This window comes from Phenylobacterium montanum, from assembly GCF_018135625.1.
GTDB lineage: Bacteria > Pseudomonadota > Alphaproteobacteria > Caulobacterales > Caulobacteraceae > Poindextera > Poindextera montana.
Genome location: NZ_CP073078.1, coordinates 57,672 through 277,979 on the forward strand (window position 1 = coordinate 57,672; position 220,308 = coordinate 277,979).

General features: G+C 68.0%; 223 protein-coding genes and 4 tRNA genes (1 of these 227 cut by a window edge). 160 read left to right on the forward strand and 67 right to left on the reverse strand.

The window, feature by feature from the left end:
* The first annotated feature begins 154 nt into the window (after positions 1-154).
* From KCG34_RS00240 to mtnC, 3 genes are read left to right on the forward strand one after another with little or no spacing between them, the layout of a single operon-like run.
* Complete coding sequence (locus KCG34_RS00240; protein ID WP_211938411.1) at positions 155-778, forward strand: methylthioribulose 1-phosphate dehydratase; 624 nt, start codon at positions 155-157, stop codon at positions 776-778.
* A complete protein-coding gene (locus KCG34_RS00245; RefSeq protein ID WP_211938412.1) occupies positions 775-1,344 on the forward strand; it encodes a 1,2-dihydroxy-3-keto-5-methylthiopentene dioxygenase in 570 nt (189 codons plus the stop codon). Before KCG34_RS00240 ends, KCG34_RS00245 begins: the two co-directional genes overlap by 4 nt.
* A complete protein-coding gene (mtnC, locus tag KCG34_RS00250) occupies positions 1,341-1,988 on the forward strand; it encodes an acireductone synthase (protein ID WP_211938413.1) in 648 nt (215 codons plus the stop codon). The genes KCG34_RS00245 and mtnC overlap by 4 nt, the downstream gene beginning before the upstream one ends.
* A gap of 683 nt (positions 1,989-2,671) precedes the next feature.
* Here the strand turns inward: mtnC and KCG34_RS00255 are convergent.
* On the reverse strand, positions 2,672-2,896 hold the full coding sequence (locus KCG34_RS00255; RefSeq protein WP_211938414.1) for a hypothetical protein: 225 nt from the start codon (positions 2,894-2,896) through the stop codon (positions 2,672-2,674).
* Positions 2,897-3,161: 265 nt separating this feature from the next.
* Between KCG34_RS00255 and KCG34_RS00260 the strand changes: the two genes are divergently transcribed.
* From KCG34_RS00260 to KCG34_RS00290, 7 genes are all read left to right on the forward strand, one after another.
* Positions 3,162-3,548, forward strand: coding sequence for a hypothetical protein (locus tag KCG34_RS00260; protein WP_211938415.1), 387 nt, complete (start codon positions 3,162-3,164; stop codon positions 3,546-3,548).
* Positions 3,545-3,952, forward strand: a complete 408-nt coding sequence (locus KCG34_RS00265; protein WP_211938416.1) for a DUF5367 family protein — start codon at positions 3,545-3,547, stop codon at positions 3,950-3,952. The genes KCG34_RS00260 and KCG34_RS00265 overlap by 4 nt, the downstream gene beginning before the upstream one ends.
* Positions 3,953-4,011: 59 nt before the next feature.
* On the forward strand, positions 4,012-4,674 hold the full coding sequence (locus tag KCG34_RS00270) for a hypothetical protein (RefSeq protein ID WP_211938417.1): 663 nt from the start codon (positions 4,012-4,014) through the stop codon (positions 4,672-4,674).
* Between the two features lie 228 nt (positions 4,675-4,902).
* Positions 4,903-5,586, forward strand: a complete 684-nt coding sequence (gene rpiA / locus KCG34_RS00275) for a ribose-5-phosphate isomerase RpiA (protein ID WP_211938418.1) — start codon at positions 4,903-4,905, stop codon at positions 5,584-5,586.
* A gap of 217 nt (positions 5,587-5,803) precedes the next feature.
* Positions 5,804-7,201 carry a glutathione-disulfide reductase gene (gor, locus tag KCG34_RS00280; RefSeq protein ID WP_211938419.1) on the forward strand — a complete coding sequence of 466 codons (1,398 nt, stop codon included), beginning with the start codon at positions 5,804-5,806 and terminating at the stop codon, positions 7,199-7,201.
* 56 nt (positions 7,202-7,257) lie between these two features.
* A complete protein-coding gene (locus KCG34_RS00285) occupies positions 7,258-7,743 on the forward strand; it encodes an SUKH-3 domain-containing protein (protein ID WP_211938420.1) in 486 nt (161 codons plus the stop codon).
* Between the two features lie 192 nt (positions 7,744-7,935).
* Positions 7,936-9,315, forward strand: coding sequence for a class II 3-deoxy-7-phosphoheptulonate synthase (locus tag KCG34_RS00290; RefSeq protein ID WP_211938421.1), 1,380 nt, complete (start codon positions 7,936-7,938; stop codon positions 9,313-9,315).
* A gap of 3 nt (positions 9,316-9,318) precedes the next feature.
* Here the strand turns inward: KCG34_RS00290 and ftsH are convergent, their stop codons facing one another.
* The 5 genes from ftsH to KCG34_RS00315 all read right to left on the reverse strand — a co-directional run bounded on the left by ftsH (position 9,319) and on the right by KCG34_RS00315 (position 14,845).
* The gene (gene ftsH / locus KCG34_RS00295; protein WP_211938422.1) at positions 9,319-11,175 is read right to left on the reverse strand and encodes an ATP-dependent zinc metalloprotease FtsH; all 1,857 of its coding nucleotides are present in this window, start codon (positions 11,173-11,175) and stop codon (positions 9,319-9,321) included.
* A gap of 79 nt (positions 11,176-11,254) precedes the next feature.
* A complete protein-coding gene (locus tag KCG34_RS00300; RefSeq protein ID WP_211938423.1) occupies positions 11,255-11,752 on the reverse strand; it encodes a DUF4188 domain-containing protein in 498 nt (165 codons plus the stop codon).
* Positions 11,753-11,799: 47 nt separating this feature from the next.
* On the reverse strand, positions 11,800-13,884 hold the full coding sequence (locus KCG34_RS00305; protein WP_211938424.1) for an HAD-IIIC family phosphatase: 2,085 nt from the start codon (positions 13,882-13,884) through the stop codon (positions 11,800-11,802).
* A gap of 6 nt (positions 13,885-13,890) precedes the next feature.
* The gene (locus KCG34_RS00310) at positions 13,891-14,313 is read right to left on the reverse strand and encodes an EVE domain-containing protein (protein ID WP_211938425.1); all 423 of its coding nucleotides are present in this window, start codon (positions 14,311-14,313) and stop codon (positions 13,891-13,893) included.
* A 70-nt stretch (positions 14,314-14,383) separates the two neighbouring features.
* On the reverse strand, positions 14,384-14,845 hold the full coding sequence (locus tag KCG34_RS00315) for an Lrp/AsnC family transcriptional regulator (RefSeq protein ID WP_211938426.1): 462 nt from the start codon (positions 14,843-14,845) through the stop codon (positions 14,384-14,386).
* Positions 14,846-14,979: 134 nt separating this feature from the next.
* Here KCG34_RS00315 and KCG34_RS00320 point away from each other — a divergent pair, with 134 nt between their 5' ends.
* The gene (locus KCG34_RS00320; RefSeq protein WP_211938427.1) at positions 14,980-15,738 is read left to right on the forward strand and encodes a tryptophan 2,3-dioxygenase family protein; all 759 of its coding nucleotides are present in this window, start codon (positions 14,980-14,982) and stop codon (positions 15,736-15,738) included.
* Positions 15,739-16,244: 506 nt separating this feature from the next.
* Complete coding sequence (locus KCG34_RS00325) at positions 16,245-16,721, forward strand: Ros/MucR family transcriptional regulator (protein WP_211938428.1); 477 nt, start codon at positions 16,245-16,247, stop codon at positions 16,719-16,721.
* 78 nt (positions 16,722-16,799) lie between these two features.
* On the opposite strand, the gene KCG34_RS00330 is transcribed toward KCG34_RS00325, so the two are convergent.
* The gene (locus tag KCG34_RS00330) at positions 16,800-17,696 is read right to left on the reverse strand and encodes a cobalamin biosynthesis protein CbiG (protein ID WP_211938429.1); all 897 of its coding nucleotides are present in this window, start codon (positions 17,694-17,696) and stop codon (positions 16,800-16,802) included.
* Positions 17,697-17,888: 192 nt separating this feature from the next.
* On the opposite strand from KCG34_RS00330, the gene KCG34_RS00335 reads away from it, so the two are divergent.
* Positions 17,889-19,814, forward strand: a complete 1,926-nt coding sequence (locus KCG34_RS00335) for a putative glycosyl hydrolase (protein ID WP_211938430.1) — start codon at positions 17,889-17,891, stop codon at positions 19,812-19,814.
* Position 19,815: 1 nt separating this feature from the next.
* Here KCG34_RS00335 and KCG34_RS00340 read toward each other — a convergent pair whose 3' ends face one another.
* The gene (locus KCG34_RS00340; RefSeq protein WP_211938431.1) at positions 19,816-20,820 is read right to left on the reverse strand and encodes an NADP-dependent oxidoreductase; all 1,005 of its coding nucleotides are present in this window, start codon (positions 20,818-20,820) and stop codon (positions 19,816-19,818) included.
* A 137-nt stretch (positions 20,821-20,957) separates the two neighbouring features.
* Here KCG34_RS00340 and KCG34_RS00345 point away from each other — a divergent pair, with 137 nt between their 5' ends.
* Entirely contained in the window at positions 20,958-21,875 is a 918-nt protein-coding gene (locus KCG34_RS00345; protein ID WP_211938432.1) for a Gfo/Idh/MocA family protein, read from the forward strand.
* A 107-nt stretch (positions 21,876-21,982) separates the two neighbouring features.
* On the forward strand, positions 21,983-23,044 hold the full coding sequence (locus tag KCG34_RS00350; RefSeq protein WP_211938433.1) for a class I SAM-dependent methyltransferase: 1,062 nt from the start codon (positions 21,983-21,985) through the stop codon (positions 23,042-23,044).
* Here the strand turns inward: KCG34_RS00350 and KCG34_RS00355 are convergent.
* From KCG34_RS00355 to xth, 4 genes are all read right to left on the reverse strand, one after another.
* Positions 23,041-23,904 (reverse strand): PP2C family serine/threonine-protein phosphatase, encoded by an 864-nt coding sequence (locus KCG34_RS00355; RefSeq protein ID WP_211938434.1) that lies wholly within the window; start codon positions 23,902-23,904, stop codon positions 23,041-23,043. The genes KCG34_RS00350 and KCG34_RS00355 overlap by 4 nt on opposite strands.
* Positions 23,905-23,969: 65 nt before the next feature.
* On the reverse strand, positions 23,970-24,659 hold the full coding sequence (locus KCG34_RS00360) for an NnrU family protein (protein WP_211938435.1): 690 nt from the start codon (positions 24,657-24,659) through the stop codon (positions 23,970-23,972).
* Positions 24,660-24,728: 69 nt separating this feature from the next.
* Entirely contained in the window at positions 24,729-25,466 is a 738-nt protein-coding gene (locus KCG34_RS00365) for a hypothetical protein (protein ID WP_211938436.1), read from the reverse strand.
* Positions 25,467-25,520: 54 nt separating this feature from the next.
* Complete coding sequence (gene xth / locus KCG34_RS00370; RefSeq protein ID WP_211938437.1) at positions 25,521-26,300, reverse strand: exodeoxyribonuclease III; 780 nt, start codon at positions 26,298-26,300, stop codon at positions 25,521-25,523.
* 180 nt (positions 26,301-26,480) lie between these two features.
* On the opposite strand from xth, the gene KCG34_RS00375 reads away from it, so the two are divergent.
* The gene (locus KCG34_RS00375; RefSeq protein WP_211938438.1) at positions 26,481-27,884 is read left to right on the forward strand and encodes an APC family permease; all 1,404 of its coding nucleotides are present in this window, start codon (positions 26,481-26,483) and stop codon (positions 27,882-27,884) included.
* Positions 27,885-27,887: 3 nt separating this feature from the next.
* Here the strand turns inward: KCG34_RS00375 and erpA are convergent, their stop codons facing one another.
* Positions 27,888-28,217: an iron-sulfur cluster insertion protein ErpA gene (gene erpA / locus KCG34_RS00380; RefSeq protein ID WP_211938439.1), complete on the reverse strand. Its 330-nt coding sequence runs from the start codon at positions 28,215-28,217 to the stop codon at positions 27,888-27,890.
* Positions 28,218-28,297: 80 nt separating this feature from the next.
* Between erpA and KCG34_RS00385 the strand changes: the two genes are divergently transcribed.
* From KCG34_RS00385 to KCG34_RS00415, 7 genes are all read left to right on the forward strand, one after another.
* Positions 28,298-29,506: a deoxyguanosinetriphosphate triphosphohydrolase gene (locus KCG34_RS00385; RefSeq protein WP_211938440.1), complete on the forward strand. Its 1,209-nt coding sequence runs from the start codon at positions 28,298-28,300 to the stop codon at positions 29,504-29,506.
* 129 nt (positions 29,507-29,635) lie between these two features.
* Positions 29,636-30,463: an SPOR domain-containing protein gene (locus KCG34_RS00390; RefSeq protein WP_211938441.1), complete on the forward strand. Its 828-nt coding sequence runs from the start codon at positions 29,636-29,638 to the stop codon at positions 30,461-30,463.
* Positions 30,464-30,467: 4 nt separating this feature from the next.
* Positions 30,468-31,496, forward strand: a complete 1,029-nt coding sequence (nagZ, locus tag KCG34_RS00395) for a beta-N-acetylhexosaminidase (RefSeq protein ID WP_211938442.1) — start codon at positions 30,468-30,470, stop codon at positions 31,494-31,496.
* Positions 31,493-32,323: a segregation and condensation protein A gene (locus KCG34_RS00400; protein WP_211938443.1), complete on the forward strand. Its 831-nt coding sequence runs from the start codon at positions 31,493-31,495 to the stop codon at positions 32,321-32,323. Before nagZ ends, KCG34_RS00400 begins: the two co-directional genes overlap by 4 nt.
* Entirely contained in the window at positions 32,320-32,961 is a 642-nt protein-coding gene (scpB, locus tag KCG34_RS00405) for an SMC-Scp complex subunit ScpB (protein ID WP_211938444.1), read from the forward strand. The genes KCG34_RS00400 and scpB overlap by 4 nt, the downstream gene beginning before the upstream one ends.
* Before the next feature lie 3 nt (positions 32,962-32,964).
* A complete protein-coding gene (locus KCG34_RS00410) occupies positions 32,965-33,369 on the forward strand; it encodes a GFA family protein (RefSeq protein ID WP_211938445.1) in 405 nt (134 codons plus the stop codon).
* A gap of 9 nt (positions 33,370-33,378) precedes the next feature.
* Positions 33,379-34,371 carry a Vgb family protein gene (locus tag KCG34_RS00415; protein WP_211938446.1) on the forward strand — a complete coding sequence of 331 codons (993 nt, stop codon included), beginning with the start codon at positions 33,379-33,381 and terminating at the stop codon, positions 34,369-34,371.
* On the opposite strand, the gene KCG34_RS00420 is transcribed toward KCG34_RS00415, so the two are convergent.
* Positions 34,337-35,767, reverse strand: a complete 1,431-nt coding sequence (locus KCG34_RS00420; protein WP_211938447.1) for a M20/M25/M40 family metallo-hydrolase — start codon at positions 35,765-35,767, stop codon at positions 34,337-34,339. The genes KCG34_RS00415 and KCG34_RS00420 overlap by 35 nt on opposite strands.
* 258 nt (positions 35,768-36,025) lie before the next feature.
* Between KCG34_RS00420 and KCG34_RS00425 the strand changes: the two genes are divergently transcribed.
* The 3 genes from KCG34_RS00425 (at position 36,026) to tatC (ending at position 37,728) form a co-directional block, all read left to right on the forward strand.
* On the forward strand, positions 36,026-36,238 hold the full coding sequence (locus KCG34_RS00425) for a twin-arginine translocase TatA/TatE family subunit (RefSeq protein ID WP_211938448.1): 213 nt from the start codon (positions 36,026-36,028) through the stop codon (positions 36,236-36,238).
* 96 nt (positions 36,239-36,334) lie between these two features.
* Positions 36,335-36,847 carry a Sec-independent protein translocase protein TatB gene (gene tatB / locus KCG34_RS00430; protein ID WP_249138160.1) on the forward strand — a complete coding sequence of 171 codons (513 nt, stop codon included), beginning with the start codon at positions 36,335-36,337 and terminating at the stop codon, positions 36,845-36,847.
* Entirely contained in the window at positions 36,844-37,728 is an 885-nt protein-coding gene (gene tatC / locus KCG34_RS00435; RefSeq protein ID WP_376788208.1) for a twin-arginine translocase subunit TatC, read from the forward strand. Before tatB ends, tatC begins: the two co-directional genes overlap by 4 nt.
* A 160-nt stretch (positions 37,729-37,888) precedes the next feature.
* On the opposite strand, the gene KCG34_RS00440 is transcribed toward tatC, so the two are convergent.
* Positions 37,889-38,290, reverse strand: a complete 402-nt coding sequence (locus tag KCG34_RS00440) for an HNH endonuclease signature motif containing protein (protein WP_211938449.1) — start codon at positions 38,288-38,290, stop codon at positions 37,889-37,891.
* A gap of 125 nt (positions 38,291-38,415) precedes the next feature.
* Here KCG34_RS00440 and serS point away from each other — a divergent pair, with 125 nt between their 5' ends.
* The 42 genes from serS (at position 38,416) to KCG34_RS00650 (ending at position 66,912) form a co-directional block, all read left to right on the forward strand.
* Positions 38,416-39,693: a serine--tRNA ligase gene (serS, locus tag KCG34_RS00445; protein WP_211938450.1), complete on the forward strand. Its 1,278-nt coding sequence runs from the start codon at positions 38,416-38,418 to the stop codon at positions 39,691-39,693.
* A 2-nt stretch (positions 39,694-39,695) separates the two neighbouring features.
* Positions 39,696-40,499 (forward strand): 5'/3'-nucleotidase SurE, encoded by an 804-nt coding sequence (gene surE / locus KCG34_RS00450; protein ID WP_211938451.1) that lies wholly within the window; start codon positions 39,696-39,698, stop codon positions 40,497-40,499.
* Positions 40,499-41,158 carry a protein-L-isoaspartate(D-aspartate) O-methyltransferase gene (locus tag KCG34_RS00455; protein WP_211938452.1) on the forward strand — a complete coding sequence of 220 codons (660 nt, stop codon included), beginning with the start codon at positions 40,499-40,501 and terminating at the stop codon, positions 41,156-41,158. The genes surE and KCG34_RS00455 overlap by 1 nt, the downstream gene beginning before the upstream one ends.
* Positions 41,159-41,269: 111 nt before the next feature.
* A complete protein-coding gene (locus tag KCG34_RS00460) occupies positions 41,270-42,607 on the forward strand; it encodes a peptidoglycan DD-metalloendopeptidase family protein (protein ID WP_211938453.1) in 1,338 nt (445 codons plus the stop codon).
* 154 nt (positions 42,608-42,761) lie between these two features.
* Complete coding sequence (locus tag KCG34_RS00465) at positions 42,762-43,631, forward strand: GIN domain-containing protein (protein ID WP_211938454.1); 870 nt, start codon at positions 42,762-42,764, stop codon at positions 43,629-43,631.
* 308 nt (positions 43,632-43,939) lie between these two features.
* Complete coding sequence (rpsJ, locus tag KCG34_RS00470) at positions 43,940-44,248, forward strand: 30S ribosomal protein S10 (RefSeq protein ID WP_199616223.1); 309 nt, start codon at positions 43,940-43,942, stop codon at positions 44,246-44,248.
* A gap of 12 nt (positions 44,249-44,260) precedes the next feature.
* Positions 44,261-45,010, forward strand: a complete 750-nt coding sequence (gene rplC, locus KCG34_RS00475; protein WP_211938455.1) for a 50S ribosomal protein L3 — start codon at positions 44,261-44,263, stop codon at positions 45,008-45,010.
* Entirely contained in the window at positions 45,011-45,652 is a 642-nt protein-coding gene (gene rplD, locus KCG34_RS00480) for a 50S ribosomal protein L4 (protein ID WP_211938456.1), read from the forward strand.
* Entirely contained in the window at positions 45,652-45,945 is a 294-nt protein-coding gene (locus KCG34_RS00485; RefSeq protein ID WP_211938457.1) for a 50S ribosomal protein L23, read from the forward strand. The genes rplD and KCG34_RS00485 overlap by 1 nt, the downstream gene beginning before the upstream one ends.
* A 3-nt stretch (positions 45,946-45,948) precedes the next feature.
* Entirely contained in the window at positions 45,949-46,785 is an 837-nt protein-coding gene (gene rplB / locus KCG34_RS00490) for a 50S ribosomal protein L2 (RefSeq protein WP_211938458.1), read from the forward strand.
* 2 nt (positions 46,786-46,787) lie between these two features.
* Entirely contained in the window at positions 46,788-47,066 is a 279-nt protein-coding gene (rpsS, locus tag KCG34_RS00495; RefSeq protein ID WP_211938459.1) for a 30S ribosomal protein S19, read from the forward strand.
* 2 nt (positions 47,067-47,068) lie between these two features.
* Positions 47,069-47,449, forward strand: coding sequence for a 50S ribosomal protein L22 (rplV, locus tag KCG34_RS00500; protein ID WP_211938460.1), 381 nt, complete (start codon positions 47,069-47,071; stop codon positions 47,447-47,449).
* Positions 47,449-48,216: a 30S ribosomal protein S3 gene (rpsC, locus tag KCG34_RS00505; RefSeq protein WP_211938461.1), complete on the forward strand. Its 768-nt coding sequence runs from the start codon at positions 47,449-47,451 to the stop codon at positions 48,214-48,216. The genes rplV and rpsC overlap by 1 nt, the downstream gene beginning before the upstream one ends.
* 10 nt (positions 48,217-48,226) lie before the next feature.
* Entirely contained in the window at positions 48,227-48,655 is a 429-nt protein-coding gene (gene rplP, locus KCG34_RS00510) for a 50S ribosomal protein L16 (RefSeq protein WP_211938462.1), read from the forward strand.
* Positions 48,655-48,849: a 50S ribosomal protein L29 gene (gene rpmC / locus KCG34_RS00515; RefSeq protein WP_211938463.1), complete on the forward strand. Its 195-nt coding sequence runs from the start codon at positions 48,655-48,657 to the stop codon at positions 48,847-48,849. Before rplP ends, rpmC begins: the two co-directional genes overlap by 1 nt.
* Positions 48,850-48,861: 12 nt before the next feature.
* The gene (rpsQ, locus tag KCG34_RS00520; RefSeq protein WP_211938464.1) at positions 48,862-49,113 is read left to right on the forward strand and encodes a 30S ribosomal protein S17; all 252 of its coding nucleotides are present in this window, start codon (positions 48,862-48,864) and stop codon (positions 49,111-49,113) included.
* A gap of 19 nt (positions 49,114-49,132) precedes the next feature.
* Positions 49,133-49,501, forward strand: a complete 369-nt coding sequence (gene rplN, locus KCG34_RS00525; protein ID WP_211938465.1) for a 50S ribosomal protein L14 — start codon at positions 49,133-49,135, stop codon at positions 49,499-49,501.
* Entirely contained in the window at positions 49,501-49,818 is a 318-nt protein-coding gene (gene rplX / locus KCG34_RS00530; RefSeq protein ID WP_211938466.1) for a 50S ribosomal protein L24, read from the forward strand. The genes rplN and rplX overlap by 1 nt, the downstream gene beginning before the upstream one ends.
* A complete protein-coding gene (rplE, locus tag KCG34_RS00535) occupies positions 49,811-50,371 on the forward strand; it encodes a 50S ribosomal protein L5 (RefSeq protein WP_211938467.1) in 561 nt (186 codons plus the stop codon). Before rplX ends, rplE begins: the two co-directional genes overlap by 8 nt.
* A 19-nt stretch (positions 50,372-50,390) precedes the next feature.
* Positions 50,391-50,696 (forward strand): 30S ribosomal protein S14, encoded by a 306-nt coding sequence (gene rpsN / locus KCG34_RS00540; protein ID WP_211938468.1) that lies wholly within the window; start codon positions 50,391-50,393, stop codon positions 50,694-50,696.
* Positions 50,697-50,706: 10 nt separating this feature from the next.
* The gene (gene rpsH / locus KCG34_RS00545) at positions 50,707-51,105 is read left to right on the forward strand and encodes a 30S ribosomal protein S8 (RefSeq protein WP_211938469.1); all 399 of its coding nucleotides are present in this window, start codon (positions 50,707-50,709) and stop codon (positions 51,103-51,105) included.
* Between the two features lie 18 nt (positions 51,106-51,123).
* A complete protein-coding gene (rplF, locus tag KCG34_RS00550) occupies positions 51,124-51,657 on the forward strand; it encodes a 50S ribosomal protein L6 (protein ID WP_211938470.1) in 534 nt (177 codons plus the stop codon).
* A gap of 3 nt (positions 51,658-51,660) precedes the next feature.
* The gene (gene rplR / locus KCG34_RS00555) at positions 51,661-52,017 is read left to right on the forward strand and encodes a 50S ribosomal protein L18 (RefSeq protein WP_211938471.1); all 357 of its coding nucleotides are present in this window, start codon (positions 51,661-51,663) and stop codon (positions 52,015-52,017) included.
* A 10-nt stretch (positions 52,018-52,027) separates the two neighbouring features.
* Positions 52,028-52,627 (forward strand): 30S ribosomal protein S5, encoded by a 600-nt coding sequence (gene rpsE, locus KCG34_RS00560; protein WP_211938472.1) that lies wholly within the window; start codon positions 52,028-52,030, stop codon positions 52,625-52,627.
* 12 nt (positions 52,628-52,639) lie between these two features.
* Positions 52,640-52,834 (forward strand): 50S ribosomal protein L30, encoded by a 195-nt coding sequence (gene rpmD, locus KCG34_RS00565; RefSeq protein ID WP_211938473.1) that lies wholly within the window; start codon positions 52,640-52,642, stop codon positions 52,832-52,834.
* Between the two features lie 117 nt (positions 52,835-52,951).
* Positions 52,952-53,443, forward strand: coding sequence for a 50S ribosomal protein L15 (gene rplO / locus KCG34_RS00570; RefSeq protein WP_211938474.1), 492 nt, complete (start codon positions 52,952-52,954; stop codon positions 53,441-53,443).
* Between the two features lie 158 nt (positions 53,444-53,601).
* On the forward strand, positions 53,602-54,954 hold the full coding sequence (gene secY / locus KCG34_RS00575; RefSeq protein ID WP_211938475.1) for a preprotein translocase subunit SecY: 1,353 nt from the start codon (positions 53,602-53,604) through the stop codon (positions 54,952-54,954).
* The gene (locus KCG34_RS00580) at positions 54,951-55,517 is read left to right on the forward strand and encodes an adenylate kinase (RefSeq protein WP_211938476.1); all 567 of its coding nucleotides are present in this window, start codon (positions 54,951-54,953) and stop codon (positions 55,515-55,517) included. Before secY ends, KCG34_RS00580 begins: the two co-directional genes overlap by 4 nt.
* 246 nt (positions 55,518-55,763) lie before the next feature.
* Positions 55,764-56,132, forward strand: coding sequence for a 30S ribosomal protein S13 (gene rpsM, locus KCG34_RS00585; RefSeq protein ID WP_211938477.1), 369 nt, complete (start codon positions 55,764-55,766; stop codon positions 56,130-56,132).
* Positions 56,133-56,144: 12 nt separating this feature from the next.
* Positions 56,145-56,534 (forward strand): 30S ribosomal protein S11, encoded by a 390-nt coding sequence (rpsK, locus tag KCG34_RS00590; RefSeq protein ID WP_211938478.1) that lies wholly within the window; start codon positions 56,145-56,147, stop codon positions 56,532-56,534.
* Positions 56,535-56,606: 72 nt separating this feature from the next.
* Entirely contained in the window at positions 56,607-57,623 is a 1,017-nt protein-coding gene (locus KCG34_RS00595) for a DNA-directed RNA polymerase subunit alpha (RefSeq protein ID WP_211938479.1), read from the forward strand.
* A gap of 257 nt (positions 57,624-57,880) precedes the next feature.
* Positions 57,881-58,291 carry a 50S ribosomal protein L17 gene (rplQ, locus tag KCG34_RS00600; protein WP_211938480.1) on the forward strand — a complete coding sequence of 137 codons (411 nt, stop codon included), beginning with the start codon at positions 57,881-57,883 and terminating at the stop codon, positions 58,289-58,291.
* A gap of 121 nt (positions 58,292-58,412) precedes the next feature.
* On the forward strand, positions 58,413-58,871 hold the full coding sequence (locus tag KCG34_RS00605; RefSeq protein WP_211938481.1) for a VOC family protein: 459 nt from the start codon (positions 58,413-58,415) through the stop codon (positions 58,869-58,871).
* Positions 58,868-59,209, forward strand: a complete 342-nt coding sequence (locus KCG34_RS00610; RefSeq protein ID WP_249138161.1) for an ArsR/SmtB family transcription factor — start codon at positions 58,868-58,870, stop codon at positions 59,207-59,209. The genes KCG34_RS00605 and KCG34_RS00610 overlap by 4 nt, the downstream gene beginning before the upstream one ends.
* The gene (locus KCG34_RS00615; RefSeq protein ID WP_211938483.1) at positions 59,206-59,670 is read left to right on the forward strand and encodes an SRPBCC family protein; all 465 of its coding nucleotides are present in this window, start codon (positions 59,206-59,208) and stop codon (positions 59,668-59,670) included. Before KCG34_RS00610 ends, KCG34_RS00615 begins: the two co-directional genes overlap by 4 nt.
* Positions 59,671-59,734: 64 nt before the next feature.
* Entirely contained in the window at positions 59,735-61,009 is a 1,275-nt protein-coding gene (locus KCG34_RS00620) for a TCR/Tet family MFS transporter (protein WP_249138162.1), read from the forward strand.
* Positions 61,010-61,078: 69 nt separating this feature from the next.
* Entirely contained in the window at positions 61,079-62,518 is a 1,440-nt protein-coding gene (locus tag KCG34_RS00625; protein ID WP_211938484.1) for a Do family serine endopeptidase, read from the forward strand.
* A gap of 46 nt (positions 62,519-62,564) precedes the next feature.
* The gene (locus KCG34_RS00630; RefSeq protein WP_211938485.1) at positions 62,565-63,869 is read left to right on the forward strand and encodes a replication-associated recombination protein A; all 1,305 of its coding nucleotides are present in this window, start codon (positions 62,565-62,567) and stop codon (positions 63,867-63,869) included.
* On the forward strand, positions 63,866-64,645 hold the full coding sequence (locus tag KCG34_RS00635; RefSeq protein ID WP_211938486.1) for an RluA family pseudouridine synthase: 780 nt from the start codon (positions 63,866-63,868) through the stop codon (positions 64,643-64,645). Before KCG34_RS00630 ends, KCG34_RS00635 begins: the two co-directional genes overlap by 4 nt.
* Entirely contained in the window at positions 64,642-65,127 is a 486-nt protein-coding gene (locus tag KCG34_RS00640) for a CC0125/CC1285 family lipoprotein (RefSeq protein ID WP_211938487.1), read from the forward strand. The genes KCG34_RS00635 and KCG34_RS00640 overlap by 4 nt, the downstream gene beginning before the upstream one ends.
* Before the next feature lie 39 nt (positions 65,128-65,166).
* Complete coding sequence (locus KCG34_RS00645; RefSeq protein ID WP_211938488.1) at positions 65,167-66,156, forward strand: RluA family pseudouridine synthase; 990 nt, start codon at positions 65,167-65,169, stop codon at positions 66,154-66,156.
* A gap of 33 nt (positions 66,157-66,189) precedes the next feature.
* The gene (locus KCG34_RS00650; protein WP_211938489.1) at positions 66,190-66,912 is read left to right on the forward strand and encodes an ATP12 family chaperone protein; all 723 of its coding nucleotides are present in this window, start codon (positions 66,190-66,192) and stop codon (positions 66,910-66,912) included.
* On the opposite strand, the gene KCG34_RS00655 is transcribed toward KCG34_RS00650, so the two are convergent.
* Genes KCG34_RS00655 through purM form a run of 3 tightly spaced genes read right to left on the reverse strand, consistent with a single transcriptional unit; the run spans position 66,897 to position 70,864 of the window.
* Positions 66,897-69,194 (reverse strand): tetratricopeptide repeat protein, encoded by a 2,298-nt coding sequence (locus KCG34_RS00655; RefSeq protein WP_211938490.1) that lies wholly within the window; start codon positions 69,192-69,194, stop codon positions 66,897-66,899. The two genes, KCG34_RS00650 and KCG34_RS00655, sit on opposite strands and share 16 nt — an antisense overlap.
* Before the next feature lie 6 nt (positions 69,195-69,200).
* The gene (purN, locus tag KCG34_RS00660; protein WP_211938491.1) at positions 69,201-69,824 is read right to left on the reverse strand and encodes a phosphoribosylglycinamide formyltransferase; all 624 of its coding nucleotides are present in this window, start codon (positions 69,822-69,824) and stop codon (positions 69,201-69,203) included.
* A gap of 8 nt (positions 69,825-69,832) precedes the next feature.
* Positions 69,833-70,864: a phosphoribosylformylglycinamidine cyclo-ligase gene (gene purM, locus KCG34_RS00665; protein ID WP_211938492.1), complete on the reverse strand. Its 1,032-nt coding sequence runs from the start codon at positions 70,862-70,864 to the stop codon at positions 69,833-69,835.
* Between the two features lie 158 nt (positions 70,865-71,022).
* Between purM and rnd the strand changes: the two genes are divergently transcribed.
* The 3 genes from rnd to KCG34_RS00680 all read left to right on the forward strand — a co-directional run bounded on the left by rnd (position 71,023) and on the right by KCG34_RS00680 (position 75,135).
* Positions 71,023-72,198: a ribonuclease D gene (rnd, locus tag KCG34_RS00670; RefSeq protein ID WP_211938493.1), complete on the forward strand. Its 1,176-nt coding sequence runs from the start codon at positions 71,023-71,025 to the stop codon at positions 72,196-72,198.
* 57 nt (positions 72,199-72,255) lie between these two features.
* Positions 72,256-73,239, forward strand: coding sequence for a hypothetical protein (locus tag KCG34_RS00675; RefSeq protein WP_211938494.1), 984 nt, complete (start codon positions 72,256-72,258; stop codon positions 73,237-73,239).
* Between the two features lie 213 nt (positions 73,240-73,452).
* The gene (locus tag KCG34_RS00680; protein ID WP_211938495.1) at positions 73,453-75,135 is read left to right on the forward strand and encodes an ATP-binding protein; all 1,683 of its coding nucleotides are present in this window, start codon (positions 73,453-73,455) and stop codon (positions 75,133-75,135) included.
* Here the strand turns inward: KCG34_RS00680 and KCG34_RS00685 are convergent.
* From KCG34_RS00685 to KCG34_RS00695, 3 genes are all read right to left on the reverse strand, one after another.
* Positions 75,132-76,625, reverse strand: a complete 1,494-nt coding sequence (locus KCG34_RS00685; RefSeq protein WP_211938496.1) for a Ppx/GppA phosphatase family protein — start codon at positions 76,623-76,625, stop codon at positions 75,132-75,134. The two genes, KCG34_RS00680 and KCG34_RS00685, sit on opposite strands and share 4 nt — an antisense overlap.
* Complete coding sequence (locus KCG34_RS00690) at positions 76,606-78,819, reverse strand: RNA degradosome polyphosphate kinase (protein WP_211938497.1); 2,214 nt, start codon at positions 78,817-78,819, stop codon at positions 76,606-76,608. The genes KCG34_RS00685 and KCG34_RS00690 overlap by 20 nt, the downstream gene beginning before the upstream one ends.
* A 69-nt stretch (positions 78,820-78,888) precedes the next feature.
* Complete coding sequence (locus KCG34_RS00695) at positions 78,889-79,572, reverse strand: P-loop NTPase family protein (protein ID WP_211938498.1); 684 nt, start codon at positions 79,570-79,572, stop codon at positions 78,889-78,891.
* 155 nt (positions 79,573-79,727) lie between these two features.
* Here KCG34_RS00695 and KCG34_RS00700 point away from each other — a divergent pair, with 155 nt between their 5' ends.
* Together KCG34_RS00700 and KCG34_RS00705 are read left to right on the forward strand one after the other, a co-directional pair.
* Positions 79,728-81,482, forward strand: coding sequence for an ATP-binding protein (locus KCG34_RS00700; RefSeq protein ID WP_211938499.1), 1,755 nt, complete (start codon positions 79,728-79,730; stop codon positions 81,480-81,482).
* A 3-nt stretch (positions 81,483-81,485) separates the two neighbouring features.
* Entirely contained in the window at positions 81,486-82,259 is a 774-nt protein-coding gene (locus KCG34_RS00705) for a methyltransferase domain-containing protein (protein ID WP_211938500.1), read from the forward strand.
* Positions 82,260-82,262: 3 nt separating this feature from the next.
* On the opposite strand, the gene KCG34_RS00710 is transcribed toward KCG34_RS00705, so the two are convergent.
* Both KCG34_RS00710 and KCG34_RS00715 read right to left on the reverse strand, forming a co-directional pair.
* Positions 82,263-84,035, reverse strand: a complete 1,773-nt coding sequence (locus tag KCG34_RS00710) for a patatin-like phospholipase family protein (RefSeq protein ID WP_211938501.1) — start codon at positions 84,033-84,035, stop codon at positions 82,263-82,265.
* Positions 84,036-84,071: 36 nt separating this feature from the next.
* Positions 84,072-84,575, reverse strand: coding sequence for a YbjN domain-containing protein (locus tag KCG34_RS00715; RefSeq protein ID WP_211938502.1), 504 nt, complete (start codon positions 84,573-84,575; stop codon positions 84,072-84,074).
* A gap of 139 nt (positions 84,576-84,714) precedes the next feature.
* Between KCG34_RS00715 and KCG34_RS00720 the strand changes: the two genes are divergently transcribed.
* The 4 genes from KCG34_RS00720 to KCG34_RS00735 all read left to right on the forward strand — a co-directional run bounded on the left by KCG34_RS00720 (position 84,715) and on the right by KCG34_RS00735 (position 87,375).
* Complete coding sequence (locus KCG34_RS00720) at positions 84,715-85,563, forward strand: enoyl-CoA hydratase-related protein (protein ID WP_211938503.1); 849 nt, start codon at positions 84,715-84,717, stop codon at positions 85,561-85,563.
* Positions 85,563-85,973, forward strand: coding sequence for a DUF1489 family protein (locus tag KCG34_RS00725; RefSeq protein ID WP_211938504.1), 411 nt, complete (start codon positions 85,563-85,565; stop codon positions 85,971-85,973). The genes KCG34_RS00720 and KCG34_RS00725 overlap by 1 nt, the downstream gene beginning before the upstream one ends.
* A 117-nt stretch (positions 85,974-86,090) precedes the next feature.
* Positions 86,091-86,924, forward strand: coding sequence for a division plane positioning ATPase MipZ (locus KCG34_RS00730; RefSeq protein ID WP_211938505.1), 834 nt, complete (start codon positions 86,091-86,093; stop codon positions 86,922-86,924).
* 28 nt (positions 86,925-86,952) lie between these two features.
* The gene (locus KCG34_RS00735) at positions 86,953-87,375 is read left to right on the forward strand and encodes a J domain-containing protein (protein ID WP_211938506.1); all 423 of its coding nucleotides are present in this window, start codon (positions 86,953-86,955) and stop codon (positions 87,373-87,375) included.
* A 10-nt stretch (positions 87,376-87,385) separates the two neighbouring features.
* Here the strand turns inward: KCG34_RS00735 and KCG34_RS00740 are convergent, their stop codons facing one another.
* Complete coding sequence (locus KCG34_RS00740) at positions 87,386-88,717, reverse strand: D-alanyl-D-alanine carboxypeptidase (RefSeq protein ID WP_211938507.1); 1,332 nt, start codon at positions 88,715-88,717, stop codon at positions 87,386-87,388.
* Positions 88,718-88,972: 255 nt separating this feature from the next.
* Here KCG34_RS00740 and KCG34_RS00745 point away from each other — a divergent pair, with 255 nt between their 5' ends.
* The 4 genes from KCG34_RS00745 (at position 88,973) to clpA (ending at position 93,435) form a co-directional block, all read left to right on the forward strand.
* Complete coding sequence (locus KCG34_RS00745) at positions 88,973-89,410, forward strand: phasin family protein (RefSeq protein ID WP_211938508.1); 438 nt, start codon at positions 88,973-88,975, stop codon at positions 89,408-89,410.
* 152 nt (positions 89,411-89,562) lie between these two features.
* Positions 89,563-90,654: a DUF2332 domain-containing protein gene (locus tag KCG34_RS00750; protein ID WP_211938509.1), complete on the forward strand. Its 1,092-nt coding sequence runs from the start codon at positions 89,563-89,565 to the stop codon at positions 90,652-90,654.
* Between the two features lie 125 nt (positions 90,655-90,779).
* Positions 90,780-91,112 (forward strand): ATP-dependent Clp protease adapter ClpS, encoded by a 333-nt coding sequence (clpS, locus tag KCG34_RS00755; protein ID WP_211938510.1) that lies wholly within the window; start codon positions 90,780-90,782, stop codon positions 91,110-91,112.
* A 10-nt stretch (positions 91,113-91,122) separates the two neighbouring features.
* The gene (gene clpA, locus KCG34_RS00760; RefSeq protein ID WP_211938511.1) at positions 91,123-93,435 is read left to right on the forward strand and encodes an ATP-dependent Clp protease ATP-binding subunit ClpA; all 2,313 of its coding nucleotides are present in this window, start codon (positions 91,123-91,125) and stop codon (positions 93,433-93,435) included.
* A gap of 62 nt (positions 93,436-93,497) precedes the next feature.
* On the opposite strand, the gene KCG34_RS00765 is transcribed toward clpA, so the two are convergent.
* The gene (locus tag KCG34_RS00765) at positions 93,498-93,935 is read right to left on the reverse strand and encodes an HIT family protein (protein WP_211938512.1); all 438 of its coding nucleotides are present in this window, start codon (positions 93,933-93,935) and stop codon (positions 93,498-93,500) included.
* Positions 93,936-94,004: 69 nt separating this feature from the next.
* On the opposite strand from KCG34_RS00765, the gene KCG34_RS00770 reads away from it, so the two are divergent.
* Positions 94,005-94,577, forward strand: coding sequence for a DUF5655 domain-containing protein (locus tag KCG34_RS00770; protein WP_211938513.1), 573 nt, complete (start codon positions 94,005-94,007; stop codon positions 94,575-94,577).
* A gap of 4 nt (positions 94,578-94,581) precedes the next feature.
* On the opposite strand, the gene KCG34_RS00775 is transcribed toward KCG34_RS00770, so the two are convergent.
* The 6 genes from KCG34_RS00775 to KCG34_RS00800 form a co-directional block, all read right to left on the reverse strand.
* On the reverse strand, positions 94,582-95,178 hold the full coding sequence (locus KCG34_RS00775) for a GNAT family N-acetyltransferase (RefSeq protein WP_211938514.1): 597 nt from the start codon (positions 95,176-95,178) through the stop codon (positions 94,582-94,584).
* Between the two features lie 37 nt (positions 95,179-95,215).
* Complete coding sequence (locus KCG34_RS00780) at positions 95,216-95,758, reverse strand: methylated-DNA--[protein]-cysteine S-methyltransferase (protein ID WP_249138163.1); 543 nt, start codon at positions 95,756-95,758, stop codon at positions 95,216-95,218.
* 60 nt (positions 95,759-95,818) lie between these two features.
* Entirely contained in the window at positions 95,819-96,283 is a 465-nt protein-coding gene (locus KCG34_RS00785) for a PAS domain-containing protein (RefSeq protein ID WP_211938515.1), read from the reverse strand.
* An 85-nt stretch (positions 96,284-96,368) separates the two neighbouring features.
* Positions 96,369-97,550 (reverse strand): GNAT family N-acetyltransferase, encoded by a 1,182-nt coding sequence (locus tag KCG34_RS00790; RefSeq protein WP_376788229.1) that lies wholly within the window; start codon positions 97,548-97,550, stop codon positions 96,369-96,371.
* The gene (locus KCG34_RS00795) at positions 97,550-98,326 is read right to left on the reverse strand and encodes a glycerophosphodiester phosphodiesterase (RefSeq protein ID WP_211938517.1); all 777 of its coding nucleotides are present in this window, start codon (positions 98,324-98,326) and stop codon (positions 97,550-97,552) included. The genes KCG34_RS00790 and KCG34_RS00795 overlap by 1 nt, the downstream gene beginning before the upstream one ends.
* A 10-nt stretch (positions 98,327-98,336) precedes the next feature.
* A complete protein-coding gene (locus KCG34_RS00800) occupies positions 98,337-98,798 on the reverse strand; it encodes a RidA family protein (RefSeq protein ID WP_211938518.1) in 462 nt (153 codons plus the stop codon).
* Between the two features lie 164 nt (positions 98,799-98,962).
* Here KCG34_RS00800 and KCG34_RS00805 point away from each other — a divergent pair, with 164 nt between their 5' ends.
* On the forward strand, positions 98,963-100,423 hold the full coding sequence (locus KCG34_RS00805; RefSeq protein WP_211938519.1) for an NAD(P)H-hydrate dehydratase: 1,461 nt from the start codon (positions 98,963-98,965) through the stop codon (positions 100,421-100,423).
* A gap of 9 nt (positions 100,424-100,432) precedes the next feature.
* Here the strand turns inward: KCG34_RS00805 and KCG34_RS00810 are convergent, their stop codons facing one another.
* Together KCG34_RS00810 and putA are read right to left on the reverse strand one after the other, a co-directional pair.
* Positions 100,433-101,005 carry a hypothetical protein gene (locus KCG34_RS00810; RefSeq protein WP_211938520.1) on the reverse strand — a complete coding sequence of 191 codons (573 nt, stop codon included), beginning with the start codon at positions 101,003-101,005 and terminating at the stop codon, positions 100,433-100,435.
* Between the two features lie 155 nt (positions 101,006-101,160).
* Positions 101,161-104,247, reverse strand: coding sequence for a bifunctional proline dehydrogenase/L-glutamate gamma-semialdehyde dehydrogenase PutA (gene putA / locus KCG34_RS00815; RefSeq protein WP_211938521.1), 3,087 nt, complete (start codon positions 104,245-104,247; stop codon positions 101,161-101,163).
* Positions 104,248-104,339: 92 nt separating this feature from the next.
* Between putA and KCG34_RS00820 the strand changes: the two genes are divergently transcribed.
* Entirely contained in the window at positions 104,340-104,819 is a 480-nt protein-coding gene (locus KCG34_RS00820) for an Lrp/AsnC ligand binding domain-containing protein (RefSeq protein ID WP_211938522.1), read from the forward strand.
* 10 nt (positions 104,820-104,829) lie between these two features.
* Here KCG34_RS00820 and KCG34_RS00825 read toward each other — a convergent pair whose 3' ends face one another.
* A complete protein-coding gene (locus tag KCG34_RS00825) occupies positions 104,830-105,228 on the reverse strand; it encodes a hypothetical protein (RefSeq protein WP_211938523.1) in 399 nt (132 codons plus the stop codon).
* 238 nt (positions 105,229-105,466) lie between these two features.
* Between KCG34_RS00825 and minC the strand changes: the two genes are divergently transcribed.
* The 4 genes from minC to KCG34_RS00845 all read left to right on the forward strand — a co-directional run bounded on the left by minC (position 105,467) and on the right by KCG34_RS00845 (position 108,165).
* Positions 105,467-106,162, forward strand: coding sequence for a septum site-determining protein MinC (minC, locus tag KCG34_RS00830; RefSeq protein ID WP_249138164.1), 696 nt, complete (start codon positions 105,467-105,469; stop codon positions 106,160-106,162).
* Between the two features lie 38 nt (positions 106,163-106,200).
* Positions 106,201-107,022 carry a septum site-determining protein MinD gene (minD, locus tag KCG34_RS00835; RefSeq protein WP_211938524.1) on the forward strand — a complete coding sequence of 274 codons (822 nt, stop codon included), beginning with the start codon at positions 106,201-106,203 and terminating at the stop codon, positions 107,020-107,022.
* Positions 107,019-107,282 (forward strand): cell division topological specificity factor MinE, encoded by a 264-nt coding sequence (gene minE, locus KCG34_RS00840; protein WP_211938525.1) that lies wholly within the window; start codon positions 107,019-107,021, stop codon positions 107,280-107,282. Before minD ends, minE begins: the two co-directional genes overlap by 4 nt.
* A 205-nt stretch (positions 107,283-107,487) precedes the next feature.
* Complete coding sequence (locus KCG34_RS00845) at positions 107,488-108,165, forward strand: nucleotide-binding protein (protein ID WP_211938526.1); 678 nt, start codon at positions 107,488-107,490, stop codon at positions 108,163-108,165.
* Here KCG34_RS00845 and KCG34_RS00850 read toward each other — a convergent pair.
* Positions 108,162-110,195, reverse strand: coding sequence for a TonB-dependent receptor (locus KCG34_RS00850; RefSeq protein WP_249138165.1), 2,034 nt, complete (start codon positions 110,193-110,195; stop codon positions 108,162-108,164). The two genes, KCG34_RS00845 and KCG34_RS00850, sit on opposite strands and share 4 nt — an antisense overlap.
* Before the next feature lie 218 nt (positions 110,196-110,413).
* On the opposite strand from KCG34_RS00850, the gene KCG34_RS00855 reads away from it, so the two are divergent.
* On the forward strand, positions 110,414-112,522 hold the full coding sequence (locus KCG34_RS00855) for a PQQ-dependent dehydrogenase, methanol/ethanol family (protein WP_211938527.1): 2,109 nt from the start codon (positions 110,414-110,416) through the stop codon (positions 112,520-112,522).
* Between the two features lie 69 nt (positions 112,523-112,591).
* On the opposite strand, the gene KCG34_RS00860 is transcribed toward KCG34_RS00855, so the two are convergent.
* Entirely contained in the window at positions 112,592-114,466 is a 1,875-nt protein-coding gene (locus tag KCG34_RS00860; protein WP_211938528.1) for a GtrA family protein, read from the reverse strand.
* On the reverse strand, positions 114,463-116,211 hold the full coding sequence (locus KCG34_RS00865) for a glycosyltransferase (protein ID WP_211938529.1): 1,749 nt from the start codon (positions 116,209-116,211) through the stop codon (positions 114,463-114,465). The genes KCG34_RS00860 and KCG34_RS00865 overlap by 4 nt, the downstream gene beginning before the upstream one ends.
* A gap of 443 nt (positions 116,212-116,654) precedes the next feature.
* Here KCG34_RS00865 and KCG34_RS00870 point away from each other — a divergent pair.
* The 4 genes from KCG34_RS00870 (at position 116,655) to KCG34_RS00885 (ending at position 120,736) form a co-directional block, all read left to right on the forward strand.
* Positions 116,655-116,739: transfer RNA gene (locus tag KCG34_RS00870), tRNA-Leu, on the forward strand.
* A 150-nt stretch (positions 116,740-116,889) separates the two neighbouring features.
* On the forward strand, positions 116,890-118,251 hold the full coding sequence (gene tig, locus KCG34_RS00875) for a trigger factor (RefSeq protein ID WP_211938530.1): 1,362 nt from the start codon (positions 116,890-116,892) through the stop codon (positions 118,249-118,251).
* Positions 118,252-118,367: 116 nt separating this feature from the next.
* On the forward strand, positions 118,368-118,997 hold the full coding sequence (locus tag KCG34_RS00880) for an ATP-dependent Clp protease proteolytic subunit (protein ID WP_211938531.1): 630 nt from the start codon (positions 118,368-118,370) through the stop codon (positions 118,995-118,997).
* Positions 118,998-119,299: 302 nt separating this feature from the next.
* Positions 119,300-120,736, forward strand: a complete 1,437-nt coding sequence (locus tag KCG34_RS00885) for an ATP-binding protein (RefSeq protein WP_211938532.1) — start codon at positions 119,300-119,302, stop codon at positions 120,734-120,736.
* On the opposite strand, the gene KCG34_RS00890 is transcribed toward KCG34_RS00885, so the two are convergent.
* Positions 120,710-120,976, reverse strand: coding sequence for a hypothetical protein (locus KCG34_RS00890; RefSeq protein ID WP_211938533.1), 267 nt, complete (start codon positions 120,974-120,976; stop codon positions 120,710-120,712). The genes KCG34_RS00885 and KCG34_RS00890 overlap by 27 nt on opposite strands.
* The gene (locus KCG34_RS00895) at positions 120,948-121,625 is read right to left on the reverse strand and encodes an HAD-IB family hydrolase (protein WP_211940675.1); all 678 of its coding nucleotides are present in this window, start codon (positions 121,623-121,625) and stop codon (positions 120,948-120,950) included. The genes KCG34_RS00890 and KCG34_RS00895 overlap by 29 nt, the downstream gene beginning before the upstream one ends.
* A gap of 217 nt (positions 121,626-121,842) precedes the next feature.
* Between KCG34_RS00895 and clpX the strand changes: the two genes are divergently transcribed.
* The 4 genes from clpX to KCG34_RS00915 all read left to right on the forward strand — a co-directional run bounded on the left by clpX (position 121,843) and on the right by KCG34_RS00915 (position 127,166).
* On the forward strand, positions 121,843-123,105 hold the full coding sequence (gene clpX / locus KCG34_RS00900; RefSeq protein ID WP_211938534.1) for an ATP-dependent Clp protease ATP-binding subunit ClpX: 1,263 nt from the start codon (positions 121,843-121,845) through the stop codon (positions 123,103-123,105).
* Positions 123,106-124,023: 918 nt separating this feature from the next.
* Positions 124,024-126,423, forward strand: coding sequence for an endopeptidase La (lon, locus tag KCG34_RS00905; protein WP_211938535.1), 2,400 nt, complete (start codon positions 124,024-124,026; stop codon positions 126,421-126,423).
* A 336-nt stretch (positions 126,424-126,759) separates the two neighbouring features.
* The gene (locus KCG34_RS00910) at positions 126,760-127,032 is read left to right on the forward strand and encodes an HU family DNA-binding protein (RefSeq protein ID WP_211938536.1); all 273 of its coding nucleotides are present in this window, start codon (positions 126,760-126,762) and stop codon (positions 127,030-127,032) included.
* 57 nt (positions 127,033-127,089) lie between these two features.
* Positions 127,090-127,166: transfer RNA gene (locus tag KCG34_RS00915), tRNA-Val, on the forward strand.
* A gap of 19 nt (positions 127,167-127,185) precedes the next feature.
* Here KCG34_RS00915 and KCG34_RS00920 read toward each other — a convergent pair.
* Positions 127,186-128,037, reverse strand: coding sequence for a hypothetical protein (locus KCG34_RS00920; protein WP_211938537.1), 852 nt, complete (start codon positions 128,035-128,037; stop codon positions 127,186-127,188).
* Positions 128,038-128,199: 162 nt separating this feature from the next.
* Between KCG34_RS00920 and KCG34_RS00925 the strand changes: the two genes are divergently transcribed.
* From KCG34_RS00925 to KCG34_RS00940, 4 genes are all read left to right on the forward strand, one after another.
* Entirely contained in the window at positions 128,200-129,420 is a 1,221-nt protein-coding gene (locus tag KCG34_RS00925) for a glycosyltransferase family 87 protein (RefSeq protein WP_211938538.1), read from the forward strand.
* A 33-nt stretch (positions 129,421-129,453) separates the two neighbouring features.
* Positions 129,454-130,470, forward strand: a complete 1,017-nt coding sequence (locus KCG34_RS00930; protein WP_211938539.1) for a glycosyltransferase — start codon at positions 129,454-129,456, stop codon at positions 130,468-130,470.
* The gene (locus KCG34_RS00935) at positions 130,467-131,153 is read left to right on the forward strand and encodes a class I SAM-dependent methyltransferase (RefSeq protein WP_211938540.1); all 687 of its coding nucleotides are present in this window, start codon (positions 130,467-130,469) and stop codon (positions 131,151-131,153) included. The genes KCG34_RS00930 and KCG34_RS00935 overlap by 4 nt, the downstream gene beginning before the upstream one ends.
* Before the next feature lie 108 nt (positions 131,154-131,261).
* Entirely contained in the window at positions 131,262-132,488 is a 1,227-nt protein-coding gene (locus KCG34_RS00940) for a glycosyltransferase (protein ID WP_512699756.1), read from the forward strand.
* Positions 132,489-132,533: 45 nt separating this feature from the next.
* On the opposite strand, the gene KCG34_RS00945 is transcribed toward KCG34_RS00940, so the two are convergent.
* Positions 132,534-132,610 (reverse strand) — tRNA-Asp (locus tag KCG34_RS00945).
* Between the two features lie 181 nt (positions 132,611-132,791).
* Between KCG34_RS00945 and KCG34_RS00950 the strand changes: the two genes are divergently transcribed.
* The 40 genes from KCG34_RS00950 to KCG34_RS01145 all read left to right on the forward strand — a co-directional run bounded on the left by KCG34_RS00950 (position 132,792) and on the right by KCG34_RS01145 (position 170,830).
* Positions 132,792-133,169, forward strand: a complete 378-nt coding sequence (locus KCG34_RS00950; RefSeq protein ID WP_211938542.1) for an NADH-quinone oxidoreductase subunit A — start codon at positions 132,792-132,794, stop codon at positions 133,167-133,169.
* Positions 133,139-133,720, forward strand: a complete 582-nt coding sequence (locus KCG34_RS00955; protein WP_211938543.1) for a NuoB/complex I 20 kDa subunit family protein — start codon at positions 133,139-133,141, stop codon at positions 133,718-133,720. Before KCG34_RS00950 ends, KCG34_RS00955 begins: the two co-directional genes overlap by 31 nt.
* A complete protein-coding gene (locus KCG34_RS00960) occupies positions 133,717-134,337 on the forward strand; it encodes an NADH-quinone oxidoreductase subunit C (protein ID WP_211938544.1) in 621 nt (206 codons plus the stop codon). The genes KCG34_RS00955 and KCG34_RS00960 overlap by 4 nt, the downstream gene beginning before the upstream one ends.
* Positions 134,338-134,378: 41 nt before the next feature.
* Positions 134,379-135,584, forward strand: coding sequence for an NADH-quinone oxidoreductase subunit D (locus tag KCG34_RS00965; protein WP_249138167.1), 1,206 nt, complete (start codon positions 134,379-134,381; stop codon positions 135,582-135,584).
* Between the two features lie 151 nt (positions 135,585-135,735).
* Positions 135,736-136,416 carry an NADH-quinone oxidoreductase subunit NuoE gene (gene nuoE, locus KCG34_RS00970; RefSeq protein ID WP_211938546.1) on the forward strand — a complete coding sequence of 227 codons (681 nt, stop codon included), beginning with the start codon at positions 135,736-135,738 and terminating at the stop codon, positions 136,414-136,416.
* Positions 136,413-136,706, forward strand: coding sequence for a hypothetical protein (locus tag KCG34_RS00975; protein ID WP_211938547.1), 294 nt, complete (start codon positions 136,413-136,415; stop codon positions 136,704-136,706). The genes nuoE and KCG34_RS00975 overlap by 4 nt, the downstream gene beginning before the upstream one ends.
* The gene (locus tag KCG34_RS00980; protein ID WP_211938548.1) at positions 136,703-136,918 is read left to right on the forward strand and encodes a hypothetical protein; all 216 of its coding nucleotides are present in this window, start codon (positions 136,703-136,705) and stop codon (positions 136,916-136,918) included. The genes KCG34_RS00975 and KCG34_RS00980 overlap by 4 nt, the downstream gene beginning before the upstream one ends.
* Positions 136,919-137,013: 95 nt before the next feature.
* Entirely contained in the window at positions 137,014-138,678 is a 1,665-nt protein-coding gene (locus KCG34_RS00985) for an FAD-dependent monooxygenase (protein ID WP_211938549.1), read from the forward strand.
* A 196-nt stretch (positions 138,679-138,874) separates the two neighbouring features.
* On the forward strand, positions 138,875-140,191 hold the full coding sequence (nuoF, locus tag KCG34_RS00990; RefSeq protein WP_211938550.1) for an NADH-quinone oxidoreductase subunit NuoF: 1,317 nt from the start codon (positions 138,875-138,877) through the stop codon (positions 140,189-140,191).
* 9 nt (positions 140,192-140,200) lie between these two features.
* The gene (nuoG, locus tag KCG34_RS00995) at positions 140,201-142,267 is read left to right on the forward strand and encodes an NADH-quinone oxidoreductase subunit NuoG (RefSeq protein ID WP_211938551.1); all 2,067 of its coding nucleotides are present in this window, start codon (positions 140,201-140,203) and stop codon (positions 142,265-142,267) included.
* A 2-nt stretch (positions 142,268-142,269) separates the two neighbouring features.
* Positions 142,270-143,343, forward strand: coding sequence for an NADH-quinone oxidoreductase subunit NuoH (nuoH, locus tag KCG34_RS01000; protein ID WP_211938552.1), 1,074 nt, complete (start codon positions 142,270-142,272; stop codon positions 143,341-143,343).
* A gap of 1 nt (position 143,344) precedes the next feature.
* The gene (gene nuoI / locus KCG34_RS01005; RefSeq protein ID WP_211938553.1) at positions 143,345-143,842 is read left to right on the forward strand and encodes an NADH-quinone oxidoreductase subunit NuoI; all 498 of its coding nucleotides are present in this window, start codon (positions 143,345-143,347) and stop codon (positions 143,840-143,842) included.
* A 61-nt stretch (positions 143,843-143,903) separates the two neighbouring features.
* Positions 143,904-144,518 carry an NADH-quinone oxidoreductase subunit J gene (locus KCG34_RS01010; RefSeq protein WP_211938554.1) on the forward strand — a complete coding sequence of 205 codons (615 nt, stop codon included), beginning with the start codon at positions 143,904-143,906 and terminating at the stop codon, positions 144,516-144,518.
* Positions 144,515-144,823, forward strand: a complete 309-nt coding sequence (gene nuoK / locus KCG34_RS01015) for an NADH-quinone oxidoreductase subunit NuoK (protein ID WP_211938555.1) — start codon at positions 144,515-144,517, stop codon at positions 144,821-144,823. The genes KCG34_RS01010 and nuoK overlap by 4 nt, the downstream gene beginning before the upstream one ends.
* Before the next feature lie 9 nt (positions 144,824-144,832).
* Positions 144,833-146,947, forward strand: coding sequence for an NADH-quinone oxidoreductase subunit L (gene nuoL / locus KCG34_RS01020; RefSeq protein WP_211938556.1), 2,115 nt, complete (start codon positions 144,833-144,835; stop codon positions 146,945-146,947).
* 18 nt (positions 146,948-146,965) lie between these two features.
* Positions 146,966-148,453, forward strand: a complete 1,488-nt coding sequence (locus KCG34_RS01025; RefSeq protein ID WP_211938557.1) for an NADH-quinone oxidoreductase subunit M — start codon at positions 146,966-146,968, stop codon at positions 148,451-148,453.
* Positions 148,454-148,463: 10 nt separating this feature from the next.
* On the forward strand, positions 148,464-149,897 hold the full coding sequence (gene nuoN / locus KCG34_RS01030) for an NADH-quinone oxidoreductase subunit NuoN (RefSeq protein ID WP_211938558.1): 1,434 nt from the start codon (positions 148,464-148,466) through the stop codon (positions 149,895-149,897).
* Positions 149,897-150,661 (forward strand): biotin--[acetyl-CoA-carboxylase] ligase, encoded by a 765-nt coding sequence (locus KCG34_RS01035; RefSeq protein ID WP_211938559.1) that lies wholly within the window; start codon positions 149,897-149,899, stop codon positions 150,659-150,661. Before nuoN ends, KCG34_RS01035 begins: the two co-directional genes overlap by 1 nt.
* A 2-nt stretch (positions 150,662-150,663) precedes the next feature.
* Entirely contained in the window at positions 150,664-151,443 is a 780-nt protein-coding gene (locus KCG34_RS01040; protein WP_211938560.1) for a type III pantothenate kinase, read from the forward strand.
* Positions 151,440-153,119 carry a ribonuclease J gene (locus KCG34_RS01045; RefSeq protein ID WP_211938561.1) on the forward strand — a complete coding sequence of 560 codons (1,680 nt, stop codon included), beginning with the start codon at positions 151,440-151,442 and terminating at the stop codon, positions 153,117-153,119. Before KCG34_RS01040 ends, KCG34_RS01045 begins: the two co-directional genes overlap by 4 nt.
* Positions 153,120-153,311: 192 nt before the next feature.
* On the forward strand, positions 153,312-153,521 hold the full coding sequence (locus KCG34_RS01050) for a cold-shock protein (protein WP_211938562.1): 210 nt from the start codon (positions 153,312-153,314) through the stop codon (positions 153,519-153,521).
* A 292-nt stretch (positions 153,522-153,813) separates the two neighbouring features.
* Positions 153,814-154,485, forward strand: coding sequence for a UMP kinase (gene pyrH / locus KCG34_RS01055; protein ID WP_376788230.1), 672 nt, complete (start codon positions 153,814-153,816; stop codon positions 154,483-154,485).
* Positions 154,486-154,494: 9 nt separating this feature from the next.
* Positions 154,495-155,061, forward strand: coding sequence for a ribosome recycling factor (gene frr / locus KCG34_RS01060; protein WP_211938564.1), 567 nt, complete (start codon positions 154,495-154,497; stop codon positions 155,059-155,061).
* A 36-nt stretch (positions 155,062-155,097) separates the two neighbouring features.
* The gene (gene uppS / locus KCG34_RS01065) at positions 155,098-155,898 is read left to right on the forward strand and encodes a polyprenyl diphosphate synthase (protein WP_376788231.1); all 801 of its coding nucleotides are present in this window, start codon (positions 155,098-155,100) and stop codon (positions 155,896-155,898) included.
* Positions 155,876-156,706 (forward strand): phosphatidate cytidylyltransferase, encoded by an 831-nt coding sequence (locus KCG34_RS01070; RefSeq protein WP_211938566.1) that lies wholly within the window; start codon positions 155,876-155,878, stop codon positions 156,704-156,706. The genes uppS and KCG34_RS01070 overlap by 23 nt, the downstream gene beginning before the upstream one ends.
* Positions 156,694-157,911: a 1-deoxy-D-xylulose-5-phosphate reductoisomerase gene (gene dxr / locus KCG34_RS01075; protein ID WP_211938567.1), complete on the forward strand. Its 1,218-nt coding sequence runs from the start codon at positions 156,694-156,696 to the stop codon at positions 157,909-157,911. Before KCG34_RS01070 ends, dxr begins: the two co-directional genes overlap by 13 nt.
* 67 nt (positions 157,912-157,978) lie before the next feature.
* Positions 157,979-159,160, forward strand: a complete 1,182-nt coding sequence (locus KCG34_RS01080) for a M50 family metallopeptidase (RefSeq protein WP_367576016.1) — start codon at positions 157,979-157,981, stop codon at positions 159,158-159,160.
* Positions 159,161-159,189: 29 nt separating this feature from the next.
* Entirely contained in the window at positions 159,190-161,676 is a 2,487-nt protein-coding gene (gene bamA / locus KCG34_RS01085) for an outer membrane protein assembly factor BamA (protein ID WP_211938569.1), read from the forward strand.
* Positions 161,677-161,717: 41 nt separating this feature from the next.
* The gene (locus tag KCG34_RS01090) at positions 161,718-162,329 is read left to right on the forward strand and encodes an OmpH/Skp family outer membrane protein (RefSeq protein WP_211938570.1); all 612 of its coding nucleotides are present in this window, start codon (positions 161,718-161,720) and stop codon (positions 162,327-162,329) included.
* Between the two features lie 133 nt (positions 162,330-162,462).
* Positions 162,463-163,494 carry a UDP-3-O-(3-hydroxymyristoyl)glucosamine N-acyltransferase gene (lpxD, locus tag KCG34_RS01095; RefSeq protein WP_211938571.1) on the forward strand — a complete coding sequence of 344 codons (1,032 nt, stop codon included), beginning with the start codon at positions 162,463-162,465 and terminating at the stop codon, positions 163,492-163,494.
* Positions 163,487-163,957, forward strand: a complete 471-nt coding sequence (gene fabZ, locus KCG34_RS01100) for a 3-hydroxyacyl-ACP dehydratase FabZ (protein WP_211938572.1) — start codon at positions 163,487-163,489, stop codon at positions 163,955-163,957. Before lpxD ends, fabZ begins: the two co-directional genes overlap by 8 nt.
* Entirely contained in the window at positions 163,957-164,751 is a 795-nt protein-coding gene (gene lpxA / locus KCG34_RS01105) for an acyl-ACP--UDP-N-acetylglucosamine O-acyltransferase (protein ID WP_211938573.1), read from the forward strand. The genes fabZ and lpxA overlap by 1 nt, the downstream gene beginning before the upstream one ends.
* 3 nt (positions 164,752-164,754) lie before the next feature.
* The gene (lpxI, locus tag KCG34_RS01110) at positions 164,755-165,597 is read left to right on the forward strand and encodes a UDP-2,3-diacylglucosamine diphosphatase (RefSeq protein ID WP_211938574.1); all 843 of its coding nucleotides are present in this window, start codon (positions 164,755-164,757) and stop codon (positions 165,595-165,597) included.
* Positions 165,598-165,617: 20 nt separating this feature from the next.
* Positions 165,618-166,760, forward strand: coding sequence for a lipid-A-disaccharide synthase (gene lpxB, locus KCG34_RS01115; protein ID WP_211940676.1), 1,143 nt, complete (start codon positions 165,618-165,620; stop codon positions 166,758-166,760).
* Between the two features lie 99 nt (positions 166,761-166,859).
* The gene (locus KCG34_RS01120; RefSeq protein WP_211938575.1) at positions 166,860-167,894 is read left to right on the forward strand and encodes an MBL fold metallo-hydrolase; all 1,035 of its coding nucleotides are present in this window, start codon (positions 166,860-166,862) and stop codon (positions 167,892-167,894) included.
* A complete protein-coding gene (locus tag KCG34_RS01125) occupies positions 167,895-168,662 on the forward strand; it encodes a class I SAM-dependent methyltransferase (protein WP_211938576.1) in 768 nt (255 codons plus the stop codon).
* 4 nt (positions 168,663-168,666) lie between these two features.
* Positions 168,667-169,137 (forward strand): hypothetical protein, encoded by a 471-nt coding sequence (locus KCG34_RS01130; RefSeq protein ID WP_211938577.1) that lies wholly within the window; start codon positions 168,667-168,669, stop codon positions 169,135-169,137.
* A 95-nt stretch (positions 169,138-169,232) separates the two neighbouring features.
* Positions 169,233-169,976: a hypothetical protein gene (locus KCG34_RS01135; protein ID WP_211938578.1), complete on the forward strand. Its 744-nt coding sequence runs from the start codon at positions 169,233-169,235 to the stop codon at positions 169,974-169,976.
* 133 nt (positions 169,977-170,109) lie between these two features.
* Entirely contained in the window at positions 170,110-170,493 is a 384-nt protein-coding gene (locus KCG34_RS01140) for a hypothetical protein (RefSeq protein ID WP_211938579.1), read from the forward strand.
* A gap of 97 nt (positions 170,494-170,590) precedes the next feature.
* Positions 170,591-170,830 carry a hypothetical protein gene (locus KCG34_RS01145; RefSeq protein WP_211938580.1) on the forward strand — a complete coding sequence of 80 codons (240 nt, stop codon included), beginning with the start codon at positions 170,591-170,593 and terminating at the stop codon, positions 170,828-170,830.
* 445 nt (positions 170,831-171,275) lie between these two features.
* Here the strand turns inward: KCG34_RS01145 and KCG34_RS01150 are convergent, their stop codons facing one another.
* The 3 genes from KCG34_RS01150 to gltX form a co-directional block, all read right to left on the reverse strand.
* On the reverse strand, positions 171,276-171,689 hold the full coding sequence (locus KCG34_RS01150) for a PPC domain-containing DNA-binding protein (RefSeq protein WP_211938581.1): 414 nt from the start codon (positions 171,687-171,689) through the stop codon (positions 171,276-171,278).
* A 205-nt stretch (positions 171,690-171,894) separates the two neighbouring features.
* Positions 171,895-173,196, reverse strand: a complete 1,302-nt coding sequence (gltA, locus tag KCG34_RS01155; RefSeq protein ID WP_211938582.1) for a citrate synthase — start codon at positions 173,194-173,196, stop codon at positions 171,895-171,897.
* 59 nt (positions 173,197-173,255) lie between these two features.
* A complete protein-coding gene (gltX, locus tag KCG34_RS01160) occupies positions 173,256-174,680 on the reverse strand; it encodes a glutamate--tRNA ligase (RefSeq protein ID WP_211938583.1) in 1,425 nt (474 codons plus the stop codon).
* Positions 174,681-174,759: 79 nt separating this feature from the next.
* On the opposite strand from gltX, the gene KCG34_RS01165 reads away from it, so the two are divergent.
* Entirely contained in the window at positions 174,760-176,931 is a 2,172-nt protein-coding gene (locus KCG34_RS01165; protein ID WP_211938584.1) for a ComEC/Rec2 family competence protein, read from the forward strand.
* Here the strand turns inward: KCG34_RS01165 and lexA are convergent.
* The 5 genes from lexA to KCG34_RS01190 all read right to left on the reverse strand — a co-directional run bounded on the left by lexA (position 176,912) and on the right by KCG34_RS01190 (position 181,202).
* On the reverse strand, positions 176,912-177,601 hold the full coding sequence (lexA, locus tag KCG34_RS01170; RefSeq protein WP_211938585.1) for a transcriptional repressor LexA: 690 nt from the start codon (positions 177,599-177,601) through the stop codon (positions 176,912-176,914). The genes KCG34_RS01165 and lexA overlap by 20 nt on opposite strands.
* A gap of 199 nt (positions 177,602-177,800) precedes the next feature.
* Entirely contained in the window at positions 177,801-178,607 is an 807-nt protein-coding gene (locus KCG34_RS01175; protein ID WP_211938586.1) for a hypothetical protein, read from the reverse strand.
* Between the two features lie 183 nt (positions 178,608-178,790).
* Positions 178,791-179,588 (reverse strand): indole-3-glycerol phosphate synthase TrpC, encoded by a 798-nt coding sequence (gene trpC, locus KCG34_RS01180; RefSeq protein WP_211938587.1) that lies wholly within the window; start codon positions 179,586-179,588, stop codon positions 178,791-178,793.
* Entirely contained in the window at positions 179,585-180,601 is a 1,017-nt protein-coding gene (gene trpD, locus KCG34_RS01185) for an anthranilate phosphoribosyltransferase (protein WP_211938588.1), read from the reverse strand. The genes trpC and trpD overlap by 4 nt, the downstream gene beginning before the upstream one ends.
* A 10-nt stretch (positions 180,602-180,611) precedes the next feature.
* Positions 180,612-181,202 carry an anthranilate synthase component II gene (locus KCG34_RS01190; RefSeq protein WP_211938589.1) on the reverse strand — a complete coding sequence of 197 codons (591 nt, stop codon included), beginning with the start codon at positions 181,200-181,202 and terminating at the stop codon, positions 180,612-180,614.
* A gap of 74 nt (positions 181,203-181,276) precedes the next feature.
* On the opposite strand from KCG34_RS01190, the gene KCG34_RS01195 reads away from it, so the two are divergent.
* Complete coding sequence (locus KCG34_RS01195) at positions 181,277-181,495, forward strand: hypothetical protein (protein WP_211938590.1); 219 nt, start codon at positions 181,277-181,279, stop codon at positions 181,493-181,495.
* 3 nt (positions 181,496-181,498) lie between these two features.
* Here KCG34_RS01195 and trpE read toward each other — a convergent pair whose 3' ends face one another.
* Positions 181,499-183,028 carry an anthranilate synthase component I gene (gene trpE / locus KCG34_RS01200; RefSeq protein WP_211940677.1) on the reverse strand — a complete coding sequence of 510 codons (1,530 nt, stop codon included), beginning with the start codon at positions 183,026-183,028 and terminating at the stop codon, positions 181,499-181,501.
* Positions 183,028-184,962, reverse strand: coding sequence for a peptidyl-prolyl cis-trans isomerase (locus KCG34_RS01205; protein WP_211938591.1), 1,935 nt, complete (start codon positions 184,960-184,962; stop codon positions 183,028-183,030). The genes trpE and KCG34_RS01205 overlap by 1 nt, the downstream gene beginning before the upstream one ends.
* 170 nt (positions 184,963-185,132) lie before the next feature.
* On the opposite strand from KCG34_RS01205, the gene tpiA reads away from it, so the two are divergent.
* Entirely contained in the window at positions 185,133-185,876 is a 744-nt protein-coding gene (tpiA, locus tag KCG34_RS01210; protein ID WP_211938592.1) for a triose-phosphate isomerase, read from the forward strand.
* Here tpiA and KCG34_RS01215 read toward each other — a convergent pair.
* Positions 185,873-186,391: a GNAT family N-acetyltransferase gene (locus tag KCG34_RS01215; protein ID WP_211938593.1), complete on the reverse strand. Its 519-nt coding sequence runs from the start codon at positions 186,389-186,391 to the stop codon at positions 185,873-185,875. The genes tpiA and KCG34_RS01215 overlap by 4 nt on opposite strands.
* A gap of 103 nt (positions 186,392-186,494) precedes the next feature.
* Here KCG34_RS01215 and secG point away from each other — a divergent pair, with 103 nt between their 5' ends.
* The 5 genes from secG (at position 186,495) to rpmF (ending at position 189,707) form a co-directional block, all read left to right on the forward strand.
* Positions 186,495-186,971 carry a preprotein translocase subunit SecG gene (gene secG, locus KCG34_RS01220; RefSeq protein ID WP_211938594.1) on the forward strand — a complete coding sequence of 159 codons (477 nt, stop codon included), beginning with the start codon at positions 186,495-186,497 and terminating at the stop codon, positions 186,969-186,971.
* A gap of 87 nt (positions 186,972-187,058) precedes the next feature.
* Positions 187,059-188,708: a CTP synthase gene (gene pyrG / locus KCG34_RS01225; RefSeq protein WP_211938595.1), complete on the forward strand. Its 1,650-nt coding sequence runs from the start codon at positions 187,059-187,061 to the stop codon at positions 188,706-188,708.
* 46 nt (positions 188,709-188,754) lie between these two features.
* On the forward strand, positions 188,755-189,090 hold the full coding sequence (locus tag KCG34_RS01230) for an MmcQ/YjbR family DNA-binding protein (RefSeq protein ID WP_211938596.1): 336 nt from the start codon (positions 188,755-188,757) through the stop codon (positions 189,088-189,090).
* The gene (locus KCG34_RS01235) at positions 189,087-189,425 is read left to right on the forward strand and encodes an MmcQ/YjbR family DNA-binding protein (protein WP_211938597.1); all 339 of its coding nucleotides are present in this window, start codon (positions 189,087-189,089) and stop codon (positions 189,423-189,425) included. The genes KCG34_RS01230 and KCG34_RS01235 overlap by 4 nt, the downstream gene beginning before the upstream one ends.
* A 99-nt stretch (positions 189,426-189,524) precedes the next feature.
* On the forward strand, positions 189,525-189,707 hold the full coding sequence (gene rpmF / locus KCG34_RS01240) for a 50S ribosomal protein L32 (protein WP_211938598.1): 183 nt from the start codon (positions 189,525-189,527) through the stop codon (positions 189,705-189,707).
* A gap of 52 nt (positions 189,708-189,759) precedes the next feature.
* On the opposite strand, the gene KCG34_RS01245 is transcribed toward rpmF, so the two are convergent.
* A complete protein-coding gene (locus KCG34_RS01245) occupies positions 189,760-190,563 on the reverse strand; it encodes an enoyl-CoA hydratase (RefSeq protein WP_249138168.1) in 804 nt (267 codons plus the stop codon).
* Positions 190,564-190,663: 100 nt separating this feature from the next.
* On the opposite strand from KCG34_RS01245, the gene eno reads away from it, so the two are divergent.
* Positions 190,664-191,944 carry a phosphopyruvate hydratase gene (eno, locus tag KCG34_RS01250; RefSeq protein WP_211938599.1) on the forward strand — a complete coding sequence of 427 codons (1,281 nt, stop codon included), beginning with the start codon at positions 190,664-190,666 and terminating at the stop codon, positions 191,942-191,944.
* Between the two features lie 18 nt (positions 191,945-191,962).
* Here eno and KCG34_RS01255 read toward each other — a convergent pair whose 3' ends face one another.
* Together KCG34_RS01255 and KCG34_RS01260 are read right to left on the reverse strand one after the other, a co-directional pair.
* Positions 191,963-192,670, reverse strand: a complete 708-nt coding sequence (locus KCG34_RS01255; RefSeq protein WP_211938600.1) for an aspartate/glutamate racemase family protein — start codon at positions 192,668-192,670, stop codon at positions 191,963-191,965.
* Between the two features lie 4 nt (positions 192,671-192,674).
* Positions 192,675-193,250, reverse strand: coding sequence for an RcnB family protein (locus KCG34_RS01260; protein ID WP_249138169.1), 576 nt, complete (start codon positions 193,248-193,250; stop codon positions 192,675-192,677).
* Between the two features lie 362 nt (positions 193,251-193,612).
* Between KCG34_RS01260 and KCG34_RS01265 the strand changes: the two genes are divergently transcribed.
* The gene (locus KCG34_RS01265; protein WP_211938601.1) at positions 193,613-193,888 is read left to right on the forward strand and encodes a sel1 repeat family protein; all 276 of its coding nucleotides are present in this window, start codon (positions 193,613-193,615) and stop codon (positions 193,886-193,888) included.
* Between the two features lie 61 nt (positions 193,889-193,949).
* Here KCG34_RS01265 and KCG34_RS01270 read toward each other — a convergent pair whose 3' ends face one another.
* Together KCG34_RS01270 and KCG34_RS01275 are read right to left on the reverse strand one after the other, a co-directional pair.
* Entirely contained in the window at positions 193,950-194,729 is a 780-nt protein-coding gene (locus tag KCG34_RS01270) for a polysaccharide biosynthesis/export family protein (protein ID WP_211938602.1), read from the reverse strand.
* Between the two features lie 94 nt (positions 194,730-194,823).
* Entirely contained in the window at positions 194,824-196,074 is a 1,251-nt protein-coding gene (locus tag KCG34_RS01275) for an MFS transporter (protein ID WP_249138170.1), read from the reverse strand.
* 218 nt (positions 196,075-196,292) lie between these two features.
* Here KCG34_RS01275 and KCG34_RS01280 point away from each other — a divergent pair, with 218 nt between their 5' ends.
* The 7 genes from KCG34_RS01280 (at position 196,293) to KCG34_RS01310 (ending at position 203,024) form a co-directional block, all read left to right on the forward strand.
* A complete protein-coding gene (locus KCG34_RS01280; protein ID WP_211938603.1) occupies positions 196,293-197,792 on the forward strand; it encodes a GumC family protein in 1,500 nt (499 codons plus the stop codon).
* Positions 197,793-197,858: 66 nt separating this feature from the next.
* Positions 197,859-198,560: a P-loop NTPase family protein gene (locus KCG34_RS01285; protein ID WP_211938604.1), complete on the forward strand. Its 702-nt coding sequence runs from the start codon at positions 197,859-197,861 to the stop codon at positions 198,558-198,560.
* Positions 198,557-199,849, forward strand: a complete 1,293-nt coding sequence (locus tag KCG34_RS01290; protein WP_211938605.1) for an O-antigen ligase family protein — start codon at positions 198,557-198,559, stop codon at positions 199,847-199,849. The genes KCG34_RS01285 and KCG34_RS01290 overlap by 4 nt, the downstream gene beginning before the upstream one ends.
* A gap of 359 nt (positions 199,850-200,208) precedes the next feature.
* Positions 200,209-200,676 (forward strand): peptidylprolyl isomerase, encoded by a 468-nt coding sequence (locus KCG34_RS01295; RefSeq protein WP_211938606.1) that lies wholly within the window; start codon positions 200,209-200,211, stop codon positions 200,674-200,676.
* 8 nt (positions 200,677-200,684) lie between these two features.
* Positions 200,685-201,761, forward strand: a complete 1,077-nt coding sequence (queA, locus tag KCG34_RS01300; RefSeq protein ID WP_211938607.1) for a tRNA preQ1(34) S-adenosylmethionine ribosyltransferase-isomerase QueA — start codon at positions 200,685-200,687, stop codon at positions 201,759-201,761.
* A complete protein-coding gene (gene tgt, locus KCG34_RS01305) occupies positions 201,761-202,876 on the forward strand; it encodes a tRNA guanosine(34) transglycosylase Tgt (protein WP_211938608.1) in 1,116 nt (371 codons plus the stop codon). The genes queA and tgt overlap by 1 nt, the downstream gene beginning before the upstream one ends.
* A gap of 73 nt (positions 202,877-202,949) precedes the next feature.
* Positions 202,950-203,024 (forward strand) — tRNA-Lys (locus KCG34_RS01310).
* Between the two features lie 31 nt (positions 203,025-203,055).
* Here KCG34_RS01310 and KCG34_RS01315 read toward each other — a convergent pair.
* From KCG34_RS01315 to KCG34_RS01330, 4 genes are all read right to left on the reverse strand, one after another.
* Entirely contained in the window at positions 203,056-204,090 is a 1,035-nt protein-coding gene (locus KCG34_RS01315; protein WP_211938609.1) for a tetratricopeptide repeat protein, read from the reverse strand.
* A 149-nt stretch (positions 204,091-204,239) separates the two neighbouring features.
* Positions 204,240-204,683 carry a VOC family protein gene (locus tag KCG34_RS01320; RefSeq protein ID WP_211938610.1) on the reverse strand — a complete coding sequence of 148 codons (444 nt, stop codon included), beginning with the start codon at positions 204,681-204,683 and terminating at the stop codon, positions 204,240-204,242.
* Between the two features lie 75 nt (positions 204,684-204,758).
* Entirely contained in the window at positions 204,759-205,817 is a 1,059-nt protein-coding gene (locus KCG34_RS01325) for an SIS domain-containing protein (protein WP_249138171.1), read from the reverse strand.
* A gap of 15 nt (positions 205,818-205,832) precedes the next feature.
* Positions 205,833-206,579: a GntR family transcriptional regulator gene (locus KCG34_RS01330; protein ID WP_211938611.1), complete on the reverse strand. Its 747-nt coding sequence runs from the start codon at positions 206,577-206,579 to the stop codon at positions 205,833-205,835.
* A gap of 302 nt (positions 206,580-206,881) precedes the next feature.
* Here KCG34_RS01330 and KCG34_RS01335 point away from each other — a divergent pair, with 302 nt between their 5' ends.
* On the forward strand, positions 206,882-207,997 hold the full coding sequence (locus KCG34_RS01335; protein ID WP_211938612.1) for an acyltransferase family protein: 1,116 nt from the start codon (positions 206,882-206,884) through the stop codon (positions 207,995-207,997).
* On the opposite strand, the gene KCG34_RS01340 is transcribed toward KCG34_RS01335, so the two are convergent.
* From KCG34_RS01340 to KCG34_RS01365, 6 genes are all read right to left on the reverse strand, one after another.
* Entirely contained in the window at positions 207,994-209,583 is a 1,590-nt protein-coding gene (locus KCG34_RS01340; protein WP_211938613.1) for an MFS transporter, read from the reverse strand. The genes KCG34_RS01335 and KCG34_RS01340 overlap by 4 nt on opposite strands.
* A 62-nt stretch (positions 209,584-209,645) precedes the next feature.
* Positions 209,646-211,400 carry an N-acetylglucosamine-specific PTS transporter subunit IIBC gene (gene nagE, locus KCG34_RS01345; protein ID WP_211938614.1) on the reverse strand — a complete coding sequence of 585 codons (1,755 nt, stop codon included), beginning with the start codon at positions 211,398-211,400 and terminating at the stop codon, positions 209,646-209,648.
* Positions 211,401-211,402: 2 nt separating this feature from the next.
* Entirely contained in the window at positions 211,403-213,916 is a 2,514-nt protein-coding gene (gene ptsP / locus KCG34_RS01350) for a phosphoenolpyruvate--protein phosphotransferase (RefSeq protein ID WP_211938615.1), read from the reverse strand.
* Positions 213,917-213,920: 4 nt separating this feature from the next.
* Positions 213,921-216,263, reverse strand: coding sequence for a family 20 glycosylhydrolase (locus KCG34_RS01355; RefSeq protein WP_211938616.1), 2,343 nt, complete (start codon positions 216,261-216,263; stop codon positions 213,921-213,923).
* Positions 216,256-217,410, reverse strand: a complete 1,155-nt coding sequence (nagA, locus tag KCG34_RS01360; RefSeq protein WP_211938617.1) for an N-acetylglucosamine-6-phosphate deacetylase — start codon at positions 217,408-217,410, stop codon at positions 216,256-216,258. The genes KCG34_RS01355 and nagA overlap by 8 nt, the downstream gene beginning before the upstream one ends.
* A gap of 94 nt (positions 217,411-217,504) precedes the next feature.
* Positions 217,505-218,251: a GntR family transcriptional regulator gene (locus KCG34_RS01365; protein WP_211938618.1), complete on the reverse strand. Its 747-nt coding sequence runs from the start codon at positions 218,249-218,251 to the stop codon at positions 217,505-217,507.
* Between the two features lie 262 nt (positions 218,252-218,513).
* Here KCG34_RS01365 and KCG34_RS01370 point away from each other — a divergent pair, with 262 nt between their 5' ends.
* Positions 218,514-220,308 carry the 5' portion of a TonB-dependent receptor gene (locus KCG34_RS01370; protein WP_211938619.1) on the forward strand. The gene runs 944 nt beyond the window's last position, so 1,795 of the gene's 2,739 nt are visible here — the first part of the coding sequence; its start codon is at positions 218,514-218,516; its stop codon lies beyond the right edge, outside the window.

Below are 220,308 nucleotides of genomic sequence, written 5' to 3' on the forward strand. Positions count from 1 at the left end.
GCGTAGTGTCCATGATCTGTGGATCGTCCGGCTACGATTTAAACTACAAGCGGCGTCAGTCGAGATGAGGTATCGCCGCACCCTCGGCGGGCTTGGCCGGATGCGGCCGGCCGGCGTAACCTGGACGCCTGATTTGCACCCTGAGCGAGGTTTCATGCATCTGGACGAGGCGAGGGGCGAACTGGTCGCGGTCGGTGCGACCTTCGACGCCAAGGGCTGGGTGCCGGCCACCAGCGGCAACTTTTCCGCGCGGCTGGGCGACGGGACCATGGCCATCACCTCGTCGGGCAAGCACAAGGGCCGCCTGACGCCCGCCGACATCATGCATGCCGACGCCGAAGGGCGCTCGCTGGATGGCGGCAAGCCCTCGGCCGAGACCGGGCTGCATGTGCAGCTCTATCGCCTGTTTCCCGAGATCGGGGCTGTGCTGCACACCCACTCGCCGGGCGGCGTGGCGCTGAGCCGAGCGTTTCCGCAGGCTTCCGCCTGGGTCATCGAGGGGCATGAGCTGGTCAAGGCCCTGCCGGGGCAGACGTCCCATGAGGCGCGGGTCACCCTCCCGATCGTGGACAACGACCAGGACATGGCCCGCCTGGCCGAGGCGATCGCGCCGGCCCTGCTGGCCAAGCCCGCCCCGCCGGCCTATCTGATCCGGGGCCACGGCCTCTATGCCTGGGGCAAGGACGTGGCCGAGGCCGAGAAGGTGGTCGAGGCCCTGGAATGGCTGTTCGCCGCCGACCTGACCGAACGCCTTTATCGCGCAGGAGCACAATCATGAGCCGCCTGACCGTCTATCCCGACACCAGCGCCGACGCGCCGATCCTCGACACCTGCGACGCCGCCGAGATCGCCAAGACCCTGGCCAAGATCGACGTGCAGTTCGAACGCTGGCCGGCCGAGGCCGTGCTGGCCGCCGACGCCGACGACGCGGCGGTGATGGCCGCGTATGCCGGGGCCATCGACCGGCTGAAGGCCGAGGGTGGCTATCAGGCCGTCGACGTGGTGCGCATGGCCCCGGACAATCCGCAGAAGGAGATGCTGCGGCGCAAGTTCCTGTCCGAGCATCGCCACGCCGAGGACGAGGTGCGCTTTTTCGTCGAGGGCGAGGGCCTGTTTTGCCTGCGCGAGGCGGGCAAGGTGCACATGGTGCTGTGCGAGGCAGGCGATTTGATCAGCGTGCCGGCGGGCATTCGTCACTGGTTCGACATGGGGCCGGCGCCGCGCTTCACCGCCATCCGCCTGTTCACCAACCCCGAGGGCTGGGTGGCGCAATATACCGACGATCCGATCGCCGACGCCTATCCGCGGCTGGAACCGCAAAAACTCGACCACATGACGGCATGACCACCCCGATCCGGGCGATCCTGACCGACATCGAGGGCACGACCAGCAGCATCGCCTTCGTCGCCGAGACCCTGTTTCCCTATGCGCGGGCGCACCTGCCGGCTTTCGTGGCGGCGCACCCGGAGCGCGTCGCGGGGCTGCTGGCGGAGGTTGCGGCCATGGAGCCGGGCGATCCGGTGGCGACCCTGCTGCGCTGGATCGACGAGGACCGGAAGGCCACGCCGCTGAAGACCCTGCAGGGCTGGATCTGGGCCGAGGGCTATGCGACCGGCGCCTATCAGGGCCACGTCTATCCCGACGCGGCCGAGGCCTTGCGGGCGTGGAAGGCGGCGGGGCTGAGGCTGTTCGTCTATTCCTCGGGCTCGGTGGAGGCCCAGGAGCTGCTGTTCGGCCATAGCGACCAGGGCGACCTGACGCCGCTGTTCGAGGGCTATTTCGACACCACGAGCGGCGGCAAGCGCGAGGCGGGGTCCTACGTGCGGATCGCGGCGGCGATTGGCGAGGAGGCTGGGGCGGTGCTGTTCCTGTCGGACGTTCAGGCCGAGCTGGACGCGGCGGCGGCGGCGGGGATGCGGACGGTGCTGGTGGATCGCAGCGGCGGCGCCGCTGGGGTGGGGTCGTTTGAGGAGATCGGGGTGCGGTAGGGGCGGCTGAGACGTCCGCTTAGGGCTCAGGCGCTGAGGCGAAAGAACGACCCCTAGCGGGCATTTGAGGTCCGTGAAATGCTGGTCAGATGACGCGATTTTCACGTCCATCGCTCTACGCACCAACGGCGGCGTTATTTCTATTCGTTTGCTTGGGCATCGGAAGCTGCGCTCACCGCAGCCTCCCAAAATTGACGCGAGAGCAAGCGAAGCTTTGTGCGGCGCAAGGAGGATATGAAAGTCGCGGAGGTTTTGGCGAGCCATTCTGCCAGTTTCGCTATGCCGACGCAGGGAGGGTTTGCTCAAGCAAAACTGATTGCGAAGGTCAGTGCATAATTCAGCTTGGCCAGCCGTCAGACCCAAAGTTGGCGCCGGGCGATCCAGCAGAAGGCCGCTGTCAGGCAGAGAGAAGTACGTTCGGCTGTTACATTGTCATCGACGGCGGAAGAGTGACCAATGCCGGTGGCTGCTCTGACTGAAGGTATATCCGCAAACCACCCATCCGACTCGTTCGGAGAGTCCGCTTTCTGGCCGTCGGGCTCGCACCGGCGCGAACGGCAGCTTGTGGCACCCGAGCGAAGGGAACAGAACGACCCAACTCGGACATCGCGCTTACGTTTGCTGTGACCTTGAAGCCGACTTTGCACTTTCGCGCGACAGATGCAGAGCCGCCGAACCCATTTTCAGGAATATTGTAACGCGTGCATCACGCCGAACGTAAGTGCCCCGCCAGCGACTAAAGTTAGAAAACCGACGCGCCACCAATATGAAAATGGCTGATCTTCACGCTTGATAAATCGCGTTGAGCTGAGACCACTATTGAAATTCAGAATTTTGCCCGTAACAAGTGCGAAAGTAACCGCCGCAGCAGGCACTGCGGCGACGATCAGATAGTAGACGAACGTCATGTCTGCGCGATCTCCATATCGCCAATAGCCATTGAGCTTATGCTTGGGAATGGCAGATTGCCACCCAACTCTGCCGCTCATAGGTGCTGCTTTCCGGGGTGCTGGCCGAGCGACGGAATTCCGTCAAGTTCCCTGGCGCGGCCGTGGCGCCGTCCGGTCGGGCCGGGGATGAGCAGACCGCCAAGCGGATTTTGCGCGCAGGTTGGTCCGGCCGGCGGCCTTGGGCGTATGCATAGGGGGCTGTTGCTGGCGAAGGCGTAGACGGATGAAATCGGCTCTGTATGGCCTGGCCCTCGCGGCGTTGGGCGCTGTGGGACCGTCCTGGGCGGTGGAGCCGGCGCAATCGTGGCGGGTGGCGGGCAAGGTGGCGAGCTTTGCATTCACGCTGAACTGCGACTTCAGGCCGGCCGGAACGCGGCTCGGCGGGGTGTGTGTGGACGCTTCGACCAGCGATCCGACGATCAAGGGCGGTCGCGCGCACAAGATCACGCGCGGGCGGATCGACGGCGACACGGTCAGCTGGACCTATGTCTCAAGCTTCCTGCTGTCCAAGTTCGACGTGACCTTCGATGGGACGCGGCGGGGCCAGGATATGAGCGGCGTTATCCACGTCCAGGGCCATGACGGCGCGTTCACCGCGACGCGCCAATGACCAGGCGCGAGGCGCTGATCTACGCCGGTGTGGGCTTTTCGGTCTGGCTGAACGGCGCCGTGACCTTTCGGCTGGGCGGGCGGATGCTGTTCACCCATGGGCCGGCGGTGACGGCGGCGGTGGCGCTGGTCATCGCCGCGCTGGTCTGCCTGGCCCTGCGCGCGACCATGGCCTGGCGGAAGGCGGACGTGTCGCAATCGGTGGAGATCGCGGTGATCATGGCCTTGCCAGGCCTGTTCGGCGAGACGGCGCGGCTGGCTGTCTTTCCCTGGGCCACGGGCCTTCCTGAAAGCGCGGGGCCATCGTTCGCCGCCGTCATCTTCTTCGGCAACGCGGTGCTGCTGGCCTATGCTTATCTGCGCGCGCAGCAGCGGCATCGGCCTCCCGGCACGATCACGGACTAGCCAATGGGAGATGGGCTGGCTTGACAAGCTTGCTGAAAAATGTTCCTATTTGTCACATCATGCATCAGCCCGAGCCCTCCGACTTCGACGACGCCCCCGCGGCGGACCCCGTGTCCGCGGCGGCGTTGGCGCGTGGGGTGGCGGAGCGGCAGGTGGCGTTTCTGGATCGGCTGGCGGAAGCCGGGACAAGGATGGCCGAGGCCCTGGCGCAGAGGACCGTCGAGGAGGCGGCTGGCGGCGCGGATGTCGAGGGGCTGGACCGGGCGTTCCAGAAGGTCACCCGGGCGGTGCGGCTGACGCTCGCCTTGCAGACCAAGGCAGTCAAGGACCTGGCGGCGCTGGAGGCTGGGTGCGTTCGCGTCACGGAGGCGGCGCCGCAGGAAGACCCGCTTGACCAGCGTCGGCGTCGGATCGCGCGGATCGTGAACCGGGTGGTGGCGGACGACGAGGCCACAGCCTGGAAGGCCGAGCGCCTCTGCGGCCGGGTCTGGGAGCGGCTGAGTGATGAGGACATCTATGGCGATGTGCTCTCCAAGCCGATCGGCGTGGTGATCGAGATGATCTGCCGGGACCTGGATATCCCGGTGAACTGGGTGCATCTGGCCCGGGAGGCCTGGGCGGTTCAGGAGATGGCCGGCGGCGACGAGACCTCGCCGTTCTTGGCGCCGGATGGGGCCTATTTGCGGTGGTTTCGGCCGCCGCCGCTGGCTGGGGCGCCTTGATTTTCCACTCCCTACCCAAAACTTCGTCATCCCGGCCGGAGCGTAGCGCAGAGCCGGGACCCAGCCGCACTGGCCTCGACGCTGCATAGTAGCGCGTCTGGGGCGGGGGTGCTGGGTCCCGGCTCTCCAGCCCGCTGCGCGGGCCTCCGGCCGGGATGACGGGGTTGGGGGATGTGGGTGTGCTTGGGACCTATTCCCACAAACCCAGCCTTCGCCTATGTCACCCCTATGACGGCAGACGAACAGAAGCGGGCCACGGGCGAGGCTGCGGCGGCCCTGGTGGAAGACGGCATGGTCGTGGGGCTGGGCACCGGCTCGACCGCGGCCTGGTTCGTCAAGGCGCTGGCGGCGCGCAAGCTGGATATCCGCGGGGTGCCGACCTCGGTCGCCACGGCCGAGCTGGCGGCGAGCCTGGGGATGCGCCTGACCAGCCTGGACGAGGTGTCGTCTATCGACCTCACCGTGGACGGCGCCGACGAGATCGGGCCGGGCCTGTCGCTGATCAAGGGCGGCGGGGCGGCGTTGCTGCGCGAAAAGCTGGTCTGGGAGGCGTCCAGGCGCTGCGTCTGCATCGCCGATGCGGGCAAGGTGGTCCGGACCCTGGGCGCCTTCGCCCTGCCGATCGAGGTGGTGGCCTTTGCGCACAAGACCACGGCGCTGCGGATCAGCGACGCCCTGGCGGACTGCGACATCGGCGTTCGCCCGCGCCTGCGCCTGAAAGACGGCGCGCCGGTGGCGACGGACGGCGGCAACCTTATCTATGACGCGGCCTGCGGCGCGATCCCCGATCCCGCCCGCCTCGCCGAAGCGCTGAAGGGCGTCACCGGCGTGGTCGACCACGGGCTGTTCCTGGATCTCGCCGACGAGGCGCTGATCGGCCGGGAGACGGGCGTGGAGCGCCTGGTTCCGTAAAGCGGGTTGGGATTTGTGGATTGGTGCGGATGGATTTTTATATCCGCTCATCCCGGCGAATGCCGGGACCCAGATCGTAAGGCTCAGCCAGAGGGTATTGGCGCCTGAAAATTCCTGGGTCCGGCGCCATATGATTTGGGTCCCGGCATTCGCCGGGATGAGCGGGTTCGAGTGCGGCCCGCCGATCTCGGTTCGGTTCAGCTATTGAGGAGCCGCCATGGCGGGCTACGACTACGATCTCTTCGTCATCGGCGCCGGTTCGGGCGGGGTGCGGGCGGCCAGGCTGGCGGCCATGAGCGGGGCCAGGGTGGCGGTGGCCGAGGAATACCGGGTCGGCGGCACCTGCGTGATCCGCGGCTGCGTGCCGAAGAAGTTCATGGTCTACGCCAGCGAGTTCACCCACGCCTTTGAGGAGGCGCGCGGCTTCGGCTGGGAGATCGAGGGCGCCAAATTCGACTGGCGCCGGTTCCTGATGGCCAAGGACGCCGAGATCAGCCGGCTGTCGGGCATCTATACCTCGAACCTGGAGAAGGCCGGCGTCGACCTCTTGCTCGGGACCGCACGGTTCGTGGATGACCATACCCTGGAGCTGAAGGAAAAGTCGGGCGGCAAGCGGACCATCACCGCAGCCAAGGTGCTGATCGCCACCGGCGGCCGGCCGACCCTGCCGACCGACGTGCCCGGCATCGAGCACGTGATCACCTCGGAAGAAGCCTTCCACCTGCCCGAATTGCCCAAGCGGATGGTGATCGTCGGCGGCGGCTATATTGCGGTCGAGTTCGCCTGCATCTTCCATGGCCTGGGCGTCGACGTGACCCTGATCTATCGCGGGCCCAACATCCTGCGCGGCTTCGACGAGGACGTGCGCGCGCACCTGGCCGACGAGCTGAAGAGCCGCGGACTGAAGGTGATGGTCTCGTGCCAGCATGAGAGCATCGAAAAGCGTGAGGACGGCGTGCTGGTCAGCCATGTGGGCGAAGGCCACACCCTGGAGTCCGAGGTGGTGATGTTCGCCACCGGCCGCGCGCCGCATGTGAAGGGCCTGGGCCTGGAGGCCGCGGGCGTGAAGCTGAACGACAAGGGCGCGGTGGCGGTGGACGCGTTCTCGCGCACCAATGTTGAGCACATCTGGGCGGTGGGCGACGTCACCGACCGCATGGCCCTGACCCCGGTGGCGATCCGCGAGGCCCAGGCCTTCGCCGAGACCGAGTTCTATGGCCGTCCCATGAGCTTCGACCACGCCGACGTGCCGACGGCGGTGTTCTCCCAGCCGCCGGTAGGGACGGTGGGCCTGACCGAGGCGCAGGCGCGGCACAAGCTGGGGCCGGTGGACGTCTACCTGACCCGCTTTAGACCGATGAAAACGACCTTCTATGGCGGGCGCGACCGGTTCCTGATGAAGCTGATCGTCTGCCGCGAGAACGGCAAGGTGGTGGGCTGCCACATCGTCGGGCCGGACAGCGCCGAGATGATCCAGCTGGCCGCCATTGCGGTGAAGGCCGGCCTGACCAAGGCCCAGTGGGACGCGACCTGCGCGTTGCATCCGTCTGCGGCGGAGGAGCTGGTGACATTGCGCGAGAAGTACGTGCCGATGGAGCTGGCGGCGGCGCAGTAGGGGACATGCGAAGGTTTTCCGCACCCGGACCCGACATCGAACCACAGGCGAAGGTCGTGGCCATCTTTCAGCGGGCAGGTTGGCGTCGCAATCGTCGTGTTCAAGTCGATCCATCAGTTCCTTTGGAACATCCCGCTTGGGCTGTTCTCGAGGGGTTCGGGGGATTGCGGGTCGGCGCCGGGGAGCGAGGCGAGGAGTGTGGGGCCTCGGATGTCGAGTTCCTGCACCTGCTTCCCGAAATTCCAGAGGTTGCGATTCTCGAAAGTTTGGCGGGCTCGCCACTTGTCGGGATCGCGTGGATTGGGAGCCGGCATGGTGAGCTCTACATGGACTGCGTTGGGCGCCTCTTCGGCGTCAGCCTAATGCACGATGCCTGCTGGCTGGCGGGGGAGAATTTCGCCGAGGCGATGACGGGATTGCTCTTGGGTCATTTGCCCCGCCCCATTCTCTTGCCGGGTCAAAGCGAGGTCGACCTCTATGGCATCAAATTTCTGGCAGATGATCCCAGGGTTTATCCGGTAGGACCGGCAGGGGCGCACTAGGGAAGGTTTTTCCTGCAGCGCTCATTCCCGCGAAGGCGGGAATCCAGATTCATCCACAGGGCTGGCTGATTTCACCTGGATCCCCGCCTTCGCGGGGATGAGCGGTGTTTGGGTACGCCCAGCCTGCGCCCTATCGCGCTTTGCCTTGGCCCCCCATCTGCGGTAAACGCCCGCCCTCTTTCCGAGGAAGCCATGACCCACCGTTGGACCCCGAACACCTGGAGATCGAAGCCCGCCCAGCATATTCCGGCCGACTATCCGGACGCCGGCGCGGTGGCGCGTGTCGAGGGCGAGCTGCGGGCTCTGCCGCCGCTGGTGTTCGCCGGTGAGGCCCGTCGCCTGAAGGGCTTGCTTGGCGATGTCTCGGCTGGCCGCGCCTTCTTGTTGCAGGGCGGCGACTGCGCCGAGAGCTTCAAGGAGTTTACCGCGGACAACATCCGCGACACCTTCCGCCTGATCCTGCAGATGGCGGTGGTGCTGACCTTCGCCGGCGGCAAGCCAGTGGTGAAGGTCGGGCGCATGGCTGGCCAGTTCGCCAAGCCGCGTTCCTCGCCGGTCGAGACGCAGGGGGACGTGACCCTGCCGTCCTATCGCGGCGACAACATCAACGGCATGGGCTTCACAGCCGAGGAGCGTGCGCCCGATCCGGAACGCCTGCTGAAGGCCTATCACCAGTCATCGGCCACGCTGAACCTGCTGCGCGCGTTTGCGGGCGGCGGCTATGCTGACCTGCACAACATACACCGTTGGACCCTGGGCTTCGTCGAGGGCAGTCCGAACGGAGGCCGATACCGTGAGTTGGCCGACAAGATCTCGGAATCGCTGGATTTCATGTCGGCGATCGGGGTCACTGCCGACACCCATTCCGAACTGCACCGGGTGGAGTTCTTCACCAGCCACGAGGCCCTCTTGCTGGGCTTCGAGGAAGCCATGACCCGGGTCGATTCCACCTCGGGCGACTGGTACGACACCTCGGCGCACCTGCTGTGGATCGGCGAGCGCACCCGCCAGCTGGACGGGGCGCACATCGAATACATGCGCGGGATCAAGAACCCGATCGGCCTGAAGGTCGGCCCGACCCTGGAGCCGGACGATCTCCTTCGCCTGATCGACGCCCTCAATCCGGGCGACGAGGCGGGCCGGCTGACCCTCTATGGCCGGTTCGGCTCGGACAAGATCGCAGCGCGCCTGCCCAAGCTGATGGAGGCCACCCGCCGGGCCGGCCGCCAGGTGGTCTGGGCCATCGACCCGATGCACGGCAACACGCTCACCGCCGCCAACGGCTACAAGACCCGGCCGTTCGACCGCATCCTCGGCGAGGTGAAGAGCTTTATCGAGATCGCCCAGGCCGAGGGCGTGCATCCGGGCGGCGTGCACCTGGAGATGACCGGGCAGAACGTCACCGAATGCCTGGGCGGCGCCCGGGCCCTGTCGGAAGGTGACCTGGCCGACCGCTACCACACCCATTGCGACCCGCGTCTGAACGCCGAACAGGCGCTGGAGCTGGCCTTCCTGGTGTCGGAGAAGCTGAAGGCCGCGCGTCAGAGCGAGCGCCAGGCGGCGGTGGGGTAGGGGCTATTCCGCCGCCGCGGGCTCCGGCTCGCGCGCGGGAAGGAGCGGGGAGAACTCGTCCGCCGTCAGGGTCTCGCGGGTCAGCAGCAACTGCGCGCCGGCCTCCAGGTCCGCGCGCCGTCGCCCGAGGATGTCCAGGGCTGCAGCCTCGCCGGCGGCGACCAGGGCCTTGACCGCCAGGTCGATCTCCCGCGCCGTGGCCTCGGCGGCCATCTCGTAGTGGTCCTCCGGCGCGGCCAGGAAGGCCTGGCGCGGCGGGGCGTAGACCCGCTGGCCGACCACCTCGTCCATGCCGAAGCGCGTGACCATCTCCAGAGCGATCTCAGTCGCCCGCTGCAGGTCGTCGGCGCCGCCGGTGGAGATGTCGCCGTCGAAGATCATCGACTCGGCGGCGCGGCCACCCAACAGGACGGCGATGCGGTTTTCCAGGTCCGAGCGGGCCAGTAGGAACCGGTCCTCGGTCGGGCGCTGCATGGTGTAGCCCAGGGCGCCGACGCCGCGGGGGATGATCGAGACCTTCTGCACCGGGTCCACGCCCGGCAGGGTCGACGCCACCAGGGCGTGGCCCATCTCGTGATAGGCGACGCGCCGCCGCTCGGCCTTGCTGAGCACGCGGCTCTTTTTCTCCAGGCCGGCGACGATCCGCTCGATGGCCTGGGTGAAATCGTCGAGAGTGACGCTGTCCGATCGGCGGCGGGTGGCGACGATCGCCGCCTCGTTGACCAGGTTGGCGAGATCGGCGCCGGTGAAGCCGGTGGTCAGGCTGGCGACCTGATCCAGGTCGACCTCGGCGGCCAGGACGATTTTCTTCACGTGCACCCTGAGGATCGCGAGCCGGCCGCCGTGGTCGGGCCGGTCGACCAGCACCTGTCGGTCGAAGCGGCCGGCGCGCAGCAGGGCCTGATCCAGGATCTCCGGCCGGTTGGTCGCGGCCAAAAGGATCACCCCGGCGCTGGAGTCGAAGCCGTCGAGTTCGGCCAGGAGCTGGTTCAGGGTTTGCTCCTTCTCGTCCATGCCGCCCACGAGGGCGCCGGAGCGGCTGCGGCCCAGGGCGTCCAATTCGTCGATGAAGATGATGCAGGGCGCCGCCTTGCGCGCCTGGTCGAACAGATCGCGCACCCGCGCGGCGCCGACGCCGACGAACATCTCGACGAATTCCGAGCCGGAGATGGAGAAGAACGGCACGCCGGCTTGGCCCGCCACCGCGCGGGCCAAGAGGGTCTTGCCTGTCCCCGGCGGCCCGACCAGCAGGATGCCCTTGGGCGCGCGGGCGCCAAGGCGGCCGTAGGTGGACTGGTCCTTCAGGAAGGCGACCACCTCCTCCAGCTCGAACTTGGCCTCGTCGACCCCGGCCACGTCGGCGAAGGTGACCTTGATGTCGGTCTCGACATAGACCCGGGCCCCGGACTTGCCGACATTGGCCAGGCCGCCAAGGCCGCCGAGCCCGCCGCCGCCGCGCCGCATCATGAAGGCCCAGAACAGGTAGAAGATGAAGATCGGCGCCAGCCAGGAAAGGATGCTCGCGAGGAAGCCGCCCGAGGGTTGGCCCTTGACCTCGATGCCCTTGGCGGACAGGGAGTCCGCCAGGGCGGGCTCGACACGGTGGGTGAGGAAGCCGGTCTTGCCGTCCTTGTAGAGGCCTTCGATGGTGCTGACCCCGACCGTGACCTCCTTGATCTGCCCCTTGGCCGCCTGGGCCTGGAACTGGCTGTAGGGGATGGTCTGCACCTCGGACAGGCTGACCACCAGCCACTGCAACGCCACCAGCATCAAGACGGAGGCGATCACGTAGCCGATCGTCAGGTGGTGCTTGCCCTGATCGCCGGACTTGCCGTTGGCTGGGCGAGGCGCATCAGACATGGCGGCATCCGTCACAGGGTGCGGGAATTTCCGCGCCTCGGACATCAACCCGATCTGGGGTGGGTCGCCTTGACCTCGGTCAAACCTCCGCCGAGGCCTTGATGGCCGCCTTGACCCGCTGGCGCGCCTCTTGCCGGAAACCGACCGCGTCCACGATGTCACCCGCCGCGCCGAGGCCATAGCGGGGCATGTTGTTGTAGATGGCCTCGTAGCGGCCCGGCGAGACCAGATAGGTCTCATGCCAGATGCCGACGTCGCCATTGGAGCCGACCGCCTTGTTGAAAGCCTGCCAGGCCGGCAGATGGACCTTGTCCCGGGCGCGGGCATAGGCCTCCAGGTGATCGAAGCTGCGCCAGTACTGAATAGCCATGACGTTGGGAAAGCCGAAATGGCTGCGCACGTGCAACAGGCCAAGGTCGGGCTGGCGCGCCAGCTCCGCCAGCATCTTCGGCATGGCCTGGGCCACGGGCAGCCACGAGCCGATCTTCCACGGCTTGTTGATGCGCATGCCGATCAGAAAAAGGACAAAGTCGCCCTCGATCTCGGCGCCGACGCGCCGGTCGATGATCTGGACCATGGTCTCTTGCCTCCCCGGCGCTTCTACGCCCTGGCCGGCCGCCCGGATCAGCCGGCCAGACGCCGCCGCCACACCTGATCTTCGCCCAGCGCAAAGCCGTTGTCGCGATAGATGTTGCGCACCGGGCCGTTGCGCGGGGTCTCGATGATCCGGCCGCTGGCCTCGGCCTGGTCCTGGGCCAGGTCGGACAGCACCGCCTGCAGGAAGGTGTGCTCGACCCCCATGCCCAGCACCCGGCAGCTCATGGCCAGGCCCAGAATCTCGCCGCCGGCGACCACCGCAGCGCCCACCAGGCCATGGTCGCCGAAGCGATCGGCGACATGCAGGGTGAAGACGCGCCCGGCGGGGCCGGCGATGAGGGTCGCGAGGTCACCCGCCTTGGGCTTGATCCCGGTGGTGTTGAACTGAGTGGTGCGCTGGAACAGCTCTTCGACCCGCTCCAGCGGGTCGCCGGGGGCGAGGCGGGCGACGCGCGTCCTGATGTCCAGTGAGGCCAGGAAGGCGGCTTCGTCGGCGACGGCGGTCCGGTGCTGCTGGCGGCTGAGCTGGGCCTTGGTGGCCTCCGTGCGAGCGGCGGATTCCTCGGTGATCCGCGGCGGCGTCAGGCGTGGGTCGGTCAGCAGGCGCCGCCGCAGGCTGAACAGCTCCTCACCCCAGACCTCGACCTCGGGCAGTTGCTGGCGGACGCGCTCGCGCTCGACGGGGTTGTCGTCGATGAACAGGAAGGCGCTGTCGGCGAATCCCAGTTCGGCGGCGATGGAGCGGATGTTGCTCGCCTTGTCCTCCCAGTTGACCCGCCAGGTGACGAAGTCGTCGGGGGTCAAGAGACGTTCGGCCGGATAGTGGTCCTCGTAGCGCCACAACTCGCGCACCGTAGCCTCGTCGTTCTTGCTGACGCAGGCCAGGAGGATGCCGCGCCGTTTCAGATCCTTCAGCGCCTCGTGCAGGCCGAAGAAGAGGCCGATGTAGGAGAACGGCCCGCTGACTTCGGGTGACCAGGCGAAGGGCGCGCCGGTCTCGGCCAGGACCCCGGGCCAGAGGGTATTGTCCAGATCGACGATCACGCACTTGATGCGCGAGACGCCGAGCACGCTGACCAGGGCGTCGACATGAGCCGCCGCCATCACCCGCTCACGCACGTAAGGGTCGCCGCCGACCAGCTGGGCCAGGGGCGCTGTATCGGGGAAGATCTGGTGGGTCGCCGCCTTTTCACTGTCCGGCCGTTGCAACATCCAGCCGGGCGATCCGAAATGGGTGTAGCCGACCTGGGCGTCGTCCAGCAGGCGTTCGGCCCCGGCGCCCGCCAGATGGCCGGCCACATCGACCACATGCACGTCCGGATAGGCTTCGGCGAGGCTGGCCAGGGCCACATTGGCCAGACGAAAGCGATTTCGATGCCCGTACTGTCCGTGGTCGGCCAGGCCCAGCGGCTGCACCGTGGGCTCGGGCAGGTTGTCGATCAGGATCGGCGCGGCGGTGTGCTGGCGCAGGCCCTCGATAATCAGCCGGGCCTGGGCGATGAACAGGGAGAAGGGCGGGGTCTGGTCGTCGGCGATCGGGTCGGTGAGGGTATGCCGGGCGCGCAAGGCGCCGACCAGGATGGCGTCGTGCTTGCGCTCGGCGGCCAGGCGCAGGTCGTCGGGAAAGGTCGCGGCGATGCGCAGGTCCAGGCCTCGCCCGGCCGCCTCGCGCCGCAGGAAATCGGACTCCATGTGGATGTCGCAATCGCCGAACAGCAGCACGTCCAGCCGCTGCCCTTCACCCGCAAGGTCATTCGCGCCCAGGGCCGCGCCGGCGGCCCAGTAGGGCTCCGGCCCTTCCTTGGCCTCGCGGCGGAAGCGCTCCAGCATCGCCTCGGGATCGCGGCCGTGATAGGCGCCGAGCTCGGCGGCGACCGTGGCCAGTTCCTCTTCCGGTGTCTTGTCGGTGAGGATGCCGCGCTCGGTCAGGGCGGCGAAGGCCCCGCCGCCCGCCTGCTCTGGCGGCAGCTCGCGCGGCTCGGCGAAGAAGGCGATCATCCCCGCCAGGTCCTGGTCCACTACCAGCCGCAGATGGCTGACGGCGTGGATCACCAGGACCCGTTCGTCGCCCAGGGGCAGGAGGTGGATGAAGCGGGACAGGCGAAGGATCATGGGGCCTCAGGCTTCGCCGGCCAGGGCCAGGATCGTCTTCCACTCTTCGTTGCTGATCGGCGCCACCGACAGGCGGGACTGGCGCAGCATGATCATCCCTGAAAGGGCTGGGCTCGCCTTCATCGCCGCCAGGGTCACGGGCGCCTTCAGGGGGCGGCCATAGCTGACCTCGACCGCGACGAATCGGCCGCTGGCGTCGGACGGGTCGGGATAGGCCTCGCGCTCGACCTTGGCCACGCCCACCACCGACCGCTCTTCGCCGGAGTGGTAGAACAGGGCCAGGTCGCCGACCTTCATGGCTTTCAGGAAATTAGCCGCCTGGGCGTTGCGCACCCCGTCCCAGACCGTGCGCCCGTCGCGCTGCAGGTCGGCGAAGGCGTAGGTCTCGGGTTCGGACTTCACCAGCCAGTGGGAGGGGGCGTCGGCCATCTCTATGCTCTTTTGGATTCCGGATCGGCGCGCCGATTAAAGGCTACGCCCGGCGCCGCGCCAAGCCTCCTCACGGTCGCGGCAGGGCGCTGGTCAAAAGCCCGTCGTCCTTGACCGTGCGCATGGTCATGGTGGTGGTGAAGCGCTGCACGCCGGGCAGCCGCCAAAGTTCCTGGCGCAGCAGGTGGTCCAGGTCGGCCATGGAGGCAGTGGTGACCTTCAGGAGGTAGTCGGCCTCGCCGATGGTGGCGTGGCAGGCCAGGATGGCGCGGTGGCGAGCCACCGCCTGCTCGAACTCGGCATGGCGGTCGAAGGCGACGGTGACGCTGACGAAGGCCGCGACTTCCAGGCCCAGGACGGCCGGGTCGAGCAGGGTGCGATAGCCCTTGATCGCGCCGGCCTGCTCCAGCGCTTGGACCCGCTTCCAGCATGGCGATTTGGAAAGGCCCACGGCCTGGCCCAGTTGCGCGAAGGAGAGCCGGGCGTCGGCTTCCAGCGCGGTCAGTACGGCGATGTCCGTCTTGGAAAGCACTTCCGTTTCCAGAATTGGCTCATGAAGCGACAATCGTTTCTCATAAGCCGTCGACAAGGTCTGATCCAGCACAATGTTCCCAGGGCCTCGTGCTACGTTTTTGTGCAGTGTTCGCCCTGCAGGAGGAAAACCAGGTGGATCGTTCGGCCTATTACGCCATGCTCTCGGCGCCCGAGACCCTGGACTACGAGCGCTACCTGTCGACCTCGAAACTGCTGAGCTGCCAGAAGCCCTTCGAGGCGCTGTGCAACGCCGACGAGTTGCAGTTTCAGATCGTGCATCAGGTCGAAGAGCTGTGGATGAAGCTGATCGCCTTCACCCTGCTGGACATCGACGAATACCTGCGCGCCGGCAATGCGCACCGGGTGGTCACCCTGTTCGGCCGTTGCAATCGGCTGATGAAGATGATGACCGAGCAGCTCGATCTCCTGGAGACCATGTCGCCCAAGGAATATCAGCAGATCCGCCTGCAACTCGGCAACGGCAGCGGCCAGGAATCGCCGGGTTTCCGCGTGCTGCTGCACATGCCGGCTGAGCTCTGGGACAGTTTCGAAGCCCGCTACCTGCAGAACGGCCGCACGGTTCGCGACATCTACGACCACGGCTATGCGCACGACGACGCCTATGTGGTGGCCGAGGCCATGATCGCCTTCGACGAACTCTTTCAACTGTTCCGCTCGCGCCACATCATGCTGATCTTCCGTTCGATCGGGGCCGGTTCGAAATCCTTGAAGGGGCGGCCGATCGAGTTGCTGCAGGCCGGTCTTCGGCATCGGTTCTTCCCGCCCTTGTGGGATGTGCGCGCCGAGATGACCGACGCCTGGGGCGCGACCTACGGCGAAGTGCGCGATAGCCTTTGTGAAGCTGCAACCAATGAGCTGTCGCAAGGTTGAGGCTTTGAGGCGGCGCTTGGCGGCCGCTGCTTTGCTGTTTCGGCTCTAGAAGGTCTTTTCACCCAGGACGCTCGGCGCAGCCTGTCCAGCGAATCGGCGTCGAACTTCTGTGCTGCGGCTCGCCTTCGTCGAAAGCGTCGGTAGAAGTTGACGCCAATATGGCGATCGACCGGAAAAAGCGTCGTCCTACCGTGGCCAAAACCTCAAGCGATCCTGCCTCAGCGCCGCTCTGTTCCAGAGCGGGTGCGAAGAAGCGGCGATACGCTGAATTTCCCAGGCAAACCAATCGCCTCGCTGCCTTGGCAACATCGGCGGGACGTCGATGTCGCTTGAATTACAGCGGCGCTGTCGCTTTGCTTATGGTTTATTACTGAGAGGTAATGGCGAAATTACGCCATCTGACTGTTGAACTGTTTGCAAGACTCGCGAACCTGGCTTATGGACCCTCATTCCAATGCGGTTGCGACCACACCGCCAAGTCAGCGGAAACACCGGAGAGAAGCCCAATGGCCGAAAACAGCCTTCTGATTGAGATGACTGCGGAGATCGTCGCCGCTTTCGTCGGGAACAACAGCGTTCCCGCCAGCGAGATCCCCAGCCTGATCTCTCAAACCTATGCCGCGCTCAGCGGCGCCGAAGCGCCTCCGGTGGTCGAGCCCGAAGTCAAGACTCCCGCCGTTCCGATCAAGCGTTCGATCCAGCCGGACTACATCGTCTGCTTGGAAGACGGCCGCAAGTTCAAGTCGCTGAAGCGTCACCTGCGCACGAAATACAACCTGTCGCCGGAAGACTACCGCGCCAAGTGGGGCCTGCCCAAGGACTACCCGATGGTTGCGCCGAACTACGCCGCCGCCCGCTCCAACCTCGCCAAGCAGATGGGTCTGGGCCAGGGCGGCCGTGGCAGCGCGCCCGCGCCGGCCGCCAAGGCCAAGGCTGCGCCGAAGGCCGCCGCCGCCACCCGCGGCCGCAAGAAGGCCGGCTGATCTCTTCAACCGAGGTCTGCAACCGCAGCGCCCGGCCGGATCGATCCGGCCGGGCGTCTTGTTTTCAGGCGGCGCTTATCAGCCGACCCCGAGGATCCAGCCTTCCTCGGTCTCGATTACCTGGCGCCGGGCCTCCTCGACCGCCGCGCTCGGGCCGAAGGCGGCGCCCAGCTTGCCGGCCTCGTCCAGCCGGGCGAAGTGTTCGGCCGTCGCGCGCACCTGGGCCTGGTCCTTGACCTCACCCGGGGCGGGGACCGCCTTGACCAGGGATGGATAGACCTCTGCGGCCACCACCGCCGTTCCGCTCAGATCCGCCTCGCTGATTGCGCCAAAGCCGGTCTCGAAGGGCCAGACCTTCAGCGCCTCGCCGCGCGCGAGTTTCAGCCGCCGCAGCATCGGCAGGCCCAGGATCGCCTGGCCGCCGACCGAGCCGTTGTAATAGAGCTTCCAGATCGAGTGCGCCCTGGCGGCGGTGTCGCAGAAACGCATCTCGGGCAGGTCGTCCGGCCCATGCTCGCGGGTGCGCTTGGGCTGCAGGGTGGTCAGGGCGTCCTTGGGCGGGCAACCCCAGAAGGGGAAGGGGCCGCCGGTTAGGCGCCGGTTGATCTCGGAGGCCACGCCGAAGCGGTTGTTGGTGTTGTCGGCCTTGTCCTTGACCATCTTGTCCAGCTGGTTCCAGACCGCCAGCCAGGGTGCGTCACCCGGCAGCTTGAGCGCCGCACTGAAGCCGCGCGGGAAGCCCAAGGGGAAGTCGAAGCCCAGCAGGGCCCGCTCGTTACGCTTTTTCAGGTCGTCGAGGATCTCGCCGAGCTTGACCTCCGCGGCGGCGCGGGTGGCCGGATTGAACGCCTCGAACGCCAGGCGGAAGCGCACGTCGCGCTTCAAGACGCCGATCCAGACCGAGTCCGCGCCGGTGTTGGGCTTGGAGGCCGCGCTCCAGTCGACGATCACATAGGCGTTGAACAGCCGGGACACGCTGAAGGCTCCTCGCGAAACAAGCGTTCGGCTTGTAGCGCACCGCCGCGCCGTGGGGAACGAGGGGCGGTCGAAATCGCCGCCGCGATGTTTTCCCAAAAGCGCGTGCGCCGTCCGCACAAATAAGGTAGCGGTACCATTTGCGCGCGAAGAGCGACGGTCGCCAGTACGGGCGCGCGCCAGGGGAGCGTTATGAAAGCGTTCAAGTCGAGCCTATGGGCGGCTGCATCGGCGGTCGTGCTGACCTTGGCGGGCGGGCCGGCGAGGGCGGCCGAGGCGCCGCCAGCGGGCCACTACAAGAACTTTCGCGCAGCCATCTATATCGCGGTCAGCACCACCCACACACTGGCCGACCCGGCTCGGCGCGAGCGCGAGTTCCAGCGCGCCTTCGGCCAGGTCAGGTTCGACAAGGTCTATCTCGAAGTCTATCGCGACCACGACTTCGCCAGCCCGGCCGAGATCGAGGCGGTGAAGGCCTTCTTCAAGTCCAAGGGCGTGGCGGTCTCCGGCGGGATCACCCTGGCGGCCGGCGGCCATGGCGGACAGTTCGGCACCTTCGACTATGAAAACCCTGCCGACCGCGCCGAGTGCGAGAAGGCCGCGCGCCTGGCCGCCGCCCATTTCGACGAGGTGATACTCGACGATTTCTTCTTCTACGCCTCCAAGAGCCCGGCCGACATCGCCGCCAAGGGCGCCCGCAGCTGGACGCAATATCGGCTCGACACCATGCGCGAGGTCTCCCGGGATCTGGTGCTGGGCCCGGCCAAACAGGTCAATCCCAAGGTCCGGATGATCATCAAGTATCCGAACTGGTACGAGCACTTCCAGGGTCTGGGCTATGACCTGGAACAGCAGTCCCAGATGTTCGACGCCATCTATACCGGGACCGAGACCCGCGACCCCGACGCCACCGACCAGCTCTTGCAGCAGTACGAGAGCTACGAGGCCTATCGCTACTACAGCAACATCCGCCCCGGCGCCGACCTGGGCGGCTGGGTCGACACCTTCAGCACCCGCTATGTCGACCGCTACGCGGAACAGCTCTGGGACACCCTGCTGGCCAAGGCGCCCGAGATCACCCTGTTCAACTGGACGCCTATGTCGGAGCCGAGGCCCGTGCAGCCTGGCGAGCGGCCGTGGAAGGGCCAGGCGACCAGCTTCGATTGGGCGGCGATGGCGGCCAGCTATCGCGGCGTGGGCGCAAACGATCCCGGGCCAGGCTGGGGCCGTGTCGCCGGCTATTCCCTGGAGCAGATCGACAAGGTGCTGGGCGGTCTCGGCCGGCCGGTCGGCATTCCGCTCTACAAGCCCTACCAGTCCAGCGGCGACGACTTCCTGCCCAACTATCTGGGCAACCTCGGCCTGCCGATCGAGCAGACCCCGCGCTTTCCCATGGACGGCGACATGCTGATCCTGACCGAGGCGGCCAAGGCCGACCCGGACATCGTGGCGAAGATCAAGGCGCGGCTGATGGCCGGCCATGACGTGACCATCACCTCGGGCCTGCTGCACGCCTTGAAGGGGCGGGGGATCGACGACATCGTCGAGTTGGAGGACACCGGCCGCGTCGTTTCGGCCAATACCTTCCTGGACGGCTACGGCGCCGGCGACGGCCGGCCGCTGAACGAGCCGGGCGTGGCGACGCCACAGATTCTGCTGCCTGAAATCGGCTTCTATACCAACGACTCCTGGTCGCTGGTGCGGGCGGTCGCAGGCGCCAAGGGTTATCCGATCCTGTTGATGAACCGCTACGGGCGCGGGGTCCTCTATGTGCTGACCACGCCGGAAAACCCAGCCGACCTCTACAATCTGCCCGAACCGGTGCTCACCCGGATCAAGGCCTTTCTGCAGCGCGACTTTGCGGTGAGGATCGCGGCGCCGGCGGACGTCGCTCTGTTCGCTTACGACAACGACGCTCTGGTAGCGGAGTCCTACCGCCCGACGGTCTCGACGGTGCAGGTGTCGGTCAAAGGTGCGGCCAAGGCGCTGCGCAACCTCGCCACGGGCGAGAGCGTCCGCGCCGGCCCATCGGAAAAACTGCCCGACGAGGCGGCGCGAACGACCTTCGAGATCACTCTGCCGCCGCACTCCTATGCGGCGTTCAAGGTGGAGCGATAGATCAGCCGAGCTTGACCAGCATCTTGCCCATGTTCTCGCCGGAGAAGAGCTTGAGGAAGGCCTTGGGGGCGTTCTCGACGCCGTTCTCGACCGTTTCTTTCCAGTGGAACTTGCCGCTCTGGATCCAGCCGGACAGCTCCTTTAGGTAGGCAGGGGCCATGTCAAAGTGGTTGGAGACGATGAAGCCCTCCAGCTTCAGGCTCTTGCCGACCGCCAGGATGATGTTGCTGGGGCCCTTGGGCGCCTCGGTGGCGTTGTATTGCGAGATCATCCCGCAAAGGGCGAAGCGGGCGAAGGGCTTGGCCACGTTCAGCGCCGCTTCCAGGTGCTCGCCGCCGACGTTCTCGAAATAGACGTCGATGCCTTGCGGCGCGGCCCGTTGCAGCGCCGCGGTCAGGTCCTTTTCCGCCTTGTAGTCGATCACGTGATCGACCCCGATCTGCTTCAGGAAGGCGACCTTGTCGGCCCCGCCCGCCGAGCCGATCACGGTATGACCCTTCAGCTTGGCGATCTGGCAGACCACCGAGCCCACTGCGCCGGCTGCGGCGGAGACGAACACCACATCGCCCGGCTTCAGCGCCGCGATCTTGATCAGGCCGACATAGGCGGTCAGGCCGGGCATGCCGGCGACGCCGAGGAAGGCCTGGGGCGGCAGGCCATGGGTGTCCAGCTTCTGCACCGCGCCGGCCGGGGCGTTGAAGGCTTCGCGCCAGCCGAACATGGTCGAGACCAGGTCGCCCACCTTCAGCCCCTCGGCGTTGGAGGCGACCACTTCGCCCACCGCGCCGCCCTGCAGCGCCTCGCCGATCTGGAACGGCGGCACGTAGCTTTCCCGATCCATCATCCGTCCACGCATATAGGGGTCGACCGTCATCCAAAGGTTCTTGACCTGGACCTCGCCGGGGCCGGGAGCCGGCACGGTGACGCTGGCCAGTTCGAAATTGTCGGCCGTCGGCAGGCCGACGGGGCGTGACTTCAGCCGGATTTCGCGCGAGGTGATGGACATGGCTAGGCTCCCATTGGGTTTTGATTAGAAACTGAGTAAGACGCTTTAGCCGAAAAAATCCGCGGCGTCATGGGCGATGGACAAAGCCCCGGCGTCTGCACAATTTCGCGTGAAACCAGACGATTCGAGGCGTCGCTTTGCATCCAGGACTGAAAGCCGGCGTGGCCGGGGCCGGCGCATTCGGCGGCCACCACGCCCGTAAGTACGCCGGCATGGCCGGGGTCGAACTCGTGGCCGTCTATGATCCCGACATCGACCGCGCCCGCGAACTGGCCGCGGGCCTGAGCGCGCGCGGGCTGGACGATCTCGGCGAGTTCCTGAAGGCGGTCGACATCGTCACCGTAGCCTCGCCGGCCTTCACCCATGCGGCCGTGGCCCTGCCGGCGCTGGCGGCCGGCAAGGCGGTCTATGTGGAAAAGCCGATCGCCACCACCATCGAGGACGCCGACAAGATCGTCGCCAAGGCGGCGGAAAAGGGCCTGGTGCTGGCCTGCGGCCTGCAGGAGCGGGTGGTCTCCCGCGCTATGGGCCTGCTCGACATCCCGGAGAAGCCGCTGTTCCTGGAAGCCGTGCGCCGCGCGCCCTGGAACCCGCGCAACACCGACGTCTCCTGTGTCCTCGACCTGATGATCCACGACATCGACCTGGCGGTGACCCTGAACCCGGCCGAGGCCCTGGCGGTGGAAGCCGAGGGCCGCGTCACCCATGGGCCGTTCGTCGACGAGGTCTCCTGCGAGATCACCCTGGGCGACGGGGCCACGGTCAAGCTGAACGCCTCGCGCATCGCCGAGGCGCGCGAACGGCGCATGCGCATCGTCTACCCTTCCGGCGAGGTCGAGATCGACTTCATCTCCCGCGCCTTCCGCAACTCGACCCCGTTCCCGCTGAACGCCGACTTCACCGAGACGCCCGCCGGCCGCGACCCTCTAGGGGCCAGCGTCGGGGCCTTCGTGGCTGCGGTGAAGGGCGAGGCGCCCCGGCCTGCCGCCACCGGCGCCGAGGCGGTGGTCGCTCTGGACATAGCGCTGGCGGTAGAGCAGGCCGCCGGCTTTTGATCACGCTGGCTTGACTGTCCAACATTCCCTACCGGGCGCAACGTCCCGCTCTGGCGGCGGGGGCCGCGCAGAGGCTCCGGCGCCGCCTGACTATGGGAGAGGGCGCCATGCGCGAACCGGATATGGCCAAGGTCGAGGCCCTGGTCGGCAAGTTGGTGGGTGACGTAGGGGCGGCGCTGAGCGCGGCCCTGATCACGCTGGGCGATCGGCTCGGCATCTATAAGGCGATGGGCGACGGCGAGCCGGTGACCCCGGCCCAGCTCGCTGAAAAGACCGGCCTCAACGAGCGCTACCTGCGCGAATGGCTGTCGGCCCAGGCGGCCGGCGGCTATGTCGACTACGACGCCGAAGCCAAGCGCTTCAGCCTGTCGCCCGAGCAGGCCCTGGCCCTGGCCCAGGAGGGCAGCCCGGCCTTCTTCGCCGGCGCCTTCGACATCGTGCAGTCGGTCTGGCTGGACGAGGGCAAGATCGAACATGCGTTCAAGACCGGCGAGGGCGTCGGCTGGCACGAGCACAGCACCTGCCTGTTCAAGGGCACCGAGCGCTTCTTCCGCCCCGGCTACAACGCCAACCTGATCGACAGCTGGATCCCGGCCCTGGAGGGCGTGCGCGAGCGGCTGGAACAGGGCGCAGAGGTGGCCGACGTCGGCTGCGGCCACGGCGCCTCGACCATCCTGATGGCCCAGGCCTTCCCGAAATCGCACTTCTACGGCTTCGACTATCACCAGGCCTCGATCGACCGGGCGCGCGAGGCGGCCAAGGAGGCGGGCGTCGCTGACCGGATCACCTTCGAGAAGGCCGCGGCCAAGGACTTCCCGGCCCACGACTATGACCTCGTCACCATGTTCGATTGCCTGCACGACATGGGCGATCCGGTCGGCGCGGGCAAGCACGTCCGGGAGACGATGAAGCCGGACGGCGTCTGGATGGTGGTCGAGCCCTTCGCCAATGACGACCTGGAGGACAACCTCAACCCGGTCGGGCGGATCTACTACGCCGCCTCGACCATGATCTGCACCCCGGCCTCGCGGGCGCAGGAGGTGGGCCTGGCCCTGGGCGCTCAGGCGGGCGAGCGCCGCCTGCGCTCGGTGATGCAGGAGGCCGGCTTCGGCCATGTACGCCGGGCCACCGAGACGCCGTTCAACCTGGTGTTCGAGGCGACCGCCTAGAGGACGCGCAGAAGCACGGCGGTGGCGTCGTCGCTGGTCTTGTAGCGGGGGTAGGTCAGGCCATCGGGATCGGCCTGTTCGATGGCCCGCAGTTCAGCGAGCAGGGGGGCGAGCCCCTGCTCGTGGGCCGCCGCGACCAGGTCCGCGGGGTCGTAGCGGCCATAATCGCTGCTGAGCGCCAGGAAGCCGTCGCTGGCCAGGAGGATCACGGTCCCGGCCGGCGCAGCGATCTCGGCCGACTGGGCCATCTCCGCGCAGCGGGCGTCCGGCGCCAGAACCCACCGGCCGCTGGGCTGGTTCAGCCGGTTGCGGTGTTCGCGTAGCGCCGGCAGCATCTGCTCCCAGTTGGCTTTTGCCGCGGGTCCGGCGCCCGACTCGCGGCCATGCCGGGCGGCGCGCTGGGCTTCGCCGGTCTTGCCGTCGAAGGCGTGGCCGACGATCTGCAGGGCCTCGCCAGGACGCTGGACGAGGGCGCAGCAGTCGCCGAACCAGAGGGCGTCCAGCCATGCATCGCCTCGGGCGCCCAGCAGCATCAGCGAGGCCAGCGGGGTCTCGTACATCTCCACCGGCGGTCGGATCCGCTCGCGCAAGAAGTCGGATTCCAGATCGGCGGCGACAGCGGCTAGCGCGCTGCGAGCATCGCCAAGGCCGGTGCGAACGGTAAGGCGCTCGGCGGCCCGATGGGCCAGCCAGGCGGCGTCGCTCTCGCCCGGCAACAGCGCCCCTCCGAGCCCGGTCGCCCCGTCGATCACCGCCGCAAGCTGTCCCGCAACGCACCAGGCGTCATCATTCGGGCGGTCGGGATTTCCCGGCGCGGTCAGGCTGTCCAGGATCTCGAAGGTTGGGTTGACCGAGGGCATGGCTAAACCTGACCGCTTGCTCGGCCAAGTTCAAATGAAGCTTGCGTCACGGAGTTCCGGGCTGTTCACCCCAGCGGACTGACTCCGAACATCTTCGGGTGGCCCCAGAACACCAAGGCCCAGATCACGATGGCGACCAGGAGGCGCCACCAGATCTCACCGAGCTTCAGCGACTGGCGGCCCTGCAGGATGGCGGCGAAGGGGATGTTCGAGGTCTGGGCCTTGAAGGCGGCGTAGCGGTCGCCGAGCGCGCGCAGCCGCTTGGCGTCGATGCTGTAGGTCCCGGCGACCGACAGGACCAGCAGTCCGCCGAACAGGATGAAATCGGCGCTGCGGCCGTTGGCGATCAGGTGAGCCGTGGCCCAGATGGCGACGCCCCACAGGAAGGGGTGGCGGCTGATGCGGGTCATGCCGGTCGCGGCGTTCGGGCTGTCGACCAGATTGTCGCCGCGCACCCGGGTCGGGGTGTTGGTCAGAAGGCCTGGAACCGCCAGCAGGAAAGCGATTCCAACGAGGGCGATCGCCGGATGGCGCGTGGCAGGTGTCACAGTCCAGAACACATGGTTGTCCGGGCTGGCGCGAGCGGCGCCGAAGGCGAAGATCAGCCAGGTCAGGCCCGCGATCGAGGCCAGGGAGAACAGGCCCATATAGGGCCCCTCGCCAATCGTCCGCGTGAGGGTGTCGCGAAGGGGCGTGCCGGAGACAAGCAGGTGCAGCGCCAGGAACGCTGACATGGCGATGATCAGGATGGTCATGGTCGCCTCCCAGAGCGGCCTCTCCGGGCCAGACGGATCGTCGGGGCGGCGGCCGTTCGGTTCGGTCGCCTAGAGCAGCGGCAACTGCTCGGTCTTGGCTTCCGATGTAGGGGCCGGATCGTCGATATCGAAGGGGCACTCGTCGTCAAAGGCGGGCGGCTCGATCTTGTCGATCGGCGGAACGGTCTTGGCCTTGAAACGCGGTTCGTCGGCCGGGCGAGCCGGCTCGGGCTCGCGGCCCGCGCTTTCGGCTATGGCGTCCGAGACCTTCATCTGCCTGGATTGGGCGCGGCGCATAATCGCCTCGGCGCGACCGAGCCAGGCGCGGGCTTCCTTGATCATGGTCTCGGGCGGTCGGGCGCTGCGGCGGAACTCGTCCATCGGCAGCCACAGGTCCAGCACGAACTCGGGATGGCGCGGGTCGTCGAACAGCAGCGACAGCACCACCTGCTGCGCGTCCTTGGGCGAGCGGTCCATGGTCCGGCGCGGCTCGCCTCGGGCCACCCGCGCCACGACCTGGTCATCGACCAGAAGCTCGGCCCCGATCAGGGCGTTCAGCCGGTAGAGCAGGGCGTTGGCTCCGCCGTCGCGCATGACCAGGATCTGGTCGGCGGCGACACGGAAAGCCGCGGCGCAGTCGCGCCCCTGGGCGATGATCAAGCCGTCCGGCTGGCCGCCCAGGACGCGCCAGGCGATGCGGGTCAGCCGCCGCGGCTCGTCCATCCAGAAGGCGATCGAGGCCCCGATCAGCGTGGCGGCTGACCCGATGATCCCAAGCAGAAGGAGCAGACGGACAAAGTCGTGCATGAGCTTGAGCTTAGTCTGAGTCTCTGAGTCTTGACATGCAGCCGTGCGTCCGCGTCACAGGGCGAGCTCGACGACCACGGGCACATGGTCCGAAGGCTTTTCCCAGTCGCGAACGTCACGATGGATTTCGCAGCCGAGCAAGCGGTCGCACGCCTGAGGCGAAAGCAGGGCGTGGTCGATGCGGATGCCATGGTTCCGCGGCCAGGCGCCAGCCTGGTAGTCCCAGAAGGTGTAGCCGCCAGGCGCGCCGTCGACCTCCATGTAGGCGTCGGTCAGGCCCAGCCACTTCAGGGCGCGAAAAGCGCCGCGGCTCTGTGGCTGGAACAGCGCGTCATCCATCCAGGCGACAGGATCATGCACATCGGCCGGCTCGGGAATGACATTGTAGTCGCCAGCCACCACCAGGGGCTCCTCAAGCGCCAGCAACTCGCGCACGTGCCGGTTCAGGCGCTCCATCCAGCCGAGCTTGTAGCCGAACTTCTCGCTGGCGACCGGATTGCCGTTGGGCAGGTAGATGCCGACCACCCGCACCGGGGTGGGGCCGGAGATCACCGCCTCGACATAGCGGGCCTGATCGTCGGCCTCGTCGCCGGGCAGGCCGCGGCGGACATCCTCGACGGGCGATTTAGAGAGCAGGGCGACGCCATTATAGGTCTTCTGACCATGGACCACGACGTTGTAGCCCAGGTCTTCAAACGCCTCGCGCGGGAACTTCTCGTCGACGCACTTGATCTCCTGCAGGCAGGCGACGTCGGGCGAGGCCTCGCGGAACCACTTCAGCACGGTCTCGAGCCGGGCGTTGACCGAATTGACGTTCCAGGTGGCGATCTTCATGGCGCGCGACCCTAGGCGGAGCGGTGCGCCGGGGTCAACGCAAGGATCAACCAAACGGCGCTGCGGCGTTCACCTGGGGCCGGCCAGTCAAATTTGTTCGCCCCATCGCCCATTGCCGGCCTGCGTCGCGCCACGCTAGCGTCATGTCCGGGCGCGGGGGCGTCGCACGGGGGACAGAGCATGACGGATCAGGCGGGCGTCTCCGCCCCGGCTGCAGGCCATGGCAAACTGCATCGTCAGCTCTCGCCATTCGGGGTGTTGCTCCTGACCCTGTCGTGCCTGTCGCCGGTGTTCTCGGTCTATGGCATCGGCTCCGACGTGCTGCAGCATACCGGAACCGGCGCGCTCGGCCTGTTCGCCCTGGGCCTGGCCTGCGCCTTCATCTGGTCGGCGGTCTATGCCGAGCTGGGATCGGCCTACCCTTATGCCGGCGGCGACTATGTCGGCGTGGGCTCGATCCTGGGGTCATGGGCGGGGGTCGCGACCCTGGCGATATGGGCGGCGACGGCGGGGCCGGCGGTGGCCTTCCAGGTCCAGATCATCTCCACTTACACCCGCGAACTGGTCCCGGGCCTGCCGCCTTCGGCTGTGACCTTCGGCAGCCTGGCGCTGTGCGTCGCCGTCGCCCTGATGGCCGTGCGAACCGGCGCCCTGATCACCGGGCTGTTCCTGGCGATCGAGATCCTGGCCGTGCTGGCCCTGATCCTGATCGGCTTTGCACATCCGGCGCGAGGGCTGGCGGCGCTCGCCGCCCATCCCGTGGCCATCGGTTCCCATGGGATCATGGAGCCGGTGGCGCTGGGCGTGCTGGCCCTCGGCGCGATCAGCGCCGTCTATGGCACCGTGGGCGGCAATCAAGCGATCGGCTTCGGCGAAGAGCTGCGCGATCCGCATCGCAACATGGGCAACGTGATCGTCGTGGCCTGCCTGATCGGCGCCTTTGGCACCGCTTTGCCCGTGATCGCGGTCCTGTTCGGCGCCCGCGACCTGACCGCGGTGCTGCGCGATCCCGCGCCGATGGCCGCTTTCGTCAACCAGGCCGCCGGTCCCTGGGCCGGCCGTGCGCTCAGCGCCGGCGTGGCGCTGGCCATCTTCAACGCCACCATCGCCCAGATCATGTTCGGCGCGCGGCTGTACTTCAGCCTCGGCCGCGACGGGATCTTCCCCGGGCCGGTCAATCGCCTGCTGGCGGGCGTTCACGAGCAGTCCGGCGCGCCGCGCGGCGCGACCATGGTGGTCGCGGTCTTCTCGCTGCTCTGCTGCTTCCTGAGTTCCCACACCCTCCTGATCTTCAACACCGGCCTGCTGGTCTACGGCTGGAGCCTGGTCTGCTTGTCGGTGCTGGTCGGGCGGCGCAGGGGCATGACCGCGCGGCCCGGCTACTGGCGCGCGCCGCTTGGGCCGCTCGCGCCCCTGCTGGGCCTTGTGATGGCGGGCGGCTTCACCCTGGCCGACCTGGCGGATCACGACGCCGGCCGACCGAGCCTGATTCTTCTGGGCGGGGTCGTGCTCGCAGCCGTGGCCTGGAGTCACTTCGCCCTGCGCCGCCGGCCTGGCGGCTGGGCGCCGGTGCTGGCGGAATAGGGGCTAGATCGAGAAGCTGACGCCGCAGCCGCAGCTGGACTTGGCGTTGGGGTTGCGCACCCGGAACTCGGCCCCCGCCAGTTCGTCGACGAAATCGATCTCCGAGCCCCTGAGCAGGGCCATGGACACCACATCCACCAGGGCGGCGGCGCCGTTCAGCTCGATCCGGGTGTCGTCCGGCTCGGCCGCCTCGACCAGATCGAACTGGTACTGAAAGCCCGAGCAGCCGCCGCCTTCCACGGCGACGCGCAGCATCAGGGGGCGGCCCTCACGCGCGCCGATGGCCTTGATGCGCTCGGCTGCAGAGGGAGAAAGGCTGACGGAATCGGACATTGCAGGTCATTCTCGGTTGCGCCCCCTATATGAGGCCGGTGCGGCGCATGCGAAAGAGGCCCGCTGCAAGGAGTAAACTGATGGCGTCGGCTTCGACATTGGACACCCGTGCGCGAGCGTCCTTCGCCGCCGATCCCGCCGCATCGCTCGGCCGGCGCATCGACGAGGGAGCCAGCCGCACCCGGACCCCTTTCGCCCGTGACCGCGACCGCATCATCCACACCTCGGCCTTCCGCAGGCTGAAAGAGAAGACCCAGGTGTTCGTCGCCCACGAGGGCGATCATTTCCGCACCCGCCTGACCCACTCGCTGGAGGTGGCGCAGATCGCCCGCACCCTGGCCGGCGCCCTGGGCCTGGACCCGGACCTGGCCGAGACTATCGCCCTCGCCCACGACCTCGGCCATCCGCCGTTCGGCCACGCCGGCGAGGACGAGCTGGACGCCTGCATGGCGCCCTATGGCGGGTTCGACCACAATGTGCAGACCTTTCGCGTGGTCACCGAACTGGAGCGCCGCTACCCGGACTTCATCGGCCTGAACCTGACCTGGGAGACCCTGGAGGGGGTGATCAAGCACAACGGTCCTGTGGAGGACCGCCTGGAGCGGCCCAGTTGGCGGCCGATCGCCGAGTTCAATGCCGGCTACGACCTGCGCCTTGGGACCTTCGCCTCGGCAGAGGCGCAGGTTGCGGCCCTGTCCGACGACATCGCCTACAACAACCATGACGTGGACGACGGGTTGGAGGCGGGTCTGTTCCGTCTGGAGGAAGTCGCGCGTGTGGCCCTGATCGGCCCGATCCTGCAGGCGCTGAAGGAAGAGCGCCCGGAACTGGACGATCGCCTGCTACGGCTGGAGGCGGTGCGGCGGATGATCGGGGCCATGGCCGACGACGTGCTGGAGCAGACCCGGCGGAACGCAGCCGAGGCGGGGGTCCAAACGCCGGAGGACGTGCGCCTTCTCGGCCGCGCCCTGGTCAGCTTCTCGCCGGAGATGGCCGAGGACCTCGGCCGCCTCAGGATGTTCCTACACCAGCGCATGTACCGGCACTACCGCGTCAATCGGACGCGCAGCCAGGCGCGGCGGATCCTGGCCGAGATGTTTCGCCTGTTCATGGCCGAGCCCGAGACCCTGCCCACCGAGTGGTACGAGCGGGTCCACGACCTGGACGAGGCCGGGCGGGCTCGAAACGTCTGCGATTACATAGCCGGCATGACCGACCGCTTCGCCATCGAGGAACACCACCGGCTGTTCAACCTCGACAAGATCTATCTGCCCGGCGGGACGGGGTAGGGCGGCGAAACCTGGGGATGGCGGGGTGAGGTTCGCCCCGGGATCGCTTCGGCGGACCCGCCGGGTCGACTAAACTGGAGTCTGGGGCTGATTCGCCGGCGGTGAGCGCCCTTCTTCGGAGTCGATGCCATGACCGATCACGATCGCGGCGCTTATACGCCCCAGACGGACGCGCCCCTCGCGTTCGACGCGCGCCATTCGCGTGGCGGCGGTGGGGGCGGCCCTGCGCCCATGACCCTGATCGTCAGCGCCATCGTGCTCCTGCTGCTGATCATCGCCCTCCTGCTGTTCTATCGCAGCGGCGTGCGCCATTCGGGCCAGGCGCCGCAGGTGGTGGGCGCGCCCGTCGCCCAGACCAAGAGCACGCCGCCCGCAGATTCCAGCGCGCCTTCCGCCGGCGCCGGCCTGCAGATCTACAAGAGCGACGGGGCGCCGCCGCCCTCGGCTGCGCCGACTTTCGCCCCAGCGCCCGAACAACCCCAAGCGCGACCCGCGCCGCCGCCGCCGACCGCCGTCCCCGTGGCCCCGGTGGCCAGCGCGCCCCTGCGCCCGGCTCAGACCGAGACGGCTCCGGCGGCAAAGCCCGCGCCCCTCGCGCCCAAGGCTGAGGCGCCGCCAGCGGCCGCCGCCGCCAAGCCGGCCAAGGTCGCGTCGCTGACTCCCGCCAAGCCGAAGCCGGCCGCCGTCGCCGCGCCCAAGGCCGAGGCGCCGGCCGCCGGTGAGCCGCTGGTGCAGATCGGCGCCTTCTCCTCGGCGGCGCTGGCGGAAAAGGGCTGGAACGACACCGCTCTGATCGTGCCCGGCAAGATGGCCGGCAAGACCAGCAAGGTCGAAAAGGCCGACCGCGACGGCAAGACCTTCTACCGCGCCTTCGTCGGCGGCTTCTCCAGCCATGCCGACGCGGTCAGCTTCTGCGTCGCCCTGAAGGCGGCGGGCAAGCAGTGCATGGTTCGCTAGGGCTTTGACCCAGATTTCGGCCAGCATCCTGGGCTGCGCCGGGCCCAGGCTCTCGGCGGAAGAGGCCGCCTTCTTCCGCGACGTGCGGCCCTGGGGCTTCATCCTGTTCAAGCGCAATGTCGAGGCGCCCGATCAGGTGCGGGCGCTGGTCGAGTCCCTGCGCGAAACGGTCGGGCGCGCCGACGCCCCGGTGCTGATCGACCAGGAGGGCGGCCGGGTCCAGCGCCTCGGCCCGCCGCACTGGCGGCGCTATCCGCCGGGCCGGGCCTATGGCCAGCTGGCCGGCAATGACCCGCTGCTCAAGCGCGAGATCGCTCGCCTGGGCGCCCGGCTGATGGCCCATGACCTTGCGGCCCTGGGGATCAATGTCGACTGCGTGCCGGTGCTCGACGTTCCGGCGCCCGACGGCCACGAGATCATCGGCGACCGCGCCTATGGCGAGACCCCGGAAGATGTGGCCTTGCTCGGCCGCGCCGCCGCCGAGGGGCTGATCGCCGGTGGGGTTCTGCCGGTGATCAAGCACATCCCCGGCCACGGCCGCGCCCGCGCCGACAGCCACCTGGACCTGCCGGTGGTCGAGGCGGCGCTGGGCGAGCTCGAGGCGCGCGATTTCCCGCCGTTCCGCATGCTCTCGGACATGCCGATGGCCATGACCGCCCACGTGGTCTATGCCGCTATCGACAAGGCGGCGCCCGCCACCACCTCACGCAAGGCGATCCGGCGGGTGATCCGCGGCTCGATCGGCTTCGACGGCCTGCTCATGAGCGACGACCTGTCGATGAAGGCCCTGAAGGGCGATTTCGCCGAGCGCGCCCGCGCCTCGCTGGCGGCCGGCTGCGACGTGGTCCTGCACTGCAACGGCGACATGGCCGAGATGAAGGCGGTGATCGCCGGGACCAAGGTCCTGGCCGGCAAGGCCAAGGCGCGGGCCGCCGCCGCCCTGGCCCGCATCGCCCGCGCGCCCGAGCCGTTCGACGCCGAGGCGGCGCGGGCGCGCTTCGACGCCGCCTTCGAAGGGCTGTGGGCGGCATGAGCGAGCCGATTCAGCCCTTCCTGGACTTCGCCGACGCCGATGTCGCGGCCGAGGACGGCGAGGCCCTGATCGTCGACCTGGAGGGCTACGAGGGCCCGCTGCATGTGCTGTTGGCCTTGGCCCGCAGCCAGAAGGTCGACCTGCTGCAACTCTCGATCACACGCCTCGCCGAACAGTACCTGGCCTTCGTGCAGTCGGCGCGGCGCCAGCGCTTCGCCCTCGCCGCCGACTATCTGGTGATGGCCGCCTGGCTGGCCTACCTGAAGTCGCGCCTGCTGCTGCCCAAGCCGCAGCGCAAAGGGCCGGAGGAGCCGCCGGCCGAGGAGATGGCCGCCGCCCTGGCCTTCCGCCTGGCCAAGCTGGACGCCATCCGCCGCGCGGTCGAGGCGCTGAAGGCCCGCCCGCAGCTTAAGCGCGACGTCTTCACCCGCGGCGATCCCGACGCAATCCAGATCTCGTCGACCACCCGCTTCGACGGCGACCTCTATGGCCTTATCCAGGCCTATGTGGAGCAGCGCCGGCGCGACGCCGTTCGCCGCTACCAGCCGCGGGTCCCCGAGGCCTATCCGCTGGAGGACGCCCGCCGGCGCCTGCGCGGCAAGCTGGGCGAGATGCGCGGCTGGACCCCGTTGCGGGTGATCGCGCCGGGGCGGCTGGCGGCCAATGACGACGAGAACCGGGGGCCGACCCGTGCCTCCTACCTTGCCTCGACCTTGGCGGCGGGGCTGGAGCTGGTGCGCGAGGGCGAACTGGAGGCGCGCCAGGCCGAGCATTTCGCCGACCTCTATCTGCGCGCCCGCGGCCTGCGGCTCGAGGCCGCCGAATGAACGATCCCGGCGAGACCGAGCGGCGGATCGAGGCGCTGCTGTTCGCCGCTTCCGAGCCGCTCAGCGCCGCCGATCTCGCGGGGCGCCTGCCCGAGGGCGCTGACATCGGCGCCGGCCTGATGGCGCTGCAGGCCAGCTATCAGGGGCGGGGGGTGAACCTGGTCTGCGTCGCCGACCGCTGGCGCTTCCAGACCGCCGAGGACCTCGCCTGGCTGATGACGGAGGAGCGGGAGGAGGCGCGACGTCTGTCCAAGGCGGCGCAGGAGACCCTGGCCATCATCGCCTATCACCAGCCGGTGACCCGGGCCGAGATCGAGGCCATCCGCGGGGTGCAGGCCAGCCGCGGCACCATCGACGTGCTGCTGGAACTGGGCCTGGTGCGCCTGCGCGGCCGCCGCCGCACGCCAGGGCGGCCGGTCACCTTCGGCACCACCGACACCTTCCTCGAGCACTATGGCCTGGCGACCCTGGGCGATCTGCCCGGCGCGGCGGAGATGAAGGCCCTGGGCCTTCTGGGCATGGACATGCCGGCCAACTTCTCCGTGCCGACCCCCGGTTCGGACCTGGCCGACGACGAGGAGCCGTTCGAGGACGGCGAGACGCCGGAATTCCACCAGGACTTCCTGGGCGAGGAGTGAGCCATGCGCCTGCAAGGCGGATGCGAGTGCGGCGGGGTGCGCTATGCGGTCGAAGCCCTGCCGGGCGATGTGGCCGACTATTGCCACTGCGGCCAGTGCCGCCGGACCAGCGGCGCGCCGGTCACCGCCTGGATCCAGGTCTCGCCCCGCCGATTCTCGGTCACCAAGGGCCAGGCCAAAGCTTTCCGCTCGTCCAGCCGCGCCACACGCTGGTTCTGCAGGGACTGCGGCGGCCAACTCTACATGACCGACGACGAGGACCGCTCGGTCGGGGTCACGCTGGGCACGCTAGACGATCCGGCTGCTGTCACGCCCACGGTGCACGGCTGGGAAAGCGCCAGAGTGAGGTGGCTGTGCATCGCTGACGACCTGCCGCGCTACGAGCGTGAACCCCCTTACGACCTCTGAGGAGCGAAAATGAGATTGCGAGACCTGGGCGTCGCCGCGGCGATCTCACTGGCGGCGGCGGGCCTGGCCTTTGCGCAGTCGCCGGTTGTGGGCGCGATCGGCGATCTGCATCCGCAGGCGCGTATCCACCTCGGCAAGACCGCCGATTGGGTGGTGGCTTCCGATGACGCGGTCTGGATCGGCGGCACGGCGCCGAACGCGGTGCATCGGATCGATCCCGCCACCAACCGGCGTGTGGCGACGGTGCTGCTGCCAGGAGACCCCTGCTCGGGCCTGGCCGTGGGCTTCGGCGCCGTGTGGGTCCCGCTCTGCGCCGACAAGCCGATGCTGGCGCGGGTCGACCTGCAGACCAATGCGGTGAAGCTGTTTCCGATCGGACCCGCCGGCCCGGAAGGCGGGATCGCCGCCAGCGACGACAGCATCTGGCTGGTCACCGACCAGGCGGGAACCCTGGTCCGGATCGCGCCGTCCAACGGGGTGGTTCGCCAGGTCGTCAGCGTCCCGCCCGGCTCCTACAATCCGCACTTCAGCGAGGGCGTAGTCTGGGTTTCGGGCAATGACGCCGGCCTGGTCACCGCCGTGGACGCCGAGACCGGCGCCATCCTGGCCAAGGTCCCGACCGGACCCAATCCGCGCTTCCTGACCGATGGCCAGGGCGCGATCTGGACCCTCAACCAGGGCGACGGCAGCTTGACGCGGATCGACGCTCATACCCGCAAGGTCGCGGCGACCATCGATCTCGGCATGAAGGGTCACGGCGGGGACATCACCTACGGCGCCGGGACGATCTGGACCACGCTTCAGGGCGTCCCGCTCGCCGCCACGGACGCCGCGGCCAACCGGGTTGTCCATCAGTGGGCGGGGCCAGGCGGGGATTCGCTGGGCGTCGCCTTCGGGTCGATCTGGCTGACCGACTACGACCGCGGCGACGTCATGCGGATCCGACTGGAGGATGCTCTACCCAAGCCTACCGGCTCACCGCCTTCATCAGCCGATAGGTGAACTCCACGTCCTCGTAGAAGGCCGTGGTCCCGATGCGTTCGTCGCGGGAGTGGGCGCGGTTGTCGTCCAGTTCGGAGAACATGCCGCCGAGGCCGTACGAGGGGATGCCGGCGGCGCGGGTGTAGACGCTGTCGCTGGCGCCCACCGACATCACCGGCACGATCGGCACGCCCGGCCACATGGACTGGGTCACCTGCTGGGTGATCTTCATGAGCGCCGGGTCGAGCGCCGATTCCGGGTTGGGATGCGGCGGGAAGACCACGCTGAACTTGATGGTCGGGTCGGCGACGCGGGCCTCCAGCGCCTTTTGCGTCTGCTCGGGGGTCTCGTCCGGCAGGATGCGGCACTGGATCGAGGCCTGGGCGCGCTGGGGCAGGGCGTTCTCCGCCGGGCCGGCCGACAGCAGGGTGGCCACGCAGGTCGAGCGCAGCATGGCGTTGTAGAACACGCTGGCCTTGCTGAGCCGCTCGGCCGCGGCGTCGAAGCCCGCCCCGCCCTTGGCCACGGCCAGGAGGTCGTCCCGGGTCTGGCCGGTCTCGATCGCCGCCATGTGCTCGAAATAGGCGCGAGTGGTGGCCGTGGTGCGCGCCGGCATCGGCGCTTTTGACAGCTTCACCAGGCCCTCGGCCAGCTGGTAGATGGCGTTGTCGGGCTCGGGCAGGGACGAGTGGCCGCCGCGGTTGGTCATGGTCATGTAGAAGGTGACATAGGTCTTCTCGGCGGTCTGGAAGTTGAGGTCCAGCCGCTTGCCGTGCTCCAGGTCGCCCTCGCCGGAGTCGGGGTTGATCGAGAATTCGGCGTCGACCAGGTCGCGGCGCTGGTTCACCAGATAGTTGACCCCGTTGGTCGAGCCGTCGCCGGTCTCCTCATCGGCGGTGAAGGCCACGATGATGTCGCGGCTGGGCTTGAAGCCCTCGCGCTTCAGCCTGATCAGGCTGTCCAGCATGGCCGCGTCCTCGTCCTTCATGTCGATGGTCCCGCGGCCGTAGAGATATCCGTCCTTCTCGGTCAGCTTGAACGGATCGACGGTCCAGTCCTTGGGATCGGCCTCGACCACGTCCAGGTGACCCACATACAGCACGGGTTTGGCCTTGCCGGTCCCGCGGTAGCGCACCACGACGTTCGGCTTGTTGGGAAACGCGGCCGGCCCCACCACCTGCACGTCGGCGTCGGCGAAGCCCGCCGCCTTCAGCCGCGCCACGATCAGGGGAACCGCGCCCGCCGTGCCGTGGTCGAAGGTGGTGTTGACCTCGACCAGCTCCTTCAGGATGTCGTGGGACAGAGCCTGGTCGGCTGCGGGCGGCAGGGGGCCGGGCTCGGCGGCGCGCGCGCCTGCGGCCAGGGCCAGGCTCGCCCAGGCCAGGGCCAGGGCAGGTTTCAGCGCGCGGATGGTCATGCGATTTCCTCGAAGCGGTCGTACTTGTGATCACAATCAAGGGCAGTTCGCGAAGGGCGGCAAGCCCCGGCGGCGAGGCTTGTTTCGAGGCGTTGCGGCGCCTGGGACGATGCGTCAGCCCCCGGTGAATGGCGCCCGACCGGCAAATCGCCTACATTATGGAATGAATTTAAGCCTGGGAGCGTCTTCTAACCGAGGGCGCGGCGCGTTAAAGCGGGGCGAGAGATTTGCGGGCCGCGCCCGCATGGAGGTTTGACGATGGGTAGCCTTAGTCCTTGGCACATTCTGATCGTGGGACTCTTGCTGGCGGTGCTGTTCGGCGGCCGCGGCAAGCTGTCCAGCTTCATGGGCGATGCGGCCAAGGGGATTCGCGCGTTCAAGGACGGGCTGAAGGATCCGGCCGAAACGCCGCCGGCCCAGCCGGTCCAGACCCTGCCGCGGGTCGATGAGAAGGACACGGTCGCCCACTGAGGCGCTGTCCCGGCCGCGCCTTGGCGCGCCGTCATCTGATGTCGTTTCCAACCGCGCGGGCCCGGGTCCCGCGCGGCGCTGTTTAAGCCGAGGGCCATGTTCGATTTCGAAAGCCGCATGGGGGAGTTCATGATGATCGCCGCCCTGGCGCTCATCGTGATCGGTCCCAAGGACCTGCCCGTGGCCATGCGCAAGCTTGGGCAGTTCATCGGCAAGCTGCGTGGCATGGCGGCCGAGTTCCGCGCCAGCTTCGACGAGTTGGCCCGCCAATCCGAGCTGGACGAGCTGCGCAAGGAGGTCGAGGCCCTGCGCAACAGCCATCGCAGCGTGGTCAGCTCGATCAATCCGCTGGCCGACAGCCACGTGTCCCAGACCATGGCCGAGATCAACCAGGGCCTGGGCCAGGTCAGCTTCGCCCCGCCGATGTCGAGCCAGCTCGACGCCGAGCGCGCCGCCGCCGAGGCGGCCAAGGCCGAAGTCCCCGCACTCGAGGCGCCGCCGGCTGAGCCCGCCCCGGTGATGACCGCCAAACCCAAGGCGCCGCGCAAGCCTCGCGCCAAGCCGGCCGCCGCGAAAGCCGAAACCAAGGCCACGGACGCCGCATCGTGAGCGTGATCGACGACGAAAACGAGATCGAGGCCTCGCGCGCGCCCCTGCTCGATCACCTGACCGAGCTGCGCTCGCGCCTGATCACCTGCATGTTCGCCCTGGTGGCGGGCTTCATCCTCTGCTTCCTGTTCTCCAAGCAGATATACATCTTCCTGCTGCAACCCTTCGCCCACGCCGCCGACCTGATGGCGGCGCAGAAGGCGGGGCACGCCCAGGGCCTTGACCTGTTCCTGGCGGTGATCGGGCTCAAGCCGGTGGCGCATGGCGTGGCGCCAGCCCTGCACCTGGTCTTCACAGAGCCGCTGGAATTCTTCTTCACCAAGGTCAAGCTGGCGGGCTTCGGGGCCATCGTCCTGGCCTTTCCGGTGCTGGCCTTCCAGCTCTACGGCTTCGTGGCGCCGGGGCTCTACAAGCGCGAGCGGCGGGCCTTCCTGCCGTTCCTGAGCGCGGCGCCGGTGCTGTTCCTCCTGGGCGCGGCCCTGGTCTATTTCATCATGCTGCCGTTCGTTCTCTGGTTCTCGCTGAACCAGCAGATCGTCGGCGACGGCTCGATCGACGTGCAGCTGCTGCCCAAGGTTTCGGATTACCTGACCCTGGTCACCAGCCTGCTGCTGGCCTTCGGGCTCTGCTTCCAGCTGCCGGTGGTGCTGGCGCTGCTGGGCATGGCCGGGATCGTCACGACCAAGATGCTGACGGCGGTGCGCCGCTACGCCGTGGTCGGGGTGTTCGTGGTCGCCGCCGTCCTGACCCCGCCGGATCCCTTCAGCATGATGAGCCTCGCCCTGCCTGGCGTGCTGCTCTACGAAGTCTCGATCCTCTGCGTCTGGCTGATCGAGCGCCGCCGCCGGCGCGAGGAAGCGGCCGAGGACGCCACCCGCTAAAACCGTCATCCCGGCCGGAAGTTCGCGAAGCGGGCTGGAGAGCCGGGACCCAGCACCCACGATCTTGGAGCTGCCGGCCAACGCTTCGTAGAGGCCGGCGCGGCTGGGTCCCGGCTCTACGCGCTCTCGCGAGCGCTCCGGCCGGGATGACGATGTGGGATTATTCCACCCGGTCCTTGGCCCTGGCCTCGGCGAGGGTCTGCCATTGCATGTTGCTGGGCAGGTCGGCGCCGCCGTCCTTCAGGGGCGTGATGTGGTCGACCACATAGCCGGGACATGGGCCTTGGTCGCCGTGCGTGGAAGGGCAGGGGGTCCGGCACTGGAAGGCCTCGCGGGCCAGGCGGCTGCGCTTCAGCCGGCCGTGGCGGGTGCGCTCGCCGCTGTCGTCGCGGATGTTCCAGAGGCCGAGCAGCTTGTCGCAATCGACCTCGTGCGGCCGGCCATAGCTGGTCCGGTAGGTGACCCTTGGCCAGGCGTGGTGATGCCGATGGGCCAGGGCGCTTCCGGCCGGGGCCAGGGCGGCGAAGCCGATGATGCACAAAAGGGCCGCGGCGCGCGTCATGGCGTCTCCAGCTGAGCCGTCAGGATCGACAGGCCGCCTCGGGTGTCAAGGCGGCGCGCTGCAGGTTGGCGCCGCTCCCGACGCGCCTTAAAGGATGCCGCTCAGCCATCAGACGGGCGCCTGCCATGCACGACATTAGAGCCATCCGCGAGAACCCCACCGCCTATGACGCGGCCTGGGGCTCGAAGGGCCTGTCGCCGCAGACCCCGGCGATCCTGGCCCTCGACGCCGAACTGCGCACGGCTCAGACCGCGCTCCAGGCCGCCCAGTCCCGCCGCAACGACGTCTCCAAGCTGATCGGGATCGCCAAGGCCAAAAAGAACGAGGCTGAGGCGGCCGGCCTGATGGCCGAGGTCGAGCTCTTGAAGGCCGAGATCGCTCGCGAGAGCGAGGCCGAGCGGGAGAAGGGCGAGGCCCTGCGCGACCTCCTGGCCGCCCTGCCGAACCTGCCGGCCGAGGACGTGCCGCCCGGCGAGGACGAGACCCAGAACGAAGAGGTGCGCCGCTGGGGCGAGGCCTTCGCGATCAAGGAACCGAAAGACCACACCGACCTCGGGACGGGTCTCGGCCTGCTGGACTTCGAGGCCGCCGCCCGCATCTCTGGAGCGCGCTTCGTTGTGCTGAAGGGCCAGCTGGCGCGGCTGGAGCGGGCGCTGGGCCAGTTCATGCTGGACCTGCAGACCCGCGAGCACGGCTATCTGGAGGTCGCCCCGCCGCTGCTGGTGCGCGACGAGGCGGTGTTCGGCACCGGGCAACTGCCCAAGTTCGCCGAGGACCTGTTCCACACCACCGACGGCCGCTGGCTGATCCCCACCGCGGAGGTCTCGCTGACCAACCTGGTGCGCGAACAGATCACCGACGAGGCCGAACTGCCCTTGCGCCTCACTGCGCTGACGCCCTGCTTCCGCTCCGAGGCCGGCGCTTCGGGCCGCGACACCCGCGGCATGATCCGCCAGCACCAGTTCAACAAGGTCGAGCTGGTCTCGATCACCACGCCCGAGCAGTCCGAGGATGAGCACGAGCGCATGGTGGGCTGCGCAGAGGCGGTGCTGAAGCGCCTGGACCTGCCGTTCCGCACGATGAAGCTCTGCACCGGCGACATGGGCTTCTCGGCCCGCAAGACCTATGACCTCGAGGTCTGGCTGCCCAGCCAGGCGACATATCGCGAGATCAGCTCCTGCTCCAACTGCGGCGACTTCCAGGCCCGCCGCATGGACGCGCGCAGCCGCAAGGCCGGGGAGAAGGGCACGCGCTTCGTCCACACCCTGAACGGTTCGGGCCTGGCGGTCGGCCGCACCCTGGTGGCGGTGATGGAGAACTATCAGGATGAGGGCGGCCGCATCGCCATTCCGCAGGCGTTGCAGCCCTACATGAATGGCCTGACGCACATCGGTGGCGAATAGACTTGCGCATTCTCCTGACCAACGACGACGGCATCCACGCGGAGGGCCTGGCGGCCCTGGAGCAGATCGCCGCCGCCCTGTCGGACGATGTCTGGGTCGCCGCGCCCGAGTTCGAGCAGTCTGGCGCCAGCCGGGCCCTGACCCTCAGCCAGCCGCTGCGGGTGCGCCGGATGGGGGAAAAACGTTTCGCGGTGGACGGCACGCCCACCGACTGCGTGCTGCTGGCGGTGCAGGAGCTGATCGAGGGGGCGAAGCCGGACCTGGTGCTCTCCGGAGTCAACCGCGGCCAGAACCTGGCAGAGGATGTCACCTTGTCCGGCACGGTCGCGGGGGCGATAGAGGGCATGGCCCTGGGGATTCCCGCCATCGCCCTATCCCAGGCCCTGTTCCTGTTCCGCGACGAGGTGAAGGCCAATTTCGAGACCGCCGTCGCCCATGCGCCGAGCATCATCCGCCGCCTGCTCGAAACCGGCTGGGCGAGCGACGTGGTGATCAACCTCAACTTTCCCTCGGTGACGCCCGATGCGGTGAAGGGGATAGAGGTCACGCGGCAGGGATTCCGCGACCAGTTCATGCGCCATGTGGAAAAGCGCACCGACCTTCGGGGCCGCGACTACTATTGGATGGGGTTCAGGGCCCAGCCGTCCAAGCCCAGCGACGGCACCGACCTGCGCGCGGTCTATGACGAGCGGATATCTATCACCCCGCTGCACATCGACCTGACTCACGATAAGACATTGTCCGCCCTGAAGGCGGCCTTCGCAGCGGAGCCGCCCCCGATCCCTTCCACCGGAGCCCCCAGGTGATGAGCGCCGAGGCCGCGGATACGCCCGAAACGCGACGCGCCCGCCTGATCCTGGCCTTGCGGTCCCAGGGGGTCAGCGATCCGGCTGTGCTGGGCGCGCTGGAGCAAATCCCGCGCGAGCTGTTCACTCCCGACCTGTTCCAGGAGCGAGCCTGGGAGGATTCGGCCCTGCCGATCGCCTGCGGCCAGACCATCAGCCAGCCCTTCATCGTCGGCCTGATGACCCAGGCCCTGGCCATAGAGCCCCGCGCCCGGGTGCTGGAGATCGGCACCGGCTCCGGCTACCAGACCGCTGTGCTCTCCAAGCTCTCGCGGCTGGTCTATACCATCGAGCGCTACCGCACCCTGCTGCGCGAGGCCGAGGCGCGGTTCAAGAAGCTGCTGCTGCCCAATGTGATCACCAAGTTCGGCGACGGCGCCGAGGGCTGGAAGGAGCAGGCGCCTTTCGACCGGGTGCTGGTCACCGCAGCCGCCCCCGGCGAGCCGTCGGCCCTGCTGGAACAGCTGAAGCCCACCGGCATTCTCGTGGCTCCGGTGGGGCGCGGTCCGGTACAGACCCTGATCCGCTATGTCGGCGACGGTAAAGGCGATTTTCGCGAGGAAGTGCTGTGTGAAGTCCGCTTCGTACCCCTTCTGGAGGGGGTGGCGAAGGAGCTTTGAGGAACGGTGATCGTCGATCAGGGGTGGCGCGCGCGATCCCGGGTCGCCATAAGTCCCCCTTTTTTGCGCGATCGAATAGTGCGGCACGAGTTCGGTAAGGACGGAGCGGTGATGGCTTTCATGTTCACTCGGCTGACCTGTGCGGCCCTCGCCGTGGCCCTCTTCGCGGGCGTCGAGGCGCGGGCCCAAACCTCGGACCAGCCGGTGGCGACCAGCCCTGCGCCGGCCGCAGCCCAGCCGACGCCGCGGCCGCTGGACGACGACCGCTACCTGCCGCAGCCCTCGACGGGCGACACCGCAGCTCCTGTGAATCGCCCGCCGCCCGGCGCCGCAGCCCAGCCGGCCGCGCCAGCGCCCGCCGCACAGGCGCCCGCCGCACAAGCGCCAGCAGGACCGACTCCGCCGCCGTCGCCGCTGATGAACCGGTCCGCGCAGCCGCCGGCCGAGCAGGCTGCGCCGCCGCCGGCCCCTCGCTACGAGCCGCCCAAGCCGGAGTACCGCATCTCGGTCCAGGGCAAGGTCGTGGAGACCAAGGGCAAGAGCCTGCCGATCAAGGTCGGCAAGGGCGACACGGTCAATGTGATCTCGGACCGCCTGGCCACGGACAGCGACGACCTGATCAAGATCAACAAGCTGAAGAAGCCCTACGAACTCGACCTCGGCCAGGTGATCCAGATCCCGACGCCCAAGGCCTACGAGGTCCAGTCCGGCGACACCCTGTTCAGCATCGGCCGCCGCTTCGGCATCTCCGCCGACGCCTTGTCCGAGATCAATGACCTGGACCCCGAGGCGCACCTGCGCGCCGGCCACAAGATCTACCTTCCGGCCCAGGTGCACGACAACGGGCCGGTCAAGACCCCGGTCTTCGCTGCGCCGCCGCGTCGCCCGCACACCCGCTACGAACCGATCCAGGGCGAAGCGGTGCCGCCGCCGAGCGAGGAGGGCGCCGTCCAGCCGCCGTCGCGCTACAGCCCGCCGCCGGCCGCGAACGGCCCGCCTCAGGTCGAGGCTGGCCCCGCGCCCAGCGACGCCCAGGTCACCGCCGCCGGCAAGGGCCGCTTCGCCTGGCCTGTGACCGGCAATGTGCTTTCGGCGTTCGGGCCCAAGGCCGGCGGCCAGCGCAACGACGGCCTCGACATCGCCGCGGCCATGGGCGCGCCGATCCAGGCGGCCGCCGAGGGCGACGTGGTCTATGCCGGCAACCAGGTGCCGGGCTTCGGCAACCTGGTGCTGATCAAGCACCCGGACGGCTGGGTCACCGCCTACGCTCACCTGTCGCGCACCGAGGTCAAGATCCGCGACCACGTGACCCAGGGCCAGGAGATCGGGCAGGCCGGGACCACCGGCGGGGTCGACGAGCCGCAGCTGCACTTCGAGATCCGCTATGCGCCGACGCCGCGCGACAAGGCTCGGCCGATCGATCCCGGTCTGGTGCTGCCGGCCCGCTGACCGATTCTAAAAGTTTAGAGCGGGTTGCGGGCGGAAAGCCGCTTCGCACTTTTCCTCAACCCGCTCTACGGCTCAGCCTTGATATGACGGCGAATTAAGCTGTATCGCCCGCAAAGCTCGCCTAGGGTCACAGGGCAGAAGCGGAGATCGGTGCATGCGAAAGGCGATTTTGGGCGCGGGGGCTGTGGCGGCGCTGCTGGCGGCGGGCTCGGCGAACGCGGCCGAGGTCCAGCTCAAGCACATCGTCGCCAAGGTCGTGATCGTGCCGGAGAACCGCTCCGACGTCACAGTCAGCGTGATCCGCACCAATCCCAAGCTGCCGATCCGTGTGCATCAGGTCTCGGAAGGGGTGGTGGTGGTCGACGGCGGCTCCGACGACTGGTGGCCGCGGCTGTTCGGCGGCCATATCTCGCATTGCCGCGTGGGCCCGGACAGCGCCAGCGTGCACGTAGCCGGCGTCGGCGATTTCAATGAAAGCGAGCTGCCCCAGATCCTGGTGCGCACGCCGATGTCGGCCAAGGTCGCCTCCAGCGGTGCAGTGATCGGCTCGATTCCGTCGGCGGAGAACCTGGATCTCGCGGTGGCGGGCTGTGACGCCTGGACCGTGGGCGACGTCAAGGGCCGCTTCCACCTGGACGAGGCGGGGCAGGGCAGGGTGCGCACCGGCGACCTGGGCTCGGCCGAGGTGAATATCGCCGGCTCGTCCGCCGTCACCACCAAGGCGATCTATCATGACTACAAGGTCTCGATCGGCGGATCGGGCGACCTTTATTCCACTTCGGTCGACGGGCGTATCGAAGTCTCCATCGCCGGCAGCGGCAATGTGCGGGTCAATGGCGGCCACGCCACGCTGCTGAAGGGCTCGATCGCCGGCGACGGGGAACTGACCTATGAAGGCCTGGCTGACCGCGTGTCGGTCTCGGTGGCCGGTCACGCCCGGGTGCATGTGGCTCATGTCGCCGGGGTCGACGGCCCGGTCGACGAGACCATCGCCGGGCTGGGTGAAATCAGGCGAGGGCCGTAAAGGCGAATTGGCGCGCATCTGGGCCTTGACGGGGCCCGAGTCGCCGAGTATCAACCGCGCCTCTGTTGGACCGGCTGTAAGCCTTCGGGCTTAGACGCGGTCCGCGAGACGAACCACAGTGCATTGCCTGCGCCTTTCGGCTGAGGGTATTGTGATTGTACCAAGGCCCTCGCGAAATCACGCGCGGGCCGAATTCGTTTTGCGGAACTCGCACGTCGAGCAAGCTTACTTCCTGGGGCTTCGGCCTTGGGGTCGGTCTTTGAAACGGCAAACTGGGCGTGGCGAGCGCTTTAAGGAACTCGGGCGATATGGATCGACAAAATATCCGCATCCGGCTCAAAGCCTTCGACCACAGGGTGCTGGATCACTCCACGCGTGAGATCGTCAACACCGCCAAGCGCACCGGCGCGACGGTGCGTGGCCCGATCCCGCTGCCGACTCTCATTGAAAAATTCACCGTCAACCGCTCGCCGCACATCGACAAGAAGTCGCGCGAGCAGTTCGAGATCCGCACGCACAAGCGCGTGCTCGATATCGTCGACCCCACCCCGCAGACCGTGGACGCGCTGATGAAGCTCGACCTGTCCGCCGGCGTGGACGTCGAGATCAAGCTCTAAGGGGACCCGCTGATGCGTACCGGCGTGATCGCCAAGAAACTGGGCATGACGCGCTTCTTCGACGAAGCCGGCGTCCACGTGCCCGTGACGGTGCTGTCGCTCGACGGCTGCCAGGTCACGGCCCAGCGCACCAAGGACAAGGACGGCTATGTGGCCCTCCAACTCGGTGCGGGCGCCAAGAAGGCCAAGAACACCTCCAAGGCCATGCGCGGCCACTTCGCCAAGGCTCTGGTCGAGCCGAAGCGTCACCTGGCCGAGTTCCATGTGTCGGAAGACAACCTGATCGACGTGGGCGCGGAACTGACCGCTGACCACTTCGTCGCCGGCCAGGTGGTCGACGTGCAGGGCCTGACGGTCGGCAAGGGCTTCCAGGGCGGCATGAAGCGCTGGAACTTCGGCGGTCTTCGCGCCACCCACGGCGTGTCGGTGTCGCACCGCTCGCTGGGTTCGACCGGCAACCGCCAGGACCCGGGCAAGACCTTCAAGGGCAAGAAGATGGCCGGCCATCTCGGCCAGGAAACCGTCACCACCCTGAACGTGCGGGTTTTCCGGGTCGACGCCGAGCGCGGCCTGATCCTGCTGGTGGGCTCGGTCCCCGGCGCGGAAGGCTCCTACGTCAAGATCCGCGACGCGGTGAAGCGTGCGGCTCCGGCCGACCTGCCGAAGCCGGGCGCGTTCAAGAAGCCCGGCCAACAGGCTGCGGCTCCGGCTCAAGTTGAAGAACCCGCCGTCGAGGCGCCGGAAGCGGGGAGCGAAAGCTAAATGAAACTCGACGTCATCACCCTCGCTGGCGGCAAGTCCGGCCAGATCGAACTCTCCGACGCCGTGTTCGGCATTGAAGAGATCCGCGGCGACATCCTGGCCCGTTGCGTCAACTGGCAGCTGGCCAAGCGCCGCGCCGGCACGCACAAGGTCCAGACCCGGAACGAGAATTCTCGCACCGGCAAGAAGATGTACAAGCAGAAGGGCACCGGCGGCGCCCGTCACGGCTCGCGCCGCGCGCCGCAGTTCGTCGGCGGCAGCCGCGCCTTCGGCCCGGTGGTCCGCGACCACGGCTTCGACCTGCCCAAGAAGGTCCGCGCCCTGGCCCTGCGCCACGCCCTGTCCTCCAAGGCCAAGGCCGGCGCCCTGGTGGTGCTGGACGACGTTGCGGTCGAGACCTCGAAGACCGGCGCCCTGCGCGTCCAGTTCGAGAAGCTGGGCCTGAAGAGCGCCCTGGTCATCGCCGGCCCGGAAGTGAACGGCAACTTCAAGCTCGCCGCCCGCAACATCCCGCTGGTGGACGTGCTGCCGAACGCCGGCCTGAACGTCTATGACGTGCTGCGCCGCGACACCCTGGTCCTGACCAAGGCCGCCGTCGAAGCCATCGAAGCTCGCTTCGCCGACAAGAAGGACGCCGCGTAATGGCCACCGCCCGTCACTACGACACGGTGCTCGCGCCGGTCATCACCGAAAAGTCGACCATGCTCTCCGAGCAGAACAAGGTCGTGTTCCGCGTCGCCAAGGACGCCACCAAGGACGAGATCGCCGCGGCGGTCGAAGAGCTGTTCAAGGTCACGGTCACCAAGGTCAATACCCTGGTGGTCAAGGGCAAGACCAAGCGCTTCCGCGGCCTGAAGGGCCGTCGTTCGGATGTCAAAAAAGCCATCGTGACCCTGGCCGAAGGCCAGTCGATCGACATTACGACGGGGCTCTGAGCCATGGCCTTGAAGACCTTCAATCCGACTTCGCCGGGCCGTAGGTCCCTGGTGCTGGTCGACCGTTCCGAGCTGCACAAGGGCCGCCCGGAAAAGAGCCTGACCGAGGGCCTGACCAAGACCGGCGGTCGTGGCGGCGGCGGCCGGGTGGCCGTGCGCTTCCGTGGCGGCGGCGCGAAGAAGCTGTACCGCATCGTCGATTTCAAGCGTCGCAAGTTCGACGTGCCGGCGACCGTTCAGCGTCTCGAGTACGACCCGAACCGCACCGCTTTCATCGCCCTGATCAAGTACGCCGACGGCGAGCTGGCCTACATCCTGGCCCCGCAACGGCTGAAGGTCGGCGACGAGATCATCGCCGCCGAGAAGGTCGACGTGAAGCCGGGCAACGCCTCGCCGCTGCGCTCGCTGCCGATCGGCACGATCATCCACAACATCGAGCTGAAGCCCCTGAAGGGCGGCCAGATGGCCCGTTCTGCCGGGGCCTACGCCCAGCTGGTCGGCCGTGACGCCGGCTACGCCCAGATCCGCCTCGGCTCGGGCGAGCTGCGCATGGTGATGGACAGCTGCATGGCCACGGTCGGCGCCGTCTCGAACCCGGACCACATGAACGAAAGCCTGGGCAAGGCCGGCCGCGTCCGCCACAAGGGCCGTCGTCCTCACGTCCGCGGCGTCGCCATGAACCCGGTCGACCACCCGCACGGCGGCGGTGAAGGCCGCACCTCGGGCGGCCGCCATCCGGTGACCCCGTGGGGCAAGCCCACCAAGGGCCGCAAGACCCGCACCAACAAGACGACGGATAAGTTCATCATCCGCTCGCGTCACGTGAAGAAGGCTCGCTGAGCATGACCCGTTCGGTTTGGAAAGGCCCCTTCGTCGACGGCTACCTTCTGAAGAAGGCGGACGCGGCGCAAAGCTCGGGCCGCAAGGACGTCATCAAGACCTGGTCGCGCCGTTCGACCATCATGCCGCAATTCGTCGGCCTGACCTTCGGCGTGCACAACGGCCAGAAGCACGTTCCCGTGCTGGTCAGCGAAGACATGGTGGGCATGAAGTTCGGCGAGTTCGCGCCGACCCGCTATTTCCCCGGTCACGCCGCCGACAAGAAGGCCAAGAGGAAGTAGTCATGGGCCAGAAGTCTCAAGAACGTCGGCTGAAGCCGACCGAAGCCAAGGCCAAGGTGTCGAACCTCCGCACCGGCCTGCGCAAGCTGAACCTGGTGGCCCAGTCGATCCGCGGCCTGAAGGTGCAGCATGCGCTGAACGAGCTGGAGTTCAGCCACAAGCGCATCGCCAAGGACGTCCGCAAGGCGCTCTATTCGGCGATCTCCAACGCCGAAAACAACCATGGCCTGGACATCGACCAGCTGGTCGTGGCCGAGGCCTATGTCGGCAAGAACCTGGTGATGAAGCGGTTCGCCTCGCGCGCTCGCGGCCGCTCTTCGCGTATCGAAAAGCCCTTCTCGGAGATCACCATCGTGGTCCGTGAACTTGGTGAGGCCGCCTGATGGGTCAGAAAGTCAATCCGGTCGGCTTGCGCCTCGGCATCAACCGTACCTGGGACAGCCGCTGGTTCGCCGACGGCGAAGAATACGGCAAGCTGCTGCACGACGACCTTAAGGTCCGCAAGGAGCTGAAGAAGCGCCTGGGCCAGGCCGGCGTCTCGCGCATCATCATCGAGCGGCCGCATAAGAAGTGCCGCGTGACCATCTATGCCGCGCGCCCCGGCGTGATCATCGGCAAGAAGGGCGCGGACATCGAAAAGCTGCGCAAGGACCTGTCGGCCATGACCGACGGCGAGGTGCACCTGAACATCGTCGAAGTGCGCAAGCCCGAGACCGACGCCCAGCTGGTGGCCGAGAACATCGCCCAGCAGCTCGAGCGCCGCATCGCCTTCCGCCGCGCCATGAAGCGCTCGATCCAGTCGACCATGCGCCTCGGCGCCAAGGGCGTGCGGATCAACGTTTCGGGCCGCCTGGGCGGCGCAGAAATCGCGCGGATGGAGTGGTATCGCGAAGGCCGCGTGCCGCTGCACACCCTGCGCGCCGACATCGACTACGGCTTCGCTGAAGCCAAGACCACCTACGGCATCATCGGCGTGAAGACCTGGATCTTCAAAGGCGAGGTGCTGGAGCACGACCCGATGGCCCAGGACAAGCGCCTGGCCACCGAATCCGGCCCGGCCGGCGAAGGCGGCGGACGCGATCGCGACCGCGACCGGGGTGATCGTGGCGACCGCGGTGATCGCGGCGGCCGTCGTGACCGCGGAGCTTAAGGTTTAGATCATGCTGTCACCGAAAAAGACCAAGTACCGCAAGCAGTTCAAGGGCCGCATCCACGGGATGACCAAGGGCGGCGCCTCGCTGAACTTCGGCTCGCACGGGCTGAAGGCGGTCGAGCCGGAACGCATCACCGCGCGCCAGATCGAAGCGGCCCGCCGCGCGATCACCCGCCAGATGAAGCGCCAGGGCCGGGTGTGGATCCGCATCTTCCCGGACGTGCCGGTCACCGACAAGCCGGCTGAAGTCCGCATGGGCAAGGGCAAGGGCGCGGTCGAGTACTGGGCGGCGCGCGTCGCTCCCGGCCGTATCATGTTCGAGATCGACGGCGTGGCCGACGACATCGCCCGTGAAGCCCTGCGCCTCGGCGCGGCCAAGCTGCCGATCAAGACCCGCGTCGTCACCCGCATCGACGCTGGTGTGGAGCACGCCTGATGAAGATCGAAGACATCCGCGGTCTGACGACCGACCAGCTGGGCGAAGAGCTGCTGAAGCTGAAGAAGGAGCAGTTCAACCTGCGCTTCCAGGCGGCGACCGGCCAGATGGAGAAGACCCATCGCGTGAACGAGGTCCGCAAGGACATCGCCCGGATCAAGACGGTGCTGCGCGCCAAAGCCGCCGCGGCCTAAAGGAAGAAGACAATGCCTAAGCGAATTCTCGAAGGTGTGGTCGTCTCCGACAAGGGCGACAAGACCGTGGTGGTGAAGGTCGAGCGGACCTTCCTGCACCCCGTGCTGAAGAAGACTATCCGCCAGTCCAAGAAGTACCATGCCCATGACGAGGGCAATACGTACAAGGCCGGCGAAATCGCTCGCATTATCGAGTGCGCGCCCAAATCCAAGCTGAAGACCTGGGAAGTCCTGCCAAAGGCTGCCCCGGCCTCCGGCCAATAGTTCTGGAAGGTTCAAAGCCATGATCCAGATGCAAACTAACCTGGAGGTCGCCGACAATTCGGGCGCTCGCCGGGTCATGTGCATCAAGGTGCTGGGCGGCGCCGGTCGGCGTTACGCCAGTGTCGGAGACCTGATCGTCGTATCGGTCAAGGAAGCGATCCCGCGCGGCCGGGTGAAGAAGGGCGACGTGCTCCGCGCGATCGTCGTTCGCACCAGCCAGGGCATCAAGCGCAAGGACGGGTCGATGATCCGTTTCGACCGCAACGCCGCGGTGATCGTCAACAAGCAGTCCGAGCCGATCGGCACGCGGATCTTTGGCCCGGTTCCCCGCGAACTGCGCGCCAAGAACCACATGAAGATCATCTCGCTCGCTCCCGAGGTGCTGTGATGGCCGCGAAGATCAAGAAGGGCGATCGCGTCGTCGTGCTCGCCGGCAAGGACAAGGGCCGTCAGGGCGAAGTGCTGCAGGTGATGCCGAAGGAAGACCGCCTGGTCGTTCGCGGCGTCAACATGGTCAAGCGCCATACCCGCCCGAGCCAGTCCGATCCGCAAGGCGGCATCAAGCACAAGGAAGCCGCCCTCCACATTTCGAACGTCGCCTTTGTCGACCCCAAGTCCGGTGAACCGACCCGCGTCGGTTTCCGCATGGAAGGGGACAAGAAGGTCCGTTTCGCCAAGAAGTCCGGCGAGGTCATCGATGGCTGAGCAAGCTTATGAGCCCCGGCTGAAGTCCGACTATCGCGCCCGCATCCGCGCCGCGATGAAGGACCAGTTCGGCTACACCAACGAGATGCAGATCCCCAAGCTCGACAAGATCGTCGTGAACATGGGCATCGGCGAGGCCGTCGCGGACTCCAAGAAGGTCAATGCGGCGATCAAGGACCTGGCGGCGATCACCGGCCAAAAGCCGGTGCCGACCAAGGCGCGCACCTCCATCGCCGGCTTCAAGCTGCGCGAAGGCATGGTGATCGGCGCCAAGGTGACGCTGCGCAAGGACCGGATGTACGAGTTCCTCGACCGCCTGATCACCATCGCCCTGCCGCGGGTCAAGGACTTCCGCGGCCTGAAGCCGACCTCGTTCGACGGCCGTGGCAACTACGCCATGGGTCTGAAGGAGCACATCGTGTTCCCGGAGATCAATTACGACGAGATCGATCAGATGTGGGGGATGGATATCATCGTCTGCACCACGGCCCGCACCGACAACGAAGCGCGTGAGCTTCTGCGGGCTTTCCAATTCCCGTTCACGACGAACTGAGCGGGGGGAAAGAACAAAGATGGCCAAGAAAAGCGCGATGAACCGCAACGAGCTCGTCAAGAAGCTCGTCAAGCAATACGCCGCCAAGCGCGAAGCGCTGATGGCGGTCGCCAACGACCAGAGCCTGCCGCTCGAAGAACGCTTCGAAGCCCGGCTCAAGCTGGCGAAGCTGCCGCGTAACTCGTCGAAGACCCGCATCCGGAACCGCTGCGAAGTGACCGGCCGCCCGCGGGCCTTCTATCGTAAGCTGAAGATGTCGCGTATCGCGCTCCGCGAGCTGGGCTCGCAGGGGCAGATCCCCGGCCTCGTCAAGTCGAGCTGGTGAGGAGGGTTCGATGGCTGTGAACGATCCCATCGGCGACATGATCGCCCGTATCAAGAACGCTGCGATGCGCAAGCGCTCCAAGGTTTCGACGCCTGCGTCGAAGCTGCGCCAGCGCGTTTTGGACGTGCTGCAGGACGAAGGCTACATCCGTGGCTATTCGATCGTGCAGAAGCCCGGCGAATTCCCAGAGTTCGAAATCGAGCTCAAGTATTTCGACGGCGAGCCGGTGATCGCCGAGATCTCCCGCGTGTCCAAGCCGGGGCGCCGCGTCTATTCGTCGATCAAGGACCTGAAGCCGATCAAGAACGGCCTCGGGATCTCGATCCTGTCGACGCCCAAGGGCGTCATGTCCGACACTGCCGCCCGCGACGCCAACGTCGGCGGCGAAGTGCTCTGCCGCGTCTACTAAGGCGGAGAAAGGAACATCATGTCCCGGATCGGAAAGAAAGCGGTCGCGATCCCCGCCGGCGTCACGCTGACGCTGGACGGCCAGACCGTCACGGTGAAGGGCCCCAAGGGCCAGCTGTCGTGGACCATCGTCGACGAGATCGAGCTCGAGCAATCGGGCGCTGAACTGTCGCTGAAGCCGCGCGCCGACACGACGCGGGCCAAGGCCATGTGGGGCCTGTCGCGCACCCTGGTCGCCAACATGGTCCATGGGGTCACCCAAGGCTATGAAGAGACCCTGGAGCTGGTCGGCGTCGGCTACCGCGCCGCCATGAAGGGCCAGGCCCTGTCGATGCAGCTGGGCTTTAGCCACGAAGTCGACGTGCCGCCTCCGGCCGGCATCACCTTCGCCGTGCCCAAGCAGACCGAGATCAGGGTCGCCGGCATCGACAAGCAGCTGGTGGGCGAAGTCGCCGCCCGCATCCGTCGCATCCGTCCGCCGGAGCCCTACAAGGGCAAGGGCGTACGCTACGCTGGCGAAAACGTCCGCCGCAAAGAAGGCAAGAAGAAGTAAGCCATGGCGCTGTCACCTCGAGAATCCGCCAAGCGCAGAGCCGAACGCAACCGTCGCCGGCTCAAGTCCCTGGCCAATGGCCGCCTGCGGCTGTCGATCTTCCGCTCGGCCAAGAACATCTACGCCCAGGTCATCGACGACACCGCCGGTGTCACCGTGGCCCATGCTTCGTCGCTGGAAGGCGGCCGGGGCGCCAAGGGCTCGGACAAGGACGCCGCAGCCCGCGTGGGCAAGCTGGTGGCCGAACGAGCCATTGAAAAGGGCGTCAAGGACGTCGTGTTCGATCGCGGCGGCTTCATCTATCACGGCCGTGTAAAGGCCCTGGCCGACGCCGCGCGCGAAGCCGGCCTGAATTTCTGAGGAACCCAAGATGGCCCGAGGCGAACAACAACGCGGCGGCGAACGGCGGGACCGGCGCGATCGTCCGCAAGAAGAGCGTGCGGACAGCGACATCGTCGAGAAGCTGGTGCACATCAACCGCGTCGCCGCCACCGTGAAGGGCGGCCGCCGGTTCTCCTTCGCCGCCCTGATGGTCGTCGGTGACCAGAAGGGCCGCGTGGGCTTCGGTCACGGCAAGGCGCGCGAAGTGCCGGAAGCCATCCGCAAGGCGACCGAAGAAGCCAAGAAGACCATGGTCCGCGTGCCTCTGCGCGAATCCCGCACCCTGCATCACGACGGCCACGGCCGTCACGGCGCGGGCAAGGTGATGCTCCGCGCGGCGCCTCCCGGCACCGGCGTCATCGCCGGCGGCCCGATGCGTGCGGTCCTGGAAACCCTGGGCGTGCAGGATGTGGTCGGCAAGTCGGTCGGCTCGTCCAACCCCTACAACATGGTGCGCGCGACGTTCGAAGCCCTAAAGGCCCAGTCGTCTCCGCGCCAGATCGCCAACAAGCGCGGCAAGAAGGTCGGCGACATCCTGGGCCGTCGTCACGACGGCGCCTCGACCGCCGACGCCGCCTCGGAAGGCTGAGGAGCTTAAGCGATGTCCGACACCGCAAAGACTGTGACCGTCCGCCAGGTCGCCAGCCCGCTGCGCCGCAAGAGCGACCAGCGCGCGACCCTGGTTGGCCTGGGCCTGAACCGCATCGGCCGCACCAAGGTGCTGCCTGACAACGGCTCGACCCGCGGCATGATCAAGAAGGTCGCCCACTTGGTGACCGTAGTCGAAGAGGCCTAAAGAGGCTTCGCCAATCTATCCCGCGCCCATCTCCGAAACCTCGGGGGTGGGCGCAGTCTTTTGAAACCTGCCGAGTCGGGCCCAGCCCGGCGATGATCTCCAAGGAGAGGCTGCAAGATGACCAAGCTCAACGAAATCCGCGACAACGAAGGCGCTCACAAGGGCCGTCTGCGCGTCGGCCGTGGCCCGGGCTCGGGCAAGGGCAAGACCGCCGGCCGGGGCGTCAAGGGCCAGAAGTCCCGCTCGGGCGTGGCCATCGCCGGCTTCGAAGGCGGCCAGATGCCGCTGCACATGCGCATGCCCAAGCGCGGCTTCAACAACCCCTTCGCCAAGAAGCTGGTGGAAGTGAACCTGTGGCGCATCGAGCAGGCCATCGAGGCCGGCAAGCTGGACGCCAAGAAGCCGATCGACACCGCCGCGCTCCTGGCCGCCGGCGTGATTCGCCGCGAAAGGGACGGCGTGCGCCTCCTGGGCGAGGGCGAGCTGAAGTCCAAGCTGGACATCACCGTCTACTCCGCCTCGACCGGCGCGGCCAAGGCCGTGGAAGCCGCCGGCGGCAAGCTGACCACCACCGCCAAGGTGAAGGCCAAGGCCGAAGCGGAAGCTTGAGATCGGGATGGGCGGGCCTGATGGGCCCGCCGCCCATGACGCGACAATCGACATATTCAGGGCGACTTCGCGCTGCAAAAGCGCGGATGTTGCAATCAAGTCCTCGCCAGATGGGCCGCGAGGCCCTATCTGACGCCCGTCAGTAAAGGGGAGGGGCCATGGCCTCGGCCGCGGAACAGCTAGCCGCCAACATGAACTTCGGCGCCTTCCAGAAGGCGACGGAGCTGCACAAGCGCCTGTGGTTCACACTGGGCGCGCTGATCGTCTATCGGCTCGGCACCTACATCCCGATCCCCGGCATCGACCCTGCGGCCTTCGCCCAGGCCTTCCAGGGCCAGTCCAAGGGCATCCTGGGCATGTTCGACATGTTCTCGGGTGGCGCCGTGCAGCGCATGGCGGTGTTTTCGCTGAACGTGATGCCCTACATCTCGGCCTCGATCATCGTGCAGCTGATGGGCACGGTCTATCCGCCGTGGGAGAAGCTGCGCAAGGAAGGCGGCGAAGCCGGCCGCAAGCAGTTGAACCAGTACACCCGCTATCTGACGGTGTTTCTGGCCATCGCCCAGTCCAGCGGCATCGCCATCGGCCTGTCCAACAGCCAGGGCCTGGTGGACCAGCCCGGCCTGTTCTTCATCCTCTCGACGGTCGCGACCCTGACCGGCGGCACGTTGTTCTTGATGTGGCTGGGCGAGCAGATCACCGCCCGCGGCGTCGGCAACGGCGTTTCGCTGATCATCTTCGCCGGCATCGTCGCCCGCCTGCCGACCGGGGTCATGACCCTTCTGACCCAGGCGCGTACCGGCGCGATCCAGAGCTATATCCTGCCGCTGATCCTGGTGATGTCGGTGGTGGTGATCGCCTTCATCGTCTTCATCGAACGCTCGCAGCGCCGGCTTCTGATCCAGTATCCCAAGCGCCAGATGGGCAACCGCATGTTCGGCGGCGAGACCTCGTTCCTGCCGCTGAAGCTGAACACCGCCGGGGTGATCCCGCCGATTTTCGCCTCCAGCCTGCTGTTGCTGCCGGCGACCGCCATGGGGTTCCTGGTCAAGACCACCCTGCCGCCCTGGGCCCAGTGGGTGCCGACCGTGGTCGGCCAACTGCAGCACGGCCAGCCGACCTTCATGCTGCTCTATGCGGCGATGATCGTGTTCTTCTCGTTCTTCTACACCTCGATCGTGTTCAATCCCGACGAGACGGCGGAGAACCTGCGCAAGTACGGCGGCTTCCTTCCGGGCATCCGCCCCGGCAAGCGCACGGCCGAGTACTTGGACTATGTGCTGACCAGGCTGACCGTGCTCGGCGCGGCATACATCACCGCTGTGTGCCTCCTGCCCGAGATCATGATGTCGGCGATGCAGTCCAACCAGTTCGCCTTCGGCGGCACCTCGATCCTCATTGTGGTGACCGTGACCATGGACACGGTGGCGCAGATTCAGTCACACTTGCTCGCCCACCAGTACGAGGGGCTGATCAAGAAGTCTAAATTGCGCGGGGGACGCGGGCGTTGAACATCATACTTTTCGGCCCGCCGGCGGCGGGGAAGGGAACCCAGGCCAAACGCCTGGTCAGCCGGCGCGGCATGGTCCAGCTCTCGACCGGCGACATGCTGCGCGCCGCGCGCAGCTCGGGTTCCGAGCTGGGCAAGAAGGTCGCCGCGATCATGGACGCCGGCAGCCTGGTCTCGGACGAAATCGTCATCGCCCTGATCGAAGAGGCGCTGCCGGCGGCCGAGGCCGCGGGCGGGGCGATCTTCGACGGCTTCCCGCGCACCATCGCCCAGGCCGAGGCCTTGGACGACATGCTGGCCCGCCGCGGCTCGCGAATCGACCTGGTGCTGCGCCTGCGGGTCGACGACGCCAAGCTGCTCGACCGCGTGGCCAAGCGCTTCGCTGAAGAGGGCCGGGCGGACGACAATCCCGAATCGTTCAAGGTGCGCCTGTCGGCCTACAACGCCCAGACCGCGCCGCTGCTGCCGCACTACCTGGCCCAGGGCAAGCTGGTCGAGGTCGACGGCATGGCCACGATCGACGAGGTCGCGGCCGGCATCGACGCGGCCCTGGCTGCAGCCTGAACAGATACCGATTTCACCCGCATTCGCGCCCGCACAATTTGGGCGCGTATGTCCCTTCAACCACCCGCGATCTGAATGCGACAATTTTACGCGGCTTTCAGCATCGCAAGCATTGACGCGGGCGCAACCATCCCTATAACGGGGCGCTTCCGCGAAAGGGCGCGAAGGATGCGACGGCTAAATCCGCTGAGGCGGCAGGCCGGGCGCGCCTTTCGCGCTTAAGTGCGTGATCAGGAGATCTCGAGCGTGGCCCGCATAGCTGGCGTCAATATTCCGACCAACAAGCGCGTGATCATCGCGCTGCAGTACATTCATGGCATCGGCCAGGCCAAGGCGCGTGAAATCGTGTCCAAGGTCGGCATCGAAGATGCGCGCCGGGTCAACCAGCTGACGGACGCCGAAGTCCTTCAGATCCGCGAGACCATCGACCGCGACTACACCGTCGAGGGCGACCTGCGTCGCGAGACCGCCGTCAACATCAAGCGCCTGATGGACCTGGCCTGCTATCGTGGCCTCCGTCACCGCAAGGGCCTTCCGGTCCGCGGGCAGCGCACCCACACCAACGCCCGCACCCGCAAGGGCCCGGCCAAGCCGATCGCCGGCAAGAAGAAGTAAGGCGCACAGACCATGGCCAAGGAACCGGCTCGCGTCAAAAAGCGCGAGCGCAAGAACATCACTTCGGGCGTGGCGCACGTGAACGCCTCGTTCAACAACACCATGATCACCATCACCGACGCGCAAGGGAACACCATTTCCTGGTCGTCGGCTGGCATGATGGGCTTCAAGGGCTCGCGCAAGTCGACCCCGTACGCGGCGCAGATGGCCGCTGAGGACGCCGGCAAGAAGGCGGCCGAGCATGGCGTGAAGACCCTCGAGGTCAACGTCTCCGGTCCGGGTTCGGGCCGTGAATCGGCTCTCCGCGCGCTGCAGGCCGTGGGCATGACCATCACCACCATTCGTGACGTGACCCCGATCCCGCACAATGGCTGCCGGCCGCCCAAGCGTCGCCGCGTCTAGGTCGATCTATTCTATTTCGCCCGCCGGCCGCTCTGCGGCTGGCGGTCAAGCCGCGTTCGAGGGACTTCATCCGTGATTGAAAGAAACTGGAACGAGCTAATTCGCCCCGAGAAGCCGCAGATCGAGACGGGCGCCGACGCCAGCCGCAAGGCTCGCATCGTCGCTGAACCGCTCGAACGCGGCTTCGGCGTCACGCTCGGAAATTCCCTGCGTCGGGTGCTGCTGTCGTCGCTGCAAGGCGCGGCGGTCACCTCGGTGCAGATCGACGGCGTCGTGCACGAATTCTCGTCCATGCAGGGCGTTCGCGAGGACGTGGTCGACATCGTCCTCAACATCAAGCAGCTGGCGCTGCGCATGCACTCGGAAGGCCCCAAGCGGATGACGCTGCGGGCCACTGGCCCGGGCGCGGTCACCGCCGGCCAGATCGACACCTCGTCGGACATCGAGATCCTGAACCCCGACCACGTGCTCTGCACCCTGGACGACGGCGCCACCGTGCGCATGGAGTTCACCGTGCAGAACGGCAAGGGCTATGTCCCGGCCGAGATGAACCGTCCGGAAGACGCCCCGATCGGGCTGATCGCGGTCGATTCGCTCTACAGCCCGGTCAAGCGCGTCGCCTATCGCGTCGAGCCCACCCGCCAGGGCCAGAGCCTCGACTATGACAAGCTGATCATGGAAGTCGAAACCAACGGCGCGGTGTCGCCGGTGGATGCGGTGGCCTACGCCGCCCGCATCCTGCAGGACCAGCTGCAGATCTTCATCACCTTCGACGAGCCGAAGAAGAAGGCCGACGGCGAAGCCAAGCCGGAACTGCCGTTCAACCCGGCCCTCCTGAAAAAGGTCGACGAGCTGGAACTGTCGGTCCGTTCGGCCAACTGCCTGAAGAACGACAACATCGTCTACATCGGCGACCTGATCCAGAAGACCGAAGCGGAGATGCTGCGCACCCCCAACTTCGGCCGCAAGTCCTTGAACGAGATCAAGGAAGTTCTGGCGGGCATGAACCTGCACCTCGGCATGGACGTGCCCAACTGGCCGCCGGAAAACATCGAAGACCTGGCCAAGAAGTTCGAAGACCAGATCTGATCGAGCGTTCCGATCGAGACGACGAGGAGCCGGCCCGGGGTGACCCGAGGCCGGTTTCCTTTTTGTAGGAGCGCGAATTTTCGCCTTCGCTCGCCGGGAAAGAACCCAAGCCTTGTCCCGGCGATCTCGACAGACCCGACCGCGGGTCGTCGACATCCGGAACGGGCAGGGCCATGAGGCCTTTCGCCTTCGCGTCCGGATCAGCCTTTGGGGGATCGGCCGCCGCGTTGCTGCCGCCGGTCTCATGGAGAACGACCATGCGCCACGGCGCCGCCCATCGTAAGCTCGGTCGCACGACCAGCCACCGCACCGCCATGTTCGCCAACATGGCCGCGAGCCTGATCAAGCACGAGCAGATCGTCACCACCCTGCCCAAGGCCAAGGAGCTTCGCCCCTTCGTCGAGAAGCTGGTGACCCTGGCCAAGCGCGGCGATCTGCACGCCCGCCGCATCGCCATCAGCCGCGTCCGCGACGTCGAGCAGGTCGGCAAGCTGTTCGGCGTGGTCGGCCCCCGCTACAAGGACCGCAACGGCGGCTATATTCGCGTGCTGAAGGCCGGCTACCGCTATGGCGACAACGCCCCGCTGGCGGTGATCGAGTTCGTCGACCGCGACGTGGCCGAAAAGGGCAAAGACTCCGGTCCGGTGCAGGTGTTCGGCGAGGAATAAGCCTCACCGCCTGATTCAAGGCATTGCAGAACCCCCGGAGAGATCCGGGGGTTTTCGTTTGACCAAATGATTTCGATATGCGTTAAATATTTCATCTTGAGGCAATCAAATGGAGGCCCTCATGAGCGACATCGCCCGTCCCACCCTGTCCTCTGCGCTGAGCTACCAGAACCCCAAGGCCGCGCTGGAATGGCTGGAGGCCGCGTTCGGCTTCGAGCCCGAGCTGGTGATCCTGGCCCCTGACGGGTCCCTGGCCCATTCGGAGATGCGTTTCGGCGACGGCCTGATCATGGTCGGCTCGGAATGGAACCCGCGCGTCAAGAGCCCGCGGTCCGTCGGCGGCATGAACACCCAGTCCGTCCATGTGCAGCTGACCAGCGATATCGACGGCCACTGCGAGCGGGCCCGCAAAGCCGGCGCAACCATCGCCCAGGAGCCGGAGGACCAGTTCTATGGCGACCGCACCTATCGCTGTTTCGATCCGGAAGGACACCTTTGGACCTTCGGCCAGACGGTGAAGGCGATGACCGAGGAAGAATGGACCAAGGCCAGCGGCCTGACGGTGCAGCACAAGCTTTGAGCGTCGCGCGGCCCGATCTGGACCTGATCCTGGCGGCCCTGGCCGATCCCCATCGCCGCCAGGCGGTCGAGGTTTTGCGGCGCGGGCCCAGGCGCGCCGGCGACCTCGCCGAAGCCCTGGACCTGACCCCGCCGGCCATGAGCCGCCATCTGCGCACCCTGCGCCGCAGCGGGATCGTCGAGGAGGCGGGCGATCCGTTCGACGCTCGGGTGCGCATCTATCGTTTGAGGCCCGAACCCATGGCCGACCTGAAAGCCTGGCTGGAAGAGACCGAGCGGATGTGGGCCGATCAGCTGTTGGCCTTCCGCCAACATCTCGAGCGGAGCGCCAAGGGGTGAGTTCGAAGATCATCGTCGCCCTGCGCGTGCCCGCCAGCCCGGCGCGGGCGTTCCAGGCCTTCACCGAAGAGATCGCATTGTGGTGGCGGCCGCATCCGGTGTTCCCCTTCACCCCGCGCAGCCCGGGGAGCTTGGCCTTCGAGCCGGGGACGGGCGGCCGGCTGACCGAGACCCTGCCGAACGGCAAGGTGTTCGAGATCGGCCGGATCAGGGCCTGGGAGCCGGGGGAGCGGTTGGTGTTCGGCTGGCGCCAGGCGACCTTCGCGCCCGACCAGGACACCGAGGTCGAGGTCCGCTTCGAGGCGGTGGGCGAAGAGACCCGGGTCACGGTCGAGCACCGCGGCTGGGATAGCGTGCCGCAGGAGCATGTCGTCCGCCACGGCTTCCCCAACGCGCTCTTCCTGCGCCGGCATGGCGAGTGGTGGCAGGCGCTGCTGGGGTCGCTGAAACGGTCGGTCTGAAGTCGCGGTCCTCGCACCGCGAAGCCATCTTTGCTAGAAGCCGCCCGCAAACGGAGTTCAGGTCTTGGACGATCAGAGCGTCATAGAAACCGCCGCCGTCGCCGCGCCCGCGAAGGGGCCGCGCAAGGCTGCGATCGGCTTCATCTTCGCCGCGGCGGTGATGGATATCCTGGCGCTCGGGATCATCATCCCGGTGCTGCCGCAACTGGTCCGTCAGTTCACCCACGGCGACACCGCCCACGCGGCGCAGTATTTCGGCCTGTTCGGCCTGATCTTCGGCCTGATGCAGTTCGTCTGCTCGCCGATCATCGGCTCGCTGTCCGACCGCTTCGGCCGCCGGCCGGTGCTGCTGGTCTCGATCTTCGGCCTCGGCTTCGACTACATCCTGATGGCGCTCGCGCCGTCGATCTGGTGGCTGTTCCTGGGGCGCACCATCTCGGGCATGACCGCGGCCAGCTTCTCGACCGCCAGCGCCTACATCGCCGACGTCACCCCGCCGGAAAAACGCGCCAAGAGCTTCGGCCTGATGGGGGCTGCGTTCGGCGTCGGCTTCACCTTCGGCCCGGCCTTCGGCGGCTTCCTCGGCCACTATGACCTCAGGCTGCCGTTCTGGGTGGCGGCGGGCCTCGCCCTGGCCAATGGCCTATACGGCCTGTTCGTGCTGCCGGAATCCCTGCCGCTGGACCGGCGGGCGAAGTTCAATCCGCGCAAGGCTAACCCGATCGGATCGTTCGAGCTCTTGCGCTCGCATCCGCAGCTCCTGGGTCTGGCCTCAGTGCTGTTCCTCTACTACCTCGCCCACCAGGTCCTGCAGAGCACCATGGTGCTCTACACCGCCGAACGCTACCACTGGGGGCCGCAGATGATGGGCTTCAGCCTGATGGGCGTCGGCATCGGCAACATCCTGGTGCAGAGCTTCGTGGTCGGCCCGTTCGTCACCCGGTTCGGTGAGAAGGGCGCGCTCTACACCGGCCTGACCGCCGGCGCTCTGGGCTTCATCATCTACGCCACCGCCACCACATCGCTCCAATACTGGATGGGCCTGCCGGTGTTCGCCTTCATGGGCCTGGTCCAGCCGGGCTATCAGGGGCTGATGACCCGCCGGGTAAAGCCTACGGAGCAGGGGCGGCTGCAAGGCGCCAATTCCGGCCTGATGGCGATCGCCGGCATCGTCGGCCCGGTGATCTTCACCCAGGTGTTCGCTTGGTCGATTCACGCCAGCGGATTCGTCCTCGGGGAAGGGACCACGGTCTTCCTGGCGGCGGCTCTGCTGTTCATGGCGCTTTTCGTCGCCGTGAGCGTTACGCGGGAGGGCAGCGGCGTGACGGCGCAGGCCTGAAGAGGCTCCGCCATGATTGCGCCCGAAATCTTCGCAGTATCCCTCGCCGCAACCACCTACGGAGTGCGCATGCGCCCGCAACACCTTGCCCTGGCCGCCCTTTGCCTGCTGGCCGCCTGTTCGCGCCCTGCAGGCACGCCCAGCGCCCAGGGCCTGCCCGCCGCCCCATCCATGGCCGAGGCCGACCGGCGCGCGCCGGTCGACGCGGCGGCGGTGAAGATGTCCTACGCCCCCGTAGTGCGGAAGGCCGCTCCGGCGGTGGTCAACGTCTACAGCCGCCGCGTGGTGCGCCAGGCGGTCGATCCCTTCTGGGGCATGTTCGGCGGCGGCCTGGGCCTGTCGCGAGACCGCATCGCCCAGTCGCTGGGCTCGGGCGTGATCGTCCGCTCCGACGGGGTGATCGTGACCAACAACCATGTCATCGAGGGCGGCCAGGAGATCATGGTCGTGCTGGGCGACCGGCGCGAGTTCCCGGCCAAGGTGCTGATGGCCGATCCCCGCGCCGACGTGGCGGTGCTGAAGATCGACGCCGGCGCCGAGCGCCTGCCGGTCCTCGCTTTGGACGATCACGAGGACGCCCAGATCGGCGACCTGGTCCTGGCCATCGGCGACCCCTTCGGCGTCGGCCAGACCGTGACGAACGGCATCGTCTCGGCCCTGAACCGCACCGGGGTCGGCATCACCGACGTCGGCTACTTCATCCAGACCGACGCGGCGATCAATCCGGGCAATTCCGGCGGCGCCCTGGTGAACATGAACGGCGACATGATCGGCATGAACACCGCCATCCTGTCCCAGTCCGGCCAGTCCTCGGGCGTCGGCTTCGCCATCCCCGCCGCCCTGGTCAAGCGGGTGGTCGAGACCGCCATCGGCGGGGCCAAGAGCGCGCAGCTACGGCCCTGGCTGGGCCTGAAGACCCAGCCCGTGACCTCCGACATCGCCAAGACCCTGGGCCTGGACCGGCCGAATGGGGTCCTGGTCACCGATGTCTATCCCGATGGTCCGGGGGCCCGGGCCGGCGTGCGCCAGGGCGACTTGATCCTCTCGGTCGACGGCGCGCCGGTGCAGGACGAGGCCTCGCTGAACTACCGCGTCCTGACGCACAAGGCCGGGGACGAGATCGCCCTGCAGATCCGCCGCGAAAAGGGCGGGATGGAGACCGTGCGCCTGCGCGCCTCCTCGCCGCCGGCGGGGCCGGGCCGGGACGAGCGCCTGATCACCGGCCGCAATCCCTTCAGCGGCGCCACCGTGGTCAACCTTTCCCCCGCCGTGGCTGACGAGCTGGGCCTGGATCCCTTCGCAGCCGGCAAAGGGGTGTTGATCACCAAGGTGGAGGACGGGGTGGCCGCGGGTCTTGGCTTGCAGCCGGGCGATCTGATCAAGCAGGTCAACGGCCGGCCGATCGAGACCACGGCCCAGCTCCAGGCCGCGCTCGCCGCCGGCGGCCCGGTCTGGCGCATAACCCTGGTTCGCAACGGCCAGGTGCTGAACGCCCAGGTGCGGCTGTAGGGAGTTCGGTTTCCCGACTCCCGCCGGCTTCTGCTAGCGTGGGCGCATGACCGATCTGTTCCAAGCCGCCGGGCTGACGCCCGAGGCGCCACGCCCCCTGGCCGACCGCCTGCGCCCACAGAGCCTGGACGAGGTGGTGGGCCAGGATCACCTGTTGGGCGCTGGCGGCCCGATCCGGCGGATGGCCGAGGCGCACCGGCTGTCGTCCATGATCCTGTGGGGCCCGCCGGGTACGGGCAAGACCACCATCGCCCGCCTGCTGGCCCAGGCCTCGGGCTACGAGTTCCAGCAGATCTCGGCGGTGTTCTCCGGCGTCGCCGACCTGAAGAAGGCCTTCGAGACCGCCAAGGCGCGGCGGATCAGCGGCAGGGCGACCTTGCTGTTCGTCGACGAGATCCACCGTTTCAACCGCGCCCAGCAGGACGGCTTCCTGCCCTACGTGGAGGAGGGGACCGTCACCCTGGTCGGCGCGACGACCGAGAACCCGTCGTTCGAGCTCAACGGCGCGCTACTGTCGCGCTGCCAGGTCTATGTGCTGAAGGCGCTGGACGACGAGGCGCTGGAGAGCCTGCTGGCCAAGGCCGAGGTGCTGGAAGGCCGCGCCCTGCCGCTGGAGCCTGCCGCCCGCGCCGCCATGATCGCCATGGCCGACGGCGACGGCCGCTATCTGCTGAGCCTGGCCGAGACTCTGTTCAACATCGGTCCGGACGCCATCCTGTCGGTCTCGGCCCTGGGCCAGGTGCTGCAGAAGCGCAGCCCGGCCTACGACAAGGATCGGGAGGAGCACTACAACCTCGTCTCGGCCCTGCACAAATCCATCCGCGGCTCGGACCCGGACGCGGCCCTCTACTGGCTGGCGCGGATGCTGGCCGGCGGCGAGGATCCGCTGTTCATCGCTCGCCGGCTGATGCGCGCGGCTTCCGAAGACATCGGTGAGGCCGACCCCTTGTCGCTGCTGCTGGCCTCGGCGGCCAAGGATTCCTACGATTTCCTCGGCTCGCCCGAGGGCGAACTGGCCCTGGCCCAGCTGACCGTGCACCTGGCCTGCGCGCCCAAGTCCAACGCCGTCTACATGGCCTTCAAGGCCGCCCAGCGCGCCGCGGCCGAGACCGGCTCGCTGGGGCCGCCGGCCCATATCCGCAACGCCCCGACCAAGCTGATGAAGCAGCTCGGCTACGGCAAGGGCTATCAGTACGACCACGACGCCGAGGAGGGCTTCTCGGGCCAGAACTATTTCCCGGACGGGATGGAGAGGCGGGTGTTCTACCGGCCGAAGGGCGAAGGCTCCGAGGCGCGGATCAAGGAGCGCCTGGAGCGCTGGACGCAGATCCGGGCGGCGAAGGGGGGATGAGCGCCCTGACCCCCGACGAAATCGCCTTCGTCAAATCGCTCGTCATCCATCAGGACGAGCACATCCTGGCCCTGAACAAGCCGTCCGGCCTCTCCAGCCAGGGCGGCCGGGGGCAGGTGCATACGCTGGACGAACTCCTCGCCGCGTTCGCCAAGGCCAGCGGGGTCAAGCCGCGGCTGATCCACCGGCTGGACCGCGACACGTCCGGGGTGATCCTCACCGCCCGCACCAAGCCGGCCGCCAGCATGCTGGGCAAGGCGATGATGGGACGCAGGTTCAGGAAGACCTATCTCGCCATCGTCACCCCCGGCGCCCCCGAGCCGCCGCAGGGGCGCATCGAGGCCTTCCTGCGCCGCGACGAGGAGGGGCGCGAGGCCTTCATGCGCGTCTGCTCGCCGGATCATCCCGACGCCGAGGCCGCCCGCAGTCTCTACCGCACCCTGGCCAAGGGCGCGAGCGCGGCCCTGGTCGAGCTTCGCCCCGAGACCGGGCGGATGCATCAGTTGAGGGTCCACCTGGCCTCGATCGGCCGGCCGATCGCCGGTGATCCGCGCTATGGCGGCGCGCTGATGCTGGCCGGGCGACCGGTTCCGCGGCTGATGCTGCATGCGGTTTCGCTGGAGTTTCCCCACCCCGCCGGCGGCCGTTTTCGCCTGACCGCGCCGCCGCCGGAGGATTTCTTGGCCCTGGCCGAGGCGGCGGGTCTGGGTCCCCTCGAAACCTTTGCCGCTTCTGCGGTATTCATAGACGGGGGCATGGCTGGAGAACGCCGATGAGAAGACTTCTTTTGGTTGTCTGCGCCACGGCCCTCCTGGCCGCCTGCCAGACCACCCCGACCGTCTATGCGCCCGCGTCCGGGCCGCAGTCGGCGGGCTATTCGGAATCGCCGATCGAGAACGACCGCTGGCGGGTCACCTTCCGAGGCCAGCCGGGCACCGACGCCACGCGGGTCTATAGTCTCGCTTTGCAGCGCGCGGCCGAACTGACCCTCAGCAAGGGCTACGACTGGTTCCGCGTCACCGAGCGCTCCGGCGGCGCGGTGGGCGGCGGAGGGCCGGTGGTTTCGCTGGGCATAGGCGGGGCCAGCTTCGGCCGGCACAGTGCGGTAGGCGCCAGCGGATCGACCGGCTTCGACCTCGGCGGCGGCCCGGCCTATGTCGCCACCATCGAGATCCTGATGAACAAGGGCCCGACGCCCCGCGAGCCCGACGCCTATGACGCCCGGCAGATCCGGGCCACAGCCGGCCAGCCATCCTAGGCTCTTTGAGAAACAGCCGCGCCGTCGCATAAGGCGCGGATGAAAGAAGTGAAGATCCTGCACGTGGCGGCGGGCGAGGACGGCAGCCGGCTGGACCGATGGTTCAAGCGCCGCTGGCCGCACCTGAACCACATCCAGCTGCAGAAGCTGACCCGCTCCGGCCAGATCCGCGTCGACGGCGGACGTGTCAAGCCGGACACGCGCCTGGCGGCTGGTTCGGAGGTGCGCGTGCCGCCCCTGCCGCATGCGCCGGACGCCGACGAGCGAAAGGGCGGCCTGTCGCCCCGCGACATCGCCTATGCCCGCTCGCTGGTGTTGTACGAAGACGATCAGGTTCTGGCGCTGAACAAGCCCTCGGGCCTGGCGGTCCAGGGCGGGACCAAGACCACCAAGCACATCGACCGCCTGCTGAGCGCCTGGGGCGAGGGGCCGGAGCGGCCGCGCCTGGTGCACCGGCTGGACCGCGACACCTCCGGCGTGCTGCTGTTGGGCAAGACCCCGGTAGCGGCCGGGCGACTGTCCGGCGCCTTCGCCAAGCGGCGGGCGCAGAAGACCTATTGGGCGATCGTCGCCGGCGCGCCCAAGCCGCCGGAGGGGGTGATCGAGCTGCACCTGGTCAAGCGCGGCGTCGGCGACCGCGAACTGGTGGTGCCGGCCGACCCCAAGGACCCCAACGCTGATCCGGCCGAGACCGAATATGTCACCGTATCGCGGGCGGCCCAGCGCGCGACCTGGATGGCCCTGCGGCCCCACACCGGCCGCACCCACCAGCTGCGGGCGCACATGAAGGCGATCGGCCATCCGATCCTGGGCGACCCCAAATACGGCGATGAGAAATCGGCGGAGCTGTCCGAGGGGCTGAAGCTGCAGCTACACGCCCGCCGGGTCAGCCTGCCGCATCCCGGCGGCGGCATGCTGGTGGTCGAGGCGCCGTTGAGCCCGGAAATGGAAGCCGGCTTCGCCAAGTTCGGCTTCGACGAGCACGAGGCCGATCCCGAGCCCTTCGCCGCCAAGCCCAAGCGGCGGTAAGCTGCCCGCGTTCCCTTCTAAGAGCCTCCAGCGATGTCCATTCCCACCGACCGCCTCGAGCGGCCCAAGCGTTTCTACAAGAGCGCCGCCGCCGGCCCCCTGGACGAGGGCTTTGGCGTGCTGCTGGACGCCCGGCCGCTGCGCACCCCCGCCGGCGCGCGGCTGATCGCGCCGACCCAGGCCCTGGCCAGCCTGATCGCCGAGGAGTGGGGGGCGCAGGCCCAGGTGATCGACCTCGACCGGATGCCGGCGACGCGGCTGGCCTTCACCACCCTCGACCGGGTGGGCGAGGCCCGCGCCGAGGTGGTGGCCGAGGTCGTGCGCTATGCCGGCTCGGACCTGCTCTGCTACCACGCCGATGCTCCCGCGGCCCTGGCCGAGCGTCAGGCCAAGGCCTGGGGGCCGATCCTGGACTGGGCGCGGCACGGGTTGGGCCTCGATTTCACCCCGACCGAGGGCATCGTCCACCGCGCCCAGCCGGGCCCGACCCTGCGCCGGGTCGGCGACCTGGCCGAGGCTCTGGACGATTTCCAGCTCTCGGGCCTTGTCTTCGCCACCGCCCTCTACGGCTCGGCGATCCTGGCCCTGGCCGTGCAGCGTGAGCGCCTGACAGCGGAAGACGCCTACGAATTGGCGCGACTGGACGAGGCCTTCCAGGAGGAAAAGTGGGGCCTCGACGAGGAGGCCGCCGCCCGCGCAGAGCATCACCGCGGTGACGCTCGCATGATCGGCGGCTGGTTTCAGGCCTTGGCCTGACCTGAGCGCCAGTCGTCCGCCATGGCCTCGAACACGCCGTCCCAGTCGCCGACCGAGGGCTGGCGCCAGACGCGGACGGACGGATACCAGGGGCTGATCTCGCCCTTCGTCAGCCAGCGCCAGTCGCAGACCGCATTGACCGCCAGCCAGACCGGCGCGCCGATCGCGCCCGCCAGATGGACCACGCTGGTGTCGCAGGCGACCACCAGGTCCAGGGCCTGGATCACCGCCGCGGTGTCGGCGAGGTCGCCGGCGTCGTAGGCTGCGCCCAGGGTCGCGACCTCCATGCCGGCGGGCAGGGCGTCCAGCTGTTCCAGGCCATACTGTTTCTGCAGGCTGATCAGCGGCGCGCCGACGGCGCGGGCCAGGGGCGCGAAGGCCGCCAGCGGGATCGAGCGGCCGCGGTCGACCTTGGCGGTGACGTTGCCGCTCCAGACGACGCCGACGCGAGGCGCTGGCCGCGGGAAGGCGCCGTCGATCCGCTTGCGCCACGCCTGCGTCAGCACCGGATCGGGTTCGAGATAGGGCGTGGGGCCAGGCAGACACTCTAGGGTCACGCCCAGGCGGTGGGGCAGGCTGAACAGGGGCGCATGGAAGTCGGCGGGCGGCACGGGATCGGTGGGTTCGATGTAGCGCGCCACGCCGCCCATGCGGTCGACGAGCCGCCCGGTCGCGCCATGCGCCTCCAGTACGACCTCGGCGCCCAGGGCCGCGACCTGGGGGACGAAGCGCAGGCATTGTAGGACATCGCCCAGGCCCTGTTCGCCGTGCAGCAGGATGGTCTTGCCGGTCAGGTCCTCACCGCGCCACAGGGGCATGGGATAGCGGGCCTCGTCGCGGCGGCGGGACGGGGCGCGCAGGCGGTGCTCGAAGCCCTCCCAGCCCTCGGCGTAGCGGCCGAGCTGCAGGCGGACCACGCCCAGATTGTAGTAGGCCTCCCAGGTGTCGCCGCGAAGGGTGGTGGCCTTGAGATAGTCGGCCTCGGCCTCGTCGAACCGGCCCTGGCGGAAGCGGACTACACCGAGGTTCACATGGCTCTGCGCCGACAAGGGGCGCCGCTCGGCCGCGATCAAGAGCGCCGCCTCGGCCTCGGCGAAGGCGCCCTTGGCCATCAGCGCCTGGCCCAGGGCGGAATGGCCAGCGGCCAGGTCCGGCTCCAGCGTCAGGGCTTGGCGGGCGGCGGCCTCAGCCTCGTCCGCGCGATCCAGCTCCGCCAGGACGGCGGCCAGAGCGGCGTGGGCGGGGGCATAGGTCGGATCCAGCGCGATAGCGCGGGCCTGGACGATCGCGGCCTCCGGGAAATGGGCGTCGTAGGCCAGGGACAGGCCGAGATTGTGGTGCAGCAGGGCGTCGCCGGGCGCTAGCCGCATGGCGGTCTCGTGCGCCGCCAGGGCCTCGTCGGGGCGCTGCAGGGCGCTCAGCATGTTGCCGCGGTGGGAGTGGGCCTGGGCCAGGCGCGGCTCGAGGGCGATGGCCCGCTCATGCGCTGCGAGGGCCTCCGCTGTGCGGTCGAGTTCGCCGAGCAGCAGGCCGTAGTTGTAGTGCGCCAGGGCCGATTGCGGCGCGAGCCGGAGGGCGAGGGCGAACCCGGCCTCGGCATCGTCGTAGCGCTCCAGCCGGCGAAGCAGCGCGGCGCGGTTGGCGTGGGCCTCGGCGTAGGCGGGATTGAGGGCGATGGCGCGGTCATAGTGCGTCACCGCCGCGGCCATGTTGGGGGTGGTCTGGTCGGCTGCGAGGGCGTTGGCGAGGTTATATTCGGCGGCGGCGAGGTTCGGATGGGCGGCGAGCAGCGCCGTCAGGACGGCGATGGCCTCGTCGCGGCGGCCAAGCTCCAACAGCACCACGCCGAGGCTGGCCTGGGGCTCGGGCCTGGCTGGGTCCAGGCGGATCGCTGTCTGAAGCGCTTCCGTAGCCTCTGTCCGGCGGTCTTGGGCATAGAGGGCAGCGCCCAGGTTCCCGTAGGCCATGGCGAGGCCGGCGTCTATGGAGAGGGCCAAGCGGCAGGCCTGTTCGGCCTCCAGCGGGCGGCCGAGGCCGAGCAGGGCGTTGGCCAGGTTGCTGGCGTAGCTGGCGTCGGACCTGAGCGCCAGGGCGCGGCGGATCAACTCGGCGCTGGCCTCCAGCCGTCCGCGCTGCTGTTCGGCGACGCCCAGCAGGTGCAGGGCTTCGGCGTGGTCTGATTGGAGTTTGAGTATCTCAGCATAGGCCGCGGCGGCCTCGTCGATCCTGCCGGCGCGGTGCTGGGCCAGGGCGTCGGCCAGGCGCTGGTCGATCCCGCTCACGCCGCCTCAGGCGAAGGGCGGGTTGGCCAGGGCCGCATCCGAAGCCGGCGCAGCGGCCTGGCCGGTCACGGCGGCCGCGAGGCAGACCGGATAGAGCCGGTGCTCTGCGGCCAGCACCCGCGCCGCCAGACGTTCCTCGTCGTCGCCTGGCAGCACCGGCACGGCGGCCTGGCCGATCAGGGGACCTTCGTCGACGCCGGGGGTCACCCAGTGCACGCTGCAGCCGTGCAGCTTCACACCGGCCTCCAACGCCCGCTGGTGGGTGTGCAGGCCGGGAAAGGCGGGCAGCAGCGCCGGGTGGACATTGATCATCCGCCCCGACCAGGCCGAGACCAGGAACGGGGTCAGGATGCGCATGTAGCCGGCCAGGGCCACGAACTCGACGCCGGCGGCCTTCAGGGCCGCGTCGATCGCCCGCTCGTGCGCCTCGCGGTCCTTGCCATAGGGCTTGTGGTCGATGGCGAGTGTGGGGACGCCCGCCTCCGCCCCCCGCTCCAGCCCCGGCGCTTCGGGGCGATTGGACAGGACCAGGGCGATCTCGGCCGGATAGTCCGGGGCCGCCGCCGCGCGGATCAGGGCCACGGCGTCGGTGCCGCGGCCCGAGATCAGAATGCCGACACGCTTGCGCATGGGGTGGCTTACGCGCCCGCCTTTTCCAGCTGGCCGCAGACGAAGGCGGTCTCGCCGGCCTCCATCAGCCCGGCCAGCACCGCCTCGGCATGGCGCGGCTTGACGATCAGCACGAAGCCCACGCCGCAGTTGAAGGTGCGGCGCAGTTCGTGGTCGGCGACGCCGCCCACCTGTTGCAGCCAGGCGAACACCGGGGGCAGGGGCCAGGCCTCCCAGTCGAAGCGCGGGACGAGGCCGTCGGCGATGCAGCGCGGCGGGTTTTCGATCAGGCCGCCGCCGGTGATGTGGGCGCCGGCCTCCACCAGGCCCTGCTTGATCAGGGGCAGGACGGATTTGATGTAGATGCGGGTCGGCGCCATCAGCGCCTCGCCCAGGGTCTTGCCGGCCTCGAACGGGGCGGGCGCGTCCCAGGCCAGGCCCGAACGCTCGACGATCTTGCGGACCAGAGAATAGCCGTTGGAGTGCGGGCCCGACGAGCCGACCCCGATCAGAAGATCGCCCGCCGCCTGGGTCTCAAGTCGCGGCAGCACCGCGTCGCGCTCCACCGCGCCGATGGAGAAGCCGGCCAGGTCGTAGTCGCCCTCGCTGTACATGCCGGGCATCTCGGCCGTCTCGCCGCCCACCAGGGCCGCGCCGGCCTGGCGGCAGCCTTCGGCGATGCCGGCCACCACGCGCCGCCCGATCTCCACCTCCAGCCGGCCGGTGGCGTAGTAGTCGAGGAACATCAGGGGCTCGGCGCCCTGGGCCAAGAGGTCGTTGACGCACATGGCCACCAGGTCGACGCCCACCGTGTCGTGATGCCCGCTCTCGATGGCGATCTTCAGCTTGGTGCCTACGCCGTCAGTGGTGGAGACGATCAGCGGGTCGGAAAAGCCCGCGGCCTTCAGGTCGAACAGGGCGCCGAATCCGCCCAGGGCCGCGTCGGCTCCGGGGCGGCGGGTCGACTTGGCCAGGGGCTTGATCGCTTCCACCAGGGCGGCGCCCGCATCGATGTCGACGCCGGCTTGGGCATAGGTCAGGCCATTGGGCCGATCGGTCATTTGAGACTACCTCAGGGCGCGGACCCGTCCGGGCCGCGCTTCGTTGAATTCCGCCAGCGTCTTAAGGTGCGTCTGCGGCGCAATAAAGAGCCCGGAAACCGATTTGCATCGCATGATGCGCTTGCCCAAACGACGTTGCGTCAGGCTATAGCTATCCGATGACACCAATCACGACCACAGCGCAATTGCAGGCCTTCTGCGACCGGATCGCCGGCGACCCTTTCATCGCCGTCGACACCGAATTCATGCGCGAGAGCACCTACTGGCCCAAGCTGTGCCTGGTCCAGGTCGCCGGGCCTTCGGACAGCGCGGTCATCGACCCCCTGGCGGACGACATGGACCTGGCGCCGCTGCTGGCGCTGCTGGGCGACCCGGGAATCGAGAAGGTGTTCCACGCCGCCCGGCAGGACGTGGAGATCTTCAACAACCTGGGGGTGATGCCCCGGCCGCTGTTCGACACCCAGATCGCCGGCATGGCCGCGGGCTTCGGCGAGCAGATCGCCTATGACGCCCTGGTGCGCCAGATGCTGAAGATCGAGCTGGACAAGTCGAGCCGCTTCACCGACTGGGCGCGCCGGCCGCTGAGCCAGGCCCAGCTGGACTATGCCCTGGCCGACGTCACCCACTTGGCGGCCCTCTATCCGACCCTGCGCGACCGGCTGGCGAGCTCTGGCCGCCTGGCCTGGGTGCAGGAGGAGATGGCCCAGGTCACCGACCCGGCCAACTACGACACCGACCCGGAGAACGCCTGGCGGCGGCTGAAGCCGCGCAAGCACTCGGCCAAGTACCTGGCGGTGTTCCGCGCCGTGGCCGCCTGGCGCGAGCGCACCGCCCAGACCCGCGACCAGCCGCGGGGCCGGATCATCAAGGACGAGGTGATCGACGAGATCGCCAACCAGGCGCCCACCGACGCCGACGGCCTGAACCGCCTGCGTTCGCTGCAGAAAGGCTTCGCCGGCTCCCGGTTCGGGCCGGAGCTGATCGAGGCGATCCGCACCGCGCTGAAGGATCCGGAGGGCTATGCCCCGCGGATCGAGCGCAATGGCGGGCCGCCCAATCCGGCCTCGGGCGCCATCGTCGAGTTGCTGAAAGTGCTGCTCAAGGCCCGGGCCGAGGAAGCGGGGGTGGCCTCCAAGCTGATCGCCACCGTGGCCGACCTGGAAAAGATCGCCAATGACGATCATGCCGACACCGGCGCCCTGCACGGCTGGCGGCGGGAGGCGTTCGGCGAGGACGCCCTGAAGCTGAAGCGCGGCGAACTGGCCCTGGTGCTGGATGGTACACGGGTCCGGGTGGTCGAGGTACGCCGCGCCCCGCGCGCGGCCGCCGACTGACCGCGGCGCTTTGCGCCCTATCGCCGCCGCGATCCCGGCCTAGGCTGTAGCTCAGACTTGGTCGGCGCGGAGGGCGTCCTGACAACGACAGCGCCGACACGCCGGCCAAATCCGGCCGCCTGGCTTCTGTGGGCGCCGGCGCTCGCGCTGTCGGCTGCGGCCTACCTGGCCTTGCTGGCAGTGGTGATCGACTTCATCGGCGTCGATGGCGCCGATCGGATTCCGGCGACGCTGGTGCGCCTGGCCTGGTCGGGCGCCGGTCTTGGCCTTGCGGTCATTTCACTGGTTTCGGCGGGTCTGTGGCTGACCCTGGCGGGCAGTCGCCTGCTCGGCGCGCGCATGAGCGGCCTAGTGCGGGTCTTTGCCCTGCTGTTCGCGTTCGCCGGCCTGGGCTCAGCGGGGCTCGAGCTGCGTGGGACCACGGTGGCGGCGGCCGGCGCGGCGACCGCGGCCAAATGGGCCTACAGCGTCCGCGCCGATCCTGCGCACAATCGGCTGGTGATCAAGGGACCGGTCGGGCGGCGGTTCGGGGCCGCGGTCCAGCAGGGCCTGGCGCAGCTGTCCGACCCGGTGCAGGTGGAAATCGACAGTCCCGGCGGGCTGCTGGACGAGGCCCTGCGCGCCGGCCGGGCTATCTCCGCGCGCCCGGGAGCCAGCGTGGTCGCCCGCCACTGGTGCGCCAGCGCCTGCCTGATCGTGCTGATGAGCGGCCAGCAGCGCCTGGCCGATCGCCATACTCAGCTCGGCTTTCATGCCGCGACGCCCCTGGCGCCGCCACAGGATGCGCTGTTCGCCTGGTCCTTCGCCCGGCAAAGGCGCGCCGCCGAGGCCTATCTGCTAGATCGCGGCGCGCCGGCGGACCTGGTGGCGCGGGCCGATCGCATCGGGCCGCGACGGGTGGTGACCCTCACCGCCGCCCAGGCCCTGGACCGCGGCGTCCTGACCGGGGTGCTGCCGGCCCCGGCCGCCGGTGGGCGCAGACCGCGACACAGCGACGCTAGGCCGGCTTCGTTCATTGTTCCTGATAGGTGGGCCGAATAGTCAGGACCCCGACTTGGTCCAGGCTCTGGGGAAACTCAACTGATCGGCGCGCGCTCCAGCACGATCGATGATACGCGATACGCGCCCGCCGGACAGAGCGGGGATCGATTCGACCTGGACAGTCTCTGGCTGCGCTTCCGCGATCCCGATATCGAGCGCGCCTTCACCCGCGAAATCTTCACCCAGTCGATCAAGTTCATCCGCGCCTATCTGATGGCGGGGCTGGGCCTGTATCTGGTGTTCGGCCTGCTGGACCTGACGGTGGGCGGGCGACTGACCAGCTATCTGCTGCTGATCCGCTTTGGGGCTGTCTGCCCGACCCTCCTGGCCGTCTTTGGCCTGAGCTTTCTGAGGGATTTCTTCCGCATCGGCCAAGCCGGCCTGTCCGTCGCCGTGCTGGCCACGGGCTTTGGCGTGGTGGTGATGACGGCGATCATGGATCCGCCGTTCAACAGCCTCTACTACGCGGGGATCATCATGGTGGTGATCTTCGGCGGCAGCATGATTCGACTGAAGTTCCGCTACAGCACCGCCATCGCCCTGTTCCTGGTCGGCAGCTATCAGGTGTCGGCGATCTGGATCAATCCGATCCCGCGTTCGATGCTGATCAGCAACAACTTCTTCCTGTCGATGGCGACTGCCGTCGGCCTGTTCTCCGGCTATTTCCAGGAACTCTACATCCGGCGCGCCTACGCCGGCCAGAAGGTGGTCGAGGAGGCGCGCCTGGCGGCGGACGCGGCCAACGAGGCCAAGAGCGCCTTTCTGGCCACCATGAGCCACGAGATCCGCACGCCCCTGAACGGGGTCCTGGGCATGGTCCAGGCCATGGCGCGCGAGCCCCTGCCGGAGCACCAGCGCGAGCGCCTGGGGGTGATCGGGGCCTCGGGCGAGATGCTGCTGGCGATCCTGAACGACATGCTGGACCTGTCCAAGATCGAGGCCGGGCGGCTGGAGCTGGAGGTGGTCGATTTCGACCTCGCCGCCCTGGTGAGCGAGGTCGCCGCAATTTTCGAGCCGCTGGCGGCCGGCAAGGGGGTGGCGTTCACGGTCGAGATCGCGCCCGACGCTACCGGCGCCTATCGTGGCGATCCCCTGCGCGTGCGGCAGATCGTGCACAACCTTGTCTCCAACGCGGTCAAGTTCACCGCCGACGGGACGGTCCAGGTGGAGCTCGGCGCCGAAGGCGGCGGCGTTCGCCTGGTGGTCAGCGACACCGGCATCGGCATCGCGCCGGAGCGGATCGAGCAGTTGTTCGACAAGTTCGTACAGGCGGATTCCTCGACTACGCGCCGCTATGGCGGCGCCGGGCTGGGCCTGGCCATCTGCCGCCAGCTATGTCTCCAGATGGGCGGCGAGATCCGCGCCCAGAGCGACCTCGGCCGCGGCAGCCGGTTCACTGTCTGGCTCCCGCTGGACGCGGTCGAGGCCGCAGCCCAGCCGCTGTTGGAGGCCGATGAGGCGGCGCTCCCGGGCCAGGGCGCCTCGCTGCGCATTCTGGCGGCCGAGGACAATCCGGTGAACCAGCTGGTGCTGAAGACCCTGCTGGGTCAGGCGGGGATCGAGCCTGTGCTGGTCGATGACGGCGCCGCGGCCGTGGCCGCCTGGTCCGGCGGGAGCTGGGACCTGATCCTGATGGACGCCCAGATGCCGGTGATGGACGGCCTGGCGGCCGCCCGCGAGATCCGCAGACGCGAAGCCGAGAGCGGCCGCGCGCCCACGCCCATCATCGCCCTGACCGCCAACGCCATGAGCCACCAGGTGGAGGCCTATCTGGCCGCCGGCATGGACAGCGTGGTGGCAAAGCCGATCCAGATCGCCGAGCTGTTCGAGGTCATCGCCGCCATTGCCGGTGGAGGCGAAGCCGGGGACTCCAAGTCCGAGAAGCTCGCGGTCTAGCGCCCCAGTCGCAAACCCAGGTCCAGGGCGTCGGCGAGTGTGCTGGCGCGCTTGGCGGTCTGTTCGCCCAGCAGCATGTCGGCCCAGCCTGCATCGGCGGTGAGCAGGATGATGTCTCCTTCTGCCGAGAGCTGCGAATGGCTGAGCAGCTTGGCGCTGCGGCCGGAGAGGTCGCAGCCCAGGCGCATGGCTGCGCCGAGGGCTCGGGCGCGCATGGCCCGCTCGGGGGTCAGGATGCGGGCGATAGCGTTGCGCTCAGGCGTGCCGGTGGCGGCGGTGTGGCGCGAGAACAGGGCTACGGCCAGGAAGGCGCGCTCGGGGTGGCTGAGGCCGGCGATCGGCGCGCGAAGCACCTGCTCGAACACCAGGTCGGCGCGGTGGTCCGGGTGCAGCCGCGCGCCGAGGTCGGCCATGCGGCAGGCCGCAGCGATCAGCACGGGGTCGCGGTCGCCGAACAGGGGCGGCAGGCCCTGGAACAGCGGCTTGAGCCAGGCCTCCAGGGCAGGGCCGAGGTCCTCGCCGAGACCGGCGCGGGCGCCCAGGGCCAGCGCCCCGGCGATCAGGGGGTCGTGGCTGCGCAGGGCGGGGTTCATGGCCTCGAACAGCAGGCCTTCGCGCACGCCATAGGCTGAGACGGCGATCGTCTCGATCTTCAGCCGCTCGATAAGTCCTTCCAGCACCACGGCGGCATAAGGGATGGTGTCCAGGCGCCGCTTGGACATGCCCTCGATCCGCTCCAGCGAACTGCGCGACTGCTGGGCGATGAAGCGCGCCGCCTCCAGGGCTTCGGCGCCGGTCATCTCGTACTGATGCACGATCTGCAGCGGATAGCCGGCGATCTGCATCTGCAGCAGGGCCAGGTTCCGCCAGCCGCCGCCGACGGCGTAGAGCACCGGGCAGGGGCCCTTGGCGGCCGATCGTTCCAGGATCCGGGCGACCTTGGCCCGGGTGCGCCCGGCGTCGAAGCCGTCCGGGCCGCGCAGGGCGAAGGGGCCGAGGGGCAGGGTCATGCCGCGGGCCGGAACCCCGGCGGCGATCGGGGTCAGTTCGAGGCTGGAGCCGCCCAGGTCGCCCACCAGGCCCTCCGCGTCCGGCGCGCCGGCCAGGACGCCCAGGGCGGCGAACCTTGCTTCCTCTTCTCCGGTCAGGACGCGCACGGAAAGCCCGGTCAGTTCCCTGACCTTGGCCACGAAGGCAGGGCCGTCGCTGGCTTCGCGCACGGCGGCGGTGGCGACCACCGAGATCGTCTCCGGCTGCGCGGCCTCGAGCACCGCCTTGAAGCGGCGCAGGGCGCCCAGGGCGGCCTCGACCCCGTCGCGAGCCAGGGCGCCGCTGTGAATCACCTCGCGGCCGAGCCCCGCCAGCACCTTTTCATTGAACACGGTCCAGATGGCCCGTCCGTCCAGGCGATAGATCACCAGGCGGATGGAGTTGGAGCCGATATCGATGACGGCGGCGTCGTGCTCGACCCTATCCTCGTGCGTCGACATGTTCGAAAGCGCGCGGCAAATCCTTCACCTTGTGACCCCGGCCGGACAGGCTCGGATTGGTCATGAAGTACTGGTGTGCGGAGAAGGCGGCCCGGTGGGTCCATCCCCGCGCCCGGCTATAGCCGCCTTTGCCATCCAGATACCAGCTTGCTGCGACATCGTTGATGTTGGCGACCATGATTTGTGACAACACCTGCTCGTGCACGGTGGGGTTTTCCACCGGAACGAGCGACTCGACGCGGCGATCCAGGTTCCGCGGCATCCAGTCCGCCGAGGAGATGAACACCCGCGCCGAGGGGCTGGGCATGTGCTCGCCGTTGGCGAAGGCGACAATGCGGGCGTGCTCGAGGAAGCGGCCGACGATGCTCTTGACCCGGATGTTGTCCGACAGCCCCGGAACCCCGGGGCGCAGGCAGCAGATGCCGCGCACCACCAGCTCGATGCGCACCCCGGCCTGGCTGGCGCGATAGAGGGCGTCGATCACCACCGGGTCCACCAGGGCGTTCAGCTTGGCCCAGATGGCGGCAGGCTTGCCGGCCTTGGCGTTCTCGGCCTCGACGGCGATCAGGCGCAGGAGTTCGGCCTTGAGGGTGACCGGAGAGAAGGACAGCTTGTCCAGCTTCTCCGGCATGGCGTAGCCGGTGATGAAGTTGAACAGCTTGCCGGAATCGCGGCCCAGCTGCGGGTCGCAGGTGAACAGCGAAAGGTCCGTATAGATCTTCGCCGTCTGCGGATGATAGTTGCCGGTGCCGAAGTGGCAGTAGGTTTTCAGAGCCTCACCCTCGCGCCGCACGACGATCGATAGCTTGGCGTGGGTCTTGTACTCGACGAAACCGTAGACCACGTGCACGCCCGCCCGTTCCAGGTCGCGGGCCCACTTCAGATTGGCCTCCTCGTCGAACCGGGCTTTGATTTCCACAAGGGCGGTGACGTTCTTGCCGTTGTCGGCGGCCTCGATCAGGGCGGCGACGATCGGGCTGTCCTTGGAGGTCCGATAAAGGGTCTGCTTGATCGCCAGCACGTTGGGGTCGCGGGCGGCCTGGCGCAGGAACTGGACCACCACGTCGAAGCTTTCGAATGGGTGGTGGACCAGGATGTCTTTTTCGCGAATGGCGGCGAAGCAGTCGCCGCCATGGTCGCGGATGCGCTCGGGGAAGCGGGGTTCGAACGACTTGAACTTCAGGTCCGGCCGGTCGGCGGGGATCAGTTCGCCCAGGCGCGCCAAATCCAGCATGCCGTCGATGATCACGATCTCGTCCGAGGCCGCGCGCAGGTTGGTGGCGATGAACGTGCGCAGTTCCTCGCTCATCAGGGATTCGAGCTCGACCCGCACGACCGAGCCCAGCCGCCGCTGCTTCAGCCGCGCCTCGAACTCGCGCACCAGGTCTTCGGCCTCTTCCTCGATTTCCACGTCGCTGTCGCGGATCAGGCGGAACACCCCGCTGGCCTCGACGTCGCAGCCGGGGAACAGGCTGTCGAGGAACAGGACCAGCAGGCCTTCCAGCGAGATGAAACGCCGGGTCGACTTGCGTCCGCGCCCTTGCGTCGCGGGGAGCTCCCAGAAGCGGCGCACCTGGGCCGGCACCGGCACCAGGGCGAACATCGAGCGGCCGTCCGCATGCCGGCGCAGCTTCAGCACCAGCGAGAAGGCCAGGTTGGGGATGAAGGGGAAGGGATGGGCCGGGTCGATCGCCAGCGGCGTCAGGACCGGAAACAGCTGGTTCTGGAAGGTGTCGGCCAGCCAGGCGCGCTCGATGGCGGTGACGTCGCCGGGATCGATCAGGCACAGGCCCTGTTCCTGCATCTCGGCGCGCAGGTCGCGCCAGCGGTGCTGCTGGGCGTCCATCAGCCGGGCGGCCAGGGCGTTGACCCGCTCCAGCTGCTCGGCCGGGGTCAGGCCGTCCTGGCTCAGCACCCGCACGCCTTCGCGCACCTGACCCTTCAGGCCGGCCACGCGGACCATGTAGAACTCGTCGAGGTTGTTGGCCGAGATCGACAGGAACCGAACGCGTTCCAGCAGCGGATGGCGGGGGTTCTCGCTCTCCTCGATCACGCGCTCATTGAAGGCCAGCCAGGACAGTTCACGGTTGAAGAAGCGCTCCGGGGCGTCCATCAACGCCTCGTCCAACGCCGGGCTCGAGGGCACCGGCGTCAAGGTATCCGGTATCGCAGCTTCGATGGCCGTATCGGTCATGGCGCTTACCCTGCTCGAACCCGGGAACTTGTCGCTTAAGGCGCCTCACGCCGCAAGCCTTCCTCAGCCCTATTCGAAAAGGTTCAAGGTTTCTGCATCGCTTTCGAGGATTTGGCGCGCCAGCGCGCGGCTGACCGGCTTTTGTTCGGCGTCCGCCAACTCGTCCAGGCGATCGACGATGCTTCGCGCATAGGGCACCGAGCGCTCGATTCGCTTGAGCAGGTAAGAGATCAACTCTTCTGACGGTTTGATATTCCGGTCACGGAACAGTTTTCGCAGCACCGCCTCGAGGATTTCGTCGTCCGGTTCCGGCAGCAGGGCCACATGCAGGGCGTTGAGCCGCGAGCGCAGGTCCGGCAACTCCGCTGGCCAGGTTGCGGGCGGGGTGCGGGCGGTCAGCAGAAGACTGCAGCCCTCGGTGTCCGCTCGGTTGATCAGATGGAACAACAGGTCGTCTGGCACGCCCTGGTCGGCGTTCTCGATCAGGACAGGACGTCCATCCTGCAAGTCCGACAGGTCCGGCGGGCGGTCGGCGCCGGCCACGAGAACCACGGCGTGTGCACGGCGAGCCCAACACCGCGCCAGGTGCGACTTGCCGGAGCCCGCGGGTCCGACCAAAGCGAGGCGCCCCGCATGCCAGTTCGGCCAGGCGTCCAGGGCCTGGACCGCAGCAGCGTTGCTCGGGGAGATGATGAAGTCTTCCCGCCGAAACGAGGGTTGGCGCCGAAGCTCTAAGCGAAGCTGGCGCGCCATGCGACTTTTCCACAGCAGGCGTTCACGGCTCAACTATACCCACCCCGGACGGTTACGTCGACGCAAACCAAACTTCGCCAACAGAAACCCTTGTCCCTGTGGGCTTTTCGCTTGGCTGGATTTGGCCTTGGCCGGCGATGCGGCTAAGGGATGGCATGTCTGCGCCCCTGGCTTCGTCTCAACCCTCCCGGCTGGCCGATGCGTGGATGCTGTGGGCCGCATCGCTGGTGGTCACCCTGATCGTCGGCGTCCAGTTCCTCCGGCATGACCAGGCGATGCTCCGCACCCTGGGAGACACCGACGACGCCATGCGCCTCGTGCGCGTGCGGACCCTGCTGGCGGGGCAGGGCTGGTGGGACCAGTGGATCGGGCGCCTGCAGCCGCCGCAGGGGACCATCATGCATTGGTCGCGGCTCCTGGACGGGGGCCTCGCAGCGACCGTCCGGGCGGTCGAAGTGGTGCTGCCGCCGGACCGGGCGGAACTCTGGACGCGGACCTTCTGGCCCCTGGCCTGGATCCTGCCGGCCGCGGCGGCCAGCCTGTCGATCGCGCATCGGATCGCGGGGCGGGCGGGACTGTTCGCCGGAGCCCTGGTGCTGGTCGCCGACCCGTGGGCCTTCATCCAGTTCCAGCCGGGGCGAATCGATCATCACAATGTGCAGATCGCCTTGACCCTGGCCGCCGCAGCCCTGGCGCTGGGCGCGGAGCGCGGGGCCTGGCGCGGCGCGGCCGCAGGGTTCGCCTCAGCCCTGTGCCTGGCGATCGGCATCGAGGCCCTGGCCTTCCACGCCTTCATCGGCGCGGGGCTTGCGGTCGGGCTGGTCCTGGGCGATCGGCGCGCGCCGGCCGCCAGGGCCTATGGCTTCAGCCTCGCCGGCGGCGCGTTTGGCCTGTTCCTGATCCAGACGCCGCCCTCCCGGTGGCCGGTCTCGGCGTGCGACGCCCTGGGCGCGAACCTTGTCGCCGGCCTGGTCGCCGCAGGCCTGGGCCTCGGCTTGGTCAGCCTTATGAAGGTCGGCGCCCGGACGAGGCTGCTCGGCGTCGCCGTGGCGGGGCTTGTCACGGCGATCGTCTATCTGGCGCTCGATCCGGCCTGCATCCATGGCCCCATGGCGGCTGTGGATCCGCGCCTGAGGCCGTTCTGGTTCGACCGGATCGAGGAGCTGCAGCCCTGGACGATCCTGATCCGGACCGATCCTGCGGCGGCGGTTCGCGTGCTGTGCATAGCCGCCTCGACGGCGCTTGCGGCTGCAATCTTGGTCTGGCGAAAGCGGCTCGATCTCGGCCTCGCGACCCTCCTGGCCTGCGCGGGGCTCGCCGTGGCGGCGACCCTGGCTGTGTTGCGTCAGGAGGACTACGCCTTCGCCTTCGGCCTGCCCCTGGTCGCCGCCGCGGCCGCCAGCCTCACCTCCGGCCGCAACCCTCTGCTTCTGGCGACCGTCAGCCTCGCCCTGTCGCCGGCCGCGAGCATGGCGGCGGCCGAGCGGCTGTGGCCTGTGCGCGCGTCGCCGTCACCGAACGAGCGCTGCTACGAGGTCGCCGCCTATCAGCGCCTGGCGGCCCAGCCCGAGGGACTGGTGCTGGCCGACATCAACCTGGGTCCCTTCATCCTGGCGCAAACGCCTCATTCGGCCCTGGCCGCGCCCTATCATCGGATGACCTGGGGCGTCCTGGCCGCCCACTACGCCCTCGGCGCGCCGCCCGGCGAGGCCGAAGCCCAGGTGCGCGCGCTCGGGGTTCGCTATATCGTCGAATGCGGCGCCTTGATCCGCGTCGGGCCGGGCAGTTTCGAGACGACCCTGCGCCGTGGCCCGCCGCCGCCCTGGCTTCGGCCTTTGAGCGAGCCGGGCGAGGCGCTGCAGATCTATGCGGTCGAGCCCCTGGCTCAGCATCCGCCCAAGGAGCGATGAGGCATGCCGAGTTGGGATCCGGATCAATACGAGCGCTACAAGGCCTATCGCGACCGGCCGGCGCTGGATCTTCTGCTGCAGATCCCGACCGACCTTGCGCCCAAGACCATCTGGGACCTGGGCTGCGGCCCCGGCGAGCAGGCCGCCCTGCTGGCCCGACGCCATCCGGCCGCCCGGGTCTTCGGCCTCGACTCCAGTTCCGAAATGCTGGCGGTGGCCCGGCGGCGGGCCGAGCCGGTGACCTGGGTGCAGGCCGACATCGATCGCTTCGCCCCGGATCGTCCGGCGGACCTGATCTTCACCAACGCTGCGCTGCAGTGGGTCGGCGGCCACGCGGCCCTGTTCCCGCGGCTGGCCTCGCATCTCGCGCCCGGCGGGGTGTTCGCCTGCCAGATGCCGTTGTCGTTCCACGAGGCCTGGCACCTGGTGCTGCGGGATATCGCCGCCGAGCCGGCCTGGTCGGCGAAGCTCGCGGGCGTACGGGGGACGACACCCGTCGCCGGGGCCAGCGACTATTTCGACTGGCTGAGCTCGATCTGCGGAGAGATCGACATCTGGTCGACCACCTATCTGCATGTGCTGGACGGCGACGATCCGGTGGTGGAGTGGATGCGCGGGACCGGGCTTAGGCCCTATCTCGACGCCGTGCCGGATCCCGAGGAGCAGGCCGCCTTCCTGGACGCCTATCGGGCCCGCCTGGCCGAATTCTTCCCGCCCCGCGCCGACGGCCTGACCCTGTTCCCATTCCCGCGGCTTTTCATCGTCGCGCGGCGCTGAGCCCTACATGGCCACGGCGGCCTCGGCCAACTCCTCGAGGCTGGCCCTGCGGCGCAACTCGGTGACCGGGCGTGTCAAGGTGGCCAGGGCGCTCTGCATCGCGGCCTCGCCGGCGGCCGCGGCCTCGTCATAGGCCTCCCAGTCGCGGATCTCGACCGTTTCCATCTTGGGCAGGACCAGAAGGTCGGTAGCCTCGCGGCTGGCGACGATCTCGCGGCCGGTGGAGACCGTGGCCGTGCGCAGCAGAAGCGAGACGATCGGCGGGCCCTTGCGCCACTGGCCGGACAGAAACCAGCGCCAGACCGAACTCGGGCGCGCCACCTCGTCGGCGGTAATGTTTCGGCCACGGGTGACGTCGACCCCCACCACGGGGCCCAGGTGCAGGCCACGCATCACGTCGGTGGGGAAGTTCTTCATCACCGCCCCGTCGACCAAGACGTTGTTGTCCTGCACCGCCGGCGGCAACAACCCCGGAATGGCGATCGAGGCCCGAAGCGCCTCGCGCAGCAGCCCCCGGCGGTGGGTCTGGAACGAACCCGAGGTCAGGTTCGAGGAGATGCAGAAGAAGGGCAGCCACAGGTCCGAGATCTGTTGCTCGCCGAAGTGCTCCTTGAGCCGCGCCCCGACCACCTCGCCCAGGGTCATGGCGATCAGGGGCAAGGCGATGTCGGCCAGGGGGTTGGTTTCGACGAAGGCCTTGCGTAGGCGCCAGTCGATCTCCTCGTCATCCCAGCCCATCGCCACCGCCGCCCCGACGACGGCGCCCATGGACGAGCCGCCGATGAAGTCGATCGGGCAGCCGACTTTGCGCAGCTCGCGGATCGCGCCGACGTGGGCATAGGCGCGGGCGCCGCCGCCCGACAGCACAAGCCCTACGGAGCGGCCGGCCAGCAGGCGGGCGATACGGTCGATATCGGCGCCCGAGCCGCTGCGGATATGGAACAGGCGCGCGGGCCGCACCGCCTCCATCCAGGCTTCGCTGCCGACGGGCCGATCCACGCCCCGGGGTTGGACCAGGATCAGGTCGAGCAGGAACTGCTTTTCCAGGGCGGGCGAGGCGAAATAGTCCAGGGTGGATGGAGGGGGCTTGTCGCCGCGGGCGATGCGGAACAGCCGGTCGACCTGGCGGCCGACGATCTGCTTCCAGGCGATCTGGTCGGCCTCTGCGGAATAGAGCACGAAGTCGTGTACGCCCTCGACGTTGGAGAACCATTCGGTGGGCGCGTGCTGGCCCTCCTCGCCGATCGTGGTCACCGAATAGCCGAACGCCTCGATGGCCGTGGCCAGCTTCTCGACCAGGTCGCGCACCTTGACCATCCGATCGACGCCGACGAACCCGAATACGCTGGGATCGCCGGTGGAGGCCCGGCCGGCGGTCTGGCGGGCCCGGCGGATCATCAGCCGGGCCAGCTCGATCATCACCACCGGATCGCGTTCGGCGGCGGCGAAGAACACCGCGCGGGGCATGGCCAGGATCTCGCTGTCGCGCAGGGCGACGACCCTGGCCGAGTGCTGCGAGCCGGCGATCATGGCCATTTCGCCGGCCGGCTCGCCCGGGCGGATCACGCCCAGGAAGCGTGGCTCGTGGCCCTCCTCCTGGCGGAAGGCGGCCAGGCGCCCGGCGCGCACGAAGAACAGCTGGTCGGCGGGTTCGCCCGCTTCGCACAGGATCGCGCCGCCGGGCAGGGAGAACCAGGTGATCTCGGGCTCGAGCCGGCTGTCGTTGAACAGCCGGGCCAGGGCCGATTCGGCGATGTTGTCAGGGATCTTGACCATCGATCCGCGCCGCGGCCGGCTATTTTTCCCGCGCGATCAGCGCGCCGCGCCTTGCGGCCAGATCGCGCGGCTGGCCAGGGCGCCGACCGCGAAATAGCCGTTCAGCTCGGCGCGCAGGTTCTCTTCGCTGACCCCGCCGTCGAGCATGAAGTAGCGCGAGCCGCGGATGGTCCCGTCGGGCTCGGCCATGAACTTGCCGAGGGCGTAGTCGTGGTTCAGCTGGTTGGCCAGGGCGGTGCGGTCGGGCTTGCCGGCGGCGTCATAGGTGATGGCGCCTTCGATGCTGTGGCAGACCACGGGGATCGGCGGATTGGCGGCGTCGCAGCCCTTGGCGAACAGGCCGACGCTGAGGCCCTCGCGGGTGCGTCCGGTCACGGCCGGGCGGCCGCCCAGCTCGCCCACATGGATTTCGCTCACGCCCAGCGACTGCAGCACATTGACCAGTTGGCCCGAGTCCCAGCGGCTGATCATGGCCGGCTGGGCCACGGCGGGAGAGGCGAGAGTGGTGGCGGCCAGCAGGGCGAGAATCACGCGGGTCATGGAAAGGTCCTTAAAGCTTCGCCCGGCGGAACCTCGCAGACCGCTTGCCTTGGGGCAAGTCATAGGGGCCGCCGGGCTTGCGGTCGGCGGCGGGCGGGAGAATATGGCCACAAGTTCCCGCGTGCTTCGAAGGACCGCCATGACCAATCCCATCAGCGACCCCCTGGTCGAGAACGTCATCAGCGAGGAGGTCACGAATGCGCCGGTGACGCTGGAGGCCACGCCCGATGGCGTCGCCACCGTGACCCTTAACCGCCCGCATCGGCGCAACGCCTTCGACGCCCCGACCATCCTGGCCCTGACCGAGATTTTCGAGACTCTGCAGGGCGCCGAGGGGGTTCGGGTGGTGTTCCTGCGCGGCTCGGGCGGCTCGTTCAGCGCGGGCGCCGACCTCGACTGGATGCGCATGGCGGCGGACTGGAGCGAGGACGACAACCGCGACGACGCCATGGCCCTGGCGCATATGCTGAAGGCGCTGGACATCATCCCAATGCTGACCGTGGCCCTGGTCGAGGGTTCGGCCTTTGGCGGCGGGGTGGGGCTGGTCGCCGCCTGTGACATGGCCATCGCGACGCAGGACGCCCGCTTCGCCTTTTCCGAGGTCAAGCTGGGCCTGACCCCAGCGACTATCAGCCCCTATGTGGTGCGCGCCGTCGGGGCCCGGGCGGCGACGGGCCTGTTCGCCACCGGCTCGGTGTTCGGCGCCGACAAGGCCTTGGCGCTCGGACTCGTTAGCGAGGTGGTGGCTGACGCCGCAGCCCTTGACGCGGTCAAGGCGCGGCTCTCCAGCGACATCATGGCCTGCGCTCCCGGCGCGATGACCGACGCCAAGCAGCTCGTGCGGGACGTGGCCGGGCGCGAGATCGACCGCGCCCTAATGGATGAAACCGCACGCCGCATCGCCCGCGCCCGGGTCAGCGAGGAAGGCAAGGAGGGCGTCGCCGCGTTCCTCGGCAAGCGCAAGCCAGCCTGGGACGGTCGCGCCTAGTGACGCTGCACCTGATCAAGCTGTGCGTCGGGGCCGACAGCGTCGAGGAGCTGCGCGCCTGGCGCGAGCGGCGCAAGGCCGAGGGCCATCGCCCGATCGTGCCGACTCGCCAGACCCCAAAACGGGCGGCCGACATCCTGGAGGGCGGTTCGCTCTACTGGGTGATCAAGGGCCAGGTGCTGGTGCGCCAGAAGATCCTGGCCATAGACACCCTGGAATCGGGAACCCAGCCCTGCCGCATCCTTCTGGACGAGCCGCTGATCCTGACCGCGCCCCAGCCGCGGCGGGCCTTTCAGGGCTGGCGCTATTTCGAGGCCAAGGATGCGCCGCCGGACCTGGCCAACGACGCTACGGCCGAGGCCATGCCGCAAGAGCTGGCCGCGCGGCTTCGAGAAATCGGCGCCTGGTAGGCGCCTGCGACGCAGAACCACGTTCTTAGTCCCCAGCTTGCTGGAGTACGCCTCATTGCGGGAATCAGCGCCGCGGTGTCTGGTTAACCGCCTGTTAACGGTTTGCGGGAGCGCCAGATGGCCCAGTCGCGGGTGATCGTGATCGGCAATGAAAAGGGCGGGGCAGGCAAGTCCACCATCGCCATCCATGTAGCGGCGGCTCTGCTGCATGGCGGCGCCACGGTGTCTGTGATCGACCTCGACCTGCGCCAGCAGTCCATGGGCCACTTCTTCGCCAACCGCAGAGCCTGGGCCAAGTCGGCCGATGCGGCCCTGCCCATGCCTACCGAGCACCCGCTGGCCGATGACCCGGTCAAGCTGGCGGCCGCAGACGGGGCCGAGGCGGTGGCGCGGTTCGATGCGGCGCTGAGCGAAGCCATGCTGGCCTCGGACTTCGTGCTGATCGACACCCCCGGGGGCGACACGCCCCTGTCGCGGGCGGCGCACGGCCAGGCCGACATGATCGTCACGCCGATGAACGACAGCTTCGTCGACTTCGACCTTCTGGGGGCGGTGGATCCGGTGACGCTCGATCTGAAGCGGCCGAGCATCTATTCCGAGACCGTATGGGAAGCGCGCAAGATCAAGGCCGCCAAGCGGGGTACGACCATCGACTGGGTCGTGCTGCGCAACCGCCTGGCCACCACCGAGGCCCGCAATCGCCGGAGGCTGGAGGAGCGGATGACCGCGCTGGCGCGTCGGGTCGGCTTCCGCATGGGGCCGGGTCTGCGCGACCGGGTGATCTATCGCGAGCTGTTCCCGTTCGGCCTGACCGTGGCCGACCTGTCTCCGACCGTGCGCCCGGTGCCGGTGGCCCTGAGCCACGTCGCCGCTCGCCAGGAGCTTCGCGCGATCCTGCAGGCCCTGGGCCTCTCGTCGGACGCCGCGGAACTGGAGCTGGCCGCGTCCTGAACTTGTCGCTCGCCCGAGGGCCCGTCCCATGGGCTACCTGATCGCCGCCGGCCTGGTCGTCGCCCTGCTGTACACGGCGGCGGGCCGGCGCGTGGCGCGGCGCTACGCGCATTGGCGCAGCGCCAGCGCCATAGCGGCGGTGGGTCTGTTCGCCGCGGGAGGCTTCGAGGCCATGCGCGGCGGCCTGGTCGTGGCCATCATCCTGGCCCTGCTCGGCATTGGCATGACCGCATCGGCCCGCTGGCCGCGGCAGGCCATCGCAATGGAGCCGCAGGGCGGCATGAGCCGCGATCAGGCGCGCTCGATCCTGGGAGTCGGGGAAGCCGCCGGGCCGGCCGAAATTCGCGCCGCCTATGCGCGGCTGATCCAGCGTGTGCATCCGGACAAGGGCGGGGCGCCGGGCCTGGCGGCCCAGCTGAACCTCGCGCGGGATGTGCTGTTGAAGGGCTGAGGCTTGCGCTTCAGCTTTCCGGCGGCATGGCCAAGCACGCCTGGCGGTGGGTGCGCATCAGATGGCAGGCTTCCTTGGCCGAAGCGGCGGAGAAACCTGTGAATCGGACATTATAGGCGTGGCGGCCGGCCTCGGAGACCGAGCCGTGGGCGCCGTCGACGGCCTCGCCATAGCGGCGCTGGATCGTCGCCAACTGGGCCTGGGCCTGGCTCTTCAGTTTGTAGGAGCCGACCTGGACCCGCCATTCGCCATGGCCGCGGCGGGTGCGGTGTTCGCTATCCTCTTCGGCCTTGATGCGGATCAGGCGCGCCTGGGCCGGGGAGGCGGGGATGCGGGCCTCTGCGGTCTGCACCGCCGGCTTCTTCGCCGGGGTTTCGGCGGCGCGCAGGCTGGCCACTTCGCTGTCGGTCAGCACAACCTTTGCGGCGGCCTCAGTGGCCTCTGGCGCCGAGCCCGGCTCGAAGATGTTCTGCGCCACGGCGATCCTCTCGCCGGCGTCGCGGCGATGCATGACGCTGAAGCCGGTGTCGAGCAGGTTCTCGACCTGATGGTTTCGACCGGACGAGCTTGAGCCGCCCAGCACCACCACGATCAGGCGGTGGTTGTCGCGCACCGCCGAGGCGGCGAGGTTGAAGCCCGAGGCGTTGGTGAAGCCGGTCTTGATCCCGTCCACCCCTGGCATGTCGTTCAGCAGGTGGTTGGTGTTGACCATCGTGCGGCCGTGGTAGCTGAACGACTTGAGGCTGAAGTAGCCATAGTACTGCGGATAGTCGCGCATCATGGCGCGGGCGAGGATGGCCAGGTCATGGGCGGAGGTCACCTGGCGCGCGTCCGGCAGGCCGCAGGCGCTGACATAGTGGGTGTTGGTCATGCCCAGTTCCTGCGCGCGCAGGGTCATCAGGGCGGTGAACTTGGCCTCGCTGCCGCCGAGCTTTTCAGCCAGGGCCACAGCCATGTCGTTGGCCGAGTGCACGGTCATGGCGCGGATGGCCTCGTCGACAGTGACCGAGCCGCCGGCGGGCACGCCAAGCTTGGTCGGCGACATGCTGGCCGCGTGGGCCGAGACGTAGACCGGATCGTCCAGCTTCAGCCGGCCGTTCGAGAGCGCCTCGAAGGCCAGGTAGAGGGTCATGACCTTGGTGATCGATGCGGGGTAACGCCGGGCGTCGGCGTTATGGGCGTAAAGCACCTCGCCGTTGCTCGCATCCATGACGATCGCCGCGTATTTGGACTCGGTCACTCCGGCGGGAGTCGCGTGGGCCAGCGAGGGCAGGGCGACGCCTGAGAGGGCGGCGAGACCCAGGCCGAAAGCGGCGAACAGGCTGCGGGCGGGCTGATACATACGCTTAGGCTCGTCCATGACCGGCGACAGCGTCGCCCATTGATATGATTAACATGCTTCTAATTCCCTTTCCTGCCGGTAAACGCCCATGCAGGCAAGCGATCGAAGGCGCGTGGGAGACAGTGACCGAAATTCGCGTCACAGGCTATTGTGCAGTGCACAAAAAATCTTGACGCGCCGCAACATCTACGGCATAACGCCGGTCGTCGCGGACCTGCTCCCCCACCCTCAAGACCGCCGACAGGAGATTTCGACATGGCCACCGGCGCCGAGACCCTCAAGACCACGGCGGAGAAGTACACCGCCGCCAGCAGCCAAGCGTTCAAGGACGCGGTCGACAAGTCGCTGACCGCCCTGAACGAGATGAACGCCGCTTCCAAGCAGAACCTGGAAGCCTTCGTGGCTTCGGCCACCGCCGCCACCAAGGGCGCGGAAACCCTTGGCTCGCAAGCGATCGCCTTCTCCAAGAAGAGCCTGGAGGACAATGTCGCCGCGGCCAAGTCGCTGACCAGCGCCCGCAGCGTGCAGGAAGCCGTCGAGCTTCAGACCACCTGGGCAAAGTCGGCTCTGGAAACCTATATGGCTGAGCTGAACAAGGCCTCGGAGACCGTGGCCGCCGCGGTCAAGGAGAGCCTGACCCCCCTGAACGCCCGCGTCACCGCCGCGGTCGAAAAGTTCCAAGCGGCCCGCTGAGCCGCTTCGGACCGGTAACCCGGTCCACCGCGAAGTGTAGGGCCTGGGACGATCTGTCCCAGGCCTTTTTCGTGTGCAGTGCAAGAGCCGCCCGAGTCGTTGATGGGACCAATCAAGATTTATTGATCCCCCGCGGCCGCTAAGATGGCCGCATGAGCCAGGATTTCAGCGGCCTGAAGCAGGCGTTCGACTTCCAGAGGGCGGCCTGCGCCCATCTTGGGTCGCCATTTTCGGCGCGCGTGCTGGCGATTCTCGACTGGGACATTCAAGCCGGCGGCGCCTATGCCGGCTTTGTGAGGCCCTGGGCCGGCGCCGATCCGGCCCAAGCGCTGAGCGACGTAACGCCGCTGCGCCTGCTGGCGGCGCTTCACTACCTGGCGCTCAGCGGCGCCGGCGCCGGCCTGGCCGCGGTCTATCCGGCGAACGGGGCGGACGCTGAGGAGGACGCCTTGCGCGCCGCCATCCTGCGCGCCGGCGAGCTCCATCGCGGGGTGATCGAGGGCTTCATGCCTTCGCCGCCGCAGACCAACGAGGTGCGCCGCTCGATCTGCCTGCTGGGCGGGTTCATGACGGTGGCCCGGGAGACCGGGTCGCCGCTGCGCTGCCTGGAGATCGGGACCAGCGCCGGCCTCAACCAGAATTGGAATCGGTTCCGCTACCGCCTGGGCGAGGTCGCGACCTGGGGGGACGCGGATTCGCCGGTGCTGATCGACGCCGAATGGCGCGGCGAAGCGCCGCCCCTGGTCGACCTGACTGTGGCGGAGCGCCGCGGCTGCGACCTGCGGCCGATCGACACCGCCGATCCCGACCAGGCCCTGCGCCTGCAGGCCTATGTCTGGGCCGACCAGGCCGACCGGCTGGAGCGGCTGCGCGGGGCCATCGCCCTGGCGCGGCTCTACCCGCCGACCACCGACCAGGGCGACGCGGCGGACTGGGTCGAGGCCCAGGCGAGGCCGCGCCCGGGCATGGCCACCGTGCTCTATCATTCGGTGGTCTGGCAGTACCTGCCGGCGGCGACTCAGGCGCGGATCACGGCGGCGATCGAAGCCGCCGGCCGCGAGGCGACACCCGAGTCGCCGTTCGCCTGGCTGAGGATGGAGCCGGACCCCACGGGAATCGCCAAGCCCATGGAAATCCGGCTTTCTCTGTGGCCCGAGGGGCGCGAAGCCGTGCTCGCCAGGGTGCATCCCCACGGCGCTATGGTGTCATGGTTGAGTTCGGGCGCCGACGCCGCGGTCATTTGACGCGCGGTTGTGATTGAATCGTCCCGGCGACGAATTGAACCCTTCCAAACCGGCGCGGTTTCCATATCTAATTCACCATGCGAAGCGGTTTCGCACGCGGCGCCCCTTGGAGAGAGAACTTATTGATGGCCGAGCGAAAGCAAGGTGATCAGGGCGGAACGGGCGCCGGCGTCGGGATCGTCACCCAGACCAAGACGAAGACGCAAAAGCCTTCGCTGTACCGGGTCCTCATCCTGAACGACGACTACACTCCGATGGAGTTCGTGGTCTACGTGCTGGAAAGGTTCTTTAACAAATCGCGTGAGGATGCGACCAGGATCATGCTGCACGTGCACCAGCACGGTGTCGGCGTCTGCGGTGTTTTTACCTACGAGGTGGCCGAGACCAAGGTCGCCCAAGTGATCGATACCGCCAGGCGTCACCAACATCCGTTGCAATGCACCATGGAAAAGGACTGAGAGGTCTCAATTGCCGTCATTCTCACGCAATCTCGAAGAGTCCATCCACCGCGCCGTGGCTTACGCCAACCAGCGTAAGCACGAGTATGCGACCCTCGAGCACCTGCTCCTCGCGCTCATTGACGACGCCGACGCGTCGGCGGTCATGAACGCCTGCGACGTCGACCTGACGGCGCTGAAGAAGAGCCTGATCAACTACCTGGACACCGAGCTGAGCTCGCTGGTGGTGGACGACGGCGAGGACGCCAAGCCGACCGCCGGGTTCCAGCGCGTCATGCAGCGCGCGGTGATCCACGTGCAGTCCTCGGCTCGCGACGACGTCACCGGCGCCAACGTGCTGGTGGCGATCTTCTCCGAGCGCGAGAGCCACGCCGCCTATTTCCTGCAGGAGCAGGAAATGACCCGCTACGACGCGGTCAATTTCATCGCCCACGGCATCGCCAAGAAGGCCGGCGCCTCGGAGGCGCGCCCGGTGAAAGGCGCGACCGAAGGCGAGGAAGAGGGCGGCAAGCCGGCGGTCAAGACCGGCGGCGAAGCCCTGGAGGCCTACTGCGTCAACCTCAACGAGAAGGCCAAGCAGGGCAAGGTCGACCCCTTGATCGGCCGCGCCGGCGAGGTGGAGCGCTGCATCCAGATCCTGTGCCGCCGCACCAAGAACAACCCGCTGCTGGTCGGCGACCCGGGCGTCGGCAAGACCGCCATCGCCGAGGGCCTGGCGCGCAAGATCGTCAACCACCAGGTCCCTGAGGTGTTGAACGGGGCGACCATCTTCTCGCTGGACATGGGCTCGCTCCTGGCCGGCACCCGCTATCGCGGTGACTTCGAGGAGCGGGTCAAGCAGGTGGTCAAGGAGTTGGAGAACCACCCCAACGCCATCCTGTTCATCGACGAGATCCACACGGTGATCGGCGCCGGCGCCACCAGCGGCGGGGCCATGGACGCTTCGAACCTGCTCAAGCCGGCCCTGGCGTCGGGCACCCTGCGCTGTATGGGCTCGACCACCTACAAGGAGTTCCGCCAGCACTTCGAGAAGGACCGCGCCCTGGTGCGCCGGTTCCAGAAGATCGACGTCAACGAGCCGACCATCGACGACACCCTGAAGATCCTCAAGGGCCTGAAGACCTACTACGAGGACTTCCACAAGCTGCGCTACACCAACGAGGCGCTGAAGGCGGCGGTGGAGCTGTCGGCCCGCTACATCACCGACCGCAAGCTGCCGGACAAGGCGATCGACATCATCGACGAGGCGGGCGCCTCGCAGATGCTGCTGCCGGAATCGCGGCGCAAGAAGACCATCGGCCTGAAGGAGATCGAGTCCGTCGTCTCCAAGATCGCCCGCATTCCGCCCAAGTCGGTCTCCAAGTCCGACACCGAGGCGCTGAAGCAGCTGGAAGGCGACCTACGCCGCGCGGTCTATGGCCAGGACGACGCCATCCATCAGTTGTCCGCAGCGATGAAGATGGCCCGCGCCGGCCTGCGTGACCCGCAAAAGCCGATCGGCTGCTACCTGTTCTCGGGTCCTACCGGCACCGGCAAGACCGAGACCGCGCGCCAGCTGGCCGACACCCTCGGCATCGAGCTCCTGCGCTTCGACATGTCGGAATATATGGAGCGGCACACGGTCAGCCGCCTGATCGGCGCGCCTCCGGGCTATGTGGGCCATGATCAGGGCGGGCTTCTGACCGACGCCGTCGACCAGCACCCGCACGCCGTGGTGCTGCTGGACGAGATCGAGAAGGCCCACCAGGACGTTTACAACATCCTGCTTCAGGTCATGGACCACGGCTCGCTGACCGATGCGGTGGGCAAGAAGGTCGATTTCCGCAACGTGGTCCTGATCATGACCACCAACGCCGGCGCCTCCGACGCCCAGCGCAACTCGATCGGCTTCGGCCGTGGGCGCAGCGAGGGCGAGGACGAGGCGGCGATCAAGCGGATTTTCACGCCGGAATTCAGGAACCGCCTGGATGCGGTGGTGGCCTTCAAGTCGCTGACGCCGGAGATCATCCGCCAGGTGGTGCACAAGTTCGTGCTGCAGCTGGAGGCTCAACTGGCCGACCGCCACGTCACCGTCTCGCTGGACGACGACGCTGCCGACTGGCTGGCCAAGAACGGCTTCGACGAACTCTATGGCGCCCGGCCGCTGGCCCGGGTGATCCAGGAGAACATCAAGAAGCCCCTGGCCGACGAGATCCTGTTCGGCCGGCTGGTCCGCGGCGGCCACGTCCGCGTCTCGCTGAAGGACGGCAAGCTGGCCTTCGACTTCGAAGGGACCGGCGGCGGCCAGACGGCGGGCGAAGAGGAGCCGGCCCTGGCGGAGTAGGGCGGGTTCCAAGATCAGATAGGAAAGGGCGGTCCTCGCGGGCCGCCCTTTTCATTGGCGCCTCAGCTGATCTGCCCCGCGATCAGGTGCGCGAGTTCGGCCAGTTCTTCCGGATTGGCCATGGCGCCGCCGGCGTGGCGGCCGAGGGGCACGCCTTCCCAGCGCGGAATGATGTGGAAGTGCAGGTGGTAGACGGTCTGGCCGGCCGGGGCGCCGTTGAACTGGGTGACCACGATGCCGTCGGGCTTGAGGGCGGCGTTGACCGCGTGGGTGACCCGTTGCACCCCTTGGATCAGATGGGCCAGGTCCTCCGGCTCGATATCCAGCAGGTTGCGCGCCTTGCTCTGCTTGGAGACCACCAGGGTGTGGCCGCGGCTCTGGGGAAACACGTCCATGAAGGCCAGCACATGGGCGTTCTCGAACACCCTGGCCGAGGGCAGCTCGCCGCGGACGATCTTGGCGAAGATGTTGTTCTCGTCATAGTCGCCGTTGAGGCTCATGGTTGCGGTCCTCCGCGCTGCGGGCCAGTCTCGCCCCATGTCCTAGCAAACCCCCGGGGGCGGTGGAACATGGCCGAAGCCAGCCTGACCGAGCGCCAACGTAAATGGTTCGAGTCCGTCAGGGCCAATCTGGAGCAGGCCACCGGCAGATCCTTGCCCGAATGGGTTGCGATAGCCCGGACCTGCCCCGAGGCCGGCCATCGGGCCCGCCTGAAATGGTTCAAGGATGTCCACGGCCTGGCCCAGAACCGGGCGAGCTATGTGCTGGGCGAAGCGTTCGGCGCCGAAATGGCCTGGGACGAGCCCGACAAGCTGCTCGATGCGCTGTGGAAGGATCCTGCCGCCCGGGCAGTGTTCGAGGCGGTGCGCGAGCAGGCGGGCGCCCTGCCGGGTGTGGTGATGGGCGCGCGCAAGACCTACACCGCCTTTTCCCGCAACATCCAGTTCTGCGCCCTCAAGCCGGTGAAGGGCGGCGTCTCGCTGGGGCTGGCGGTTCCGGCCGATGAGAGCCCGCGGCTGAAGCCCCGTGGCAGGAGCGAGAATTGGGCCGAGCGCCTGACCGCGAACCTGTTGCTCACCGGCCCGGCGGATGTCGACGGCGAGGTGGCGGCCTGGCTGCGGCAGGCTTGGGAAGCCTGCTAGGGCTTCATGCCCGCGGCTTCTGCATCTGGAAGGTCAGGTGCGAGCGCACCGCCGGCCACTCGCCCGCGATGATCGAATAGACGCAGGTGTCGCGCAGGGTCCCGTCCGGGCTGCGGATGTGGTTGCGCAGGACGCCGTCCAGCTTGGCGCCCAGGCGCTCGATCGCTCGCCGGCTGGCGTGGTTGAAGAAGTGGGTGCGGAACTCGACGGCGATGCAGTCCAGGGTTTCGAAAGCGTGGCGCAGCAGCAGGAACTTGGCCTCGGTGTTCAGCGGCGAGCGCTGCACCGCCTTGCGGTACCAGGTCGAGCCGATCTCGACCCGCCGGCTGGCGGCGTCGATGTTCATGTAGGTGGTCATGCCGACCGGCCGGCCGCTCGCGGGCTCGATCACGGCGAAGGGCAGCATGGAGCCCTTTTCGCGCAAGCCCAGGCGTCGATCGATCTCGGCCGCCATGCCCTCGGGCGATGGAATGTTGGTGTACCACAGCCGCCAGAGCTCGCCGTCGCGCACGGCCTCCACCAGGGCGTCGTGGTGCGCGGGGGTCAGGGGTTCCAGGCGAACATGCTCGCCGCTCAGGGTGATCTCGTCAGGCCAAGACATGCAGTAAGTGTGATCTCAGATCGTGGGTCTGGCAAGCTCAGCCGAACAGCGAAGGCTGGCCGCCCGGGAAATAGCCCTCGATCGCCAGCATCCGTTCCTTGGTGTTCACCCCGCCGGGAGCCGAGAAGCCGGTCATCTTGCCGCCGGCGCCCAGCACGCGGTGGCAGGGCACCACGATCGGCCAGGGATTTCGGCCCATGGACTGGCCCACCTCGCGCGCCAGCAGCTTGTCGCCCAGCCGCTCGGCGATCTCGCCATAGGTCAGGACCTCGCCCGGCGGGATCGCCCGGGCGACCGCATAGACCCGGCGATCGAAGGCGGAGACCGTTTCGAGATCCAGGTCGATGTCCGAAAGGTCGATCCGCTGACCGGCCATCAGGGCCTTGATGCGCTCGATCGCCTCTTGAACGTACGCTGGCGGTTCGGCCTCGGCGAGGTCGGGGAAGCGCCGGCGCAGGGCTGTGAGGGCGGCTGAACCGTCAGCCTCTGGCAGCATAACACGCACCAGCCCCTGCTCGCGCCAGGCAAGGCCGCAGGCGCCGATCTCGGTCTGGAAAAAGCAGAAGCCCGTCATGCTCATGCGCGGAATGTAGTGGGCCGCGGGCCGGTTCGCTCGCGGTTTTCGGACTCTTCCAGTCGGCTAGAGATCCTCAGCGCCGACGAGTTCGGTGACGTCGTGGGCGACGCCATAGACCAGGTCGCCGAACAGGCGCGAGGTCCATTCGAGTCGCCGATAACCACCGGAGCGGCGCCGGTAGCGGTTGGAAAAACCACCGGCGCCGCGGCCGCTGCGGACCGCCTCCATGCGATCGTGCGTGGCCCAGACATCGGCCGGATGGACCAGCCGGAGCAGCGGCGCGCCCTGCAACTCGCTCAATCGGAAGTCCAGATTGGCCTCCCAGGATTGGCTCAATTTGACGAATCGGCCGCGCAGGTCGCGGATGCAGAGCAGATACCGGGACTTCAGCTGTAAGGTCGGATCGAGCAGAGGCGCCTCGGCCATGGCGGCCGTATAGTCCCGCCACTGAGCCGCCGAAACTCCGCTCTGATGGAAGTGGTCGATGTGTTCGGCGAGCAGCGTGTCGAGCCGGCCGATCTCGTCCAAATCAAACCTATTCTGCGACTTCATGCGGAAACCGGGAGAAACAATACGTTCGTACTTAGATTCGGATTCGGGTCGATGGGCGACGTCAAGTTTGCGGCGTATCGCCGCCCCCCTGGCGGAAGGGCGAATATTCCTCCTCCAGCCACTCCATCTCGCCCTGCACCCGGTCGCGCTCCTGCGCCAGGAAGCGGGCGACCGGGTCGCGCAGGGCCGGGTCGGCGATCCAGTGGGCGGAATAGACGGGCGAGGGCAGATAGCCGCGGGCGATCTTGTGCTCGCCCTGGGCGCCCGCCTCGACCCGGGGCAGGCCCCGCAGGATCGCCTGCTCGATGGCCTGGTAGTAGCACAGCTCGAAGTGCAGGAAGGGCACGTCCTCGACGCAGCCCCAGTTGCGGCCATAGAGGCAGTCGGCGCCCATCAGGTTCAGGGCCCCCGCGATCCAGCGCCCGCCGCGGCGGGCCATGATCAGCAACACCTGGTCGGCCATGCGCTCGCCCAGCAGCGAGAAAAACAGCCGGTTCAGATAGGGCCGGCCCCACTTGCGCCCGCCGGTGTCCATGTAGAAGGCGAAGAAGGCGTCCCAGTGGTCCTCGGTGATATCCGCGCCGGTCAGGGCAAGGATTTCGAGCCCGGCCTGGGCGTCGCGCCGTTCGCGGCGGATGGTCTTGCGCCGGCCGGACGAGAGCGCCGCCAGGAAGTCGTCGAAGGTTGAATAGCCCTGATTACGCCAGTGGTATTGCAGGTTCTGCCGTTGCAAGAGGCCCTGTTCGCCCAGGAACCGCCAATCCTCGCCGGTGGGGAAGTTGACGTGGAGAGAGGAGGCGCGCGCCCGCTCGCAGACCAGGAGGGCTCCGCCCAACAGCACCCGGCGCGCCGCCTGCGCATCGACATCCGGCCGCACCAGCATCCGCGGCCCGGTCACCGGCGAGAACGGCGAGGCGCACAGCAGTTTTGGATAGTAACTCCCGCCGGCCCGCTCGTAGGCGTCGGCCCAGGCGTGGTCGAAGACGTATTCGCCCTGGCTGTGAGATTTCAGATAGAGTGGCATCAACGCCGCAACCCGGCCGGTCTCGTCCTCGACGGCGATATGGCGAGGCCCCCAGCCAGCGCGTTCGACCGCGCAATTGGACTCTTCCAGGGCGTCCAGGAAGTGGAAGGCGACGAAGGGATTGGCCTGGTAATCGGGATTGCCGGCGCAGGCGTCCCACGCTTCGCGGCCGATTTCGCTGATCCGGCTGTGAATCCTCACAGCCGGCTTGACGCTGATCACGCGGCGAAACCCTCGAAGATCAGGTTGTCGCAATGCGGCTTCAGCCGGTCCCACTCCTCGGTGCTACGCACGGTCCAGGCGATCACGGGCATGCCCTGGCGGCGCAGTTCGGCCGCCTTGGCGCTGGGCAGCATGTCGACCCCCAGGGCCAGGAAATGCGGCCGGGCGATGGATACGTGTTCCAGCCGCGCATAAGCCTGCCTCTGCTCGGGCGCCAGCTTGCGGGCCCCCTCGTCGGCATAGCCGTAGCTGTCGAGCCCGCGAAGAATCTTGGGGTGGTGCTGGGCGAACCAGGCATGGGAATAGGGGTTGAAACCGATCACGGCCACTGGGCCGTTGTGATCGATCAGGACCTCGTGCACCCGCTTCTCCAGCGGCCCGACCTCGCCGGCGGGGATCTTCAGCTCGATCTGCACCATCGCCCGATGGCCGACCAGGGCCAGGGCTTCGGTCAGGGTAGGGACTCCCTCGTCCGAGCCGTTCAGCCTGAGTTCGGCCAGGTCGGCCGCAGTATGGTCGCCGATCCGACCGGGCGCGCCGGTCATGCGCTCCAGCTTGCCGTCGTGGAACACCATGGCTTCGCCGTCGGCCGAGAGCTGCACGTCCAGCTCGATCCCGTAGCCGTGGGCGCAGGCGGCCTGGAAAGCGGCCAGGGAATTTTCCGGCGCGCCATCACCGTTCCACAGCCCCCGGTGGGCGACCGGAGGCTTGAACAGCAGGTCCCAGGCTTCGCCGAACCTGGACCTTGGATCGAGCTCGTCTGTCAGGCTCATCGGACCTCCCTCAGCGAACCTCCACCACCGCGTCGACCTCGACGGCGAAATTCAGCGGCAGCCGGTAGACGCCCACAGCCGAGCGGGCGTGCCGCCCCGCCTCGCCGAAGGCCTCGACCATCACGTCGGAACAGCCGTTGACCACCTTCGGGATGTCGAAGAAGTCCGGCCCCGCCTGGACGAAGCCGCCCAGCTTGACCACCCGCACCACGCGGTCCAGGTCGCCGTCGCAGGCGGCGTTCATCTGGGTCAGAAGGTTGATTCCGCAGAGTCGCGCCGCGCGCTGGGCGGTTTCCAGGTCGACATCCTGGCCGACCACGCCGCGCACGCCGCCGTTGGCGTCCACAGACACCTGGCCGGAAATATGCACCAGGGCGCCCGCGCGCACGAAGGGAACATAGTTGGCCACGGGGGCCACGGGCTGCGGCAGGATGATCCCAAGGCTGGCAAGGCGTTGCGCGACGGCGGACATGAAAACTCCTTTGGCTCAGGCGGCCCTCTTATCGCGCGTCCGCCTGCTGGGCGATACCAAATCACCGTCAGCGCCTGCCGTCACCTTATCCTTGCAAGATACCTTTCCCGAACGCGTCGGCTCGCCTAATTCGGGGTGGCATCTGCGCCAGCCGGGACGAAACCATGGCCGACCACGATATCCTCACTGTCGCCGAGATGACCGCGGCGGACCGGGCGGCGATCGAGGCGGGGACGCCGGGCGCGGTGCTGATGGCCAGGGCGGGTCAGGCGGTCGCCGCGGCGATCCAGGCGCGCTGGACGGCGCGGGACACGGTGGTGCTGTGCGGGCCGGGCAACAATGGCGGCGACGGCTTCGTGGTCGCGCGGCTGCTAGCCGCCGCGGGCTGGCCGGTGCGCGTGGCCCTGCTGGGCGATCGCGGCCAGCTGAAGGGCGACGCCGCGCTCGCTGCAGCGGAATGGGACGGGCCGGTCGAGGCCCTCGTGCCGCGGTCGATCGGCGATGCGAAGCTGGTGGTGGACGCCGTGTTCGGCGCGGGGCTTTCCAAGCGCCTCGACTCCATCGTCGCCGAAACCCTGCGCCTGGCCGAGACCAGCGGCGCGGTGGTGGTCGCCATCGACCTGCCCTCAGGCCTCTCGGGCGACCTCGGCGGGCCGCTCGGCTACGCGCCCAAGGCGGACCTGACAGTCACCTTCCATCGCAAGAAGCCGGCCCATGTCATTGAACCGGGAAGGGGATTGTGCGGCGAGGTGGTGGTCGGCGACATCGGCCTGGCCCCGGTCCCGACCAGCCTGGTGGAGAACCATCCCGACAATTGGGCGGCCAAGATGCCCTGGCCGGACGCCGCCTCGCACAAGCACGCCCGCGGCCGGCTGATCGTGATCAGCGGCGAGATGTGGAGCACGGGCGCGGCGCGCCTCGCCGCCCGCGCCGGCCTGCGCATCGGCGCCGGCCTCGTGACCTTGCTGTCGCCGCCGGACGCCCTCGGTGTCAACGCCGCCCACAGCGAGGCGGTCATGCTGCGCCCGTTCGACACCGACCTGGAACTTGAGACCGCCGCCGGCCACGCCGACGCGGCGATCATCGGCCCGGCGGCCGGCGTCAATGAGGCCACAGTGGCCAATCTGTTCGCTCTGGCCCGCACCGGCGCGGCCCTGGTGGTCGACGCCGACGCCCTGACCGCCTTTCGCGACGATCCGGCCGAGCTGTTCTCGGTGCTCGACCGCGACGACGTGCTGACCCCGCACGTCGGCGAGTTCGAACGGATTTTCCCGGGACTGCTGAAGTCGGCGCCCGAGCGGATCAGCGCCGCGCGCCAGGCGGCGGCCAAGGCTCACGCTGTGGTGCTGATCAAGGGGCCGGATACGGTGATCGCCGCCGCCGACGGCCGCTGCGCGGTCAATACCAACGGCTCGGCCTGGCTGGCCACGGCCGGCTCGGGGGATGTTCTGGCCGGCTTCATCGGCGGCCTGATCGCCCAGGGCATGGACAGTTTTGAAGCCACCTGCGCAGCGGTCTGGATCCATGCGCGGGCGGCGGAGTTGCACGGCCCGGGCCTGATTTCGGAAGACCTGCCGGGGCTCGCCCCCCAGGTGCTCAGGGAATTGATCGCCTGGCCTGGCTGAGGCTTCGCGTCAAGCCGTCGGCTTCCACTGCGTGTTCTGCATCTGGTAGTTGCGTAACTGGTCGGCGGACTCGTTGTGCTCCTCGGTTGCGCGGGATTCGTAAGCACTGTCAAAGGGTTGCCAGTAGCAGTCGACGTTGCCTTTGAAACCCGGATAGACGCGGTGGATATAGTCGGCGAAGGCCGCGTCGCGCGGGGTCGTGTCGTGCTTGGGCGAGCCGGGGAAGGGGGCGGAATAGAAGGTCCGCTTGTGGGCGTCGTCGGTATAGCGGCACCAGCCATAGCCGGATGGATCCAACGCAGCGCCGTAAACGGGATTCCTGGCCGTGGCGACGTTGGGGTCGGCCGGGAGGGGCGTGGCTGGCGGGTTATAGGGCAGCACGTTGGGGCGAGCGCCGTAGGGGGTCTGGCCGTTGCCCGGCTGAGCGGCTCCGTTGGGATTGGGTGCGGGGGTGGCCATCGGATGCTGCTGCGGATAGAGCACCGGCGGCGCGGGCTTCTGGCCATAGATCTGAGCGCCGGCCTGGCTCCCCGCGGCGACCGCCAGTAGCAGCACGCCCAGCCCAATCGACCCGATCCGCATCGTCACCGCTCCTGCACGCCCTTTGGCCCGATCCGAAACGCGCGGGCCAGCGAAAAGCTTCGCCTTAGCCACCGCAGCAAGTTTCGGGCCTTTGCGCCCCAGCTATAGCAAACCTGGGGCGAAAACATGGAGAGACGTGAGGCTCGCCCGCCGGTTCAGCTCAGATTGAGCAGGGCCGGGTCCCCGCCGAGGGCGGCGATGTTCACGCTGACGGCGCGCTCGCTGGCGAAGCGGGTCAGGGCGTGCGGGCCGCCGGCCTTCGGGCCGGTGCCGGAGAGGCCCTCGCCGCCGAAGGGCTGCACACCCACCACCGCGCCGATGATCGAGCGGTTCACATAGACGTTGCCGGCGGGGACCGTGGCCATCACGGCTTCGGCGAAGCGCTCCAGGCGGCTGTGGACGCCGAGGGTCAGGCCATAGCCGCGGTCCACCAAGGGCTTGGCAGCGGCGGCGAGATCCTCCGGATCGTAGCGGACGATGTGCAGGATCGGGCCGAACACTTCCTTTTCCAGGACGCCAGCGTGGGCGATCTCGGCCAGGACCGGGCCGAAGAAGGTTCCCTGGTCGGGGGCGGCCAGGCGGTGCAGCACCTTGGCCTCGCGGCGGAGGCGGCTGAGGTGCTGGTGCAGCGCGGCCTGGGCCTCGGCGTCGATCACCGGGCCGATGTCGGTCTTCGGGTCTGCTGAGTCGCCGATCACCAAGGCGTCCATGGCCCCGGCGATGCCCTCGATCAGGGCGTCGGCGGTCTCGTGCGGAACCATCAGGATGCGTAAGGCAGAACAGCGCTGGCCGGCCGAGCCGAAGGCCGAGGCGATCACGTCGTCGATCACCTGCTCCTTCAGGGCGGTGGTGTCGACGAACATGGCGTTCAGCCCGCCGGTCTCGGCGATGAAGGGCACGATGGGGCCGAGGCGCGACGCCAGCCGCCGGTTGATCGCCCAGGCGGTCTCGGTGCCCCCGGTGAAGGCGACGCCGTCGAGGCTGGGATGATTGACCAGGGCCGCGCCCACGGTCTCGCCGCGGCCGGGCGCCAGGGCCAGGAGGCGAGGGTCCATGCCAGCGGCGTGGAACAGGCGCACGGCGGCCGCGGCGACCAGCGGGGTCTGCTCCGCAGGCTTGGCCACGACGCCGTTGCCGGCGGCCAGGGCGGCGGCGATCTGGCCGGTGAAGATGGCCAGCGGGAAGTTCCACGGGCTGATGCAGGCGAATACGCCCCGGCCATGCAGGTGCAGGGTGTTGGTCTCGCCTACCGGGCCGGTCAGGACGTCGGCCTGGCCGAACTGGGTCTCGGCGAGATGGGCGTAGTAGCGACAGAAATCGGCGGCCTCGCGTACCTCGGAAATGGCGTCGGGTAGGGTCTTGCCGGCCTCGCGGCAGAGGATGGCGATCAGGCGGTCGGCGTCGGCTTCCAGGGCGTCGCCCATGGCCCGCAGAACCTTGGCGCGTTCGGGGCCGCCGATCCGGTCCCAGGCCGGCTGGGCCGCCTTGGCCAGGCGGAAAGCCTCGTCGATGTCGGCGGCGGCAGCTTCGCTGGCTCGGCCCAGGACCTTGTGGTCGGAGGGGCTCTTGGCGTCGGCCACGGCCTCGCCGGTCTTCAGTGCGCCGCCGATGATCGGGCCGGCGCTGAGAGAAGTTGTTTCCAGCGCGGCGATCGCCGCGATCAGCCGCTGACGCTCGTCGGCCACGGAGAGGTCGGCGCCGGCCGAGTTGCGGCGCGCCGTACCATAGAGATCGGCGGGGCGAGGGATGCGCGGGTGCGGGCCGGGGCGGGCTTCGACGGCTTGCTGCGGATCGACGATCACCGCCGAGGGCGGGGTCTTCTCGTCCAGCAGGGCGTGCACGAACGAGGTGTTGGCCCCGTTTTCCAGGAGGCGCCGGACGAGGTAGGGGAGTAGGTCCTCGTGCCCGCCGACCGGGGCGTAGGCGCGCAGCACGGTCTCGCCGCGCAGGTCGCCGGCGGCGCGGTAGAGCGCTTCGCCCATGCCATGCAGGCGCTGGAACTCGATTCTGACGCCCGCCGCGTCGGCCATGCGGCGCACCGCGGCCAGGGTATAGGCGTTGTGGGTGGCGAACTGGCCGTAGAGGTGCGGCGAGGCTTCGATCAGCGCCTTGGCGCAGACCAGGTAGGAGAGGTCGGTCGCCGGCTTGGTGGTGAACACCGGATAGTCCGGCCGTCCACCCACTTGGGCGCGCTTGATCTCGCTGTCCCAATAGGCGCCCTTAACCAGCCGCACCATCAGCCGCCGGCCGGTGGCCTGGGCGAGGTCGGCGAGGGTGGCGATCACCTCGGCGCCGCGCTTCTGATAGGCCTGGACCGCGAGGCCGAGGCCCCGCCAGTCGGCCAGTTCGGGCTCCGTGCAAAGGCGTTCGAGGATCTTCAGCGACAGCACCAGCCGGTCGGCCTCTTCGGCGTCGAGGGTGAAGTTGATATCGCCCTGGGCGGCCATCACCGCCAGGCGCTTCAGGCGGGGATAGAGTTCCTCCCAAACACGCGCCTCCTGGGTCGCCTCGTAGCGGGGCGAGAGGGCCGACAACTTGACCGAGACCCCGTGGCCGGCTTCCGGACCCTTGCCCTTGGCCGCCGCGGCGATCACCGAAATGGCCTTGGCGTAGGCCGCCTCGTGACGGTTGGCGTCGGCGGCGGTGCGGGCGCCTTCGCCCAGCATGTCGAACGAGCAGACCAGGTCCTCGGCCTTGGCCCGCTTGAGCGCCGCCTCGATGGTCTGGCCCAGCACGAACTGCTCGCCCATGATGCCGACCGCCGCGCCCACCGCCTTGCGGATCACCGGCTCGCCGATACGCCCGGCCAGGCGCTTCAGGAAGCCGGGCAGGTCGATGCGGGCCTCGTCGTCGACATCGACCAGCTTGCCCGTCAGCATCAGGCTCCAGGTCGAGGCGTTGACGAACAGGCTGGGCGAGCGGCCCATGTGCGCGGCCCAGTCGGCCGAGCTGATCTTCTCGGCGATCAGCTTGTCGCGGGTGCTCTCGTCGGGGGTGCGCAGCAGGGCCTCAGCCAGGCACATCAGGGCCAGGCCCTCGCGGGTGCCGAGCGAAAACTCCTGCAGGAAGCTCTCCACTACGCCCTGGCGCTTGGCGGCCTTGCGTGTAGCCAGGACCAGGCCCTCGGCCTCGGCGCGCACGGCGGCCCGGTCGGCTTGGCTCAAGGGCGCGGCGGCCAGCAGGGCGGCGACCGCCTCGGCCTCGTCGCGGTATTTCCCGGCGTCCAGCGCGTCCCAGTTCATGGCGATCTTCCCGATTTTCATGTCTTCGGTGTAAGCGAAAATTCGGAAAATGTGCTTTGTATGTATGGCGTCTCTGTCGAAGGAAGTTCGGTATGGATGGTCGAAATGACACGTTTGCTCTTGACGAGACCGACCGCCGCATCCTGCGGGTGGTTCAGGACGACGGCCGCATCACCAACGCCGAACTCGCCAAGCGCTGTAATCTCTCGCCCGCCGCCTGTTTCGAACGGGTGCGGCGCCTGCGCGAGCGGGGCGTGATCCAAGGCTATGTCGCGCTTCTCGATCCCGCCAGCGTCGATCGCGCGCTTCTGATCTTCGTCGAGGTGCACCTGGACCGCACCACCAGCGACGTATTCGACGCCTTCGCCCGCGCGGTGCGCCTGTCGCCCGAGATCCTGGAATGCCACATGGTCGCCGGCGGCTTCGACTATCTGATCAAGGCCCGGGTGCGGGACATGGAGGCCTATCGCGCCTTCCTGGGCGACATCCTGGTGCGCATGCCGGGGGTGCGTGAGACGCGGACCTATGCGGTGCTGGAGGAGGTCAAGCACACGGTGGTGCTGCCGGTGTAGGCGGGATGGGCTAGTCGTCCGCCCCGTCGATGGCCCGGGCGACCAGATCGCGCCAGGTGGGATCGGTGTCGTCCACCAGGTCGACGTCTTCCAGGAGCGCCACGGCCGAGCCGCCGTCGGGCAGGATCAGGCCCAGCACCTCCAAGCATTCGCCGTCAGGCCCGGTGTGCTGCTCGGCCTGCACCGCCACCGCGGCCTGCTCGCCGTCTTCCTCCCACCAGATCACGGGCTGGGGCAGGTCCATGGCGATGGGTTGCGGATCGTCCGTGTCTCCGAGCGCGAACACCGCCCGGCCCGCCTGGACGTCATCGAGCGTCGCCACGGCGTCGGCAAAGGCGTGCAGCCGCTGCCAGTCGTCGACATCGAAGCCGCCGCCTTCGTCATCCCGCTCGTCGCCGTCCTGCATCATGCGCCGCCTCATAGATCGCGCCGAGCCGGCGCGCCAGTCGCTCGCTTGCGCCGACAATTCAGCTGTGGATCGAGGGAACGAAATCGGCTGCCGGGCCCTACGCCGACAAGTGCGCGTTGTCGGTGTGGGAGGTCGGGCATGTACGTCCGCCGGGCTTTGTGGATCAGTCCAAGCGTTGTGGGCCCAGGCAGGCCCGACCTGAGCAGGGCCGGTCGCCGGCGGCCAGGATGCCTCCTCGGTGTTTGAGCCCGCTCAGTTTCCCAGGGTCCGGGTCCGCGGCCGCAACTTCATGGCCCTGATCGTCGAGCCGGAGGCGCCGCTCGGCGACTGGTTCGCGGCCCTGGATCGCCATCTGCAGCGTGCGGCGGTGTTCTTCGCCGACCGGCCGGTGGTGGCGGATCTGGCCAGGATCGTCGGCGGCGAAACGGCGCAGGGCCTCGTTGTCGAAGCGCTCGACGAACTGGCGCGCCGAAATCTCAGGGTGATCGGCGTCGAAGGGGCGGAGCCAAGCCTGCTTGCGAAGACGCGCTGGGGCCACCTGCCGACTGTGCTGCACGGCGCTTTGCGGGAAGAGACGGATGCAGGCGAATCCCAGGCGGATGGGCCGCAGGCCCTGCTGGTCGAACGGCCTGTCCGCTCCGGGGAGTCGATCTATTTCGAGGCTGGAGACGTGACCGTGGTCGGCTCGGTGGCTTCGGGCGCCGAAGTGATCGCCGGCGGCTCCATCCATGTCTACGGCGCGCTGCGCGGGCGGGCCATAGCCGGTCTGAAGACGGGCGACGCGGCCCGCATCTTTTGCCGACGGCTCGACGCCGAACTGCTCGCCGTGAACGGCGTCTATCGCACCGCCGAGGACTGGGGAGAGTCCCTGAGGGACAGCGCCGTCCAGGCCTGGTGCGACCGGGGAATGCTCAGAGTCCTGGCGCTCGACTGACGCCGTCCAAGCATCAAAACACAAGGAGCCGTGGCTGCATGTCGAAAGTAATGGTTGTCACCTCCGGCAAGGGGGGCGTCGGCAAGACCACCTCGTCCGCCTCGCTCGGCGCCGCGCTCGCCCTTGCCGGCCAATCCGTCGCCCTCGTGGATTTCGACGTGGGCCTGCGCAATCTGGACCTCGTCATGGGCGCCGAGCGCCGGGTGGTGTTCGATCTGGTCAATGTGGTCCAGGGCGACGCCAAGCTCGCCCAGGCCCTGATCCGCGACCGGCGGATCGAATCCCTGTCCCTGCTCGCGGCCTCGCAGACCCGGGACAAGGAGGCTCTGAGCGAAGCCGGGGTCGGCGAGGTGATCGGCGAACTGCGCCAGAAGTTCGACTGGGTGATCTGCGACAGCCCGGCCGGCATCGACAAGGGCGCGACCCTGGCCATGCGCTTCGCCGACATCGCCGTCGTGGTCGCCAATCCTGAGGTCTCTTCCGTGCGGGATTCCGACCGCATCATCGGACTGCTCGACTCCAAGACGCGCCTGGCCGAAGAGGGCGGGACGATCGAAAAGCACCTGCTGCTCACGCGCTACGATCCCGCCCGCGCCGCCAGAGGCGACATGATGAGCGTAAAGGACGTGCTCGAGATCCTCGCCATCCCGTTGCTGGGCGTGGTCGAGGAGAGCCAGGACGTTCTGGCTGCGTCCAACCTCGGCTGCCCCGTCCCGCTGCACAATCCGGGCTCGTCGGTCGCGCGGGCCTATCAGCAGGCCGCCCGGCGTCTGCTCGGCGAGGTCATCGCGGTCGAGACGCCCGGCGAACGGCGCGGCCTGATGGCGCGGCTGTTCAAGCGCAGGGCTGCGGTCGCATGAACCTGTTCAATTTCTTCAACCGCAATCGGACCGGCTCGGTCGCCCATGAACGGCTGCAACTGTTGCTGGCCCACGAGCGGGCCGGTGACGGCCATGCGGACCTTGTCGCCCTTTTGGAAAAGGAGATCCTGGCGGTGATCGCGCGCCACCTGCCCATCGAGCGGGACAAGGTGGTGGTCCGGCTCGATCAGGGCGAGGCGGTCTCGACCCTCGAGATCGACATCGAGATGCCGGAAGCCGGCTGGGCGCCCCCGCGATAGCCCGGGCGGGGCCGGGTTCCTCAATGCGGACCTTCCTTGCAGATAGGGAAGGGTGTTATCGAGACTTCCCAGAGTTCGGCTCGCGGGTCGGTGGCAAGGCGCGCCGACGGCGATCGTGGACGTGGTCGGGTCTCGGCTGTCGGGCCGGGCGCCGCATTGAATTCCGTATCGAAAAGGGGGCTGGCTCCACCTGGCCGCAGACCGCTTGCACAGTGTCGCTTTCATCAGCCCGAAGGGCGGCGCCGGGAAGACGACGGCGGCTCTCCTCCTTGCCCTGGGGCTCGCCGAGCGTGGTCAACGCGTGGCGATGATCGATTCCGACCCCAACAAGCCGCTGGTTGAGTGGGCCAGGCTGCCTGGGCGTCCGGACCGTCTGTCCGTGCATCCGTCTCCCACATTGCACGACTTCGTCGATGCTCGGCGCGAGGCGCTGCGCACCCACCCGGACTGGATGATCCTGGACACCGAGGGAACCGAGAGGGGGGCGATGGTTTTCACCGCGCTTCGCCCCGACCTGGTGCTGACGCCGCTCGCCGGATCGCAGCTGGAGGCCACCCAGGCGATCAAGGCCGCCGAGATGGTGCGGAACTTCGGCCAGCGCGGCGGACGCCCGCTGCCTCACTCCTGCCTGTTGACACGCATACCGGCGGCGATCCGATCGCGCACGCTGAAGGCGGTCGTGGACCGGTTGCGCGCGCACGAGGTCCAGATCCTGCCGACCGCACTCCTGGAGAAGGAGGCGTTCCGGGCGCTCTTTTCCGCCGGCGCAGGCTTTGACGCGCTGGAGGCTGCGGGGGTTGGCGGCGTTGCGGCGGCGCGATCCAACGCCCAGGCCTATGTCGACGCCGTGCTGGAATTCGTCCAGCAAACGCCCGTGTCCTAAGCGCCTGGCCCGCCGCGCAAGGTGAGGCCGACGCGGAACCGCCGCGGTTCGTCATAGCTCGTGGCGCCTGGCACGGTCGCGGTCGAGGCCGTGTGGCCAGTGGCGATCTTGGCGTCGAACAGGTTGTCCATGGCCAGGAACAGGCTGGCGTGGCCGTTCAGCCGCCAGTCGGCGCGGGCGTCGACATTGGTCCCCGGATTGAGCCGTCGGGTGTTCTGGTCGTCGTCGAACCTCAGGCTCTCGTAGCGCACGTCGCCGGTCAGGCCGAGCCGGTCCAGCGGCCGCCAAGTCGCGCCGAGGCTGGCAGTCAGGCGCGGGGTCTCGGCGGGCCTGAGGCCGGTGAGTTGCGGGGCGCTCGAGCCGCCATCGACCCGGGCCTCGGTCCAGGCGAAGGCGGTGCGGGTGGTGAGGTTGGCCGAGACCCTGAGCGAGGAGTCGAACTCCACCCCGTGGGCGTCGATAGCCGGAATGTTCTCGCGCTGGAACAGGGTCCCGCCAGCGACGATGAAGCCGTCCAGAGGGCTGAGGAACGGCCCATGGGCGATGGTGACGTTGGCGACGGCCTTTTCCAGGCGGTTGTAGAAGCCGGTGGCGCTCCATTTCAGCACCGCCCCGTCCTGGCCGACGCCGCCTTCGATTCCGTAGAGCTTTTCCGGGACCAGGGCCGGGTTCGACTCGGTCACGTCGTTGCCGACGCGGAAGGGCCTGTAGAGTTCGTTGAGCGTAGGGGCGCGGAAACCCGAATAGGCGGCCAGGCGGATGAAGCCGTCGGCCGGCAGGTCGCGGCGCACGGCCAGGCGGAAGCTGGGCAGGGCCTGGTCCTTGCCGGGCGGATGCAGGTTCAGCGTGACAGCGCCGGTGCTGATCTTGTGTTCGATGCGGTGGCCATCGGAGCTGGACCAATCGTCGACCCGAGCGGCGCCGACCAGCAGCCAGGGGCCGAGATGCTCGCTCGCTTCGGCATAGACCCCGCCCATCAGGGTCTCGCCGCCGGCATGGCGATCCATGGTCAGGACCCCGGCCACGGCCTTGAAATGCTCGCGGTCCTCGCCGCTGGCGCCGCGCAGGTCGCCGCCCAGCTCCAGTTCGCCGTGGTCCAGCAGGCGGCGCAGCGCAATGTTGGCGCCATAGCCGTCGGCAGGGGTGTCGTACTGCACGTTGGAGAGGGTGGTGGAGACGCGGCCCGCGGCGACGCTCACCGAGCTGTTGTAGAGGTTGGAAAGGTCGCCCCAGGCCTGGGCGCGCCAGCCCCAATGACCGGCGGAGGGCGCCTGGGCGTAGGTCAGGCTGGCCTGGGCGCCGCGGGCGCGCGACTGGGCGCCGCGCAGGCCGGCGCCACGGTCCTCTTCGAACGCCGCAATCCGCGCCGCCAGGGCGCCGGGCCCGAGGTCGGCCAAATAGCGGAGGCTGGCGTTGGCGTCGGTCAGGGTGAGCCGGGTGTCGGCGGCGCCCGGATGATCCTCGACCGGAACCCAGCCGTCGCTGTGCTCGCCGGCGGCGCTGAACACCACCTCGCCGCCGGGCGCAGCCAGGGCCGCGATTCCCGCTGCGCGGGCCTGGCCGCCGTCGCCGCCTTCCACATCGCCGCTCCAGGCGCCCGGCGCGGGCTGGGCCTCGTCCAGCGAGATCACGCCGGTCAGGGCGCCTGAGCCGTAGGGGCCCGCGCCGGCCCCGCGGACGACATTGACCCCGGCCAGGTTCTCCGGCGGCAGGCTGGTCCAGATCACCCAGCCGCCGAAGGGGTCGTTCTGCGGCACGCCGTCCAGGGTCACCAAGGCGCGGCTGGCGCCCGAGCCGGCGATCGCCCGGGTGGAGACGCCCTGGGTCGTCGGGTTGGCGGCGAGGCTTGAGGTGCGGCGGAACAGGGAAACGCCCGGGACCTGCTCCAGCGCCGTGTCCAGCCTGGGCGCCGTCGCCAGATCCTTGGGCGTGAGCTGGATCACGGAGAAGGCGGCGTCGGAAAGGCGCGGCGGCAGGCGGGCGGCCCGCACCACCACGATCTCGGGATTGGGCGGCAGGTCAGCGGGCACGACGGCGGCCCTTGGGCTGCGGCGAACAAGGCGTCCGGCCAGTCATCGGCTTCCCCAGTCTTTTGGTTTTTCTTGCCGCCTGCCTCGCATCCAGGCGCCTAAAGCGCAAGATGCCGTTGGGTCACCAGTTCAAAAGCGCGCTGATCTTCGCTAGCGTCGCTTCATAAACGACGATCAGCAACGCCGACCGGGACTCCTGGCGGCGCGGGGAGGCGATGATGAGGGGTTACGGCGCAGCTTTGGCGGCGGTTCTGGCCGCGTCCATGGCCCTGGCGGGCTGCAACATGGGCCACGGCCCCGCGGCGGTGGACGCCCAGCGCCTGACCGAGGCGGACAAGGATCCGGGCAACTGGATGAGCCATGGCCGCACCTACAGCGAGCAGCGCTTCAGCCCGCTGGACAAGGTCAACGCCTCCAACGTCAAGGACCTGGGCCTGGCCTGGTCCTACGAGCTGTCGACCAACCGCGGCGTCGAGACCACTCCGATCGTCGTGGACGGGGTGATGTACGTGACCAGCTCCTGGAGCCTGGTCTATGCGCTGGACGCCAAGACCGGCAAGGAGCTGTGGAAATACGACCCCAAGGTCCCGCGCGAGGTGGGTCACAACGCCTGCTGCGACGTGGTCAACCGGGGCGTGGCGGTCTGGAAGGGCCGGGTCTATGTGGCGACCCTGGACGGGCGGCTGGTCGCGCTGGACGCCAAGACCGGCCAGCCGGCCTGGAGCGTGGTCACGGTCGACCAGACCAAGCCCTACACCATCACCATGGCCCCCCGGATCATCAAGGGGAAGGTGATGGTCGGCAATTCCGGCTCCGAGTACGGGGTCCGGGGCTATGTCTCGGCCTATGACGCCGACGACGGCAAGCTGATCTGGCGCTTCTACACCGTGCCCGGCGATCCCAAGAAGCCGTTCGAGAACAAGGCCATGGAGGCGGCGGCCAAGACCTGGTCCGGCGACTGGTGGACCATGGGCGGCGGCGGCTCGCCGTGGGATTCGATGTCCTACGACCCGGAGACCAACCTCCTGTTCTTCGGCACCGGCAACGGCTTGCCGTGGGACGAAAAGGCCCGCTCGCCCAAGGGCGGCGACAACCTTTACCTGGCCTCGATCATCGCGGTCGACGCCGACACCGGCGAGTACCGCTGGCACGTCCAGACCACGCCGGGCGACAGCTGGGATTTCGATTCGACCCAGACCTTGACGCTCGCCGACCTGACCATCGACGGCCAGCCGCGCAAGGTGGTGATGCAGGCCTCGAAGAACGGCTTCTTCTATGTGATCGACCGGGCCAGCGGGAAGCTGATCTCGGCCAAGAACTACGTGCCCACGACCTGGGCCTCGGGTGTGGACCTGGCCACCGGCAAGCCGATCGAGATCGGCGACGACCACTACAAGGCCGCGCCCACCGTCATGCTGCCGTCCAGCTTCGGCGGCCACAACTGGCACCCGATGGCGTTCAGCCCCAAGACCGGCCTGGTCTACATCCCGGCGCAGGAGGTGCCCGGCGCCTTCGGCACCGACGACAAGTTCGCCTATCGGCCGGGTGAGTGGAACACGGCCACCAACACCGACCTCAACACCTTGCCGGCCGATCCCAAGGCCCGGGCGGCGATGAGGAACAGCCTGAAGGGCTATCTGCTAGCCTGGGACCCGGTGAAGCAGAAGGAAGCCTGGCGCGTGGCCCATGTCGGCCCGTGGAACGGCGGAACGCTCGCCACCGGGGGCGGGCTGGTGTTCCAAGGCACGGCCGACGGTCACTTCAACGCCTATGATGCGGCGAACGGCAATCCGCTGTGGAGCGCGGACACCTACACCGCGACCCTGGCCGGCCCGATGACCTACACCGTGGACGGCGAGCAGTATGTGGCGGTTGGGGCGGGCTTCGGCTCGATCTTCTACCTGGCCGCCGGCTTCGCCGTGCCCAAGGTCGGCACGCCCGAGAACGGCAAGATCCTGGTCTACAAGCTGGGCGGGGCCGCCAAGCTGCAGAAGCCGGACCTGGAGCGGATCGAAATGCCGAAGCCCCCGGCCATGACCGCCTCGGCCCAGGTCGTGACCCAGGGCCACTCGCTGTTCAACCGCAATTGCCTGGTCTGCCATGGCTACAACGCCATCAGCGGCGGGGTGATTCCGGACCTGCGCTACAGCCCGCTGATCGCCAATGCGGCCGACTTCAAGGACGTGGTCCTGGGCGGCTCGCGCAAGTCCAACGGCATGGTCAGCTTCGCCAAGCAACTCAGCGAGGCGGACGCCGAGGCGGTGCGGGCCTATGTGATCAGCGAGGCCAATGCCGGGTACGCGGAGGCGCACCAAGGCGGGAAATAGGGCAGGCGGCGCAAGGGAGGTCGACGTTCCTCCCTTGCGCTCAAGGCCCGAAATCTCCGATCCGACGTGTCAGCTTCGCGCCCAAATGGCGACGCCGTCTACTGTCCGAACGGGACGATAAGGCGCCAGCGCCGCCGCCAGCGCAGGATCGGCCCTGGCCCAGGCGCCCCAGTCGAACCCGCCAACGCTGACTAAGATGATGTCCGGCCGGCCGCGCAATATATCGTTGACCAGAATCCGACGATCAAGGCCCACGAATTGGCGGAGTCGGGTCCTTCGAGCGAGAGACAGATGGCCGGCCCTGGCTTGGGCAAGTACGCCGGCGGTCATCCACTGGCTACAGACGCTGCCGACCCAGTGGCCGTGCAGTTCGCGAGTCAGGGGATGACCGAGGGCGATGTCAGCGGAGATCGAGAGCAGGCGCGGATGCGGCACAAGGGCGGCTACCGGGGCGTTCAGCTGGTGATAGTCGCCTTTGACATTAGACCAGCCCATCGATAGCGCGGCGCAGCTGCCGATCAGGCTGATCCGAACCAAGGGCGGCAGCCTGGACGCTGCTGCGTCGCGCCAGCCCAGCACGACGGCGGCGGCCAAGGCCAGAGCAGCGAAGGCCAACATCGGATAGGCCTGATAGGGCCAGCCCTTGCCCTGAATGAGGCACGATGCAAGGCCTCCCGCCGCCGCGGCCATCAAACCTACGGGGATCCAGGCGGAGCGCAGGTGCCGGCGTCCGGCGTCGATGGTCAGAAGGACCAGTAAGAGGAAGATGGGGATCGGAGGGCAGATCAGGAGCTGGACCAGCGGTCGGCGCGCAGGCAGGTAGGCTTCGCGGATCGCGGGCATGAAAGCGAGGAACGGCTTGAAGGCGGTCAGCAGAAGGAAGGCGTAGGCGAACACAACGGCGCTTGCTGCCCAGATTTCCGTCGCGAAGATCGGCTTCAGAGAGCGTCGTCGCAGGGCGGCGATCAGCGCTGGGGGGCCGGCGGCGAGGGCGAAGTGGGGCTTGATCGCCATGGCGACGCCGCAGCCGAGGCCGGCGAGCGCGGCGACCAGCCAGGATGGCGTCTCACCCTCGCTGCGCGCCAGGGTAAGGACCAGGAAGGGCAGCATGGCGACGACGGCGATGTGTTCGCGCTGGGTGAAGACGCCGGTCGGCAGGACGGTGAGCACAAAGGCTGCGGTCGCCGCTAGAGCCCAGAGGCGGGCGCGGTCCGGGACGGCCTTGGCGAGGATGCGGCCGCAGAGGACGAGGCTGGCGGCGATGGCCGTCAGCGTCAGGATGTTGACCCAGGCTTCGGCAGGGATTGGCGTCGCACGGCCCAGCACTACCGCCGGCAGGTAGAGCAGAATCGACATCGGCGGATTGGCCTCGAAGAAATCGACATAGGCGCGTTGGCCGTCCAACATCTTCTCGCCGAGAGTCAGGAGCCAAGCCACGTCGACATCGGTGCGGCGCATGGCGCTCATGATTGCGCCCAGGCCGAACATGGCGATCGTCGCCAGTCGCCAGAGGCCGGCCGCGTCGATGCCGGCCGCCTCCGGAGCTGGGCGAAACACCAATCGGTCGAGCGCAAGGTAGTTGGCCAAGGGGACGAGGCCGCAGGTGATGGCGATGGCGAGTAGCGGAGACTGGTGCAGTCGGTCGGTGAGGAGGAGCGGCGCTAGTGTGGCGATCACGACGCCCAACACGGTCACAACGATGAACCGCGGCGCTGCGCGGCTGTGGCCTGTGCTGGACCGGAAAGTGAAGCGTCGCTGGGCAAGGTAGGAGAAGATCCCGGAGACGGTATAGGCAATCAGCGAGGCCTTCACCGCCTCAGCATGGCCGTACGTGGTCAGCGTCCAACTCAGGCCGGCATAGATCAGGGTCGAGACCGCCCCGATCAGGCCGAACCGCGCCAGCCGGGCGAGATGCGGTTCGCGGGGGATGAAGAGGCTGGTCATGCCCGCCCGAAGGCAAGGTACTGGGCGCCGAGCGGCACTGGTGCGAGCGCCCGCTCCAATCGTCTCGCCCAGGGCGCGGTCCAGGGGGTGAAGACGAAGTAGCGGCCTTGGACATCGTTGAAACCGGCTTCTGACAGAAGGCCACAGGTCTTACGCCGCGGAGCCAGCACCGCATCCTCGTCGAATGGACAGCGCATGACTGAAAGCCGGGTCGCAGGGTTGAATGGATTGTGCTCGATCACGCAGACGAGGCCGCGCGGTTTCAACACGCGTCTCAGCTCGGCCGTGAAGGCGGCCCAGTCGGCTGGCGGCACGTGGTGCAAAACGCAGATGGCGACGACGGCGTCGAAGTAGGCGTCGGGATAGGGCAGAGCCAAGCCCTGATAGGCCTTGTAGGTGACACCGGGATTGTCACGCGTGGCCTGTTCGATGCAGGCGCTTGAGATGTCAGCCCCGTGCAACTCTCCGCAATGGGGCGCGAGCAATGGATGCAGGGCGCCGACGCCGCATCCGACGTCCAACACTGTGGGTGCGGGGCGGTCGGGAAGGTGCTCGGCAAACAAGTTAGCTAGCAGCCCCGCCTTGGATCGGACGAAAAAGCTGTAGTCAAGGCCGGAAAAGGCGACGGAATCCTGCACAATGCCGCGGTAGGAGGTGCCGTATGCGTCGAAAACGGGCTGTGCTGCGGGCGCGGTCGTGGCGCGACCAAGCGCTTCAGGTGCTGGTGTTGCTCGGCCCGCGGCTTGGGGCGGTGCGGCGGCGGATTCGGGCTTTGCGGCGACGACCGCCTGGCCCGCGGTTTCGGGCGCATCGACCACATAGAGCGGGCGGGCCTTTACCTCGGAATGGATACGGCCGACGTACAGGCCGACCACCCCTGTCAGCATCATGTTGAGGCCACAGAGGAAGGAGACCACCACCATGGTCGATGCCCAGCCGGGCACCAGTCCATGGCCGCCGATTAGAGCCGCTATCACCACATAGAGGCCGTAGCCGAGCGCGCCCAGCGAGACGAAGAGCCCGATCCAGAGCGCGAGTTGCAGCGGTGCGTCGGAGAAGCTGACGAGACCGTTCACGCCGAGCCGTACCATCTTAAAGAACGGATATTTGGTTTCCCCGGCGGCGCGGCCAGGCCGCTCAAAGCGGACCGCGGCCTGGCGGAAGCCCAGCCAGGCGAACATGCCGCGCACATACCGGTCGCGCTCGCGCATCTGACGGAAGGCCAGGATGACCTGCCGGTCAACGAGGCGGAAATCGCCGACATTGGCGGGGATGTCGACGGCGGCGATGCGGCGCAGCGCCTTGTAGAACAGGTGCGCGGTCCAGCGCTTGAAGCGGCTCTCGCCGGCGCGAGAGGTGCGCTCGGCGTAGACTATTTGAAAGCCGTCGCGCCATTTGGCGATCATTTCAAGCACCACCTCAGGTGGATCTTGCAGGTCCGCGTCCATAACGATGACGGCGCGCCCCTCGGCTAGGTCCATGCCGGCCGTGATGGCGGCTTGGTGGCCGAAGTTGCGCGAGAGCTGGATGAGCCGGAAACGGGAATCGGCGGCGGCGCGAGTACGGATCAGTGATTTGGTCTCGTCGGTGCTGCCGTCGTCGACAAAGATTACCTCAACAGGGGCGTCCAGGGTCACGATCAGATCGTCGAGCCGCTCGAAGAGAGCCGGTAGCACGGCCGCCTCGTTCAGCACCGGAATGACCAAGCTGAAGCCGATTGGCTCGGAAGCGTTTTGAGCGGTCATGGCGGGCTGCAAATCTTTGCGAGGGCGCGCAGAGTCTCGTAGGTGAGCAATTAAGGATCCTTAAACTACGGGCTGAAGTTCTAGCCACCTGCGATAGCGGCCTCAACCAGTGCTGACGCTGCCACAGCATCTGAATTCAGGAGCAGAATCTCCGGCGTTTTGGCGCTGGACTGGACGTTACACGGAAGGGCCGCTGTCCGTTTGAATGGTAAGCTTTAGCAAGGTTCATGCCCCCCTCAAGCCTTCAAATGCTATGCTCCGATCGCCACAGCCCGAAGGCAGACATTAATTGGGTATTTCGGGCGAGCGTTGTTCCGGGGCCGGTGCTCCTGTCGTTTCAGTATAGCTAGTTTCGGAGGGTGTCCCCATAGGCGACCGCCGTTCGTGACGGCCGGCCGAAATGCTTGCTCCGCTAGGCTGTTTCCCCTTATGGAGGCCCCCACGCGGATGTGGCGGAACTGGTAGACGCACTGGATTTAGGTTCCAGCGCCGAGAGGCGTGGAGGTTCGAGTCCTCTCATCCGCACCAGCTTGTCGCGAAGGGCTTGGACCTTTCGTGACTTAGTGACATAAGAGCGCCCTCGCGCGCCGCCGCACCCTCGCGGCGGCGCCTTTCGTTTCAGCCCTGGGGCGAAGGTATCGCGGCGGCCCGCGTCTCCTTCGGAACAATAAGATGTCGATGCAGATCGTTGAAAAGTCGGTTGAAGGCCTCAGCCGCGTCTATGGGGTCAAGGTGCCGGCCAGCGAGCTCGGCTCGAAGCTGGACGCGCGCATCCAGGAGATCGCGCCGCAGATGCGCATCAAGGGCTTCCGCCCCGGCAAGGTGCCGCTGGCCCATGTGCGCCGCATGCACGGCAAGGCCCTGATGGCCGAGGTGGTCCAGGAAGCCCTGAGCGAATCCAGCCAGAAGGTCCTCAGCGACAACAACCTGCGCGCCGCCTCGCAACCGGACCTGAAGCCGGAAAGCGACATGGACAAGGTCATGGCCGGCGAGGCCGACCTGGCCTACGAGATGGCCGTCGAGATCATGCCGGACTTCAGCCCGCTCGATCCCAAGACGCTCACCCTCGAAAAGCCGGTCTATGCGCCGAGCGACGAAGAGGTCGCCGAGGCCCTGGCCGAGCTTGCCAAGTCCAACCGCACCTATGAATCGCGCAAGGGCAAGACCGCCAAGGCCAAGGACGGCGACCAGCTGATCATCGACTTCGTCGGCACGATCGACGGCGTGGCCTTCGACGGCGGTACGGCCCAGGACGTGCCCCTGGTGCTGGGCTCGGGCCAGTTCATCCCCGGCTTTGAAGAGCAGTTGGTGGGCACGAAGGCGGGCGCCGAAGCTGTGGTGAAGGTTACCTTCCCCGACGACTATTCGGCCGAGACCCTGAAGGGCAAGGCCGCCGAGTTCGCGGTCACGGTCAAGGACGTCAAGGCCCCGGTCGACGCCGAGGCCGACGACGAGTTCGCCAAGAAGCTGGGCCTGGAGACCTTGGACGCCCTGAAGGACGCCCTGCGCCGCCAGCTGGAGAACAACTACGCCGCCGCCTCGCGCTTCAAGCTGAAGCGGGCCCTGCTGGACGCCCTGGACAAGGGCCACGACTTCCCGCTGCCGCCGCGCATGGTGGAAGCCGAGTTCGAGACCATCTGGCGCCAGGTCGAGCAGGACAAGTCGAGCGGCCAGCTGCCGGAAGACGACGCCGGCAAGAGCGAGGACGAGCTGAAGGCCGAGTACCGCAAGATCGCCGAGCGCCGCGTGCGCCTGGGCCTGGTGCTGGCCGAGATCGGCCGTCTGAACAACGTCCAGGTCAGCGACCAGGAGCTCTTGAACGCCATCCGCGAGGAGGCCATGCGCTATCGCGGCCAGGAGCAGCAGATCTTCGACCTGCTGCGCCAGAACCAGAACGCCCAGGCCCAGCTGCGCGCGCCGCTCTATGAGGACAAGGTGGTCGACCTTTTGTTCGGCATGGCCACCGTCACCGACAAGCCGGTGACCAAGGACGAGCTGATGGCCGACGACGACCTGCCGGAAGGCTACGGCGAAGGCTGATACCAAGTCTATGCGCCCGCCGCCTTGCAACCCGCGAGGCGGCGGGCGATATCCGGTGAGACAAAGCGCCGGCCCGAGGCGTCGCCGGCGCCGCTTCGATGAATGAAGGGCTTCAGATGCGCGATCCCCAGTCCACCATGATGAATCTCGTCCCGATGGTGGTCGAGCAGTCGAGCCGCGGCGAACGCGCCTTCGACATCTTCTCGCGCCTGCTGCGCGAGCGAATCATCTTCCTGAACGGCCCGATCGAGGATGGCCTGTCGGCGCTGGTTTGCGCCCAGCTGCTGTTCCTGGAGTCGGAGAATCCGAAGAAGGAAATCTCGATGTACATCAACTCGCCGGGCGGGGTGGTGTCGTCGGGCCTCGCGATCTACGACACCATGCAATACATCAAGAGCCCGGTCTCGACCGTGTGCATGGGCATGGCCGCCTCGATGGGCTCGTTCCTGCTGATGGCCGGCGCCGCCGGCCAGCGCATCGCCCTGCCGAACGCCCGCATCATGCTGCACCAGCCCTCGGGCGGCTTCAGCGGCCAGGCCTCGGACATCCAGCGCCACGCCGAAGACATCTTGAAGACCAAGCGCCGGCTGAACGAAATCTACGCCAAGCACTGCGGCCGCACCTATGAAGAGGTCGAGGCGACCCTGGACCGCGACCATTTCATGACCTCGGAAGAGGCCAAGGCCTGGGGCATCGTCGACCACGTCTACGAAAGCCGCGAGAGCGCCGAGGGCGGCGAGGGCTGAGTCCCGCTAACGCCGCCGTAAGGGCTGAGGCCGCGACGCACGCGCTAGGTGTATTGTCGCGGCTGTTCGCTTCTATTTTCCTCGATTTTGCGGCCGGCTGCCTGTAGCTTGGCCAGGTGAGGAAACGCGTGGGCGATCTGGAGGGCCGAAGCGCCTGATGGTCGTGTGCGCCAGGGGGCGGGCGGACGAGCGGCGGCGCTAGTCCGAGGATCGCGATCGGGCGGTGGGCGGGCTTGGCCCGGCCGGCGAGATTGCGGTTTCGAGCCAGCCGCTGTGTGTCCGCCGGCCCGGAAAGCGGAGCGATGGCGACTGGCGGCGTACCTGGCCTTGTTCGTTACGACCTGCTGTTTCAGGCGTTGGGCGGTCCTGCGCTCATCGCGCTTGATCCTGATGGGCGCATCGCCGGCTGGAGCGCCGGGGCCGAGACGCTGACCGGCCATCCCGCCGCAGCCGCGATTGGCCAGTCCTACGAACTGCTTTTCGACCCGGCGGCGATCGGGCTGGACGCCGTGCGGGACGAGCAGGGCGCCTTGATTGGCTTCGTCGAGACTCGGCGCGAGGCGGCGGAGCCGCCGGACGAGCGGCAGGCCCAGGCGGCGCAGGCCCAGCGCGAGCTTGCCGGGCGCATGGAGGCCCTGGGCCGGCTGGCCGGGGTGATGGCCCACGACTTCAACAACCTTCTCACCGCCGTGCTCAGCCGGGCGGAGTTGGCCCTGCGGGCGGTGGACCACGACCGCGAGCGGCTGGTGAAGATGATCGTCGGCGTGCGCGACGCGGCCCAGCGCGGCGCGGCCATGAACCGCCGCCTCCTGGGCTTCGCCGGCCGCCAACCGCTGGATCCGGTGCGGGTGGAGCTGAAGCCGCTGTTGGCCGCACTGGCCGAGGACCTGCGCCAGGTCTTGCCCGCCGACATCCAGCTCGTCGTCGAGGCTCCGGATCGCCTGGCCATGGTCGAGGCCGATCCGCAAGGCCTGCGCGAACGGCTGATGGATCTGGCCCTGAACGCCCGCGACGCCATGCCCGAGGGCGGGCGGCTGACCATCGCGGCGCGCGGCGCGACCCTGAACGGGGAGGGGGCCGGCCTGTTCGGCCCGCACGTCCTGATCACCGTTACCGACACCGGTCACGGCATGGCCCCCGAGGTGCGCGAGCGGGCGGTCGAGCCCTTCTTCACCACCCGGGACGGGGGGACCGGCACGGGCCTCGGCCTCAGCCAGGCCTACGGCTTCGCGCGCCAGTCGCATGGGGCGCTGTCGATCGTCTCCGAGCCGGGCCTGGGGACCACGATCAGCCTCTATCTGCCGGCCGACGACCTGGTGGCCGAAGACGCCTCGCCCGCCGATCCAGCGCCCACGCCGGCGCACGAGGCGGTGCTGGTGGTCGAGGACGACCGGCAGGTGGCCGAGCTGACCGACGCCCTGTTCCGCGAATTGGGCTATGAGCCGGTGATGGCCCGCTCGCCGCGCGAGGCCATGGAGGCCCTGGCGCGGCTGAAGATCGACCTGGTGTTCTCCGACGTGGTCATGCCGGGGGGGCTCAGCGGTTTCGAACTGGCCCGGCGCATCCGCATGCGTTTTCCCGAGATCCCGATCCTGCTGACCACCGGTTATGGCGAGGCCCTGGCCCAGCGCGACGTCTGCGAGTTTCCGGTGCTGAACAAGCCCTATCGCATCGACGAGCTGATCGAGGCGCTGGGCGCCCTGCGCCGCGGCTCAGGCGGCGAGGCCAAGCCGCACTGACACCAGGCGCAGGAACGCGGCCTGGCGCTCGGCCCCGTCCACCCGATGCCGCTCGAAGTCGTGGCCCTCAGCGTCGCGCACGTCGGCGAACAGGCCGGCAGGGTCTTCGTGGAAATGTAAAAAGGCGCGGGATTTCAGATAGAAGCTCCCGCGCGAACGCTCCTTCAGCGCCCCGAGCGCCCGCAGGCGCTCCAGCAGCGGCTCCAGCTGGTCAAGAGCGGCGGCGCCGGCGTGTTTCATGAGTGGCCGCCACGGGAACGCCGTTGAACACTTTCATCCCCGCCTCGTCGGCCAGGGCCAGCATGGCGGTGTCCCCGTCTGTGTCGCCATAGGCGGCGACCAGCCGGAGATCGGGGCCGAACACCTCGCGCAGGCGGCGGACCTTTTCCTCGCCGCGGCAGTTCAGGCCGTCGAGCTTGCCGGTGAAGCGGCCGGCCTCGTCGTACTTCAGCCGCGTGCCGATCAGGAGATCGGCGCCCAGGCCGCGGGCGAAGGGGGCGACGGTTTCCTCCGGCGAGGCGGTGACGATGACCAGGCGCGCGCCGCGGCTGCGCCAGCGCTTCCAGACCCTGACCGCGTCGGGGCGGAAGAGGTCGCGGGCGTGAATTTCGGCGAAGCGGCGGGCGACTGATTCGATATCGGCCTTTCGCGCCGGGCCGAAGAATCGCTTGGCCGCCGCTCCCTTCAGGGCGCCGCGGTCGCGGGTCATCAGAAACGAGACCAACTCAGGCGCCAGGCTGGCCACCCCTGCCCCGAATCGGACCGGGCCGGCTTTCCAGCGCAAGAGGGTGGTGAAACTGTCGCGGACGGTCAGGGTGCCGTCGAAGTCGAAGGCCACGATCGGCCGCGCGCCCGGGCCGGACTCGCGGAGGTCGCTCAGGTTTCCTATCTCTGCGGCGCCAGCGGTGAAATTGTCGGATTGCACGGGGCGCGCCACGGAATTGGGTTCCTTAACCTTTGATGGGCTTGTGATCCTTCGACGGATCGGAGAATGTCAAGGATTAGAAAACCCGCGGCGCGTATCGTGCATATTCCGCCGTTGGGCGATCCCGTAGGCGGGCGGCAAGGGCCAGTTGGGCCGGCGCCGTCCCAGAGTGAGAGCTGAGATGACGAAAGCCGCCAGCGGCGACACCAAGAGCACCCTCTACTGCTCCTTCTGCGGAAAGAGCCAGCACGAGGTTCGCAAGCTGATCGCCGGGCCGACCGTGTTCATCTGCGACGAATGCGTCGAGCTGTGCATGGACATCATCCGCGAAGAGCACAAGATCGCCTTCGTCAAGTCCAAGGACGGGGTGCCCACGCCTAAGGAGATCCGCGAGGTTCTCGACGACTACGTGATCGGCCAGACCCACGCCAAGAAGGTGCTCGCGGTCGCCGTCCACAACCACTACAAGCGGTTGAACCACGCTCAGAAGAACAACGACGTCGAGCTGGCCAAGTCCAACATCCTGCTGATCGGCCCGACCGGCACCGGCAAGACCCTGCTGGCGCAGACTCTGGCCCGCATCATCGACGTGCCCTTCACCATGGCCGACGCCACCACCCTGACCGAAGCCGGTTACGTGGGCGAGGACGTGGAGAACATCATCCTCAAGCTGCTGCAGGCGGCCGACTACAATGTCGAGCGGGCCCAGCGCGGCATCGTCTATATCGACGAGGTCGACAAGATCAGCCGCAAGTCCGACAACCCCTCGATCACCCGCGACGTGTCGGGCGAGGGCGTGCAGCAGGCCTTGCTGAAGATCATGGAAGGCACCGTGGCCTCCGTGCCGCCCCAGGGCGGGCGCAAGCATCCCCAGCAGGAGTTCCTGCAGGTCGACACCACCAACATCCTGTTCATCTGCGGCGGCGCCTTCGCCGGCCTGGAGAAGATCATCTCCGCGCGCGGCAAGGGCACATCGATCGGCTTCGGCGCCACTGTGGCCGATCCGGAAGAGCGGCGCACGGGCGAGATCCTGCGCGGCGTCGAGCCGGACGACCTGCAGCGCTTCGGCCTGATCCCCGAGTTCATCGGCCGCCTGCCGGTGCTGGCGACCCTGGAGGATCTGGACGAAGAGGCCCTGGTTACCATCCTGACCGAGCCCAAGAACGCCTTCGTCAAGCAGTACCAGCGCCTGTTCGACATGGAGAACGTGGGCCTGACCTTCACCGACGACGCCCTGAAGGCCATCGCCCGCAGGGCCATCGGCCGCAAGACCGGCGCCCGCGGCCTGCGCTCGATCATGGAAGGCATCCTCTTGGACACCATGTTCGAGCTGCCGACCTACGAAGGCGTGGAAGAGGTGGTGGTCAACGCCGAGGTGGTCGAGGGCAGAGCCCAGCCGCTGGTGATCTACGCCGAAGCCCGCAACAAGGGCGGGGCGGCGTAGGGGGCTGCTTGAAAAAGGGATAGCTCGATCTGGTTTGCGTGGTTCGAGACGCTCGCTTGCGCGAGCCCTCACCATGACTAGGTTGAGTGGATTGCACAAAAGTCAGTCATGGTGAGGAGCGGCCCGCCAGGGACGCGTCTCGAACCACGCATTGGCGTTGGGCGCTCGATTTTCAAAGTGGGTCCAAAGTGGATCTGGGGACATGATACCTACCCCCGGCTTTGAGCAGTGGCTCATACTTGCTTCAGGGATGGGTATCATGTCCCTGTAACGGCGCCGTTGGGGTCGAGTGGGGAGGGGCGCTTCCATGGATGCAAGGACTGTTACGTTTATAACGCTCGTGATCCTGGCGCCGATCGTGTTGCTGTTTGGATATTTCGGTCAATTTGAGAGGGGCATTGCAGCTTGGGCCTTATGTGGATCGTTCGGTATGATCGGCTATTTTGAGAGAGATAGAATAATCGGTGTCGGGCGCACGAAAGAGCAAAAATCGAAGCGAAGCCTATACGTTTCAATTTTGGCCGTGGCGTTCTTTGTAGAGCTTGCTGGCCTATTGGTTGTTGTTCGCCCAAATCACCTAGGTCTGGCCTAGGCTTTGGCGCTGCTGGTCGCAGCCCTGAATGTGTTCTTTTTGCGCTACGCCGCAAACGCGATTGAAGGGGCGCTCTCACGTCGTGGGCGCGGGGTCTGACCCGCAACGCCAATAACCAAGCCCTCCCCCCATCGCGGCCAATGGACGCGTTCCCCAAGCGTCGCTGCGCGGCATCGCTTGAACATCTGCGCAAACCGTCCACATAAATGCCCGAACAGCCATTCCTTCCGAATGGCCGGATCGTCCGACTCGGCGCATCGCCGGGTGACCACGATCCGAAAGAGGCCGGATGCTTGTTCGAGGTCCGGTCGGGAGCCGTAAAAAGTATGTCTGAGATCAGAACCCTGCCTGTGCTGCCGCTGCGGGACATTGTCGTCTTCCCGCACATGGTGGTTCCTCTGTTCGTCGGTCGCGAAAAGTCAGTTCGGGCCCTCGAGGAGGTGATGCGCCACGACAAACAGATCGTCCTGGCCACGCAGAAGAACTCCACCGACGACGACCCCACGCCCGACGCCATTCATGAGGTCGGCGTGCTGGCCAGCGTGCTGCAGCTTCTGAAGCTGCCCGACGGCACCGTGAAGGTGCTGGTGGAAGGGCGCGCCCGGGCCGCCCTGATCCGCTTCACCAACGAGACGGAGTACTACGAAGCCGACGTGCGCGAGATCGACGAGGACGCGGGCGCCGCCCACGAGGCCGAAGCCCTGTCGCGCGCCGTGGCCGAGCAGTTCGAGAACTACGTCAAGCTGAACAAGAAGGTGCCGCCCGAGGCCCTGGCCTCGATCCCGCAGATCACCGAGCCCGGCAAGCTGGCCGACCAGATCGCCCAGCACCTGTCGGTCAAGATCAGCGACAAGCAGCAGCTCTTGGAAATCTTCGACGTTTCCAAGCGGCTGGAGCGGGTGTTCGCCCTGATGGAGGGCGAGATCAGCGTGCTGCAGGTCGAAAAGAAGATCCGCAGCCGGGTCAAGCGCCAGATGGAGAAGACCCAGCGCGAGTACTATCTGAACGAACAGATGAAGGCGATCCAGCGAGAGCTGGGCGAACAGGACGACAGCCGCGACGAACTGATCGAGCTGGAAAAGCGCATCAAGAAGACCAAGCTTTCGAAAGAGGCGCGGACCAAGGCCGAGGCGGAGCTGAAGAAGCTGCGCAACATGAGCCCGATGTCGGCCGAGAGCACGGTGGTGCGCAACTATCTCGACTGGCTGCTGTCGATCCCGTGGGGCAAGTCAAAGTCCAAGACCATCAACCTGACCGAGGCCGAGCGGATCCTGGATGAGGACCACTATGGCCTGGAGAAGGTCAAGGAGCGGATCATCGAGTACCTGGCCGTGCAGGCCCGCACTGGCTCGCTGAAGGGCCCGATCCTGTGCCTGGTCGGCCCTCCCGGCGTCGGCAAGACCTCGCTCGGCCGCTCGATCGCCCAGGCCACCGGGCGCGAGTTCGTGCGCCTGTCGCTCGGCGGCGTGCGTGACGAGGCCGAGATCCGCGGCCACCGGCGCACCTATATCGGCTCCATGCCCGGCAAGATCATCCAGTCGATGAAGAAGGCCAAGACCACCAACGCTTTCTTCCTGTTGGACGAGATCGAGAAGATGGGCGCCGACTGGCGGGGCGATCCGTCCTCGGCCCTGCTGGAAGTCCTGGACCCGTCGCAGAACTCGACCTTCAACGACCACTATCTGGAGGTCGACTACGACCTGTCGAACGTGATGTTCGTGACCACGGCCAACAGCCTGAACATGCCCCAGCCCCTGCTGGACCGCATGGAGATCATCCGCATCCCCGGTTACACCGAGGACGAGAAGGTGGAGATCGCCAAGCGGCACCTGTTGCCCAAGCTGGCCAAGGACCACGGCCTGAAGGAGGGCGAGTGGGTGGTGCCGGAACAGGCCATCCGCGACCTGATCCGCTACTACACCCGCGAGGCGGGCGTGCGTTCGCTGGAGCGCGAGCTGGGCAACCTGGCGCGCAAGAGCGTGCGCGACCTGGACCGGGAAAAGACCGTCGCCATCACCATCGACGACGTGCGCCTGGCCAAGTATGCGGGCGTGCGCAAGTACCGCTATGGCGAGACCGACGAAACCGACCTCGTCGGCATGGTCACCGGTCTGGCCTGGACCGAGTTTGGCGGCGACATCCTGACCATCGAGGCGGTCAAGATGCCGGGCAAGGGCCGCATGTCGATCACCGGCAACCTGAAAGAGGTGATGAAGGAATCGATCTCGGCCGCGAACTCCTATGTCCGCGCCCGGGCGCCGGCCTTCGGCATCAAGCCGACCGTGTTCGACAAGATCGACGTCCACGTGCACGTGCCCGAGGGCGCCACGCCCAAGGACGGCCCCTCGGCCGGCGTCGCCATGGCCGTGGCCATGGTCTCGGTGTTGACCGGCGTGCCGATCCGCAAGGAGGTGGCCATGACCGGCGAGATCACCTTGCGCGGCCGGGTGCTGGCCATCGGCGGCTTGAAGGAAAAGCTGCTGGCCGCCCAGCGCTCCGGCGTCAAGACCGTGCTGATCCCGGAAGAGAACGAGAAGGATCTGGCGGAGGTGCCCGAAAACGTGAAGGGCGCCTTGAAGATCATCCCGGTCTCGACTGTTGATCAGGTGCTGGCCCTGGCCCTGGCCGGGCCGCTGACGCCGATCGAATGGCACGAGGAGGAGGACGCCAGTCCTTCGGCCCCGACCAACTCGGACGGGGATGCGGACGCTGTGGTCACTCACTGAGCTCAACGGGGCGTGAAGCGTCCCTTGGTGCAAAGTATCCGGGGCCTGGTTCCTTGTGGAATCAGGCCTCGAGCCTTTTCACGGACCTGGGTTTGCTCGACTTCGCAGGTGCGGAAGCTTCATCTGGCGCTGCGAAATCGTCCAAAAATCACCGATCCGTGAGCAGCGGATTTGGCCGAATTCGCCTGTGGGGCAAATGATCGCCGATAAGTTACCTTCGGCGCCCCTCCAAACCCCTTGCTTTGTTTGACGGCGCAAGCATTTCGCGCTCCATAATCCGTCCCGAGCGCGACGAACTTGCACGATCGCTGCCGCAAAAAGGGTTGGGAGACACCTATGACGAAAGCCGAACTGATTTCTGCAATCGCGGAAAAGGCGGGGCTCAACAAAAATCAGTCGCGAGACGCCCTCGAAGCGTTCCTGGGGGCGGTCACGGACTCCCTGAAGGCGGGCAAGGAAGTCCGGCTGGTGGGCTTTGGCAGCTTCCTGCCGGTCGAGCGCAAGGCGGGTACGGCGCGCAACCCGCGCACCGGCGAAACGGTCAAGCGGCCGGCCTCGAAGACCGCGCGCTTCCGGGTGGGCGAGGGGCTGAAAGGCGCCTTGAACTAAGGACGATTTCATTCCATCGAGAGGGGCGGGCGCCGCGCGGCGTCCGCCTTTTTTGTCGGGCGGCTAGCTCAGCTGGTCAGAGCGTCTGGTTTACACCCAGAAGGTCGGGGGTTCGAACCCCTCGCCGCCCACCAAGGCCCGCGGCCAAGGCGTTCAGGCGAAGACCTCCTCGACGGCCGGCGTCGCCGGGCGGACAGCCCTGTAGACATAGGCCATCAACCCGACCTTGGCCGGAAGAATCAGGATGGCGGCGGCGGCCTGGACCAGCGCCGGCAGCACCATCTGATTGGGCGTCGGGTCGGCGATGGCGCCTTCTGTCGCCCGGATGGTCAGGCCCACGATCTGGCCGAACCCCACCACCAGGGCGCTCGCGATCCCGACGACGATCAGCGCGCCAAATATGGGCCAGAAGGCGCCGCGGGTTAGGTCCCACGCGCCGAACACGACGATCCGCTTCTGATCGACGGTGGCCGCCAGATAGGGGCTGATCCTAACGGAAACCCAGATCACAAGCGGGGCGAGGATGAGAAACAGCAGGCCGAGCCAGCCCGCCATGGCGATCGCGGCCGCGGGCGAGCTTTTGACGCTCGCGGCCATGCTCCCAAAGATGGCGACGAACAGGGCTGAGATGGGTAGGGCCACCATCGCCACCAGCAGCACGACCGCCCCCAGTATCCGCCATTCCGCGGCCTTCCATTGCAGGCCTCCCGGACCGTTCTCGTCCGCCTGGCCCAGACCTGCGCGATAGAGCGCGCCGTAGGTGGCTGTCGAAGCCGCCATCGCCATCAGGCCGAGGGGCAGGCCTTGCCAGAGCTTCCCCGAATTGGCGGCGAGGGCGGCCGGCGTGGTGATGGCGGCGGCGACGTCGGTTACAGCCGCCAGCCAGATCTGCAGCGCAAAGCTGCAGACGCCGTACAACAGAAGGATCGCCCACGCCGCCCGCCATCCAGGCCCGATGAAGTTGAAGGCGGCGCTGATCGCCGCCGATCCGGAAACCTTGGTCACGCCGGCGCCTCTCCAGACGATCCACAACGCCAGTTAAGCTCATGGTCGAGCCGGCCGCCAGCGGCGATACGGGGGCGAGTCTCCCGCGTTTACGCCGTCTACAGGGTCGCGCTGGCGTAATGCGTCTGCGCCGCTGTGCCGGGCGCGCCGCCGGGATCTGGGATGACGCAACTGTCGAGGGCGATGCGAGACGCCGACTGGCTGACCCTTGAACGCCTGAAGCGCTGGACGCCGCTGTTCGCGCTGGTTTCGGTGCTGCTCTTGGGCCTCGACGTCTGGACCCACACGCGTTTCGGCGTCGTGGACGGCAAGGGCGAGCAGGTCGGCCGCGACTTCGTCAACTACTGGGCCGGGGCGCGGCTGGCGATCCAGGGGCGGGCCGGTCAGGCCTACGACCTCCACCGGTTCCTGGCCTATGAGCGCAGCCTGACCGCGCCGAACGCAGAGGCCAAATGGTACGGCTATCCGCCGGTGGCCATGGTGCTGGCCGCGCCTTTCGCATTTCTGCCGTTCCTGCCGGCGCTCCTCGCCTGGACGCTGAGCGGCTGGGCGGTGCTGGCGCGGATGCAGGCCCCTAGGATGGGCTGGCTCCTGGCCGGCTGCGCCCTGATCGCTACGCCGGCCTTCTATATCGACGCCCTGTCCGGGCAGAACGGGGCCTTCAGCGCGGCCCTGCTGGTCGGGGGGCTGATGCTGCTGGACGAGCGGCCGCTCCTCGCCGGCGCCCTGTTCGGATTGCTCTGCTACAAGCCGCACCTGGGGATCATGATCCCGGTGGCCCTTGTCGCTGCGGGGCGCTGGCGGGCGATCTTCGGCGGGGCCCTGGCGGGCGTTGCGCTGGTCGCGGTCAGCGTGGCGATGGTGGGCGTGCAGCCGTGGACGGCCTTCCTGCACAATGCGCCCTTCCATCGCCAGATCCTGGAAACCCAGATCGGTAACTGGCCGCGGATGCCTTCAGTCTATGTGGCCCTGCGCTTCCTCGGCGCAGCGAGCCCGCTGGCCTACGCCGCCCAGGCCGCCTCGGCCCTGGCGGCGGCGGCGGCGGTGTTCGTCGCCTGGCGCGGGCGGGCCTCGGCGCCGCTGAAGGGGGCGGTGCTGCTGGTCGCCACCTTCCTGACCACGCCCTATGCCTGGGACTACGACATGGTCGCCCTGCTGTTCGCCGCCGTCTGGGTCTGGCGCGAGGCGGAGGCGGGGGGCTGGCGGCCGTGGGAGAGGATCGGCCTGGCCGTAATGCTGGCCTCGCCGTGGGTGCTGCCCGCCACGGCGCGGCGCCTGCATCTGCAGCTGGGGCCGGTGATCCTGTGGTGGGTGCTGGCGCTGCTGCTGGCCCGCATAGCGGCCAAGCCGGCGGTTTCCGGATCATTAGGCGATGCGCCCTAGGCTAGGGCCGAACGTCACCAGGGCCCAAGCCTCATGATCACTCGCCTGCAAAGCCTGGATATCGACCGCGCGCTGGACCGGGTCGCCGCCATCGCGCCGGCGCCGGTCAGGGCCGAGGTCGCCGTGATCATCCCCTGCTATAACGAGGAAACGGCGATCGGCGGGGTGGTGTCGGCCTTCCGCGCCGCCCTGCCGGCGGCCACGGTCTATGTCTATGACAACAATTCCGCCGACCGCACCCGCCAGGTCGCCCGCGACGCCGGGGCCCTGGTTCGCCGGGCGCCGCTGCAGGGCAAGGGCAATGTGGTGCGGCAGATGTTCTCCGACGTCGAGGCCGACATCTATGTCATGGTCGATGGCGACGGCACCTATGAGGCCGCCGCGGCCCCGCGCCTGATCGAGGCCCTGATCGAGGAGGGCTGCGACATGGTCACCGGCGCCCGCATCAGTCAGGCGCAGGAGGCCTATCGCCCCGGCCACGTCCTGGGCAACCGCCTCTTGACCGGTCTGGTGCGCCATGCGTTCGGATGCCGTGTTCGAGACATGTTGTCAGGCTATCGTGTGTTCAGCCGGCGATTCGTGAAGAGTTTCCCCGCTGCGTCGGCGCGTTTCGAGATCGAGGCCGAATTGACCGTCCACGCCCTGCAGATGCGCCTGCCGACCCGCGAGGTCGACACCGCCTATGGCGCGCGGCCGGACGGCTCGACCAGCAAGCTCAGCACCATCCGCGACGGCCTGCGCATCCTGCGCATGATCGGGCTTCTGCTGCGCGAGGAGCGGCCGCTGCAGTTCTTCGGCGCCTGCAGCGCGGTGAGCTTCCTCCTGGCCGGGGCCATGGGCCTGCCGGTGATCGCCGAGTTCTGGCGCACGGGCCTGGTGCTGCGCTTTCCGACCCTGATCGTGGCCGTGGGCCTGGGGGTGACGGGCCTTTTAAGCCTGGCCTGCGGCCTGATCCTCGACACCGTGGCCCGCGCGCGGCTGGAGCAGCGCCGCTTCGCCTATCTGTCGGCGCCGGGCGCGATCCATCTCAGGCCCGTCGCCCCGCCATGACCGGCGCCGGCCCCGTCGTCGATGCGCGCTACTATGAGGCGGCCTCGCCTCATTCCCCCGGCGAGCGCCTGCTGATCTGGGCCCGTGACCGCATCTATCGCGACTTCCTGCGTATGGTGGGCCCGAAGCCGACCGACCGCATCCTGGATGTCGGCGTCTCGGACGTGGTCACCGACGGCGCCAACCTTCTGGAACGGCTTTATCCGCACCCTGAGAACATCACCGCGCTGGGGCTGGGGGAGGGCGGTGATTTTCGCGAGGCCTATCCCAAGGTCGCCTATCGCCGGATCACGGCCGGCGAGCCCCTGCCGTTCGCGGACCGCGCCTTCGACATCGCCGTCTCCAACGCCGTGATCGAGCATGTCGGCAGCCGCGAGGCCCAGAAAGCCTTCGTCGCCGAACTGGCCCGGGTGGCCAAGGTGGTGTTCCTGACCGCGCCGAACCGCTGGTTCCCCGTGGAGCACCATACGGGCCTGCCGCTCGCCCACTATCATCCAGCGACCTTCGCCGCGGGGTGCCGCCTGACCGGCAAGGAAAGCTGGCTGGACCCGGCGGAACTGATCCTGACCGGAACGAGCGATCTGGCGGCTGCGGCGCCCGCGGGCGGCCGCCCGAAGATCGGGCATACGGGCCTTCCGCTCGGGCCGTTCAGCTCCAATCTCTACATGGTGATTGGCGCCTGACAGGCGGCCCCGGCGCTTGATCTGACGCAACCCGTGGGGCCTGCGGAGCGTATTCACTCGCAGGAACTGTCGCGTTAGTTTCACGCTCAGGCCGTAAGGGGCATGATCGTGCTCTCCGAAGACGGACGGAAAATCGGCAGTCTGTACGACGTGGGGTCCCCGCGGGAACGCCGCGCCGGCGCCGTCACCCGGCTGGTGGACACCACCATGCTCTATGCGCCCCGCAGCGGCGGGGTGAAGCGCTATCTCTCCGCCAAGAAGGCCTGGATGGCTGTCAACCGGCCCCAGGTGCGCCATAGCCTGGTCGTGCCTGGCTCGGCGGACGGCTACGACGGCGCCGGAGAGTGGTCGATCTATGCCGCGCCGCTGCCGTTCGGCGATGGGTATCGCTGGCCGGCCAGCAAGACCGCCTGGATGAGCCGGCTGATCCGCCAGCGACCGTCGCTGATCGAGGCAGGCGATCCCTATACGCCGGGCCTGGCGGCCCTGAGGGCCGGCGAACGGCTCGGCGTGCCGGTGATCGGCTTCTGCCACACCGATCTCGCCGCCCTGGCGGCCCTGCATTTCGGCGAATGGGCGGAAAAGCCCGTGCGCCGGCGCTGGGCCAAGATCTACAACCAGTTCGACCGGGTCGTGGCGCCGAGCCGCTATATCGCCCAGCGCCTGGCCGAGGCCGGCGTCGAGGGCGCGATGGCCCTGCCGCTCGGCGTCGACGTGCAGCAGTTCCATCCCGGCCGCGCCGACCGCGAAGCCTTGCGTCGGCGGCTGGGCGTAGGCGCCGACCGGCGGTTGCTGGTCTTCGCCGGGCGCCCGGCGCGGGAGAAGAAGATCGAGGTGCTGGTCGAGGCGGTCCGGCGGCTGGGCGACCCCTACACCCTGGTCCTCGTCGGGGCGGGGGTGGGAGAAGCGGCTCCCCCGAGCAACGTCGTCTGCCTGCCCTACGAGGGCGACGCCGGGGCCCTTGCGCGGCTGCTGGCCAGCTGCGACGCCTTCGTGCATGCGAACGACGCCGAGCCGTTCGGCCTGATCACGCTGGAGGCCATGGCCTGCGGGCTGCCGGTGGTGGCGCCGGGGACGGGCGGCCTTGCCGAGACGGTGGACCAAGCCGTGGGCCAGACGGCGGCGCGCTCGGCGCCTGAGTCCTTCGCCGAGGCGATCGAGGCCCTGTTCGCCCGCGACGTCCTCTCTCTCGGCCGCGCCGCGCGGACACGGGCGGTCTCGCGCCACAGCTGGGATTTCGTATTCGAGCGGCTGATGGGGATCTATGCGGAAGTCAGCGGCGACGGGGCGTTCGTCCAGTCCGCCGGTCGCTGGCTGCAATCGGCCGCGCAATAAGGCGGGCGATCCGCCGCACCAAACAGCCCAAATTTCGAGAGAAAATGGCGCGAATGACGGGACTTGAACCCGCGACCTCCGGCGTGACAGGCCGGCGCTCTAACCAACTGAGCTACATCCGCACTGGGCGTTCCCGGTAGGGCCGCTGAAGCAAGGCGCGTGACATAGGGCGGGCCGGGGTTGGCTGTCAACAGGCAGCTTGTCGCGATCGCAAATTCTTCCGTGAAGGTGTGTTTGAACCCCCGGCGGGCTTGGGCTACAACGCCCGCGACTCTCGCCGGCCGCTCTCCTCGAAAGGGCCCCATGAACGCCTTCCTGCTGCAATACCTGCCGATCGTGGTGTTCTTCGGCCTCGCCACCATCATCGGCCTGGCCTTCGCGATTCTCCCGGTGCTGATCGCGCCCAAGTCGCCGGACCCGGAGAAGAACTCCGCATACGAATGCGGCTTCAACGCCTTCGACGACGCCCGGATGAAGTTCGACGTGCGCTTCTACCTGGTCTCGATCCTGTTCATCATCTTCGACCTGGAAGTGGCCTTCCTGTTCCCCTGGGCCGTGGCGCTGATGAAGCTGCCGCATCACGTCCAGGTGTTTTCGTTCTGGTCGATGATGTGTTTCCTCGGCGTGCTGACCGTCGGCTTTATCTATGAGTGGAAGAAGGGCGCCCTGGAATGGGAGTGATCGTTCCCGCCGGCTCGGCCGGCCGCAGCTCCGTCGAGGGCTATGACCCCAGGCTGCACGACCCCTATTTCGACGGGGTGTCGAACCAGCTGGCCGACAAGGGCTTCGTCACCGCCGCGACGGATGACCTGATCAACTGGGCCCGGACGGGCTCGCTGATGTGGATGACCTTCGGCCTCGCCTGCTGCGCGGTCGAGATGATGCAGGCGTCCATGCCGCGCTACGACCTCGAGCGCTACGGCTTCGCCCCCCGCGGCAGCCCGCGCCAGTCGGACGTGATGATCGTGGCCGGCACCCTGACCAACAAGATGGCCCCGGCCCTGCGCAAGGTCTACGACCAGATGCCCGAGCCGCGCTACGTGATCTCGATGGGCAGCTGCGCCAACGGCGGCGGCTACTACTATTACAGCTATTCGGTGGTGCGGGGCTGTGACCGGGTGGTGCCGGTCGACATCTATATCCCGGGCTGCCCGCCCACCGCCGAGGCCCTGGTCTATGGCGTGCTGCAGCTGCAGAAGAAGATCCGCCGGACGGGGACCATCGAGCGATGATCTATGCTGTTTCCGACGAGGATCTGACCGCGCTGGGCGAGCGCGCCGTGGCCGACAGCGCCGGCGCCATCGGCCGTTTCGAGGTCGCCTATGGCGAGCTGAACCTCTACGCCCATGCGAACCGGATCGTCGAAGCCCTGACCCTGCTGCGCGATTCCCCGGCCTTTCGCTTCAACCAGCTGATCGACCTCTGCGGCGTCGACTATCCGGAGCGGGCCAAGCGGTTCGACGTGGTCTATCACCTGCTATCCCTCTCGAAGAACCGCCGCGTGCGGGTCAAGATCGAGACCGACGAGGACACGCCCGTCGCGACCATCATCGGCGTCTATCCCTGCGCCGAGTGGTTCGAGCGCGAGGCCTTCGACATGTACGGCGTCAGCTTCTCGAACCACCCGGACCTGCGCCGGCTGCTGACCGACTACGGTTTCCAGGGCTATCCCCTGCGCAAGGACTTCCCGATGACCGGCTATGTCGAGGTCCGCTACGACGACGAACAGAAGCGGGTGGTCTATGAGCCGGTGAAGATCGCCGAATTCAGGGCCTTCGACTTCCTCTCGCCCTGGGAAGGGGCGCAGGGGACCTACGTCCTGCCCGGCGATGAAAAGAAGGGCGCGTAAGGCTGATGGCTGACGATCTTCATACGCTCCCCGGGCATCCGATGCCCGAGCTTTCCGACTCGGCGCGCACCGAGGGGGAGCACAAGTTCTCGATCAACTTCGGCCCGCAGCACCCGGCGGCCCATGGCGTTCTGCGCCTGGTGCTGGAGCTGGACGGCGAGATCGTCGAGCGCGTCGACCCGCACATCGGCCTGCTTCACCGCGGCACCGAGAAGCTGATGGAGGCGCGCACCTACCTCCAGAACATCCCCTATTTCGACCGCCTGGACTACGTGGCGCCGATGAACCAGGAGCACGCCTTCTGCCTGGCCATCGAAAAGCTGATGAAGGTCGAGGTTCCGGTCCGCGGCCAGTTGATCCGGGTGCTGTATTCGGAAATCGGCCGCATCCTGAACCACCTGCTCAACGTCACCACCCAGGCCATGGACGTCGGCGCGCTGACCCCGCCGCTGTGGGGCTTCGAAGAGCGCGAAAAGCTGATGGTGTTCTATGAGCGGGCCTGCGGCGCGCGCCTGCACTCGAACTACATCCGCCCCGGCGGAGTTCACCAGGACCTGCCGGAAGCGCTGGTGAACGATATCGGCGACTGGTGCGACAGCTTCCCCAAGGTGCTGAACGACATCGAGGGCCTGGTCACGGGCAACCGCATCTTCAAGCAGCGCAACGTCGACATCGGCGTGGTGACGCAGGAAGAGGCGATCGCCTGGGGCTTCTCCGGGGTGATGGTGCGCGGCTCCGGCATCGCCTGGGACCTGCGCCGCAACCAGCCCTACGAGTGCTATGACGAGCTGGAGTTCGACATCCCGCTCGGCAAGAACGGCGATTGCTACGACCGCTACCTCTGCCGCGTCGAGGAGATGCGCCAGTCGATCCGGATCATGAAGCAGTGCGTGGCGCGGCTCAAAGGTACGCCCGGGCCGGTGATGACCCTGGATCACAAGGTCGTGCCGCCGCGCCGCGCCGAGATGAAGACCTCGATGGAGGCGCTCATCCACCACTTCAAGCTCTATACCGAGGGCTTCCACACCCCGCCGGGCGAGGTCTACGCCTGCGTCGAAGCGCCCAAGGGCGAGTTCGGCGTCTATCTGGTCAGCGACGGCACCAACAAGCCCTATCGCTGCAAGATCCGCGCGCCGGGCTTCCCCCACCTGGCGGCGATGGACTGGATGAACCGCGGCCACATGCTGGCCGACGTTTCGGCCGTGCTGGGTTCGCTGGATATCGTGTTCGGCGAGATCGATCGGTAAGTCGAAGGCTTTCAAATTGGCGCTCATCCCCGCGAAGGCGGGGACCCAGGTGAGGCACACCGGGCGCTGGTGGATGAATCTGGATCCCCGCCTTCGCGGGGATGAGCGCAAGTTTAGTTTGATCCTGCCGGGTCAGCTGTAGGAACCGAGAATGTCCGTCCGTCGCCTGTCCAAAGACCAGCCCGCTTCCTTCGCCTTCACCAAGGAGACCAAGGAAAAGGTCGACTGGTGGATCGCCAAGTATCCCGCCGGCCGCCAGCAGTCGGCGGTGATCCCGCTGCTCTGGCTGGTGCAGAAGCAGGAGGGCTGGGTTTCCGAGCCGGCCATCCGCGTGGTGGCCGAGACCCTCTCGATGCCGGTGATCCGGGTGTTCGAGGTGGCGACCTTCTACACCATGTTCCAGCTGGAGCGGGTCGGCACGGTGGCGCACCTGCAGCTCTGCGGCACCACCCCCTGCATGCTGCGCGGGGCCAACGACCTGAAGGCAGTCTGCGAAGCGAAGATCGGCCACAAGGACCATCGCTCAGCCGATGGCCGGTTCAGCTGGGAGGAGGTCGAGTGCGTCGGCGCCTGCTCCAACGCGCCGGTGATCGCGATCAACGACTACTATTACGAAGACCTGACGCCCGAGATCTTGGAAAAGATCATCGACGACTTCGCCAAGGGCGAGAACCCTAAGCCCGGCTCCTATGTCGGCCGTTCCTGTTCCGAGCCTCTGGGCGGGCCGCAGACCCTGACCGATCCGTCGCTCTATGACGGCTCGCGGGCCAAGAAGATCAAGAGCCTGCCGAACGCGCCGGATAAGGGCGGGGCCAAAGCGCCGGCTCAATGACCGAAGCCGACCAACTCAAGGCCTTCCGCGAGCAGTGGCGGGCGGCCGGCCAGCCCTATGCCCTGTGGGGCGGGCGGATCATCGGCATCGGCCTGGCCTTCCTGGTGGTGGTGCAGATCCTGGGCATGGTGCAGCCGACGCTTCTGATGCGGTTCGGCGTGCTCCTGATGCTGGCCTGCCTGGTCGGCATCGCGATCGGCTGGGCCATGCTGGTGGTCGCCTTCTTCCGCCGTCGCCGCTGGGTGAAGGAGAATACGCCGCGCGAGCCGCAGCCGCCGGAGGCCCTTTGACCGGCCCGGCGCCCATTGATGTCGCGGTTCAGCGCCGGCGGCTGGTGGTGATGGCGGCGATCAATGTCGCCTGTCTGTTCACGGCCCTGGCCGGGGCGGTGGGTTTCATCTCCTTTCACCTAGCCTGGATGGGTGCGGTGTTCGCAGGCGCGATCCTGGCGGGCTTCGCCGCCCAGGTCTGGCTGGTGCTGGGCATGAAGCGCAGGCCCTGACCCCGCGACCCGTCGGTCAGGGCTGATCTGCCTCAATGCGCCGCATGGCGCCCCGTGGTCCCCCGGTCCAGAGTTTTGCGGCAACAGGGCGCGCCATGCAAACCGAGGTCTTGATCGTCGGCGCCGGGCCCACCGGGCTGGTGCTTGCGCTCTGGCTCGCGAGGCTGGGTGTGGCCGTACGGATCGTCGATCGCGCGCCCGAGCCGGGCATGAGCGCCCGCGCCTTCGCCCTGCAGGCCCGAACCCTGGAACTGTACGACCGGCTGGGGATCGCCCGCGAGGCTATCGCCCGGGGACGGATGGTCGACCGGCTGCATGTCCACCACGATGGCCGGTCGCACGCCATTCCGCTGGGCGACTTCGGCCGGGGGATCAGTCCGTTTCCGTTTGTCCTGGTGCTGCTGCAGGATGAACACGAACGCCTGCTGATCGAGCATCTGGCCGAAGCGGGTGTGCAGGTCGAGCGCGGGGTCGAGCTGGTCGACCTCGACGACCGCGGCCCGTTGTTGCGGGCGCGCCTGCGCGGACCGACGGGCGGCGACCGGCTCTGCGAAGCGGCCTATGTCTGCGGCTGCGACGGCGTCGGCTCGATCGTGCGGCAACTGGTGGGGATCGATTTCCCCGGGCGCTCGCTCGAGGAATTCTTCTATGTCGCCGATGTGGAGGCCAGGGGCGGCCTGGCAGACGGCGACCTGCACTATGTCATGAACGGCCAGGAGCTGTGCAGCGTGTTCCCGCGCCGGGGCCGGGGGCGGTTGCGCCTGATCGGATTGGTCCCGCGCAGCGTCCGCGAGCGCCTGTCTCAGTTCGGGTTCGAGGATCTGCGGCCACAAATCGAGCAGGATACGGGTCTGGAGATCGGCAGGGTGGAATCCTTCGCCGCCTATCGCGTGCGCCAGCGCATCGCCGAGACCTGGCGAAGGGGGCGGGCGTTTCTCCTGGGCGATGCGGCCCACGTGCATAGCCCGGCCGGCGGGCAAGGGCTGAACGCCGGCGTCGGCGACGCGGTCAACCTGGCCTGGAAGCTGGGGGCGGTGCTGCGGGGCGGCGCCGACGAGGCGCTGCTGGGCGCCTATGAGGCCGAGCGCCGGGAGGCCGCCCGCCAGATCGCCGCCACCACCGACCGCGGCTTCACCATGCAGGCGCAGCGAGGGGGCCTGGCGGCGGGCGTACGCGGCGCCCTGATCGCTGCGGCGCCGGAGCTCATGCGCCTTTCCGGGGTCGCGCGCTGGCTGTTCGGGGTGATCTCCCAGGTCGGCGTCAGCTATCGCGGCGGCGAGGCCTGCTGGGGGCGCGCAGGCCGCGTGCGCGGCGGGGATCGCCTGCCATGGGTCAAGCCGCTGGGCGAGCCGGCCAATTTCGACACCCTGCAGCCGCCGTTCCCGCTCGAGCCCATGCCGCCGGAGGGCGCTCCGGACGGACCGGACCAGCCTGTCGGCGCCTATCGCTTCACCGAGCGCGCCTTGGGCTTCGGCTGGCAGGCCCAGGTCTATGGCGAGCCCCGCGCGCCTCTGCGCGACGCCTGCGCCGAGTGGGGGCTGGGCCTGCAGCGTTTCCCCTGGACCCCCGAGGCGCGACGGGCGGGCCTGGCCCGGGACGCCCTCTATCTGGTGCGGCCGGACGGCTATGTGGGTTTCGCCGATTCCGGACAATCGGTGCGGCGGCTGGCGGCCTATCTGGAGCGATTCGATATCCGCTTTCGTTCGGCCCCAGGCGGGAACGGAGCGCTCCACACTGGCCTTGGCGCCCCCCACGCCTGAGCCTGAGGGACGAGCGCAGCGCCGCCCACGCAAGCTTCACACAGCCGATGGCGCCGCAGCCTCCAATTCGCGGTTGGTTTCCAGCTGCGCAGGCGCTATGTCCGAGCGCGATTCCTCGCCCGCGGTTCGTAGAGCCTCGGGAGGGGATTTGCGCGGCGGCGGCCCGGCCGGTCTTTCCGGGCTTTGGAGTTGAGGCATGGTCGGCATTCTCGAAGACAAGGACCGCATCTTCACCAACCTCTACGGCCTGCACGACTGGCGGCTGGAGGGGGCGAAGAAGCGCGGCGCCTGGAACGCGACCAAGGACATGCTGTCCATGACCCCGGAGTGGATCTGCGAGCAGATCAAGAACTCCGGCCTCAGAGGCCGCGGCGGCGCGGGCTTCTCCACCGGCCTGAAGTGGACCTTCATGCCCAAGCAGGAGAGCGAGCGGCCGCACTATCTGGTGGTCAACGCCGACGAATCCGAGCCCGGCACCTGCAAGGACCGCGAGATCCTGCGCAATGACCCGCACCTTCTGATCGAAGGCGCCCTGATCGCCAGCTACGCCATGCGGGCGCACACCTGCTTCATCTATATCCGCGGCGAATATGTGCATGAGCGCGAGCGCCTGGAAGAGGCGGTCAAGGAGGCCTACGAGGCCAAGCTGATCGGCAAGGGCAATGTCCACGGCTGGGACCTGGACATCCGCGTCCACCACGGCGGCGGCGCCTATATCTGCGGCGACGAGACCGCCCTGCTGGAAAGCCTGGAAGGCAAGAAGGGCCAGCCGCGGCTGAAGCCGCCGTTCCCCGCCGGCGCCGGCGTCTATGGCTGCCCGACCACGGTCAACAACGTCGAGAGCATCGCGGTGGTGGGTACGATCCTGCGCCGCGGGGCAGGGTGGTTCGCAGGGTTCGGCCGGCCGAACAACACCGGCACCAAGCTGATGTGCATCTCCGGCCACGTGGAAAAGCCGTGCAATGTGGAAGAGGCGATGTCGATCCCTCTGAAGCAGCTCTTGGAAGACCATTGCGGCGGGGTACGCGGCGGCTGGGGCAACCTGAAGGCCGTGATCCCGGGCGGATCGTCGGTGCGCATGATCCCCGCGCACGAGGCCGAGACCGCGCTGATGGACTTCGACAGCCTGGGCGCGCTGAAGTCGGGCCTGGGCACCGCGGCGGTGATCGTCATGGACCAGTCCACCGACCTGGTCCGCGCCATCGCCCGCATCTCCTATTTCTACAAGCACGAGAGCTGCGGCCAGTGCACCCCCTGCCGTGAAGGCACCGGCTGGATGTGGCGGGTGATGGAGCGCATGGCCACCGGCGAGGCCGAGATGAAGGAGATCGACCTCCTGCTCGACGTCGCCAGCCAGGTCGAGGGCCACACCATCTGCGCCCTCGGCGATGCGGCCGCCTGGCCGATCCAGGGCCTGTTCCGCCACTTCCGCCCCGAAATCGAGGCCCGCATCACCGCCTACCGCGCCGGACGCCCGCATGTTCAGGGCGCCACGCTGGTCGCGGCGGAGTAGGAGCGCGTAATGCCGATAGCCAAGGTCAACGGCGTCGAGGTCGAGTTCGAGCCCGGCATGACGGTGCTGCAGGTGGCGGAGCTGGCCGGGGAGGAGATCCCGCGCTTCTGCTACCACGAGCGGCTGTCGATCGCCGGCAACTGCCGCATGTGCCTGGTGGAAGTGAAGCCCGGCCCGCCCAAGCCCCAGGCTTCGTGCGCCCTGCCGGCCGCCGACAAGCAGGAGATCTTCACCAACACGCCGATGGTGAAGAAGGCCCGCGAAGGGGTCATGGAGTTCCTGCTGATCAACCACCCGCTGGACTGCCCGATCTGCGACCAGGGCGGGGAGTGCGACCTGCAGGACCAGTCGATGGGCTTCGGCCGCGACGGCACGCGCTACATCGAGAACAAGCGCGCGGTCGAAGAGAAGTTCATGGGGCCGCTCATCAAGACGGTCATGACCCGCTGCATCCAGTGCACCCGCTGCGTGCGCTTCATCACCGAGGTCGCCGGCCAGCCGGAGATCGGACTGATTTCGCGCGGCGAGGACGTGGAGATCACCACTTACCTCGAACAGGCGGTGACCAGCGAGCTGTCGGGCAATGTCATCGACCTCTGCCCAGTCGGCGCCCTGACTTCCAAGCCCTACGCCTTCAACGCCCGGCCCTGGGAGCTGAAGAAGACCGAAAGCGTGGACGTGATGGACGCCATGGGCGCCGCGATCCGCGTCGACGCCCGCGCCAATGCGGTGCTGCGGGTGCTGCCGCGGGTCAATGAAGAGATCAACGAGGAGTGGATCTCGGACAAGACCCGCTATGCCTGCGACGGGCTGAGCCGGCAACGGCTCGACCAGCCCTATGTGCGCGTGGGCGGAAAGCTGAAGCCGGCCACCTGGGCCGAGGCCTTCGCCGCGGTGGCCGCCAAGGTGGGCGCGGCCAAGTCGGAGCGCATTGGGGTCGTGGCTGGCGACCTGCAGGACTCGGAATCGATGAAGGCGGCGCTGGACCTGTTCGGCTCGCTGGGGGTCAAGAACCTCGACTGCCGCCAGGACGGGGCCAAGCTGGGCGCCGGCCCGCGCGAGAGCTGGCTGTTCAACTCCACCTTCGCCGGCCTGGACGAGGCCGACGCGGTGCTGCTGATCGGGACCAACCTCAAGCTGGAAGCCCCGGTGCTGAACGCCCGCCTGCGCCGCAACTGGGTGCAGCGCGACGTCGCCGTGGGCGTGATCGGCGAGCAGGCCGACCTGACGTTCAAGTATGAGTACCTGGGCGCCGGCCCGGCTTCCCTGGCCAGCCTGATCAAGGCGCGCAGCGGTTTCGCCAAGGTGTTCAAGGACGCCAAGAAGCCGCTAATCATCCTGGGCGCCGGCGCGGTGGCCCGCGAGGACGGCGCCGCGGTGTTGGCCCTGGCGGCCGAAGCGGCCGGCAAGTTCGGCGTGGTCGCCGAGGGCTGGAACGGCTTCAACATCCTGCATGGCGCGGCCAGCCGCGTCGGTGGCCTGGACCTGGGCTTCGTCCCGGGCGAGGGCGGCCTTGCCGCGGCGGACCAAGTTAAGAAGGGGGCGCTGGACGTCCTGTTCCTGCTGGGCGCCGACGAGCTCGATCTCTCCGCGACCGACGCCTTCGTGGTCTATCTGGGCACGCACGGGGACGCTGGCGCGCATCGCGCCGACGTGATCCTGCCGGGCGCGGCCTATACCGAGAAGGACGGCCTCTACGTCAACGCCGAGGGGCGGGTGCAGATGGGCCAGCGGGCGGTGTTCCCGCGCGGCCAGGCACGGGAGGACTGGGCCATCCTGCGCGCCCTGTCGGCGCAGCTGGGCAAGACCTTGCCCTATGACAGCTTGGCGCAACTGCGGAACAAGCTGTTCACCGACCATCCGAGCTTCGGGGCCATCGACCATGCGCCGGGCGCGACGCCGGCGGCGCTGGACCTTTCGGCCGTGGGCGCCAGGGGCGAGGTTTCGGACGCGCCCTTCGCCAGCCCGGTCAAGGATTTCTACTTCACCAACCCGATCGCACGGGCCAGCGTGACCATGGCGGAATGCTCCGCCAGCGTCGCCGCCGCGCGCGGCAAGCTGATGGCGGCGGAATAAGCATGATCCACGAAGGTCTTCCCGCCTGGGCCTGGTTCGGCCTGACGCTCGCCCAGATCCTGATCGTCACCGTCGTCCTGCTGCTGTGCGTCGCCTATGTGATCTACGCCGAGCGCAAGATCTTCGCCGGCGCACAGATGCGCAAAGGCCCCAACGTGGTGGGGCCGATCGGCCTGTTCCAATCCTTCGCCGACCTCGGCAAGTTCATCCTGAAGGAACTGGTGATCCCCGACGGGGCGGACAAGTTCGTCTTCATCCTGGCCCCGATCCTGTCGACCGTGCTGGCCTTCGCCGCCTGGTCGGCGATCCCGTTCGCGCCTGGCTGGGTGATCTCCAACATCAATGTCGGCATCCTCTACCTGTTCGCCATCTCGTCGCTGGGCGTCTACGGGGTGATGTTCGCCGGCTGGGCCTCGAACTCGAAATACCCCTTCCTGGGCGCCCTGCGCTCGGCGGCGCAGATGGTCTCTTACGAAGTCTCGATCGGCTTCGTGATCATCACCGTGGTGATCCTGACCGGCTCGATGAAGCTGCAGGACATCGTCGCCCATCAGGCCGGCGGCTTCTGGCACTGGAACATGTTCGGCGGCGGCGGGGTAGCTGGCCTGCCCCTGACGCTGGTGATGATCCCCATGATGGTGATCTTCTTCATCTCGGCCCTGGCCGAGACCAACCGCCCGCCGTTCGACCTTCCGGAAGCTGAGTCCGAACTCGTGGCGGGTTATCAGATAGAATACTCGTCAGGGCTGTACCTGATGATCTACCTGGCCGAGATGTGCAACATCATCCTGATGAGCGCTCTGCTGGCGACCTTCTTCATGGGCGGCTGGCAGTCGCCGATCGATCTGGGAACCGAGCACTGGAACCCCTGGCTGGCCAGCTTCTTCGGCCTGTTCTGCTTCCTGGTGAAGACCATCTTCTGGCTGTTCATGTTCATCATGGTCCGGGTGATCGTGCCGCGCTACCGCTACGACCAGCTGATGCGGCTGGGCTGGAAGGTGCTGCTGCCCACGACCGGCGTGGCCGTGGTCCTGGTTTCCGCCTGGCGGGTCTTCGGCCCCGGGCATGGAGGTTGAGATGTCGTTCGGCGCGCGTGTGAAGCAGGCGGCCCAGGGCGCGGCCCTGCTGGATTTCGCCGGGGCCTTCGGCCTCGCCATGAAGCATCTGGTCCGCCCCAAGCGCACCATCAACTATCCTTTCGAGCGCGGCCCGCAGTCGCCGCGCTTCCGGGGCGAGCACGCCCTGCGCCGCTATCCCAACGGGGAAGAGCGCTGCATCGCCTGCAAGCTGTGCGAGGCCATCTGCCCGGCCCAGGCCATCTATATCGAGGCCGAGCCGCGCGACGACGGCTCGCGCCGCACCACGCGCTACGACATCGACATGGTGAAGTGCATCTATTGCGGCCTGTGCCAGGAGGCCTGCCCGGTGGATGCGATCGTCGAGGGCCCGAACACCGAGTACGCCGTCGAGACCCGCGAGGAGCTGTACTACGACAAGCAGCGCCTGCTGGACAACGGCGACCGCTGGGAGCGGGAAATCGCGAAGAATCTGGAACTGGATGCGGCCTACCGCTAAGACGGGCCGCGACTCGGGGGGCCTCGTCCTTTCGACTTGGAGTTAAGGAGCGCAGGGGCTCATGGCCTTGACGGCGATCGCCTTCTATCTGCTTGCGGCGGTGACGCTGGGGGCGGGATTCTCAGTGACCATGGCCCGAAATCCGGTCCATTCGGTGCTGTTCCTGATCCTGACCTTCTTCAGCGCGGCAGGCCTGTTCGTGCTCTTGGGCGCCGAGTTCTTGGCCATGCTGCTGGTGGTCGTCTATGTCGGCGCCGTGGCGGTGCTGTTCCTGTTCGTGGTCATGATGCTGGACGTGGACTTTGCGGCCTTGAGGGGCGGCTTCGTCCAATATCTGCCCATAGGCATGGCCGTGGCGCTGGTGCTGGTCATCGAAATGGTCCTGGTCAGCATGGCCGTGGTCAACGGCGGTGCGGTCAAGGGCGCGGAAGCCCTTGTCCCCGACCCGAACCTCTCCAACGCCGAGGCGATCGGGCGGGTGCTGTACACCGACTATGTCTATTTCTTCCAGGCGGCGGGGATCGTGCTCTTGATCGCCATGATCGGCGCCATCGTCCTGACCCTGCGCCATCGCAAGGGCGTGCGCCGCCAGTCGATCCTGAACCAGGTCGCGCGCACGCCGGCCACCGGCATGCATGTTGTCCAGATCAAGAGCGGGGAAGGGTGGGGCGAATGACCATCGGCCTGGCGCACTACCTCGTCGTCGCGGCGATCCTGTTCACCATCGGGGTGTTCGGCATCTTCGTGAACCGCAAGAACGTGATCGTCATCCTGATGTCGATCGAGATGATCCTGTTGGCGGTGAACATCAACCTGGTGGCCTTCTCGGTCTACCTGCACCAGGTCACCGGCCAGATCTACGCCATGTTCGTGCTGACCGTGGCCGCCGCCGAGGCGGCCGTGGGCCTGGCGATCCTGGTCACCTTCTTCCGCAACCGCGGCGACATCGCGGTTGACGGCGTCAATGTGATGAAGGGCTGAGCTGAGTCCATGAGCCCCGATCTTCTCGTCAAAGTCCTGGTCCTGGCGCCGCTGTTCGGCGCCGCGGTCGCCGGCCTGGCCGGCCGCCGGATCGGCAATGTCGCCTCGCAGGCGGTGACCACCGGCCTTCTGTTCCTGTCCTGCCTGCTGGGCTGGATGACCTTCCTGAACGTCACCGGCGGGGCCTGGAAGCCGTTCGTCGGCGAGATCATGCCCTTCATCAATGTCGGCGCCTTCCAGTCGGCCTGGTCGGTTCGCGTCGACACTCTGTCCTCGGTGATGCTGATCGTGGTGACCACGGTCTCGGCCCTCGTGCACCTCTACAGCTGGGGGTACATGGCCGAGGACGACTCAAAGCCGCGGTTCTTCGCCTATCTGTCGCTGTTCACCTTCGCCATGCTGGCCCTGGTGACCGCCGCCGACTTCATGCAGCTGTTCTTCGGCTGGGAAGGAGTGGGCCTGGCCTCGTACCTTTTGATCGGCTTCTGGTTCCGCAAGGAAAGCGCTTCTTCGGCCGCCATCAAGGCCTTCGTGGTCAACCGGGTCGGCGACTTCGGCTTCGCCCTCGGCATCATGACCACCTTCTGGATGTTCGGCTCGATCAAGTTCGCCGACATCTTCCCGCAGGTCGCCGCCCACGCCAGCCAGACCTGGTTCTTCGCCGGCCACTATTGGAGCGGCATGGACCTGGCCTGCTCGCTGCTGTTCGTCGGCGCCATGGGCAAGTCGGCCCAGTTCTTCCTGCACACCTGGTTGCCGGACGCCATGGAAGGCCCGACCCCGGTCTCGGCCCTGATCCACGCGGCGACCATGGTCACCGCCGGCGTCTATATGGTCTGCCTGCTGTCGCCGATGTTCGAATACGCCCCGGTGGCCAAGCAGATCGTCACCGGCGTCGGCGCCATCACCGCCCTGTTCGCCGCCACGGTCGGCCTGGCCCAGAACGACATCAAGCGGGTGATCGCCTATTCGACCTGCTCGCAGCTGGGCTACATGTTCATCGCCGCGGGCGTCGGCGCCTATCAGGGCGCAATGTTCCACCTGTTCACCCACGCCTTCTTCAAGGCCCTGCTGTTCCTGGGCGCCGGCAGCGTGATCGTCGGCATGCATCACGAGCAGGACATGCGGAAGATGGGCGGGCTGTGGAACAAGCTGCCCATGACCTATGCGATCATGGTCATCGGCACCCTGGCCATCACCGGCGTCGGCCTGCCGGGGATCGAGCTCGGCTTCGCCGGCTTCTACTCCAAGGACGCGATCATCAACTCGGCCTACATGGCCGGCCTGGCCCAGGGCGGCCCGCACATCCCGGTCGCCGCCTACGCCTTCGTGATCAGCATCCTCGCCGCCGGCCTGACCTCGTTCTACTCCTGGCGCCTGATCTTCATGACCTTCCACGGGACCGCCAAGTGGGCGCATGACGCTCACGGTCACGACGCCCACGCCGCGCGCGGTCATGACGATCATGCCAGCGCGGCCCAGATCGAAACTCACAGCGAACCTCTGACGGACGCCCAGGACGATCACGGCCACGGGCACGACGACCACGGTCACGGCCACGAGCCGCACGAAAGCCCGTGGATCATGCGCATCCCGCTGCTGGTGCTGTCGGTCGGCGCGGTCGCGGCCGGCTGGGCCTTCCACCAGCACTTCGTCGGCGAAGGCCGCGGCGAGTTCTGGAACGGCGCCGTCTTCGCCCTGCTGACCAACAAGGTGCTGGATTTCGAGGGCCATCTGCCGGCCATCGTGGTCTGGGCGCCGCTGACGGTGACCGCCATCGGCTTCGTCGGCGCCTATTGGGCCTACATCCTCAACGAGGGGATGGGCGCGCGGATCGCCGCCCGCAAGGGCATCCTGTGGAGCTTCCTCTACAACAAGTGGTACTTCGACGAGGTCTACGAGTTCATCTTCGTGCGCGGGGCCAAGGCCCTGGGCGACCTGTTCTGGAAGGGCGGGGACCAGAAGATGATCGACGGCCTGGGCCCCAACGGCTTCGCCGCGGTCTCGGCCGCGGTCGGCAAGCGCGTCGGGCGTTTCCAGACCGGCTACCTCTACCACTACGCCTTCGTGATGTTGCTCGGCGTGGCGGGCCTGCTCGGCTACGCCCTCTATGCCTGGTCATAAGTGAGCGGGATCGGACCCATGCCCAACATCCTCAGCCTCACGATCTTCTCGCCGCTGATCGGCGTCGCCATCATCCTGGCCCTGCGCCTTCTGGGCGGCGGGGTTTCCCAGGAAGAGCTGAACAAGCGCGCCCGTATCGTCGCCTTTGCAACCACGCTGGCCACCTTCGCCCTGTCGGTCCTGCTGGTGATGAACTTCGATCCGCACCAGGCCGGCTTCCAGTTCAAGGAAGACATTCCCTGGTTCGGCGGCTGGCATTACCAGATGGGCGTCGACGGCATTTCGGTGCTGTTCGTGCTGCTGACCGCGTTCCTGCTGCCGCTGTGCATCGCCGCCAGCTGGACCTCGATCGAGAACCGCGTCCTGGAATACATGGTCGCCTTCCTGATCCTGGAGGCGCTGGTCATCGGCGTGTTCTGCGCCCTGGACATCATCGTCTTCTACGTCTTCTTCGAAGGCCAGCTGGTGCCGATGTTCCTGATCATCGGCGTCTGGGGCGGCAAGAACCGGGTCTATGCGGCCTTCAAGTTCTTCCTCTACACGCTCCTGGGCTCGGTGCTGATGCTGGCGGCGATCCTCGGCATGATCGGCATCGCCCACACCACCTCGATCCCCGAGCTGATGACCTATCACTTCGACCCGGGCCTGCAGATCTGGCTGTGGCTGGCCTTCTTCGCCTCGTTCGCGGTGAAGATGCCGATGTGGCCGGTGCATACCTGGCTGCCCGACGCACACGTCGAGGCGCCGACTGCGGGTTCGGTGATCCTGGCCGGGATCCTGTTGAAGATGGGCGGCTACGGCTTCCTGCGCTTCTCGCTGCCGATGTTCCCACAGGCCAGCCACTATTTCACGCCGCTGGTCTTCACCCTTTCGGTGATCGCCATCGTCTACACCTCGCTGGTCGCCTTCCGTCAGACCGACATCAAGAAGCTGATCGCCTATTCGTCGGTGGCCCACATGGGCTTCGTCACCATGGGCATCTTCTCCGGCAATGTGCAGGGCGAGCAGGGGGCCATCTTCCAGATGCTCAGCCACGGGGTGATCTCGGGCGCGCTGTTCCTCTGCGTCGGCGTGGTCTACGACCGCATGCATACCCGCGAGATCGCCTTCTACGGCGGCCTGACCGAGCGCATGCCCTGGTACGCGGCGACCTTCATGCTGTTCACCATGGGTAATGTCGGCTTGCCGGGCACCTCGGGCTTCGTCGGCGAGATCCTGACCATGACCGGGACCTACCAGGCCTCGACCTGGACCGCGATCGTGGCCGCCACCGGCGTGATCCTGTCGGCCTGCTATGCGCTGACGCTCTACAAGCGGGTGATGTTCGGCACGATCACCAATCCGCAACTGGCCACGATCAGCGACATGAACTGGCGCGAGGTCGCCGTGTTCGCGCCGCTGATCTTCAGCGCCCTGTGGCTGGGCGTCCAGCCGCACTACGTGTTCGACGTCACCGCCGCCTCGGTCAGCCATCTGGTCGACGCCTACAAGATGATCGCCGGGTGAGGGCGAAGAGATGAGTTTTTCCGAAGCCCTCGAGATCTGCCGGCCGGAGCTGTTCCTGGCCTTGAGCGCCATGGCCCTGCTGGTCCTGGGCGCCTTCAGCCAGCCCCGCGGCGCGGGCCTGGTCTCCTGGCTGTCCTGCCTGGCCCTATTGGTCGCCGCCTATCTGGCGGCGGTCAGCCCGGTGGGCTCGGCCTTTTCCGGCGGCTTCGTCTCGGACGAGGCCTCGCGCTTCGCCAAGGTCGCCATCTACGGCATGAGCGCGGTGGGCGTGGTGCTGGGCGGCGGCTGGCTGGGCCGGCTGAACGCGCGCCAGTTCGAGTTCCCGGTGCTGATCGTCCTGGCCGCACTTGGCATGGGCATGATGGCCTCGGCGGGCGATCTGATCTCGCTCTATGTCGGGGTCGAGCTGCAGTCGCTGGCGCTCTACATCCTGGCCGCCTTCCGCCGCGACGACGGCAAGGCCTCCGAGGCCGGCCTGAAGTATTTCGTGCTGGGCGCCCTGTCCTCGGGCCTTCTGCTCTACGGCGCCTCGCTGATCTACGGTTTCGCCGGTTCGGTGCGCTTCCCCGAGATCGCGGCGGCGGTGCAGCACGGCGCCCACGCTGGCGTGATCTTCGGCCTGGTGTTCCTGATCTGCGGCCTGGGCTTCAAGGTCTCGGCCGCGCCGTTCCATATGTGGACGCCGGACGTCTATGAAGGCGCGCCGACGCCCGTGGTCGGCTTCTTCGCCGCCGCGCCCAAGCTGGCGGCGATGGTGCTGTTCGCCCGCGCCCTGTCCGACGCCTTCCCGGGCGCCATCGAGCAATGGCGCAGCGTGGTGATCATCCTGGCGGTGGCCTCGATGCTGCTGGGCGCCTTCGCCGGCCTGGTGCAGAAGAACCTCAAGCGCCTGTGGGCCTATTCCTCGATCGCCAATGTCGGCTACGCCCTGGTGGGGATGTCGGCCGGCACGACCGAGGGCTTCCAGGCGATGCTGGTGTTCATGGTCCTCTACATGATCGACGTCACCGGCTTCTTCGCCTGCCTCACCGCCCTGTCGCGCCAGGGCCGGCCGATGGAGACCATCGACGACATGGCCGGTCTGATGCGCGAGCGGCCCGGCATGGCCCTGGCCATGACCGCCTTCGCGGTCTCGGCGATCGGCTTTCCGCCGTTCTCCGGCTTCATCGCCAAGGTGTTCGTGTTCCGCGCCATCATCGACGCCGGCTATGCCTGGGTGGCGGTGGTCGGCCTGGTCTCGAGCGTGGTGGCGGCCTTCTACTACCTGCGCCTGATCAAGGTGATGTGGTTCGACGCAGCGCCCGGCGCCACCGACGCCCCGCCTGCCGACGCCAAGGCCATCGCCTACGCTGCGGCCCTGTTCTCGATGCCGGTGGTGATCTTCGCCATGAAGGGGATCGACCCCCTGTCCAAGGCGGCCGCGGCCGCCTTTGGGCTCAGCTAGTGACGCCGGGTGCGGGACCGGCCTTCGGCCAGGTTCCGGTCCTGGCCCTGGACGAGATCGACTCCACCAACGCCGAGGCGCGCCGCCGGGCGGAAGCGGGCGAGGGCGGTCCCCTGTGGATCACCGCCCTGCGCCAGACCGCCGGACGCGGGCGTCGCGGGCGCAACTGGGAGACCGGCAAGGGCGGCAATCTGGCTGCGACCCTGCTGCTGCTCACCGACAAGCCGCCGGCCGAGGCGGCGCAGATCTCGTTCCTGGCGGCCCTGGCGGTTTCGGACCTGGTGAAGACCTATGTCCGCGCGGCGCAGCCGCTCCTGAAATGGCCCAATGACGTGCTGGTCGGCGGGCGCAAGATCTCCGGCATCCTGGTCGAGTCCGGCCGCCGGGCGGACGGCAAGCTGTGGCTGGCCGCCGGCATCGGCGTCAACCTGGCCGAGGCGCCCCAAGCGGCCGACCGCCCGGCCACCACCTTCGCAGCCGAGGGCTGCGACCCGCCGCCGGCGCCGCGCGAAGCCCTCGACCGGCTGTCGAGCAGCCTTTCCGGCTGGCTGGGCGTTTGGGAAAGCCAGGGCTTCGCCGCCATAGCCGAGGCCTGGACCCGGCGCGCCCAGGGGCTCGGCGGGCCGTGCCAGGCCCGCCTGGGCGCCGAGACCGTCGAGGGCGTGGCCGAAGGGCTGGACCTGGATGGCGCCCTGCGTCTGCGCCTGCCCGGGGGCGAGATTCGCCGCATCACCGCCGGCGAAGTCTTTTTCGAGGGAGCCTAGAGATGCTGCTGGCCATCGAACAGGGCAACACCAACACCCTCTTCGCCGTGCATGACGGCCAGGACTGGATCGCCCAGTGGCGCGCCGCCACCGATTCCATGCGCACGGCCGACGAATATGCGGTCTGGCTGTTCCAGTTGCTGGAAATGCAGCACCTGAAGATGACGGACCTGGACGCCTGCATCGTCTCATCCGTGGTGCCGCAGTCGATCTTCAACCTGCGCAACCTCTCGCGCCGCTATCTGCACGTCGAGCCTCTGGTGATCGGCGAAAATGCCGAGCTGGGCATCCCGATCCGCATCCAGAAACCGTCCGAGGCCGGCGCCGACCGGCTGGTCAACGCCATCGGCGCGCACATGGTCTATCCGGGCGCCCTGATCGTCATCGACAGCGGCACGGCCACCACCTTCGACCTGGTGGGCGCGGACGGCGCCTTCGAGGGCGGGGCGATCGCCCCCGGCATCAATCTTTCCATGCAGGCCCTGCACACCGCCGCGGCCAAGCTGCCGCGGATCGCCATCCAGCGTCCCGAACACGTGATCGGCAAGGGCACGGTCGAGGCCATGCAATCGGGCGTGTTCTGGGGCTATATCGCGCTGATCGAGGGCCTGATCGTGCGCATCAAGGCGGAATATCACAGTCCCCTGACAGTGGTGGCGACCGGCGGCGTCGCCTCGCTGTTCGAGGGCGCCACCGACAAGATCGACGTATTCGACAGCGACCTGACCATTCGCGGCCTGCTGGAAATCTGGCGGCGCAACGGCGGTCCGAAAGCCCCATGAAAAAGCAAACCAACGACGAACTCGTGTTCCTGCCGCTGGGCGGGTCCAACGAGATAGGCATGAACTTCAACTGCTACGGCTACGGCCCGCCCGACGATCGCAAGTGGATCATCGTCGATGTGGGCGTGACCTTCGGCGACCAGACCACCCCTGGCGTCGAGATCATCCTGCCGGACCCGGAGTTCATCGAGGACTATGCGGACGACATCGTCGGCATCGTCCTGACCCACGCCCATGAGGACCATATCGGGGCCATGGGCTGGCTGTGGCCGCGCCTTCGCGCGCCGATCTACGCCACCCCCTTCACCGCCTTCCTGCTGCGTGAAAAGCTGCGCGAGCGGGGCGTGCTGGACGAGGCCGAGATCACCGAGGTGCCGCTGAGCGGCAAGATCCAGCTGGGGCCGTTCGAGGTCGAGCTGATCACCCTGACTCACTCGATCCCCGAGCCCAACGGCCTGGCGATCCGGACGCCGCTGGGCACGGTGCTGCACACCGGCGACTGGAAGATCGATCCCGATCCGCTGCTGGGGGGAGTCACCGACGCCGACGCCATTCGCCGCCTGGGCGACGAGGGCGTGCTGGCCATGGTCTGCGATTCGACCAACGTGTTCGTCGATGGCGTCGCGGGTTCCGAAGCCGAGGTGCGGGTCAAGATGAACGCCCTGATCGGCTCGCTGAAGGGCAAGGTCGCGGTGGCCTGTTTCGCCTCCAACGTGGCGCGGATGGACACGGTGATCCGGGCCGCCGAGGCCAATGGGCGCAAGGTCTGCCTGGTGGGCCGCTCGATGATGCGCATGGCCGCCGCCGCGGCCTCGGTCGGCCTGTTCAAGGGCCACGCGCCCTTCGTCGGCGAGGGCGAGGCGGCCAAGCTGCCGCACGACCAGGTCCTCTACCTCTGCACCGGCAGCCAGGGCGAGCCGCGGGCGGCCCTGTCGCGAATCGCCGACGGCAGCCACCCGCACGTGCGGCTGGGGGCGGGGGACCACTGCGTCTTTTCCTCCCGGGTGATTCCGGGCAACGACATCCCGATCCGCAATCTGCAGAACAAGCTCGCCGACCGCGGGGTGCGCCTCTACACCGAGCGCGACCATCCGGGCATCCACGTCTCGGGCCATCCGTGCCGTGACGAGCTGAAGGAGATGTACGCCTGGGCGCGGCCGCAGATCGCCGTGCCGACCCATGGCGAGCGCCGGCACCTGTTGGAGCATGTGGCCCTGGCCAAGGACCTGCAGGTCGCCCAGGCCATCGCGCCCCGGAACGGCGACATGGTGCGCCTGGCCCCCGGCCGGGCCGAGATCATCGACGAGACCCCATCGGGGCGGCTCTATGTCGACGGCGGGGTGATCACCGCCGAAAACGGCGAGGCCCTGCGCGAACGCCGGCACGCCTCGCACAGCGGGATCCTGATGGTGTCCATCGCCATGGACGACGAGGGCGCCATCGCCTCCGGTCCCCAGGTGCGCGCCATCGGCCTGCCGAGCGCCGAGGACAAGCCGCTGGAGGACGCCCTGGACGAACTGGCCGACCAGGTCGAGGACGTGGTCAAGCGGCTGTCGGGCAGCGATCGCGACGACGACGACGCCATCGAGCAGGCCATCAATCGCGCGATCAAGAAGGCCACGCACCGCCTGTGGGGGCGCCGGCCGATCGTGGAGACGACGGTCCTGCGCGTCTGACCCCTTGCCTGCACAGGGCTCGCACGGACGCTGGACAGGATTCCCGCGCCGCGCTAATGGGGAAAACGATCGACCTCTGTCGTGCTCTGCTATTCGACGTCCTCGCCGACAGGATCGGTGCTTGCAGCCGGCTTCTGAGATTTCGATCGCCGACGGATGGTCCGTCGGCGCTATTGTTCTGGAGGCCGCAAGATGGCTCAAGGCACCGTTAAGTGGTTCAACGCCACCAAGGGTTATGGTTTCATTCAGCCGGATGACGGCGGCGCGGACGTGTTCGTGCATATCTCGGCCGTCGAGCGCGCTGGCCTGCGCAGCCTGAACGAAGGCCAAAAGGTTGGCTACGAACTGGAACGCGACCGCAAGAGCGGCAAGATGGCCGCGGGCGGTCTGCAAGCGCTCTGAGTTCTGCGGAACCTGAACCGATGGGCGGGGCCCGGCGCCAAAGCGCCGGGCCCCGTTTGTCGTTTGAGAGAGGGGCGTCATCCGCCCCGAAAATCCATCGCAAAGCCACAGCCGTTCGACGCAGCCGGCGCCGGTCGGTTATAGAATGGCCCTCAAGCGACTCGACCAGACCCGCCCGGAGCCCGACATGACCAGCATCACCGCCTCACACTCGGAACCGGGCGAGGCTTCCTCCGGACGGCCGGCGCTGCGGTACAAGCGGGTGCTGCTGAAGGTCTCGGGCGAGGTGCTGATGGGCGAGCAGGCCTTCGGCATCGACCTGAAGACCATCGACGCGGTGGCGGCCGACATAGCCGAGGTGGTGCGCCAGGGGGTCGAGCTGTGCCTGGTGATCGGCGGCGGCAACATCTTCCGTGGGCTGTCCATGGCTGGCAAGGGCATGGAGCGGGCCAGCGCCGACTACATGGGCATGCTGGCCACGGTGATGAACGCCCTGGCCATGCAGAGCGCGCTGGAGAAGATCGGCATCGAGACCCGGGTCCAGTCGGCCATCCCCATGCAGGCGGTGTGCGAGCCCTATATCCGCCGCCGCGCCGAGCGCCACCTGGAGAAGGGCAGGGTGGTGATCTTCGCCGCCGGCACCGGCAACCCCTTCTTCACCACCGACACCGCCGCGGCCCTGCGCGCTGCCGAGATGGGCTGCGAGGCGCTGCTGAAGGGCACCAGCGTGGACGGGGTCTATACCGCCGACCCGAAAAAGGTCCCGGACGCCAAGCGCTATGACCGGCTGACCTATCTCGATGTCCTGTCACAAGACTTGAAGGTGATGGACGCATCGGCCATCAGTCTGATGCGTGAGAACGATATTCCGATCGTGGTGTTCTCGATCCGCCGGCCGGGCGCGTTTCTCGATGTCCTGACCGGCCAGGGCGTGCACACCGTGATCGGCGCCAGAGCGGGTTGAGGAAAAGCCATGGCTACAGCTGAAAAACCGGTCCTGCCGCGCTATCGCGAGCGCATGGACAAGGCCGTCGCGGCCCTGAAGGAAGAGTTCGGCTCCATCCGCGCCGGGCGTGCGTCGGCGAACCTGTTGGACCAGGTGATGGTCGAGGCCTACGGCTCGACCGTGCCGATCAACCAGGTCGCCGGCGTCAGCGTCCCCGACGCGCGCTCGCTGACCGTCAGCGTCTGGGACCGCGGGGTGGTGGTCTCGGTGGAGAAGGCGATCCGCAACGCCGGCCTGGGCCTGAACCCGGTGGTCGAGGGCCAGAACCTGCGGGTGCCGATTCCGCCGCTCACGGAGGAACGCCGCAAGGACCTCGCCAAGCTGGCCGGCAAATATACCGAGCAGCAGAAGATCGCCGTGCGCAACATCCGCCGCGACGCCAACGACCACATCAAGGCGGCGGAGAAGGACGGGGTCATCCCCCAGGACGAAGCCAAGCGGATGACCGACGAAGTGCAAAAGATGACCGACGATGCGGTCAAGCGCATCGACGAGGCCTTGAAAACCAAAGAGCATGAGATCATGCAGGTTTAGCCGTCGCGACGGCGCAGCACCGTCGTGATGCGAAGGATTCCTCCCATGTCGCCGCCCCAGGGCGCCAAGTCAGCCGCCAAGGCCGCCAGCCAAGCTTCCTCCGACGCGAGCGCTTGGCGGCCGATCCATGTGGCGATCATCATGGACGGCAACGGCCGCTGGGCGAAGGCGAGGGGGCTGCCGCGCGCGCTCGGCCATCGCTCAGGCGTCAACGCCCTGAAGCGGACGGTGGAGGCGGCGCCCAAGGCCGGTATCGACCGGCTGACCGTGTTCGGATTCTCCACCGAGAACTGGCGCCGGCCGATCGCCGAGGTGGCCGAACTGATGAACCTCTTGAAGAGCTATGTCGAAAGCGACCTCGACCGGCTGGAGCGGGAGGGGGTGCGCCTCAGGGTGATCGGCCGCCGCACCGGCCTGGCCCCGGACATCCTGGAGATCATCGAGCGGGCCGAGCGGCGGACGACCAAGAACGACCAGTTCCTGCTGCAGGTGGCCTTCAACTATGGCGGCCAGGCCGACATCGCCGACGCTGCGCGACGCCTGGCCGAGCAGGTCAAGGCAGGGACGCTGGAGCCGGATCGGATCGACGAGACTGCCTTCGAGCGAGAGCTCTCTACCGCGGACGCCGGCGCGCCGGACCTGATCATCCGCACCAGCGGGGAAAAGAGGCTGTCCAACTTCCTGCTCTGGGAAGCGGCCTATGCCGAACTGGTTTTCCAGGACGTGCTGTGGCCCGACTATGGCCCCGCCCACCTGACGGCGGCGGTCGAGGAATTCCGGCGGCGCGACCGGCGCTACGGCGGAACTGGTGTCGATGACGTCCTCGCGACCGCCTAAACGGTTCGACTGGACCAATCTGCGCATCAGGGCCCTCTCGGCGACGGTCCTGATCTGCGCCGTCGTCGGGGTGATCTTTTCGCCGTGGAGCTGGCTGTTCCTGACCATGATCGCGGTCGGGGTGGCCTTCCTGGCCATAGAGTGGGGCGCCATGGCCGCGCCGGAAGCGCCCGCCCGGGCGGCGGTGGTGGTCGCGGTGGCGATTCTGGCGCCCGTGTTCCTGACCTATATGCAGCGCTTCGCCCTGGCCTGGATCACCATCGTGGTGCTGGCCCTGGGCGCGGGCGTGGTCGCCAAGACCCTGCGGCTGAAGGCGGGGGACATCGCCTATGGTGTGATCTATCTGGGCCCGCCCTGCATGGCGCTCTCCTGGCTGCGCACCATGCCCAACCCGATCAGCTGGACGATTCTCACCTTTTCGGTCACCTGGTGCGCCGACATCTCCGCCTTCGCCGTCGGCAGCGCCTTAAAAGGGCCAAAGCTTTGGCCTCGTTTGTCGCCGAACAAGACCTGGTCGGGATTCTTCGGTGGACTGATCGGGGCTATGATTGCAGCGGTGGCGACGGCGGCCTTCTCCACCGCTAAACTCAGCCTGCCTGCTGCGGCGGTGATCGGCCTGGTCGGGGGATTTGCGACCATGGCCGGGGATCTGTGGGAATCGATGCTGAAACGGAACTACGGTGTGAAGGATTCCGGCGACCTGATTCCGGGCCATGGCGGCCTGCTTGACCGGGTCGACGGCTTGATGTTTGCCGTGATGTCGATCGCCGGGGCCCGGCTGATCTACCAGGCGGGGTGGGCGCATTGACCAAGCGACGTGTGACAATTCTGGGCTCGACCGGCTCGATCGGCGTATCGACCCTGAGCCTGTTCGACGAGGCGACCCGACAGGGCACGGCCGAGGTCGAGATCGTCGCCCTGGTCGGCGGCCGCAATGTCGAGCTTTTGGCCGAGCAGGCCAGGACCTGGCGGCCCGCGCGGGTGGTGATCGCCGATGAGAGCCTTTACCAGCCGCTGAAGGAACGCCTGAACGGCGCGGGCGAGGGGATCGAGATCGCGGCGGGGACCGAGGCGGTGATCGCCGCCGCCGAAATGCCGACCGATTGGGTGATGTCCGCCATCGTCGGCTCGGCGGGCCTGGCGCCCACCCTGGCGGCGGCGCGAAAGGGAGCGGTGATCGCCCTGGCCAACAAGGAAAGCCTAGTCTGCGCCGGCCCGACCCTTCTGGAAACGGCCCGGGCGGCTGGGGGGCACGTGATTCCGGTGGATTCCGAGCATTCGGCCATCTTCCAGTCGCTGCAGACGGCCTGCGCCCACCGCGTGGCGCGGCTGATCCTGACCGCCTCGGGCGGGCCGTTCCGGGAGTGGACCCTGCAGGACATGGCCGGCGCCACGCCTGAGCAGGCGGTGGCCCATCCCAACTGGAGCATGGGCGCCAAGATTTCGATCGATTCGGCCACCATGATGAACAAGGGCCTGGAGATGATCGAGGCCGCCTACCTGTTCGACACCCCGCCGGAGCGCATCGACGTCTTGGTCCATCCCCAGTCCATCATCCACAGCATGGTCGAGTACGAGGATGGATCGACCCTGGCCCAGCTGGGGCCGCCGGACATGCGCGCGCCGATCGCCTGCGCCTTTGCCTGGCCCGACCGGCTGCCCTGGCCGGCGCCCAGGCTGGACCTGGCCGCCATCGGCTCCCTGACCTTCGCCGAGCCGGATCCGATCCGTTTCCCGGCCATCGGCATAGCGCGGCAGGCCCTGACCGCCGGCGGCCTGGCGCCTGCGGCGATGAACGCGGCCAATGAGACCGCGGTGGCGGCCTTCCTTGACCGGCGCATCGGCTTTCTCGATATTGCCGCGACCGTTTCCGAGACGCTGGAGCGCATGGAGGCGGTTGGCGATCTGGGCGCGGGGGCGGCCGGCGACATATTGGAGAACGCCATGACCACCGACAGATCCGCGCGCCGCGTGGCCGGCGACATCGTCGCGGGTCTCGGCGCCGCCCGCTAGCAGCCCCCTCGAACCGCAAAGGCCGCACTCCATGATGGGCGTCGCGCAAAGAGCGCTGATCGATGTTGTGACATGGTTGCCGGTGATCTCGCTGATCATCACCGTGCACGAACTCGGCCATTTCTGGATGGCGCGAGCCTTCGGCATCGCCGTCGAACGCTTCTCGCTTGGGTTTGGCCGCGCCATCGTCTCCTGGCGCGACAAGGCCGGCATCGAGTGGCGGATCGGCTGGATCCCCATGGGCGGCTATGTCCGCTTCGCCGGCGACGACAACGCCGCCAGCGTGCCGGACGAGACCGACCTGAAGGCGCTGAAGGCCGAGATCATCGCCACGGAAGGCCCCGGGGCCGAGCTGCGCTATTTCGCCTTCAAGCCGGTCTGGCAGCGCGCCCTGGTGGCGGCGGCAGGGCCATGCGCCAACTTCATCCTGGCGATAGCGATCTTCGCCGTGCTGCTGGGCTCGCTGGGCGAATATGTCACCATGCCCAAGGTCGACCAGGTGGTCCCCGGAAGCGCCGCCGAGCGCGCCGGCTTCAAGGCCGGCGACCTGATCCTCCAGGCCAACGCCCACCGAATCGACAGTTTCGAAGACCTGGCGAGCTACGTGATGGTGCGCGGCGACGCGCCGATCGCCTTCACGGTCGAGCGCGGGGGCCAGCGCCTTCAACTCACTGCGACGCCGGCGGAGCGGCTGGAGACCAAGGGAATCAACGCGGGCCGCCACGTTGGCTCGCTGGGCGTGGTCGCGCCGCATAGCCGCGACGCTTACCGCCACCTGACCTATGGCCCTGCGGCCGCGGTCGCCGGCGGCGTCCACGAGACCTGGGACATCGTCTCGACCACGAGCTACTACATCGGCCGCCTGGTGACCGGACAGGTCTCGGCCGACCAGCTCGGCGGGCCGCTGCGCACGGCGCAGCTGTCGGGTGCGGTGGCGACGGCCGCGGCGCACAGCGAGCGGGACCTGCCGACCAAGGCCTTCGCCGTGCTGGTGGGCCTGGCCCAGCTGGCGGCGTTCATCTCGGTCAGCATCGGCTTCGTCAACCTCTTGCCGATCCCCGTGCTGGATGGGGGGCATCTCGTATTCTACGCCTATGAGGCGGTGGCCCGACGGCCCTTGGCCGAGCCGGTGCAGACGGCGAGTTATCGGGTGGGGCTTGCCTTACTGCTCGGTTTGATGTTGTTCGCCACGACCAACGATCTGCACCACAGCAGCGTGTTTCAATTTCTCGGTGGCCTGTTCTCTTGATCGACCGCCCCATGCCGATGGCTGAAGTAATGGATCTGTCCACAGACCGACGTACCCGTGTTTCGCGCGCGCGTGCGCCCGGTCTGGCCCTGCTGTTGGCGACCACCACCCTGTCGGGGGCTGTGTGCGGTCAGGCCCTGGCGCAGACCGCGCCGGCCGGCCCGCCGCCCGGCGCTGCGCCTGCGCCCCCGGCCGCCGTGACGCCTGCGCCCGGCGCTCCGCTGGTCCCCGGCGCCCCGGCCCCTGCGAACGCGGTCGGCGAACAGTCCGGCGTAGTCGAGCGCATCGTCATCCAGGGCAATGTCCGCATCGAGCAGGACACCATCCTGTCCTACCTGCCGATCCAGGTGGGCGACCGGATCGGGCCGGCCCAGATCGACCTGGGCGTCAAGACCCTGTTCAAGACCGACCTGTTCTCGGACGTCAACATCCAGCTGGTCGGTGGCGAGCTGGACGTGCGGGTGGCCGAGAACCCGATCATCAACCAGGTGGTGTTCGAGGGGAACGACAACCTCAAGGACGACAAGCTGCGCGACGAGGTGACCGTGCGCCCGCGCGGCATCTTCACCAAGGGCAAGGTGCAGGGCGACGTCCAGCGGATCGTCGAGCTCTATCGCCGCTCGGGCCGCATCTCGGTCACGGTGACGCCGAAGATCGTCGAGCTGCCGCAAAAGCGCGTCGACCTGATCTTCGAGATCAACGAAGGGCCGAAGAGCGGCATCACCCGCATCAACTTCATCGGCAACAAGCAGTTTTCCGACAACGACCTGCGCGGGGTGGTGGTCACGAGGGAAAGCCGAATCTACCGGTTCCTGTCTTCGAACGACAACTACGACCCGGACCGGCTGGACTACGACCAGGAACAGCTGCGGAAGTTCTACCGCAACCACGGCTTCTACGACTTCCGCATCATCAACACGGTCGCCGAGCTGGCGCCGGACAAGAACGGCTTTGCGGTCACCTACACGATCGACGAGGGGCCGAAATACCATTTCGGCAAGGTCAAGGTCGAAACCCAGCTGAAGAAGCTGAACGGCGCGGTGCTGCAGCAACTGCTGCCGATCCGCGAAGGCCAGCTCTATGAAGACAAGAAGATCGAGGACGCCACCGACGCCCTGACCTTCGCCGCCGGCGCCGCCGGCTTCGCCTTCGTCGATGTCGAGCCGCACTACACGCCCAACCGCCAGACCCGGACGGTGGACCTGACCTTCAACGTCAAGGAAGGCCCGCGCGTCTACATCGACCGTATCGACATCGTCGGCAACACCCGCACCCTGGACCCCGTGATCCGGCGCGAGCTGCAGGTGACCGAAGGCGACGCCTACAACCGCGTGCTGGTCGACCGCTCGAAGAACCAGGTCAAGGCCCTGGGCTTCTTCAAGGACGTCGACATCACCCAGATCCCGGGCAGCGCCCCGGACCGCACCGGCCTGCAGGTCAAGGTCACCGAACAGCCGACCGGCGAGCTGTCGTTCAGCGCCGGCTACAGCTCGATCGACAAGCTGGTGCTCGACCTGGGCGTCTCCGAGCGCGACTTCCGCGGCCGTGGTCAGGATCTGCGCGCCGAGGCTTCGATCGGCTCGCTGCGCCAACAGATCAGCGTGTCGTTCACCGAGCCACGGTTCCTGGGCCGCAACCTCAGCGCCGGCTCGGATCTCTATGTGACCAAGTACGACTTCAGCCAGTACGCCGGCTACAACACCGCCTCGATCGGCGGCGCCCTGCGCCTGGGCTTTGCGGTGGGGTCCTATTCGTCGCTGCAGCTGCGCTACAATCTGCACTCGGACGACGTGCAGGTGGATTCCAGCCTCTGCGGCAATCCGCCGTCAGTCTCGCCGATCCTCTGCGCCGAGCGCGGCCACACCATCACCTCGCTGGTGGGCTACACCCTGCGCTGGGACCACCGGAACGATCCGTTCAATCCGACCCGCGGCTTCTTCACCGAATTCTCGCAGGACTTCGCCGGCCTGGGCGGCTCGGTGAAGTATGTCCGCTCGGAGGCCAAGGGGGGCTGGTACCACGGCTTCACCCCGGACTGGATCTTCAGCGCCACCTTGAACACCGGCTATATCGGCGGCTGGGGCGGCTCGAACGTGCTGGTCAACGACCGCTTCTATGTCGGCGGCAACGATTTCCGCGGCTTCCAGATCGCCGGCGTCGGCCCGCGCGACACCACCCCGGCCTACAACCAGGCCCTGGGCGGCAAGTTCAAGGCGGTCGCCTCGCTGGAGCAGACCTTCCCCGACTTCCTGCCCGAGCAGTATGGGATCAGGACCGCGTTCTTCACCGACGTTGGTACGGCTGGCCTTTTGGACGCCCACGACCTGCGCGATCCGATCACCCACGCGCTCGAGCCCAGGATCAGGGACAACCTGGCTTTCCGGGCGTCGGCGGGCATCAGCGTCTGGTGGAAATCGCCGCTCGGCCCGATCCGGATCGACCTCAGCGACGTCCTGTCGAAGGCTTCCTACGACCGGACTGAAAACTTCCGTTTCTCCACTTCAACCAGGTTCTAGACTTCATGACCCAATCCAAGCTCGCCCTTATGCTGGCGTGCGTGAGCACAATCGCCCTGGCCGGCCAGGCCTCGGCCCAGGCCGCCAAAAAGGCCGCCGCACCGGCTCCAGCCGCCGCGCCTGCGGCTGCGCCGGCCCTGCAGTTCGGACCTGCGATCCCCGGCGCGTGCGTGCTCAGCAACGAGCGCTATCTTCTCGAATCCGCGGTCGGCAAGTTTGTCGTCCAGCGCCTGAATCAGCTGAAGTCGCAGTCCGACACCGAGCTGAACGCCGAGGCGCAGACCCTCCAGGCCGACGCCAACGCGCTGCAGGGCAAGAAAGCGACTCTGCCGCCTGACCAGTTCGAGCAGCAAGGCGCCGCCATCAACCTGCGCTACAACGCCCTGCAGCGGAAGGCTCAGCAGCGCGAAGCCGAAATCAACGAGACGCAGAAGAAGGCGCTCGGCCGGGAAGAGCAGGAGGCCATGCCGGTCATCCGCCAAGCCTTCGTCGCGCACAACTGCACGATCCTGTTCAATTCCGGCGCGGTGATGGCCGCGAGCCCGTCCATGGACCTGACCCAGTCGGTCATCCAGGGCCTGGACGCCAAGATCACCCAGTTCCAGTTCGACCGCGAGCACCTGGAGCAGAACCAGGCGGCGCCGGCCCGCTAAGTCCGGATCGGGCCCGGTCTTTCAGGCCGGGTCCGTCCGTTCGGCGCCGCTTTCCCACTGTTGGCGCCGCCATGGCCTCTTGCCAACACCGCCGCGTCCGGCGCGTGATCGGGCGTAGATTGAGGGCCAAACCATGCCGGATTTCCGTTTCTTCGAACCCCTCGGCCCTTTGGCGCTGGGCGACCTCGCCAAGGCGGTCGGCGCCGAATGCCCTGAGGCTGCGGCCGGTCTCTCTATAGAGGGCGTGGCGCCGCTGGACCGCGCCGGATCGCAGGAGGTCGCCTTCTTCGCTGACCGCCGCTACGCCGAGGCCCTTGGGGCTACGCGCGCTGGCGCCTGCTTTGTCGCCCCGGCGCACGCCGAGCGCCTGCCCAAGGCCTGCGTGGCCCTGGTCACCCCGGAACCGCAGATCGCCTATGTGCGGGCCTGCAACGCCCTGCACCGCGCCCGCCTGATTCCGCCCTGCGACAGCTTCGTGCACCCGAGCGCGGTGCTGGAGGAGGGGGTTCTGCTGGCCCCCGGCGCGGTCGTCGGGCCCGAAGCCCATATCGGCCGCGGGACCCGGATCGGCGCCAACAGCGTGATCGGCGTCGGCGTCACGATCGGCCGCGATTGTGAGATCGGGGCCAATGTCACGGTCGGTTTCGCCCTGATCGGCGATCGGGTGCGCCTGCTGGCCGGCGCTCGGATCGGCGAGGCCGGCTTCGGCGTCGCCGGCGGCCGCGAAGGGGCGGTGGACATTCCCCAGCTCGGCCGGGTGATCCTGCAGGACGGGGTCAGCGTCGGGGTCAACAGCTGCATCGACCGCGGCGCCTGGGACGACACGGTGATCGGCGAGAACACCAAGCTCGATAACCTGGTGCAGATCGCCCACAACTGCCGCCTGGGCCGCAACGTCCTGGCCGCCGCCCATACGGGGATTTCCGGCAGCACCGTGGTCGGCGACGGCGCCCGATTTGGGGGACGGGCGGGAATCGCCGATCATGTGAACATCGGGGCGGGGGCCACGGTGCTGGCCTCGGGCGGGGTGATGCGGGACATTCCCGCCGGTGAGGCCTGGGGCGGTATCCCGGCCATGCCCGCCCGCCAATGGTTCCGTCAGGTCGCCGCGCTGACGAAGCTGGCCCAGGGACGCAGCCGCGATGGACGCAACGAACATGAATGACCAGCCGCCGGCCGAGACCCAGACCGATATCGACATCGCCGAGATCCTGCGCCGGATCCCGCACCGCTATCCCTTCCTGCTGATCGATCGCGCGGAAGACTACCGGCCCAACGAGTCGATCGTCGGGATCAAGTGCGTGACCGTCAACGAGCCGTTTTTCGCCGGCCACTTTCCCGGTAACCCGGTGATGCCGGGCGTGCTGATCCTGGAGGCCATCGCCCAGACCGGGGGGGTCTTGATGTCAAAGTCTCTGGACGTGGACACCGAGGGCAAGACCATCCTGTTCATGTCGCTGGACAATTGCCGCTTCCGCTATCCGGTGCGGCCGGGGGCGGTGCTGCGCATGATCGTCGAGGTCGTGCGGCACAAGGGGAATGTGTTCAAGTTCCGCGGCCGGGCCATGGTCGGCGACAAGCTCGCCGCCGAGTCCGAGTTCGCGGCTATGGTTGTGGAGACCCCCTGATGGCCAAGATACATGCGACGGCGATCGTCGCGGCCGGCGCCGAACTCGCCGAAGATGCCGAGGTCGGGCCGTACTGCATTGTCGGCGAAAACGTCCGCATCGGCGCCCGCACGCGCCTCTTGAAGCACGTGGTGGTCGAGGGGCACACCGAGATCGGCGAGGACTGCGAGATCCACGCCTTCGCCTGCCTGGGCGGGCCGCCCCAGCACCTGGCCTACAAGGGCGAGCCGACCCAGCTGGTGGTCGGAAGCCGCAATATCATCCGCGAATACGCCACCATGCACATCGGCACGCCCGGTGGGCGCGGGATCACCACGGTGGGCAGTGACGGGCTGTTCATGGGCCAGAGCCACGTGGCCCATGACTGCATCGTCGACGACAACGTGGTGCTGGCCCACGCCGCGACCCTGGGCGGCCATGTGCACGTCAACAAGTTCGTGTTCGTCGGCGGCCTGGCGGCGATCCACCAGTTCAGCCGGGTCGGACCGCACTCCTATATCGGCGGCCTGGCGGCGGTGACCAAGGACGTGATCCCCTACGGCTCGGTGTGGGGCAACCACGCGCACCTGGAAGGGCTGAACCTGGTGGGGCTGAAGCGCCGCGGGTTCTCGCGCGAGGTGATCAACGACCTGCGCGCCGCCTATCGCCTGCTGTTCGCCGACGAAGGCACGCTGCAGGAGCGGATCGACGACGTGGCGCGCGTGTTCGCCGGCTCGGAGCAGGTGATGGAGATCATCGACTTCATCCGCGCCGACGCCAACCGGCCCCTGTGCCTGCCGCACGTGGACGATTGAGCCATGTCCAAGCTCGGCCTGATCGCCGGCGGCGGCGACCTGCCGCGTGAGATCATCAAGGCCTGCCAGGGCGCCGACCGGCCGATCTTCGTCGTTCGCCTGAGGGGCATGGCCGATCCCGACCTGGCGGGCGAGGACGGCTATGACAGCGGCGTCGCCGAGCTGGGCCGCACCTTCAAGGCGCTGAAGGGGCAGGGCTGCAAGGCGGTCTGCTTCGCCGGCAACGTCCCGCGGCCCGACTTTGCGACCCTGAGGCCCGACTTGCGTGGCATGGCGGCCCTGCCGGGGGCGATCGCGGCGGCGCGGCATGGGGACGACGCCCTGCTGCGCTTCCTGGCCGGCGAGTTTGAGAAGGAAGGCTTCGTCGTCGAGGGCGCCGACCAGGTGGTGGCCGGCCTGACGCTCGGCGAAGGCCCGCTGGGGCGCGTGGTCCCGCGGGAAGGCGATGTGCTGGACATCGACCGGGCCATGACCGCGGCCCGCGCCATCGGCGGTCTCGACATCGGACAGGCGGCGGTGGCCGCGCGGGGCGTGGTGCTGGCCCTTGAGGCGCAGGAGGGCACCGACGCCATGCTTGCCCGCTGCGCCCAGCTGCCGGCCGCCCTGCGCGGCGCCGCGGGCGCGCCCGCCGGCGTCTTGGCCAAGGCGCCCAAGCCGATCCAGGACCGGCGCATCGACCTGCCGACGATCGGCCCGGCCACGGTGGTGGCGGCCGCACGAGCCGGGCTGGCGGGCATAGTCGGCGAGGCGGGCGCACTCTTGGTCGTCGACCGGCCCGCGGTGATCCAGACCGCGGACGAGCTGGGCCTTTTCGTATTCGGCCTGCCGCCCAAGTCCGACCGGTGAGTTCGCGCCCGCCCTGCATCATGCTGGTCGCCGCCGAGGCGTCCGGCGACGTCCTGGGCGCGGGCCTCGCCCGGGCGCTGAAGGCGCGGCTGGGCGAGGTGCGCTTTGTCGGCGTCGGCGGGGAGAAGATGGCCGCCGAGGGGGTCGAGAGCCCGTTCGACATCCGCGACCTGTCGATCCTCGGCCTATTGGAGGGCCTGCTGGCCTATCCGCGGGTGGTCAAGCGCGCCGACGAGACCTGCGCCCTGGCCATGCGGGATAAGCCGGACATCGCCGTCCTGATCGATTCCTGGGGCTTCACCCTGCGTGTGGCCCAGCGGCTGAAGAAGGCCATGCCAGGCCTGCCGGTGGTGAAGTATGTCGGGCCCCAGGTGTGGGCCTCGCGGCCGGGGCGGGCGCGGACCTTGGCGGCCACGGTCGACCACCTGATGTCGATCCACGCCTTCGACGCGCCCTATTTCGAGGCCGAGGGGCTGAAGACCAGCTTTGTCGGCAACCCGACCCTGGCGCGGGACTTCGCCGGCGCCGATGGCGAACGCCTGCGCCGCAACCTGGGCATGGCCCCGGACGCCCAGGTCCTCTTGATGCTGCCGGGCAGCCGCCCGTCCGAGATCAAGCGGGTGATGCCGCCGTTCGAGGAGGCCGCACGGCTGCTGAAGGCCCAGCGGCCCGGCCTGGAGGTGGTGATCCCCGCCGCCACGACCGTCGCCGAGGCCGTCCGCGCCCGCGCCGCGGCCCTGCCGTTCCCCGTGCACGTGCTGGAGGGCGACGAGGCGCGCTACGACGCCATGAAGGCCGCGACCGTGGCCCTGGCCTGCAGCGGCACGGTGACCACCGAGCTGGCCCTGGCCGGCTGCCCGATGGTGGTGGGCTATCGGCTGGGCCACATCACCTACGCCATCGCGCTGAGGCTGATCCGGACGCCCTATATCACCCTGCTCAACATCGCCGCCGGCGAGCCCGTGGCGCCGGAGTTCATCCAGGGCCGCTGCAACGGGCCTGAGCTGGCCAAGGCGCTGGCCCTGCGTCTGGACGACCCCACCTTCCGCGCGGGCCAGATCGCCGCCCAGAACGCCGCCCTGGCGCGGATGGGGCGCGGCGGGCCGGACCCGTCCGAGCGCGCCGCCGAGGTGGTCGCGGGGCTGTTGCCGCACCGCGCCTGAACACTCGCGTGGCGCGAAGCGCTGAGCTTGGATAACATGGGTCGCAGCGCCGCCCGGAGGTCGGCTCCGGCGCCGGCTGCCATTAGCCTGGGGGCGGGCATGATCTTCGAACAGGTCGCGACCGGCGGGTGCCAGTCCTATCTCATCGGCTGCGAGGGCACGCGCATCGCGGCCCTGATCGACCCGGAGCTGACCCAGATCGACCGCTATCTGGGCCTGGCGGCGCGGGACGGCCTGCGCATACGCTACGCCATCGACAGCCACACCCACGCCGACCACTTCTCGGCCTCGCGCGAGCTGGCCGAGCGGCTGGACATCCCGGTGGTCAGCCATCGCCTGAGCCCCGCTCCCTATGTGCGCATGCGGCTGGAGGACGGGGAGCTGTTGCAGGTCGGGGGCCTGAAGATCCAGGCCCTGCACACCCCTGGCCACACGCGCGATTCCATGTCCCTGATCTGCGAGGATCGGGTGTTCACCGGCGACACCCTGCTGATCGGCGGCACCGGTCGCACCGACCTGCCGACCGGCGACCCCAACAAGCTCTATGACAGCCTGTTCGAGCGGCTGCTGAAGCTCGATCCGACGCTGCTGGTATATCCGGCCCACGACTACAAGGGCCGCACACATTCGACCATTGGGGCCGAAATCGCCGACAATCCGCGGCTGCAGAAGCGCGAGCGGGCGGCGTTCGTCGAGATGATGAACCAGCTCAACCTCAGCGCCCCGACCCACCTGACCGAGGCCCTGCGCACCAATATGAGCGGCGGCAAGACCGTGGCTCAGCTTCTCGCGGAGGCCACGGCGGCGGTGCCGTTCGTCGCCATGACCGACCTGGCCCGCCGGGTGGAGCAGGGCGACCTGGGCTTTGTCGTGCTGGACGTGCGCGAGCGCGAGGCGTTCCGGGCCGGGCACATCCCGGGCGCCCAGCACCTGCCGCGCGGCCAGCTGGAGCTGAGGGTCAACCAGGACCTGCCGGACCCGACCGCGCGCATCGTCACCTGCTGCGAGTTCGGCCGGATTTCCACCCTGGCGGCGTCGACCCTGCGGACCCTGGGCTTCATGCACGCCTCGGCCCTGGACGGGGGCATGAAGGCCTGGCGCGAGGCGGGCCTGCCGCTGGCCGAGGGGGATTGAGTGGTCGAGCAGAGGTTCACCTTCAACGCCATCGCCGGCGACTACGACGCGCGCCGGCCGGGCTATCCGGCCGCCCTGTTCGAGGACCTGGCGGCGGTCGCGCCCGGGCGGCGGGTGCTGGAGGTGGGCTGCGGCACCGGCAAGGCGACCCAGGCCCTTGCGGCGGGCGGCTGGCAGGTGACCGCCCTGGACCCGGGCCCGGACATGCTGGCCCAGGCGGCGGCGCGCATCGGCGCGGGCGGAGACGTGCGCTTCGTGCAGGGGACCTTCGAAGCCTGGGCGCCCGATACGGACGGCTTCGACCTGATCTGCGCCGCCCAGGCCTGGCACTGGGTCGATCCTGCGGTCGGCTACGCCAAGGCGGCGTCCCTCTTGGCGCCCGGCGGGGTGCTGGCCATCTTCGGCAATGTCGACCTGCCCGTGCCCGAGCCGCTGCGCGCGGACTTCGACACAGCCTTCTCGGCCGCCTTCGACAGGGCGCCCTCGAACGCCCCGGGCGCCGCCTACAAGCCCGGCGGCTGGCTGGCGCAGACCTTCGAGGCCTCGGGGATGTTTGGCCCCCTGCAGCACACGGCCTTTGCCCACGCCATGGAGCACGACGCGGAGAGCTTCCCCGGCCTGGTGGCCACTTTCTCCGACGTGCAGATGCTGGCGCCGGAGAAGCGAAAGCGGCTGCTGGCGGACCTGGCCCAGGCGATCGAGCGGTTCGGCGGCCGCTTCACGCAAGGGCTGGAGACGCATTTGCACTGGGCGACGAGGCGGGGATAGGGACGTGGCGCTGCAAGACGCCAGGATCAGTTGGCCCGCACTTCTTCTGGTGCCTCTGCTGACGTCGGCGATCTTCGTTGCGATTCTGGCGGTTTTCCATGTCGACGGCGCCAGAGGCGGCCCGTTGCTGATCTTCCTTGTGCTGATGGCCCCGGCCTGCGTCGTCGCCTATGGCGCTACGCTGTTTCTCTTTCTGCCCAGCCTGCTCCTGCTCTCCAGGCTGGTGCGGATGACTGGCCTGAGGGCCTGCCTGCTCGGCTTTGTGCTGGGCGCTGTGGTCATCGTGCCGCTGGTGGCCATGGCCTGGAAGAGCTCCGGCCCCGACTCTGGCCCGCCCACTGAGAACTTCCTGGTGTTCTTCGTCCGCTGGGCGGCTGATCCCATGATCGCCCTGTTTCCGTTCGCCGGGATGACCACCGCGGGGCTGTACTGGTGGCTGGGAAAGCTGTGGACCGTCCCGCGACAACCTGCCTAAGCTGGCTCCAGTTCAAAAGTTAGAGCGCGTTTTGGGGCGAAACCGCTCACACTTTCGCCCAACGCGCTCTAGTTCGCGGCGGCCCGGGGGGACCGATGTCGACTGTCATTCTGCCGGCGCATGCCGACCGCAAGATCACGCTGGTCTGGATCCTGAGCATCTGGGCCGTGGTGCTGTTCGGCTTCGGGGCCGATTTCGCCCGGTTCCTGCACGAGGCGCCGGCGCCGCCGTTCATCCTGGGCCTGCACGGCGCCTTCAGCGTGACCTGGCTGGGCCTGGTCTCGACCCAGGTCCTCTTCGCCGAGACCGGCAATATCCGGCTGCACCGCAGGCTGGGATGGTGGACGATCGCGGTCGCGGCCGCGATGGTTCCGATGGGGGCGGTCGCCGCCATGGTCGACATGGCGCGGCAGGCCGGCCACGCCGACTATGCGCCCCAGTTCCTGGGCGAGGAATTCCAGGACATCTTCGCCTTTGCGGTCTGCACCACCGCCGGGGTCCTGACGCGCCGGAACCGCGTCGATCACAGCCGCTGGATGATCCTGGCGGCCGCGGCCCTGTTCGACGTCGGCCCGGGGCGCATCGCCACCAACCTTGTTTTCAGCGCGGCCCCCACCAATCCGCTGCAGGTCTGGGCGATCTACTACTGGGGCACCGCGCTGCTCCTGATCGCCATGCTGGCCTGGGACCTGATCAAGCACAAACGGGTCATGCGCGCGGTGATGCTCGGCGCCGGGGTGCTGTGGGGCGGCGAGGCGCTCGTTTCGGTGCTCTATTTCTCGCCGGCCTGGAAAGCCGCGATGGCCGGGCTGGTCCGAGCCTGGGGCTGGGCGGGGTAGGGGCGGCCGTCGTGTGGTGACAGGGTGTCGTGTCACCGTATCGCCGATCAATAATGAGCGGAGGGCGCACGGCGGCCGCATGGTAGGCTGGCTGGCTTGGACGGCGATCGCCGCCAAGACGGGAGGACGACCTATGAAAATCAAACTCCAGTTCGCGCCGCTGGCGGCCGCCGTACTGCTGGCCAGCCCAATCCTGGCCCACGCCCAGGACAAGGCCGCCGCGCCCGCTGCGGCCACCCCGGGGCAGCCGGTGCAGAAGGGTCTCGCCAAGGGCGAGGGCATGGAAGTCCAGGACATCATCTACCAGCCGGGCGACACCAGCCCGTCGGTCAAGCGCGGCGCCCGGGCCATCTATGTCGTGGTCGGCGGCTCGATCGAACGCGACTATGACGACGGCAAGAAGGAAGTGGTCCGCTTCAAGACCGGCGAAGCCCGGATCTTCCCGGCCAGCGAAAAGCCGTTCGCGGTCAAGAATATCAGCAAGCACCCCGTGCACATCATCGCGATCTTGAAATAGGCGGACGGCGCGGCCCGCCCCCAACTGTGGTAGCCTGGCGCCATCGTTCCGGGGATGCGCCTCGTGGCGAGGTCGCGCCGGAACCGGGGGTGGTCCGATGGTCACCGGCAGCAAGGAATACGACGTCTACGTCCTGATCCGCCACAGGTCGTTCTGGCATTGGATCTTCTGGTGGCTGAAACCCAGCTACGAGATCGTCCTGGGCCAGGACTTCGCCAGCGCCGAGTCCGCGGCCAGATCCGCCCAGCTCAAGGTCAACGCCGCCGGCGGCCACGCCATCGGCATCGCCGCGGACGCCCTGGTGTGCTGCAAGGAACAGCAGCCGGTCATCGGGTAGGGGCTGGGGATTTGGTCAGCTGATGGCGGGGCGCTGTACTACGTTGCGGCGGCGCGATCACTGGTGGGTCGTGGGCCTTGCACAAGCAGACCCACCGAAAGGCTCAGGAGGGTGAACTGCGGACGTGGTCGAAGCATATGATTTGCCGATGAAGCGCCCCAGCTTGTCCCAACTTTTTACGCTTGTTAGCCTCGCGTTCTTGGGAGGTGCAGAGATCGGACATGTGCTCCACAAGACGTGGGTATATGATGCTTTTTGGGCTGCGATCTGCTGTCAGCTAGTCGGTGCGGGGATCGGAATCTGGCACGATAGTCTGTGGAGAGTTCGCAAAACTGTGCCTTTATCCTGGCCGTAACTTGAGTCCGACATGGGTCGATTCTTCCCGCTGGCTCGCTGCCGCAAACTTACCGTTCATGGGGCTGCTCGCTCGGCTAGGCTGGGCGATTCAGCCCGCCCGCGGCCCCACGCTCAACTCGTCATACCCCGTGGCTGGGTCTGCCGGCCTAGTGAACGCCACCTCGGTCAACTCGCCGATCACCAGTTCGGCGGTGGTGTGGATCAGGCAGCCTTCCACCAGGTGGCCGCCGATGCAGGCGCCGTCATGGCGGGCGAGGGTGATGTGCAGGTGCAGGCCGTCCGGGCACAGGGTTCCGCTGAGGGACAGGATCTCCATCGGCTCGGCGAAGGTCTTGAACGTCTCGGGCTCGCCGATGGCGCCGGGCATTCTGAGGCGGGCGTGGGAGAGGCTGCCGACGCAGGTGAGGATGCAGCCGGCGCGGAGGGCGTGCGCGTGAGTGAAGCGCTGCAGCTCGGCCAGGAGGTCGGTTCCGGGCGTTAGGCGGACGGCGTGGGTGCGCATGGGGTGGTTATGGCATTGGGTGGGGCGGGACGATAGGACCGGGGGGCCGTTGTGACAGGCTCCGTCCTGTGGCGTTCCCCCCCATCCGACCCGCTGCGCGGGCCACCTTCCCCCGCAAGGGCGGAAGGGTTTTAGTGCTGCAAAAGAAAACGCCTCCCCATCGTGAGATGGAGAGGCGCAATTCTCGCTGCTCGAGCGGCTCCGATCAGGCGCGCTTGTCGATCGGGATGAACGGGCGCTGGGTCGGGCCGGTGTAGAGCTGGCGCGGGCGGCCGATCTTGCGGGAGGGATCTTCGAACATCTCCTTCCACTGGCTGATCCAGCCGACGGTGCGGGCGAGCGCGAACAGCACGGTGAACATCTCGGCCGGGAAGCCCATCGCGCGCAGGGTGATGCCCGAATAGAAGTCGATGTTCGGATAGAGCTTGCGATCGACGAAGAAGGGATCGTTCAGGGCGATCTTTTCCAGCTCGATGGCGACTTTCAGCAGCGGGTCGTCGCCGTGGCCGACCTCGTCCAAGACCTCGTGGCAGGTCTTCTGCATCACCTTGGCGCGCGGGTCGTAGTTCTTGTAGACGCGGTGGCCGAAGCCCATCAGGCGGTACTTGCGGTCCTTCACGCCCTGGACGTACTCGGGGATGCGGTCGACCGAGCCGATCTCCTTGAGCATGTTCAGCGCCTCTTCGTTGGCCCCGCCGTGGCTGGGGCCCCAGAGGCAGGCGATGCCGGCGGCGATGCAGGCGAACGGATTGGCGCCCGACGAGCCGGCCAGGCGCACGGTCGAGGTCGAGGCGTTCTGCTCGTGGTCGGCGTGCAGGATGAAGATCCGGTCCATGGCCCGGGTCAGCACCGGGTTCGGCTTCCAGTCCTCGGCCGGCACGCTGAAGGCCATGCGCAGGAAGTTCTCGGCGTAGCTGAGCTCGTTGCGCGGGGTGACGAACGGCTGCCCGACCGAATATTTGAACGCCCGGGCGGCGATGGTCGGCATCTTGGCGATCAGCCGGTGGGCCGAGATCTCGCGCTGCTTGGGATCATCGACATTGATGCTGTCGTGATAGAAGGCCGACAGGGCGCCGACCGCGCCGGTCATGATCGCCATCGGGTGCGCGTCCGACCGGAAGCCCGAGAAGAAGCGGTCGAACTGGGCGTGCAGCATGGTGTGCCGCGTGATGGTGGTTTCGAACTTCTCGTACTCGGCGGCCGTGGGGAGTTCGCCGTTGAGCAGGAGGTAGCAGACCTCGAGGAAGGTCGACTTTTCCGCCAGCTCGTCGATCGGATAGCCGCGGTGCAGCAAAATGCCGGCGTCGCCGTCGATATAGGTGATGGCGCTCTCGCACGAGGCGGTGGAGGTGAAGCCGGGGTCGAAGGTGAACACGTCGGCGTCGCCATAGAGCTTGCGTACGTCCACCACATCCGGGCCGGTCGAGCCCTTAAGCACCGGCAAATCGTAGGTTTTTCCGTTGAGCGTCAGGGTCGCCTTGGTGGGCGAAACGGTCGCGTCATTCATAACCCCAGTACCCTCTTCTCTAATGGGCCCCCAACGGCCATACGGCTGTTCGAAACGCCTTATACCGTCTGCTGCGACTGCGAAAGAGCATCATCGATCCGGGCCAGGCTCTCCTCGCGTGTGAGCGCCGTCAGGCTGCTGGCGAGGTCAGGGGCCGCGGCCCCGCCGGACAGGACGCCGCGCAGGGCCTGGCCGAACTTGCCAATGCCGACGCCCTCGGCCTCGGCGAAGGCGCGGATGGCGGCTTCGAGGCCGGGAACGGTCCAGTCCGCGTGGCCGGCGAGATGGTCGCGCAGCCGCGACAACCGGCCGCGGGTCTCGTCGGTCAAAAGCTTGACGGTCTTTTCGTCCAGCGCCAGCGGGCGCTGTTTGAGCACGAACAGGGTCAGATCGGCCAGTTCCACCATGGTCTTGGCCCCGTCGCGGACCAGGGGGATGGTGCGGATCAGGGCCTCGAGGGCCGCGGCGCCGATGTGGACGCCGCGCTCTTCGTGCACCTCGCGCACCAGGCCCGCCAAGCGATCGACATCGGCCAGGCGCAGGTGATGGTTGTTGATGAAGTTCAGCTTGGCCCAGTCCAGGCGCGAGGGCGAAGAGACCGCGTCCACGATATCGAACCAGCCGATCGCCTGGGCGTCGGTGAACAGCTCGTCGTCGCCGTGGCCCCAGCCCAGCCGGGCCAGGTAGTTGCGCATGGCCTCGGGCAGGTAGCCCATCTCGGCGAACTCGACCACCGACTGGGCGCCGTGGCGCTTGGACAGCTTGGCCCCGTCCGGCCCGTGGATCAGAGGCAGGTGGGCGAAGGCCGGCTTGGCCCAGCCCATGGCTTCGTAGATCAGCGACTGGCGCGCAGCGTTGCTGAGATGGTCGTCGCCGCGGATCACGTGGGTGATGCCCATGTCGTGGTCGTCGACCACCACGGCGAGATTGTAGGTCGGGGCGCCGTCGGAGCGCAGCAGGACGAGGTCGTCCAGTTCCTTGTTCTGGAAGCGCACGTCGCCCTTGACCAGGTCGTGGACGATGGTCTCGCCCACCAGCGGGGCCTTGAAGCGGATCACGTGCGGCTGGTTGCTGCCCGGCTCCTCGCGGTCGCGCCAGGGCGAGCGGATGGCGCGGCCCTCGGCGCGGGCCTCCTGGCGGGCGGCTTCGGTTTCTTCCACGGTCATGTAGCAGCGGTAAGCGCCGCCGCGGGCCAGAAGCTCCATCACCACTTCGCGATGGCGGTCGGCGCGGGCGAACTGGAACACCGGCGGGGCGTCCGGCTTCAGGCCCAGCCAGTCGAGGCCGTCGAAGATCACCTGCACCGCCGCCTCGGTGGAGCGCTCGCGGTCGGTGTCCTCGATCCTCAACAGGAACGTGCCGCCCATGTGGCGTGCATATAGCCAGTTGAAAAGCGCGGTGCGGGCGGTGCCAATATGCATCATCCCGGTGGGGGAGGGGGCGATACGGGTGACGACGGGCCTGTCGGAGGACGAAGCGGACATAGGGGTTCCAGCGAGTGGGCCCGGCCTCGCGCGGACGGGCGTCGGCGCGGCGGCCAGGGCGTGGGCGCGGGGTCTTAGCATGGCCTGGAGCCGCCTTCCTAGCGCCGGTGATGTCTGGCGCGGCCTGGCGGAGGAGGTCCGGGCCCAGACGGATCGCGCGGCCCTGTGGACGCCGGTGGCGTTCGGCGCCGGGGCGGCGGTCTATCTGGGGCTGAAACGGGAGCCGCCGCTGTGGCCGCTGGCCGTTGCGGCGGCGGTGTTGATCGTGATGGCCTTCGCCGTGCGGCGCTGGGTTCCGAACCGGGCGGCGGCGATTTTCGCCGGCCTGCTGGCGGTGGCGGCGACTGGGTTGGCCGACGCCAAGCTGCACAGCGACATGATCGCTGCGCAGGTGGTTCCGCCCGGGCTGGGGGTGACATCGATCGAAGGCTTCGTGGTCGATGTCGCGACGCCGAGCCAGACGGGTCAGAGGCTCCTGATCGCGCCGGTGGCGATCGGCGGAATGGATCCGGGCCGGTTGCCGCTGCGCGTACGCCTGGTCTCGCCGCAGGGCGCGCCCTATGGCCCCGGGTCGGCGATCCGGGTGGTGGCGCTGCTGGATCCGCCGCCGGGACCGGCCGCGCCCGGCGCCTTCGACTTCGCCCGCGACGCCTGGTTCGAGGGGCTGGGCGGGGTGGGCCTGGCGATGAAGCCGCCGGAGTTGGTGGATTTACCGGAGCCGCCCGTGAGGCTGCGAGTGGTGATGGGGTTGAACGCGGTCCGCTGGAGCATCGCCCAGCGCCTGGCCGACGATCTGCACGCGGTGCTGGGCGACGACGATGGCGGGGCCGCGGGCCTGGCCGTGACCGTGGCCACGGGGCACGAGGACTGGCTGGATCCGGAGAGCCGCGACGATCTGCGCTATTCGGGCCTGGCGCACATGCTGGCCATTGCCGGCCTGCACATGGCCGCCGTCAGCGGCTTCGCCTTCTTCGCCCTGCGCTTGGCTGTCGCCGCCTGGCCGTGGCTGGCCCTGCGGGTCTCGGGCAAGAAGGTCGCCGCCGCCGGCGGGCTTCTGGTCGTGCTGGCCTATCTGGCCCTGTCGGGCGCCCATCCGCCGGCGCGGCGGGCCGCCATCACCGCCTCGGTGGCCTTCATCGCCATCCTCTGCGGCCGGCGGGCCATCAGCCTGCACTCGCTGTCGATCGCCGCCCTGGTGATCTTGGTTCTGCAGCCCGAGGTGGTGGTGCAGCCGGGCTTCGAGATGTCGTTCTGCGCCACCGCCGCCCTGGTGGCCCTGGCCGAGATCTGGCCGCGGCCGCAGCGGGCCAAAGGCCTGCCCTGGTATCTGGCCGCGCCGCAGGCCCTGCGCGACTGGCTCGCAGCCATGCTGACGGTCAGCTTCGTCGCCGGCGCCGCCACCAGCCCCTTCGCCATCCAGCACTTCAACCGCATCGCCACCTGGGGCCTGTTCGCCAACCTCAGCGCCGACTTCGTCGCCAGCATGGCCATGATGCCGGCCCTGGCCCTGTCGGTCGCCGCCGAGAGCCTCGGGCTGTCGGGGCCGCTGGTGCATGGCCCGGTGTTCGTCGCCGGCTGGGCGGCGAGGGCGATCGTCTGGCTGGCGCACCTGTTCTCGACCCTGCCGGGTTCGGGCCGCGGCTGGCCGAGCGCGCCGGACCCGGCGCTGCTGGTCTCCTATCTCGGCATCGTCTTCATGTGCCTCTGGCGCGGGCGCCTGAGGTGGGTCGGCCTGCCCCTGGCCTTCGCCGTCGCCTTCTGGCCGCGGCCCGCCCCGCCGGTGGCCTGGATCGCGTCTGACGGCGCCGACGCCGCCATCGTCGCCCACGGCGAAGAGATCGCGCTGAAACCCGGCAAGCGCAGCTACGCCACCCAGCTCTGGGCCCAGCGGCGCAACTTCACCCTGCCGGTCAGCCCCGAGGCGGCGCTGGCGACGGCCTATGACTGCGACCGCCAGGCCTGCGCCCCGCACCCCGGCGTTCGTCCGGCCATCGCCGCCTGGTGGACGGTGCGCAAGCCGAAGCCGGAGCGGCTGGACGCCCTGTGCCGTACGGCGGATATCCTGGTTCTGCGGGCCGATGTGGAGGCGCCGGCCTCTTGCAGCCATGTTCTGGTGCTGCGCCAAGCCGACTTCGCCGCCGGGGGAGCGGCAGAGGTGTTCGCCGACGCGGCGGGGGGCTATCGCCTGGTCTGGGCCCAGCCCCTGCGCGGAGCCAGGCCCTGGACGGGCCTTAGTGGTAGCGGCGGATGAGGCCCACCAGCTTGCCCTGCACCTGGATCTGGTCCGGGCCGAAGATGCGGGTCTCGTAGGCCGGGTTGGCGGCTTCGAGCGCGATCGAGGCGCCCTTCTTGCGCAGGCGCTTCAGGGTGGCTTCCTCGCCCTTGACCAGGGCCACGACGATCTCGCCGGAATTGGCGGTCGAGCCCCGTCGGATCACCACATAGTCGCCGTCATAGATGCCGGCGTTGATCATCGAGTCGCCCTGGACCTCGAGCACAAAGTGCTCGCCGGCGCCCAGCATGGATTCCGGCACCACCAGCTTGTCGCGCTCGTGCTGGATGGCGTCGATCGGCGTGCCGGCGGCGATGCGGCCGAGGACCGAGAGTTCCCGAGCGTCCGGCGCCGGGGCGGCGGGAGCCCTGTCGCCCTCCACCACCTGCGGCTTGAAGGTTTGGCGACCCTGCGGCGGAGCGGCGGTCGTGGCCTGCTGCGGCAGCTTGACCACCTCCAGCGCCCGCGCCCGGTGCGCCAGTCGCCTGAGGAACCCTCGTTCCTCCAGCGCGGTGATCAGGCGGTGGATGCCCGACTTGGACGCCAGATCCAGCGCCTCCTTCATCTCATCGAAGGACGGAGAGACTCCGGTCTCCTTGATGCGTTCATGGATGAACATCAACAGTTCATGCTGCTTTCGCGTGAGCATGGTGAGAACCATCCTTAAGGAACAAAGCGCTAACCCTAGGAATGTTCTCTAGGTGTTCTTCGTTAATGTCAAGTTACCGGCGAGGGCTGGTTTGGCGGGCTGGAAAAATTTTGGCATTTCAGTGGCTTGACAGCACTGATCAAGCTTGGCGCGCCGCAGCCAGCGGGGAATCACACCAGATTTCTAGCAGAGATTCGCCTCAGCTCCGCGGTCCGGCGCGGAATCGCTCCTCGGCCTGATGAACGCGCGCCCACAGTTCGTCGAGTTCGTCGGTCAGGGAGTACTGTTTGTAGATGGAGAATTCGGCCCGCGCGCCTTCGACCCTCAGCATCGAATCGCAATAGCGCCGCCAGAGGTCGTGCACGCTGCGCGCCTGGCGGCCCTGTTCGGTCGGCGGGTTCCACAGGCCGAGCGAGATCAGGGCGTCGCGGGTCTTCTTCATCCCCGGAAGGGCGCTGTAGAGGTAGAGAAAGGCCGGCGTGGCCGCTGCGGCGTAGCGCGGATGAACCTGCATGTGCCACATGCGATAGGCGGTCAGGAAGGCCTCCCGCCGCTCACGCTCGGGCGGCAGCCAGCTGGCGTCGGCGGCCGAGCCGCTCACCAGCGATTCGGCGACGTGGGCCTGCTGCACCAGCTCTTCCGGCGATTGGCCGCTGCGCAGGGCCACCGCCATGGCCTCGAACGGCACGCCCAGGCGCTTGGCGAGGCTGGCATATTCCACCGGCTGGCCGCCCACACTGGCCCAGAGGCCGAAGGTCTTGGCCGGCACGGGCTCGTTGGCCGCCTGCGTCAGGGCCGGCTGTCGGTCGCGGTGGATCCAGGCGCACTTGCCGGGGGCGTAGGTCAGGTCGCCGGGCGTGACGCGGGTGACCAGATGGTCCGCGTCCGGCGCGGGGCCCATATCGGCCAGGAACTGACGAAAGTTGCGCCAGGTCGGGTCCATGCCCGAGCCGCGGCCGAACAGGATGCGACGATGTTCCGCCGCCTCATGACGATACTTCGCCATGAGTTGCTTCTGGTCCATCGCGCGCGCGTCAGCGACATGTTTCGGCGTCGCTTCAGGGACCATAGACCCCGCATCCCCCGTCAAAATGAGCCGAGGCTTCTACCCAGTCCAGGCGGAATTCCCAAGGACAGGCAAAATGCTGCGGGGGATGTAAAAATTGAGTTATAGCCGAGACTTAGCGCGTTAAATGCTACCGGAAAGCAAGGTTTTCGTGGCCAAGACAACGTCGGATTGGCGCATCAGACTTTCGCCCACCAGCATAGCTCTCGCTCCGGTTGCTTCTAGTCTGGCGACATCGGCCGGTGTAAAAATGCCGCTTTCCGTAACCAGCAAGGCGTTGCTGGGCGCCATCCTGGCCAAGCGCTCCGTCGTAGACAAATCGGTGGCGAAGGTCCGCAGGTTCCGGTTGTTCACGCCGATCAGGTCCGCGCCGAGGGCAGCCGCGCGTTCGAGTTCGGCTTCGTCATGGGTCTCGACCAGGGCGTCCATGCCGAACCGCCGCGCCTCGGCCATCAGTTCGCCCGCCAGGGCGTCATCGACCATCGAAAGGATCACCAGGATGGCGTCGGCGCCCAGGGCGCGGGATTCGGCCACTTGCCAGGGATCGACCAGGAAGTCCTTGCGGATGACGGGCAGGGTGCAGGCCTGGCGCGCGGCGACCAGATAGGCGTCGGCGCCCTGGAAGCTGGGCTCGTCGGTCAGCACCGACAGGCAGGCCGCCCCGCCTTCGGCATAGGCCCGGGCCAGGCTGAGGGGGTCGAAATCGGCCCGGATCAAGCCCTTGGACGGCGAGGCTTTCTTGATCTCGGCGATCAGGGCCAGCCGGCCGGGCGCGTGGGCGGCTTCCAGCGCCCGGCGAAAGCCGCGCGGCGGATCGGCCTCGGCGGCCAGGATCTCGACCCCGGCCTGGGGCCGCTCGGCCTTGCGGGCGGCGACGTCGACGCGCTTGTAGGCGGCGATCTGGTCCAGGATGTCGCTCATGCCGCGTTGGTCACCTCGATCAGCCGCTCAAGCGCCGCCTGGGCCTTGCCCTCGTCGATGGCGGCGGAGGCCATATCGAGCCCCTCGCGCAGGGTCTCGGCCCTTTCCGAGACCACCAGGGCGGCCGCCGCGCCCAGGGCCGCGATCTCGCGATAGGCGCCCTTCTGGCCGGCCAAAAGGTCGCGCAGCGCCTGGGCGTTCTCGGCCGGATCGCCGCCCTGCAGTTCGGCCAGACCTCGGCGCTGCAGGCCGACCGCCTCGGGCGTTACGGTGAAATGACGCAACTGCCCGTCGCGCCACTCGGCGATGCTGGTCTCGCCGGTGGTGGTGATTTCGTCCATGCCCGAGCCGTGCACCACCCAGGCCCGCTCCGAGCCCAGGGCGCCCAGGACGCGCGCCAGCGGATCGACGAGGCGAAGATCATACACGCCTAGAACCTGGCGCTGGGCGCCCGCCGGGTTCGACAGCGGCCCCAGGAGGTTGAAGATGGTGCGGAAACCCAGCTCGGCCCGCACCGGCAGCACATGGCGCATGGCCCCGTGGTGGGCGGGGGCGAACAGAAAGCAGATGCCGGCCTCGTCCAGGGCCCGGCGCTGCTGCTCGAGCCCAGCGGCGATATTGACTCCGATCGCCGTCAGCACGTCCGACGAGCCGGAGCGGGAGGAGAGGGCGCGGGTGCCGTGCTTGGCCACCTTCAGCCCGCACCCGGCGGCGATCAGGGCCGCGGCCGTGGAGATGTTGTAGGTGTGCAGGCCGTCGCCGCCGGTGCCACAGGTGTCGATCACCTGGTAGGGATGTTCCAGCATCACCGCCGAGCGGCGCATGGCCCTGGCGCAGGCGGTGATTTCGCCCACGGTCTCGCCGCGCATGCGCATGGCGGTGACCGCAGCCCCGATCTGGGCCGGGGTCGGTTCGCCGCGCAGGCACGCGGCGAAGAAGGCGTCGGCGCTCTCCTCGGAAAGCGTGCCGCCGTCGGCCAGGAGGGCCAGGAGCGGCTTGAAGCTGTCGATCATGCGGCCGCCTTCAGACCATCGCCGTGCGGCGGGCGCCGGCAAGGTCGAGGAAGTTCGACAACAGCTGATGGCCGCCTTCGGTGGCGATGGATTCCGGGTGGAACTGCACCCCGTGCACCGGTCGGGTCCTGTGCTGCAGGCCCATGATCTCGCCGTCGTCGGTCCAGGCGGTGATCTCCAGCTCGGCCGGGAACGTCTCCCGCTTGATCGACAGCGAGTGGTAGCGCGTGGCGGTGAAGGGGTTCGGCAGGCCCTTGAACAGGCCCTTGTCGGCGTGGTGGATAGGGCTGGTCTTGCCGTGCATCAGGCTCTTGGCGCGGATCACCTCGCCGCCATAGGCCTGACCCATGGACTGGTGGCCCAGGCACACGCCCAGGATCGGCAAATCCTCGGGCGCGGCGCGCAGCAGGGGAAGGCAGATGCCGGCCTCGTTGGGGGTGCAGGGGCCGGGTGACAGCAGAACGGCCTCGGGCTTCAGCGCCAGGGCTTGTTGCACGGTCAGGGCGTCGTTGCGCCAGACCTCGGTCTCGGCGCCCAGCTCGTTCAGATAGTGAACGAGGTTGTAGGTGAAGCTGTCGTAGTTATCGATAACCAGGATCATGGCGCGACCTCTTGCCCCGGGGGTAATAGGGCCTCGGCTCTTTCGCGCCAAGGGCCGGCGTCTACACTTCCGCCATGACCGAATCCGAGTCGCGCCAATCCGACGAGCGTTTCGCCAGGGCCATGGCCAGGGCGCGCGCCTATCTGCACCATCAGGAGACGCCCCAGAAGGTGTGGCCGGTGCTGGCCGCCGCCGGGTTTTTCGCCGTCTCCTCGATGGTCTTCGCCACCGCCGCGGTGATGGCGCCGTCGCCCGACCTGACCCACGCCCCGGCGGTGCGGGGCCTGCAATAGGCCCTAAGCGAACCGCCAGGCCTCTTCGGCCGCGCGCCTCAGCGCCGCCGACTTGTGCAGGGTCTCTTCGTATTCCGCGTCCGGATCGCTGTCGGCCACCACCCCGCCGCCCGCCTGGACATAGAGGGTTCCATCCTTGACCAGGCCGGTGCGCAGCACGATGCAGGTGTCGATGCTGCCGTCGCAGCCGAAATAGCCCACCGCCCCGGCATAGCCCAGGCCGCGCTTTTCGCTTTCCAGCTCGTCGATGATCTCCATCGCCCGCACCTTGGGCGCGCCCGAGAGGGTGCCGGCGGGCAGGGCGGCCATCAGCACATCGACCGGGTCCACGCCCTCGGGGGCGTCGCCCTCGACGTTGGAGACGATGTGCATGACGTGGCTGTAGCGCTCGATGGTGAAGCTCTCTGTGACCCGGACGCGGGGGCCCTTCTGGCGCGTCTGCGGCTGGTTGGCGCCTTCATGCCTCAGCATGGCCACACGGCCGACGTCGTTGCGGCCCAGGTCCAGCAGCATCAGGTGCTCGGCCCGCTCCTTGGGGTCGGCTAGCAGTTCCTTTTCCAGCTGCGCGTCTTCTTCGGGCGTCTTGCCGCGGGGGCGGGTGCCGGCGATCGGGCGGATGGTGATCTTGCCGTCGCGCAGCCGCACCAGGATCTCGGGGCTGGAGCCCACCAGCTGGAAGCCTTCGAAGTTCAGGTAGAACAGGAACGGCGAGGGGTTCAGCCGCCGCAGGGAGCGGTAGAGGGCGAACGGGTCCAGGTCGAAGTCGGCGCTGAACCTGTGGCTGGGCACCACCTGGAAGATGTCGCCGGCCTCGATGTAGCGCTTGGCCTTCTCGACGATCTGGCCGTAGGCGGCCCGGTCGACCTTGGAGGCGAAGGATTTGGGCGCGTGTGGCTCGCGCACGGGCGCCGCGGGCAGGGGCCGGCGCAGGTCCGCCAGCACCGCCTCCAGCCGCGCGCAGGCTTCCGCGTAGGCTGCTTCGGCCGACTGCTTGCCGGGGCGGGCGGTGGTGGTCAGCACGATTTCCTGCCCGATGGAGTCGAAGATCGCCACCACCGAGGGACGGATCATCAGGCCGTCGGGCAGGCCCAGGGCGTCCGGGTTGACGTCCGGCAGCCGCTCGACCAGGCGGATCATATCGTAGCCGATGGCGCCGAACAGGCCGCCGGCCATGGGCGGCAGGCCCACCGGCAGGTCCATGCGGTTCTGGGCCACCAGGTCGCGCAGGGAGTCGAGCGCGCCGACAGGTTCGGTGCGGAAGCGGCCGTGGGCCAGATCATCGCCCTGACAGACCTCGGCCCGTTCGCCATAGCAGCGCCAGATCAGGTCCGGCTTCAGCGCGATCACCGAATAGCGGCCACGCCAGGCGCCGCCCTCGACCGACTCGAACAGGAAGGCGTTGGCCTTGCCGTGGGCGATCTTCAGATAGGCGGAGACCGGCGTCTCCAGGTCGTCGACGATCCGCGTCCAGACCAGCTGGGCCGCGCCGCTGTCATAGAGCCGGCGAAACGAAGCAAGGTCCGGCGCGATCATCACGACTTGGGCGTTCCCTTGCCGGACGAGGCCGGGGTGGTGTCGGCGGAAAGGCCCAGGGCTTCGCGGGCGCGGGCCTGGTCGATGGTCGGCTTGATCTTGGCGATCGCGGCCGAGCGCATCAGCTGGCCCATGTCGTCGAAGAGCTGCTGCGACAAGGGCTGCTCGCCGCGCAGGACCAGCGGCGCCATCTGGGCCGCGGGCGGGGCCTGGATGCTGTCCAGCCGCGCGACCATGATCGCCTGGGCGGTCAGGGTGCTGAAGGTCTCGCCGGCCTTGGCGGCCAGGATCTTGCCGGCGGCTTCGGGGCCGAGCGCCCGGTTCTGGCCCAGGGTGGCGCGGGTCAGGCCCTGGGCATGCTGCGCCTGAGCGCCCATGGACGCGGCGATCGCCTCCATGGTCTCGCCCTTCTTCAGCCGAGCCAGGGCTTCGTCGGCCTTGGCCTGCAGGCGGCTGGTGATCTGGTCGATCATGTAGGCCTGCATCAGGCGGGGCTTGATCTCGGCCAGGGCAGGCACGGAGGGGGGGATCACCTTTTCGACCCGCACGGCGAAGTATTCGCCCGAGGCTTCGTTCTCCATGTCGGTCTCGCCGCCTTGGGGCAGCTTGAAGGCCTCGCTCAGCAGCTTGGGCGTCAGCCCCTGCGGGGGGGCGCCGCCGGCGTCGCTGGGGTTCATGCCTTCGGCGGTGATCGGGCCGATCTGCATCACCACGCCACCGGACGCCTTGGCGGCTTCGGCGAGGTTCGATCCACTGGCGTGGGAGTCCTGGTACTTCTGCACCGCGTCGAACACCTTCTGGCCAGCGGCGTCCTTCTTGACCTGGGCTTCCAGGGTCGGGCGCATCTCTTCCAGGGTCGCCTGGTGAGCTGGCTTGATGTCCGTCACCTTGACGACCGCCAGGCCGAGCGCGCCCTGGATCGGGCCCTTGACCTCACCGGCCTTCATCGCAAAGGCGGCGTCGGCCACCTTGGGATCGGCGACGCCGCTCTGGGCGGTTTCCTGGTAGGAGATCGGCGAAACATTGATCGACTTGGCCACCGCCGCCGGGTCCTGGCCCTGGTTCAGCTTGGCGACCACCGCCGCAGCAGCGGCGGCATCCTTCACCGGGATCTGGACCAGCGAGCGCTTTTCGGGGGTCGAGGCGGTGTCCTTGCGGAAGTTGTACAGCTTTTCCACCGCCGCCGGGTCGGCCGGCATGGACCCGGCCATGGCCTGGGCGCTGAAGCGCACCACCGACAGCACCCGACGCTCGGGCAGCTTCAGGGCCGCGGCGTGGGCGTTCAGGAAGGCCTGCAGTTGAGCGTCGGTCGGCGGTTCGGGCTTGGCCACATTGCCGGGCGACAGCATGAAGAAGGTCAGGTTGCGGCTTTCGAACTCATAGCCGGCGACCATGGCGCCGTAGGTCTTTGGCGCGCGCAGGCCGGCGCCGATGCCGGCCGCCAGGTGGTTCTCGGCGATCTGGTCTCGTTCGATGGTCTCGAACTTGTCCGGCGTCAGGTCGTTTTCGGCCAGGGTGCGCTGGTAGGCGTCCTTGTCGAACCGGCCGGTGATCTTGTTGAAAAAGTCCGGCTGCTTGGCGATGGCGTCGCCGACCAGGGAGTCGGCCGGGATCACGCCCATGCGATGAACGAATTCGTCGAAGGCTTCGGCGCCCGAGAGGTCGTTCAATATCTGCTGGTCGAAGCCGCCCGCAACAGCGTCCTGCAGCGAGACCGGCTGGCCTTGGCGCTGTTCGATCTGCTTCAGGCCCAGGTTGAACATGCGCTTGAACTCTGCGGGCGTCACTTCGCGCGAGCCGGCGGTGACCACCGCATTGGATATCCGCCCGTGGAACACATCGCGGATGCCCCAGATGGCGAAGCTGACGATGAGAAGGCTCAGCAGCACGACGGCGAACGGGGACTTCGCAAAGTTGCGAAAGGCGGCGAGCATGGTTCGGAAGTCCTCGAGGGCAATGACGCCCGCGGCGAAGCGGGTCGAGCGATATAGGAGACTGGCGCGCCCAGGGGCAAGGGTTGACGCTACGTTGGCGCCGTGGACAGGGCCGGCGCCATGACCTAGGCCGTGCTTCCTAGATCTCGAAAACGAGACGGGGACCTACGATGACCACGCACCTGATCGCTGGAAACTGGAAGATGAACGGCCTTGGCGCCGACCTGGCCGAGGCCTCTGCCCTGGCGGCGGCCCTGAAGGCAGAGCCTGCCCGGGCCCGCGTCGCCCTCTGCGCGCCGGCCACCCTGGTCGAGCGCATGGCGCGAACCGTGGTCGGTACGGCGGTGATCGCCGGCGGCGAGGACTGTCACGCCGAGGTCAGCGGCGCCTTCACCGGCGACATCAGCGCCGAGATGCTGGCCGAGGCCGGGGCGGCGATGGTCATCGTCGGCCACTCCGAGCGGCGCACCTATCACGGCGAAACCGACGCCATCGTGGCGGCCAAGGCGCTGGCGGCCCGGCGGGCGGGCCTGGAGCCGATCATCTGCGTCGGCGAGACCTTGGCCGAGCGCGAGGCAGGCCGGGCGCTGGAGGTGGTCAACGCCCAGATCGCCGGTTCGGTCCCCGCGGCCCTGGCCGGATCGCCGGTGACGGTGGCTTATGAGCCGGTCTGGGCCATCGGCACGGGCCTTACCCCCACCACGCCGCAGATCGAAGAGGTGCATCAGGCGATCCGCGCCGCGCTGGTCAAGGCGCTGGGCCAAGCGGGCAAGGGGGTGGCGATCCTCTACGGCGGCTCGGTCAAGCCGGCCAACGCCGCCGAGATCCTGCATGCGGACGAGGTCGGCGGAGCCCTGGTCGGCGGCGCCTCGCTGAAAGCGGCGGACTTCCTACAGATCGTGCGCGCGGCTTAGAGCAGCAGCCCGAACAGCAGGCAGTCCCGGCGTTCGCCGTCGCGCTCGATGTGGCCGCGCAGGACGCCCTCCTGCTCGAAGCCCAGCCGTTGCAGAAGCCGCACCGAGCGGACATTGCCCACGTGGGTGCGGGCAGCCAGCTTCTTGATGTGCAGTTGCTGGGCGGCGTGGTCCAGCACCGCCTGCATGGCCTCCAGCGTGTAGCCTTCGCCCCAGACCGAGCGGGCGGACAGAAAGCCGATCTCGGCCCGCTTGTGCCATGGATCGATGTCGGAGAGGTCGCAGACACCGATGAAGGCGCTGTCGGCGTCGCGGACCATGGCCCAGTGGATCGCCTCGCCCTCCTGCGCGGCCTTTATCTGGCCCTCAAGGATCATCCGGGTCAGTTCGAGGTCGTCGATCTCTCGGATGTCCCAGTAGGCCATCACCAGGGCGTCGCTCATCAGGCCGTGCAGGGCCTCGGCGTCGCCGGCCGCCAGGGGCCTCAAGGTCAGGCGCGGGGTGCGCAGGATCATGTCGCGACCTCTAGCCTTCCGGGGGCCATGGTGCTAGACCGCGCGGCTTGTTGCGGCGGCGCTCCTTTCGCGCCGGCGCGCTTTCAGCTGTCCGCAAGGCCCCATGCTTCTCAACATCCTGCTCGGCGTCATCATCGTGGTCTGCGTCGCCCTGGTGGCGCTGGTCCTTTTGCAGCGCTCGGAAGGCGGGGCGCTGGGCATGAGCGGCGGCGGACCGGGCGCGTTCATGACCGCTCGCGGCACCGGGGACTTCCTGACCCGCACTACCTGGATTCTGGGGCTCACCTTCTTTGGCCTGTGCATGGCCATGACCCTGATCTCCGGCCACAACCGCGCCCACTCCTCGGTGGTCGACCGACTGAAGCTGCAGGCCAATCCGAGCACGCTGAACCAGCCGGCCGCTCCGGCCCAGCCCGCGCAGTCGGCGCCGCCTGTCGGCGGCTTCACCGCGCCGTCGGCTCCGGCCGCAGCGCCCGCGGCTCCGCCGCCGGCCCAGACCAGCCCGCTGAACCCGTTCGGCCCCAACACCGTCGTCACCCCAGCGGGCAAGGCCGAGCCGGCCAAGAAGCCCGCCCAGTAACCTGGTCAGTACATCGCTGTGAAAATTCATCGCACCCCAGGCGAAGGCCTGAGTCATGCCCGCGAATCAGGGGTAATCTGACCGCCCATGGCCCGGTACATCTTCATCACCGGCGGCGTGGTTTCCTCGTTGGGAAAAGGTCTCGCGTCCGCCGCCCTTGGCGCGCTTCTGCAGGCACGCGGCTACAAGGTCCGCCTGCGCAAGCTCGATCCCTATCTCAATGTCGATCCGGGGACGATGAGCCCCTATCAGCACGGCGAGGTGTTCGTGACGGATGACGGGGCCGAGACCGACCTCGACCTCGGCCACTACGAGCGCTTCACCGGCGTGTCGGCCACCAAGGGCGACAACATCACCACCGGTCGCATCTACCAGACCATCCTGGAGAAGGAGCGGCGGGGCGACTATCTGGGCGCCACGGTGCAGGTGATCCCGCACGTCACCGACGAGATCAAGAAGTTCGTCCTCTCCGAGGCCAAGGCCGAGGACGGATCGGACGTCGACTTCGTGCTGGTCGAGATCGGCGGCACGGTGGGCGACATCGAGGGCCTGCCGTTCTTCGAGGCTATCCGCCAGCTGGGCCAGGAGCTGCCGCGCGGCCACTCCTGCTTCGTGCACCTGACCCTCCTGCCGTTCATCAAGACGGCCGGGGAAATGAAGACCAAGCCGACCCAGCACTCGGTCAAGGAGCTGCGCTCGATCGGCATCCAGCCCGACATCCTGCTCTGCCGCTGCGAGCAGGAGATTCCGGCTGGCGAGAAGCGCAAGATCGGCCTGTTCTGCAACGTGCGCGAAAGCGCGGTGATCCAGGCGATGGACTCGGAGTCCATCTACAAGGTGCCGCTCGACTATCACCGCGAGGGCCTGGACGCCGAGGTGCTCGCCGTGTTCGGCATGAGCGACGCGCCGGCGCCCGATCTGTCGCGCTGGGAAGGCATCTGCGAGCGCATCGCCCATCCGGACGGCGAGGTGAACATCGCCGTCGTGGGCAAGTACACGGTGCTGAAGGACGCCTACAAGTCGCTGATCGAGGCCCTGGTGCACGGCGGCGTGGCCAACAACGTCGGGGTCAAGATCGACTGGGTCGAGTCCGAGCAACTTGAGAAAGACCCCCAGGCCGCCGCCGAGCGGCTGGAGAACGCGGACGGGGTGCTGGTGCCGGGCGCCTTCGGCCAGCGCGGCGCGGACGGCATGATCCGCGCGGTCACCTTCGCCCGCGAGCACGCCGTGCCCTATTTCGGCATCTGCTTCGGCATGCAGATGGCCATGGTCGAGGCGGCTCGGAACCTAGCGGGGATCGAAAAAGCCTCGTCGACCGAGTTCGGCCCGACGCCGGAGCCTATTGTCGGCCTGATGACCGAGTGGGTCAAAGGCAACACCCGCGAGATCCGCACCGAGGGTGACGATCTGGGCGGCACCATGCGGCTGGGCGCCTATGAGGCGATTCTTAAGCCCGGCTCCAAGATCGAGGAAATCTACGGCTCACCCACCATCAGCGAACGCCACCGGCACCGCTACGAGGTCAATATCGCCTACAAGGAGCGGATCGAGGCCACCGGCCTGATGTTCCGCGGCATGTCGCCGGACGGGGTGCTGCCCGAGACCTGCGAGCGCGACGATCATCCCTGGTTCGTCGGCGTGCAGTATCACCCGGAACTGAAGAGCCGCCCCTTCGCGCCCCATCCCCTGTTCGCCAGCTTCATCGGCGCCGCCAAGGTTCAAAGCCGGCTGGTCTAGGTCGCCGGTACGGGTTGGATTAGCATCCCGCGCGGGAGGCTCGCCCATGTCCACCCGTGAGGACGCCCGCCGCATCGCGCTCGGACTGCCCGAGGCCTATGAGGACACGCATCGCCGCGCGCCGTCCTTTCGCGTCGACAAGCGCATATTCTGCATGTTCCCGCGCGAGACCGCGCACATCACCCTCAAGCTCGAGCGCGAGGACCAGCTGAACATGATCGAGGGGCATCCCGAGGCGGTCGGGCCGGCCCGGCTCTATGCGCACCACGGCTGGACCTATGTCTGGACCGAGCAGGCGGACGAGGCGCTGCTGGGCGATCTGCTGCGCCTGGCCTGGACCCACGTTGCGCCGAGGCGCCTGGTGCGGAGAGCTCAGCCATGACCGAGGACGACATCCGCCGCATCGCCCTGGCCCAGCCGCAGGCGGAGGAGGCCGACCATCACGGCATGCCCTCGTTCCGGGTTTGCGGGAAGATCTTCTGCACGCTGCACCAGGATCGCCCCCGGGCCATGGTCAAGCTGGATGCGGAGGACCAGGCCAATCTGGCCGCCGGCCACCCTGGCGTGATCGAGCCGGTCCCCGGCTATTGGGGCCGCAAGGGTTCGACCTTCGTCTGGCATGAAAAGGTCGATATGGACTTGATGCGGACGCTGATCGAAATGGCCTGGCGCAACGTTGCGCCGGCCAAGCTGAGGACGGCTCCGCGCGGGCCTTGAATCCTTGGGCGGTTTGAGGCATACACCCGCGCTCACGTCGGCGGCCTAGGCGTTCACCCGGGCCGCCGTCTCCATTTTCATGCCGGTGGGATCTCTCCGATGGCCGTTCCTAAACGCAAAGTCTCTCCCTCGCGCGCCGGCATGCGCCGCTCGCACCACGCCCTGGGCGCCAATTCCTATATCGAAGACAAGGAAACCGGCGAACTGCGTCGTCCGCACCACGTCGACCTGAAGACCGGCATGTACAAGGGCCGCCAGGTTCTGACGCAAAAGGAAGACTGAGGTCTTCGCAAGACCCTTCCCCCTTCGATCGGGGGAAGGGCTTTCGCGCCGCCTATTGCGTGCGCCCCCGCGCCAGCACCGCCTGGCGGTTCGTTTCCACGATCTCTGGCGTGATCCCGGCGTTCCACCGACTGGAACGCTCGTGCTCCAGCGCCATCGCCTGGCCGAAGGGCAGGCCGAAACCGTCATTGATCATCCGCTTGTAGAACGCCGCCATCTCCGGCGGGATGGTCGCCATGTCGGCGGCCAGCTTCAGCGCGGCGGGCATCAGCTCCTCCGGCGGCACAACCCGGTTGACCAGGCCCCAGGCGCAGGCGGTTTCGGCGTCGAGGAAGTTGCCGGATAGCGACAGCTCCTTGGCGCGATAGATCCCGATCGCCCGCGACAGCTTCTGCGACAGGCCCCAGCCCGGGGTGATGCCGACCCGGGCATGGGTGTCGGCGAAGCGGGCGCGGGTTGAGGCGATCAGCACGTCACAGGCCAGGGCCACCTCGAAGCCGCCGGTGATCGCCACGCCGTTGATCGCCCCGATCACCGGCTTGGAAAAGCCCTCGATCGCCTTGACCGGATTGGCGACCGCCTCGGTGGCGTTGGCGGCGCCAAGGCCGCCTGGATCCGAACCCAGCTCCTTCAGGTCGAGGCCGGCGGTGAAGGCCCTGTCGCCCGCGCCGGTGAGGATCGCCACCCGCACCTCCGGGTCCTTCTCCAGCGCCACGAACGCCTCGGCAAGGGCTGCGCGCAGGGCCTTGGACATGGCGTTCATGGCCTCGGGCCGGTTCAGGGTGACGACGGCGACGCCGTCCGACTTTTCGACCAGCAACATCGGTTGGGGCTCCTCCAGGCTCGTTTCGGGCATGGCTGCGCCCCCCGGCGGAAGTCAAGCGGCTTTCCCGCGCGCCCCGCCTGAGGTAAGCCCACGCCGCGCCGCGTTTGCGCGCCACCTTCAGGGGAAGCTCATGACCGAGATCGTCGACATCGTCGCCCGCGAAATCCTGGACAGCCGCGGCAATCCGACCGTGGAAGTGGATGTGACGCTGGACGACGGCGCCTTCGGCCGCGCGGCGGTCCCCTCGGGCGCCTCCACCGGCGCTCACGAGGCGGTGGAGAAGCGCGACGGCGACAAGTCCCGCTATGGCGGCAAGGGCGTCCTGCAGGCGGTGGCCGCGGTCAATGGCGAGATCTTCGACGCCCTGTCCGGCCTGGACGCCGAGGACCAGCGCCGGCTGGACAACCTGCTGATCGAGCTCGACGGCACGCCGAACAAGAGCCGCCTGGGCGCCAACGCCATCCTGGGCGTCTCGCTGGCGGCGGCTAAGGCCTCGGCCATCTCCAAGGATCTGCCGCTCTACCGCTATGTGGGCGGCGTCTCGGCCCGCGTGCTGCCGACCCCGATGATGAACATCATCAACGGCGGCGCCCATGCCGACAATCCGATCGACATCCAGGAATTCATGATCCTGCCCACGGGCGCGGACAGCTTCTCAGACGGCCTGCGCATGGGCGCGGAGATCTTCCACGCCCTGAAGAGCGCGCTGAAGGCCGCCGGCCACAACACCAATGTCGGCGACGAGGGCGGCTTCGCCCCCAACCTGGCCTCAGCCGAGGCGGCGCTGGAGTTCATCGTCAAGGCGGGCGAGGGCGCCGGCTATAAGGCCGGCAAGGACTTCCAGCTGGGCCTGGACGTGGCCTCGACCGAGTTCTTCAAGGACGGCCGCTATCACTTGGAAGGCGAGGGCAAGACCCTCGATCAGGCCGGCATGGTCGACTACCTGGCCGGCCTTGTGGCCAAGTTCCCGATCGTGACCATCGAGGACGGCTGCGCCGAGGACGATTTCGAGGGCTGGAAGCTGCTGACCGACAAGCTGGGCGGCAAGATCCAGCTGGTCGGCGACGACCTGTTCGTCACCAACCCCGCTCGCCTGTCGGACGGCATCGGCCGGGGCCTCGCCAATTCGATCCTAGTCAAGGTCAACCAGATCGGCACCTTGTCCGAGACCCTGGACGCGGTCGATATGGCCCATCGCGCCGGCTACACCGCGGTGATGTCGCACCGCTCGGGCGAGACCGAGGACGCGACCATCGCCGACCTCGCGGTCGCCACCAACTGCGGCCAGATCAAGACCGGCTCCCTGGCCCGCTCGGACCGCACCGCCAAGTACAACCAACTGCTGCGCATCGAGCAGGAACTGGGCGACCAGGCGGTCTATGCCGGGGCCAAGGCCCTCAAAGCGCGCTGATCGGAAGCGGGCGCTGGGCTACTGTCCCAGCGCCCAGTCCACCGCCGCCAGGGCGTGCAGGGTGGTGGTGTCGAAGAGGGGGACCGTGCTGTCCTCCGGCTTCACCAGCAGCATGATCTCGGTGCAGCCCAGGATCACCGCCTGGGCGCCGCGCTGGACCAGCCGGGCGATCACCTCGCGATAGAGCGCGCGCGAGTCCTCGCGGACGATCCCGGCGATCAGCTCATGATAGATGACCCGATGGACGACCGCCCGGTCGTCGTCATCAGGGACCAGCACCTCAAGCCCGTGCTCTCTTGCCAGCCGGCCCTTGTAGAAGTCCTGCTCCATGGTGAAGGCGGTGCCCAGAAGGCCGACGCGGGTCAGGCCGGCGGCCCGGATCGCCGCCGCGGTGGGATCGGCGATATGCAGCAGGGGGATGCCGGTCGCCGCAGCCACCTCGTCGGCCATGCGGTGCATGGTGTTGGTGCAGATGACGATCAGGCCGGCGCCGCCGCGCTCGAGCCGTTGCGCCGCCTCGATCATCATCCCGGTCAGGCGATCCCATGCGCCGGCGTGCTGCAGGGCCTCGATCTCGGCGAAGTCGAAAGTCCACATCAGGCTGCGCGCCGAATGGGCCTCGCCTAGCCGCCGCCGGGCTTCCTGGTTGATGATGCGGTAGTACTCCGCCGAGCTTTCCCAGCTCATGCCGCCGATCAGGCCGATGACGCGGTCGCCCGGCCGCATCGGCTCAATACCCGCCGGAGATGACATCGAAGATCAGGCCCGTGCCCATCGCCACGAGGACGAAGTCGTCGCCCTCGTGCACCCAGTAGTAGCCACGCGGCGGCCGGCGCAGGTGGTAGCGGCCGAAGTCGCTGACCACCGCCCCGCGATAGGCGGGCGGCAGGACCTGGCCGCGTCGCCAGCGGCCGTAGGCCGCGCCCGGGGGGGCATAGCGTGGCGAGCCATAGCCAGGGACGGCATAGGGGCGCGCGCCATAGCCCGGCGGACCATAGGCGGGCGGGCGGTAGCCGGGATAGGTGGGATAGGCGCCGCCGGGGGGGTAGTATTGCGGCCGGGCGGGCTGATAGGTCGGTTGGCCCCGGCCGCCGTAGGGCGGAACATAGTAGCCGCCGCGCTCTGGGTCGCGACCGCCCGGCGGGGCGTATTCCTGACGCCCGCGCGGCGCTTCGCGCTGTTGCTGCTGCTGTTGGTGCTGGCCGCCCCGCTCGCGATCGCCGTGATCGCCATGCTCGGCGCGCGCGGCGATCGGCGCCGTCAGGGCCAGGAGCGCGATCGCGGCAAGGCGAACCCACGATTTCAAGATCCTGCCTCCTTTCCGCCGATCTTCGCCGGGCACCCTGCCGCGTTGCGGGTGAACCGAGGCTGAACGATCGAACTCCAAGCCTACATAGCCCGTCGCGGCCCGGGCGGCGATCCCTGGCCAGGAGGTCGGATCATTCGCACACTGCACACTTGCTGGGCGTCGATGCGACAACTTGTCTTAAAGAAGTATTCGCGAGCCCAGGTGCGACCAAAGTGCGCATGTGGCCAGGTTAAGAATGGCTAACGGACGCCTTAATCATATTTTCAACTACGAGGACGCCTAATGCTCTCGAGGGCGAGAAAACCGCTCCGGACACCGGGCGGCCCGCTCCCCTCATCGAATTTGAGGGAGCTGACAAAATGTACGTTGAGCAAACGCCGCCGGCCATTGTTGGTCTGCCGCTGCCGAAGGCCGATTCCACCGGGGACGAGCTGTTCCGGATGGGCCTTCTCTATTCCACCGGCCAAGGGGGCGCGCCCCTGGACTACGTCTCCGCGCACATGCTGTTCAACCTGGCCGCCATGCGCGGTTCGGTCGAGGCCAAGGTCTACCGCAAGGAGATCAGCCAGGAGATGGATCCGATGGACGTGGCCGAAGCCCAGCGCGCCGCGCGCGAATGGCTGTCCCACGGCTGATCTGATCTCGGCGCGGGCTGCGACAGGCGCCCGCGCGCCGACCCCGAACTGATTTGCTGTCTTATTTCGCGACCGTGCCTGCCAGATAGGTCGGGCCGACGGTGTAGTTGAAGCCGAACTGCACCGGGTTGATGTCGCGGAAGTACTGCTGGACGAAGATCCCCGCCTCGGCGATCCGCGTGCGGGGAACATAGACCACGTCGAACCGTCGCAGCGGCACAACGTCCGTCAGCCCCGGATCGCTCACACCCCGCATCAGGTTCGCGGTCCGCATCATCGCCTGGCCGTTGGGCCCGCGGCGGATGATCACCACCTCGGTCCGCTTCGCCGCGGTCTTGAAGCCACCGGCCATGATCACCGCCTGCAGCGCATTGATGTCGCCGGGCATGTCGTAGACGCCGGGCTTGTCGACCTCTCCGCCAACAAACACCTTCAGGGGCGCCGCCTTGACCGAGACGGTCACCATGGGCTGCAAAAGCTGGCTGGCGTAGGCGCGGTCCAGGATGTTCTCGACATCACCAAGGGTGCGGTCGGCCACCTCGACCGGCGGCAGGAGCGCCAGGCTGATGCGGCCGTCGGGCTGCACCGTAACCGTCTTGGAAAGCTCCGGAGCGGAGGGAACCGTGACCTCGACCTCGTCGCCGGGATAGAGCCGATAGGGCGGCTCGGCCGTGCTCCAGGTGGCGTAGGCGATGTTCGGGAAGTTCGCCGAAGGATGCGGCGAAGTGGCGAACACGTCCGGCCGCGCCTTCTCGACCGTGTCGCAGGCGGCCAGCGTGCAGGCGGCGACGCCGGCTGCGAGACCGAGCAGGCGAGGGCGATGGAAGCGATTGAAAGCCATGGCGAAGGCGAGCTTCGGATCCTCTTGGACACTGAAGCCAGTGTTAAGGAGAAGGGGTAATTTCCGGTTAAGGGCGGTCGCCAAAGTCATCGGTTCATGGGCTCGCCCGGCCATCGAGCCTTCCCCGAAGCCCGGTCAGACCGAGGACTGCCAGGCCGGCGAACCCGGCCCCGGCGAGGAAGGTGGCCGAAGGGCCGACGTGTTGCCACAGTTCGCCGGCGAGCGAACTCGACGCTATGACCGCGAGGCCGGTGGCGAGGTTGAAGACGCCGAAGCCCGTGCCGCGCAACCGCGCCGGGGCCGTGTCTGCGATGAGGGCTGAGAACAGACCCTGGGACAGGCCCATGTGCGCACCCCATAGCCCCGCGCCCACAATGAGGCCTAGCGGCGAGCGGAAGCCGGCGATGACGAGATCAGCGAGGACAAGGACGACGAGGCCGCCGGCCAGCACCTGCCAGCGAGGCCTCCGATCCGACAGGCGGCCGGCTGGCGCCGCAATCAGGGCATAGACCAGGCTCATCGCCGCCATCACGATCGGCGCCTGCGCCGCAGCCAGCCCGACATCGATCGCCCGCAGAATCAGGAAGGCCTCGCTGAACCGGGCGAAGGTCATGATCACGCCGAGGATCAGCACCGCCCAGAAGGCGCGGCCCATGCCGGCGACTTCGGCCAGGCGGATCGGCGTGCGCGCCGGCCCGGAGCTCTCGCGCTCTGGCTCCTTGACGCCGAAGACTAGCAGCAACACGCAGATGATCGCCGGCGCCACGGCCCATCCGAGCACCTTGCGAATGTCGGCCAGGGCCAGCATCAGGCCCATCGCCGCGAGCGGGCCGGCGACTGCGCCGACGGTGTCGAGCGCCTGGCGCACGCCATAGGCGGCCCCTCGCAGCGCGCTGGGCGTTATGTCGGCGACAAGGGCGTCTCGCGGCGCCCCGCGCAGCCCCTTACCCACCCGGTCCGCCAGGCGCGCCGCCAGGACCGCGCTCCAGGTTTGGGCGAGGGGAAAGACCGGTTTCGTCAGCGCCGCCAGCCCATAGCCGGCCACCGCCAGCCACTTGCGATGGCCCAGGCGATCGGAGAGCCAGCCCGAGAAGACCTTGGTGACCGAGGTCGCCCCCTCCGCCATGCCTTCGATCACGCCCAGCAGCGCCGCGCTGGCGCCCAGAGTCGAGACCATGAAGATCGGAAGGAGCGCATGGATCATCTCGGACGACAGGTCCATGAACATCGAGACGAAGCCGAGCGTCCAGACGGCGCGCGGTATCGCGCGCCAGCCCGCGATGCCGGTGATGGGCGGGGCGCGATCGGAAGACCCGTCCCGGGCGGATTCCGTTTCTTCGGTCATCTGGTGCGGCCGCCTTGAGTCGTCACGCGCTGAAGCCGGCGGCCAAGCTTGAGCCGTTCGATCGCCGTCCCCGTGGACCCTACCGGCTCGGCCCTGGGGGCGCGACAGGTGTTTCGATCAGGGCCGATGCGGGCCGCCGCCTTTCGCCGGTATGGGTAACCAGAGCTTAATCGCAGCAGGCCAACCTTCCCGGCCGAGCCTATACTGCCTGGAATCGCATGACCTCCGCCGCCTGGCCATCGCAGACGCCCTATGCCGCGCCTCCGCGCGCAGGCGATGCCGTGCGGGTGCGGGTCCGCTACGACGCCGCCGACATAGCCGCGCTTCTGTGGCGCGAGTGGCCGCTGATGCTGACTGTGTTCCTGGGCCTCGCAGTCCTGGGCGTCGGCTTCGCCCTGACGCTGAAGACCGCCTATCCGGCGCAGTCCAGCATCCTGGTCCGGCTTGGCCAGGAATATGTCTACCAACCCTCGGTCGGCGACGCCGCCCGCGGCGCGGTGCCGGAAAACGACCAGGTGGTGCAGTCCGAGGTCGAGATCCTGTCGAGTCCGCAGCTGAAGCAGCTGGTGATCGGCCGCATCGGCCTGGCCACGCTCTATCCGAGCCTGGCCAGGGCGGCGAATTCCTCCGAGCCCGGCGCCCGCCAGGAGGCGATCGACAAGGCCGTTGGGGCGATGCAGAAGTCGCTGAAGATCGACACCGCGCCCGGCGCGCCTGTGGTCCGTCTCAGCTTCACCCACACCGACCCCGCGGTGGCGGCCCAGACCCTGAACACCCTGGTCGACCTCTATGTCGGCTACCGCCGCACGGTGCTCCTGGATCAGACCCAGCCGCTGGAGGACCAGCGCCGCACCTTCGAGGCGCGGCTGGCCCAGGCCGATGAGGCCTATGAGAACTTCCTCGGCAGCAACAATATCGGCGACTTCGAAGCGGAAAAGGCTTCGCTGGCCCAGCTTCAGGCCAGCCTGCAGCAGCAGAAGTTCGCCGCCGACGCGTCCTTGAAGGAAAAGCAGGGCCGGCTCGCCGCCCTCAGCGCCCAGGTGGGCCAGGTCGCGCCCGAGGTCGGGCTCTATCACGACCTCGATCACCAGGCGCAGGACAAGCTGACCGAGCTGAAGGTCCAGCGCGGCGCCCTGCTCAGCCGCTATCGCCCCGACGCCCAGCCGGTGCGGGACCTGGACAACCAGATCGCCGCCCTGGAGAAGGGGATCGGCGACGGCAGCCTGCAGGGCGAGGGCGCACGCCGCATGGGCGTGAATCCCGTCTATCAGACCGTGCAGGCGGACCGGCTGCAGATGGCCGCCGAGGTCGCCGCCCTGCAGCAGTCGTCCCGCGTCCTGGCGCAGCAGATCGAGCAGGTCACCGAGCGCCAGCTGCGCCTGGCCCAGCTGGAGCCGCAGTATCAGGACCTGTCGCGCGACCGCGACGTCCTGCAGAGCAATGTCCGCGACTTCACCGTCAAGGAGCAGCAGAGCCAGGCCGCCGCCGCCATCGCCCGGCAGAGCAACGACAATATCAGCATCGTCCAGCGGGCTACCCCGCCGGTGCAAGGCAAGAGCCTCAAGCGCCCGGTGATGCTGCTGGCGATCCTGATGGCCGCGTTCACCGCGGTCTGCGCCGGCCTCGTGCGGGTATTCCTGCGCCCGGGCCTTCCCTCGGCCGCCTCGGCCTCCAGGACCCTCGACCTACCGATCCTCGCCACCGCTGCGGCCAAGTGACCCTTGCGGGGAGCTGGGGACCGATATGCTAGAAACTGAGTTTCTCCGCGTGCGGCGATTCGAGTGATGGTGGATCTGACGTCTGAGATGGCCCAGCTCTGGGCCTCGCTGGGGCCGCCGCCCCCCGGACCGGCGCGGGTGATCCAGTTCATCGGCGCCCGCAGCGGGGAGGGGACCTCGACGGTCGCGCGAGAGTTCGCCCGTTTCGCCGCCGAGCGAACCCGCCGGGCGGTCTGGCTAGTGGACCTCGACTTCGCGGACTCCGGCCAGTACCGCGCCATCGCCGCCGAGCCGGAGCGCTTCGGCCCGTTGGGCGCCGCCGCCGCTGCTTCGCCGGACGGCTCCTGCTTCTTCACCGTCCAGCCGCCGGCGCGCGACGCCGAGGGCCGGGTCGTCGCCGACAGCCGCTATCTGGTCGCCCATCCGGTCGGCGGCTCCAAGCTTTGGGTGACCCGGTTCCGGCGCGAGCTGTTGCAGGCCGGGCAGGGCGTCGGGGTCGTCCAGGCGCCCGACTACTGGAACGCCCTGCGGCGCAACGCCGAACTGGTGGTGGTCGATGCTCCGGCTCTCGACCGGGCCCAGACCGGGCCGCTGGTGGCGCCGTTCATGGATTTCTCGGTCCTGGTGCTGGCCGAGGGCGGCGCGGAGGCCGGGGATGCGCTCGCCCTGAAGGCGGCGATCGAGGGCGCCGGCGGGCGCTGCGCCGGCATCGTCTTCAACCGCGTCAGCCTGCAGCCGCCCGGCTTCCTGAAGGCGGTGCTGAGATGACCTCGCCAGCCGTGGCCTGGCCGCCGCCGCAGGAAGCGGGCCTGCGCGCCGAGCCGCAGCCGCGATGGCGCACGGTGCTGGCCTTCGGCCTCTCGGTGCTGGTGCTGCTGACCTACAGCGGCGCCTGGGTCTCGCCCCTGATCGGCGAGCAGACCGATCCGGCCAGCTCGAACCTCGTGCGCAACCTCTATTTCCCGGCCTATGGCGCGACCATCGCGCTGGCGGCCCTGTGCTGGCGCGACGTGCTCAGGGTCCTGCTGCGCGAGCCGTTCCTGATCCTGCTGCTCTGCGTCGCCGCAGCCTCGACCGCCTGGTCGGTCGAACCGGACCAGACCCAAAGGCGGGTGATCGCCCTGGCCTTCACCACGCTCAGCGGGGTGGTGCTGGGCGCCCGATGGCGCTGGGCGCGGCTGGCGGAGGTGCTAGCGACCGCCTTCGCGATCCTGGCTTTGGCCTCATTGATTGCAGGCCTTTTCATCCCCTCGGTCGGACGCATGGCGGTGCTGTTCCCCGGCGCCTGGCGCGGCCTTTGGGACGAGAAGAACACGTTCGGCGCGGTGATGACCTTCGCCGTCCTGTTCTTCGGCGCTGCAGCGCTGTTCGCGCCGCGGCGCGCCCTGCTCTGGGGACTGATGGCCGCGGTCGGCCTCGCCCTGATCCTGCTGTCGACTTCTAAGACCTCGTTGCTGGCCCTGTTCCTGGGGCTCGGCATGATGGGGTTCGTGCTTCTGGCCCGGCGCGGCGGCGCGGTGACAGTGGTCGCTGTCTACGGCGCGGTGCTGCTGGCGGTCACCCTGGGCGCAGCGCTGTGGCTGGCGCCGGACGTATTCCTGGCCCTGCTGGGCAAGGACGCCACACTGACCGGCCGCACGAGGATCTGGGCCGGCATCATGCGCCAGATTCGCCTGAGGCCCGTGCTGGGCTATGGCTATGGCGCGGTGTGGAACGAGACCGGCAATTGGGGGCCGCTGGCCAAGATCACCAAGGAGGCCGGCTTCGTCGCTCACCACGCGCACAACAGCTGGCTGGAGCAATGGCTGGGCCTGGGCCTCGTCGGCCTCTGGACCTGGGCGGCCTACTACTGCATGGCGCTGGGGCGAGCGGTCTGGGCGGTGTTCACCAGCCGCGGCGCGCTTCTCGCCTTCCCGTTCCTGATGGTCTACAGCCTGATCAGCCTCAGCGAGAGCGTGGCGGTGGTCTATAACGACCTGCGCTGGGTGCTGTTCGTCTGCCTGGCGGCGCGGCTGGCCTTGCCGCAGAGCGGGCCCGAAGCCGAATCCCGGCCCTGAAAACGAAAAAGGCCCCGTGGGGGGCCTTGTCGTTTGAAGAACGCCACGGCGGGCCGGGCCCACCGCGACGCTCGACAATGTCAGCGAAGTGGCCGACGTCTCAGCTAAGGGTTTGATCCTTAACGGAGTTTACCAGCGACTCCGCGTGATGACATTGAGACACTGGATCACCTCCTTTCAGCTGTTGAACAGGGACTCCGAATCTAGGCCTCGACTCGGCGTCTTTAAAGCCCAATCGGCGGTCGAAGTGACGCAGGCGGGAATTTTGCGCGAATATTGGAATGCGTCGGCTGGGGGTTACGCGGGCCGCGGCAGGGGCTAAAAGGAGCGCCGAATTGCCATCTGAGAAGAAGTGAGCCATGGCCGCCGATCCCGAAAACACCCTGATCCTGACCCTCGACACCGGCCCGGTGGTGATCGACCTGCGTCCTGACCTAGCGCCGGGCCATGTCGAGCGCATCAAGGAGCTGGCCCGCGAAGGCTTCTATGATGGCGTGGTGTTCCATCGGGTGATCCCCGGCTTCATGGCCCAGGGCGGTGATCCGACCGGGACCGGCCGCGGCGGCTCCGACAAGCCGGACCTCAAGGCGGAGTTCTCCAAGGAGCCGCACCTGCGCGGGGTGTGCTCCATGGCCCGCACCAACGACCCGCACTCGGCCAACAGCCAGTTCTTCATCTGCTTCGACGACGCCACCTTCCTGGACAACCAGTACACGGTCTGGGGCGTGGTCAGCCAAGGCATGGAGAACGTCGACGCCCTGCCCAAGGGCGAGCCGCCGCGCACCCCAGGCAAGATCGTCACCGCCCGGGTGGCGTCGGACGTCTAGCCGCCGTCTTGCTGGTCTCCGACTTCGATTTCGAGCTGCCTGACGACCGCATCGCGCTGAGGCCCGCCGAGCCGAGGGACAGCGCGCGGTTGCTCGTGGTGCGGCCGGGGGACGGGCTGGAAGATCGCATCGTCCGCGATCTGCCGGACTTCCTGCGCCCCGGCGACGCCCTGGTGTTCAACGACACCAAGGTGATCCCGGCTAGGCTGAACGGAACGCGCGAGCGCGACGGCTCGGTGGTAGCGGTCGAGGCGACCCTGCATCAGCGCAAGGCGCCGCATCGTTGGACCGCCTTCATGAAGCCGGGCAAGCGGCTGAAGGTCGGCGATCGGGTGCGGTTCGGCGAGACCAGCGACCGCGCCTGTTTCCTGGGCGCGCTGGACGCGACGGTGGAGGCCAAGGGCGAGGGCGGCGAGGTCACTCTGGCCTTCGACCTCTCGGGCCCCGATCTCGACATGGCCATAGCCGAGCGGGGCGAGATGCCCCTGCCGCCCTATATCGCCGCCAAGCGCGGCGAGGACGAGCGCGACCGGGCCGACTACCAGACCGTCTACGCCCGGCTGGATGGCTCGGTGGCGGCTCCCACCGCCGGCCTGCACTTCACGCCGGGGCTGATGGCGGCGTTGGAGGCCAAAGGCGTCAGCCTGCACTTCGTCACCCTGCACGTGGGCGCCGGCACCTTTCTGCCGGTCAAGACCGAGGTGGTGGCCGAGCATCGCATGCACGCCGAATATGGCGAGGTGCCCGCCCATGTCGCCGAGGCCCTGAACGCGGCGCGCGCCGCCGGCGGCCGCATCGTCTGCGTCGGCACGACCTCGCTGCGCCTGCTTGAGAGCGCGACGGGTAAGGACGGTGTCATCCGCCCCTTTGCAGCCGAGACGGCGATCTTCATCACCCCGGGCTATCGCTTCCGCGCCGCCGACGTGCTGATGACCAACTTCCACCTGCCGCGCTCGACCCTGTTCATGCTGGTCAGCGCCTTTGCTGGGCGGGAGACGATGCGCGAGGCCTACGCCCACGCCATCGCCAGCGGCTATCGCTTCTATTCCTACGGCGACGCCAGCCTGCTATTCCGCCGCCCCTGATGGCGGCATTCCCTTTCCAGATCAAAGCGACCGACGGCGCCGCCCGCACGGGCGCGCTCACGACCTCACGCGGCGAGATACGCACACCGGCCTTCATGCCGGTGGGCACCGCAGCCACGGTCAAGGCGCTGACCGTCGACCAGGTGCGCTCCACCGGCGCCGACATCATCCTGGGCAACACCTATCACCTGATGCTGCGCCCGACCGCCGAGCGCATCCACAGGCTCGGCGGTCTGCACAGATTCATGCGCTGGGACGGCCCGATCCTGACCGATTCCGGCGGCTTCCAGGTGATGTCCCTGTCCAAGATCAGCAAGGTCACGGAAGAGGCGGTCACCTTCCAGAGCCATATCGACGGCTCCAAACACAAGCTCAGCCCCGAACGCTCGATCGAGATCCAGGCCGACCTCCTGGGCTCGGACATCGTCATGCAACTCGACGAATGCGTCTCCTGGCCCGCGGAGCACAGCCGGGCGGCCAAGGCAGTGGGACTCTCGGCCCGCTGGGGCGCCCGCTGCAAGGCGGCGTTCGGCGAGCGCGAGACCCAGGCCCTGTTCGGCATCCAGCAGGGCTCGACCTTCGCCGACCTGCGCCGCGAATCCTCCGAGCGCCTGGTCGAGATAGGTTTCGACGGCTACGCCCTGGGCGGCTTGGCGGTCGGCGAGGGGCACGAGGCCATGTGCGAGGTCTTGGACTATGCGCCGGGCCTCCTGCCCGCCGATCGGCCGCGCTACCTGATGGGCGTGGGCAAGCCGGTCGATCTCGTGGAGGCGGTCGCCCGCGGCGTCGACATGTTCGACTGCGTCCTGCCCACCCGCTCCGGCCGCCACGGCCAGGCCTGGACCTGGGAAGGGCCGATCACCCTGAAGAATGCGCGCTTTGCGGAAGACTACACCCCGCTCGACCCAGGCAGCGACTGCCCCGCTAGCCGCGACTATTCCAAGGCCTATCTGCACCACCTGGTGAAGGCCGAGGAGATCCTGGGCCAGGTGCTGCTGTCCTGGCACAACATCGCTTTCTTCCAGGCCCTGATGGCCGCCATGCGCGCCGCCATCACCGAGGGCCGCTTCGAAGCTTTCCGCAAAGCCTTCCACGAACGCCACGGGACCGCATGAGCCCTTGCCGCAGGAGGCGCGCCCGACTATGGTCCGCGCCGCTTTCGGGCGCCCAACTGGGTCCGCCGCTAGCGGGCCGGTAGCTCAGCGGTAGAGCATTCGACTTTTAATCGAATGGTCCTGGGTTCGATTCCCAGCCGGCCTACCACTACAAACAATTTCCAGAAGAAATTCAGCCCCTAAGGAGCGAGGCCGAAGGGCTTGGCGTCCGCTGGGATGCGGGGATTGATCGCTACCGCCGACGCAATATCGGCGCCTCCCTCAGCCATTTCACCTTTCCGACGCCGGGCCATGCCTCGAAGGAACAAGGCCCGGCCATTGCGCGGTTCAGATTGAATGACCACGTTCACTGCATTGATCGAGTCGTCTATGCGATTCAGTCGGTAGTAGACGAGCGCCCTATCGAGAACGGCTTCGGTCCCACCCGAGGAAATACGTACAGCGTCATCGCAGTCTTTCAACGCAGCATTGAGCAGATCTTGGCGCATCACTTTCGTAAGACAGCGATCCTCCAATGCGTCCACAGCATCCGGCTTTGAATTGAGCACTCGATCAAAGGCTTCTATCGCGGCGTCGATCTTGCCGCTATCTCTCAAGGCAAGGCCCTTTACAATCACAGCTCGTTCATCCGAGCCTAAGCGTATCGCAGTGTCAAAATCACTGATGGCGGCTTCAAAAGCCTTTAGCCTATAGCGAGCTACGCCACGATCAAAGTACGCGTTGTGTTGACCGGGTTCGATCGCGACAGCCTCGTCATAGTCCTGTATGGCGCGTTCAAATTGTTGGAGAGCCTGGTAGGATTCGGCCCGACCGAGAAGGACATGGTAAACTTGATCTAAACTATTGCCTTTTTGATGAAATATATAGTAAGCATTGTTGTAGTTTTTAATGGAATCGTCGAATTTCCTGTCGGCTTCTAGAGATTTCCCCAGATTATTGTATGCTTCAGCGAAATCTGGTATCAGTGAAATTGCTTTTTTTAAATCTGATATTCCCTGTTCTATGCGGTTTAATTCAACTTCGCTAACGCCGCGGTTGTTGAAAGCCCAGGCTGCGCTTGCGCCCTTTCGAGAGTCTATGATCGTTGAACACGCCGCAATTTCCTGCTCTGGCGTAACGCTAGGCCCTCCGTTGCAAGCAGTTTCTTCGGGCGAGCCAGCCAGCGCCGGGAAGCCTACGGCTACACTCGCTCCAACAATTGCGCAGGCCGCCAAGAGGCTGCATAGTGCTGCATGCGAATTCAGCCCTAGTGGGCGTGTCATTGCGGGTCCTCGCGCACCTTCCTGAGCGGCACAATAGCTAAACTCGCGCGATAGCAAAGCTTCGGAGCGTCGCTATGCGCGATGCGCGCCGTTGCTTCGCCTCACTTCCGCTTCGGCTCCCACAGTTCGATCTTCACGCCGTCGGGATCGAGGATCCAGGCAAAGCGGCCGTTGGGTTCGTTGTCGTCGCGCTTCAGGATGGCGACGCCGTGGCGTTTCAGGCGTTCGGCCATGGCGTCGAGGTCGTCGACCGAAAGGTCGATCATGAAAGGCTGGCTCGATGGGGCGAAATAGTCGGTCGAGCCGGGAAACGCGTTCCAGACGCTGACCGGCGGATGGCCGGGCGCGTCATATTTCAGCACAGCGCCGCCCCAGGGTTCCAATTCGACGCCCAAAACATCACGGTACCAAGCGGCCAGCGCCTTCGGGTCCTTGCTCTTGACGAAAATCCCGCCGATGCCGGTCACGTGGCCCGGCTCGGCGGCCCGACTGATGGGCGCAAGCGCCAGACCGCCAAGCAGGACTAGCGTCAGCACCTTGCCCATGCAGGCCTCCCGTGATCGCCGCGAAGGCCCAGATCAACAGATCGCTGCAGCCTCTGCAACCGGCTGGCGAGCCGCCTACACCGTCTCCGTCACCTTGTTAAGGTGCGGCGGGCGGTCGGGGTCGAAGCCACGAGCGACGGAGAGGGCGTTGGCCATGCGGTAGAAGCTCTGCACCATCACGATCGGGGCTATGGCCGCGTCCGCGCCGGGCGAGGGCAGGGCGGTGACGCCGGCCTGGGGGCTGGCGCCGGCGGCAAGGACCGTGGCGCCGCGACCGGCGAACTCGGCCAGCAGTTCATCGACGCCGGCCAGGGATTCGTCATTTTGAGCGAAGGCGAGGATCGGAAAGCCGGGGCCGACCAGGGCCATGGGGCCGTGGCGCACTTCGGCGGCGCTGAAGGCCTCGGCGTGCAGGCCGCAGGTCTCCTTGAACTTCAGGGCCGCCTCCTGGGCGACGCCGAAGCCGACGCCGCGGCCGATCACGAACAGGTTGTGGGCCGACTTCAGCGCCTTGACGCCGGCGCTCCAGTCCTGGGCCCAGGCCGCTTCCAGCTGCTCCGGCAAGCTATTCAGCGCCTGCATCAGGCCCGCATCTTCGGTCCAGGCGGCCACCAGATGGGTGATGGCGCTGAGGGCGGCGATATAGGACTTGGTGGCGGCGACGCTCAGCTCGGGTCCTGCGCGCAGCGGCACGACCGCGTCGGCCAGGGCGGCCAGGGGCGAATCCTCGACATTGACCAGGGCGACGACGAAGCCGCCGGCGGCCTTGGCCGCGGTGGCGGCTTGCAGGAGGTCCGGGCTCTTGCCGGATTGCGAGACGGCCAGGCACACCACCCCGGCCATGCCGACATTGCCGTCATAGAGCGAGGTGACCGAGGGCGCGGCCGATGCGGTCATCAGGCCCAGGCGTGTCTCGATCAGGTACTTGGCGAAGGTGCAGGCGTGGTCGGAGCTGCCGCGGGCGATGGTGGCCACGGCGCGGGGCTTGAGGCTGCGAAGCCTGGCCGCCAGGGCTTGGACCGCGGCTCCGTTGGCGTCGATCTGGGCGCGGACCACGCCGGCCGCTTCCGCCGCCTCGGCGAACATGCGGGTGGATTCCGGGGCCGGGACCTTGGGCTTTACCAACGCAACCATCTCCAACAAGCGATCCTATGAAGTGAGCGAATTCAGCTCGGCGACGAAGTCGTAGGCGTCGCCGCGGTAATAGGATTGCGTGAACTCCACCGGCCGTCCGTCCTTCAGGAAGCCGCGGCGTTCGATCAAAAGCCCGGCGGACTTGTCCGGCACGCCCATCATCTCGGCCTGCTCGGGCGTGAACAGCACAGCGCGCAGGCGCTGAAGGGCGCGGACCGGCCGCGCGCCGTGCTTTTCCAGGGCGCCGTAGAGCGAGCTTTCCACCACCTCAGGCGAGGGCAGGCAGAAGCCGGGTACGGTGGAATACTCCAGCGCCATGGGCGCCCCGTCGGCGAAGCGGATGCGGTTGAAGCGATAGACGGGAGTACCGGGCGACAGGCCCAGGGTCATGGACTCCTCCGGCGTCACCGCGCCCGTGGAGCGGCTCAGCCAGACGCTGTGCGGCGTGCGCCCGCGGCTGATCATGTCCTCGGAGAAGGAGGACAGCTTGGAGAAGTTCTTCTCTACCCGGGCGGCGACAAAGGTGCCGGCGCCCTGGCGGCGGGTCAGAAGCCCGTCATTGACCAGCCCGTCCAGGGCCTTGCGCACGGTGATGCGCGAGATCTGGAATTCCTCGGCCAGGTCGCGCTCGGGGGGCAGGGCTTCGTCGGGGGCCAGGCGCTTGTCGGCGATGGCGTCGCGCAGGGCGCGCTGCAGTTGCTGATAGAGCGGCGCGCGGCTCTGTTCGTCCAGCGGGCCGATGATATCGGTAAACGACGCCAAGGCTCTAGGTTCCTGTTCGTTCGCGCCGCCGAAGCGATGCGGGATGGGTTATGCCACACCGGCCTACCATTGTCATACCAATATTCGAATTGGTTCGTAATTGGTTTACATGGGCCGGGATGACGGCTAAGTCTGATACCGACGATCTATGACACGCTTTGGTCGCCGCGCCGCCGCTGGACACGTCCAAGCTAGGCGCCCTGGAGGCCCGGTTCAACGCGGCGAAGACCGCATGGCGGACGGAACTGAACCGGCAGGGTAAGGCCGTAGCCGATTCGGACCGAACCGCGAGGAGAACGAAGTTGGCGCAAGGCCAGAGCGGACGGCTTCTATCCCTGGATCTTTTGCGCGGCCTGACCGTGATCGGCATGATCCTGGTCAATTCTGCGGCTTACCTCCAATCCCTGGGCGGATTTCCGGCCTATCCTGTGCTGCTGCACTCGGCCTGGGCCGGCTATACAGCTGCGGACGCGGTGTTTCCGGCCTTTATCATCATGGTCGGGGTGTCGATCGCGGCCTCGATGGCGCCAGTCAAGGCGACGGGCGAAGCTTCGGCAGGAATGATCGGTCAGGTCGGCCTGCGATCGCTGCGCCTGATCGCCTTCGGCCTGCTGATCAGCAACATCTACTGGCTGGCGGATTTTGACCACAACCACTGGCGCGCCTTCGGCGTGCTGCAGCGGATCGGCCTGACCTTCTTCGCCACGGCCCTGATCTACCTCTACGCCGCGCCACGGGCGCGCCTTGTGCTCGCCGCGATCCTGCTGCTGGCCTATTGGCCTTTGACCCTCCTGCCTTGTCCGGATGGGATCCCGACGGACCTCAACGCGGTCGGCGCCAATTTCGTCTCCTGGACCGAGCGGGCTTTCCTCGGCGTCCACGCCTATCGCACCGGGCCGCACGGCTATGATCCGGAGGGCCTGCTAGGCGTCGTTCCGAGTATCGCCCAGGCGCTGATCGGCGTCGCCGCCGGCGAGTGGCTGCTGGCCAAGGGGCGTACGAGCACGACCGTGATAGGCCTCGCCGCCGCCGGCGCAGCCCTGACCCTCGCCGGCCTGGCCTGGGGCCTGGTCTTCCCGCCAGTCAAGGCGCTCTGGACCTCGAGCTATGTGCTGCTCTCCAGCGGGCCGGCGCTGCTGGCGCTGGCCGGACTCTACGCGGCCTTCGACCTGAAAGGCTGGCGCGTCTGGGGCGCGGGCTTTGTCCTGGCCTTCGGGGTCAACGCCATCTTCGCCTATGTGCTGCACGAGCTGGCCTCGATCGTGCTGGAGGCCGAGGCGGCGCGATGGCTTTTCGCTCAGGGCGCGCGCATCCTGCCGCCCGAAGCGGCCTCGCTGGTCCCGGTCGCGGCCTTCATCGCCGCCATATGGCTGCCGGTGGGCTATCTCTATCGGCGCGGCTGGATCGTAAAGATCTAGGCGGTCTCCAGGACTTCGAGGCCGTCTGCGCCAGTATCCGCCAGGGCTCGCCCGCGGGTCTCTCGGCCGAACACGCCCACGAGCACGGCCGAGGCCGCCACAGGCGCGGCGATCATCCAGGCGGCGACGCCGAGCGGCGGGGCCAGGGCGGCGAGGCTGAGGCCCTGGGCGATCAGGCCGCCCGCCTTGCTGGCGCTGGCCACCCAGCCTGAACCGCGGCCGCGCACATGCAGGGGATAGGTCTCCGCCGAATAGGGTAGCAGCACCGCGATCACCCCGTTGGCGCCGACGATCAGGAGTGCGATCGGCAGCACCGGTGTGGCGAACAGGCCGGTGTGCGCGCCGGTCTCCAGCCGCAGGATTCCGGCGAGGCCGAGCGCCGAAACGATCAGCATGGCGATCAGCGCGCCCTTGGTGCTCCACCGGCTGTAGATCAGGGCCGCGACGCCTACGGTCGGGAGGGCTATGAACGAGGACACGGCGATCAGGTGGCTGGCGACCGCGGCGCTGTAGCCCTTGGCCTGCAGATCGGCCGGCAGCCACAGCAGCAGGCCGAAATTGATCAGGCCCCAGGCCAGGCCGGTCACCGTGAGGGCGCAGGTGACGCCCCAGACGCCGAGCGGCAAGCCCTGATGCCGGGCCGGCGCGGCGCCGGCCCCGATCACGACGTCGCGCAGGGTCGAGCCGAACCGGGCGAGAACGGCCCTGGCCTCCTCGCGCCGGCCGTGCAGGATCAGGAACTTGGGCGATTCCGGGACGAAGCGCTTGAGGAAGATGAGGATTGCGCCGGTCGGCAGGTTGAGGAACCACAGGATGCGCCAGCCGAAGTGGCCGATCAGCAGGCTCGAGGCGCCGCTGGCCGCGAGATAGCCGCCGACAAGGCCGACGCCGCCCACGAGCACCAGCGCCCAGCCGCGGTGGCGAGCAGGGATGGTCTCGGCCAGGAGAGTATAGGCGATCGGCATCAGTCCGCCGGCCGAGGCCCCCATCATGAAGCACATGACGAGGTTCCAGACGAACGAGGGCATGGCGCCGCAGATGGCCGTGCCCATGAACATGATGGCGGCCAGAAGAATGGTGGCGCGGCGGCCATAGCGGTCGGCCAGCACGCCCCACACCAGTGATCCGACCACAGTTCCCACCAGCGCCACGAACGGCAGCATCGCCTCGGCGGCCTTGGTGATCCCGTATTCCTTGGTCACCCCCTGGGCGACGAAGCCGAGGGTGGCCGGCTTCATGGTGTCGACGATCAGGGCGATGGCGAGCGTGATCATCAGCGCGATGTGCTCGCGGTTCAGCTTCACCGCCTCGTCGGTCTCGACCACCAGGTCGTGACCCTTGGCCACGTGGTCGCCTGGCGGCGGCAAGAGGCCGAAGCCGGCGACGAGCGTGCCGCCGATGATCAGGCCCATGCCGATCTGCATGCCGAGGTCCATCTGCATGCCGGCCATTTCGTAGTTCATCGACGCGCAGGCCAGGAACATGGGGATGTGCAGGCCGACGCCGACCGCGACGGCTGCGCAGCCGCCCCAGAACGCCAGGTTCTTGCCGAGATTCGAAACCGCAAACGCCCTGAAGGCCGACATCAATGCTTCCCCCTACGGAAGGCTATCCGTCTACACCATGGCGTGGGGGAGCGGGAGCCCGTCTATGACACCGCTACCAGATTTCTCAGGGCCTCCGCCAGGGCCTCGGCGTCGGGTCCCAGGATCACGTGCAGGCTTGCGTTCCCTGGCCTGACCAGACCCCGCGAACCCAGCCGGCGCAGGGCGGCCTCGTCGATGGCGGCGATGTCGGCGACGATCAGCCGCAGCCGGCTGGAGCAGGTGGTGACGGCCTTCAGGTTGGAGGGGCCGCCTAGGGCGGCCAGCAGCGGCGCGGCGTCGAGCTTCCTGACCGGCTGCGCCGCCTGTGCGGGCGCAACAGGTGCGGCCGCCTGCAGGGTGAGGCCGCCCAGACTGTCGCGCATCTCGCGGGCCACTTCGTCGGCGATCGGGCCCACGACCACCTGCAGGTCGCGGGCGGAGGGGCGGATGAAGCCACGGGCGCCCAGGGCCTTCAGGCCCGGCTCGTCGATGGCGCCCTGGTCGTGCACCACCAGGCGAAGGCGGGTGGTGCAGGCGTCGATCGAGGCCAGGTTGCCGGCCCCGCCGAGCGCGGCGACGAAGGCCGCGCCGCGGCCGCCCGCGGCCACCTTGACCGGCGCGGCGACCGCCTCGTCCTCGCGCCCGGGGGTCTTCAGGTCGAAGCGCTGGATGAAGAAGCGGAACAGGCCGTAGTAGAGGGCGAAATAGGCCAGGCCCACCGGCAGCAGCCACAGCGGCCGGCTGGCCAGCTTGAAGTTCAGCACATAGTCGAACACGCCGGCCGAGAAGCTGAAGCCCAGCTTGATGTGCAGCGCGTCCATCAGCGCCATCGCAGCGCCGGTCAGGATCGCATGCAGGGCGAACAGCACCGGGGCCAGGAACATGAAGGTGAACTCGATCGGCTCGGTTACCCCGGTCAGAAAGGCTGTCAGGGCCAGCGAGGCCAGCATGCCCCCCACCGCCTTGCGCCGCTCGGGTTTGGCGGTGTGGTACATGGCCAGGCACGCCGCCGGCAGGCCGAACATCATCACCGGGAAGAAGCCGGACATGAACGCCCCGGCGCCGGGATCGCCGGCGAAAAAGCGGTTCAGGTCGCCCGTGGCCCCGTGATAGTCGCCCAGCACGAACCAGGCGATGTTGTTCAGGATGTGGTGCAGGCCGGTGACAATCAGGATCCGGTTCAGCACGCCATAGGCGAACAGGCCCAGCGGCCCGGCCGCCACCACCGCCCGGCTCAGGCCGTCGACCGTATGGTCCAGCCAGGTCCAGCTCTTTCCGAACACGAAGGCCAGGGCTAGGCCGGCCAGGCCGCTGACGATCGGCACGAACCGCCGGCCCCCGAAGAAGGCCAGGTAGTCGGGCAGCTTCATCGTCCCGAAGCGATTGTAGAAATCGCCTGCGATCAGGCCAGAGAGGATGCCGATCGGCACGCTGAGCTTGAACACCGAGGCGTTTCGGAAATCGGCCGTCACGAGGCCTTGCAGCTTGGTCGAGAGGCCGGCCAGCAGCTCGGGCGGCGGTGCGATCAGCGTCTTGGCCCCATTGGTCGCGACCAGGAAGCAGACTACCCCGGCCAGGCCGGCCGCGCCGTTGCCGTCCTTGGCGAAACCGACGGCCACGCCGATGGCGAAGAGAAGGCCCAGGTTGTGGAAGATGGCGTCGCCGGCTGCGGCGATGAACGGCTGGCCGCCGAACACGTCCGGCTGGCCGAGGCGGAGCAGAAGGCCGGCGACCGGCAGCACGGCGATCGGCAGCATCAGCGAGCGGCCCAGGGGCTGCAAAGCGCCGATGATGGAGGTCGGGCGGGTCTCGGCCATGTTCAGTTACCTCCGGCTGGGGCCAGGGCGCGGACGGCGGCGGGCGAGGCCTGGGCCAAGGCCCGTTCGGCCAGCTCGCGACAGGCGGCCAAGGTCAGGGAGCGAACCAGGGCCTTGACCTCGGGGATGGCGCTGGGCGTGGCCGACAGTTCGGTGACGCCGAGGCCGATCAGGATCGGCACGGCGGCGAGGTCGGAGGCCAGGCCGCCGCAGACCCCGACCAGCCGACCATAGCGGGCGCCGCCCTCGGCCGCCTTGCCGATCAGGCGCAACACGGCAGGGTGCAGGCTATCGACCTGCGCCGCCAACAGCGGATTTCCGCGGTCCATGGCCAGGGTGTATTGGGCCAGGTCATTGGTGCCGATGGAGAGGAAGTCGGCCTCGGCGGCGAGGAGGTCGGCGCTGATCGCCGCGGCCGGGGTCTCGACCATGATCCCGAGCTGAACCGGCTCGGCCACCCCGAGCGCCAGGCGCTCTTCGTCCAGGATCGCCCGGACCCGGCGCAGTTCGTCCAAGCTCGCGACCATCGGCAGCATGATGCGGCACTGGCCGCGCGGCTCGACCCGCAGCACGGCCCGCAGCTGGGCGCGCAGCAGTTCTGGCTTCCAGAAGCCGACCCGAAGGCCGCGAAGGCCGAGCGCCGGATTCTCCTCCGGCGGGATCGGCAGATAGTCGACCGGCTTGTCGCCGCCGATGTCCAGGGTGCGCAGGATCAGCGGCCGGCCGGCGAGGGCTGTGGCGATGGCCTGATAGCTGGCAGCCTGCTCGTCCTCGCTGGGCGCCTGGCTCCGCTCCATGAACAGGAACTCGGTGCGCAGCAGGCCACAGCCTTCCGCGCCGGCCGCGACCGCGGCATGGGCGTCGGCCTCGGAGCCCAGGTTGGCGAACACTTCGATGCGCACGCCGTCGGCGGTGGCGCAGTCAGCGTGGGCGGCGGCCTGGGCGGCTTCGCGGCGCGCCCGGCGGGCGGCGAGGGCGGCCTGGGTCTGTTCCAACTCGGCCTGGCCGGGCGCGATGCGCAGCAGGCCGGAATCGGCGTCCAGCACCAGCGGTGTGCCGTCGGAAATGGCGGTGACGCCGGGGCCCGCCGCCACCAGCGCCGGCAGGCCCATGGCCGCGGCCAGGATGGCCACATGCGAAGTCGGTCCGCCGCGGGCGGTGCAGATTCCGGCCAGCTGGCCGGGCTCCAGCCCGATCAGCTGGGACGGCAAGAGGTCGTCGGCCAGAAGGATCGCGCCACGCGGCAGGATCGCCGCCCGCTCGGGCTCGCCGGTTATGGCCACCAGCACCTGGCGCTCCAGGTCCAGCAGGTCGTCGACCCGTTCGGCCAGCCGGGCGTCGCCGACGCCGCGCAGGGCGGCCACATAGCCGCCGACCGCGTCGCGCCAGGCCTGGCCGGCGCTGGCCCCGTCCTGGACTCGCTGGCGCGCCTGGCCGGTGAGTTCGGGGTCCTCCAGGAAGGCGAGGTGGGCGCCCAGTATGGCGCGGTGGCTGCGTGGGGCGGTCTCGGCCTGGGCCGACAGGCGCTGGCCGACCTGGACCAGGGCGGCTTCCAGGGCGGCTGTCTCTGCGGGAACGCCGCGCCCGGTCGGATCGACGGCGATCTCGGGCGTCACTAGCCGGGCGGCGATACCGATGGCGAGGCCGGGCGCCGCCTTGACGCCGCGCAGCTCGACCAGCGGGCCATCGGGCATGGGCGCCTCGATAGGGGGTTCTGGCTCTGTGTGGACAGGCGCCGGTCCCTTGGGGGCCAGTTCGCCCATGCCGCTCTCGATCAGGGCCGCCAGGGCGTCCAGCGCCGCAGCCGCGTCGGGACCCTGGGCGCTCAGGGTGATGGGGTCGTGCAGGCGCACGCCCAGGGTCAGGATCGAGACCGGGCTCTTGGCGTTGCTGCGCCGGTCGTGGGCGATCACGGCGAGATCGGCCTCGAAGCTCTGCGCCAAGGCCGCCAGCCGCGCCGCCGGGCGGGCGTGCAGGCCGTGCGCCAGGGGGACGATCAGGTGGCGCACAAGCGCGGCCTCGGCTGGAGGGGCGCTCTCCGCGTTGGTTGCGCTGGCCGCGGCGCGCAGGATCATGAGCGGCTGGCCGATCTCGATCTCGCGGTCCTGGGTCCGCTCGACAATGGAGAAGCCGTCGCCATTGGTGACGATGATCGGCGTCAGCAGGCTTCGCGCGCGCTGGGCCAGAAGGTCGATGTCGAAGCTGATCAGCGGGTCGCCGGGCGCCACGGTTTGGCCATCGCGGACATGGACCTCGAAGCCCTCGCCGCCCAGCCCGACGGTCTCCAGGCCGATATGGATCAAGAGTTCGGCGCCGCCCTCGGCCGCCAGGGTCACAGCATGGCGGGTGTGGTGCACGCTGATCACCCGGCCGGCGCAGGGCGCCACCAAGGTCGAGCCGGTAGGGTCGATGGCTAGGCCGTCGCCCATCAGCCGGCCGGAGAACACGGGATCGGGCGCCTCGTCCAGGGGAGCGACCCAGCCCTGGAGCGGGGCGAGCAGGATCAGGTCGGGCATGGGATCAGCTTCCAGCCTTGGCGCTCGCCGAGGCGGCGGGGACGAGCTGGACCCAGTCGATCACCGACATCGGGTCCAGAGACTTGGCGGTGAAGCTGAGGCAGAGGGCGTGGCGGCCGCTCAGCTTCGGCAGGTCGGCGCTGAGGGTGCTCAGCTCCACGCCCGGCCGGGCCGGCGGCAGGGGCAGAACCGCGATCGGCGGCGCATCGCATCTGTCCAGCCTCACCTCCAGTTCGCCGTTCGCCGTGGCCGGCGCGTGCAGGGGGATCTTGGCCCGATCCGCGCCGAGCTGGAAGTTGAACGGAACCTGGCCGACGCTGACCGTCAGCTTTGAGATCGCGCCGAGATCGACCTCGGGATAGATCCAGCAAGGATTGATCACGTCGACCATGAAGCGCGCCCTGGGGCCGCGCGGCGGGCCGTCGTCCTCCAGGTTCAGCACCAGCTTGCCGCTGCAGGACTGCAGTTGCTGGCTGGTACGGCGCAGCACCGACAGGGCGTCGAGCTTGGACTCAGCTGTGGGCGACACCTGGGCGCCGTCCGCGAAGGCTGCAGCCTTCAGCGTCGAGGGCAGGACCACGGTCAGCGGGCTGGCATAGGCCGGCGAGGAGGGCGACGGCGCGGAGCCGTCGGTGGTGTAGCGGATCTGGCCGAGGCCGAGCTGTGTGCTCAGCCGCACGCTCGCCTGGCCGACGGCGTCGCCGGGAGACTGGTCGACCGCGACCTCCAGCGCCGCAGGATCTGCGGGCAGGCCGAGGGCATGGTAGCGCTCGAACTGGACCGGCATCCTGGCGGCGAAGCCCAGCCAATCGCGGCGGCCCTGAGGCGACCAGCCGGCCTCGGCCACCGCGGCGGCGCGGGGAAAGGCCATGGCGGTCAGCCGGTCGTCGGTGCGGATATGCTCCGTCCACAGGTTGGCCTGCAGGCCCAGGATGTGCGCCCGCTGATCGTCGCTCAGCCCGGCCGGCGCCGGATCGAAGCCGTAGACGTCCTTCAGCGTCACCAGATAGCCGCGCCCGGGCGGCTCGTCGGGTCGGCGCGCCTGGGTGTTGTCGAAATAGAGCACCGGCGCCGGGCTGACGACCGCATCATGCCCGGCCTTGGCCGCCGTCACCGCGCCGTCTACCCCGTGCCAGGACATCACCGTCGCCGAGGCGGGCAGGGGGCCGCCCTCCAGGATTTCGTCCCAGCCGATCAGCCGCCGGCCATGGGCGACGATGAAGTCGTCCATGCGGTGGGTGAACCAGCTCTGCAGGGCGTCCTCGTCCTTCAGGCCCAGGGCCTTGATCCTGGCCTGGATCGCCGGATTGGCCTTCCACTGGTCCTTGACCGCCTCGTCGCCGCCCACGTGGATGAAGGGGCCAGGAAACAGGTCCATGACCTCGGTCAGGACATCGCCCAAAAAGCCGAAGGTCTTGTCGTCGACATTGTAGAGATAGGGGAACACCCCCGCGTCGCTCTGGATCGCCGCCGGCGCCGGCCCGTCCGAGCCGAGTTGCGGATAGGCCAGGATCGCCGACAGGGCGTGGCCGGGCATCTCGATCTCGGGCACGATCATCACATGGCGGGCCGCGGCGTAGGCGACGATCCGGCGAACCTGATCCTGGGTGTAGATCCCGCCGTACAGCCGCGGCTTGCCGGTGGCCGGGTCGATGTCGGCCTGGGCCGCAGCGCCCGCGGGCACGCGCCATCCGCCGACCTCGGTCAGCCGGGGATACTTCTTGATCTCCAGCCGCCATCCCTGGTCGTCGGTCAGGTGCCAGTGCAGCACGTTCAGCTTGTGCAGCGCCATCCAGTCGATCATGTGCTCGATCTCGGCGGGCGACTGGTAGTGGCGGGCCGAGTCGATCATCAGCCCGCGCCAGGAAAAGCGCGGGGCGTCGTGGATGCGTTGGGCCGGGATGCTTACCGGACCCTTGGCGGCGTCGGGCGTCATCAGCTGCCAGGTGGTGACCGCGCCGTAGAACAGCCCTGCGCCGCCGGCGGCGGATATGGTCACGCGGCCCTTCTCGACCCGGAGGTCGTAGGCCTCGGGGCCGCCGGCGACAGTGGGGTCGCGCCGGAAGACGACAGCGGGCGAGGCCCCCGCAGAGGCGACCCGCAGGCCCAGGCCACGGGTGCGTTCGGTCAGGTCGCGTAGATAGTCCGCGGCGGCGCGGGCGTCGGCGTCGCCGGCAGGAGTCTCGATTCGGGCGCCCTCGGCGATGGCCACGGGCGATGCTTGGTCGATGATCTCCTGGCTCGCCGGCAAGGGGACCAGGCTGGACGCAGGCGCAGCGCTGGCGGCTGAAGCCGACAGAGCCAGGATCGACGCGCCCAGAACCAGGGCCGTTCGCAACTCAGCCATGGGCGGCCGCCCCGGTATCCAGCCCGTCGATCCAGGTGTCGATCACGTTCAGGTCGTCGTCGGCCAGCACCAGGTCGGCGCGGTAGCCCGTGGCGATACGGCCCAACTCACCGCCCAGGCCCAGGAACTCGGCCGGGCTCTGGCTGGCCATGCGTACGGCGGTCGGCAGGTCGAGGCCCAGCATCCGCACAGCGTTGCGCACGGCGCTCGCCATGTCGAGATTGGAGCCGGCAAGGGTGCCGTGATCGTCGTAGCAGGCGCCGTTGCGGACGCTGATGTGCTTGCCTTGCAGCATGAAGCTGGCCTGGTCCGAGCCGACACAGGGCATGGCGTCGGTGACCAGCATGAACTTGGCGACCGGCCGGCAGCGCAGGGCCAGGCGCAGCACCACCGGATCGACGTGCTTGCCGTCGACCACGACGCCGGCCCAGGCCTCCTGGCTCTCCAGCGCCGCCCCGACCGCCCCCGGCTCGCGACTGGTCAGGGGCGACATGGCGTTGAACAGGTGGGTGAAGCCGGTCAGGCCGTGGGCCAGGGCGTTGCGCATCGTGGCGTAGGTGGCGTTGGTGTGACCGGCGGCCACGACCACGCCCGCGGCGGCCAGGCGCTGGATCATCTCCACCGGGCTGGCTTCGGGGGCCAGGGTGACCAGGGTGCGGCCGGCGCCCAGCGAGGTCAGGAGGGCGAAGGCGGCGTCATCCAGGCTGCGGAACTTGCTGGCGTCGTGGATGCCCTTGCGGCGCGCATTGAGGAACGGGCCTTCGATGTGCAGGCCCAGCACGCCGGGGGCGCGGGCGGCCAAGGCCTGGCGCGTGGCGCCGATGGCCTGCTCCACCGTGGAAAGGTCATCGCTGATCAGGGTCGGCAGGAAGCCGGTGGTGCCGAATCGCCGGTGCGCGGCGCCGATGCGGGCGATTCCTTCCGGCGTCGGCTGCTCGTTGAACAGCACCCCGCCGCCGCCATTGACCTGGGTGTCGATGAAGCCGGGCAGCAAAAGGCCGCCTGCGAGGTCGCGGGCCGGCGCGCCGGCGCCGACTTCAGCCTGGGGGCCGACGGCGGCGATTCGCCCGCCCTGCACGCGCACGGCCAGCCCGTCCTCGAGCCCGCGGTCGGTCAGGACCCGGCCGTTGATCAGGACGAACTCCATCAGGCGGTCTCTCTGGCAGGCGCGGGACGGGAAAGCATCGGCGGAGGGCCAGAAGGATGGGACGTACTCAGCGACATCGAACCGTTCGGCCTCCTCAAGCGCCTTGGGTGTTCAGCTCGGCCACGAAGTCGTAGGCGTCGCCGCGATAATAGGATTGGGTGAATTCCACCGGCCGGCCCTCGCGCACGAAGCCGCGCCGCTCGATGAACAGGCCCGGCGCTCCCTCGGCGACGCCCAGCAGCTTGGCCTTCTCGCCGGTGAAAAGCACCGCCCTCAGGCGCTGCAGGGCGCGCACCGGGCGCGAGCTGTGGATGTCGAGCGCGTCGTAGAGCGACTCGGTGACCGCGAATTCCGAGGGCAGGCAAGGGCCGGGCACGGTCGAATATTCCAGCGCCATGGGCTCGCCGTCGGCGAAGCGGATGCGGTTGAAGCGATAGACCGGCGATCCGGGGCCGATCCCCAGGGCCAGCGACTCTTCGGGATTGGCCGAGCCGGCGGCTCGGCTGAGCCAGGCGCTCTCGGGCTTGCGGCCGCGGCTGATCATGTCCTCCGAGAAGGACGTCAGCTTGGAGAAGCTCTTTTCCACGCGCGCGGCGACAAAGGTGCCGGCGCCCTGGCGGCGGGTCAGCATGCCTTCGCTGACCAGGGCGTCCAGCGCCTTGCGCACCGTGATTCGCGACACCCCCAGCTGTTCGGCCAGGATTCGCTCGGGCGGCAGGGCCTCCTCGGCGGCGAGCCGGTTGTCGGCGATGGCGTCCCGCAGGGCGCGGCGCAGCTGTTGATACAGGGGCGCGCGCCCCTGTTCGTCGAGCCTGCCGATGACATCGGAAATCGAAGCCAACTTCACCCCTCCCGCCGCGCGCCCGGTCTCGTTGGGCGGCGTGAAGCGTATCTGACACACAACAATACCATTTGCATATCAATTTTTGATTGGTGTGAGATTGGCATAGTTTTGGGCTTGCAATTTGTCTCAGTCTGGTGACAGTCTCGCTTCGCAAGGACCAAATGGTCGCATCTAGGCGCCATAACCGGTCCTACTGGTAATGAATTGGGCTTGAGGGAGCCGGCCGCCATTTGGTGGAGCCGCAGAGGGGGAGATACCCATGAATATTCGTAGGCGTGTGCTCATCGGATCGGCGAGCGCGGCCGCTATCATCTGCGCCGGGGCGCCCGCGTTCGCGGCGGCTGCGGCGACTTCGCCCATCGACGAAATCGTCGTCACCGGCATCCGCGAGTCGCTGCAGCGGGCGATCGAGGTCAAGAAGAACTCGGACAACCAGGTCGATGCGATCTCGGCCACCGACATCGGCAAACTGCCCGACAAGAACGTCGCCGACGCCCTGCAGCGCATTCCCGGCGTCAATATCTCGTCCGCCGCGAGCGGCGAGGGCGGCTTCGACGAAAACGACCGTGTCTCCATCCGCGGCACGCCGGCCAGCCTGACCAATGTCACGATCGACGGCCACGCTGTCGCGACCGGCGACTGGTTCATCCTCGACCAGTTCCAGACGGTCGGCCGCAGCACCAGCTTCGATCTGGTGCCGTCCGAAGTGGTTCAGGCGGTCGAGGTCTACAAGACCCAGAGCGCTGAACAGCTCGAGGGTGGCGTCGCCGGCGCGGTCGACGTCATCACCCGCAAGCCGCTCGACTTCCACAAGCCGTTCTCGGCCGAGCTTTCGGTGCAGGGCGCCTACAACACCATCTCCGGCGAGACCAAGCCCCAGGTGAACGGGCTGATCAACTGGAAGAACGACGCCGGCACCTTCGGGGTCTTGCTGCAGGGCTTCTACGAAGAACGCAGCGTCGAGCGTCATGGCCAGGAGACCCTGGGCTACATGACGATCGACAGCACCATGCTGGCCGGGGCGAACCACCCCGACCTGATCGGTGTGCAGGCGCCGACCCTGATCGGTTCGACCCTGTTCCGCCAGGAGAAGGAGCGTAAGGGCCTGGACGGCCACATTCAGTGGGCGCCGACCGACAAGTTCAGCCTCGATCTCAGCGGCTTCTACTCGAAGTTGGACGCCAGCAACCGCAACTACAACTACATGTATTGGGGCAGCCGTGAGCTGACCTACAACAACGGCGCCGGCAACCTGACCGGCAACTCGCCGACCAGCTATACGGTCGCCAACAACACCCTGGTCGCCGCTGCTTGGCCAGGCGTGAACAGTTTCGGCAAATCGGTCGAAGGCCTGGTGGTCGACAACATCATCCGCCCGCACGCCGGATCTGAGACCTACTACGTCAACCTCGACGGCAAGTATGCGGTCAACGACAAGCTGACCCTGAAAGGGCAGATCGGCTATACCGAAGGCCTCGGCGAGACGCCGCAGTCGCCGTCGTTCGAAGCGGACGGCGCCCCCGGGATTTCCTACGCCGCCTCCGGCAACGGCTGGGCGGTCAACCCGTCCATCGACCCGCAAAACCCCGCCGGCCTCGCCAATGACTGGGCCTGGAACGAGACCTTCCGGTCTCAGGACAAGGAAGTCTACGGCAAGGTCGACGCGGACTGGGAAGTCGCCCACGGGCCGTTCAAGGCGGTGCTGGCCGGCGTCCGCGCCGCCGAACACACCCGCCAGGTGGACGGTTGGGACCGCGGCTGCACCCTCGGGGCCAACGGCCAGTGCTGGTCTTCGCCGACCATGCCGTTCTCGGCGGTCAATCCGACCACCTATGGCCACGGCTACAGCGGGGGCGAACTGGGCATTCCCGGGCTGCTGATCCCGATCGCCGGTGATCCCGGAGCGGTCGAAAACGCGCTGAACAGCATCACGGACGGCGTGCACGGCCCGATCTCATCCATCCGGCAGGCGCAGAACTACTACTGGATGGGCAGCTTCAAGGTGCAGGAGCGGGACATCGCCGGCTACGCCATGGCGAAGGTCGGCGGCGAAG

What these genes read in the sequence shown, in the direction of transcription:
- KCG34_RS00240 (WP_211938411.1), top strand. Translation starts at nt 155, where the DNA reads ATGCATCTGGACGAGGCGAGGGGCGAACTGGTCGCGGTCGGTGCGACC.
- KCG34_RS00245 (WP_211938412.1), top strand. Translation starts at nt 775, where the DNA reads ATGAGCCGCCTGACCGTCTATCCCGACACCAGCGCCGACGCGCCGATC.
- mtnC (WP_211938413.1), top strand. Translation starts at nt 1,341, where the DNA reads ATGACCACCCCGATCCGGGCGATCCTGACCGACATCGAGGGCACGACC.
- KCG34_RS00255 (WP_211938414.1), bottom strand. Translation starts at nt 2,896, where the DNA reads ATGACGTTCGTCTACTATCTGATCGTCGCCGCAGTGCCTGCTGCGGCG.
- KCG34_RS00260 (WP_211938415.1), top strand. Translation starts at nt 3,162, where the DNA reads ATGAAATCGGCTCTGTATGGCCTGGCCCTCGCGGCGTTGGGCGCTGTG.
- KCG34_RS00265 (WP_211938416.1), top strand. Translation starts at nt 3,545, where the DNA reads ATGACCAGGCGCGAGGCGCTGATCTACGCCGGTGTGGGCTTTTCGGTC.
- KCG34_RS00270 (WP_211938417.1), top strand. Translation starts at nt 4,012, where the DNA reads ATGCATCAGCCCGAGCCCTCCGACTTCGACGACGCCCCCGCGGCGGAC.
- rpiA (WP_211938418.1), top strand. Translation starts at nt 4,903, where the DNA reads ATGACGGCAGACGAACAGAAGCGGGCCACGGGCGAGGCTGCGGCGGCC.
- gor (WP_211938419.1), top strand. Translation starts at nt 5,804, where the DNA reads ATGGCGGGCTACGACTACGATCTCTTCGTCATCGGCGCCGGTTCGGGC.
- KCG34_RS00290 (WP_211938421.1), top strand. Translation starts at nt 7,936, where the DNA reads ATGACCCACCGTTGGACCCCGAACACCTGGAGATCGAAGCCCGCCCAG.
- ftsH (WP_211938422.1), bottom strand. Translation starts at nt 11,175, where the DNA reads ATGTCTGATGCGCCTCGCCCAGCCAACGGCAAGTCCGGCGATCAGGGC.
- KCG34_RS00300 (WP_211938423.1), bottom strand. Translation starts at nt 11,752, where the DNA reads ATGGTCCAGATCATCGACCGGCGCGTCGGCGCCGAGATCGAGGGCGAC.
- KCG34_RS00305 (WP_211938424.1), bottom strand. Translation starts at nt 13,884, where the DNA reads ATGATCCTTCGCCTGTCCCGCTTCATCCACCTCCTGCCCCTGGGCGAC.
- KCG34_RS00310 (WP_211938425.1), bottom strand. Translation starts at nt 14,313, where the DNA reads ATGGCCGACGCCCCCTCCCACTGGCTGGTGAAGTCCGAACCCGAGACC.
- KCG34_RS00325 (WP_211938428.1), top strand. Translation starts at nt 16,245, where the DNA reads ATGGCCGAAAACAGCCTTCTGATTGAGATGACTGCGGAGATCGTCGCC.
- KCG34_RS00335 (WP_211938430.1), top strand. Translation starts at nt 17,889, where the DNA reads ATGAAAGCGTTCAAGTCGAGCCTATGGGCGGCTGCATCGGCGGTCGTG.
- KCG34_RS00340 (WP_211938431.1), bottom strand. Translation starts at nt 20,820, where the DNA reads ATGTCCATCACCTCGCGCGAAATCCGGCTGAAGTCACGCCCCGTCGGC.
- KCG34_RS00350 (WP_211938433.1), top strand. Translation starts at nt 21,983, where the DNA reads ATGCGCGAACCGGATATGGCCAAGGTCGAGGCCCTGGTCGGCAAGTTG.
- KCG34_RS00355 (WP_211938434.1), bottom strand. Translation starts at nt 23,904, where the DNA reads ATGCCCTCGGTCAACCCAACCTTCGAGATCCTGGACAGCCTGACCGCG.
- KCG34_RS00360 (WP_211938435.1), bottom strand. Translation starts at nt 24,659, where the DNA reads ATGACCATCCTGATCATCGCCATGTCAGCGTTCCTGGCGCTGCACCTG.
- KCG34_RS00365 (WP_211938436.1), bottom strand. Translation starts at nt 25,466, where the DNA reads ATGCACGACTTTGTCCGTCTGCTCCTTCTGCTTGGGATCATCGGGTCA.
- xth (WP_211938437.1), bottom strand. Translation starts at nt 26,300, where the DNA reads ATGAAGATCGCCACCTGGAACGTCAATTCGGTCAACGCCCGGCTCGAG.
- KCG34_RS00375 (WP_211938438.1), top strand. Translation starts at nt 26,481, where the DNA reads ATGACGGATCAGGCGGGCGTCTCCGCCCCGGCTGCAGGCCATGGCAAA.
- erpA (WP_211938439.1), bottom strand. Translation starts at nt 28,217, where the DNA reads ATGTCCGATTCCGTCAGCCTTTCTCCCTCTGCAGCCGAGCGCATCAAG.
- KCG34_RS00385 (WP_211938440.1), top strand. Translation starts at nt 28,298, where the DNA reads ATGGCGTCGGCTTCGACATTGGACACCCGTGCGCGAGCGTCCTTCGCC.
- KCG34_RS00390 (WP_211938441.1), top strand. Translation starts at nt 29,636, where the DNA reads ATGACCGATCACGATCGCGGCGCTTATACGCCCCAGACGGACGCGCCC.
- KCG34_RS00400 (WP_211938443.1), top strand. Translation starts at nt 31,493, where the DNA reads ATGAGCGAGCCGATTCAGCCCTTCCTGGACTTCGCCGACGCCGATGTC.
- scpB (WP_211938444.1), top strand. Translation starts at nt 32,320, where the DNA reads ATGAACGATCCCGGCGAGACCGAGCGGCGGATCGAGGCGCTGCTGTTC.
- KCG34_RS00410 (WP_211938445.1), top strand. Translation starts at nt 32,965, where the DNA reads ATGCGCCTGCAAGGCGGATGCGAGTGCGGCGGGGTGCGCTATGCGGTC.
- KCG34_RS00415 (WP_211938446.1), top strand. Translation starts at nt 33,379, where the DNA reads ATGAGATTGCGAGACCTGGGCGTCGCCGCGGCGATCTCACTGGCGGCG.
- KCG34_RS00420 (WP_211938447.1), bottom strand. Translation starts at nt 35,767, where the DNA reads ATGACCATCCGCGCGCTGAAACCTGCCCTGGCCCTGGCCTGGGCGAGC.
- KCG34_RS00425 (WP_211938448.1), top strand. Translation starts at nt 36,026, where the DNA reads ATGGGTAGCCTTAGTCCTTGGCACATTCTGATCGTGGGACTCTTGCTG.
- tatB (WP_249138160.1), top strand. Translation starts at nt 36,335, where the DNA reads ATGTTCGATTTCGAAAGCCGCATGGGGGAGTTCATGATGATCGCCGCC.
- KCG34_RS00440 (WP_211938449.1), bottom strand. Translation starts at nt 38,290, where the DNA reads ATGACGCGCGCCGCGGCCCTTTTGTGCATCATCGGCTTCGCCGCCCTG.
- serS (WP_211938450.1), top strand. Translation starts at nt 38,416, where the DNA reads ATGCACGACATTAGAGCCATCCGCGAGAACCCCACCGCCTATGACGCG.
- KCG34_RS00455 (WP_211938452.1), top strand. Translation starts at nt 40,499, where the DNA reads ATGAGCGCCGAGGCCGCGGATACGCCCGAAACGCGACGCGCCCGCCTG.
- KCG34_RS00460 (WP_211938453.1), top strand. Translation starts at nt 41,270, where the DNA reads ATGGCTTTCATGTTCACTCGGCTGACCTGTGCGGCCCTCGCCGTGGCC.
- KCG34_RS00465 (WP_211938454.1), top strand. Translation starts at nt 42,762, where the DNA reads ATGCGAAAGGCGATTTTGGGCGCGGGGGCTGTGGCGGCGCTGCTGGCG.
- rpsJ (WP_199616223.1), top strand. Translation starts at nt 43,940, where the DNA reads ATGGATCGACAAAATATCCGCATCCGGCTCAAAGCCTTCGACCACAGG.
- rplC (WP_211938455.1), top strand. Translation starts at nt 44,261, where the DNA reads ATGCGTACCGGCGTGATCGCCAAGAAACTGGGCATGACGCGCTTCTTC.
- rplD (WP_211938456.1), top strand. Translation starts at nt 45,011, where the DNA reads ATGAAACTCGACGTCATCACCCTCGCTGGCGGCAAGTCCGGCCAGATC.
- KCG34_RS00485 (WP_211938457.1), top strand. Translation starts at nt 45,652, where the DNA reads ATGGCCACCGCCCGTCACTACGACACGGTGCTCGCGCCGGTCATCACC.
- rplB (WP_211938458.1), top strand. Translation starts at nt 45,949, where the DNA reads ATGGCCTTGAAGACCTTCAATCCGACTTCGCCGGGCCGTAGGTCCCTG.
- rpsS (WP_211938459.1), top strand. Translation starts at nt 46,788, where the DNA reads ATGACCCGTTCGGTTTGGAAAGGCCCCTTCGTCGACGGCTACCTTCTG.
- rplV (WP_211938460.1), top strand. Translation starts at nt 47,069, where the DNA reads ATGGGCCAGAAGTCTCAAGAACGTCGGCTGAAGCCGACCGAAGCCAAG.
- rpsC (WP_211938461.1), top strand. Translation starts at nt 47,449, where the DNA reads ATGGGTCAGAAAGTCAATCCGGTCGGCTTGCGCCTCGGCATCAACCGT.
- rplP (WP_211938462.1), top strand. Translation starts at nt 48,227, where the DNA reads ATGCTGTCACCGAAAAAGACCAAGTACCGCAAGCAGTTCAAGGGCCGC.
- rpmC (WP_211938463.1), top strand. Translation starts at nt 48,655, where the DNA reads ATGAAGATCGAAGACATCCGCGGTCTGACGACCGACCAGCTGGGCGAA.
- rpsQ (WP_211938464.1), top strand. Translation starts at nt 48,862, where the DNA reads ATGCCTAAGCGAATTCTCGAAGGTGTGGTCGTCTCCGACAAGGGCGAC.
- rplN (WP_211938465.1), top strand. Translation starts at nt 49,133, where the DNA reads ATGATCCAGATGCAAACTAACCTGGAGGTCGCCGACAATTCGGGCGCT.
- rplX (WP_211938466.1), top strand. Translation starts at nt 49,501, where the DNA reads ATGGCCGCGAAGATCAAGAAGGGCGATCGCGTCGTCGTGCTCGCCGGC.
- rplE (WP_211938467.1), top strand. Translation starts at nt 49,811, where the DNA reads ATGGCTGAGCAAGCTTATGAGCCCCGGCTGAAGTCCGACTATCGCGCC.
- rpsN (WP_211938468.1), top strand. Translation starts at nt 50,391, where the DNA reads ATGGCCAAGAAAAGCGCGATGAACCGCAACGAGCTCGTCAAGAAGCTC.
- rpsH (WP_211938469.1), top strand. Translation starts at nt 50,707, where the DNA reads ATGGCTGTGAACGATCCCATCGGCGACATGATCGCCCGTATCAAGAAC.
- rplF (WP_211938470.1), top strand. Translation starts at nt 51,124, where the DNA reads ATGTCCCGGATCGGAAAGAAAGCGGTCGCGATCCCCGCCGGCGTCACG.
- rplR (WP_211938471.1), top strand. Translation starts at nt 51,661, where the DNA reads ATGGCGCTGTCACCTCGAGAATCCGCCAAGCGCAGAGCCGAACGCAAC.
- rpsE (WP_211938472.1), top strand. Translation starts at nt 52,028, where the DNA reads ATGGCCCGAGGCGAACAACAACGCGGCGGCGAACGGCGGGACCGGCGC.
- rpmD (WP_211938473.1), top strand. Translation starts at nt 52,640, where the DNA reads ATGTCCGACACCGCAAAGACTGTGACCGTCCGCCAGGTCGCCAGCCCG.
- rplO (WP_211938474.1), top strand. Translation starts at nt 52,952, where the DNA reads ATGACCAAGCTCAACGAAATCCGCGACAACGAAGGCGCTCACAAGGGC.
- secY (WP_211938475.1), top strand. Translation starts at nt 53,602, where the DNA reads ATGGCCTCGGCCGCGGAACAGCTAGCCGCCAACATGAACTTCGGCGCC.
- rpsK (WP_211938478.1), top strand. Translation starts at nt 56,145, where the DNA reads ATGGCCAAGGAACCGGCTCGCGTCAAAAAGCGCGAGCGCAAGAACATC.
- rplQ (WP_211938480.1), top strand. Translation starts at nt 57,881, where the DNA reads ATGCGCCACGGCGCCGCCCATCGTAAGCTCGGTCGCACGACCAGCCAC.
- KCG34_RS00605 (WP_211938481.1), top strand. Translation starts at nt 58,413, where the DNA reads ATGAGCGACATCGCCCGTCCCACCCTGTCCTCTGCGCTGAGCTACCAG.
- KCG34_RS00625 (WP_211938484.1), top strand. Translation starts at nt 61,079, where the DNA reads ATGCGCCCGCAACACCTTGCCCTGGCCGCCCTTTGCCTGCTGGCCGCC.
- KCG34_RS00630 (WP_211938485.1), top strand. Translation starts at nt 62,565, where the DNA reads ATGACCGATCTGTTCCAAGCCGCCGGGCTGACGCCCGAGGCGCCACGC.
- KCG34_RS00635 (WP_211938486.1), top strand. Translation starts at nt 63,866, where the DNA reads ATGAGCGCCCTGACCCCCGACGAAATCGCCTTCGTCAAATCGCTCGTC.
- KCG34_RS00640 (WP_211938487.1), top strand. Translation starts at nt 64,642, where the DNA reads ATGAGAAGACTTCTTTTGGTTGTCTGCGCCACGGCCCTCCTGGCCGCC.
- KCG34_RS00645 (WP_211938488.1), top strand. Translation starts at nt 65,167, where the DNA reads ATGAAAGAAGTGAAGATCCTGCACGTGGCGGCGGGCGAGGACGGCAGC.
- KCG34_RS00650 (WP_211938489.1), top strand. Translation starts at nt 66,190, where the DNA reads ATGTCCATTCCCACCGACCGCCTCGAGCGGCCCAAGCGTTTCTACAAG.
- purN (WP_211938491.1), bottom strand. Translation starts at nt 69,824, where the DNA reads ATGCGCAAGCGTGTCGGCATTCTGATCTCGGGCCGCGGCACCGACGCC.
- purM (WP_211938492.1), bottom strand. Translation starts at nt 70,864, where the DNA reads ATGACCGATCGGCCCAATGGCCTGACCTATGCCCAAGCCGGCGTCGAC.
- rnd (WP_211938493.1), top strand. Translation starts at nt 71,023, where the DNA reads ATGACACCAATCACGACCACAGCGCAATTGCAGGCCTTCTGCGACCGG.
- KCG34_RS00680 (WP_211938495.1), top strand. Translation starts at nt 73,453, where the DNA reads ATGGCGGGGCTGGGCCTGTATCTGGTGTTCGGCCTGCTGGACCTGACG.
- KCG34_RS00685 (WP_211938496.1), bottom strand. Translation starts at nt 76,625, where the DNA reads ATGTCGACGCACGAGGATAGGGTCGAGCACGACGCCGCCGTCATCGAT.
- KCG34_RS00690 (WP_211938497.1), bottom strand. Translation starts at nt 78,819, where the DNA reads ATGACCGATACGGCCATCGAAGCTGCGATACCGGATACCTTGACGCCG.
- KCG34_RS00695 (WP_211938498.1), bottom strand. Translation starts at nt 79,572, where the DNA reads ATGGCGCGCCAGCTTCGCTTAGAGCTTCGGCGCCAACCCTCGTTTCGG.
- KCG34_RS00700 (WP_211938499.1), top strand. Translation starts at nt 79,728, where the DNA reads ATGTCTGCGCCCCTGGCTTCGTCTCAACCCTCCCGGCTGGCCGATGCG.
- KCG34_RS00705 (WP_211938500.1), top strand. Translation starts at nt 81,486, where the DNA reads ATGCCGAGTTGGGATCCGGATCAATACGAGCGCTACAAGGCCTATCGC.
- KCG34_RS00710 (WP_211938501.1), bottom strand. Translation starts at nt 84,035, where the DNA reads ATGGTCAAGATCCCTGACAACATCGCCGAATCGGCCCTGGCCCGGCTG.
- KCG34_RS00715 (WP_211938502.1), bottom strand. Translation starts at nt 84,575, where the DNA reads ATGACCCGCGTGATTCTCGCCCTGCTGGCCGCCACCACTCTCGCCTCT.
- KCG34_RS00720 (WP_211938503.1), top strand. Translation starts at nt 84,715, where the DNA reads ATGACCAATCCCATCAGCGACCCCCTGGTCGAGAACGTCATCAGCGAG.
- KCG34_RS00730 (WP_211938505.1), top strand. Translation starts at nt 86,091, where the DNA reads ATGGCCCAGTCGCGGGTGATCGTGATCGGCAATGAAAAGGGCGGGGCA.
- KCG34_RS00735 (WP_211938506.1), top strand. Translation starts at nt 86,953, where the DNA reads ATGGGCTACCTGATCGCCGCCGGCCTGGTCGTCGCCCTGCTGTACACG.
- KCG34_RS00740 (WP_211938507.1), bottom strand. Translation starts at nt 88,717, where the DNA reads ATGTATCAGCCCGCCCGCAGCCTGTTCGCCGCTTTCGGCCTGGGTCTC.
- KCG34_RS00745 (WP_211938508.1), top strand. Translation starts at nt 88,973, where the DNA reads ATGGCCACCGGCGCCGAGACCCTCAAGACCACGGCGGAGAAGTACACC.
- KCG34_RS00750 (WP_211938509.1), top strand. Translation starts at nt 89,563, where the DNA reads ATGAGCCAGGATTTCAGCGGCCTGAAGCAGGCGTTCGACTTCCAGAGG.
- clpS (WP_211938510.1), top strand. Translation starts at nt 90,780, where the DNA reads ATGGCCGAGCGAAAGCAAGGTGATCAGGGCGGAACGGGCGCCGGCGTC.
- KCG34_RS00765 (WP_211938512.1), bottom strand. Translation starts at nt 93,935, where the DNA reads ATGAGCCTCAACGGCGACTATGACGAGAACAACATCTTCGCCAAGATC.
- KCG34_RS00770 (WP_211938513.1), top strand. Translation starts at nt 94,005, where the DNA reads ATGGCCGAAGCCAGCCTGACCGAGCGCCAACGTAAATGGTTCGAGTCC.
- KCG34_RS00775 (WP_211938514.1), bottom strand. Translation starts at nt 95,178, where the DNA reads ATGTCTTGGCCTGACGAGATCACCCTGAGCGGCGAGCATGTTCGCCTG.
- KCG34_RS00780 (WP_249138163.1), bottom strand. Translation starts at nt 95,758, where the DNA reads ATGAGCATGACGGGCTTCTGCTTTTTCCAGACCGAGATCGGCGCCTGC.
- KCG34_RS00795 (WP_211938517.1), bottom strand. Translation starts at nt 98,326, where the DNA reads ATGAGCCTGACAGACGAGCTCGATCCAAGGTCCAGGTTCGGCGAAGCC.
- KCG34_RS00800 (WP_211938518.1), bottom strand. Translation starts at nt 98,798, where the DNA reads ATGTCCGCCGTCGCGCAACGCCTTGCCAGCCTTGGGATCATCCTGCCG.
- KCG34_RS00805 (WP_211938519.1), top strand. Translation starts at nt 98,963, where the DNA reads ATGGCCGACCACGATATCCTCACTGTCGCCGAGATGACCGCGGCGGAC.
- KCG34_RS00810 (WP_211938520.1), bottom strand. Translation starts at nt 101,005, where the DNA reads ATGCGGATCGGGTCGATTGGGCTGGGCGTGCTGCTACTGGCGGTCGCC.
- putA (WP_211938521.1), bottom strand. Translation starts at nt 104,247, where the DNA reads ATGAACTGGGACGCGCTGGACGCCGGGAAATACCGCGACGAGGCCGAG.
- KCG34_RS00820 (WP_211938522.1), top strand. Translation starts at nt 104,340, where the DNA reads ATGGATGGTCGAAATGACACGTTTGCTCTTGACGAGACCGACCGCCGC.
- KCG34_RS00825 (WP_211938523.1), bottom strand. Translation starts at nt 105,228, where the DNA reads ATGATGCAGGACGGCGACGAGCGGGATGACGAAGGCGGCGGCTTCGAT.
- minD (WP_211938524.1), top strand. Translation starts at nt 106,201, where the DNA reads ATGTCGAAAGTAATGGTTGTCACCTCCGGCAAGGGGGGCGTCGGCAAG.
- minE (WP_211938525.1), top strand. Translation starts at nt 107,019, where the DNA reads ATGAACCTGTTCAATTTCTTCAACCGCAATCGGACCGGCTCGGTCGCC.
- KCG34_RS00855 (WP_211938527.1), top strand. Translation starts at nt 110,414, where the DNA reads ATGAGGGGTTACGGCGCAGCTTTGGCGGCGGTTCTGGCCGCGTCCATG.
- KCG34_RS00860 (WP_211938528.1), bottom strand. Translation starts at nt 114,466, where the DNA reads ATGACCAGCCTCTTCATCCCCCGCGAACCGCATCTCGCCCGGCTGGCG.
- KCG34_RS00865 (WP_211938529.1), bottom strand. Translation starts at nt 116,211, where the DNA reads ATGACCGCTCAAAACGCTTCCGAGCCAATCGGCTTCAGCTTGGTCATT.
- tig (WP_211938530.1), top strand. Translation starts at nt 116,890, where the DNA reads ATGCAGATCGTTGAAAAGTCGGTTGAAGGCCTCAGCCGCGTCTATGGG.
- KCG34_RS00880 (WP_211938531.1), top strand. Translation starts at nt 118,368, where the DNA reads ATGCGCGATCCCCAGTCCACCATGATGAATCTCGTCCCGATGGTGGTC.
- KCG34_RS00885 (WP_211938532.1), top strand. Translation starts at nt 119,300, where the DNA reads ATGGCGACTGGCGGCGTACCTGGCCTTGTTCGTTACGACCTGCTGTTT.
- KCG34_RS00890 (WP_211938533.1), bottom strand. Translation starts at nt 120,976, where the DNA reads ATGAAACACGCCGGCGCCGCCGCTCTTGACCAGCTGGAGCCGCTGCTG.
- clpX (WP_211938534.1), top strand. Translation starts at nt 121,843, where the DNA reads ATGACGAAAGCCGCCAGCGGCGACACCAAGAGCACCCTCTACTGCTCC.
- lon (WP_211938535.1), top strand. Translation starts at nt 124,024, where the DNA reads ATGTCTGAGATCAGAACCCTGCCTGTGCTGCCGCTGCGGGACATTGTC.
- KCG34_RS00910 (WP_211938536.1), top strand. Translation starts at nt 126,760, where the DNA reads ATGACGAAAGCCGAACTGATTTCTGCAATCGCGGAAAAGGCGGGGCTC.
- KCG34_RS00925 (WP_211938538.1), top strand. Translation starts at nt 128,200, where the DNA reads ATGACGCAACTGTCGAGGGCGATGCGAGACGCCGACTGGCTGACCCTT.
- KCG34_RS00930 (WP_211938539.1), top strand. Translation starts at nt 129,454, where the DNA reads ATGATCACTCGCCTGCAAAGCCTGGATATCGACCGCGCGCTGGACCGG.
- KCG34_RS00935 (WP_211938540.1), top strand. Translation starts at nt 130,467, where the DNA reads ATGACCGGCGCCGGCCCCGTCGTCGATGCGCGCTACTATGAGGCGGCC.
- KCG34_RS00950 (WP_211938542.1), top strand. Translation starts at nt 132,792, where the DNA reads ATGAACGCCTTCCTGCTGCAATACCTGCCGATCGTGGTGTTCTTCGGC.
- KCG34_RS00960 (WP_211938544.1), top strand. Translation starts at nt 133,717, where the DNA reads ATGATCTATGCTGTTTCCGACGAGGATCTGACCGCGCTGGGCGAGCGC.
- KCG34_RS00965 (WP_249138167.1), top strand. Translation starts at nt 134,379, where the DNA reads ATGCCCGAGCTTTCCGACTCGGCGCGCACCGAGGGGGAGCACAAGTTC.
- nuoE (WP_211938546.1), top strand. Translation starts at nt 135,736, where the DNA reads ATGTCCGTCCGTCGCCTGTCCAAAGACCAGCCCGCTTCCTTCGCCTTC.
- KCG34_RS00975 (WP_211938547.1), top strand. Translation starts at nt 136,413, where the DNA reads ATGACCGAAGCCGACCAACTCAAGGCCTTCCGCGAGCAGTGGCGGGCG.
- KCG34_RS00985 (WP_211938549.1), top strand. Translation starts at nt 137,014, where the DNA reads ATGCAAACCGAGGTCTTGATCGTCGGCGCCGGGCCCACCGGGCTGGTG.
- nuoF (WP_211938550.1), top strand. Translation starts at nt 138,875, where the DNA reads ATGGTCGGCATTCTCGAAGACAAGGACCGCATCTTCACCAACCTCTAC.
- nuoG (WP_211938551.1), top strand. Translation starts at nt 140,201, where the DNA reads ATGCCGATAGCCAAGGTCAACGGCGTCGAGGTCGAGTTCGAGCCCGGC.
- nuoH (WP_211938552.1), top strand. Translation starts at nt 142,270, where the DNA reads ATGATCCACGAAGGTCTTCCCGCCTGGGCCTGGTTCGGCCTGACGCTC.
- nuoI (WP_211938553.1), top strand. Translation starts at nt 143,345, where the DNA reads ATGTCGTTCGGCGCGCGTGTGAAGCAGGCGGCCCAGGGCGCGGCCCTG.
- KCG34_RS01010 (WP_211938554.1), top strand. Translation starts at nt 143,904, where the DNA reads ATGGCCTTGACGGCGATCGCCTTCTATCTGCTTGCGGCGGTGACGCTG.
- nuoK (WP_211938555.1), top strand. Translation starts at nt 144,515, where the DNA reads ATGACCATCGGCCTGGCGCACTACCTCGTCGTCGCGGCGATCCTGTTC.
- nuoL (WP_211938556.1), top strand. Translation starts at nt 144,833, where the DNA reads ATGAGCCCCGATCTTCTCGTCAAAGTCCTGGTCCTGGCGCCGCTGTTC.
- KCG34_RS01025 (WP_211938557.1), top strand. Translation starts at nt 146,966, where the DNA reads ATGCCCAACATCCTCAGCCTCACGATCTTCTCGCCGCTGATCGGCGTC.
- nuoN (WP_211938558.1), top strand. Translation starts at nt 148,464, where the DNA reads ATGAGTTTTTCCGAAGCCCTCGAGATCTGCCGGCCGGAGCTGTTCCTG.
- KCG34_RS01040 (WP_211938560.1), top strand. Translation starts at nt 150,664, where the DNA reads ATGCTGCTGGCCATCGAACAGGGCAACACCAACACCCTCTTCGCCGTG.
- KCG34_RS01045 (WP_211938561.1), top strand. Translation starts at nt 151,440, where the DNA reads ATGAAAAAGCAAACCAACGACGAACTCGTGTTCCTGCCGCTGGGCGGG.
- KCG34_RS01050 (WP_211938562.1), top strand. Translation starts at nt 153,312, where the DNA reads ATGGCTCAAGGCACCGTTAAGTGGTTCAACGCCACCAAGGGTTATGGT.
- pyrH (WP_376788230.1), top strand. Translation starts at nt 153,814, where the DNA reads ATGGGCGAGCAGGCCTTCGGCATCGACCTGAAGACCATCGACGCGGTG.
- frr (WP_211938564.1), top strand. Translation starts at nt 154,495, where the DNA reads ATGGCTACAGCTGAAAAACCGGTCCTGCCGCGCTATCGCGAGCGCATG.
- KCG34_RS01070 (WP_211938566.1), top strand. Translation starts at nt 155,876, where the DNA reads ATGACGTCCTCGCGACCGCCTAAACGGTTCGACTGGACCAATCTGCGC.
- bamA (WP_211938569.1), top strand. Translation starts at nt 159,190, where the DNA reads ATGGATCTGTCCACAGACCGACGTACCCGTGTTTCGCGCGCGCGTGCG.
- lpxD (WP_211938571.1), top strand. Translation starts at nt 162,463, where the DNA reads ATGCCGGATTTCCGTTTCTTCGAACCCCTCGGCCCTTTGGCGCTGGGC.
- fabZ (WP_211938572.1), top strand. Translation starts at nt 163,487, where the DNA reads ATGAATGACCAGCCGCCGGCCGAGACCCAGACCGATATCGACATCGCC.
- lpxA (WP_211938573.1), top strand. Translation starts at nt 163,957, where the DNA reads ATGGCCAAGATACATGCGACGGCGATCGTCGCGGCCGGCGCCGAACTC.
- lpxI (WP_211938574.1), top strand. Translation starts at nt 164,755, where the DNA reads ATGTCCAAGCTCGGCCTGATCGCCGGCGGCGGCGACCTGCCGCGTGAG.
- lpxB (WP_211940676.1), top strand. Translation starts at nt 165,618, where the DNA reads ATGCTGGTCGCCGCCGAGGCGTCCGGCGACGTCCTGGGCGCGGGCCTC.
- KCG34_RS01120 (WP_211938575.1), top strand. Translation starts at nt 166,860, where the DNA reads ATGATCTTCGAACAGGTCGCGACCGGCGGGTGCCAGTCCTATCTCATC.
- KCG34_RS01135 (WP_211938578.1), top strand. Translation starts at nt 169,233, where the DNA reads ATGTCGACTGTCATTCTGCCGGCGCATGCCGACCGCAAGATCACGCTG.
- KCG34_RS01140 (WP_211938579.1), top strand. Translation starts at nt 170,110, where the DNA reads ATGAAAATCAAACTCCAGTTCGCGCCGCTGGCGGCCGCCGTACTGCTG.
- KCG34_RS01145 (WP_211938580.1), top strand. Translation starts at nt 170,591, where the DNA reads ATGGTCACCGGCAGCAAGGAATACGACGTCTACGTCCTGATCCGCCAC.
- KCG34_RS01150 (WP_211938581.1), bottom strand. Translation starts at nt 171,689, where the DNA reads ATGCGCACCCACGCCGTCCGCCTAACGCCCGGAACCGACCTCCTGGCC.
- gltA (WP_211938582.1), bottom strand. Translation starts at nt 173,196, where the DNA reads ATGAATGACGCGACCGTTTCGCCCACCAAGGCGACCCTGACGCTCAAC.
- gltX (WP_211938583.1), bottom strand. Translation starts at nt 174,680, where the DNA reads ATGTCCGCTTCGTCCTCCGACAGGCCCGTCGTCACCCGTATCGCCCCC.
- KCG34_RS01165 (WP_211938584.1), top strand. Translation starts at nt 174,760, where the DNA reads ATGGCCTGGAGCCGCCTTCCTAGCGCCGGTGATGTCTGGCGCGGCCTG.
- lexA (WP_211938585.1), bottom strand. Translation starts at nt 177,601, where the DNA reads ATGCTCACGCGAAAGCAGCATGAACTGTTGATGTTCATCCATGAACGC.
- KCG34_RS01175 (WP_211938586.1), bottom strand. Translation starts at nt 178,607, where the DNA reads ATGGCGAAGTATCGTCATGAGGCGGCGGAACATCGTCGCATCCTGTTC.
- trpC (WP_211938587.1), bottom strand. Translation starts at nt 179,588, where the DNA reads ATGAGCGACATCCTGGACCAGATCGCCGCCTACAAGCGCGTCGACGTC.
- trpD (WP_211938588.1), bottom strand. Translation starts at nt 180,601, where the DNA reads ATGATCGACAGCTTCAAGCCGCTCCTGGCCCTCCTGGCCGACGGCGGC.
- KCG34_RS01190 (WP_211938589.1), bottom strand. Translation starts at nt 181,202, where the DNA reads ATGATCCTGGTTATCGATAACTACGACAGCTTCACCTACAACCTCGTT.
- KCG34_RS01195 (WP_211938590.1), top strand. Translation starts at nt 181,277, where the DNA reads ATGACCGAATCCGAGTCGCGCCAATCCGACGAGCGTTTCGCCAGGGCC.
- trpE (WP_211940677.1), bottom strand. Translation starts at nt 183,028, where the DNA reads ATGATCGCGCCGGACCTTGCTTCGTTTCGCCGGCTCTATGACAGCGGC.
- KCG34_RS01205 (WP_211938591.1), bottom strand. Translation starts at nt 184,962, where the DNA reads ATGCTCGCCGCCTTTCGCAACTTTGCGAAGTCCCCGTTCGCCGTCGTG.
- tpiA (WP_211938592.1), top strand. Translation starts at nt 185,133, where the DNA reads ATGACCACGCACCTGATCGCTGGAAACTGGAAGATGAACGGCCTTGGC.
- KCG34_RS01215 (WP_211938593.1), bottom strand. Translation starts at nt 186,391, where the DNA reads ATGATCCTGCGCACCCCGCGCCTGACCTTGAGGCCCCTGGCGGCCGGC.
- secG (WP_211938594.1), top strand. Translation starts at nt 186,495, where the DNA reads ATGCTTCTCAACATCCTGCTCGGCGTCATCATCGTGGTCTGCGTCGCC.
- pyrG (WP_211938595.1), top strand. Translation starts at nt 187,059, where the DNA reads ATGGCCCGGTACATCTTCATCACCGGCGGCGTGGTTTCCTCGTTGGGA.
- KCG34_RS01230 (WP_211938596.1), top strand. Translation starts at nt 188,755, where the DNA reads ATGTCCACCCGTGAGGACGCCCGCCGCATCGCGCTCGGACTGCCCGAG.
- KCG34_RS01235 (WP_211938597.1), top strand. Translation starts at nt 189,087, where the DNA reads ATGACCGAGGACGACATCCGCCGCATCGCCCTGGCCCAGCCGCAGGCG.
- rpmF (WP_211938598.1), top strand. Translation starts at nt 189,525, where the DNA reads ATGGCCGTTCCTAAACGCAAAGTCTCTCCCTCGCGCGCCGGCATGCGC.
- KCG34_RS01245 (WP_249138168.1), bottom strand. Translation starts at nt 190,563, where the DNA reads ATGCCCGAAACGAGCCTGGAGGAGCCCCAACCGATGTTGCTGGTCGAA.
- eno (WP_211938599.1), top strand. Translation starts at nt 190,664, where the DNA reads ATGACCGAGATCGTCGACATCGTCGCCCGCGAAATCCTGGACAGCCGC.
- KCG34_RS01255 (WP_211938600.1), bottom strand. Translation starts at nt 192,670, where the DNA reads ATGCGGCCGGGCGACCGCGTCATCGGCCTGATCGGCGGCATGAGCTGG.
- KCG34_RS01265 (WP_211938601.1), top strand. Translation starts at nt 193,613, where the DNA reads ATGTACGTTGAGCAAACGCCGCCGGCCATTGTTGGTCTGCCGCTGCCG.
- KCG34_RS01270 (WP_211938602.1), bottom strand. Translation starts at nt 194,729, where the DNA reads ATGGCTTTCAATCGCTTCCATCGCCCTCGCCTGCTCGGTCTCGCAGCC.
- KCG34_RS01275 (WP_249138170.1), bottom strand. Translation starts at nt 196,074, where the DNA reads ATGACCGAAGAAACGGAATCCGCCCGGGACGGGTCTTCCGATCGCGCC.
- KCG34_RS01280 (WP_211938603.1), top strand. Translation starts at nt 196,293, where the DNA reads ATGACCTCCGCCGCCTGGCCATCGCAGACGCCCTATGCCGCGCCTCCG.
- KCG34_RS01285 (WP_211938604.1), top strand. Translation starts at nt 197,859, where the DNA reads ATGGTGGATCTGACGTCTGAGATGGCCCAGCTCTGGGCCTCGCTGGGG.
- KCG34_RS01290 (WP_211938605.1), top strand. Translation starts at nt 198,557, where the DNA reads ATGACCTCGCCAGCCGTGGCCTGGCCGCCGCCGCAGGAAGCGGGCCTG.
- KCG34_RS01295 (WP_211938606.1), top strand. Translation starts at nt 200,209, where the DNA reads ATGGCCGCCGATCCCGAAAACACCCTGATCCTGACCCTCGACACCGGC.
- tgt (WP_211938608.1), top strand. Translation starts at nt 201,761, where the DNA reads ATGGCGGCATTCCCTTTCCAGATCAAAGCGACCGACGGCGCCGCCCGC.
- KCG34_RS01320 (WP_211938610.1), bottom strand. Translation starts at nt 204,683, where the DNA reads ATGGGCAAGGTGCTGACGCTAGTCCTGCTTGGCGGTCTGGCGCTTGCG.
- KCG34_RS01325 (WP_249138171.1), bottom strand. Translation starts at nt 205,817, where the DNA reads ATGGTTGCGTTGGTAAAGCCCAAGGTCCCGGCCCCGGAATCCACCCGC.
- KCG34_RS01340 (WP_211938613.1), bottom strand. Translation starts at nt 209,583, where the DNA reads ATGTCGGCCTTCAGGGCGTTTGCGGTTTCGAATCTCGGCAAGAACCTG.
- nagE (WP_211938614.1), bottom strand. Translation starts at nt 211,400, where the DNA reads ATGGCCGAGACCCGCCCGACCTCCATCATCGGCGCTTTGCAGCCCCTG.
- ptsP (WP_211938615.1), bottom strand. Translation starts at nt 213,916, where the DNA reads ATGCCCGACCTGATCCTGCTCGCCCCGCTCCAGGGCTGGGTCGCTCCC.
- KCG34_RS01355 (WP_211938616.1), bottom strand. Translation starts at nt 216,263, where the DNA reads ATGGCTGAGTTGCGAACGGCCCTGGTTCTGGGCGCGTCGATCCTGGCT.
- nagA (WP_211938617.1), bottom strand. Translation starts at nt 217,410, where the DNA reads ATGGAGTTCGTCCTGATCAACGGCCGGGTCCTGACCGACCGCGGGCTC.